The organism is Cellulophaga omnivescoria (assembly GCF_027915275.1).
In the GTDB taxonomy this organism is placed as follows: Bacteria; Bacteroidota; Bacteroidia; order Flavobacteriales; family Flavobacteriaceae; genus Cellulophaga; species Cellulophaga omnivescoria.
This window is the reverse complement of sequence record NZ_CP115819.1, coordinates 1786885-2017570: the sequence shown is the minus strand read 5'-3', so window position 1 is coordinate 2017570 and position 230686 is coordinate 1786885. Positions and strand designations below refer to the sequence as shown.

Annotated in this window: 190 protein-coding genes, 2 tRNA genes and 1 pseudogene (2 of these 193 running past the window's edge); 112 read left to right on the top strand and 81 right to left on the bottom strand. The window is 32.5% G+C overall.

Annotated features, from left to right (window positions below; genetic code table 11):
* The 9 genes from PBN93_RS08945 to PBN93_RS08905 all read left to right on the top strand — a co-directional run.
* Nucleotides 1-1125, top strand: partial view of a mandelate racemase/muconate lactonizing enzyme family protein gene (locus PBN93_RS08945; protein WP_077401663.1) — the 3' portion only. Its footprint begins 42 nt before the window's first position; only the last 1125 of its 1167 coding nucleotides appear in the window; the start codon falls outside the window, past its left edge; it ends in the stop codon at nucleotides 1123-1125.
* Nucleotides 1100-2548 (top strand): aldehyde dehydrogenase family protein, encoded by a 1449-nt coding sequence (locus tag PBN93_RS08940; RefSeq protein WP_271080483.1) that lies wholly within the window; start codon nucleotides 1100-1102, stop codon nucleotides 2546-2548. Before PBN93_RS08945 ends, PBN93_RS08940 begins: the two co-directional genes overlap by 26 nt.
* On the top strand, nucleotides 2549-3499 hold the full coding sequence (locus tag PBN93_RS08935; protein ID WP_271080482.1) for a 2-dehydro-3-deoxygalactonokinase: 951 nt from the start codon (nucleotides 2549-2551) through the stop codon (nucleotides 3497-3499).
* Nucleotides 3486-4130, top strand: coding sequence for a bifunctional 4-hydroxy-2-oxoglutarate aldolase/2-dehydro-3-deoxy-phosphogluconate aldolase (locus tag PBN93_RS08930; RefSeq protein ID WP_271080481.1), 645 nt, complete (start codon nucleotides 3486-3488; stop codon nucleotides 4128-4130). The genes PBN93_RS08935 and PBN93_RS08930 overlap by 14 nt, the downstream gene beginning before the upstream one ends.
* Nucleotides 4131-4149: 19 nt before the next feature.
* Entirely contained in the window at nucleotides 4150-6207 is a 2058-nt protein-coding gene (locus PBN93_RS08925) for a DUF5696 domain-containing protein (protein ID WP_271080480.1), read from the top strand.
* A 6-nt stretch (nucleotides 6208-6213) separates the two neighbouring features.
* The gene (locus tag PBN93_RS08920; RefSeq protein ID WP_271080479.1) at nucleotides 6214-9441 is read left to right on the top strand and encodes a glycoside hydrolase family 2 TIM barrel-domain containing protein; all 3228 of its coding nucleotides are present in this window, start codon (nucleotides 6214-6216) and stop codon (nucleotides 9439-9441) included.
* 17 nt (nucleotides 9442-9458) lie between these two features.
* On the top strand, nucleotides 9459-9779 hold the full coding sequence (locus PBN93_RS08915; RefSeq protein ID WP_077401647.1) for a VOC family protein: 321 nt from the start codon (nucleotides 9459-9461) through the stop codon (nucleotides 9777-9779).
* Nucleotides 9780-9931: 152 nt separating this feature from the next.
* A complete protein-coding gene (locus tag PBN93_RS08910) occupies nucleotides 9932-11386 on the top strand; it encodes a sulfatase (RefSeq protein WP_077401644.1) in 1455 nt (484 codons plus the stop codon).
* Between the two features lie 19 nt (nucleotides 11387-11405).
* Entirely contained in the window at nucleotides 11406-13511 is a 2106-nt protein-coding gene (locus PBN93_RS08905; RefSeq protein ID WP_271080478.1) for a glycoside hydrolase family 127 protein, read from the top strand.
* A gap of 81 nt (nucleotides 13512-13592) precedes the next feature.
* Here the strand turns inward: PBN93_RS08905 and PBN93_RS08900 are convergent, their stop codons facing one another.
* The gene (locus PBN93_RS08900) at nucleotides 13593-15773 is read right to left on the bottom strand and encodes a xanthine dehydrogenase family protein molybdopterin-binding subunit (protein ID WP_077401638.1); all 2181 of its coding nucleotides are present in this window, start codon (nucleotides 15771-15773) and stop codon (nucleotides 13593-13595) included.
* Between the two features lies 1 nt (nucleotide 15774).
* Nucleotides 15775-16233 carry a (2Fe-2S)-binding protein gene (locus tag PBN93_RS08895; protein ID WP_077401635.1) on the bottom strand — a complete coding sequence of 153 codons (459 nt, stop codon included), beginning with the start codon at nucleotides 16231-16233 and terminating at the stop codon, nucleotides 15775-15777.
* A 296-nt stretch (nucleotides 16234-16529) separates the two neighbouring features.
* Between PBN93_RS08895 and PBN93_RS08890 the strand changes: the two genes are divergently transcribed.
* The 4 genes from PBN93_RS08890 to PBN93_RS08875 all read left to right on the top strand — a co-directional run bounded on the left by PBN93_RS08890 (nucleotide 16530) and on the right by PBN93_RS08875 (nucleotide 25008).
* Entirely contained in the window at nucleotides 16530-18182 is a 1653-nt protein-coding gene (locus tag PBN93_RS08890) for a sulfatase (protein ID WP_271080477.1), read from the top strand.
* Nucleotides 18183-18193: 11 nt separating this feature from the next.
* Nucleotides 18194-19678: a sulfatase family protein gene (locus PBN93_RS08885; protein ID WP_271080476.1), complete on the top strand. Its 1485-nt coding sequence runs from the start codon at nucleotides 18194-18196 to the stop codon at nucleotides 19676-19678.
* A 408-nt stretch (nucleotides 19679-20086) separates the two neighbouring features.
* Complete coding sequence (locus PBN93_RS08880) at nucleotides 20087-23254, top strand: SusC/RagA family TonB-linked outer membrane protein (protein WP_271080475.1); 3168 nt, start codon at nucleotides 20087-20089, stop codon at nucleotides 23252-23254.
* Nucleotides 23255-23271: 17 nt separating this feature from the next.
* The gene (locus tag PBN93_RS08875; protein WP_077401624.1) at nucleotides 23272-25008 is read left to right on the top strand and encodes a RagB/SusD family nutrient uptake outer membrane protein; all 1737 of its coding nucleotides are present in this window, start codon (nucleotides 23272-23274) and stop codon (nucleotides 25006-25008) included.
* Nucleotides 25009-25104: 96 nt separating this feature from the next.
* Here PBN93_RS08875 and PBN93_RS08870 read toward each other — a convergent pair whose 3' ends face one another.
* Entirely contained in the window at nucleotides 25105-26700 is a 1596-nt protein-coding gene (locus PBN93_RS08870) for a helix-turn-helix transcriptional regulator (protein WP_271080474.1), read from the bottom strand.
* Between the two features lie 187 nt (nucleotides 26701-26887).
* Here PBN93_RS08870 and PBN93_RS08865 point away from each other — a divergent pair, with 187 nt between their 5' ends.
* The 16 genes from PBN93_RS08865 (at nucleotide 26888) to PBN93_RS08790 (ending at nucleotide 42976) form a co-directional block, all read left to right on the top strand.
* A complete protein-coding gene (locus PBN93_RS08865; protein ID WP_333780765.1) occupies nucleotides 26888-28474 on the top strand; it encodes a sulfatase in 1587 nt (528 codons plus the stop codon).
* Nucleotides 28475-28506: 32 nt separating this feature from the next.
* On the top strand, nucleotides 28507-30432 hold the full coding sequence (locus tag PBN93_RS08860) for an FAD-dependent oxidoreductase (protein ID WP_077401615.1): 1926 nt from the start codon (nucleotides 28507-28509) through the stop codon (nucleotides 30430-30432).
* Nucleotides 30433-30434: 2 nt separating this feature from the next.
* Entirely contained in the window at nucleotides 30435-31550 is a 1116-nt protein-coding gene (locus tag PBN93_RS08855) for a hypothetical protein (RefSeq protein WP_271080472.1), read from the top strand.
* Between the two features lie 393 nt (nucleotides 31551-31943).
* Nucleotides 31944-32561 (top strand): tetratricopeptide repeat protein, encoded by a 618-nt coding sequence (locus tag PBN93_RS08850; RefSeq protein ID WP_171974477.1) that lies wholly within the window; start codon nucleotides 31944-31946, stop codon nucleotides 32559-32561.
* Nucleotides 32562-32691: 130 nt separating this feature from the next.
* A complete protein-coding gene (locus PBN93_RS08845) occupies nucleotides 32692-33894 on the top strand; it encodes a GAF domain-containing sensor histidine kinase (RefSeq protein ID WP_271080471.1) in 1203 nt (400 codons plus the stop codon).
* 283 nt (nucleotides 33895-34177) lie between these two features.
* A complete protein-coding gene (locus tag PBN93_RS08840) occupies nucleotides 34178-34633 on the top strand; it encodes a RidA family protein (protein ID WP_271080470.1) in 456 nt (151 codons plus the stop codon).
* A gap of 315 nt (nucleotides 34634-34948) precedes the next feature.
* On the top strand, nucleotides 34949-35446 hold the full coding sequence (locus PBN93_RS08835; RefSeq protein WP_271080469.1) for a hypothetical protein: 498 nt from the start codon (nucleotides 34949-34951) through the stop codon (nucleotides 35444-35446).
* A 321-nt stretch (nucleotides 35447-35767) separates the two neighbouring features.
* Complete coding sequence (locus PBN93_RS08830; RefSeq protein ID WP_271080468.1) at nucleotides 35768-36247, top strand: GNAT family N-acetyltransferase; 480 nt, start codon at nucleotides 35768-35770, stop codon at nucleotides 36245-36247.
* A 186-nt stretch (nucleotides 36248-36433) separates the two neighbouring features.
* Complete coding sequence (locus PBN93_RS08825) at nucleotides 36434-36808, top strand: cupin domain-containing protein (protein ID WP_271080467.1); 375 nt, start codon at nucleotides 36434-36436, stop codon at nucleotides 36806-36808.
* A 114-nt stretch (nucleotides 36809-36922) separates the two neighbouring features.
* Nucleotides 36923-37858: a TolB-like translocation protein gene (locus tag PBN93_RS08820; RefSeq protein ID WP_271080466.1), complete on the top strand. Its 936-nt coding sequence runs from the start codon at nucleotides 36923-36925 to the stop codon at nucleotides 37856-37858.
* 63 nt (nucleotides 37859-37921) lie between these two features.
* Entirely contained in the window at nucleotides 37922-38410 is a 489-nt protein-coding gene (locus PBN93_RS08815; RefSeq protein WP_271080465.1) for a hypothetical protein, read from the top strand.
* A 230-nt stretch (nucleotides 38411-38640) separates the two neighbouring features.
* Nucleotides 38641-39912: a tyrosine-type recombinase/integrase gene (locus PBN93_RS08810; protein WP_271080464.1), complete on the top strand. Its 1272-nt coding sequence runs from the start codon at nucleotides 38641-38643 to the stop codon at nucleotides 39910-39912.
* Entirely contained in the window at nucleotides 39905-40864 is a 960-nt protein-coding gene (locus PBN93_RS08805; protein ID WP_271080463.1) for a hypothetical protein, read from the top strand. Before PBN93_RS08810 ends, PBN93_RS08805 begins: the two co-directional genes overlap by 8 nt.
* A 52-nt stretch (nucleotides 40865-40916) precedes the next feature.
* Nucleotides 40917-41201 (top strand): helix-turn-helix domain-containing protein, encoded by a 285-nt coding sequence (locus PBN93_RS08800; RefSeq protein WP_271080462.1) that lies wholly within the window; start codon nucleotides 40917-40919, stop codon nucleotides 41199-41201.
* 130 nt (nucleotides 41202-41331) lie between these two features.
* Nucleotides 41332-41727 (top strand): hypothetical protein, encoded by a 396-nt coding sequence (locus PBN93_RS08795; RefSeq protein WP_271080461.1) that lies wholly within the window; start codon nucleotides 41332-41334, stop codon nucleotides 41725-41727.
* Complete coding sequence (locus PBN93_RS08790) at nucleotides 41717-42976, top strand: DUF3987 domain-containing protein (RefSeq protein WP_271080460.1); 1260 nt, start codon at nucleotides 41717-41719, stop codon at nucleotides 42974-42976. Before PBN93_RS08795 ends, PBN93_RS08790 begins: the two co-directional genes overlap by 11 nt.
* Before the next feature lie 123 nt (nucleotides 42977-43099).
* Here PBN93_RS08790 and PBN93_RS08785 read toward each other — a convergent pair whose 3' ends face one another.
* From PBN93_RS08785 to dinB, 15 genes are all read right to left on the bottom strand, one after another.
* Nucleotides 43100-46222, bottom strand: coding sequence for a type I restriction endonuclease subunit R (locus PBN93_RS08785; RefSeq protein WP_271080459.1), 3123 nt, complete (start codon nucleotides 46220-46222; stop codon nucleotides 43100-43102).
* A 5-nt stretch (nucleotides 46223-46227) separates the two neighbouring features.
* Entirely contained in the window at nucleotides 46228-48015 is a 1788-nt protein-coding gene (locus PBN93_RS08780) for a DUF262 domain-containing protein (protein ID WP_271080458.1), read from the bottom strand.
* A 22-nt stretch (nucleotides 48016-48037) separates the two neighbouring features.
* Entirely contained in the window at nucleotides 48038-49273 is a 1236-nt protein-coding gene (locus tag PBN93_RS08775) for a restriction endonuclease subunit S (RefSeq protein WP_271080457.1), read from the bottom strand.
* On the bottom strand, nucleotides 49270-50772 hold the full coding sequence (locus tag PBN93_RS08770) for a class I SAM-dependent DNA methyltransferase (RefSeq protein ID WP_271080456.1): 1503 nt from the start codon (nucleotides 50770-50772) through the stop codon (nucleotides 49270-49272). The genes PBN93_RS08775 and PBN93_RS08770 overlap by 4 nt, the downstream gene beginning before the upstream one ends.
* Nucleotides 50773-50835: 63 nt before the next feature.
* The gene (locus PBN93_RS08765; RefSeq protein WP_271080455.1) at nucleotides 50836-51159 is read right to left on the bottom strand and encodes a helix-turn-helix domain-containing protein; all 324 of its coding nucleotides are present in this window, start codon (nucleotides 51157-51159) and stop codon (nucleotides 50836-50838) included.
* A gap of 44 nt (nucleotides 51160-51203) precedes the next feature.
* Nucleotides 51204-51692, bottom strand: a complete 489-nt coding sequence (locus PBN93_RS08760; protein WP_271080454.1) for a hypothetical protein — start codon at nucleotides 51690-51692, stop codon at nucleotides 51204-51206.
* Nucleotides 51693-52061: 369 nt separating this feature from the next.
* Nucleotides 52062-52781, bottom strand: coding sequence for an OmpA/MotB family protein (locus PBN93_RS08755; RefSeq protein WP_271080453.1), 720 nt, complete (start codon nucleotides 52779-52781; stop codon nucleotides 52062-52064).
* On the bottom strand, nucleotides 52781-54280 hold the full coding sequence (locus tag PBN93_RS08750; protein ID WP_271080452.1) for a MotA/TolQ/ExbB proton channel family protein: 1500 nt from the start codon (nucleotides 54278-54280) through the stop codon (nucleotides 52781-52783). The genes PBN93_RS08755 and PBN93_RS08750 overlap by 1 nt, the downstream gene beginning before the upstream one ends.
* Nucleotides 54281-54345: 65 nt before the next feature.
* Nucleotides 54346-55215, bottom strand: a complete 870-nt coding sequence (locus PBN93_RS08745; RefSeq protein ID WP_271080451.1) for a hypothetical protein — start codon at nucleotides 55213-55215, stop codon at nucleotides 54346-54348.
* Between the two features lie 40 nt (nucleotides 55216-55255).
* Nucleotides 55256-55621: a hypothetical protein gene (locus PBN93_RS08740; RefSeq protein ID WP_271080450.1), complete on the bottom strand. Its 366-nt coding sequence runs from the start codon at nucleotides 55619-55621 to the stop codon at nucleotides 55256-55258.
* 523 nt (nucleotides 55622-56144) lie between these two features.
* Nucleotides 56145-56789: a DUF4276 family protein gene (locus tag PBN93_RS08735; RefSeq protein WP_271080449.1), complete on the bottom strand. Its 645-nt coding sequence runs from the start codon at nucleotides 56787-56789 to the stop codon at nucleotides 56145-56147.
* A 9-nt stretch (nucleotides 56790-56798) separates the two neighbouring features.
* Nucleotides 56799-57878 (bottom strand): AAA family ATPase, encoded by a 1080-nt coding sequence (locus tag PBN93_RS08730; RefSeq protein ID WP_271080448.1) that lies wholly within the window; start codon nucleotides 57876-57878, stop codon nucleotides 56799-56801.
* 218 nt (nucleotides 57879-58096) lie between these two features.
* Nucleotides 58097-59323 carry a hypothetical protein gene (locus tag PBN93_RS08725; RefSeq protein ID WP_271080447.1) on the bottom strand — a complete coding sequence of 409 codons (1227 nt, stop codon included), beginning with the start codon at nucleotides 59321-59323 and terminating at the stop codon, nucleotides 58097-58099.
* Between the two features lie 184 nt (nucleotides 59324-59507).
* Nucleotides 59508-62510, bottom strand: a complete 3003-nt coding sequence (locus tag PBN93_RS08720; RefSeq protein ID WP_271080446.1) for a DNA polymerase III subunit alpha — start codon at nucleotides 62508-62510, stop codon at nucleotides 59508-59510.
* Nucleotides 62510-63727 (bottom strand): DNA polymerase IV, encoded by a 1218-nt coding sequence (gene dinB / locus PBN93_RS08715; protein ID WP_271080445.1) that lies wholly within the window; start codon nucleotides 63725-63727, stop codon nucleotides 62510-62512. Before dinB ends, PBN93_RS08720 begins: the two co-directional genes overlap by 1 nt.
* A 131-nt stretch (nucleotides 63728-63858) precedes the next feature.
* On the opposite strand from dinB, the gene PBN93_RS08710 reads away from it, so the two are divergent.
* Nucleotides 63859-64614 carry an SOS response-associated peptidase gene (locus PBN93_RS08710; protein ID WP_271080444.1) on the top strand — a complete coding sequence of 252 codons (756 nt, stop codon included), beginning with the start codon at nucleotides 63859-63861 and terminating at the stop codon, nucleotides 64612-64614.
* 289 nt (nucleotides 64615-64903) lie between these two features.
* Here the strand turns inward: PBN93_RS08710 and PBN93_RS08705 are convergent.
* A tRNA-Leu gene (locus PBN93_RS08705) sits at nucleotides 64904-64983 on the bottom strand.
* Between the two features lie 163 nt (nucleotides 64984-65146).
* Here PBN93_RS08705 and PBN93_RS08700 point away from each other — a divergent pair.
* The 3 genes from PBN93_RS08700 to pth all read left to right on the top strand — a co-directional run bounded on the left by PBN93_RS08700 (nucleotide 65147) and on the right by pth (nucleotide 67464).
* On the top strand, nucleotides 65147-66088 hold the full coding sequence (locus PBN93_RS08700) for a ribose-phosphate pyrophosphokinase (RefSeq protein ID WP_077401573.1): 942 nt from the start codon (nucleotides 65147-65149) through the stop codon (nucleotides 66086-66088).
* A gap of 45 nt (nucleotides 66089-66133) precedes the next feature.
* Nucleotides 66134-66742, top strand: coding sequence for a 50S ribosomal protein L25/general stress protein Ctc (locus PBN93_RS08695; protein WP_077401570.1), 609 nt, complete (start codon nucleotides 66134-66136; stop codon nucleotides 66740-66742).
* A gap of 86 nt (nucleotides 66743-66828) precedes the next feature.
* Nucleotides 66829-67464 carry an aminoacyl-tRNA hydrolase gene (pth, locus tag PBN93_RS08690; protein ID WP_271080443.1) on the top strand — a complete coding sequence of 212 codons (636 nt, stop codon included), beginning with the start codon at nucleotides 66829-66831 and terminating at the stop codon, nucleotides 67462-67464.
* On the opposite strand, the gene PBN93_RS08685 is transcribed toward pth, so the two are convergent.
* Both PBN93_RS08685 and PBN93_RS08680 read right to left on the bottom strand, forming a co-directional pair.
* Nucleotides 67465-68145: a hypothetical protein gene (locus tag PBN93_RS08685; protein WP_271080442.1), complete on the bottom strand. Its 681-nt coding sequence runs from the start codon at nucleotides 68143-68145 to the stop codon at nucleotides 67465-67467.
* Complete coding sequence (locus PBN93_RS08680; protein ID WP_271080441.1) at nucleotides 68142-71912, bottom strand: reprolysin-like metallopeptidase; 3771 nt, start codon at nucleotides 71910-71912, stop codon at nucleotides 68142-68144. The genes PBN93_RS08685 and PBN93_RS08680 overlap by 4 nt, the downstream gene beginning before the upstream one ends.
* 48 nt (nucleotides 71913-71960) lie before the next feature.
* On the opposite strand from PBN93_RS08680, the gene PBN93_RS08675 reads away from it, so the two are divergent.
* The 7 genes from PBN93_RS08675 to mgtE all read left to right on the top strand — a co-directional run bounded on the left by PBN93_RS08675 (nucleotide 71961) and on the right by mgtE (nucleotide 80027).
* Nucleotides 71961-72890, top strand: a complete 930-nt coding sequence (locus tag PBN93_RS08675; protein ID WP_271080440.1) for a bifunctional riboflavin kinase/FAD synthetase — start codon at nucleotides 71961-71963, stop codon at nucleotides 72888-72890.
* Entirely contained in the window at nucleotides 72887-74197 is a 1311-nt protein-coding gene (locus PBN93_RS08670) for an HTTM domain-containing protein (RefSeq protein WP_271080439.1), read from the top strand. The genes PBN93_RS08675 and PBN93_RS08670 overlap by 4 nt, the downstream gene beginning before the upstream one ends.
* Nucleotides 74198-74285: 88 nt before the next feature.
* Nucleotides 74286-75557, top strand: coding sequence for a serine--tRNA ligase (serS, locus tag PBN93_RS08665; protein ID WP_271080438.1), 1272 nt, complete (start codon nucleotides 74286-74288; stop codon nucleotides 75555-75557).
* Between the two features lie 56 nt (nucleotides 75558-75613).
* Nucleotides 75614-77401 carry a tetratricopeptide repeat protein gene (locus tag PBN93_RS08660; RefSeq protein WP_077401553.1) on the top strand — a complete coding sequence of 596 codons (1788 nt, stop codon included), beginning with the start codon at nucleotides 75614-75616 and terminating at the stop codon, nucleotides 77399-77401.
* A gap of 51 nt (nucleotides 77402-77452) precedes the next feature.
* Nucleotides 77453-77785, top strand: coding sequence for a DUF4286 family protein (locus PBN93_RS08655; RefSeq protein WP_077401550.1), 333 nt, complete (start codon nucleotides 77453-77455; stop codon nucleotides 77783-77785).
* A gap of 48 nt (nucleotides 77786-77833) precedes the next feature.
* Nucleotides 77834-78694, top strand: a complete 861-nt coding sequence (gene rsmA, locus PBN93_RS08650) for a 16S rRNA (adenine(1518)-N(6)/adenine(1519)-N(6))-dimethyltransferase RsmA (RefSeq protein ID WP_077401547.1) — start codon at nucleotides 77834-77836, stop codon at nucleotides 78692-78694.
* Nucleotides 78681-80027 (top strand): magnesium transporter, encoded by a 1347-nt coding sequence (mgtE, locus tag PBN93_RS08645; RefSeq protein ID WP_077401544.1) that lies wholly within the window; start codon nucleotides 78681-78683, stop codon nucleotides 80025-80027. Before rsmA ends, mgtE begins: the two co-directional genes overlap by 14 nt.
* Here mgtE and PBN93_RS08640 read toward each other — a convergent pair.
* Nucleotides 80022-80474 (bottom strand): Lrp/AsnC family transcriptional regulator, encoded by a 453-nt coding sequence (locus tag PBN93_RS08640; RefSeq protein ID WP_077401540.1) that lies wholly within the window; start codon nucleotides 80472-80474, stop codon nucleotides 80022-80024. The two genes, mgtE and PBN93_RS08640, sit on opposite strands and share 6 nt — an antisense overlap.
* Before the next feature lie 161 nt (nucleotides 80475-80635).
* Between PBN93_RS08640 and PBN93_RS08635 the strand changes: the two genes are divergently transcribed.
* The 8 genes from PBN93_RS08635 (at nucleotide 80636) to PBN93_RS08600 (ending at nucleotide 87239) form a co-directional block, all read left to right on the top strand.
* Nucleotides 80636-81787: a histidine decarboxylase gene (locus PBN93_RS08635; RefSeq protein WP_271080437.1), complete on the top strand. Its 1152-nt coding sequence runs from the start codon at nucleotides 80636-80638 to the stop codon at nucleotides 81785-81787.
* Between the two features lie 102 nt (nucleotides 81788-81889).
* Complete coding sequence (locus PBN93_RS08630) at nucleotides 81890-82885, top strand: MBL fold metallo-hydrolase (protein ID WP_271080436.1); 996 nt, start codon at nucleotides 81890-81892, stop codon at nucleotides 82883-82885.
* Nucleotides 82886-82926: 41 nt separating this feature from the next.
* Entirely contained in the window at nucleotides 82927-84597 is a 1671-nt protein-coding gene (gene ggt / locus PBN93_RS08625) for a gamma-glutamyltransferase (protein ID WP_271080435.1), read from the top strand.
* A 17-nt stretch (nucleotides 84598-84614) separates the two neighbouring features.
* Entirely contained in the window at nucleotides 84615-84980 is a 366-nt protein-coding gene (locus tag PBN93_RS08620; RefSeq protein ID WP_271080434.1) for a cupin domain-containing protein, read from the top strand.
* A 2-nt stretch (nucleotides 84981-84982) separates the two neighbouring features.
* Complete coding sequence (locus PBN93_RS08615) at nucleotides 84983-85921, top strand: 2-hydroxyacid dehydrogenase (RefSeq protein ID WP_271080433.1); 939 nt, start codon at nucleotides 84983-84985, stop codon at nucleotides 85919-85921.
* A 28-nt stretch (nucleotides 85922-85949) separates the two neighbouring features.
* Nucleotides 85950-86405: a DUF1801 domain-containing protein gene (locus PBN93_RS08610; protein ID WP_271080432.1), complete on the top strand. Its 456-nt coding sequence runs from the start codon at nucleotides 85950-85952 to the stop codon at nucleotides 86403-86405.
* A 7-nt stretch (nucleotides 86406-86412) separates the two neighbouring features.
* Nucleotides 86413-86796 carry a VOC family protein gene (locus PBN93_RS08605; RefSeq protein ID WP_271080431.1) on the top strand — a complete coding sequence of 128 codons (384 nt, stop codon included), beginning with the start codon at nucleotides 86413-86415 and terminating at the stop codon, nucleotides 86794-86796.
* A 59-nt stretch (nucleotides 86797-86855) separates the two neighbouring features.
* Nucleotides 86856-87239, top strand: coding sequence for a TM2 domain-containing protein (locus PBN93_RS08600; protein ID WP_100894003.1), 384 nt, complete (start codon nucleotides 86856-86858; stop codon nucleotides 87237-87239).
* Between the two features lie 57 nt (nucleotides 87240-87296).
* Here PBN93_RS08600 and PBN93_RS08595 read toward each other — a convergent pair whose 3' ends face one another.
* The 4 genes from PBN93_RS08595 to PBN93_RS08580 all read right to left on the bottom strand — a co-directional run bounded on the left by PBN93_RS08595 (nucleotide 87297) and on the right by PBN93_RS08580 (nucleotide 91972).
* Complete coding sequence (locus PBN93_RS08595) at nucleotides 87297-88301, bottom strand: carboxypeptidase-like regulatory domain-containing protein (RefSeq protein ID WP_271080430.1); 1005 nt, start codon at nucleotides 88299-88301, stop codon at nucleotides 87297-87299.
* Nucleotides 88302-88313: 12 nt separating this feature from the next.
* Nucleotides 88314-90125, bottom strand: coding sequence for a GNAT family N-acyltransferase (locus PBN93_RS08590; protein ID WP_077401513.1), 1812 nt, complete (start codon nucleotides 90123-90125; stop codon nucleotides 88314-88316).
* A gap of 79 nt (nucleotides 90126-90204) precedes the next feature.
* The gene (locus PBN93_RS08585) at nucleotides 90205-91455 is read right to left on the bottom strand and encodes an aspartate kinase (RefSeq protein ID WP_077401511.1); all 1251 of its coding nucleotides are present in this window, start codon (nucleotides 91453-91455) and stop codon (nucleotides 90205-90207) included.
* A gap of 37 nt (nucleotides 91456-91492) precedes the next feature.
* Nucleotides 91493-91972, bottom strand: a complete 480-nt coding sequence (locus PBN93_RS08580; protein ID WP_077401508.1) for a GNAT family N-acetyltransferase — start codon at nucleotides 91970-91972, stop codon at nucleotides 91493-91495.
* Between the two features lie 112 nt (nucleotides 91973-92084).
* Between PBN93_RS08580 and fbp the strand changes: the two genes are divergently transcribed.
* Complete coding sequence (fbp, locus tag PBN93_RS08575) at nucleotides 92085-93095, top strand: class 1 fructose-bisphosphatase (RefSeq protein WP_077401505.1); 1011 nt, start codon at nucleotides 92085-92087, stop codon at nucleotides 93093-93095.
* Nucleotides 93096-93150: 55 nt separating this feature from the next.
* Here the strand turns inward: fbp and PBN93_RS08570 are convergent, their stop codons facing one another.
* Nucleotides 93151-93573 carry a tellurite resistance TerB family protein gene (locus PBN93_RS08570; protein ID WP_077401502.1) on the bottom strand — a complete coding sequence of 141 codons (423 nt, stop codon included), beginning with the start codon at nucleotides 93571-93573 and terminating at the stop codon, nucleotides 93151-93153.
* A gap of 335 nt (nucleotides 93574-93908) precedes the next feature.
* Between PBN93_RS08570 and mfd the strand changes: the two genes are divergently transcribed.
* Entirely contained in the window at nucleotides 93909-97205 is a 3297-nt protein-coding gene (mfd, locus tag PBN93_RS08565) for a transcription-repair coupling factor (protein WP_245799594.1), read from the top strand.
* An 83-nt stretch (nucleotides 97206-97288) separates the two neighbouring features.
* A complete protein-coding gene (locus PBN93_RS08560) occupies nucleotides 97289-98605 on the top strand; it encodes a TlpA family protein disulfide reductase (RefSeq protein WP_077401496.1) in 1317 nt (438 codons plus the stop codon).
* Between the two features lie 11 nt (nucleotides 98606-98616).
* Here the strand turns inward: PBN93_RS08560 and PBN93_RS08555 are convergent, their stop codons facing one another.
* Complete coding sequence (locus PBN93_RS08555) at nucleotides 98617-99276, bottom strand: hypothetical protein (RefSeq protein WP_013621306.1); 660 nt, start codon at nucleotides 99274-99276, stop codon at nucleotides 98617-98619.
* Nucleotides 99277-99433: 157 nt separating this feature from the next.
* Nucleotides 99434-99793, bottom strand: coding sequence for a YraN family protein (locus PBN93_RS08550; protein ID WP_077401493.1), 360 nt, complete (start codon nucleotides 99791-99793; stop codon nucleotides 99434-99436).
* A 195-nt stretch (nucleotides 99794-99988) separates the two neighbouring features.
* Between PBN93_RS08550 and PBN93_RS08545 the strand changes: the two genes are divergently transcribed.
* Nucleotides 99989-101482: a DUF1800 domain-containing protein gene (locus tag PBN93_RS08545; RefSeq protein ID WP_271080429.1), complete on the top strand. Its 1494-nt coding sequence runs from the start codon at nucleotides 99989-99991 to the stop codon at nucleotides 101480-101482.
* 9 nt (nucleotides 101483-101491) lie between these two features.
* A complete protein-coding gene (locus PBN93_RS08540) occupies nucleotides 101492-103207 on the top strand; it encodes a DUF1501 domain-containing protein (RefSeq protein WP_077401487.1) in 1716 nt (571 codons plus the stop codon).
* A 63-nt stretch (nucleotides 103208-103270) separates the two neighbouring features.
* Here PBN93_RS08540 and PBN93_RS08535 read toward each other — a convergent pair whose 3' ends face one another.
* Entirely contained in the window at nucleotides 103271-103441 is a 171-nt protein-coding gene (locus tag PBN93_RS08535; RefSeq protein WP_171974474.1) for a hypothetical protein, read from the bottom strand.
* Nucleotides 103442-103613: 172 nt separating this feature from the next.
* On the opposite strand from PBN93_RS08535, the gene metG reads away from it, so the two are divergent.
* The 5 genes from metG to PBN93_RS08510 all read left to right on the top strand — a co-directional run bounded on the left by metG (nucleotide 103614) and on the right by PBN93_RS08510 (nucleotide 110102).
* Nucleotides 103614-105692: a methionine--tRNA ligase gene (metG, locus tag PBN93_RS08530; protein ID WP_271080428.1), complete on the top strand. Its 2079-nt coding sequence runs from the start codon at nucleotides 103614-103616 to the stop codon at nucleotides 105690-105692.
* Nucleotides 105693-105721: 29 nt separating this feature from the next.
* Nucleotides 105722-106240 carry a ferritin gene (locus tag PBN93_RS08525; protein ID WP_077401481.1) on the top strand — a complete coding sequence of 173 codons (519 nt, stop codon included), beginning with the start codon at nucleotides 105722-105724 and terminating at the stop codon, nucleotides 106238-106240.
* Between the two features lie 424 nt (nucleotides 106241-106664).
* Nucleotides 106665-107141, top strand: a complete 477-nt coding sequence (locus PBN93_RS08520; protein ID WP_077402239.1) for a lipocalin family protein — start codon at nucleotides 106665-106667, stop codon at nucleotides 107139-107141.
* A 42-nt stretch (nucleotides 107142-107183) separates the two neighbouring features.
* Entirely contained in the window at nucleotides 107184-107891 is a 708-nt protein-coding gene (locus PBN93_RS08515; RefSeq protein WP_077401477.1) for an OmpA family protein, read from the top strand.
* A gap of 87 nt (nucleotides 107892-107978) precedes the next feature.
* Nucleotides 107979-110102: a Tex family protein gene (locus tag PBN93_RS08510; protein ID WP_271080427.1), complete on the top strand. Its 2124-nt coding sequence runs from the start codon at nucleotides 107979-107981 to the stop codon at nucleotides 110100-110102.
* 66 nt (nucleotides 110103-110168) lie between these two features.
* On the opposite strand, the gene PBN93_RS08505 is transcribed toward PBN93_RS08510, so the two are convergent.
* Nucleotides 110169-110504 carry a single-stranded DNA-binding protein gene (locus PBN93_RS08505; protein WP_038505775.1) on the bottom strand — a complete coding sequence of 112 codons (336 nt, stop codon included), beginning with the start codon at nucleotides 110502-110504 and terminating at the stop codon, nucleotides 110169-110171.
* Between the two features lie 363 nt (nucleotides 110505-110867).
* Here PBN93_RS08505 and PBN93_RS08500 point away from each other — a divergent pair, with 363 nt between their 5' ends.
* The 16 genes from PBN93_RS08500 (at nucleotide 110868) to PBN93_RS08425 (ending at nucleotide 125436) form a co-directional block, all read left to right on the top strand.
* The gene (locus PBN93_RS08500) at nucleotides 110868-111527 is read left to right on the top strand and encodes an SH3 domain-containing protein (RefSeq protein ID WP_271080426.1); all 660 of its coding nucleotides are present in this window, start codon (nucleotides 110868-110870) and stop codon (nucleotides 111525-111527) included.
* A 210-nt stretch (nucleotides 111528-111737) separates the two neighbouring features.
* Complete coding sequence (locus PBN93_RS08495) at nucleotides 111738-112244, top strand: hypothetical protein (RefSeq protein ID WP_271080425.1); 507 nt, start codon at nucleotides 111738-111740, stop codon at nucleotides 112242-112244.
* A 157-nt stretch (nucleotides 112245-112401) separates the two neighbouring features.
* Nucleotides 112402-113049, top strand: a complete 648-nt coding sequence (locus tag PBN93_RS08490; RefSeq protein WP_271080424.1) for a hypothetical protein — start codon at nucleotides 112402-112404, stop codon at nucleotides 113047-113049.
* 206 nt (nucleotides 113050-113255) lie between these two features.
* Nucleotides 113256-114335 (top strand): SMI1/KNR4 family protein, encoded by a 1080-nt coding sequence (locus tag PBN93_RS08485; RefSeq protein ID WP_271080423.1) that lies wholly within the window; start codon nucleotides 113256-113258, stop codon nucleotides 114333-114335.
* A 38-nt stretch (nucleotides 114336-114373) separates the two neighbouring features.
* Nucleotides 114374-115360 carry a thioredoxin family protein gene (locus tag PBN93_RS08480; RefSeq protein ID WP_271080422.1) on the top strand — a complete coding sequence of 329 codons (987 nt, stop codon included), beginning with the start codon at nucleotides 114374-114376 and terminating at the stop codon, nucleotides 115358-115360.
* Between the two features lie 156 nt (nucleotides 115361-115516).
* On the top strand, nucleotides 115517-116503 hold the full coding sequence (locus PBN93_RS08475; protein ID WP_271080421.1) for a hypothetical protein: 987 nt from the start codon (nucleotides 115517-115519) through the stop codon (nucleotides 116501-116503).
* A 220-nt stretch (nucleotides 116504-116723) separates the two neighbouring features.
* On the top strand, nucleotides 116724-117449 hold the full coding sequence (locus PBN93_RS08470) for a hypothetical protein (RefSeq protein ID WP_271080420.1): 726 nt from the start codon (nucleotides 116724-116726) through the stop codon (nucleotides 117447-117449).
* A gap of 242 nt (nucleotides 117450-117691) precedes the next feature.
* Nucleotides 117692-118069, top strand: a complete 378-nt coding sequence (locus PBN93_RS08465; RefSeq protein WP_271080419.1) for a hypothetical protein — start codon at nucleotides 117692-117694, stop codon at nucleotides 118067-118069.
* 175 nt (nucleotides 118070-118244) lie between these two features.
* Nucleotides 118245-118712: a DinB family protein gene (locus PBN93_RS08460; protein ID WP_077401451.1), complete on the top strand. Its 468-nt coding sequence runs from the start codon at nucleotides 118245-118247 to the stop codon at nucleotides 118710-118712.
* A gap of 4 nt (nucleotides 118713-118716) precedes the next feature.
* The gene (locus PBN93_RS08455) at nucleotides 118717-119280 is read left to right on the top strand and encodes a hypothetical protein (protein WP_271080418.1); all 564 of its coding nucleotides are present in this window, start codon (nucleotides 118717-118719) and stop codon (nucleotides 119278-119280) included.
* A 221-nt stretch (nucleotides 119281-119501) separates the two neighbouring features.
* Nucleotides 119502-120452, top strand: coding sequence for an SDR family NAD(P)-dependent oxidoreductase (locus PBN93_RS08450; RefSeq protein ID WP_271080417.1), 951 nt, complete (start codon nucleotides 119502-119504; stop codon nucleotides 120450-120452).
* Nucleotides 120453-120461: 9 nt separating this feature from the next.
* A complete protein-coding gene (locus PBN93_RS08445; protein ID WP_077401442.1) occupies nucleotides 120462-121373 on the top strand; it encodes a helix-turn-helix domain-containing protein in 912 nt (303 codons plus the stop codon).
* Nucleotides 121374-121376: 3 nt separating this feature from the next.
* A complete protein-coding gene (locus PBN93_RS08440; protein WP_271080416.1) occupies nucleotides 121377-121880 on the top strand; it encodes a hypothetical protein in 504 nt (167 codons plus the stop codon).
* Between the two features lie 109 nt (nucleotides 121881-121989).
* Nucleotides 121990-123498: a T9SS type A sorting domain-containing protein gene (locus PBN93_RS08435; protein ID WP_271080415.1), complete on the top strand. Its 1509-nt coding sequence runs from the start codon at nucleotides 121990-121992 to the stop codon at nucleotides 123496-123498.
* An 86-nt stretch (nucleotides 123499-123584) separates the two neighbouring features.
* Nucleotides 123585-124049, top strand: coding sequence for a lipocalin-like domain-containing protein (locus tag PBN93_RS08430; RefSeq protein WP_271080414.1), 465 nt, complete (start codon nucleotides 123585-123587; stop codon nucleotides 124047-124049).
* Between the two features lies 1 nt (nucleotide 124050).
* Nucleotides 124051-125436 carry a Kelch repeat-containing protein gene (locus PBN93_RS08425; protein WP_271080413.1) on the top strand — a complete coding sequence of 462 codons (1386 nt, stop codon included), beginning with the start codon at nucleotides 124051-124053 and terminating at the stop codon, nucleotides 125434-125436.
* Nucleotides 125437-125507: 71 nt separating this feature from the next.
* Here the strand turns inward: PBN93_RS08425 and PBN93_RS08420 are convergent, their stop codons facing one another.
* The 3 genes from PBN93_RS08420 to PBN93_RS08410 all read right to left on the bottom strand — a co-directional run bounded on the left by PBN93_RS08420 (nucleotide 125508) and on the right by PBN93_RS08410 (nucleotide 131271).
* A complete protein-coding gene (locus tag PBN93_RS08420; protein ID WP_077401426.1) occupies nucleotides 125508-126122 on the bottom strand; it encodes a hypothetical protein in 615 nt (204 codons plus the stop codon).
* An 86-nt stretch (nucleotides 126123-126208) separates the two neighbouring features.
* Nucleotides 126209-130648, bottom strand: a complete 4440-nt coding sequence (dnaE, locus tag PBN93_RS08415; protein WP_271080412.1) for a DNA polymerase III subunit alpha — start codon at nucleotides 130646-130648, stop codon at nucleotides 126209-126211.
* A gap of 152 nt (nucleotides 130649-130800) precedes the next feature.
* The gene (locus PBN93_RS08410; protein ID WP_077401420.1) at nucleotides 130801-131271 is read right to left on the bottom strand and encodes a ferritin-like domain-containing protein; all 471 of its coding nucleotides are present in this window, start codon (nucleotides 131269-131271) and stop codon (nucleotides 130801-130803) included.
* 259 nt (nucleotides 131272-131530) lie between these two features.
* Between PBN93_RS08410 and PBN93_RS08405 the strand changes: the two genes are divergently transcribed.
* The 8 genes from PBN93_RS08405 to PBN93_RS08370 all read left to right on the top strand — a co-directional run bounded on the left by PBN93_RS08405 (nucleotide 131531) and on the right by PBN93_RS08370 (nucleotide 139787).
* Entirely contained in the window at nucleotides 131531-132049 is a 519-nt protein-coding gene (locus PBN93_RS08405) for a 30S ribosomal protein S16 (RefSeq protein WP_077401417.1), read from the top strand.
* Between the two features lie 17 nt (nucleotides 132050-132066).
* Nucleotides 132067-132594 carry a ribosome maturation factor RimM gene (rimM, locus tag PBN93_RS08400; protein ID WP_077401414.1) on the top strand — a complete coding sequence of 176 codons (528 nt, stop codon included), beginning with the start codon at nucleotides 132067-132069 and terminating at the stop codon, nucleotides 132592-132594.
* A gap of 53 nt (nucleotides 132595-132647) precedes the next feature.
* Complete coding sequence (locus tag PBN93_RS08395; protein WP_077401410.1) at nucleotides 132648-133340, top strand: NUDIX hydrolase; 693 nt, start codon at nucleotides 132648-132650, stop codon at nucleotides 133338-133340.
* A 63-nt stretch (nucleotides 133341-133403) separates the two neighbouring features.
* Nucleotides 133404-134246: a ribose-phosphate diphosphokinase gene (gene prs, locus PBN93_RS08390; protein ID WP_077401407.1), complete on the top strand. Its 843-nt coding sequence runs from the start codon at nucleotides 133404-133406 to the stop codon at nucleotides 134244-134246.
* Between the two features lie 26 nt (nucleotides 134247-134272).
* Nucleotides 134273-135721 carry a nicotinate phosphoribosyltransferase gene (locus tag PBN93_RS08385; RefSeq protein ID WP_077401405.1) on the top strand — a complete coding sequence of 483 codons (1449 nt, stop codon included), beginning with the start codon at nucleotides 134273-134275 and terminating at the stop codon, nucleotides 135719-135721.
* A gap of 73 nt (nucleotides 135722-135794) precedes the next feature.
* Complete coding sequence (locus tag PBN93_RS08380; protein ID WP_077401402.1) at nucleotides 135795-136532, top strand: tRNA1(Val) (adenine(37)-N6)-methyltransferase; 738 nt, start codon at nucleotides 135795-135797, stop codon at nucleotides 136530-136532.
* Between the two features lie 64 nt (nucleotides 136533-136596).
* Nucleotides 136597-137775, top strand: coding sequence for an acyl-CoA dehydrogenase family protein (locus PBN93_RS08375; protein WP_077401399.1), 1179 nt, complete (start codon nucleotides 136597-136599; stop codon nucleotides 137773-137775).
* 455 nt (nucleotides 137776-138230) lie between these two features.
* Entirely contained in the window at nucleotides 138231-139787 is a 1557-nt protein-coding gene (locus PBN93_RS08370) for a carboxypeptidase-like regulatory domain-containing protein (RefSeq protein WP_271080411.1), read from the top strand.
* A 15-nt stretch (nucleotides 139788-139802) separates the two neighbouring features.
* On the opposite strand, the gene PBN93_RS08365 is transcribed toward PBN93_RS08370, so the two are convergent.
* The 13 genes from PBN93_RS08365 to PBN93_RS08305 form a co-directional block, all read right to left on the bottom strand.
* Nucleotides 139803-140177, bottom strand: coding sequence for a DUF423 domain-containing protein (locus tag PBN93_RS08365; protein ID WP_077401396.1), 375 nt, complete (start codon nucleotides 140175-140177; stop codon nucleotides 139803-139805).
* A 20-nt stretch (nucleotides 140178-140197) separates the two neighbouring features.
* Nucleotides 140198-140629 carry a hypothetical protein gene (locus tag PBN93_RS08360; protein ID WP_077401393.1) on the bottom strand — a complete coding sequence of 144 codons (432 nt, stop codon included), beginning with the start codon at nucleotides 140627-140629 and terminating at the stop codon, nucleotides 140198-140200.
* 42 nt (nucleotides 140630-140671) lie between these two features.
* A complete protein-coding gene (locus PBN93_RS08355) occupies nucleotides 140672-144679 on the bottom strand; it encodes a DUF2194 domain-containing protein (RefSeq protein WP_271080410.1) in 4008 nt (1335 codons plus the stop codon).
* Nucleotides 144676-146655: a hypothetical protein gene (locus tag PBN93_RS08350; RefSeq protein WP_271080409.1), complete on the bottom strand. Its 1980-nt coding sequence runs from the start codon at nucleotides 146653-146655 to the stop codon at nucleotides 144676-144678. The genes PBN93_RS08355 and PBN93_RS08350 overlap by 4 nt, the downstream gene beginning before the upstream one ends.
* Nucleotides 146655-147422: an endo alpha-1,4 polygalactosaminidase gene (locus PBN93_RS08345; RefSeq protein ID WP_271080408.1), complete on the bottom strand. Its 768-nt coding sequence runs from the start codon at nucleotides 147420-147422 to the stop codon at nucleotides 146655-146657. The genes PBN93_RS08350 and PBN93_RS08345 overlap by 1 nt, the downstream gene beginning before the upstream one ends.
* Nucleotides 147423-147462: 40 nt before the next feature.
* Nucleotides 147463-149067: a hypothetical protein gene (locus PBN93_RS08340; protein WP_271080407.1), complete on the bottom strand. Its 1605-nt coding sequence runs from the start codon at nucleotides 149065-149067 to the stop codon at nucleotides 147463-147465.
* Nucleotides 149039-150556, bottom strand: a complete 1518-nt coding sequence (pelF, locus tag PBN93_RS08335; protein WP_271080406.1) for a GT4 family glycosyltransferase PelF — start codon at nucleotides 150554-150556, stop codon at nucleotides 149039-149041. The genes PBN93_RS08340 and pelF overlap by 29 nt, the downstream gene beginning before the upstream one ends.
* Nucleotides 150557-150731: 175 nt before the next feature.
* The gene (locus PBN93_RS08330) at nucleotides 150732-151736 is read right to left on the bottom strand and encodes an endo alpha-1,4 polygalactosaminidase (RefSeq protein ID WP_077401378.1); all 1005 of its coding nucleotides are present in this window, start codon (nucleotides 151734-151736) and stop codon (nucleotides 150732-150734) included.
* 20 nt (nucleotides 151737-151756) lie between these two features.
* The gene (locus tag PBN93_RS08325) at nucleotides 151757-152917 is read right to left on the bottom strand and encodes a metal ABC transporter permease (RefSeq protein ID WP_271080405.1); all 1161 of its coding nucleotides are present in this window, start codon (nucleotides 152915-152917) and stop codon (nucleotides 151757-151759) included.
* Nucleotides 152910-154034: a metal ABC transporter permease gene (locus PBN93_RS08320; RefSeq protein WP_077401372.1), complete on the bottom strand. Its 1125-nt coding sequence runs from the start codon at nucleotides 154032-154034 to the stop codon at nucleotides 152910-152912. The genes PBN93_RS08325 and PBN93_RS08320 overlap by 8 nt, the downstream gene beginning before the upstream one ends.
* Before the next feature lie 22 nt (nucleotides 154035-154056).
* Entirely contained in the window at nucleotides 154057-154794 is a 738-nt protein-coding gene (locus PBN93_RS08315; RefSeq protein WP_077402227.1) for a metal ABC transporter ATP-binding protein, read from the bottom strand.
* Between the two features lie 6 nt (nucleotides 154795-154800).
* Nucleotides 154801-155724, bottom strand: coding sequence for a metal ABC transporter solute-binding protein, Zn/Mn family (locus PBN93_RS08310; protein WP_077401369.1), 924 nt, complete (start codon nucleotides 155722-155724; stop codon nucleotides 154801-154803).
* An 8-nt stretch (nucleotides 155725-155732) separates the two neighbouring features.
* Nucleotides 155733-156389 carry a metal-dependent transcriptional regulator gene (locus PBN93_RS08305; RefSeq protein WP_077401366.1) on the bottom strand — a complete coding sequence of 219 codons (657 nt, stop codon included), beginning with the start codon at nucleotides 156387-156389 and terminating at the stop codon, nucleotides 155733-155735.
* A gap of 79 nt (nucleotides 156390-156468) precedes the next feature.
* On the opposite strand from PBN93_RS08305, the gene PBN93_RS08300 reads away from it, so the two are divergent.
* From PBN93_RS08300 to PBN93_RS08290, 3 genes are read left to right on the top strand one after another with little or no spacing between them, the layout of a single operon-like run.
* On the top strand, nucleotides 156469-158763 hold the full coding sequence (locus PBN93_RS08300) for a TonB-dependent receptor (RefSeq protein ID WP_271080404.1): 2295 nt from the start codon (nucleotides 156469-156471) through the stop codon (nucleotides 158761-158763).
* 5 nt (nucleotides 158764-158768) lie between these two features.
* On the top strand, nucleotides 158769-159248 hold the full coding sequence (locus PBN93_RS08295; RefSeq protein WP_271080403.1) for a thioredoxin family protein: 480 nt from the start codon (nucleotides 158769-158771) through the stop codon (nucleotides 159246-159248).
* Between the two features lie 54 nt (nucleotides 159249-159302).
* The gene (locus tag PBN93_RS08290) at nucleotides 159303-160298 is read left to right on the top strand and encodes a hypothetical protein (RefSeq protein WP_271080402.1); all 996 of its coding nucleotides are present in this window, start codon (nucleotides 159303-159305) and stop codon (nucleotides 160296-160298) included.
* Between the two features lie 4 nt (nucleotides 160299-160302).
* Here the strand turns inward: PBN93_RS08290 and PBN93_RS08285 are convergent, their stop codons facing one another.
* Entirely contained in the window at nucleotides 160303-161277 is a 975-nt protein-coding gene (locus tag PBN93_RS08285; protein WP_271080401.1) for a polyprenyl synthetase family protein, read from the bottom strand.
* A 144-nt stretch (nucleotides 161278-161421) separates the two neighbouring features.
* Here PBN93_RS08285 and PBN93_RS08280 point away from each other — a divergent pair, with 144 nt between their 5' ends.
* Genes PBN93_RS08280 through PBN93_RS08265 form a run of 4 tightly spaced genes read left to right on the top strand, consistent with a single transcriptional unit; the run spans nucleotide 161422 to nucleotide 168023 of the window.
* A complete protein-coding gene (locus PBN93_RS08280) occupies nucleotides 161422-162027 on the top strand; it encodes a TetR/AcrR family transcriptional regulator (protein ID WP_271080400.1) in 606 nt (201 codons plus the stop codon).
* Nucleotides 162028-163362 carry a TolC family protein gene (locus tag PBN93_RS08275; RefSeq protein WP_271080399.1) on the top strand — a complete coding sequence of 445 codons (1335 nt, stop codon included), beginning with the start codon at nucleotides 162028-162030 and terminating at the stop codon, nucleotides 163360-163362.
* 31 nt (nucleotides 163363-163393) lie between these two features.
* Nucleotides 163394-164560 carry an efflux RND transporter periplasmic adaptor subunit gene (locus PBN93_RS08270; RefSeq protein ID WP_077401345.1) on the top strand — a complete coding sequence of 389 codons (1167 nt, stop codon included), beginning with the start codon at nucleotides 163394-163396 and terminating at the stop codon, nucleotides 164558-164560.
* Nucleotides 164561-164564: 4 nt separating this feature from the next.
* Complete coding sequence (locus PBN93_RS08265) at nucleotides 164565-168023, top strand: efflux RND transporter permease subunit (RefSeq protein WP_077401342.1); 3459 nt, start codon at nucleotides 164565-164567, stop codon at nucleotides 168021-168023.
* 90 nt (nucleotides 168024-168113) lie between these two features.
* Here the strand turns inward: PBN93_RS08265 and PBN93_RS08260 are convergent, their stop codons facing one another.
* Both PBN93_RS08260 and PBN93_RS08255 read right to left on the bottom strand, forming a co-directional pair.
* Nucleotides 168114-168314 carry a hypothetical protein gene (locus PBN93_RS08260; protein ID WP_077401339.1) on the bottom strand — a complete coding sequence of 67 codons (201 nt, stop codon included), beginning with the start codon at nucleotides 168312-168314 and terminating at the stop codon, nucleotides 168114-168116.
* Between the two features lie 12 nt (nucleotides 168315-168326).
* A complete protein-coding gene (locus PBN93_RS08255) occupies nucleotides 168327-168908 on the bottom strand; it encodes a MarC family protein (protein ID WP_077401336.1) in 582 nt (193 codons plus the stop codon).
* Between the two features lie 123 nt (nucleotides 168909-169031).
* On the opposite strand from PBN93_RS08255, the gene PBN93_RS08250 reads away from it, so the two are divergent.
* A complete protein-coding gene (locus PBN93_RS08250; RefSeq protein ID WP_077401333.1) occupies nucleotides 169032-169619 on the top strand; it encodes a DUF3109 family protein in 588 nt (195 codons plus the stop codon).
* Here PBN93_RS08250 and PBN93_RS08245 read toward each other — a convergent pair.
* Both PBN93_RS08245 and PBN93_RS08240 read right to left on the bottom strand, forming a co-directional pair.
* Nucleotides 169599-171566 carry a tetratricopeptide repeat-containing sensor histidine kinase gene (locus tag PBN93_RS08245; RefSeq protein ID WP_077401330.1) on the bottom strand — a complete coding sequence of 656 codons (1968 nt, stop codon included), beginning with the start codon at nucleotides 171564-171566 and terminating at the stop codon, nucleotides 169599-169601. The genes PBN93_RS08250 and PBN93_RS08245 overlap by 21 nt on opposite strands.
* Before the next feature lie 7 nt (nucleotides 171567-171573).
* Nucleotides 171574-172308 (bottom strand): LytR/AlgR family response regulator transcription factor, encoded by a 735-nt coding sequence (locus tag PBN93_RS08240; RefSeq protein ID WP_077401327.1) that lies wholly within the window; start codon nucleotides 172306-172308, stop codon nucleotides 171574-171576.
* Between the two features lie 240 nt (nucleotides 172309-172548).
* Here PBN93_RS08240 and PBN93_RS08235 point away from each other — a divergent pair, with 240 nt between their 5' ends.
* The 3 genes from PBN93_RS08235 (at nucleotide 172549) to PBN93_RS08225 (ending at nucleotide 176798) form a co-directional block, all read left to right on the top strand.
* Nucleotides 172549-172719, top strand: coding sequence for a hypothetical protein (locus PBN93_RS08235; RefSeq protein ID WP_171974472.1), 171 nt, complete (start codon nucleotides 172549-172551; stop codon nucleotides 172717-172719).
* A 499-nt stretch (nucleotides 172720-173218) separates the two neighbouring features.
* Nucleotides 173219-174205, top strand: coding sequence for a ribonucleotide-diphosphate reductase subunit beta (locus tag PBN93_RS08230; protein ID WP_013621240.1), 987 nt, complete (start codon nucleotides 173219-173221; stop codon nucleotides 174203-174205).
* A 115-nt stretch (nucleotides 174206-174320) separates the two neighbouring features.
* Nucleotides 174321-176798 (top strand): ribonucleoside-diphosphate reductase subunit alpha, encoded by a 2478-nt coding sequence (locus PBN93_RS08225; RefSeq protein WP_077401324.1) that lies wholly within the window; start codon nucleotides 174321-174323, stop codon nucleotides 176796-176798.
* 508 nt (nucleotides 176799-177306) lie between these two features.
* Here PBN93_RS08225 and PBN93_RS08220 read toward each other — a convergent pair.
* From PBN93_RS08220 to PBN93_RS08210, 3 genes are read right to left on the bottom strand one after another with little or no spacing between them, the layout of a single operon-like run.
* Nucleotides 177307-178224 carry a hydroxypyruvate isomerase family protein gene (locus PBN93_RS08220; RefSeq protein ID WP_077401321.1) on the bottom strand — a complete coding sequence of 306 codons (918 nt, stop codon included), beginning with the start codon at nucleotides 178222-178224 and terminating at the stop codon, nucleotides 177307-177309.
* Nucleotides 178225-178236: 12 nt separating this feature from the next.
* Nucleotides 178237-178884: a gluconate 2-dehydrogenase subunit 3 family protein gene (locus PBN93_RS08215; RefSeq protein WP_077401318.1), complete on the bottom strand. Its 648-nt coding sequence runs from the start codon at nucleotides 178882-178884 to the stop codon at nucleotides 178237-178239.
* A complete protein-coding gene (locus PBN93_RS08210) occupies nucleotides 178884-180602 on the bottom strand; it encodes a GMC oxidoreductase (protein WP_077401315.1) in 1719 nt (572 codons plus the stop codon). The genes PBN93_RS08215 and PBN93_RS08210 overlap by 1 nt, the downstream gene beginning before the upstream one ends.
* A gap of 133 nt (nucleotides 180603-180735) precedes the next feature.
* On the opposite strand from PBN93_RS08210, the gene PBN93_RS08205 reads away from it, so the two are divergent.
* Nucleotides 180736-181722 carry a sugar phosphate isomerase/epimerase family protein gene (locus PBN93_RS08205; RefSeq protein ID WP_271081886.1) on the top strand — a complete coding sequence of 329 codons (987 nt, stop codon included), beginning with the start codon at nucleotides 180736-180738 and terminating at the stop codon, nucleotides 181720-181722.
* 20 nt (nucleotides 181723-181742) lie between these two features.
* The gene (locus PBN93_RS08200; RefSeq protein ID WP_271081885.1) at nucleotides 181743-182879 is read left to right on the top strand and encodes a Gfo/Idh/MocA family protein; all 1137 of its coding nucleotides are present in this window, start codon (nucleotides 181743-181745) and stop codon (nucleotides 182877-182879) included.
* 73 nt (nucleotides 182880-182952) lie between these two features.
* Here the strand turns inward: PBN93_RS08200 and PBN93_RS08195 are convergent, their stop codons facing one another.
* Complete coding sequence (locus PBN93_RS08195; protein ID WP_077401307.1) at nucleotides 182953-183414, bottom strand: ASCH domain-containing protein; 462 nt, start codon at nucleotides 183412-183414, stop codon at nucleotides 182953-182955.
* Nucleotides 183415-183605: 191 nt separating this feature from the next.
* Here PBN93_RS08195 and PBN93_RS08190 point away from each other — a divergent pair, with 191 nt between their 5' ends.
* The 6 genes and pseudogenes from PBN93_RS08190 to nadD all read left to right on the top strand — a co-directional run bounded on the left by PBN93_RS08190 (nucleotide 183606) and on the right by nadD (nucleotide 188444).
* The gene (locus tag PBN93_RS08190) at nucleotides 183606-184658 is read left to right on the top strand and encodes a sugar phosphate isomerase/epimerase family protein (protein WP_271081884.1); all 1053 of its coding nucleotides are present in this window, start codon (nucleotides 183606-183608) and stop codon (nucleotides 184656-184658) included.
* Nucleotides 184659-184686: 28 nt separating this feature from the next.
* Nucleotides 184687-185445 carry a 3-keto-disaccharide hydrolase gene (locus PBN93_RS08185; protein WP_271081883.1) on the top strand — a complete coding sequence of 253 codons (759 nt, stop codon included), beginning with the start codon at nucleotides 184687-184689 and terminating at the stop codon, nucleotides 185443-185445.
* Nucleotides 185446-185447: 2 nt separating this feature from the next.
* Complete coding sequence (locus tag PBN93_RS08180) at nucleotides 185448-186257, top strand: 3-keto-disaccharide hydrolase (protein WP_271081882.1); 810 nt, start codon at nucleotides 185448-185450, stop codon at nucleotides 186255-186257.
* A gap of 148 nt (nucleotides 186258-186405) precedes the next feature.
* Nucleotides 186406-187263 (top strand): YicC/YloC family endoribonuclease, encoded by an 858-nt coding sequence (locus PBN93_RS08175; RefSeq protein ID WP_077401298.1) that lies wholly within the window; start codon nucleotides 186406-186408, stop codon nucleotides 187261-187263.
* Nucleotides 187263-187829 (top strand): annotated as a pseudogene (gmk, locus tag PBN93_RS08170) (guanylate kinase); the annotation flags it as partial. The gene PBN93_RS08175 and the pseudogene gmk, both read left to right, overlap by 1 nt.
* 27 nt (nucleotides 187830-187856) lie before the next feature.
* Nucleotides 187857-188444, top strand: a complete 588-nt coding sequence (gene nadD / locus PBN93_RS08165) for a nicotinate (nicotinamide) nucleotide adenylyltransferase (RefSeq protein WP_271081900.1) — start codon at nucleotides 187857-187859, stop codon at nucleotides 188442-188444.
* Nucleotides 188445-188448: 4 nt separating this feature from the next.
* Here the strand turns inward: nadD and PBN93_RS08160 are convergent, their stop codons facing one another.
* Nucleotides 188449-189483: a YiiG family protein gene (locus PBN93_RS08160; protein ID WP_077401290.1), complete on the bottom strand. Its 1035-nt coding sequence runs from the start codon at nucleotides 189481-189483 to the stop codon at nucleotides 188449-188451.
* A 165-nt stretch (nucleotides 189484-189648) separates the two neighbouring features.
* Here PBN93_RS08160 and PBN93_RS08155 point away from each other — a divergent pair, with 165 nt between their 5' ends.
* Nucleotides 189649-192105: a zinc-dependent metalloprotease gene (locus PBN93_RS08155; RefSeq protein ID WP_271081881.1), complete on the top strand. Its 2457-nt coding sequence runs from the start codon at nucleotides 189649-189651 to the stop codon at nucleotides 192103-192105.
* 71 nt (nucleotides 192106-192176) lie between these two features.
* Here PBN93_RS08155 and PBN93_RS08150 read toward each other — a convergent pair whose 3' ends face one another.
* Complete coding sequence (locus PBN93_RS08150; RefSeq protein WP_271081880.1) at nucleotides 192177-192890, bottom strand: DUF6503 family protein; 714 nt, start codon at nucleotides 192888-192890, stop codon at nucleotides 192177-192179.
* Between the two features lie 91 nt (nucleotides 192891-192981).
* Between PBN93_RS08150 and PBN93_RS08145 the strand changes: the two genes are divergently transcribed.
* The gene (locus PBN93_RS08145; protein WP_271081879.1) at nucleotides 192982-193326 is read left to right on the top strand and encodes a hypothetical protein; all 345 of its coding nucleotides are present in this window, start codon (nucleotides 192982-192984) and stop codon (nucleotides 193324-193326) included.
* 79 nt (nucleotides 193327-193405) lie between these two features.
* Here the strand turns inward: PBN93_RS08145 and PBN93_RS08140 are convergent, their stop codons facing one another.
* Together PBN93_RS08140 and PBN93_RS08135 are read right to left on the bottom strand one after the other, a co-directional pair.
* A complete protein-coding gene (locus PBN93_RS08140) occupies nucleotides 193406-195697 on the bottom strand; it encodes an inorganic phosphate transporter (RefSeq protein WP_077401282.1) in 2292 nt (763 codons plus the stop codon).
* A gap of 75 nt (nucleotides 195698-195772) precedes the next feature.
* Nucleotides 195773-196978, bottom strand: a complete 1206-nt coding sequence (locus tag PBN93_RS08135) for a porin (RefSeq protein WP_271081878.1) — start codon at nucleotides 196976-196978, stop codon at nucleotides 195773-195775.
* 223 nt (nucleotides 196979-197201) lie between these two features.
* Between PBN93_RS08135 and PBN93_RS08130 the strand changes: the two genes are divergently transcribed.
* Nucleotides 197202-198545, top strand: coding sequence for a deoxyguanosinetriphosphate triphosphohydrolase (locus tag PBN93_RS08130; RefSeq protein WP_077401276.1), 1344 nt, complete (start codon nucleotides 197202-197204; stop codon nucleotides 198543-198545).
* Here PBN93_RS08130 and PBN93_RS08125 read toward each other — a convergent pair.
* Both PBN93_RS08125 and PBN93_RS08120 read right to left on the bottom strand, forming a co-directional pair.
* Nucleotides 198542-199600, bottom strand: coding sequence for a DUF3078 domain-containing protein (locus PBN93_RS08125; RefSeq protein WP_333780847.1), 1059 nt, complete (start codon nucleotides 199598-199600; stop codon nucleotides 198542-198544). The genes PBN93_RS08130 and PBN93_RS08125 overlap by 4 nt on opposite strands.
* 46 nt (nucleotides 199601-199646) lie before the next feature.
* Complete coding sequence (locus PBN93_RS08120) at nucleotides 199647-201416, bottom strand: 1-deoxy-D-xylulose-5-phosphate synthase (RefSeq protein ID WP_077401270.1); 1770 nt, start codon at nucleotides 201414-201416, stop codon at nucleotides 199647-199649.
* A 167-nt stretch (nucleotides 201417-201583) separates the two neighbouring features.
* On the opposite strand from PBN93_RS08120, the gene PBN93_RS08115 reads away from it, so the two are divergent.
* Nucleotides 201584-202033 (top strand): nucleoside deaminase, encoded by a 450-nt coding sequence (locus tag PBN93_RS08115; protein ID WP_077401266.1) that lies wholly within the window; start codon nucleotides 201584-201586, stop codon nucleotides 202031-202033.
* A 56-nt stretch (nucleotides 202034-202089) separates the two neighbouring features.
* On the opposite strand, the gene PBN93_RS08110 is transcribed toward PBN93_RS08115, so the two are convergent.
* The 4 genes from PBN93_RS08110 to aspS form a co-directional block, all read right to left on the bottom strand.
* The gene (locus PBN93_RS08110; protein ID WP_034644878.1) at nucleotides 202090-202281 is read right to left on the bottom strand and encodes a cold-shock protein; all 192 of its coding nucleotides are present in this window, start codon (nucleotides 202279-202281) and stop codon (nucleotides 202090-202092) included.
* Nucleotides 202282-202366: 85 nt separating this feature from the next.
* Complete coding sequence (locus PBN93_RS08105) at nucleotides 202367-202621, bottom strand: hypothetical protein (protein WP_245799593.1); 255 nt, start codon at nucleotides 202619-202621, stop codon at nucleotides 202367-202369.
* A gap of 6 nt (nucleotides 202622-202627) precedes the next feature.
* Nucleotides 202628-204415 carry a chloride channel protein gene (locus PBN93_RS08100; protein WP_077401261.1) on the bottom strand — a complete coding sequence of 596 codons (1788 nt, stop codon included), beginning with the start codon at nucleotides 204413-204415 and terminating at the stop codon, nucleotides 202628-202630.
* A gap of 18 nt (nucleotides 204416-204433) precedes the next feature.
* Nucleotides 204434-206188, bottom strand: a complete 1755-nt coding sequence (gene aspS, locus PBN93_RS08095) for an aspartate--tRNA ligase (RefSeq protein WP_271081877.1) — start codon at nucleotides 206186-206188, stop codon at nucleotides 204434-204436.
* 215 nt (nucleotides 206189-206403) lie between these two features.
* On the opposite strand from aspS, the gene PBN93_RS08090 reads away from it, so the two are divergent.
* Nucleotides 206404-209037 (top strand): TonB-dependent receptor, encoded by a 2634-nt coding sequence (locus PBN93_RS08090; RefSeq protein WP_271081876.1) that lies wholly within the window; start codon nucleotides 206404-206406, stop codon nucleotides 209035-209037.
* Nucleotides 209038-209245: 208 nt separating this feature from the next.
* Entirely contained in the window at nucleotides 209246-209596 is a 351-nt protein-coding gene (locus PBN93_RS08085; RefSeq protein WP_271081875.1) for a toxin-antitoxin system YwqK family antitoxin, read from the top strand.
* Between the two features lie 75 nt (nucleotides 209597-209671).
* Here the strand turns inward: PBN93_RS08085 and PBN93_RS08080 are convergent, their stop codons facing one another.
* The 4 genes from PBN93_RS08080 to PBN93_RS08065 all read right to left on the bottom strand — a co-directional run bounded on the left by PBN93_RS08080 (nucleotide 209672) and on the right by PBN93_RS08065 (nucleotide 215914).
* Nucleotides 209672-209863 carry a hypothetical protein gene (locus PBN93_RS08080; RefSeq protein WP_077401252.1) on the bottom strand — a complete coding sequence of 64 codons (192 nt, stop codon included), beginning with the start codon at nucleotides 209861-209863 and terminating at the stop codon, nucleotides 209672-209674.
* A 216-nt stretch (nucleotides 209864-210079) separates the two neighbouring features.
* Nucleotides 210080-211525: a SusD/RagB family nutrient-binding outer membrane lipoprotein gene (locus PBN93_RS08075; RefSeq protein WP_271081874.1), complete on the bottom strand. Its 1446-nt coding sequence runs from the start codon at nucleotides 211523-211525 to the stop codon at nucleotides 210080-210082.
* A gap of 11 nt (nucleotides 211526-211536) precedes the next feature.
* A complete protein-coding gene (locus tag PBN93_RS08070; RefSeq protein WP_271081873.1) occupies nucleotides 211537-214629 on the bottom strand; it encodes a SusC/RagA family TonB-linked outer membrane protein in 3093 nt (1030 codons plus the stop codon).
* 28 nt (nucleotides 214630-214657) lie between these two features.
* On the bottom strand, nucleotides 214658-215914 hold the full coding sequence (locus PBN93_RS08065) for an alkaline phosphatase family protein (protein ID WP_271081872.1): 1257 nt from the start codon (nucleotides 215912-215914) through the stop codon (nucleotides 214658-214660).
* A gap of 167 nt (nucleotides 215915-216081) precedes the next feature.
* Here PBN93_RS08065 and PBN93_RS08060 point away from each other — a divergent pair, with 167 nt between their 5' ends.
* Nucleotides 216082-216687 carry a TetR family transcriptional regulator gene (locus tag PBN93_RS08060; RefSeq protein WP_077401240.1) on the top strand — a complete coding sequence of 202 codons (606 nt, stop codon included), beginning with the start codon at nucleotides 216082-216084 and terminating at the stop codon, nucleotides 216685-216687.
* Between the two features lie 4 nt (nucleotides 216688-216691).
* Here the strand turns inward: PBN93_RS08060 and PBN93_RS16320 are convergent, their stop codons facing one another.
* The 6 genes from PBN93_RS16320 to rseP form a co-directional block, all read right to left on the bottom strand.
* Entirely contained in the window at nucleotides 216692-216919 is a 228-nt protein-coding gene (locus PBN93_RS16320; protein ID WP_077401237.1) for a CBU_0592 family membrane protein, read from the bottom strand.
* A 303-nt stretch (nucleotides 216920-217222) separates the two neighbouring features.
* Entirely contained in the window at nucleotides 217223-217633 is a 411-nt protein-coding gene (locus PBN93_RS08055) for a hypothetical protein (protein ID WP_271081871.1), read from the bottom strand.
* A gap of 58 nt (nucleotides 217634-217691) precedes the next feature.
* Nucleotides 217692-218486 (bottom strand): DUF805 domain-containing protein, encoded by a 795-nt coding sequence (locus PBN93_RS08050; protein ID WP_271081870.1) that lies wholly within the window; start codon nucleotides 218484-218486, stop codon nucleotides 217692-217694.
* A gap of 11 nt (nucleotides 218487-218497) precedes the next feature.
* A complete protein-coding gene (locus PBN93_RS08045) occupies nucleotides 218498-219232 on the bottom strand; it encodes a hypothetical protein (protein ID WP_271081869.1) in 735 nt (244 codons plus the stop codon).
* A gap of 462 nt (nucleotides 219233-219694) precedes the next feature.
* Nucleotides 219695-219768, bottom strand: a tRNA-Asn gene (locus PBN93_RS08040).
* Nucleotides 219769-219846: 78 nt separating this feature from the next.
* The gene (gene rseP / locus PBN93_RS08035; protein ID WP_271081868.1) at nucleotides 219847-221163 is read right to left on the bottom strand and encodes an RIP metalloprotease RseP; all 1317 of its coding nucleotides are present in this window, start codon (nucleotides 221161-221163) and stop codon (nucleotides 219847-219849) included.
* 153 nt (nucleotides 221164-221316) lie between these two features.
* Between rseP and PBN93_RS08030 the strand changes: the two genes are divergently transcribed.
* From PBN93_RS08030 to feoB, 3 genes are all read left to right on the top strand, one after another.
* Nucleotides 221317-221988 carry an SCO family protein gene (locus tag PBN93_RS08030; RefSeq protein ID WP_077401227.1) on the top strand — a complete coding sequence of 224 codons (672 nt, stop codon included), beginning with the start codon at nucleotides 221317-221319 and terminating at the stop codon, nucleotides 221986-221988.
* Between the two features lie 98 nt (nucleotides 221989-222086).
* Nucleotides 222087-222317 carry a FeoA family protein gene (locus PBN93_RS08025; RefSeq protein ID WP_077401224.1) on the top strand — a complete coding sequence of 77 codons (231 nt, stop codon included), beginning with the start codon at nucleotides 222087-222089 and terminating at the stop codon, nucleotides 222315-222317.
* 12 nt (nucleotides 222318-222329) lie between these two features.
* A complete protein-coding gene (gene feoB / locus PBN93_RS08020) occupies nucleotides 222330-224552 on the top strand; it encodes a ferrous iron transport protein B (protein ID WP_271081867.1) in 2223 nt (740 codons plus the stop codon).
* Between the two features lies 1 nt (nucleotide 224553).
* On the opposite strand, the gene PBN93_RS08015 is transcribed toward feoB, so the two are convergent.
* The 4 genes from PBN93_RS08015 to PBN93_RS08000 are packed head-to-tail and all read right to left on the bottom strand — an operon-like array spanning nucleotide 224554 to nucleotide 228112.
* On the bottom strand, nucleotides 224554-225207 hold the full coding sequence (locus tag PBN93_RS08015) for a hypothetical protein (RefSeq protein ID WP_271081866.1): 654 nt from the start codon (nucleotides 225205-225207) through the stop codon (nucleotides 224554-224556).
* A 56-nt stretch (nucleotides 225208-225263) separates the two neighbouring features.
* The gene (locus PBN93_RS08010; protein WP_271081865.1) at nucleotides 225264-226508 is read right to left on the bottom strand and encodes a DNA cytosine methyltransferase; all 1245 of its coding nucleotides are present in this window, start codon (nucleotides 226506-226508) and stop codon (nucleotides 225264-225266) included.
* 7 nt (nucleotides 226509-226515) lie between these two features.
* Entirely contained in the window at nucleotides 226516-227163 is a 648-nt protein-coding gene (locus PBN93_RS08005) for a hypothetical protein (protein WP_077401212.1), read from the bottom strand.
* Between the two features lie 46 nt (nucleotides 227164-227209).
* Nucleotides 227210-228112, bottom strand: coding sequence for a metallophosphoesterase (locus PBN93_RS08000; RefSeq protein WP_271081864.1), 903 nt, complete (start codon nucleotides 228110-228112; stop codon nucleotides 227210-227212).
* Between the two features lie 116 nt (nucleotides 228113-228228).
* Between PBN93_RS08000 and PBN93_RS07995 the strand changes: the two genes are divergently transcribed.
* On the top strand, nucleotides 228229-230601 hold the full coding sequence (locus PBN93_RS07995; protein WP_271081863.1) for a GAF domain-containing protein: 2373 nt from the start codon (nucleotides 228229-228231) through the stop codon (nucleotides 230599-230601).
* 73 nt (nucleotides 230602-230674) lie between these two features.
* Here the strand turns inward: PBN93_RS07995 and PBN93_RS07990 are convergent, their stop codons facing one another.
* Nucleotides 230675-230686: the 3' end of a Pycsar system effector family protein gene (locus PBN93_RS07990; RefSeq protein ID WP_077401203.1), read on the bottom strand. The gene runs 1197 nt beyond the window's last position; the window shows 12 of its 1209 coding nt (coding positions 1198-1209); its start codon lies beyond the right edge, outside the window — the gene reads right to left on this strand; the stop codon is at nucleotides 230675-230677.

Here is a 230686-nt window from a genome sequence, read left to right as displayed (position 1 = left end):
TTGGATACACCCTTTTATTTTTCGCAATGGCAATACAACACCAGAAAAATATGCCTAGTTAAAATTACATTAGAAGACGGAACATATGGCTGGGGAGAAGGCTATGGCCCTGCGGGTGTAATTAAAGCCGGTATAGAATTTTTTAAACCTTTTATTGTAGGCAAAAAGGCTATAGAAAACGAGGTATTATGGCAAGAAATGTACCGAAGATCTATGGATTACGCCAGAAGTGGAAGTTTACAAGCTGCTTTAAGCGCTATTGATGTTGCCTTGTGGGACATTAAGGGAAAACTACTAAATAAATCCGTTGCAGTGCTTTTAGGCGGTTTAAAAAACCCTACCATACAACCATATGCTACTGGCTTATATTTTACACGAGTAGATGACCTAGAAAAAGTTTTAATAAACGAAGCCAAACTCTATAAATCTCAAGGTTTTAAAGCAATAAAAATGAAAGTTGGCTTAAGTATTAATGAAGATGTAAAGTATGTAGCCGCAATTAGAAAAGCTATTGGAGATGACATTAGATTGATGATTGATGCAAACCACGCTTACAGTTATCAAGAAGCAATAGAACTTTGCCGAAAAGTAGAGAAGTATAATATTTCTTGGTTTGAAGAGCCCGTTTCTCCAGAAGATTATGAAGGTTATAAAAAACTAAGAAAAAGCACGTCTATTCCTATTGCCGGTGGCGAATGTGAGTATCTAAAGTTTGGTTTTAAACGACTTTTAGAAAACGAATGCGTAGATATTGCTCAGCCAGATATTTGTGCGTCTGGGGGCTTAACAGAAGCCAAACGAATTGCAACCTTAGCTCAAGTATTTAATAAAGATATTGTACCACATTCTTGGGGCACTTGGATTGCAATTAGTGCTGCCGCCCATTTTGTTGGCAACCTAGACAAAAACCCAGGCCGAATGTATAACGATCTGCCAACTATGGAATTAGACAGATCTGAAAATGCCCTAAGAGATATTGTTACAAAGTGCGACCTTACCATTAATAACGGACTATTATGCGTTCCTAACACTCCTGGTTTAGGTGTAGATGTAAATATGGATGAGTTAGAAAAATACCTTGATAAAGAAACACACTACAATGAAAAAAGATTTGAAATTCGGTAATAAAAAACTGTACATAAATGGCGAGTTAAGAGATGCTTCTAATGGAGCATCTTTTGATGTAATATGCCCTGCTGATGAAAAAGCTGTTGCTCACCTTGCTTGGGCAAGCAAAGAAGATACTGAGTATGCATTAGAAACCGCTGAGGAAGGTTTTAAATACTGGTCTAACCTACCTATAACCGAACGTTTAAACTGGATAGACAAATTAAGAACTAAAATAATAGAAAATAGCGATTTACTACGCAGTAGTATTATGCATGAAATGGGAAAAACTTGGGAAGGAAGCGAAGAAGACCTTACAAGTATTACAAATTCACTAAAATATTACTCAGAAGAAATTGTAAAACGTACCAATATAGAAATAGAAGATAAAGATGGTACTCATAAACACCATATTGTTTCACAACCACTAGGTGTTGCTGTTGCTTTTTTAGCTTACAATTTTCCACTATTAAATCTAGGCTTTAAACTTGGTCCAGCACTGGCAGCTGGTTGCAGCATTATACTAAAACCATCAGAATTCTCACCTTTATCCGCATACATTATAGGAGAAATTTGTCACGAGATTAATTTTCCAAAAGGTGTAGTTACTGTAATTTGTGGTGATGTTTCTAACGTAGGCATACCTTTATGCGAAAGTAAAATACCGAGACTAATTACTATGATTGGCTCTACAGAAACAGCACAAAAGTTAATAGAACAAAGTAGTAAAACATCTATAAAAAGATACAGTATGGAGTGTGGCGGCAATGCTCCTTTTATTGTTTTTGACGATGCAGATTTAGAGTTAGCCATAAATATAGGCGCTGCATTAAAGGTTGGAAACACAGGGCAAATATGTGTTGCTCCAAACAGGTTTTACATACACACTTCTGTTCTTAAAGAGTTTACAGAAGGTATGGTTGAAAAATTTAAAAACACAACCATTGGTTTTGGTAAAGAAAACAAACCAGAAATGGGTCCATTAACCAACAAACAATCTGTAACAAAAGTAGAACGCATACTAAAACAAGCAGTAGCAGAAGGCGGCAAAATAGAATGTGGAGGAAAAGCGTTAGAGCAACCTGGTTATTATTTTGAACCTACTGTAGTAAGTCTAAATAACCCTGAAGCTCCAATTTTACAAGAAGAAATTTTTGGACCAGTAGCTACTATTGTTCCTTTTTCTACTAAAGAAGAAGTTATAGAATACGCAAATAATACAGATGCAGGTTTGGCCTCTTATGTGTTTTCTAAGAACGAAGAAACTCTTCAATACTTTTCTGATAAACTAGAGTTTGGAGAAGTGCAATTAAACGGAGTAAAGTACGATATTTACTTGCCACATGGTGGTGTTAAAAATAGTGGTATTGGCGTAGACTGTTCTACCTATGCGTTAGATGATTACTTAATTAAAAAAAGAGTCACAAAAGCACTAAACTAAATGGCATTACCAAACTACTTTATTAGCTGTGATTGGGGAACTTCTAATTTTAGATTACGAGTTGTAGAAACAACTACATTAACAATTTTAGCAGAACACAAAACATATTGTGGTATAAAATTGCTTTATGAAAAATTTTTAAAGCAAAGTGATAAGGAACAAACTCTATTTTTTGCAGACTACTTAAAAGAACAGATATCTAATTTGCCTAAAGAACACCAAAAACATATAATTGTTGCTGCAGGTATGGCATCTGCTAATATTGGTTTATTTGAGCTTAACTATGCAGATTTTCCTCTTAATGCTTGCGGAAATAATTTAATTTGGAAGCATTTAGTTTTAAAAAATAATTTAGAAATACTTTTAATTTCTGGCGCAAAAACTAGTTCTGGAATGATGCGTGGCGAAGAAATACAAGCCATAGGATTAGAACAAGAATTAAAAGAATACAAAAAAGGGATTCTTTTACTACCCGGAACACACAGCAAACACATTACATACAATAATGAAGTTTACACAGAACTAAAAAACTATATGACTGGTGAGTTATTTGAGGTGCTTTCTAAAAAAAGCATTTTAGTTAATTCGGTTAGTACTAGCTCGTCAACTGTATTAGAGAAACCTTTCTTAGAAGGCGTTTCACTTGGATTGCAAGGGCAATTAAGTGCTAGTTTATTTTCAATTAGAGCTAAAGATTTACTTCAAACAAAAACAAAAGAAGAAAACTATTATTTTTTAAGTGGACTTTTAATTGGCGATGAAATTAGCTACTTACAGCAAACTACAGAAAACATATTTTTAGTGGCTCCAGACCCAGTTTTTAGCCTATATAAGTTAGCGTTAAAACAAATAATTAATCCAAAACAATTAATTCTCTTAGATGATAAAGTATTAGAGAATGCTCTATTGTTAGGTCAAAAGAAAATTTTATTACAGTATGACAACAAATAAACCTTTTAATTGGAAACTATATAATAAAGCTCCTATTGTAGGTATTGTAAGAGGCTTACCTTTAGAGACAGTTGTAGGTATCGCAAAAGCATATATTACAGCTGGTTTGTCTACTATAGAAATAACAATGAACACTGTTGGCGCAGCAGATATTATTGCAACAATACAATCTAATTTTCCTAATTTAAATGTTGGCGCGGGTACTGTTTGCACAATAGAAGATTACAATACGGCTGTTACAGCTGGTTCTCAGTTTATAGTAACACCAATAATAAATGAAGAAGTAATAAAAAAAGCCGTAGCAGACAAAATTCCTATTTTCCCTGGTGCTTTTACTCCAACTGAAGTTTACAAAGCTTGGTCTTTAGGTGCTTCTGCCGTTAAAATATTTCCTGCAACGCAATTAGGCCCTACTTACATAAAAGATGTTTTAGCTCCACTAAACAAAATAAAACTGCTACCAACAGGCGGAGTAACAAAAGAAAATATAAAATCTTTTTTTGCTGCTGGCGCTACAGGAGTTGGCATGGGCAGCTCATTATTAGACAAAGAGCTTATTAAAAACAAAGATTTTAACGGTTTAGCAAATCATTTTAAAAGTATTAAGGAAGAAATTGAAGCATATTTATAAACCACAACAAGACTATACTATGAAAATAAGAATAAAAATTACAGCACTTTCCGTATTAACCTTATTGTTTTTTAATGCTTCATTTGCACAAAAAACAGTAACTCTAGAGGACAATAACATAAAGGTAACTGTAGAAAACAAAAGTGGTAATTTTAGCGTAGTCGAGAAAAATTCTGGCCAAATATGGAATCCAGATCCTTGGGAAAATGCAGCTGGTTTATTAACACTTTTAGACAGTAAAAAAGCTAAGCAAACAGTAAACATATCTAACAGTAAAAATATAGAACTTACCAAAAAAGATAAAAATACGGTTATAATAACATTTAGTAATCCCACTTTTAAAGACGGCTCTGTAGCCAAAGGCGTAACTATACAAACTCAATTAAGCTTAAACACCAAAACATCTAAGCTAAGAGCAGAAATTATAAGTTACACATCTAGCAACCATAAGTTAATAGATCTTAGGTACCCATCTCGGCACTTTAGTTTAAAAACAGACCAAGATATTGGCGCAGCGGTAATTCCACAAAAGCAAGGTATTATTTGCCCGTCTTATATTTTCCCTATGAATGGTGGCCGTTTTTGCAAATGGGATGACACTACGTATAACAATAAATCTATTGGTACATTAGAGCTTTTTAATAACGGTACTGGCTTATCTATGCCATGGTGGGGAACGTACAATAAAAAATCTGCGGTAGTTGGTATTATTGATAATGACGTAAGACCAAAACTATTTTTTAATATAAATAACAACGGTCAGTACTTATTTAATGCAGAGGACAAAATGTCTACCTACCAAAGAATACAGTTTTTAGATCCTGTATGGGACATATCTAAGCCAGACCAAACAATTGGAGGTATAACATATTCTTTTATTCCTAAAGGAGATTATGTAGATATGGCTAAAGAATACAGAAAAGAAGCTAAAAAACGTGGCCATTTTGTTTCTTTAAAAGATAAACTAGCCAGAAACCCAGATGTAGATAAGCTACCAGGGGCAATCTATTTTGGTATTTATGGCGGTTATCCTCATTATGTAAATATGCCCGGTATGGCTTTTACTTTTGATGATTTAAAAGATATGATTACTACAATACACGACACTTTAAACGTAGACAATGCATTTATACATGCATGGGGCACGTTCTCTAACTACGTACCTAATAATTGGCCAATTAGCGATGAGCTTGGTGGTGCTAAAAAACTTAGAGAAGCCGTAGACTTAACCAACAAATATGGTTACTTATACTCATCATACCACTCCTACTCTGCATTATTAGAGAACGATCCAGATTTCTCAACCGAATTAATGTGGAAAGATGCAAATGGTAAATTACAAGAAACCAATAGTAGATGGGCACGTGTAGATAGTAAATATCAGTTAGGTTTAGCTAAAAAACACATTACTGAAGAAATAAAAACACTAAACTTAAAAGCAGATATTACTGATATTACGTTTGCTGCGTACAGAGAAAAAGGGAAAGAGGGCCGTATTGCTCTAGCCAAATATATAGACTCTCTAAACCTTGTAAACGGTACAGAGCACGGTCAAGAAGCCTGGATTCCTTATTTTGATATGTTTGAAGGTATGACCTATTTAGAAAGTGCTCCACTATCTACCATATCTAAAAAAGCACCATTATTTAGCCTAGTTTACCATGATGCAATAGCTACTTTTGGCAAAATACAAGATCCAGATAATGAAGTTACTAGTAATGGTGATTTTAGAATAAAAGCATTACGTAGCATACTTTTTGGAAGAGGAACAACTATTTTCTTTGCTCCGTATGAATTTGAAGGTATGTTTAACATGATTAAAATGGCTAATAAATTAGTAGCTCCAATACATAAAGAAACATTTTATGCAGAATTGAAAAGCCATGAATATTTAAGTTCAGATTTTAAAGTACAACGCACTAAATTTTCTAATGGAACCAGTGTAATTGTTAATGTGGGTAATGTAGACCAAAAAATAGAAAACGGACAAATAATTCCTGGTTACGGATATTACATAATAAGAGAAAACGGAGAAATTAGCAAAGGAAGTTTTAAAGTTAGCTTAGTGCAAGATTAACAACTTATGAAAATTAAATTAACCCCATTTTTAGTCGCTCTTTTACTATACAAAGCTATAGTTGCTCAAAACGATTGGGAGAATGAGCATATTTACGAGACCAACAAAATGGTAGCTCGTACTGCCAGTTATTCATACCAAAATGTTACAGACGCATTAGAAGGTAATAGAGACAAAGCAAGAGTAAAGTCTTTAAACGGTATTTGGAGATTTAAATATACTGCTAAATCTGAGGATAGACCATTAGATTTTACCGCAAAAAATTTTAATGGCAAAGACTTTACAACTATTCCCGTACCATCCAATTGGGAATTACAAGGCCACGGTCAACCCATTTACACAAATATTACATATCCTTTTACACCTAACATACAAGATCCAAATTTAAAGTACGGCTGGAGAGGACCACAACCTCCTATCCCTCCTAAAATTTACAGAGATAATCCAGTTGGTAGTTATTATAGAGATTTTGAAGTTCCAAAAGAGTGGAACAATCAATCCATAATTCTTCATTTTGGCGGCGTATCCTCTGCATTTTACGTTTGGGTAAATGGGGAAAAAGTAGGTTACAGTCAAGGAAGTCGCTTAGCAGCAGAATTTAATATAACAAACTACATTAAACCTGGAGCTAAAAACAGAGTTGCAGTACAAGTATTTAGGTGGAGTGACGGCAGTTACCTAGAAGACCAAGATATGTGGCGCTTAAGCGGTATTCACCGAGAGGTACTATTAATGGCGCAACCAAAAATAGCAATTAACGATTTTTATATTAAAACTAAGTTTGATGCCAATATAGAGAATGCAAAACTACAAATTAGACCTAAAGTTTGGGTTAAAGAAAATAAAGAGAATTTAAAAGACTGGACTATAACCGCAATGTTGTTTAATGCTGATAAAAAACAAGTGTTAAACAAAGAAATTACAGTGCCAGTTAGCACAATTTATAATGAAAGATGGCCTGCACGAGACATTACAAAATTTGGTTTGTTAGAAGCAGATATTAGAATGCCAAACAAATGGTCTGCAGAAAACCCGTATTTATATACCGTAGTATTAAATGTAAAAGATCCTAACGGAAAAATAGTAGAATCTAGAAGTCAGAAAATAGGCTTTAGAAAAGTTGAGTTCAGTAAAAAAAACGAACTATTAATTAACGGAAAAGTTGTAAAACTTATGGGTGTTAATAGACACGACCACCACCCAACAAGAGGAAAAGCATTAACACGAGAAGATTTACGTAAAGATGCAGAGTTAATTAAGCAATATAACTTTAATGCTGTACGTACATCTCACTACCCAAACGACCCGTATTTTATAGAGCTTTGCAATGAGTATGGCATTTATGTTATGAGTGAGGCTAATATAGAAACGCATCACCTAGGTAGTTACATACCACAAACACCATCATGGACGGCACCTATTTTAAGTAGAGTTTACCGGATGGTAGAGCGTGATAAAAACAACCCAAGTATAATATCTTGGTCTCTAGGAAACGAGTCTGGTACTGGCCCCGCTTTTGCGGCAGCTTCTGCCTGGATAAAAGATTATGACAGCTCTAGATTTATACATTATGAAGGAGCCCAAGGAGACCCAAACAACCCTAATTACGTAGAAAATGCCGGTTTTACATCTAACAATTGGCCTAGTATGGCAAACCCAACAGATCTTGCCTATGTAGACGTTATTAGCAGAATGTATCCAGATCAATCTCAATTAGAAAATCTTGCAAACAGTGCACATATAAACAGACCCATAATTATGTGCGAGTATATGCACGCTATGGGAAATTCTATGGGTGGCTTAGGTGAGTTTTGGGATGTTATTAGAACTAAACCAAACTTAATTGGAGGTTTTATTTGGGATATGGTAGACCAAGGATTAGAGAAAAAAAACCCAAATGGCAATACCTTTTACGCTTATGGCGGTGATTATGGAGACACTCCTAATGACCATAATTTTTGCATAAACGGCGTATTTGCATCAGACCGCACACCTAACCCACACGCTTGGGAAGCAAAATATGTTTTTCAGCCTGTGGTTTTTGAAACTGCAGATAAAGAAAACAAGCAAGTAAGAATTATAAACAGATTTACGTTTACAAACTTAGATAAATACACTATTAAATGGAGTGTTTATGAAAACGGAAAAAAGTTAGAATCTGGAGAACTTCCCCGTCAAGACATAGCCGCTGCTTCATCAGCCATAGTTACAATTCCCTATAAAAGTAATTTAAAAAATAATTCAGATTACTGGCTGCGCCTATCACTACATGAAACAAAAGATCGTTTGTGGGCAAAAAAGGGATATTTAATTGCTAAAGAGCAATTATCACTTAAAGCAAAGAGCACTATAACCAAACATATTTCTACCTCTAAAAAAAGTATTTCTATTTTAGAAAATAAAAATACTATTACAGTAAATGGGGCTAATTTTTCGGTAGGAATATCTAAAAAAAATGGTCAATTATTTTCCTATATAACCCAAGGACAAGAACAAATTATATCTCCTTTAAAACCAAATTTTTACAGACCACCTATAGATAATGATATTAGAGGTGCTAGCAGCAAAAAACTTAAAGAAGGCAGACAGTTTTGGAAAAATATTTTAGACAGTGTTAAAACAACTAAAGTTACTATTAGTAAAAAAGATGAAAAATCTATTAAAGTTATAAGCGAACAACAGGTAAATAACAAACTAAGTTTTACAACTACTTATACTATTTACAATGATGCTACTGTGCTAATTTCTTTTAACACCCAAGCTAGTAAATCTTTACCAGCTCCTACTAGAATTGGGTTAACAATGGGGATTAACAAACAACTAAAAAACACAAGTTATTACGGAAATGGCCCGTATGAGAATTATAGTGATCGTAAACGAAATTCTGAAATTGGAGAATACCATACCAAAACAGATGCTATGTTCACCAATTATGTAATGCCGCAAGAAAACGGTAACAGAACAGAAACGCGTTGGCTAAATTTAACAAACGGGAAAAAAGGAGGAATTAAAATAGTAGGTGTACCTAAATTTAGTTTTTCTGTTTGGCCGTATTCATCAGAAAACATAGAACAAGCAAAACATCCGTATGAGCTTACTCCACAAGGTTATTACACGCTAAATATAGACTATGCGCAAACTGGTTTAGGAGGCACACTATCTCACTTATTACCAAAATACACATTAAAATCTGGCGAGTATAGTTTTCAATTTCTTATTCAGCCATTACAATAATAGTTAAACTTAAAATTATGGATTACAAATTTAGTCACATAGGCATACCTACTACAGAAGAAAAAAATTGGGATGGATTTTACGAGCCTGGAAAAATTCATTATACAGAATTTGACAAGGATCCTTATAATATTGAATGGGTAAAGTTTGATGCTAATAGCCCAATGCCAGAACTAATGCGCACTGTACCACACGTAGCTTATTTTGTAGATAATATGGAAGATGCTTTACAAGGCAAAGATATTTTAGTTGACACTTTTTCTCCTGGAGAAGGTGTACGGGTAGCTTTTATAAAACATAACGGTGCTCCTGTAGAATTTATGGAAGTTAACAACTAACACACTTAGTTTAAATAACTCTATTTTAAACATAAAACTATATTTTAAAGTTAAAATAATGCTACACTAAGGTAATATGCATTAATCTCATTAACGTATTTTTCATTTAATTTGTTCCAATTCACTCATTTTTAACAGTGATTTTTAATAAAATGAAAAAAAATATAATTTATATTCTACTACTAACAGTAGCAATTACAGTAAAAGCCCAAGAGAAACCTAATATTATTTTCTTATTTTCTGATGATGCTGGTTACGCAGATTTTGGTTTTCAAGGCAGTAAAGTAATGAAGACTCCTAACTTAGATAAACTAGCAAAATCTGGAGCAAAATTTACACAAGGTTACGTTACAGATGCAACTTGCGGACCATCTAGAGCTGGGTTAATTACGGGTAAATACCAACAACGTTTTGGATATGAAGAAATAAACGTTCCTGGTTATATGAGCGCCAACTCTAAATTTTTAGCAGATGATATGGGATTACCTTTAGACCAATTAACCATAGCAGATTATTTAAAAAAACTAGGTTATAAAACTGCTATGTACGGCAAATGGCACTTAGGTGATGCAGACCGCTACCACCCAACCAAGAGAGGTTTTGATGAGTTTTATGGTTTTAGAGGTGGTGCTCGTAATTACTTTGGTTATGAAGATGTCACTAAAGCTCACCCAGATACCAGAATGGAAAGAGGTTTTGGTAATTTTCAAGAACCAACAGAATATGTTACAGATGCCCTAGCTAAAGAAGCCGTATCATTTATTGAAAAAAATAAAGACAATCCGTTTTTTATTTATTTAGCCTTTAATGCGGTACACACGCCAATGCAAGCAACTAAAGAAGACCTAGATAAATTTCCTAATTTAACAGGAAAACGAAAGGAATTAGCCGCTATGACTTTGGCTTTAGATAGAGCTTGTGGCACTGTTTTAAACAAGTTAAAACAACTTGGTTTAGACAAAAATACAATTGTTGTTTTTTCAAACGATAACGGAGGACCAACAGACAAAAACGCATCATTAAATTTACCATTAAGCGGTACAAAATCTAACCATTTAGAAGGCGGCATTAGAGTTCCTTTTTTAATAAGTTGGCCAAAACAAATAAAATCTAAAACTGTATACAACTTTCCAGTAAGCACACTAGACTTACTTCCTACTTTTTACGCAGCAGGTGGCGGCAATGTTACAGATTTAAAGGATATAGATGGTGTTAACTTACTGCCATACATTAACGGACAAAACAACAGCAGACCACACAATACTTTATTCTGGAAAAAAGAAGTACGCTTAGCTTATAGAGAAGGCGACTATAAATTAATAAGATTTGCAGACAGACCGGCTGAGTTATATGATTTATCTACAGACACTGCAGAACAAAATAATATAGCATCTAAACATCCTGAAAAGGTAACATCTATGTTTAAAAAAATGTTTGAATGGGAATCTACCCTTCAGCGACCTTTGTGGATGCTTAAAAGGTCTTTTGAAAATTATGACATAGACCGTATGGACCGTTACAGAACTCCAGAAATGGTTAAAAAAGAAATGGAACAATACACTATCCCTTTAAAAGAAAGTAACGGATATAAAAAAATAGAAAACTAACTATAACTCAACTTAATATATGAAACACATCACAATTTTGGCGTTTAGCGCACTGGTACTAGCATCCTGCGGCCAAAAAGAAAAAACAAAAGACACGGTAGTTACTGCAAATACAGAAAGTAAAGATTTGGCTTTAAATCTAGATTCTAATGCAGGTATTATTAACAATGCTAATAGTCCGCATGTTGCTTTTAAAAGTATAGATATGGGCGATTGCCAATGGACAGAAGGCTTCTGGGCAGATAAGTTTAAAATTGCCGAAACAAAAATGGTTCCGTACATGCGCAGTTTATTAACTGGTGATACAGGCCACGCACTTAACAACTTTAAAATTGCAGCTGGCTTAAAAGATGGTGAGCACAAAGGAATGCATTGGCATGATGGCGACTTTTATAAATTTATGGAAGCCACAATGTATGTTTATGCACAAAACAAAGATGAAGCTTTACTAAAAGAAATAGATAGCTATATAGACATTATAGGGAAAGCACAAGAAAAAGATGGCTACCTACAAACACAAATACAACTAAACAAAGATAGGTCTAGGTATGAAAACAGAAAGTTTCATGAAATGTACAATTCTGGTCACTTATTAACCAGCGCTTGTATTCACTACAGAATTACAGGACAGACCAATTTTTTAGAAATTGCCGTTAAACACGCAGATTTACTATACTCGTTATTTATGACAGATGATGAGCGTTATGGCCGTTTTGGTTTTAATCAAACCCAAATAATGGGCTTGGTAGAATTGTATAGAACCACAAAAGACAAACGCTATTTAGAGTTAGCTGAAAAATTTATAAACAATAGAGGTGCTTATAAAGTTGCAGAAACGCCAGAAACTAAAGGATATCCTATTGGAGATATGGTACAAGAACGCACTCCTTTACGTAAGTCTGATGAAGCAGTTGGCCACGCCGTTTTAGCATTGTACTACTATGCAGGCGCAGCAGATGTATATGCAGAAACAGGAGAACAAGCTTTAATTGATGCTTTAGATAAATTATGGATGAATGTTGCACTAAAAAAAATGTATGTAACTGGTGCCGTGGGTCAAACTCACTACGGAGCATCTACCAACAGAGATAAGATAGAAGAAGGCTTTATTGACGAGTATATGATGCCTAATATGACCGCGTATAATGAAACATGTGCTAATGTTTGTAACTCTATGTTTAGCTATCGTATGTTAGGTGTACATGGCGAATCTAAATATGCAGATATTATGGAAACCGTACTATACAACAGTGCTTTATCTGGCATTAATTTAGAAGGAGACAGGTATTACTATGCCAACCCACTTAGAGTTATACACGGCTCTAGAGATTACAGTAAAATGAATACAGAATTTCCAACAAGACAAGCTTATTTAGACTGTTTTTGTTGTCCTCCAAACCTGGTACGTACTATTGCAAAAGTATCTGGTTGGGCATATAGTAAATCTAAAAATGGTATTGCTGTAAACCTTTATGGAGGCAACACTTTAAATACAACACTTACAGATGGGTCTAAAATAAAATTAAAGCAAGAGACCGCTTACCCTTGGAATGGAGATGTTAAAATAACAATGCAAGAATGTAAAAATACTCCTTTTGATATGCTTGTTAGAATTCCTGATTGGGCAGAAGGCACAAAAGTTTTTGTAAATGATAAAGATGCTGGTGTTACCGTAAAAGCCGGTGAATTTGCCATAATTAATCGTGAATGGAAAAAAGGTGACGTTATACGCATTGCTATGCCATTAGATATAAATTTTGTTGAAGGCCACGAACGTATTGAAGAAGTACGTAATCAAGTAGCTATAAAAAGAGGTCCGCTTGTATATTGTGTAGAATCTGCAGATTTACCAAAAAACACTAGTATTTTAGATGTATTTATTAAAGGTGATGCTTCTCAATTAAAATCAGAATATAGACCAGACTTTTTAGGTGGTGTATCTGCTATAACAGGTAATGTTTTATTACGTAAAGACGCTGCTAAAACAGATAAAATGTATCACAAAGTAAACAAACCACAATGGGAAAAGTACAACACTACATTTGTACCTTACTATGCATGGTCTAACAGAAATAATGAAAAAGAGAGCGAAATGACGGTGTTTTTACCAGTTGTTTGGGAATAAGATTTAGTTTTTATTAGTAAAAAAAAGGGGATAAGTTGTAAAACTTATCACCCTTTTTTAATTTGTGTTAATTATAGTGTATTAAACTAATTTATAATCTTTAAGCGGTAATGTTCTATATCTATTACCTGTTGCTTTAAAAATTGCATTTACAATAGCTGGTGCAATAACTGGTACCCCTGGCTCACCAACACCTGTTGGTTTTTCGTTATTTTCTACAATTTCTATATGTATGTTTGGTGCTTGTGGCATACGTAACATTTGGTAATCACCAAAATTAGTTTGTTCTATAGCGCCATCTTTAGCTGTAATTTTACCGTAAAAGGCTAAAGACATACCAAAAATAGCAGCACCTTCCATTTGTGCCGTAATTGTATTTTTATTTACAGCCAAACCACAATCTATAACAGAATGTATGTTGTGTACTTTTACTTTATTATTTACAACAGATACCTCAACCACAGACGCAACATAAGATAAAAAGCTATAATGCACTGCAAGTCCCATTGCATGTCCTTCGGGTAATTTTTTACCCCAATCTGCATTTTTAGCAGCCTGCTTTAGCACGTGTTTTAAACGAGCAGTATCATACTTATATTCATTTTTAGTATCTTCAATGCGGTCACTACCAATAAGATTTAATCTAAACTCAAGCGGATCTACTCCTGCTTCATTAGCTAACTCATCAGCAAAAACATTAATAGCAAAACCGTGTGGTATGTTTATAACAGAACGCATCCAACCAATTCTAACATGCGCTGGTGCTTCTCCTGTTTCTACCTGCATATTAGGAATCTCAAAAGGTACGTTTGTAGCACTAGCAGCTTCAAAAGGAGCAGGATCTACAGTTCCCGGAGCAAAAGTAGACGCTATAGAAGGCAACGCAAAACGATGCAACCAACCAGTTACTTTTCCGTCTTTATCCAAACTACCTTTCATATATTGTGCTGCAATGGTGTGGTAATAACCATGTTGTATATCATCTTCACGTGACCATACAACTTGTACAGGAGCATTAATTGCCTTAGATACCGCAGCAGCTTCAACCACATAATCTGGCTTGGATTTTCTACCAAAACCACCTCCTAAAAACGTAACATTAACAGTTACATTTTTTTCATCTGTTTCTAAAAAAGCACTAACTTCTGTTCTTGTACGTTGTGGTTCTTGTGTTGGAGCCCAAACTTCGCACGTATTCTCTTGTACCCAAACAACAGCATTAGGCACCTCCATAGGTGTATGCACTAAATGTGGCAATTGGTATGTACTTTCTATAGTTTTTGTTGCAGATTTAAATGCAGAATCTACATTACCTACCGTTTTAGCAACCTTTCCCTTTTTCTGTACATTAGCTGTTATCTGTTTCATATACTCTTCAGTATCATAATTAGCATTTGCACCAAAATCCCACTCTACTTTTAAAGCCTCTTTACCTTTAAAAGCAGCCCAAGTATTTGTAGCAACAACAGCTACACCTCCTAATGGTCCAAAAGGTTTTTCTACCCTAGGGATTTCTACAACATCTATAACACCTGCAATTTTTAAGGCTTCAGTTTTATCAAAAGATTTTACTGTACCAAAAGTAACTGGGCAACGTTTTATTGCTGCAAATTTCATATTATCTAAACGCTTATCTAAACCAAAAACAGCACTTCCGTTAGATAAGTTTTCTACATCTTTGCTTGGTAAATATTTACCAATAAATTTAAAATCTTTAGGATCTTTTAAAACAACATCTTTGGGAACTTCTATAGTTTTAGCGATTTCTACAAGTTCTCCAAATCCTATTTTTTTACCACTATTACTTATAACAAAATGGTTTTCTGCTTTTAATTCTGATGCAGGAACCTCCCATTTTTTAGCTGCTGCAGCAATTAAAACTGCCTTTGTAGCGGCTCCAATTTTTCGCATTTCTTCATACAAAAGACGTACACTTTTAGAGCCATCTGTATTTTGATCACCGTACTTAACATCTCCTACAGCTTGTTTAATACTTACTCTATCCCAATCTGCCTCCATTTCATCTGCAATAACAGACGTTAAAGACGTACGCACACCTTGTCCCATTTCTGATCTAGAGGCAACCAAAATAAGATTACCATCAGAATTAAGCTGAACAAATAAATTAGGATTAAACTCTACAACTTCTTTAGGTTCACAGCCAATAAAAAGCGTTGTTCCAGAAGCAATTATTAATCCGCCTGAAGCCAAACCTAATCCTTTTAAAAAACTTCTACGACTTACATTTTTTACATTTTTCATACTAGCCTTTGTTTTTTAATTCTACAGAATGGTTTATAGCCTTTTTTATACGCGGATATGTACCACAGCGGCAAATATTACGCACCATAGCATTATTTATATCCTCATCAGAAGGGTTGCTATTACCGTTTAGCAATGCAGTTGCTGTTATTAATTGTCCAGACTGACAAAAACCACATTGCGGAACATTATGCTCTGCCCAAGATTTTTGTAACAACTGAAGATTTTCTGTCTGTCCCTCAACGGTAATCAACTCGTTATCTCCTACTGCAGAAACAGGCAACTGACAAGAATTTACTGCATTACCATTCATTAAAACCATACAAGCACCACAAAAACCTTTGCCACAACCAAATTTAGTTCCAGTAAAACCTATAATGTCTCTTATTGCCCATAACAAAGGCATATCCGGATCTACATCTATCGTATGTGTTTCTCCATTAATTTTTAGCTTGGTCATAAATCTTAATATTTAGTTTTGTAAAGATGTCTAAGTTTTAAATTTACACAAAAATAAGTACAACAAACCGCTATAATTAACCTATTAACACTTTATTTTACCAATAAAGCAGTAATTAAGATAAAGTTTAAATTAACCATCAGGTTATTAATAAGCCAACAGTTAGAGTAAAAATAGTAATACTAATTACAAATAAGGTAAAATAGTGCAAGGCACGGATAAACGAAACCAATATTTTATTGCTTCTTTTAGGTTATTTTGATAGTTCTTAATATTAACTTTTTTGAAATACATAAATGAGATACGTGCAATTATTACTACTACTTTTATTTATAAGTAGTTGCCAATCACAAAAAGAGACAAAAAAAGAAATCAAAAAAAAGCCAAATATTTTATTTATTGCTGTAGATGATTTACGCCCAGAACTTGGCACCTATGGTTCTGACATTGCCATTACACCAAATATAGATGCATTGGCTAAAAATGGTCTACAGTTTAACAATGCATACTGCCAAGAAGCTATATGCAGTCCGTCTAGAGCTAGTTTAATGACAGGAGCCAGACCAGAAAGCATAAGCGTAGTAGAAAACTTTACCTATTTTAGAGATGCTAACCCAGATATTATAACTCTACCTCAGCAATTATGGGCAAACGGATATGAAACCGTACACACAGGCAAAATTTACCACGGCAAATATAACGACCCTAAGTTATCATGGAGCAGAAAGCCAGTACCACATAGCCAAATGAGCGCTAGTAAAAAGCCTAAATTTGGCTTTAAATTACCAGAAAACATAAAATTGCATAAAGAAAATAGCGCTGCTATGGTAGCCAAGTACGGAGAAAATGCATTACGTAATGGACTAGGTAAAGGTCCGGCTTATGAGTTTGCAGATTATCCTGATAATGAATATGAAGATGGTTATAACACAGATCTTGCTATAGCAACTTTAAAAGATATGCTTAACAAAAACCCTAACAAACCATTTTTTTTAGGATTAGGAATGAAAAAACCACACTTAGACTGGTTAGCTCCTAAAAAGTACTGGGATATGTATAACGAAGATGATATAAAATTGGCTCAACAAAAGCAAGGTCCAAAAAACGGAGCTGTAATGGGGCTACACGCTTCTTTTGAGTTAAGAGCTAGAGCAGACATTCCTAAAAAAGGAGATATTACAGATGAACAAGCTATAAAATTAAAACACGCATATTTAGCCTGTGTAAGTTATATAGATGCACAAATAGGACGTATGTTAAAAGCCCTAGAGGAATCTGGACAAAGAGACAACACCATAGTTATATTATGGAGTGACCACGGCTGGCACCTTGGTGATATGGGCATTTGGGGCAAAGCAACAAACTATGAAATTGCAACAAGAGTGCCTTTACTAATTAACACTCCAAATATGCCAAAAGAAATAAAAGGCAAAAAAACAAATGCACTAGTAGAGTTGGTAGATATGTACCCAACATTATGTGACTTGGTTAATGTTCCTATTCCTAACACAGTAGAAGGACAAAGTTTTAAACCACTATTAAGTAACCCAAATTTAGATTGGAAAAAAGCTGTTTTTAGTCAGTTTCCCACACCTGCATTAAGAGAATGGGCAGCTAACCCATTATCTAAAGGGATGAAAGAAACTTCGTTTGGCCCTTTAATTAAAGAAGTTGAAGAAAAGATAAAAAAACAACAAGGAGATAAATGGAATAGAGATTTGTTTGAAAATAAATTAATGGGCTACTCTATGCGTACAAAAGAATATAGATTTATTGTTTGGAAAGATTATAAAGCCAAAAACGCAAAACCTATTTTTATAGAACTATACAACCATTTAAACGACCCTAACGAAACAATTAATATAGCTAAAGAAAATCCTGAAATTGTAGAAAAGCTACTTGTACAATTTAACAAAGGCTGGAAAGGCAATTTAGCACAACTTAACTAAGTATTAAGAGTATGATTTTTAATAAACACTCAAAGACACTTGTATTAGCAGTTTTACTAACTGCATTAAGCTGCACCAACAAACCAAAAAATATAGCACAAACAACAACAGACGTTAAAACTGAAACAGAACAACCTAATATTTTATTGGTTCTTTGTGATGATTTAGGGTATTCTGATGTTGGTTTTAATGGCAGCACAGATATTAAAACACCAGAACTAGACAGACTAGCAAGTGCAGGAACCATATTTACATCGGCTTACGTAGCACATCCGTTTTGCGGACCAAGTAGAGCAGCATTATTAACGGGCAGGTATCCACATACAATAGGCTCTCAGTTTAACTTACCTGCTAACGGAGAATCTTTAGGCAAAGGAATTGACACCAAAGAGCAATTTATAGCTAAAACATTACAAGAGTCTGGCTATTACACAGGAGCTATTGGAAAATGGCATTTAGGCGCCACAGAAGAGTTTCATCCCAACCAAAGAGGTTTTACAGACTTTTATGGTTTTTTAGGTGGTGGTCACAATTATTTTCCTGAGCAATACCAAGCACAGTACCAAAAACAAAAAAAAGCTAAGAAAAAAATAATTAGAGATTACATACTTCCGCTAGAACATAATGGTAAAGAAGTTAAAGAAACAGAATATTTAACTGATGCTTTCTCTAGAGAAGCATCTAGGTTTATAAAAGAAGCATCAACTAAAAACAAACCCTTCTTTTTATACTTGGCTTACAATGCACCGCATGTACCACTTGAAGCAAAAGAAGAAGATTTAGAAGAATTTTCAGCCATCAAAGATAAAGATAGAAGAACTTATGCCGCTATGGTTTATGCTGTAGATAGAGGAGTTGGCACTATTGTAAACACCTTAAAAGAAACGCATCAATTAGAGAATACATTAATTATATTTTTAAGTGATAACGGCGGAAATACAGACCACGGAGCAACCAATTTTCCATTACATGGAAGAAAAGGAGATACTTGGGAAGGTGGTTACCGCGTTCCTATGTTTATGTATTGGCCAAAAAATATTGCAAAAGGAGAAAAATACAGTTTTCCTATTACAAGCTTAGACCTTTACCCTACGTTAGCCCATTTAGGAAAAGCAAAGGTTCCTAATGATAAAATTTTGAATGGTAAAAATGCATGGGAATCTATAGTAGCAAATAAAAACCCTCATAAAAAAGAAACATTATTTGCAATGCGACACAGAGAAGGTTACACAGATGTATCTGCCAGAAGAGACGAATGGAAAGCCCTAAAAGTTAATAGACAACCTTGGAAACTTTTTAAAATTACGGAAGATATAAGTGAAAAAAACGATTTAAGCGCAGCACATCCAGATATAATAAAAGAGCTTGTAAACGATGCTGAACAATGGAGTAAAAGCCACACAGAACCACTGTGGTTTGACCCCACCTATTTGCAAGAAATGTGGAAAGACAGTACAATGGCAACTTTTAATAATACTTTTGCAGTACCCAAATAAATACAAACATATATTTTAACACCAGCTCCTTATACAACTAAGGAGTTTTTTATGCTTACTGTTAGGTGCTGTAAACGAAACAATTAACGCTCTAAAAATTAATTATAGTGGTTACCTACCCCAAAATACTCCTCTTTACCCTAAAATAGCCCCTTTTTAATTAAAAAGGTTAAAATAATGTTATCGAAAGGTAAAATTGATAAATAGACACCCTGTTTTTTACACTTCTTTTGAATTATGAAACTAATTTTTATGATATGCTCATTATTATTGTTTGAAATAACGTTAAAAACAATGTACTGCTTCATGTCTAAAAAAACTAAAACTACTAAAGCTATACTTATATAAATAAGCAAATAGCAAAAACACTATGTAACTAAAAAACTCCTAACGTAACAACTCAGAATTATGAAAAAACCAAAAATCAAAAAAATAGGAAAATATTTTCTCCTATCTAACAAATTGCTTTTAACGCAACTAATACTATTTAGTTTATTAACCATACCTTTAAATGCTACCGCTGCAACTAATACAACTATACCACAACAACAAAAAACCATAACAGGTACAGTTACAGATGAATTAGGCCCAATGCTAGGTGTTAGTATTGTTGTTAAAGGAACAACAAATGGTACCACTACAGATTTTGATGGTAATTATAGCATTACTGTAGAAGGAGATAATCCTGTTTTAATATTTACTTATATAGGTTACAAAGCACAAGAAATAACAGTAGGTAGCCAAACTACCATTAATGTAACACTGGCAACAGATGCAGAAAATCTAGAAGAAGTTGTTGTTTTAGGATATACTACTCGTAAAAAAGGAGAAGTTACTGGTTCTGTGAGTGCTATAAAAAGCGAGGAACTAGAAAAAACTTCAAACAAAGATTTGGCTAAGTCTTTAGCTGGTAAAGTTTCTGGTTTAATTGTAAATGATAGAGGTGGGTATCCTGGTTCTACAGGAGACGTATCTTTATTAATAAGAGGTAAATCTACTTTAAATAACAACTCGCCTTTAATATTAATAGATGGTGTTGTAACAGGAACTTTTTCTCAATTATCTCCACAAGATATAGCGTCTATTACTATCTTAAAAGATGGTGCTGCGGCAATTTATGGAGCTAGAGCGGCAAATGGTGTAATTTTAGTTACAACAAAAAGAGGTAAATCTGGCAAGCCAAAAATTAATATTTCATCATCCTATAACTTATCATCTTTTTCTGTACAACCAGACCTTATGTCGTCTGAGCAATATGCAATTTACGAGAATGAAATTAATGATAGATTAGGGCAAGCTCCTCGTTTTACCCAAGAGCAAATAAATAATTACGCATCTGGTACAGATCCTATAAATTTTCCTAGCACAGATTGGAGCGATTTAACTTTTGCTAAAACATCTCCAGAATCTAGAAACTCAATCTCTATTTCTGGTGGTAGTGAAGATGTCAAATATTTTGTTAGTGGAGACTTTATAAAGCAAGTTGGTTTATTTAAGTCTGGTGACTTAAGATTTAGGCAAAACCAAGTTCGTTCTAACTTAGATATTAAATTAACAAACAATATAAAATTAGGTGTAGACCTTTCTGGAAGATTTGGAAACACCCAAGAGCCAGGTGTAGATGATAATTTTATATATAAGCACATTTACACTAATGAACCTACAGAAGTTGGCATTTACCCTAACGGATTACCAGGTTGGGGAGGAGAAAATGGTGCTAACCCATACGTTATGTCTAGCAACGAATCTGGCTTTGTTAAAAGAATAGACAATACATTAAGAGGACGTTTTTCTTTAGATTGGGATTTAAAATCTATTACTCCTGGTTTAACGTTTAAAACTTTTGTTGGTGTACGTAGACAAAATAACGATCAAAAATCATGGTATACACCATGGACGGTTTATTCTTTTCAGGAGGCTACAGGAGAGTATGTACCAACCACAGGTAAATCTCAAAGAGGTGGTGAAAGAATACTTAGAGAAAGTTTCTGGAAGTTTGATGAAGTACAAGCAAATGCAACTTTATACTACAATAAAAAAATAGGTGAAAATCACTCAATTAACACATTTGTTGGTTATGAGCAAGCACAGTCAGAGCAAAGGCAATTTTGGGCACAGCGCCAAGGATTTCCAACTAAAGAACACACAGAGTTATTTGCCGGTAGTGATGATGGTCAGCAATCTTTTGGTACATCTCAAGAATGGGGAAGAGTTAACTACTTTGGATCTTTCTCTTACGATTATAAAAAGAAATATTTTGTAGACTTTACAATTCGTCATGATGGCTCTAGTAACTTTGGCCCTGGAAAAAGATACGGTACCTTCCCAGGTGTTGCCGCATCATGGGCAATTAATAAAGAATCTTTTTTAGACAATGCAGACTGGTTATCTGATTTAAGACTAAGAGGTTCTTGGGCTAAAATGGGTAACGACCGTATTGGAGCTTTTCAATACCTAACTCGTTTTAACTATGGCGGAGCAACAAATGTTGCAAACCCTAACTACTATATTTTTGGCACACCAGGTGTTAGTTACAACGGTTATACGCCAGATAATGTGCCTAACCCAAATATTACATGGGAAACTGCTTATATGAAAAACATAGGTATTGCTTTCTCTATGTTTGATAGTAAACTTACAGGAGACTTTAACTACTTCTACCAAAACAGAGAAGACATATTGGTTACAAGAGCAGCTGCTATACCAGATGCAGCTGGTTTAACATTACCAGCAGAAAACATTGGTAAAGTAGATAACTTTGGATGGGAATTAGAATTAGGCTGGAACCAGCAAGTAAACGATAATTTTAGCTATAACATTGGTGGTAACGTTACAAAAGCTAAAAATGAAGTTGTGTTTTTGGCAGAAGCTAATGATGTACCAGAATGGCGCAAAAGAGAAGGATACTCTATAGACTCTTACATAACTTACCCAACTGCAGGTATTTTTAGAGATCAAGCACAAGTAGATGCTACAGATGTTAAACTTAATGGTACTATAGAAGGAGAACCAATTTATTTAGATACAGATGGTAACGGTAAAATAGATGCTAATGACAGAGTTAGAGATTACAGCTCTAACATACCACAAATTCAATATGGTGTTTACGGAGGATTTAAATACAAAAATGTAGATATGAGTTTCCTTTTTCAAGGACAAGCAGAGGCTAAAATGTTAGTGTTTTTTGATCAGGCTGGTGCAAAACCAGAATATGTGTTTAACCAAAGATGGACACCTACAAACAGAGATGCCAGATACCCAAGAGCTTTTGGACAAGACGATAAATTTAGCGGAAACCAAAGTGGTAATCCAGAAAACTTTCAAGGAGCAGATTTTTGGCTTAGAGATGCATCCTTTTTAAGACTAAAAGAAATAGAAGTTGGTTATACTATTCCAAAAGATAAAATTGAGTTTTGTGATATAAAAATATTTGCAAGAGGACTTAACTTATTTACAATGTTTTCTGATGTATACAAGCTAGGCCTAGATCCAGAAGCAGCAGGATACAACAACTTTAGAGGTAGTACTTACCCATCTTTAAAAACATATACACTAGGTGTAAACTTTAGTTTCTAATTTAAAAAAATACAGATATGAAAAATTTAAAATTAATATATGCATTTATAGCAATTGGCTTGTTTAGTTTGTCTAGTTGTAATGATGTATTAGATGTAGAGGCTACAGACGCCTTTGCAGAAGACTTAATATATAACGACCCAGAACAATTAGAGAGGCTTGTGTATACAGTGTACAACAGTACAGAGAGTTGGGGCGTTAACAAAAGACAATGGTGGGGACGTAGGTTTAATTTAGAAGTAGGTTCTTACGAGGCTATTTTTAACTTTAAATTATTAGACCAATTTAGACTTAGAGCAGGTATGACACCAGGTACTGTTGGTATGTTAAACGGAAAATGGGACAACTACTGGGATTATGTGCGTTTAGCTAATGAGTTTTTAGACAAGGTAGATGATAGTCCCGCAATGAAAACCAACCCAGAAAAAGTAGCTGTTTTAAAAGCAGAAATGCGTTTTTTACGCGCTAATATCTACAGTAAATTAATTCGTTTTTATGGCGGTGTTCCTATTTTAGAAAATGCTCTTGGTATAGATGACGATTTTGCATTGGTACGCAATAGCTATGAAGAGTGTGTAGATTTTATTGTTAAAGAGTTAGATGCCGCTGCCGCTGTTTTACCAGAAACAAGACCTGGTAGCGAATTTGGTAGAGCAACTAAATTAGCTGCTTTAGCTGTAAAATCTAGAACCTTATTGTATGCAGCAAGTAAATTACATGATCCTGCCTTTGCTCCAAGCAATGATCCACTTTATACCTATACTAAACCTAATAAATGGCAAGATGCGGCAGATGCAGCTAAGGCAATAATAGACTTAGTTGGTGCAAGAGATTTAATTGCAGTTGCAGACGCAGAAGAATATCAAAATTTATTTTTATCTCCTAACAATGATATTCTCTTTGCAAGACCTTACAGTGCTTTATACTATGATTTTGGTACGGACGCAAACTCTTTACCAGACCAAGCAATGACTCCTAGTGGTTACAGCGGTTGGGCATTAGCTGCACCAACACACAATTTTGCCTTACAATTTAATATGGCAGATGGCACAACTACCAGCGATGCTAGCTTTGATCCTGCAAACCCTAATGATGGTAGAGAAATGAGATATTATGCAGATTTAAATTTTAATGGCGCAGAATTTAGAGGTCGTAAAGTACAGTATTTTTTATCTGATGACACCAATGCAAACCCACACGGTTTAGATTCTCCTGAAGGACTAGGAAACCAACAACATTCTTCTAAAACCGGGTATAATATCAGAAAATTTCAAGATGAAACAGTTGGCTCATTAAATGAAGAAGGTATGGTAGATGGTTTAACTGGTATATCTCCAGAACGTCCTTATATTTTATACAGGCTAGCAGAAATCTACTTAAACTATGCAGAAGCCCAATACCATTTAGGTGATGAAGCAACGGCTACTACATTTTTAAACAAAGTGTCTAGTAGAGCATTACAGCCAAATATTACTGCATCTGGAACAGATTTATTAGAGGCTATTAAAAGAGAAAGACGTATAGAACTTTGTTTTGAAGGTCACAACTTTTTTGATGAAAGAAGATGGATGAATGAAGATCATTTAGGCTTTGATGTTAAAGGACTTTCATGGACTAAAGCAGCAGATGGTACAGAAACTAGTGAAGAAGTAACTGTAGTACAAAGACCATGGATGGCACAGCACTACTACCTACCTATACCTGCATCCGAAGTAGAAAAAGCACCAACAATGGTACAAAACTTTGGTTATTAACAATAAAATTAGTTTAGTTCTCAATTGTTTGAGTTAGTTTATTTGTAAACACTAAAGAGCCTTACTTATGTAAGGCTCTTTTATTTTATGGCTCCATTAAATAGAGTTTATATAATTAACCAAATTTACATCCCTGTCTATCTTCATTTTTTTACGTAGCCTATGCCTTGCTACGTGTACACTACCTAAAGAAATACCAAGTAAATAAGCCATTTCTTTTCCGCTAAAATTTAACTTAATTAAGGCACACACTTTTAAATCTGCAGAACTTAAATCCGGAACTTTTTGTTTTAAACGCTCATAAAAACCTTCATTAAGAGCTAAAAACCTATTATTAAAGGCTTCCCATAATGTAACAGAACGTTTTCTTATTAACTTTAAAATTGCTGGTGTTTTGTTAGATGTATTTTCTTTTTCTATATAATCACTTAGTTCTTTTATTACTTTTTCGCGCTCTATTAATTGTAGTGTATTAATCATTAACTCACTATTTTTAATTGCAATTTGCTCATTAGAGTCTTGCTGCTTTTTTTGGTGTTTTAAAAAGCGTAACCTAAATCTAATTACCAATGCTGCTATTATTAGTAAAAACACTATTACAAAAAATAGTATTCTAAATCGTAATATTTCTTGTGTTTGGCTAGCCAACTCTAATTTCTGATTGTTTAACAATTCATTTTTTGCATTTAGTTGCTCACTATAATGGCTATGTATGGTTAAAAAACCTTGGTTACTATCATTTCTTGGGTTAAGGTATGTGTCATTAATTTCATTAGCAATACGCGAATTCTGGTAAGAGCTTTTATAGTCTTTTAGTTTGTACAAAACACCTGCATACCTAGAGTACACATAACTTCTATAAAAAGTTAATTCGCCCTCAACATCTCTTATAGTCAAGGCTTTTTCATAATTCTGCTTTGCAAGTTCTGTTTTTTTCTGCTTTCTGTATATTCCTCCTAACCTTGAGTAAAGTACAATTAAAAAACTATTATGTATTAGTGACGACTTTTTGTTAATAGCTTTAATAGAACTAGTTAATAGTTTAGATGCTTCATTTAAATTGCTACTCTTTTCTAATATAGATGCTTTTTTTTCGTCTAAATAAGCTTTGTAAATGGGGTCCATTTTTTCTCTTTGGGCAATAGCAGCACAATTGGCAATGTATTTTTTTAGCATTACAGTATTAGATGTCCGTTGGTAGTACAAGGCTAAATTGTAATTTGCGCTATACATATCCTTTGCAGGTATTTTTTTTTCATCAAAAGAAATCTTAAAATAGGTATAGGCCTTTTTAAAATTTACACCAGCCAAATCATCTTGCTTAAACAAATAATTTAAATACCCAATTTCTTCATTTGCTCTAGCCATTAAAAGTGTGTCTTTTAATTCCTCTGCTCTAAACAAAGCGTCTCCTCCGTGCATAAAAGCATCGCTATAATTCAAATTAATTCGCTCTAAATAACACAAATTAAGTAAACTCTCAATTACTGCAGATGAGTCGTTCTTTTTTAATGCAATAGCATATTCATTTTTAGCTTCTTTTAAACTAGTGACTAAATATTGTTCTGTAATAACAGGTCTATTTTTAAAGGCCTTAAACTGTTGGGCTTGTAAGGTGCTAAAGAACAAAGCATTAAGTAAATACGTAAGAAAAACAAATAACTTTATACAATTTAATACATTGAAAATCATACACTTAATATCATTTTATTTAAAATTTAAATTACTTTAAAGTTAAGTAAAAAAACACGAAAAAATAGCAATGTTAAGTTTTTGTAAGGTGATATATTACTGCTTTTATAAGAGTTTAGTCTAGATTTGAGATGACTCACCAACTCAATTTTGAATGAAAAAGTTAATTAAGATAATCTGTTTTATTTTGATAACAATTAGCTGTTATTCTCAAAAAAAACCTAATATCCTTTTTATTGCCATAGACGACCTAAGACCAGAATTGGGTTGTTACGGATCTAACATTGCTATTACTCCAAATTTAGACAAGTTTGCAACTGAAGGCCTGTTATTTAATAATGCATATTGCCAACAAGCAATTTGCGGACCATCTAGAGCTAGTGTGCTTACAGGCATACGCCCAGAGACTAGTGGTGTTTACCACAACTATATAAAGTTTAGAGATGCAAACCCAAATGTAGTAACCCTACCACAGCAATTTAAAAATAACGGTTATGAAACTGTGTATTGTGGTAAAATTTTTCATCATGAAGATTTAGATGATGAATTGTCATGGAGCAGAAAACCTGCAATAGATAGTATGCTTGTAAAAAACATTAAAAGACCTGGAGGTTTTGTACTAGAAGAAAATAATAAAGATAGAAAAGAGCAAAGGGCTAAAATGATTGCCAAATATGGTGAAGCAGCTAAATACGGCTTGGCAATGGGTACGGCTTATGAAAACGCAGATGTAGCAGATAATGAATATTTAGATGGTTACAACACAGAACTAGCCATTGCAACAATTAAAGAAATGGCAACCAACAACAAACCATTTTTTCTTGGTTTAGGCTTTAACAAACCACATTTAAACTGGACATCTCCAAAAAAATATTGGGATCTATACAACCCTAATACTATAAAACTGGCATTAGAAAAACAAGGTCCAAAAGGAGGTGCAGAAATGGGCTTGCACGCTTCCTTTGAGTTACGAACTAGAAGTGGCATACCAAAAAAAGAAGAAATTAGTAGCGAGCAAGCTATTAAATTAAAGCACGCATATTTAGCTTGCGTAAGTTATGTAGACGCCCAAATAGGTAAAATAATAACTGAGTTAGAAAAAGAAGGATTAAGAGACAATACAATTATTATTATTTGGAGTGATCACGGATACCATTTGGGAGATATGGGAATTTGGGGCAAAGCTACTAATTATGAAATAGCCACAAGAGTTCCAATGCTATTTTGGGCTCCAAATATGCCCAAAAAAAGCAGAGGTAAAAAAACAAATGCATTGGTAGAGCTTGTAGATATTTACCCTACTCTATGCGACTTCGCAAATATACCAGTGCCAAATTATGTAGAAGGGTATAGTTTTAAACCACTAATAAATAACCCTGGACAAAAATGGAAATCTGCTGCTTTTAGCCAGTTTCCCACTCCTGCACTAAGAGAATGGGGAGCTTACCCACTAAGGCCTGCAATGAAAGAAACCTTTTTTGGCCTGCTTATTAAAAATGTAGAAACAAGAATAATTCATCAGCAAAAAGACAAATGGAATAGAAATGTATTTGAGAACACACTTATGGGATATGCTATGCGCACAAAAAAGCATCGATTTATTGTATGGAAAGATAGAGACAACCCACAGAAACAACCTCTTTTTATAGAATTATATGATCATGATAATGATCCGTTAGAAACCACAAATATTGCTAATGTTAATCCAAAATTGGTAAAAAAACTAATGCTACAGTTTACTAAAGGATGGCACGGAAACAGACCAAAAAAATAAACCAAGCTACTTATTGTACAAAATACTGAATTATGGAAAGAAGAGATTTTTTTAAAAAAGGAACTAAAGCTGCTGTGGCAGCTAGTGTTATTCCTATGATTACAACGGCGCACTCTGGCCCAGAAGATGTTGTTTACAATAGAGATACTGACAAGTGGTATCATTTAGGAAGTGGTAAAACAGGTATACCAAACCGCAAAAAAACAGCAGATTATGATGTTGTTGTTATTGGTGGAGGCGCAGCTGGTATTAGTGCCGCAGTTGCTGCCGCACGCAATGGTTCTAAAACTGTACTTGTGCAAGACAGACCTGTTTTAGGAGGTAATGCATCTAGTGAAATGCGTGTGCATTTAAATGGCGTAAACAGATTAAAAAACGGAAAAGCAGAAAGAGAAACAGGTATTATTGAAGAAATGCTACTTTTAAATAGGTTTTGCAACGAACAAGAAGCCTATACTGTTTTTGACCATGTTTTGTACGAGTATGTTATGCGTGAGCCAAACCTAACTCTAATGCTAAACACACAAGCAATAGAAGCTGTAATGTCTGGCTCCAAAATTAAATCTGCCTTGTGTTGGCAATCTACAACAGAAATGCTGTACACACTAAACGCACCTATTTTTATAGACTGTTCTGGAGATGGTTTGTTAGCTGCAACGGCAGGAGCAGAATACAGAACAGGCAGAGAAGCTGCATCCGAATTTAACGAAACATTTGCTCCAGAAAAAGCAGATGGTTGGCAAATGGGAGCTACCTTACTTATGTCTTCTAAAGATATGGGAAGACCTATGAAATATACTCCTCCTTTTTACGCAATAAAATACGATTATAAAATAGCACATCCTAAACGTAAAATTGCTGGTTTTCAAAACGGAATTTGGTGGATAGAACTAGGTAGTGATGATGATATTATTGCCGATTATGAAGAAAACAGACACCGTTTAATGGGGTATTTACATGGCGTATGGGATTACATAAAAAACTCTGGTGAATTTCCGGAAGCAGAAAACTTTGCCTTAGATTGGGTTGGCTCATTGCCATGCCGTAGAGAATCTCGTCGTTTTATAGGAGACTACATTGTGTCTGAAAAGGATTTAACAGAGTACAAACATTACCCAGATGCTGTTGCTTTTGGAGGTTGGCCAATAGATGAGCATATTCCAGGAGGAATAGACAATATTACTGAGCCACCAACTCATTTTCATTATCATTTTCATAATCTTTATGAATTTCCGTTTAGAAGCTTGTACTCTAAAAACATCACTAACTTAATGTTTGCTGGGCGTAATGTTAGTCAAACTCACATTGCACTATCATCTAGCCGTATTATGGCAACTTGTGCATTAATGGGGCAAGCAGTGGGTACAGCAGCAGCTATTTGCAATCAAAAAAACACTACACCAAGAGAAGTTGGTAAAAAATACATAAATGAGTTGCAAGAGCAATTGTTAAGAGACGATGTTTATATTCCTAAAAGACCTGCAAACGATCCAAATGACTTAGCTAAAAAAGCAAGTTTAATTTTTGCTTCTACAACTTCTTCTGGCGATGCAAAACTACTTACCAACGGAATTTCTAGAGATATAAATGGTAAAATTAACCATTGGATGTCCAAAGGCTTACCTGCAGAATTACAATTAGAGTGGGATGCACCTACAGCATTATCTGCCGTAGAGATAAAATGCGACACAAATGTAAATCGTAATATTATGATGCGTAAAGACAGTAGAAATGATGAGTTATTTACTAATGGTGTACCAAAAGAAATGGTAAAAGCTATTAAAATAGAAGGTAGGGTAAATGGCAAATGGGAAGACCTAGGAGCTATTGACAATAACCAAACTAGGCTTATTAAATTTAAGTTTAACAGCAGCAAAGTAACAGCTATTAAAATAATAGTAACAGAAACCTACGGAGCTAATGATGTAAAACTATTTGAGATTCGTTGTTATAAATAATTATGCTAAATAAACTACATATACTTATTGTGATTTTCTTCTTAATTATTTTTCAAAAAGAGAATCACAATAATCTTAACAACATAGAGTATAAGGTTACTATTCATCATCCTGGAGAAAAAATGCCTATTAAAGCGGTATTAACCCAAGTAAAAGATAAAGCCGGATTTACTACAGGGTATTTTATGGATGTAGAATCTGTAATATGTTTAGAAAATGTGTGTAAAATAATTCCTGTACGTTTACATTGGGATGACATAGGTAATTACCAACGTTACGAGCTTGAAGAATTAGCTACCCTAGAAAAATACGAAGCAGATGTGTTTACTGCTAACGACTACAAAAAACTACACCGTATTCTTTTAAATAAAAACTCGCCATTTAAAGAAGTTTTTATAGGCGATATATTAACCGTAAAAAATGAACTTAATACTAATATAGACGCAATATCTGGCGCCACAGCTTTAGAACTAGACACCAAAGATACAGTGCCAGGAGCTGCTCTTACCTGTTTTACCCTATGGCATTGGGCAAACGGAGATGTAGTTAACACCATACAACAGTTAACCTCCAAAACTGCATCTACCAAACAATTAGTAGCTTACATAAAAACCAAAAAGCCTACGTATTACGCCTTGGCCTTAAAAGAACTAACCCACAGAAAACTATATAAAAAAGCGTATTTAGATGCTATTTTTAAACATATTAATAACTCACCAGCAATTGTAAAACCAACAATTACTTATTTTGAAAGCTCTACAAAAAATGGCTATTTTAAAAACATAAAAAAGTTATTTATTATAGGAAACTCTGAGCAAAAAATAGCTGCTTTAAAATCTATTACATTAACAAATAAACAAGCAACTCCCATTTATTTAGAAAGCATTAGCAGTTATGCAAAAACGTTACAAACTTACCAAGAAGTAGATGCTTTAATAAATATGCTAGAAAAAAAGCAATACTTCTCAAACCAAACAGCAAACAACCTAACTCCTTTACTCAATGGAGATTTTTTAACTGCAAGGCGTGTATACTGGTTTTTATCAAACAAAAAGCTAAGCAACACACAAAAGCAAGCAGTTATTAATTTTAAAAAATTATACAAGAACAAAATATAAACTTCTTCCCTACCGTTTAAACCATCCATTTTTAGAAAAAAAAACATACATAAAGTTATGTGCTAATTAAAAGTTTAGATACATATATTAGGTTACAAAATGTAATTATAAAACTAACGTACCTAAAAAATTAGCAACAACTACTAAAACCTTATATGTTAATTAATTACAACTTTTTTCACGATTTGCAAGAATAACCTTATTTTTGTACCCTAAATAACTTACCTTTAATCTATTATTAATTTTAAAAACCAGTAAAAATTTACAAATGATATAAAACTAAAAATCTTTTTTAAGCCACCATATCTTCCCCAGATTTGGCAAGTAATTTTTGAACGCTATTACGGGCATTAAATAAGAAATATACAAACCTAAGAACTTTAACCTATGAGAATGAAGAACTTACTACAGATTTCTGTATTTGTGATTCTGCTAAACAGTTGTTCGCCATCTAACGAGTCTTTAGCAGACAAATACAAAAAGAACGGAGACACAGAAAAAGCCATAAAACACTACAAATTGGCTATTGAGGATGGCAGCACAAGATCTATGAACAAATTAGCATTACTGTATGTTAACAACCATAATCTTAGTGAAGCAAAAAAATACTATCAAATGAGTTTTGAGCAAGGCAATGAGTCTGCCGCTCAAATATTAGCTTCTTTATGTGCTAGTAATGAAGACTATGAAGGCACAATTAAATACGCAAAAACATTAGCAGACAAAGGTAATTTAGATGTGATTTACAACCTTGGTAATGCATATTTAAAACTAAGAAGGTATGATGAGGCTATAAAATACCTAGAACTAGACTCTACTTCTGTCTTTACCAAAAACTTACTTGGTGAGGCTTATTATAAAAAAGGAGATTTAGTAAATGCAGAAAAAATTTGGAAATCTGCTGTAGACAACCACAAAAAAGGTAATGCAAGTTCACTTAGAAAATTACTAAAACTCTATTTAAAACAAGGCAATACTGCACAATATAACAAATACAAAAACCTAAAATAAAAAGAAGGTTAATACATACAACCACCACACAATAAACACATTAAAACACCGTTTAAGTGTGTGGAAAGTCCCGTGAAATGCATTCTTGTGTTTTTTACAACCTACAATAAGTAAAAAAAGCTACGGCCCCATGATAGCACCAAAAGAGCATATTAAAGAAAGAGAACGATTAGACAAACTACAATCTTACTCCATATTAGATTCCTTACCAGAGTCTGATTACGACAACATTGCAGCTATTGCAGCAGAAATATGCAATATGCCAATGGCTATGATAACACTTATAGATAAAGATAGGCAGTGGTTTAAATCTAGTTATGGTATAGATGTAGATGAAATGAACAGAGACATATCGTTCTGTGGGCACGCAATACATGAAAACGGACAAGTTTTTATGGTGCCAAACACCAGTGAAGATGAGCGCTTTTATGACAACCCTTTGGTTACTGGTGAAACCAATGTGCTGTTTTATGCAGGCGTACCTTTTACCACAGAAGACGGTTTACCTTTAGGCACATTATGTGTTGTAGACCAAAAACCAAATACACTTACAGAGCATCAACAAAAATCTTTACAAGCATTATCTAAACAAGTAATGAACTTACTTAGCCTTAGAAAAAGCAAAAAAAGATTAGAAGAAGAACTACAAAAGCAAGAAGAAAAAAACCTAGACCTAGAACGCTTTGCTTTTATTGCTGCTCACGATTTAAAGTCTCCTTTAAACAATGTATCTAGTTTAACAAGTATGTTTTTAGATATGTATGAGTCTAAAATAGATGATGAAGGAAAACAAATTTTAAAGATGATTATAGACTCATCAGACAAATTGAAAGGCTTAATTGAAGGCTTATTAGATTACAGTAGAAGTGAGAGTATTTTAGGCAAAAATAAGGTAGATGTTAAGGTAGAATCTGTTAAAAACACCATTTTTGGATTATTTTCTTTTGAAAAAAATGTAACCTTTAGCATGCACAACACTATTACAGATTTGTATATAAATGAAACTGCCTTAGATCAAATATTAATAAACTTAGTTACCAATGCTATTAAATACAATAATAAAGAGCACATACAAATAGAGTTAGGTGTAACTGATACAAAAACCCATTATCAGTTTTATGTAAAAGATAATGGGCCAGGTATACCAGAAGAAAAACAAGAACAAATTTTTAAAATTTTTGAAGTAAACGCTAACCAAGACAAATACGGCGTGCGTGGTAATGGTATTGGTTTAGCTACCGTAAAAAAAATAGTAGAAAAATCTGGTGGTACTATAAAAGTAAACTCCACACTAGGCAAAGGCTCTACCTTTAGTTTTAGTATTAAAAAATAATTATATTAATTATAAGTAATTGTAGCCATACAATTAACAACTGCCCTAAGTAAAGCTTAGGGCTTTTTTTATGCAATAAACTATAATGTCAAATAAGCCATAAAATGGTACAGACCTACACTATATTTTAATAATAAAAAAACACTTATAAAAATGTAGTAAACCAAATAGCAGCACAATGGTTACGCCTATTATAAAGTAAGAACATAATTTTACACTAATTAAAATTAACTAATTTTACATAGATAACTATCTAAAAACCAAAACACAAAAATTTTAAACAATGAACCCCTTAGATAATCTAAAAAAGCTAAATCTTGAGCTACCAGAAGTATCTACCCCAGGTGGCAACTATGTATCAGTAAACATTAGAGGAAATATAGCCTACATAGCAATACAATTTCCTATAGCAAACAACAAATACCTATACCAAGGGCGTTTAGGAGACCAAATTTCTACTGAACAAGGCTATAAAGCAATGGAAATATGCGCATTAAATGTATTGGCACAAGTAAATAATAAAATTGGGTTTAATACTATTATTGGTCTAAATCATATTGATATCTATTTTCAGTCAGGACAAGATTGGGATGATTCTCCAACTGTAGCTAACGGAGCATCAGACCTATTTGTAAATGTATTAGAAGAAAAAGGGAAACACACAAGAGCTATTTTTGGCGTACACAAATTACCCCGTAACTTTAGTGTAGGTTTAACAGCAACATTTACCATAAAATAATAACTAAAATTTATAAACTATGCCAAATAAAATTATCACCTAAAAAAAATGGCATACAAAAACCAATGAAACCAATATACTACGCTGATAGCGATGTAGCCATATTTATTGAACTAGTTTATAAAAATTACAAGCCAGTTACTCCCAAAATTAACCCTACTTAAAAAGTGTACTAATAAAAAACCACACAATATATTTTTTGCTATAAATAAACATTTATAAATTGTAAGAAAAATACACAAAACATGTGTTTACACAGCCATATTGGCGGAATAAACGCAATTAATTGTGTTTACTAACTAGTTGTAAACAATTATGAAATCGAGATTCGTATTAATATTATTTCTAATTATTCCACTTTTTGGTATCGGACAGAATTTTGAGCTGAAAAAACCAAATGTTGCGGAACTGAACGCGGAATTGAAAAAAAAGAATTATTCGCAAGACGTGACATACTTGTATCTAAATCGGAATTACAAAACGGAATCTAAAAAATTGGATGTTACAAAATATGATTATCCTGATTACAGTATTTGTGCATTTACACAAAAATTTGAACACGGAATTGTTTACTCAGAAGAACAGTGCAGAGAAGCAGGTGGAATAACAACTAAACTGACTTTACCTAAAACGGACAAAAAAAGTATTATTCAATGGGTTGAACTGATTTTTAAAAGTTCGTCAATGGACTTAGAACACGGATGGAATTCGGAGAAAACCAAATTTGGACCGACTGACGATGGTGCTGGATGTTACTTTGAAGTTAGAGAAACTGAAAACAATACTGAAATTGAAATGTATTGCGGATGTTAAAAATAACTGTTTACAACAATGTATAACCGCAATTACGACATCCTAACAATTGGGGAGACTACGTCAGAATCCACTCGGAATTGCTAAGGTCTGAGCTAAACAGAAAATTATTAACTTTAATCCTGTAACCAATGCTAATAAAGGACTAAATGAAAAATAAGGTTTATGCACTACCATATAAAAGTTAATTAATATAATAGCATAAAATTGTGTATAAACAATGAAATAAAATCAAGAACCACCAAAATCAGTTCCTAATAAAATCGGCTAGAGTGCTTCACATAATCAATGGGAACTTGGTAAAAAAATGTATGCAACAAAATGAAAATTATAGAATCATATAGAGATGATTACACCATTTCTACCAACAAGGATAAACTAGATATTTTAAGCATTCACAAATTCCTTGCAAACGAAACAGATTGGGCAAAAGATATTCCAATAAACACTTTAAAAACATCAATTAAAAACTCTTTAAATTTTGGACTTTACTACAAAAACCAACAAATTGGTTTTGCCAGAATAATTTCAGACTTTTCAACCATTGCATATTTAGGAGATGTTTTTATTTTACAAGAATACAGAGGAAAAGGATTAAGTAAATGGTTAATAAATGAAATCATGCAACACCCAAATCTTCAAGGATTAAGGCGCTGGATTTTGTTAACCAATACGGCCGAATGGCTTTACAAAAAATATGGATTTACAGAAATAGCTAATCCTGAGTTTTATATGGAGAAGCACAACCCTAATGTTTATAACTCTCGTAATACTACTAATACCAACAAAACCCTTAAGTAAACATAAGCGCTTACTCCTTAATAATTAATACAAACATTTAACATAAAATAGGCATTGCTTACCCTGCCATATATTGTAAAATATTACAGATAGCAGTTAATACAAATATGTAATAAAACCAGGTATTACCAATAATTATATTTAAAAATAAATTATATTGCTAAAATCATTAAAAAGTATAAAAAAATGGAACGATTTAGTAAAAAATTTATTATCACAAAAGAATTGGATTGGGAAGAACTTGGCGGAGGAGTTTCCAGAAAATTTTTAGGTTATGACAACCAAATTATGATGGTAAAAGTAAAGTTTGACAAAGGTGCGTTAGGAGCTCCACACCAACACTTTCATACACAAGCTACCTACTGCGTATCAGGTAAATTTGAGTTTACAATTGACGGTGAAAAGAAAATTGTTGAAGCAGGAGATGGCGTTTATATAGAACCAAACTTACTGCACAGTGCTGTTTGCCTAGAAGAAGGTATGCTTATAGACACGTTTAGTCCTGTTAGAGAAGATTTCTTGAGCGGTGACGGTGTATCTTATTTTGGAGATAAGAAATAACACTAAAAAAACGCTGTTTTTTAAAAGTTAACAGTACATTATGTATTAAAATTTCCGAAGCTTTGTTGCACGCGTTCCTGAGCTTCGGATTTTTTTTGCCTTATTTTAAAAACTATGAAACAAATACTACTGTTACTAGCTTTAATTTTATTTTCAAACTTATTAAGTGGCCAATCTGAAAATGACATTACTACGTTTAGCAAAAAACTAGATCAGTTTTACAACATACGTGATTTTTGCATTTCTAATAACGGTAATGAAGCCTATTTTACCATACAAAGTCCTTCTGGAGAAATTTCACAAATTGCCACACTAAAAAAAGAAGGCAATAAATGGTTAGAACCAGAACTACTACCCTTTTGTGACGAGTTTATGTATTTAGAGCCATTTTTAACTCCAGACCAAAACAGACTATTTTTTGTGTCAGACAGACCAATAAATAACTCTAGTATTCAAAAAAAAGATTTTGATATTTGGTATGTAGATAAAGACACCATAAACAATAGTTGGTCTAAACCAAAAAACTTGGGCAAACCTGTAAACTCTAGTCTAGATGAATTTTACCCTACCGTAAGCAGCAATAACAATTTATACTTTACAATGGCATCACCAAACGGCTTGGGTAAAGATGATATTTATTTTTGTGAATGGAAGCTAGGCAAATACAAAGAACCCGTTCTTTTAAACAAAAACATTAATAGTGATGGCTATGAGTTTAATGCCTTTATCTCTAAAAATGAAGACTTTTTACTATTTACAAAATACAACACAGTAGACGGACAAGGAAGTGGCGATTTATACATTTCTAAAAAAGACAAAAATAACAATTGGGCTAAAGCTACAAACTTAGGCCTTCCTATAAACACAAAATATATGGAGTATTGTCCTTTTTACGATGAAGAAAATCAAAAATTATACTTCACTAGCAAAAGAAAAAACATTAAAACACAAGACTTTAAAACAGTTTTAGACTTTAAAAACTATATAAAAGAGAGTAAAAACGGTTTAAGTAAAATATATGTTGCCAAATTAAACATAATTAAAAATTAAACTTACAAAAACATAAGTGGTATAATAATTGGTTGAAAGACACAGAACAAAAAATCTTATTTTATGAATAACTTTAAATTATCAATCTTATCACTATTAATTTTAATAATTACCACTTCTTGCAGTAGTGATGATGATAATGCCAGTCAAGAACTATACTCAACAGAAGATTTAAGTATTATGCACAATAACAGCTCTAAAACCTGGAAATTAGAAGCATATTTTATTGATTACAATTCCAAGCAAAAAAGTGAACAAAATGATTGTCTTGTAGATGACATTTACACTTTTAAGCCAAACGGAATTATTGAAATAGTAGCTGGGTTAGAAAATTGTTATTACGGAGATAACGAAATTGCTGAAGCAGAATATAGGTTTTATGAAGATGAAGGGCATTTGTTTGCAACAATGATAAGAGGTGAAATTACCAACAATCTTGTTAAAAGCACTTCTTTTAGCTTACAACTTATAGAGCTTACAGAAAAAAGAATGGTATTTGCTAGTGGAGACAAAGACAACTATAAAAAATCTTTAATTTTTATAACAGAATAAATCTTAAAACTTAAAAAGCCTTGATATCACTATCAAGGCTTTTTTTATTGTACTCGAGGTGGGAATCACTAGCGTTAATTGTACAACAAAGGTAAAAAGACCAAAAATAGCTTAAACACCCTATAATTAATGAGTTGAAGTTGTTCTAATTAAAAAATAAGTTTAAAAAGATTAAGTTAAATTCAATAGAATTAACTATTTTTCGGCAAAATATCGGCAAAAATTTAGTTGTGAATTTAAAATATTTCGTCATAAGAGGTAAAAAAAAATACGTTAGTATTTATGTGCGCTTTTGGGACAGTAAAAGGATTGATCAAAAAACAAAAACTGGAATTACCGTTAGTTTTGAAGATTGGTCAGAAAAAAAACAACGCCTAAAAATAAAACCATCAGCAACAAATTTTGATTTTATAAACGATAAACTTAACAAATTAGAAATTTTTATTGTTGACCAGTACAACCAAGATTATAGCAACAACAAAAGCATATCTAAAACTTGGCTTAAAGAAAGTGTTGCTAACTTCTTTGGGAGAGTAGATAAAAATGAAGAATATAAACTATACTTCGCACCTTGGGTCAAGAGATATGTAAAAAATGCCCCAAACAGATTACATAGAGGGCAGCACCTTAAACAAAGATCAATACAGAATTATAAATCAGCCCTCAATAAACTTGTTGCATTTGAGGCACATCAAAAAACACAATATCGATTTGAGGATATAGATTTAGATTTTCACAGAGAATTTATTACATATTGTAGAGACATTGAAAAGCTAAATAATAATTCAATTGGTAATTTAATCTCTAGAATTAAAACTTTCTGTAGAGAAATAGAATTAGAAGGATTTAAGATTAGCCCGCAATTCAAGAGTCCTCAATTTGATGTCCCTAAAAATGAAACCTTCGACACTTATTTAAATGAATCTGAAATAAATAAAATTTACAACTTTGACTTCAGTCATTCACAGCGCCTTAACAATGCTAGAGACCTTTTCATTATTGGCCTTAGAACAGGGTTACGTATAAGTGATTTATTGAAAATTGAAAAGAAAAACATTTTAGATAATGTTATTAATATAACAACAACTAAGACCAACCAAAACTTAACAATTCCGATACACCCACAATTTGAAGCTATCCTTAAAAAAAGGAAAGGAAAATTACCTGATAAAATTTCAGATCAAAAGTTCAATAAATACATTAAGGAGGTGTGCAAAGAGGCGAAAATTGATACACCCACATATGGCTCTGGATTAAAAAAGAACGCTAAGAAAAAAACTCTAGGAATTTATCCGAAACATCAATTAGTTAGTAGCCATATATGCAGACGTAGTTTGGCTACTAACTTATTTTTAGAAGGGTTTGATCCCTCAATAATTATGAAGGCCACAGGTCATAAAAGCACAAAACAGTTTTTAGTATACATTAAAGCATCAGAAGATGAACATATAAAAATGCTAAGCGATTATTGGAATAACCAAAAAATACTTGATAATGGATAAATACTATTTTCATAATCTCATTTCATCAAATGAATTTGAAAAATTGAAAACTTCAGAAAAAATTAGATGGTGCTTAGAAAAAGACATATTTTATTTTGCCCCTGAAGGATGCGTTAATTTTATGAAATTTAATTGTGTATCTTTTGATAATATAGATCTTTCAGATTTTGACAAAGAGCCTTTTATTTTAAACAAAATCTACAAGCTTAAAAAAGATATAATCAGCTTAAGTCACATTTTTAGTGAGGAAATTTTTTATAAAATTTGTGAATATTCAGCAGTCGGAAAAGGATATCTAATAGATAATGCAACCAATAGAATTCAATTTAAACTAAAATCATTAAATACAAATGAGGAAAAATTAAGTTATCTGACATCAGAAATTGACACATTAAATTTATTTGACCTACCTACTCTTGACATTCTTTATTTTAAAAATAGTAATGATAATGAACTATCTATTGGGCCCGCAGTGAAATATGACATGATGCAAGTAACTTCAGAAGTTCAATTAGGGTGGATTACTGGGAGATACGATTATGATTATTCTAACTTAGAATTAGAAGAGAATGAATTCTTCGTTAAATTTGAAAAGGACTACAAAAAGTATTTAATTTATGAATACTGTCAAAGAGAAATTAAAATGATAAAAGAGAACTCAAAAAGAATAGTACTAGAGCAAAAACCTTTAAGGAAGTTGGATAATTCTGTTCAAAAAATTATTTTAATTAATATGATTATTGAAAGTCCTAAATGGCATCAATTTACTAATAACAAAAAGGCAGAAATATTAACTTTATTAATTGATTCTCATAAAGATACCCTTAGAAAAGCTATTGATGTATTGGATTCTAGAACTCATTATAATAAAAAGGGGCTATCTGATGATTTTGTTAATGTAGAAAAACAATTAATAAATTTGGGCGTTAACTTGGGTAACCCAAAAAATTAAATCAAATTAAATAGTGTATAAATTCGCCTTATAAATCGAAAATTATAAGGTAATGAAAAAACAAATTCTTCAAATTGAAAACACACAATCTTCGGATTTTATCCCTCAAATAGTTCTACAATTAAAGAGGGCATTAGATGATGACAATAAAAATAATATTGACTCAGAAAAACTTCTTACAAGAGAAGAAACAGCTGAAATGTTGTCCATCTCTCTTGTTACTTTGTGGAAATATTCAAAAGATAATATAATTCCTGCATACAGAATTGGCACTAAAGTGAGATACAAAAAGAGTGAAATCTTATTAGCTCTTAAAAAAATGAACCAATTTAAATAATCAGGAATTTATGAATCTTCACAATGCTATTAATAGTCTTAGCAAAAGACTAGAACAAAATAATAACTTTAGGGTAACAGATAATGATATTAAGGCATTCAACTGTATAATAAAGTATGTAAATAAAACTATGGATAAGAACATATCGTTGAACCCAGGTTTTAAAAAATTATACACATATAATTTAGGACTTTTAGTGCAAAAATATGACGCAACGATTGGTTGCTCAATACCTCATTCAGAGTTACATCACATACTAAATACGCCTTACAATATCATATTAGAAAATTTTATCAGTGTAATTAATTACCAATATAAATACAAAGTGATAAAAAAGGCTGGTATAGATATTCATACGCATCCAGCTCTTATGACGGAAGATGTTAAATTAACAAATTTAGAGAAGTTAAATTCCATATTATCGCAATATAATTTTAATGACCTCCTCTTAAAAGATGCTTGGGAAGCTAAGGAAGCCGATGAGCTTATTACAAAACAATTAAATAATTTTATTAATGAGCTATAAAGAAATTGAGTCGGTAAAAGAACCAAGTAATAAGACATTAGCGTTAGAACTCTTGGAAAGCATAATTTCTAAGTTACCATCAGAAATCAGTCATATAATTGAAGAATCATTTACACATAGACGTATTCCAAAAGAATATTTATTTAGTTCTATATTGTTTGCTTACTGTAATGCTTCAGGTTTAGCTTTCAAAATAAAACATAATGGATTTACCAATCACAGTAATTTGTATTTTGCCATAATTGGAAATAGAGGAGATATTAAATCCCCTGCTATGAGCTTAGCTACCGAACCACTTAACAGATATGACAATAATGAGTACGACAAATATATGAAGGAGAAGAAGGCTCTTGAATCTAATAGTATGCCTTTGGAGCAAAATAATAGAAAACAATTATTAATACAAAATGCAACCATTGAAGCGGCAATGTATACCCATTGCAAAAATCCTTATTCGATAGGTATATATATTGATGAGCTATCTTTCTTAATTGAAAAAATGGCAAGTAAAAACAGTAATGATGGCAAAGATTGGAGAACATTTTTCCTTCAGGGAAATACTAATCAACATATAGACATTGGTAGAAAAACAACTGAAAGCTATAGATTAAAAAAATCATGTCCTTCACTTTTAGGATCATTACAAACTCAATTTATTAATAAACTTTTTGCTGATGGCAATTTAGAAAGTGGTTTTATAGATCGTATTTTGTATACAACTAAATTAACTAATAATAACAAACTGTCTAGAAACAAAGTTTCAAATGAAGTATTAATAAATTACAATGAGGCACTGAATAATTTATTAAAATATAGACGCGCTATTGAGGATGAAAATACCTCGTTAGAAATATTGCTCAACAAAGATGCTGATGAATTAATGTACAATTACATACAAAAGTTAATAGACAAGGAACTGACACTACCTATACAAGAAAAGGAATACAATGCAAAAATGCAAATTAACATATACAAATTAGTTCTAATAACTCATCTTTTAAAAAATTCAAAAAACAAAAACTATCAATCAAAAATTACCAAAGAAAGTGTAGAACTCGCAATTTCTATGAATGAATTTTATTTTCTAAATTTTAAAACTATTCTGTCACATAAAGCAACCGAAATAAATGAAAAACATTTTTTAAAGGAATTAATCAAAAGGGCTAAGAAAAATAAAGCTACGCAAACAGATATTACTAAAATTTTTGGTTTATCTAAAGGATATGTATCAAAACTTTGGAATAGATAATTTGGAAACTGGAAACTGGAAACTCGATAGATACTATCAAAACTCACCTCTTTAATAGAAAAGAATAGAATAAGAATTTGCTCAGCTCAGGTTATAGATACTGCTAACTATACTTTAAAAAAACTAATTTGTTCCAGTAAAAATTTCAGCCAGTAATTCACTTTGCACTAGCACTTTATCAGCTTCCATTTTTGCAACATCTGGCGGATAGCCATAGCGCATTAATATTTTCTTTACTGTTAACCTTAATTTAGCCCTTACATCGTCTCGTTTGCTCCAATCTACCGTTGCGTTGTTCCTAACCACGTCCACAATAGTATGTATTAACTCTTTCATCTTATCGTCATCTAAAAAACTCGTAGATCTGTTCTCTGATAGTACGGAATAGAAGGCATATTCTTCTGGTGTTAAGCCTAGTTCGTCACTTTTTTTATCTTCTAAGCGCATATCTTTTGCTATTGCGGATAGTTCTGCAAGAACTTGTGCCGAATCTATTTGGTTATTATGATAACGCTTAACTACAGATTCTAACATTTCGGAAAATCGTTTCCCTTGTACTATGTTTTTAGTTTTGCGTACGCGAACTTCATCACTTAATAATTTTTTAAGTAATTCAAAAGCTACATTTTTTTGTTGCATGTTTTTCACTTCCAATAAAAACTCATCCGATAATATACCAACGGATGGTGCTTTTATTCCTGCCGCTTCAAATACATCTATAACGCCTTCGCTAGACAATGCATCGTCTACAATTTGTTTAATGGCTGTTTCTACTTCAAAGTCTGACTTTGTACTATTACCTGTGAATTTATTTATTCTAGATTTTACCGCTTGAAAAAATGCCACCTCATCTTTGATGTTATCGGCTTGCGGACTAGGAATAGACATCGCAAACAACTTAGAAAGTAGCGTTACTTCTTTTAAAAATCTATTTTTGAGGTCTTCACTTTGTAAGATAAAGTTTTGTGCACCCAATAAAATTTGAAGTTTATTATTAGTTTCAGCTTTAAAATAGGCTTTAAAACCGAAACCGTTAAATTGCTGCTCGACCACTTCAAACTTTTCTAACATACCCGCAATAGCTTCTTTTATGTCAACAATAGGTGTGCCTTCACCTCCACTTTGTAAATAGGTTGCCATGGCATTACGCAAATCTTGACCTATACCTATATAATCAACTATTAATCCGCCTGGTTTGTCTTTATAGACACGGTTTACACGTGCAATGGCTTGCATTAAGTTAGCACCTTGCATCTTTTTATCGATATACATGGTATGCAAGTTTGGTGCATCAAAACCTGTCAACCACATATCTCTAACAATAACCATTTGCAAAGGGTCGTTTGGGTCTTTTATACGTGCAGCTAACATTTTTCGTTGCGACTTCGTAGTATGATGCGGTTGCAGTACGGCTTCATCATCACTGGTACTTGTCATAATGACTTTAATAGCGCCTTTGTCTAAATCGTTGTGATGCCAATCCGGACGCAAAGCAATAATCTCGTTGTAGAGTTTTGCACAAATTTTACGACTCATACTCACAATCATCGCTTTGCCTTCAAACACTTGTTGTCGTGCTTCAAAATGCGACACTAAGTCTGTTGCAATATCTTTTAATCTATCATCTTTACCTATAATTTTTTCTATCGCAGCACTTTTGGTTTTTGCTTTTTCTATTTGCTCTTCGCTTGCGCCTTCAATAGCATCTATTTGTGCATCTATAGATTTGGTAACTTCTTCATTGAGTTTAATCTTCACTAAACGCGACTCGTAACTAATAGGTACTGTTGCGCCATCGTCTACTGCTTGTTTTATATCGTACACATCTATGTACTCTCCAAAAACTGCTGGTGTAGATTTATCTTCCTTTTCTATCGGTGTGCCTGTAAAACCTATATAAGATGCTTTTGGTAAGGCATCGCGTAAATACTTAGCATTACCATATCTAATTTCTGAGCCTTCTTCTACATCTACAACGCGTGCTTTAAAACCGTACTGACTGCGGTGTGCCTCATCCGCAACTACAACAATATTTGTACGTTCTGATAAGGTATCAAACACATTGCCTTCTTCTGGCGAGAATTTTTGAATGGTTGTAAAAATAACGCCACCTCCAGACACATTTAATAATTCTTTTATGTGGCCTCTACTTTGCGCTTGTACAGGTGTTTGCCTTAGTAATTCTTTGCAATTCCCAAAGGTAGCAAAGAGTTGGTCGTCTAAATCGTTTCTATCTGTTAGTACCACAATGGTTGGGTTTTCCATTTGTGGGTGCGTTACTATTTGCCCTGAGTAAAACACCATAGATAAGGACTTACCAGAACCTTGGGTATGCCAAACTACACCTACTTTACGGTCGCCATCTTCACTATTTGTAGCTCTAATAGTTTGCGCTACTGCTTTTTGTACGGCGTAATATTGATGGTAAGCCGCAACTTTTTTAATTTTAACTTGAAAAATTAAACCTGTCTTCTCATCCTTTTTTTCTTCTTGCTCAAAAACCGTACAGTAGCGAATTAACTCTACCAACGTTTTTTTGTTAAGCATGAACTCGGTTAGAATTTGTAATTCTGTTCTTGGGTCGTTTTCTGTTTTTATTGGCGCTTTCCAAGATAAAAATCGAGAAAAAGGTGCAGATACACTAGAGGTTTTGGCGTCTATACCATCACTAATAACACAAATGCTATTGTAATAAAAAATACTTGGTACTGCTGTTTTATAGTTTTGTATTTGTTGATATGCTTTTTTAACGGTTGCGTTCTCGTCTGTGGCATTTTTAAGTTCTACAAATACTAAAGGTAAACCGTTGATGTAAACAACTACATCAAAGCGTTTTTCGTTGTTGTTTTCTTTAACTACTAATTGATTAACTACCCAAAACTGGTTATTCTCTGGGTTTACAACATCTAGTAGTTTTACATTAATGCCTTTGGTTCTTCCTTCTTTGTTAAACTCTACGGTGACACCATTGGTTAACAAGGTATGGAAACGCTCGTTGTTTTCCATAAGGTCTTGTGTACCTAGATTTACTATTTTTTGATACGCTTCTACTCTAGCAGATTCTGGAACGTCTGGATTTAATTGTTGTAATGCATTTTTTAATTGTTGCTCTAACAATACAGACTCAAAACCTTCTCGTTGTGGGTTATCGCTATAAGGTGCAATGTCTGGACCATAATAATACGTATACCCTTGACCAACTAATTGGTCTATAAAGGCTTGTTCTATTTTGTCTTCGTTAAGCATAACAACTATATTTTATAATGCGATTTAATTTTTTGAATTAATTGGGCATGGTTTTCTTTAAGCTCATCAATTGTCCATTGGTCTTTCTGCATAATTTGTAATGAATTAGGAAAAGACTCAATACTGTTATTAAAATACTTTGCTTTTTTTAGTGAAAAGTCTAAGCGACCTTGTCCAGCATTTTTTCTTCTACTTATTAAGACTAGATTACCCAATTTATGCGTCCACTCTTCACGTTCTTCTGGTGTAAAATCCTGAACCCATTGACTTGTATCTTGTGGATTTTGAGGTAAAATATGCTCTACCGACATTTCATTATAAGAACTTCTTTTTTCTGAATACAAAGGTGCGTCTAATAAGAAATCTATTTTTCTTAAAATATATCGTGCAAAACGTCTTCCATAAATAGTATGCTCTTCAATATCTAATAAAAAGTTAGCTGAATTAAAAGTAAAAACACCGTCTTCAAATAAAAGCTTTATTTTCTCTTCTTTAGACAAATCTGCTAAAGCATTAATTTCTTCTATTTTTTTAATGATAGCATTCATTCCTTCAATTCTAGTAGTAGGTGTCTCACGTGCTATCCAATCTCCAGAAAACTTATTATCTAATAAAATTAGAAAATTGAAAATTTTATCCTCTTCAAAATTCTCACGATACACCAATAATGGTGGCACCCAAATATCAGACAAGGCAGTATCTTGCATTACTTTTACTAAATTATCAAAAGCCCAATTGTTATTTATATGATGATTATTACCACTAAAAATGACATCAAAATGCGTTTTATATTTTTTAATAATATCAAACGTCTCATCACCACGTTTTAATAGTGCAGGTGCTTTTTCTTGTTTTTTAGTGGTGTAATTATACTTTTTAGGATTGTAAATATTATCATCAAACTCTTTTAATAAATTATGTCTTGCTTTTTCTTTTACTAAAATGGTTCTGATATACGATAAGAACAAATCAAAGTCTTCTTCCAATTCGCCTTCTAATTCTTCCCAATATTTTGCGTATTCTGCTTTTTTTGTTTCTGTACTAACTTCTTTTAGGTTTTGCGCTTTTAAAATATCGCTATTTCTAAGTTTTATTCCTCTATCATTTAAAACTGTAAACAGTCTATAAGCATCTTCTAGCTCGCTACTAGATACGTAAACTAAAATGACATATTGACGTAAGTATGGAAAAAAAGTATCAATGTTTAAGTTCTCTTCCGTTGTAAACCATTTGGTAATTATTAATATAGCATTTGCCATATTTCTGACTGATACATTTTTAGAATTATTGACTAGTTTTAATAATTCTTCTTTTTTTAATGTACCGCCTTCTTGTTTAATGTATGTATTAATAAATTCTTCAACCTCTTTACGAATAGCAAATTCAATACGTAATCGCTCCGGAATACCATCGTAAGGATTGCCTTCTTGAAAAATAGCTTTTGCACAAGTAGCTTTTAACCTACTATCTGTTGCTAAATCTCTAACTACAGCTTGCAATAGGTATAAAGTAGTTAAACGTTGTTGTCCATCTAAAACACTATTTTCTTGATAATTTGTATTACCGTTTTGTTTTGGCTCTGTATGTAATACTAACGAGCCTAAAAAGTATTGACTATCTGGTGTGTTTAGGGCAGAGTGTGCCACATCGTCTAATAAAGAACTTATTTGATCTTCTCCCCAAACATAAGGTCTTTGATAATCTGGTATAGAAAACCACATATCTTCTGCAAAGACGTCTTTTATGGTTATTTTATCGCTAGCTATTTGTTTACCTGTTACTTCTATTGCCATTATTTAGTTTTATTTATCCTAATTACTTTTTAAACCCATTAACCCTAATCTCGCCACGCATTAACTTAGGTAATAAAGCGTCTCTGGTCTTTGTTAAGGCTTGGATTTGTTTTTTATTTGAATTAATCTTTTCCATAAATACGGAAATCATTAATTCAAATTTTTCTAAATACTCTAGATTTAAATGCAATTCTAAGTTTCTAAAAGATGTTTTATTAAATTTTGGTTGAGCACTTCCAGTTATTATTGAATTTAACATATGCTTTCCAAACCTACTAGTAAATAATAAATAGAAAAAATTATTGAAATTTGATTTTACAACTATTGCATTTGGACCTAAAGTCATAGGATAATTTAAATCAGGACACTTAAATACTGTTCCTGCATAAGCTCCTACATTAGATATTATTATATCATCTCTTTCTAATTTTGATTTACTTAAAAATTCGTATGCTTTCTTATCTACATAAACAAAATCTCCATTAAAATCTCTATTAAAATCTGTCAACCGAATTAGTTTAGCATAATCAGGCTCTTGTTTGTAGTTAACATTTTCAGCTAAAGATGCAAAACTTCCATTAGCAACGTAATCAGTTACAATTGCATCAAAATCCTTTATTTTTATTGAATGCCAACCATCTGGTAACTCATCACCAACTTGGTATTTACCAAACCACTCTTTAAAAATAGTTTGTGCGGTTTGCTCTAAGGTTTGGTTTTGTGCGCGTAGGTTTTCTATTTTATCATCAAAAGCGGTTAAGACTTTGGCTATGGCTTTTTGTTCTTGGATTGGTGGAAGATTGAAAAGCTTATTAACTAAAACATCTGTTTGAACTCTTTGTCTTCCTGATGTTCCAGTCATTGCTTTAATTGCAACTTCTCGAAAATGTGGTGAAATAGATAAATAATATAAAAATTGTTTATCACTTTTATTATCTATTTCACGAATTACAATATATTCTGTAGAACCAAAACCAATCTCGTCTTCTTCTAAAATATCAACATAGGCAGTTTTACCATTTTCTAAACAAGGTGTAATTCTTGCTAATAATGTATCTCCATTTCTAAACTTTGTCCCTCCTTTAAAAGTTTTTTTATCAAAGGAATATATTTTTTTTGAAAAGGAATCAATACAAGCCATTGGAATATTGGTTTTTATATCTCCTTTTTTTATTGATTCTCTTGGGTTTATTTGTGCTACTTCATTTAAAGTAGTTTCCACCCAACCATCAGGCAATTTATCCTCTACACTACTCATAATGTAAATCCAATATTAGCCAGTTGTGTTTTAATCTCTTGGTTAAGCGCTTCCTCTTCTTGCATTTGTTGTTGCAAGGTTGCGGTAAGGTCTGCCATTTTGGTTTCAAATGGGATGCCATCGTCTTCTTCGTCTGGTATACCAACATAACGTCCTGGTGTGAGTACGTGGTTGTGTTTGCGTATGGCGTCTAAGGTTGCAGCTTTGCAGTAGCCTTTTATGTCTTGGTAATCACCTTCTTTTTTCCAATTTAAATAGGTGTCTGTTATCTTAGCAATGTCTTCTTCTGTAAAATCGCGGTGTACTCGGCTTTTCATAAAGCCCATTTCTGAGGCATCGATAAACAATACTTCGTTGGTGTTGGTTCTACCTCTACGCAAGTACCAAATACAAGCAGGAATACCTGTGTTATAAAACAGTTGTTTTGGTAAGGCGACGATACACTCTACCAAACCAGCTTCTACTAAGGCTTTACGGATATCGCCTTCACCAGAGGTGTTAGAACTTAAAGAGCCATTAGCTAAAACGGTTCCCATAACGCCACGTGGCGATAAATGGTACAACATGTGTTGCATCCACCCAAAATTGGCATTACCGTTTGGTGGTGTGCCATATTGCCAACGTGCATCATCTTGTAAAATGTCTATGCCCCATTCTTTTTGGTTAAATGGTGGATTGGCTAGTATATAATCTGCTTTTAAATCTGGGTGTGCATCTTTAAGAAAAGAACCTTCGGTGTTCCAAGCCACAAACTTGCTGTTAATGTTACGTATGGCAAGGTTCATACGCGAGAGTTTCCAAGTGGTTTGGTTGCTTTCTTGTCCGTATACGGTTATGTCTTTAATATTACCAGAGTGAGCAGTAACAAACTTTTCAGACATAATAAACATACCACCAGAACCAGACGCAGGATCGTAAATACGTCCTTTGTAGGGTTCTATCATTTCTACCATGAGCTTTACAATGGCTTTTGGCGTGTAGAATTGTCCGCCTTTTTTACCTTCGGCATTGGCAAATTCGCCTAAAAAGTACTCGTACACGCGACCAAACAAGTCTTTAGAGTTTTCGTTTTCGGCTTGTAACTCGGTATTCGATATTAAATCGATGAGTTCGCCTAAAGCGGTTTTATCTAAATTGGCTTTACCATAAACTTGAGGTAATACATTTTTAAGCTCTTTGTTTTCTTTTTCTACCGCATCCATAGCTTCGTCTATGATTTGACCGATGCTTGGTAATTTGGCTTGCGCGTGAATATGACTCCAGCGTGCTAGTTTAGGCACAAAAAAGGTGTTTTCGGCAATGTACTCGTCTCTATCTTCTGCGTCTGAATATTCGTCTGCTTCTAATTTTTGATACAATTCATCAAAAGATTCTGAAATGTATTTTAAAAAGATAAGTCCGAGAACTACGTGTTTGTACTCGGCAGCGTCTATGTTTTTACGCAATTTATCTGCTGCTTTAAACAAGTCTTGCTCAAAGGTATTTTTAGTTTTTGCCATTATAATTTGTGAGGGTATATAAAAAATTTTGTAATAATAAGTAATATTAGTTCTTTTTGTATTTTAAAACAAAGGATTTTTTATGAGATAACTATTAGCTTTCTCATTTAATTCTTCTGTTGTTAATTGCTTGTTCTTAATTAACCATTTATCTATATCTTTCTTGGAAAAAAATAATTTGCTTCCTTTTTTTATAACAGGTATTTTACGTTGATACACTAAGCCATAAATAGTACCTTTTGCAAAACCTAGGTAATCAGCCACCTCTTTTGTCCCCATAAGTTTTAAGCTAGAATTACCAGCTTCATCCAGCTGATTTTGAATAGAATCTACTTTTGTTTCTATCAACTCTAATTTTTCCATAATTAAATCAAAAGGGTTTTCCATAATTTAAGTTTGTGAATTAATAATATATCTTAAAAGCAAAAAGGTTAGGTAGTTTCATCAATAATGTAATCATTGATGTATGGATTTTTAATTCTTATTAAGACATCTCTGTATTTAGTAACAAAAGAATCTAATTCAAGTTTTAATCGTGGTTTTTCAAAATTAGACTCATGATGTTCATCCTCTTTGCAGTGGCACAGTACACAAAGAGATTTTAAATTATTTCTATGAGTATTTAGTAATGCATAACCATCAATGTGATGCGTGTGTATATAACGTTTATCATAGTTATTTAATAAATCATCCCCACCAAAACCACAGCATTCGCAAGTATAATTTTGCTGTTCTCTATACGCTCTGGATATTGCACGCCAATTAAATGGCCTACCTTGAATATCTATTCTTGTTTCACCAGTATTGGTAGCTATCTCGTTATCGTTAATATCTAATAACTTATGAAACTCATCTGTATTGGATATTTCTTCCTTCGTTCTTTCTCTAATAAGTCTGCTACAATTTCCGCATAGCTTCAACTCTTTATTTTTATATATTTTATTTGTTTCCCTATCGGTTAGCGTTACGCTAGGAGAATTAGACCAAAAGTAATGATTATGAAACCTACCATTCTGCTTTTGACTTATAATTGCTTGACATTCTAGTAAATGGAATTTGGGAAGTCCATATCGCTCTATATTAGGATGTTTAATATACATAAAGCCTCGTTGAAAGTTTCCGTGAACATTAAAAAAAACACCATTTTCCCTCCAATCAATATTACCATCATTTTCCTGTTCGGTAAAATCAATTTTATCTATTAAAACATTACTGTTATACTGCTTTAATCGAGGGACTCCAATAGAGTCTAAATAACTATGTGATATATTAAATTTGATTAATTCCATCTATTTTTCTAAGTCTTTTAGAACCTTATCAATTAATTTATCACTTGTTGTAATTATTCTAAATTCTACCCTTCTTGATTTTTCTTTATTAACAGGTTTATTAGTAATTATAGTTAAGTTTCCATCATCATCAACTGTCCTACCATACGACAAACCATTGGCCGTTAATAAATATTCAAGTAGAACAACTTTTTTAGATGGTAATTTCTTAAAGTATTCCATTTTCCTAAAATGCTTAATTACTTCTGAAGACCTTTTTTGAGAAAGCAAAGTATTGGCTATATAAGGATCTCTATCATATCTAGGAGAAGGAACATCATCTGTATGTCCCTCTACTCTAATCTCAGATATTTTATCTTTATATTTGTCTTGCAGAATCACATCAAAATATTTAGGTAAAAATTTATTCAATATTTTAGAGAAATAAGGTCTTATATTAGTTCTTCCAGATTGAAATAAAACATCTGGATTTGTAAACTTAATTGACAAATCTTTATCTAATTGAACTTCCCATTTTTCAAAATCTTCTTTAAAAACAGAGTTTAACTCACTGTAAAGTTCCTCTTTAGTAGCTTTAAATTCTTCAAATATCTCATCCCTTTGAGTTTGTGCCTTTTTTACTTGCATCATATATGAAATGGAAATAAATAAAAATATTATCATCAATACTGTCATAATATCGGAAAAAGAGACCCAATTGTTATCTGAATTTTCTTTCATTATGTCCTAGCTTTTTCAATTAGACGCTGGATTAACTCATCTAAACTGGTTAATGTTTGATTTAACTGAACAGTAAACTCCTCTGAAATATTATCTAAATTATTTCTCAACTCAACAGAGGAATTACTTATTATAGATACTCCTTCTTCCATATTAGTTTTAGTATTTTTCCAAAACTCACCATTTATATCCTTTATTTCTTCAATTTCTTTTAATCTAATAAGCAAAACATCAATAGATTCCTTAAAATTATTTTCCTTTAATATCCATTCATTAAGCTTATTTGTTGTTTCATCAAAGGTTTCAGTATTGGTCTTTATCGTATTAATAGAAGTTTCAAGTTTTGTAATAATATCCTGAAATTTGGTATCATCAATTAAAACACTCTGCAATTCTTTAATTAATTTAGATAATTGACTATTGTCATCAATTAGCCTATTTGTATTGCCTGTAATTTCTTTTAATGATGTTGCTGCTATCTCAAAATCATTAGAAACAGACTTAAATTGATTTGTTAAAGATGAAATCATTTCTTTATTTCCTTTTTGCCAATCATTTAAGTTTTGAACACTGTTATTTAACTCTTTGAAATTTTCTTGAACTAATTTTTGTATTAATTCTGTCATTTGATCATTAAATGTCTTTGTTACGCTTTTCATAACATCAACAAGGGCCTCTGTATTATTCTTTTTTAAAATTTCACCAAACTCATCAAACTTACTTGCTAATGATTTTGTAGTCGCTTGTTGTTCCGTTTTAATACTTTTCATTTGGTGTAAAATGCTATTTTCATTTTCACCTCCAAGAGTATCTTTAATTATATTTAAAGATTCCTTTTGTTCCTTTTGCTCTTTGTAATTATCAGTAAACTGTCCTCTTAATTTTTCTAATTGTGTTAGTAGACTTACTTCTTCATCACCAATTAGTGAAACTTGAATTTTATCTAACAAAACACTTTGATTTTCTTGCTCTTTCAGAGTATCTACAGTTTGGTTTCGTAGTTTAACTATCTGCGTAGAAAGACTAGTTTCTGTTTCTCCGATTAAAGCGCTATTTAGTTTGTTAAAATTTGAATTAGCTTCTGTTTTAGTAGATTTTAAGACTTCTAAAATTTCATTTAAAGCTGATAATTCACTAGTCTGCTTTGGCGGTTCTCCAAGCTCTACTGTACGCAGTATCAACTGACAAAAAACTCTAAATATCAAAGATAAAATGATACCGATTATAGAGGTAAGAAAGGCAAGTTTCATTCCTTCTAACAACATCGGTATACTACTTTCTATTTCATTAACGTTAAAGCTTTTTAAACCCAAGTATATTCCACCAAAAGTACCTAGAATTCCAATTGTGGTAAATATTGACGGTATAGAACTATATAGGTAAGCATTAAATGATTTTGTTGTTTTTCTATACCATAACCGCAATATGTAATACACGGAAAAAATAAACCAAATAACTAATGCTCCGTAAACAATGCTTGTTAAAAACTCTTTACTCATTGTAGTATATTATTTTTTTAATGATTGTAGTAATATTTGCGAATCTATTCAGATAGGCTTAAGTGTTATGACCTCTTTATATCTTGATGTGCAAATATTGCTGAAGCAGTACTATTTGCCGCAAATAATCCTTGATGCGCAGTCATAGATAATTCAACAGGTAAACCGTTATAAGGCTTAATGCCGTGTCCTAGTATGCCTGAATCTTTTAGTAAGTGAGCGCTGATGCCTGCCCACATAGCACCAATTGCAACGCCTTTATGTTTGTTAATGTATTTGTTAGTTTTATCCCAAAAAGGATGGTGGTCTTGAGGTAAGTTTTTATATGATTTATTAATAAGTTCTACCCCAGATCTCATTAAAAATTCAATTATAAACCCCATAATAATTGAGTGACTCATAAAGTGTCGGTGAAAACCAATCCCTAAAGCTAAATCACTATCTGGTAATCCGCCTTCAAAATCTTCACCTCCTGCGGAAGCAAAAAATATTAATATCCCCATTACACCAACAGAGATTAATTCTATTTTTTCATCTTTGGTTTTTTTTAAGAAATTTTCATTTACACTTATAGCTCTTTCTTTTATTTTTAGTCCTAAAGATTTTATATTATCAGGTGTATCGGATAATGATTTTTTAGTATTGCTAATGTCATTAACAAATTGAGCTTTAAAACCATACTTGTTATATTGCTTGGCCTTATTTTTTGCTGAAGAATAAGTTCTCCCCGAAAATTTACCAACTGCCTTAAAAAGTTTTATTGTAGTATCTTTTTTTGAATTATAAGTTTGCTTACCACTCTCTTTTATTATAAAATAAGATAAGGATAGTAAGTCTTCTTCTGAGTATGTTTTTTTAAGGGAGAAAATTAACTCACTTAAAATTTGTTGTAATTCAGTTTCTTGTTTTTTATTTATGACTAATGTTTGTCTCATAACATTTTAAAGTCTAGTTTGGTTGTTGGTCATAATTGATTTAGTCAAATGTAGGAGCACATTTGAGATTTTCATTATACGGCTGTATGTGTTTCCAAAATGCTTTACCTGCACTGTCATAGTGGTCTAAAGAGTAGTTAAATTTAGTATTAGAGCCAACTTGATAGATATATTCACTGCATGAAACAGAATATTTTTTCTTGAAACAAACAACTGCGAAATAGAGAGTTTTATAATCTACATACACCTCATAAAATGTAACTTTAGATATGGCTTCACTATCATAACTTCTATATGTTGTCCCTGAACTTTTTGATTTTACAAATTCCATTATTTCACTACAGGTTTGTGAATACGAATTAATAGTTATTATTATAAATACTAAAAGCATTAAATATTTTTTCATTGTAGTTGGTTTTTAGGTGAATTTACTATCCTTTATTTTTATATCCTTACGGCTTTCCGTAATGCAATTAAAAAAGTTTGAAGCCTTAATAAATCTAATATAAACGTATAGGGTTCAATTTTTTCGCATTCAACTCCTAACTCTAATTATTTGTAATGGCTTACAAATTAGAATTGTTCTTTGTCTATTACCAATAAATTGTATAGTTGGTATGTAATAGTTTACAAATGGTAAGTTTTGAAGTATATTTATATTTACCTCACCAGAAATATCTATGAAATAATAAATTTAGGATCTATAAAAGTTCCTCAATGATTGGAGTGTTTTTTTACAAAGCCATAAGTCTTAATCATAGGTGAGAAAGTCGTGTAATAAGACCTGTGTTTTTATATTGCTTATATAATGAGAAAAAAAAAAGAGCTCAAAGAACCAGTATTGGAATCTATGAGCTTACTATAATAATGCCGCAAATTAACGAAGAATTTGTTTGTATTATCATCTTAGTACTTTGTTGGCAACTAGTTTATTCTGATAATTTTTCAATAATATTTTGCATCCAATTATTAAATCGTGGGCATTTATCAATTATTGACTGAATATCTAACATTCCAAAAATCAATTCACTATCAGCAACCTTATCATATTTGAAAATTCTTTCTAGTCTTTTTGAAGGTGCATTTTCAGGATTACTGTTGATATCCTCTGGGTTAGGATATTCTTCAATAATATTTTCTATTAAAAGAAGCTTGTCGTCTTCATCAATAACTAATTCAAAACCATCTTTTTTAGCAAACATTAAAGCCTCAAGTTCATGTCTTTGTATATATGGAATTATATTTTCGTTATTATCAAAATCTATAGATATACCTTCTTCAATTGTATTAATTAATTTGGAATCAATCGTAAAGTTGGGAAAATTGGTAGGAAGACGGAAAAAATCAATAAATGTTGTTATTATTACATTTCCTTGTGCAAGTACTCTGTTGATGTCATTTTTTAAATATTCATAATTGACTACTCCTCCTTTTTTATGCTGTTTTCGATTTGTTATAATGGTTTGAGCATTCATTGGATTTTTGAAATCAAGATTGTATAAATATGGAATGACCACATCATTTATGAAAATAACTTCAGTATCTCCCTCTACAATAAAAACTAATCTTTTCATTTTTATTATTTAAAGAGGTTGACCACCAAACACATTTTTACCCCATACATCCCCCAAACTATAATCTTCCAACCAACTATTTAATTCTTCATTATTTAATCGATGAAACACTGTTTCATTTTTTTCTCTATCAGCAACAATTATATCATTTGGTTCAAAATTATCTATTAAATTTATGGATTGAGTAGAAACAATAAGTTGAGTTTTATCGGTAACTTTTCTCATTAAACTCGCCAGTTTGTTTATAGCTACAGGATGTAAACCTAATTCGGGTTCATCAATTATAATAGTTTTTGGCGGTTCAGGTTGCATAAGCAAGGTAGCTAAACAAATAAACCTTAATGTTCCATCAGATAAATTATATGCATCAAAATAAGCATCATAGCTACCCACTTCTTGCCATCTTAATTTAATTTGATTTTCATTTCTACCTGATGGTTCAAGAATAAAACCGTCAAAAAACGGCGCTATAGACTTTATAGTTTTTTCTATTCTTATAAAGTTTTTAGGATATGAATATTTTAAATGATATAAGAAAGCAGCAATATTAGATCCATCTTTTTTTAAAAAAATATCATCATCGATATTACTAAAACCTTTCATAGGTGAAGTATCACTAGTGTCATGGAAGTGATATACTTTAAATTCTTTTAATCTGTCATTAACATAAAAAGCTTGACCATGGTAAGTATATTTAAACTGTGATTCTGTAATACTTTTTTCATAATTTTGATAATGCCATTTATATGATTTAAAGGCCGTATCAATTGATTTAATGTATAACGAGTCCTGATTATTTGCTAATTTTACTATAAAACGATTTGTATCTTTACGTTCGCTACCAAAATGGAAGTCAAAAAATATTTCTTGAGTATTCTTTTTACCAAAATGAAGAAAGCTATCTGCTCCTCCTTTGCGAATAACGTAGTCTGCTAGATTTTGCTCATAGACAGCTCTAACTAGGGAAAAAATAGATATAAAATTACTTTTACCTACTCCGTTTCCACCAATCAATATATTTAAAGACTTTAGAGGAACGCTTTGCTCTCTAATTGATTTATAGCCTTTAATGTCAATTTTTGTAATCATATTCTATATTGCTAGAGCAAATATAGTAAAATGGAACTTTGATTTGAAACTATTGTATGTTTATGAATTTAGCATAAGTAAAAATGTAATTTAAACGTATTTCTAAAGCTCTCAAGTATGAGTAATTACTTAGTTGAACACTAAACTAAAAATCAGTGAGGGTTATCAGAAGTAAACGAGAAAAGTAAATTACTTATAGCCATTATTGGCAAACGTTTTTATTTAGTTTCAACTCTCAATCTATTAAACTTGTCGTAATAATCTATGTTAAGTTCTTCAAGATCTTCATAAGTTATTACTTCAATTCCTTTAAACATTCTGTTCAAATCTCCACTAAACTTGTCATTCATTTCAAGTTTTTCTTCTTTTCTACCAGCAAGTAGGATATGATCAAAATTTGAAGTTCCGTAACCTAATTTTGATTCTAATTCTGATTGATTATCTTTATTTTCAGAATATTCTTTATATCTCCAAACTTGCTCTAAATGCGATAAATAGTTGCTACTTAATTGAGGTCTTTTCGTTTTCTTTTTTACATAGAAAGTTACATCTTCTTTTTTTACCTCGAAAAATGTTGTTTTCAGAAATTCTGGGAACTCTGTTTTTAAAATATAGTCACATTCTTCATTTGTTTTTTGATTCAAGTCGTAGAGATTCTTTTCATATTCTAAGTCAACAAAAGCGTCTCTCAAAAGAATCATTTTATTTTGATTAAAAAAATCGTGTAAAATGGTTCGTTCGTTATTTCTTCTATCGTATTTGATATGATTATTGTATGTCGCATTAAATTCTGTAATTGTTTTTTCAATTTCATCTCTACCAAGAATCATCCAATCTAGTAATAATGGCGTTGGTAGGTTTATGTATTCTTTTGAAACGATATTTGTTTTTGATAAAAAAACAGTTTCCGAGTTATTGGCAAATGACTTTTTGTAATATGTTTTATAAAAATTAGAATCTTGGAAATTCAGAGTGTTTTTATTTAGAATTTCTAAATTTTCTAAATCTGTTATTAGTTTTATCCTCCATTTTTTTATTGTTTCCTCAAATTGTGAAATAAAGAAATCGTGCTGTCCAGATGTGTTTTTCTGAATTACTGCTTCAAATCCTTTTATTCCTATATTTTCTCTTGTTTTGTTTTGAGAATACAAAATCAACGGAATTGATTTTATTCTAAAATTCCCATTAGAATATGAAGTATTAAGTCCATTTTTAAATCTTTCTAAATTTGATGCTTGCATATTATCACCAAACATTTTAGAAGATTCGTTAGTGATTATGGCATCAATGTGAAGCTTGTTTCTCTCTAATTGATTGACTACAAAAGACTTTGTTTCTTGAAATGAATCGAAAAAAATTAGTTCATTTTCTTCATATCCATAATTTTTGAAAATATTCTTATAATTTTCGTGTTCGGATTTGAAATCATTTACTAATATTTTCATTCTTGGGTCAAATGTTTGCTAATTATATATAAACACAATTAACTGCGTTTATATCTCCAATATAGTTTTATAAACGCACATATTGGAATTCGGTTATTAAATTTTATACAATGTAAAACTATTTTTTTTACTGCAATTACGGAAATGTGTAATTGGATAAGAATTACTTATAAATGGTATAGAATTAGTTATGAATACCCTTTTCTTTTAGACTTTTAAAAGTTGGTTTGTCTGATGCTCTTGGATCTCCTTGCTGTGCAATTTTTCGTGTCCAAATAGCAGCTATACTATAGTGCCCAAATTCTTCAGTTACTTTACCGTAACACGCATACACACCAATACCTGTTATAGGATATTTATCTACTACTTTTGTAAAGTGTACAACATCAAAATAAGTACCTTCTTGGTCTATAAATGTACTAAAGCGCATATGTTTGTTGTGCTTGGTGGTATTAAAACGTGTGTTTACCAAAATACCGTACAACAAAACTTCTTTATGTACATAGTTTTTCATTTCTGTTGCTTTTGTGTTGCTAAGTAGTTGTTCTGCTATCATATCAAAATAGCTATACAAAGGAAAACCTAAAAGCTCCATTTGGTCATACGCATCTTCTAACCAAGAATGCTCAAGTACTGGTAACTGAAAATTTTTATGTTTTGGCTTAAATAAACTGGGGTTTGTGTTTCTTTTCTTAGACTTATTTAGTTTAAAGATTGCTTGCCAGTGCAATTGGTTTTTCTGTAGTTTAGTAAAGCTAAAAGCACCTATTCTTATTAAAATAGACAACTGCTCTATGCTTATGGCAACACGATCTATAAAATTATCTAAAGAACTAAACTTACCATACAACTGCCGTTCTGTGAGTAGGCGTTGTATTACTAATTTTTCAAGGTTCTTTACATATCCAAAGCCTAAGTAAATATTTTTACCCTTAATTATATTATGGTTGTTGCTATTGTTAATACATGGTGGATGTATACGAGCACCACACATACGAGCTTCATGTATGTAATGTTCTGCAGAATAAAAACCGCCACCATTGTTTAGTACTGCTACCATAAATTCTAATGGGTAGTAACACTTTAAATACATACTTTGGTAACTTTCTACAGCATAGGATGCAGAGTGACCTTTTGCAAAAGCATAACCCGCAAAACTTGCTATTTGTTCCCAAACCTTTGTGGTTAATTGGTCTGTGTAGCCTTTGGCTTTGCAATTTGCCTTAAACTTGTTTTCTACTCGTGTAAACTCTTCTCTAGATCTAAACTTACCACTCATTCCTCTACGCAACACATCTGCTTCTCCTAAGTCTAAATCTGCAAATTGGTTTGCTACTTTTAAAACATCTTCTTGGTACACCATAATACCATAGGTTTCGGGCATTATGTCTGCTAAAATAGGATTCGCTTGTTTACGTCTTTTAGGATCTCGGTGTCTTCTAATATATTCATTCTTCATACCAGAGCTAGATACCCCTGGTCTTATTACAGAACTTGCAGCAACCAAACCTAAATAATCGTTAACCCTAAGTTTACTCATTAAACCACGCATAGCAGGAGACTCTACATAATAAGCACCAATTGCTTTACCTTGACTTAAAAGTTTGTTGATGTTTTTATCTACTTTAAATTTTTCAACCTGAGTAATATCTATGTCACCTACTTCTGGTCTATTTTCTTTAATAATATCTATGGCATCTTTAATTTTAGCCAAACCTCGTTGTCCTAAAATATCAAATTTAAAAACACCTACATCTTCAGCTATGTTCATATCAAACTGTACCGTTGGGAAACCCTTAGGGGGTAAATCTGTAGCTGAATAATAATGTATTGGTTTTTCTAGAATTAATATACCAGCAGAGTGTACACTAATGTAATTTGGAAACCCTCTAATAAGTGCACTGTATTTTAAAACCAGTTTTCCCATTTCATCTATGTCATTCATAGAAAAATGACCTTTGCATAGTTTGTCTATTTCTTCTTTAGGTAAACCAAATACTTTACCTAATTCCCTAACAACAGCCCTATATTTAAAAGTGTTGTAGGTTGCTAATAAAGCGGTGTTTTTAAATCGTTTAAAAATATATGTGGTTACATCATCTCTATCTTTCCAACTAAAATCAATATCAAAATCTGGAGGCGAAGCACGATAAGGATTAATAAAACGCTCAAAGTATAAATCTAACTCTATAGGGTCTACATCTGTAATCCCTATTATATAAGCAACAATACTATTTGCACCACTACCACGACCAACGTGTAAATAACCTTTGGAATTTGCGTAGCTTACTATTTCGTGATTAATTAAGAAATAGGAAACAAAATCCATTTCTTTAATTGTTTTAAGCTCCACCTCTAAACGCTTTGTAACAGTATTAGTTATAGTAGAATATCGTTTTGGTAACCCAATTTTACAAAGCTGTTTTAGGTATTCAAAATCTGCTTCTTTGGACTCTCCAAATACTTGCTGATTCTGCGACACTCTATTTTCACCAAAACCAAAACTTATAGAACAAGTAGACAACAGCTTTTTAGTATTTTCTATAATAAATGGGAAGTCACCATAGGTTTTTAGCAACTCATTTATAGGTAACATTTTTTCTGAAGGAAGTCCTTCTTCTGTTTTTTGAAGTTTGCTTAATAACGTATTGTTTGCAATTGCTCTTAACAAGCGGTGTGCATTAAAATCTCTCTTATTTCTAAATGTAACTGGTTGCTGAATTACTAATTTTTCTACATAAGATTTGTATTTAGAAAATGGTAAGCGTTTTAAGTTTTCTATAGATATGCCTATGAACTCATTAGGTTTAAACTCTGTTTTTTCTAACTGCAAAACTTTTTCAAAAGGATAAATGAAGTATGTATTTATAAGCTCTGGCGCTGCCACAGGTAATGGTTTTGATGTATGAGAATGCAATGATAAAAAATCATTCAACTCTTTAAAACCTTCATTGTTTTTAGCTAAACCAACATACAATTGTTCTGCTCCGTTCCTAAAGTCAATACCAATTACTGGTTTAATACCGTACTCTTTAGATTTGCGAATAAAGTTTAAACAAGCAGAGGTGTTATTAATATCTGTAAGCACCAAACAAGACACACCAAACCCTTTAGCCATTTCCAAAAGTTCTACTTCTGAAAATGTGCCAAAACGTAAAGAGTAATATGTATGACAATTGATATACATTATTGCTTTCTGTGTGCTAAAACTATTGGTGGTTCTCCGCTAAATGGATTATGAAAACGACCTATGGTTTTTGCTCCCATAGACGTTGCTCTCATTATACTTTTTTCTCCATACTTTTTACGTATATGATCCATCGCATCATATAGATTTAGCATCTCTTCAGTGTCATCAAATAGGTTTATTTGATAATTACCAGTTACTATATCTGTATATTTTACCCCAACCAAGCGTATCAACAAGCGCCTATCATATAAGCGCTCAAATAACTCTAATATCTTAGGTATTAAAATATGATCTGCACTTGTGTATGGTATTTTTATTTGTTTTGAATAGGTTTGATAATCGGAGTACCGAAGTCGAACAGAAATGCAAGCAGTTAATTTATCAGCTCTACGTAATTGATACGCTAAATTTTCTGCCATAGCAGTTAATGTGGTTTTTAACTGCACCATATTTGTAGTGTCTTTAGAAAATGTACGCTCTGTAGAGATAGATTTACGCTCGTGAAAAGGAATTAAAGGAGGTCTGTCTATTCCGTTAGCTCGTTTCCATATTACTTCTCCTTTTACACCTAAAGCACTAATCAACATTTCTACAGGCATTTCTTGCACTATCTGAACTGTTGTAATGCCTAAATTGCGTAGTGTTTGATATGTTTTTGTACCTACAGAAGGTATTTTCTGAATTGATAAGGGTGCTAAAAATTGCTTTTCCAAACCATTATCTACTCGCATTTGATTATTAGGTTTAGCCTCACCAGTAGCAACTTTAGAAACAATTTTATTTGATGATAAACCAAAAGATATTGGCAAACCTGTTTCTTTAATTATAGTGTTGCGTAATTCTGTTGCAAATTTATATGTGCCAAAGAACTTATCCATACCTGTTAAATCTGCATAGAACTCATCTATACTTGCTTTTTCAAACAAGGGTACACGTTCTTTTATAATCTCGGTAACAGTTTGTGAATGTTTTGTATAAATACTAGAATCTCCTCTGATGACAGTTGCCTCTGGGCATAACTGCCTAGCAAGTTTCATAGACATACCAGAATGTACTCCAAATTTTCTAGTCTCATAACTACAGGCAGCCACAACACCTCTGTCTCCTGTACCCCCAACTAATAAAGGTCGCTTTAATAACCTTGAGTCAATTAAGCGTTCACAGGACACAAAAAAAGTATCTAAATCTAAATGTAATATTGATTCTGATTTCATACTTGGAAATAATCCATCATTAAATTGGATATTTTCCAAAATTACACATTAAAGCAAATCAAAACTCATTTTTAACATTGTTGTTATTAACAACAGTAATTTTTAGTAAATTATAGTAAACGGAATTAATTATGTGTTACGGAATTAGAGTAGTTAAAAAAGCTAAAGAAATAAAGATATTTTATAACCTAAGATCCATTGAAAATAATAAGTCTGTAGATGATGAGTATATATATAATTATGCTAATGGTTTTACTCATCCAAATTTATGGGTTTTACCTCAGGAAAAAATAGGATATATGATTCCAATGAAATGGGGACTCATTCCACCTTATGAGTTAGGTGAAAATTCTAAAGAGTACTACAAAAAAACAGTAAAGTATGGCTCTGGACTAAATGCTAGATCTGAAAAGTTATTTTACTCTAGTAATTATAGAAACAGTGCAACAACAAAAAGATGCATAATTCCTGTTGATGGTTTTTATGAACCACACACTGCAACAAAAAATGGAAAAGATTTTAAAATTCCTTTTTATTTTCAACGAAAAAATGAAGCTCTAATTAATGTTGCTGGAATATATGCACTGACAAAAGATAATGTTGCAACGTTTACTATACTTACCAAAGAGGCTACCCCACTATTCTCTAAAATTCACAACAAAAAAAATAGAAGGCCTGTTTTGTTGCAGGATACCGATATTGATGTATGGTTAGATAATTCTTTAACTGAAAGTGACATTGTAAATGTAATTGATGATGATATGCCCGATGAGCTCTTAACTACATATCCTATTAGCAAAGATTTATATAAACGAGATGGGCAAGGAGATAGAGAAGATATTATTACACCTGTAAAGTATGATGAAATCCAAATTAACTATAAATGATGTTTCCAGTTTCCAGTTTCCTATCGGATTAAAACTACCTAATTAAGTAAACAGTATAAATACAAGCAACAAAAACAAATAATAATTCTGTTGCTAAATAATATTTTTACAAAAGCAACAAAAAATTACCATAACCTCTATTCCAACAAAAATTAAAAATCAATTCTTAAACTAATGCTTATGTGATTCCTATTTTAATATTTTCAAAAAAATTCGGCAAAAATTCGGCATAAAAACAAATAAAAAAACCGCAAGTAATTGAAAATCAATTAAATACGGTTTTTATCAGTACTCGAGGTGGGAATCGAACCCACACTCCGAAGAACTGGATTTTGAATCCAGCGCGTCTACCAGTTCCGCCACTCGAGCAATTGTAACGGGCTGCAAAAGTAAAAATAATTTCTAATTATTTTGCAAAAAATAAAAACAATTATCCTTTAGCTTCACAAATAAATTTATAAATTTGCACCTCGTTTAAAAAAAGGTATTTAAAATACTGATAACGACCAACATAGAAATCAACAACACAACAATGTCATACACAGTACCAGAACCTAAAATTTTTGCATGTACGCAAAGTACTGCTTTAGCAGAAAAAATTGCCAAATCATTTGGATCTGACTTAGGAAAAGTAAAATTCTCAAGATATAGTGATGGCGAGTTTCAGCCTTCTTTTGAAGAGTCTGTTCGTGGAGCAAGAGTTTTTATTATTGGATCTACAAATCCAAGCTCAGAAAACTTAATGGAAATGCTTTTAATGTTAGATGCAGCCAAAAGAGCATCTGCAAGGCATATTACAGCTGTTATGCCTTATTTTGGTTGGGCAAGACAAGACCGTAAAGACAAACCAAGAGTGCCAATTGCTGCAAAGTTAATAGCTAAAATGCTAGAAACAGCTGGTGCAACTAGGATTATTACTATGGATTTACACGCAGACCAAATACAAGGATTCTTTGAAAAACCAGTAGATCACCTTTTTGCATCTACATTATTTTTACCATACTTAAAAAGTTTAAAACTAGACAACTTAACTATTGCTTCTCCAGATATGGGTGGTTCTAAAAGAGCTTACGCATACTCTAAAGCACTAGAGAGTGATGTTGTTATATGTTACAAACAAAGAGAAAAAGCAAATGTAATTTCTCATATGGAGCTTATTGGTAACGTAGAAGGTAAAAATGTTGTACTTGTAGATGATATGGTAGATACAGCAGGTACATTAACAAAAGCAGCAGATCTTATGATGGAAAGAGGTGCACTTAGCGTAAGAGCTATTACAACACACGCTTTACTTTCTGGTGATGCTTATGAAAAAATTGAAAAATCTAAATTATTAGAGCTTATTGTAACAGATTCAATTCCGTTAAAAAAACAAAGCTCTAAAGTTAAAGTTGTAGAATCTGCAGAGTTATTTGCAGATGTTATGACTAGAGTACACAACAATACATCTATTAGTTCTAAATTTTTAATGTAATATAGATCTAATACACTAATTTTGCACATTAATTAAATATATATAATGAAGTCAATTACAATTACAGGATCACAAAGAGAAAGCGTGGGCAAAAAAGCAACTAAAGCCTTACGTAATGCTGGAATGGTTCCTTGCGTAGTATACGGAGGAAAGCAACCACTACATTTTTCAGCACCAGAACTAGCGTTCAAAGATTTAGTGTACACTCCAAACGCGCACACAGTTGTGATAGATTTGGAAAACGGAGAAAAAGTGAATGCAGTTATACAAGACATTCAGTTTCACCCAGTATCAGACAGAATTATTCACATAGATTTTTACCAATTATTTGATGATAAAGCGGTAACTATGGATATTCCTGTTCGTTTAGTTGGTAACTCTCCAGGGGTTAGAAATGGTGGTAGATTATTATTTAGAAAAAGAAAGCTTACTATTAAAGCTTTACCAGCTAAATTACCAGATTTCTTTGATGTAGATATCAATAAATTAAAAATTGGTGGTAACATATCAGTATCTTCATTAATAAATGATGATTTTACTATTTTACACCCAAACAATACAGTTGTTGTACAGGTTAAATCATCTCGTAACGTTGTTGCTACTGATGATGATGACGAAGAAGAGGAAGCTGCTGAGGCTCCTGCTGCTGAGTAAATCTCAACAAATATAAATTAAAGCATCCTGCCTTGGAATTTACCAAGTTTCAGGATGCTTTTGTATTTTTGATGCTTTTATAACTTATGATTGCACAAATAATCAAATCAATTTTTAGAACAAAACCATTGTTCGTTTTAGAAGAGAAAGATCCTATGAAAAAGTTTTTAGTAGTAGGCCTAGGAAATATAGGCGCAGAATATACAGAAACAAGACATAATATTGGCTTTAAAATACTTGATGCCTTCGCAAAAAAAGAATCTTTAACTTTTGAACCGCAAAAATTAGGGGCTGTTACTACGTACAAAATTAAAGGACGAACCATTCTTTTTTTACAACCTTCTACTTATATGAACCTAAGCGGTAAGGCTATTAGATATTGGTTAGAAAAAGAAAAAATTCCGTTAGAAAATTTATTAGTAATAACAGATGATATTAATTTGCCTTTTGGCACTATACGCGTTAAAACCAAAGGTAGCGATGGTGGCCATAACGGCTTAAAAGACACACAAAACGTATTACAAACTAGTTCTTACAACAGATACAGATTTGGTGTTGGTGCCGATTTTGGAAAAGGCAGACAGGTAGATTATGTTTTGGGGGAATGGAACCAAGAAGAACAAGAAAAGATGCAAGAACGTTTAGAGCGCTCCATAGAACTTATTAAGTCTTTTGTATTGGCTGGCGTAAAAACTACTATGAACCATTTTAACAACACTTAATTACTTAGCTTTAAACTCATAAATTCCAGAGTCTGATGAGTTTCCCTCTTCATCTATAGTTACAACTTTCCAGTAGTATACAGTATTAACTACCACACCTACTTTTACCGTAGTATTATCTGGTGCATTTGTTGTTAATAATCCTGTTGGTGGTGATACCGTTCCAAAATACACTTGGTAACTAGCTATATCATTATCTACATCTTCTGCTATCCACTCTAAATCTACATCGTTATTGGTATCTTTAAATACCGTTTGCCCAGATTTAGGAGCTATTATCTCTGCCGCAAAAGGCGGATATGTAGTTTGCGAACCTGCATTGTAAAATTTCCAAATTTCACTGGCTGTTGTCTCTGAAACCTCATCATTTTTAGCAATTACAAACCAAGAGTAAGCAACTCCTTTATCTAAAACAACCTTTTGCGTAGTGGCTGTTGTAGTTAATGTTTGCGTTAAATTAGTATTTAAATTGGTAATCTTTACATCGTATAAATCTGTTCTGGCAGATGCATTCCACTGCAACTCTACCTCACTTGTATTAGTTGTGCCTATAGTAATACCAGTAGTACACTCAGAGCTTTTTAAAGGGTAATCAAGTTCTGGTGATGATGGTGGCTTTGGAGAACTTTTAGAACAAGACAGTGTCAATAATAGACACAAAAGCATTAGTAATTTTTTCATTTCTTAATTAATTTTGTTTCACCTTTAACCACACCTCCATCAAACAATACAACATACATACCCTTTGCTAAGGCAGATACATCTAAATTCACTTTTCCGTCTTTAACAGTATATTTTTTCTGCTCTAATATTTGTCCGCTTAAAGTATAAATAGTAACCGTTACAGAGCCAGATAAAGTACCTAAATAAGCCACAGCCTTACCTTGTGTTGGGTTTGGTGATATTACCGGATTTGCTGCAATATAAATTTGCTGCTGGTACACCCCTTGGCATTCTAAACCTGTTGACACTTTTACTGTATTTAAACCATTTTTAAGCGCCAAGCTAGCTGTTTTATCTGTAGTTTGTAGCGTTACTCCATTTAACTCTACATTGTACAAATTAGCACCACTTAACTGCAAATTAAGTGTTTTATTCTGCACAGCAGATAATACTTGTAACACATCTGGTTGGGTAACAACAACTGTTACACAATAATCTTCATAAGTAATTGTACCGTCTGTACCAGATATACAAATTTGGTACGTACCAGCACTTAAATCGTCTAAACTTACTGTATCTGTAAATGCTTCTGTAATATTAACTCCGTTACCAGTTATGGATACACTGTAATTAATTTCTTCTACAGCATCAATAAAAATTTCTCCATCATTGCTAGTAGAACAAGCTTCACTTTCTATAGAAATTGTAAAATTATCTGGTCTAAACCTGTAAATAGCACAACCGTTAACATCTACCTCTGCTCCATTTGGTGTTCCTAAACAAGCATCATCTCCATCATCAAAAACACCATCATTATCTGCATCTGGTCTAGACAAACCTTCTACACATATTTCTAAACTAAAATTATTTATTTGTCCACCATCAGAAGAAGCGCCATCTTTTACCTCTAAAATCCATTCGCCTAAAACCGATTCACCATTTAATGAGGCCAATGAACCCAACGGCCTAACACTACCACCAATTGCTGCACCAGAGCCACTACCACAAACAAAACTTGCACTATCATCATCAAAAACCGCATTAATATCCTGAAAATCTCCACAAGAATTTGAGGTTAACACCACTCTTGTTCCTTGAGGAGAAATAAGGCTTATAGTTAAATCGCTTAAAAAACTATGGGTAATATCTACACTAACATTTACATCTGTAATTGGTAAATCGTCTAAAAAGGTAATTTTTGACTGCAGCACAGATGTACCCACGGTTGGTATGGTTTTAGGTAAGTCTTGAGCCTGCTTGGTATTACAACTAACCAAGGCTGTAGTAAATGTATACGCTGGACCAAAAGTACCTTCTGCACACAAACTTTTTGGTTTAACACGCCAGTAATACGTTGTTTCTGCCAACAAACCAATAGGCTTATATGTGGTAAAAGGAGTTGTTTTTTCTTCAACTATATTGGTAAAAGCAGCATCTGTGGCTATCTCTAAATCATAAGAAGAATATGCTACGTTTTCTTCCCACAGTAGCGTTTCGTTCATATTAACACCGGCCGCACCATTACCTGGAGAAATTAACCCCACATCTGCAAAACTAGTATTGCCAATTACTAATGTAATAACCACTCCCGTAGTATTTGTTGCAGATGTAGAAAGTACAGTAATTTCATAAGTTCCTGGCGCTACATTTTGGGTATTAGACAAGGTTAAATCTACATTGGTATTATTTGTATCTGCCGTTGGAGTAGAAAAAGCTACGCCTAAATTTGTTGGCGCACCAAAAACACTAAACGTAGAGGTCTCATCAAATCCATTATTAACAGTATATTTAAAGGGTATTACTACATTGTTAGGCTGACATACATTATAAGTTAACTCTACAAATTCCAAGTTAACATCTGATGTATTTACAGTAAAGTTTGATGAATTAATGGCATAATACACATTATCTGTAGGCATTACACGTATTCTAGCAGTTGTTGTAACAACATTTGGTATTTGTACAATTTGCGATCCGTCATTAATTACATTCTCTGCCAATACAATAGGAAAAGACAATCCAGAATCTATTGACATATAAATATTTACTGCCTCTGTGTTTATGGGTGCCGCATTAGTACCTGCCACATCCCATGTTACCAACTGTACAGAACCAGATTGGTATACCTCATTAGTAGATTGTGATGTTACCTTAAATGGCCCTGCAGCATTTACCACTCGCACATTCATAGTTTCAGATACTACTTGTCCGCCTCCAACAACATTGTCTCTTACTGTTAAAGCAAAATTTAAATCTCTCTCTACATCAGAAACTGATTCCCAAGAAGAACCTTCAGAAGGATTTACCTGAGTTAAATTACCCTGTATAACACGCTCTATTTTAGGAAAATAACGTTCTTTTTCAATTGTAGGCTTTAAAGATCTAAAATTAGCTCCACTAGGGTTCTCTGGTCCAAAATTAGTTCGGGTAACAACGCCATTATCTATCTGCTCCCAGGCATATGTTAACACATCTCCAGCATCTAAATCTGTTGCCTCTCCAGACAAAACAAACGGGGTTGACTTAGGAATTATATAGTTAGACAAAGGACTTATTACAGGCGGATTATTGGAAATTGCCGTAGTTACACCACAACTTATGTTACTAACATACTCAGCAATTTGAAAAATACTATAATAATGAAAATAATCATCTCCGTTAGTTTGCACATTATTACCATCTGCAATGCCTGCATACCCCATAATTGTAGACCCACTAGCTGGTTCTGCTTGCACTAAAGTTCCTTCAGAGTCAAAAGACCAAGTATGGTTTGCTCCAAATTGGTGTCCAATTTCATGTGCAACAAAATCTACATCAAACAAATCTCCTTCTGGCGTACTACGAGAAGAATAAGCTCTACCTTTCCAATTATCGTCACAAACAGAACCTACTGTACCAGCATTACCTCCGTTTGGTCCTTGATGAAAAAGATGCCCTACATCATAATTAGCAGAACCAATTACCGTAGTAAATGTATTTTGGGCTTGTGTATTTAAACTACCAGAATACGGATCTGTTGCTGCATCTGTGTATATAACTTGGTCTGTATTTGCTACCAGTTCTAAATGTATTCCTAAATCGGTCTCAAAAACCTCGTTTACTCTTGTTAGTGTTGCATTTATTGCTGCCAATGCATCTGCCACACTACCACCATGATAAGCTGTATATTCACCAGATGCAGAAATAGCTATTCTGTATGTTCTTAAAGTTTGGTCGTTTATTTGCCTAGCTGCAGATGCTTTTTTACTTGTAGCAATAACAGATTCAGTTTCACAAACAAACTCATCTTTATGCCGGTGCGCACTTGCTTTGTACACTACATATTCTTCTTTACTTTGTTTTGTAGGCTGCATATAAATCGCCTCTTCTCTGTCTGCAGACACCATCATACTTTGTATACCTTTATGAGACATACTAAAACGTATTCTTTCTTTTGGATTTACAACACCGTACCCTACATAAGATTTAATATTTGGATATTTTTTTGCAAGACCTGGTGCAAAAATTGTATGTTCATTTACATAAAAGGCTTTTAATTCTCCATTTACATCTGGAAAATAAACCACTTTTTTTCCTTTAGCACTTTTATTTGCTTGTAATGTTGTAGAAAATGCTGATTCATCTAAATAAAACGTTTTTGCTTCATTTACATCTAAATTTTGTATAGATTTAGCTGCCGAATTACGTTGCAAATCACTAGTTTTCCAATAATTCTGTTGTGCAATACCGTAAAAGCTACCAAATAATATGGTTATTGAAAAAACAAGGCGTAGTTTTGTAATCATTCAAAGCAATTTAATATTCAAAAATAGTCTTTTTATTATTTTAGTCTCGTGATAACAATTAAAAGCATTTCAAAATTCGACAAAGCACACGCTACAGTTATTACAATTGGTACTTTTGACGGTGTACATATTGGCCATAAAAAGATACTAGAAAGACTCATAAATAGTGCCAAACTGTTAGAAATAGAAAGTACAGTACTTACTTTTTTCCCACATCCTAGAATGGTTTTGCAACAAGATAGTAATATTAAATTACTTAACACTATTGAAGAAAAAGAAATGATACTAAGCAACTTAGGCTTAGACTTTTTAATTGTTCATCCTTTCTCTAAAGAATTTTCTAGACTAAGTGCAATAGATTTTGTCCGCGACCTCTTAGTTAATAAACTCAATACTAAAAAAATTATTATTGGTTACGATCACAGATTTGGGCGTAACCGTAATGCAGATATTAACGACCTTAAAAATTACGGCATTACATTTGATTTTGATGTGGAAGAAATTACTGCACAGGAAATTGATGATGTATCTGTTAGCTCTACTAAAATTAGAAAAGCTTTAGCAGAAGGTGATGTTAAAAAAGCAAACAGTTACCTTGGTTACAACTATATGCTAACGGGTATTGTTACAAAAGGTAAAGGTTTGGGCAGGCAATTAAATTTTCCTACTGCAAATATTTATATTAAAGAAGAATATAAGCTAATTCCTAAAAACGGAGTGTATGTAGTTAAAACTAAATTACACAATGTTACTGTTTTTGGTATGATGAATATTGGCTACAATCCTACCGTTAACGGCACAGAACAAACTATAGAGGTACACTTTTTTAACTTTAACGAAGACCTGTATGGTAAAAAAATACAGGTAGACATTTTAGACCGCTTAAGAGATGAGATAAAGTTTAACTCTTTAGACGATTTAAAAAATCAGCTTACAAAAGACCAAGAAACTGCTACTAGTTTAATTGCTAAACTATGACCACTTTCCTATTTAAAAAAATAGACAATGCCGGCTTAATTCTTTTTAGAATATTTTTTGGCATACTTATAAGTTTAGAGTCTTTTGGCGCTATACTTACTGGCTGGGTAAAAGCCAACCTGGTAGAACCTACTTTTAATTTTAGTTTTATAGGTTTTGAGTGGCTAAACACAATTACTGGCCCAAGTATGTATGCTTATTTTGTAATTATGGGTATTACAGGTATTTTTATTTCCGTTGGGTATAAATACCGCTACAGTATGTTAACTTTTGCGTTGCTATGGACTAGTGTTTACTTAATGCAAAAAACATCATACAACAACCATTATTACCTATTAATGTTAATTTCTTGGATAATGGTATTTTTCCCTGCAAATGCAGACAACTCTACAGATGCTAGGAAAAATCCAGAAATACGCACCAATAAAATGTATGCGTACTACAAGTACATAATTGTATTACAATTAACCATAGTTTATACGTATGCATCTGTAGCTAAATTATATGCAGACTGGTTAGACTTTGGTTTTATAAAAGTACTTATGCAAAACAAGGCCAATTATTTTTTAATTGGAGAATTTTTACAACTAGCTTGGGTACATAAAGTAGTTGCTGTTTTTGGTATTTTGTTTGATTTACTTATTATTCCGGCATTATTATGGAAACCTAGCCGAAAAATAGCTTTTGTTTTAGCTATCTTTTTTCACTTGTTTAACTCTATTGTTTTTCAAATAGGTATTTTCCCATACTTGGCTTTAGCCTTTACCGTTTTCTTTTTTGAGCCACAAAAACTTAGAAAAATATTTTATATGGTAGAAAAAAAGGCTCTACCAATTACCACAACTACTCCTAAACATAAAAACCTTGTTGTTAGTATTTGGATAATTTATTTTTTATTTCAATTAGTATTACCTGTAAGACATCATTTTTTTAAAGACGATGTTTTATGGACTGAAGAAGGACACAGACTTAGTTGGCGTATGATGTTGCGCTCACGTTCTGGCAGCGTTACTTTTACTACAGTAGACAAAGACACAAATGAAAAAAAGAGAATTAATTTAAGCAACTATCTTACTAAAAAACAACGCAGAAAAATAGGAGCATATCCAGATTTTATTTGGCAATTTGCACAACATTTAAAAAAAGAAGCTAAAAAGGAAAATAAAAATATTGCTGTGTACGTAAACTCTAGAGTTAGCGTTAACGGCAAACCATACCAACCTTTTATAGATCCTAAAGTAGATTTAGCACAAGAAAAATGGCATCATTTTAAGCACAATAATTTTATTTTACCTAGTCCAAAGTAAATTACAAGCACTAAACTCTTCAAGTTTTACGCTTTCTCTTTTGCGCAATCCCTTTTTACCATTAAATTTGCTTTTAAAATTTAAATAAATGCTACAGCTTCAAGCTATCCGAGAACAAAAAGACGAGATTATTATCGCCCTAAAAAAGCGTAATATAGATGCAGCTCCTTTGTTAGAAAACGTACTTTCATTAGATGAAAAACGTAGAGATGCACAAACCAAATTAGACAACACACTTGCAGAGAGCAATAAGTTATCTAAAGAAATTGGTATGCTTTTTAAGTCCGGAAAAGCGCAAGAAGCTAACGTTTTAAAGGAACGTACTATTGCTTTAAAAGAAGAATCTAAAACCTACCAAGAAGAACTAAATAGCGTTGCAGAAGAATTACAAAGCTTGCTATACCAAATTCCTAACGTACCACACTCAAGTGTGCCTGCAGGAAGTACTGATGAAGATAATGAGGAAATTTTTAGAGAAGGAGATATTCCTGAATTAGCAGAAGGTGCTTTACCGCACTGGGAACTAGCTAAAAAATATGACATAATAGATTTTGAACTTGGAGTTAAAATTGCTGGTGCCGGTTTTCCTGTTTATAAAGGAAAAGGAGCAAGATTGCAACGTGCCTTAATTTCATATTTTTTAGATAAAAATACAGCTGCTGGCTACCAAGAAATTCAGGTTCCGCATTTAGTTAATGAAGCTTCTGGTTACGGAACAGGGCAGTTACCAGACAAAGAAGGACAAATGTACCACGTTACTGCCGATGATTTATACTTAATACCAACTGCAGAAGTACCAGTAACTAACATTTTTAGAGACAGTATAGTAAATCAAAAAGATTTTCCTATAACCTACACAGGTTACACTCCTTGTTTTAGAAGAGAAGCTGGTAGTTACGGTGCACACGTACGAGGATTAAATAGATTACACCAGTTTGATAAGGTTGAAATTGTACGCGTAGAACACCCAGACAACTCTTATGCCGCATTAGATGGTATGGTAGAACATATTAAAGATATTTTAAGAGAATTAAAACTACCTTACAGAATTTTACGCCTATGTGGTGGCGACCTTGGTTTTACTGCTGCGCTTACGTTTGATTTTGAAGTTTTTTCTACAGCACAAGACCGTTGGTTAGAAATTAGTTCTGCGTCTAACTTTGAAGCATACCAAGCAAACAGACTTAAGTTACGTTTTAAAGATGACAATGGTAAAAGCCAATTTGCGCATACTTTAAATGGTAGCTCTTTAGCTTTGCCACGTGTTTTAGCCGGAATTTTAGAGAATTACCAAACAGAAAATGGCATTAAAATACCAGATGTTCTTGTGCCTTACTGTGGTTTTGATATGATAGATTAAGTTACTTTAACAAGAACTTCTTATATTCTTGGTATCTTTACTAAAAAATAGATTTCTTGAGAATATTTATACTTATACTAGCCTGCTGTTTTGCGCAACTTTCCGTTGGGCAAAACAGCTTTTTAGCTAAACAATATTTTGATGATGGCGATTTTGACAAGGCTGTAGTTTTTTACGAAAGATTGGTTAAAGAAAACCCAAGAAGATCAGACTATCAAACGTTTTTAATTAGTTGTTACCAACAGTTAGAGCGTTATGCAGATGCAGAAAAACTTATAAAAGCAAACCTACAATCTCCCAACCCACACCCAGTTTATTACATAGACTTAGGGCACAACTACACCTTACAAGGTAAAGATGCAGAAGCCACAAAGTATTACGATTTAGCATACTCTAAAGTTGAAGAAAACCCTAGAGATGGCTACGGTTTAGCTTATAAATTTCAGAATTATTCCCTTTTAGACTATGCGGCAAAAACGTACAGTAAAGCAATGCAACTAAACCCTGCTTTAGACTTTAATTTTCAATTAGCGCGCATATACGGAGAACAGGGTAATGTAGAAAAAATGTTTTCTAGTTTATTAAACATAGTGGGCAAAGACCCAAATAAAATGCCTACTGTAATACGTAATTTAGACGATTTTATTACAGCAGATTCTGATTACCGAAACAACACAATATTAAAAAAACTTATACTTAAAAACGCACAAAGGAGTCCGGATATTATTTGGAATGAGATGCTAAGTTGGTTATTTATACAGCAAAAGCAATATTACAGTGCCTTTAGTCAAGAAAAAGCTATTTATAAGCGCTCACAAGACGCCAGCTTAAGAAGATTACAAACATTGGCTAATATATGTGTTGATGAAAATGAAAAAGAAACTGCACAAGAAATTTTTAATTACATTGTAACAAATAGCACTAGAGTAGATAATATAAAATTATATGCAGAGTTGCAGAGAGTAGAACTAGACTTAGATTTGTCTGAAAATAAAAACACAGAAGCAGCTCAAAAATCTTTTAACTATCTTTTAGAAACCTATGGCTATAAACCACATAGCATACAATTACAATTAAAATATGCCAATTTTTTGGCCTTTAAAAAAAACAGTACCGCAGAAGCTACATCTGTCTTAAAAAAAACTTTAGAGTTACAACTTAACAGATATGAAGAAGCCAAAGTAAAAATGGCTTTAGCAGATATTTTGGTTTATAATAAAAGATTTAACGAAGCCTTAATTTATTACACACAAATACAAAAAAATCTAAAAAATGATATTTTAGCGCAAAATGCACGCTTTAAAGTAGCTAAGGCTAGTTTTTATAAAGGAGATTTTGATTGGGCTTTGGCACAATTAAAGGTCTTACGTAGCTCTACTTCTCAATTAATTGCAAATGATGCAATGCAACTTAGCCTTTTAATTTCAGATAATAGTTTGCAAGACTCTACCAAAACAGCACTTAAAAAGTATGCTACGGCAGATTTATTAGCATACCAAAATAAAACCGCAGCAGCAATAGCGGCTTTAGATGATATTTTAGAAAATCACAAAGGAGAAAAAATTGAAGATGAAGCCTTATTAAAACAGGCAGAGCTACTTATAGAGCAAAAAAAATATGAAAAAGCGGAGTTTAATTACCTGAAAATTATAGAGTTTTATGGAACAGGTATTTTAGCCGATGATGCTCATTATGCTTTAGGTAATTTGTACCAAAACATACTTTATAAGCCAGAAGAAGCTAAATATCACTATGAAAAAATAATATACAGTTACCAAGACAGCTATTTTTTCCCGTTAGCAAGAAAAGAGTTTAGAAAACTTAGAGGAGACGCTATAAATTAGTTATAGCTTTGCAAACTGTACAAAAATAAACATTACACTAAAAAAAAGATTATGTATATATACAACGTAACCATTAATGTAGAGGAAGAAGTGCACGATAAGTGGTTGTCTTGGATGAAAGAAACACACATACCAGATATGTTAGCTACTGGTAAATTTACAGGTGCAAAAATGTGTAAGGTTATTATAAAAGAAGAAATGGGAGGTGTAACATACTCTGTACAATACAGCACACCAAACAAAGAAACTTTAGACGTTTATTACAAAGATGACGCAGATAAACTACGCCAGGAAGCAAACAAGCTTTTTGCTGGCAAGTTTGTTGCTTTTAGAACAGAGTTAGAAGTTATTGGAGAAGCAGTATTAACTCCTGCAAAAAAATAAAACTACCTTTTGCAAAAAACAAAGTTTTAAACAATTAGCTACATAAATATGTCTAAAAAAAAGAAAGAATTTTTCAAGAAAAATAAGGCCGAACGTAAAAATGATAGTCCTGTTAAGGCTAAAAAACACCTTGGCCAGCATTTTTTGACAGATGAAGCTATTGCACAACAAATTGCAGAAACATTAACTCATACTGGGTACACAAACGTTATAGAAATTGGTCCGGGTACTGGTGTACTTACCAAGTACATTTTAAAACATAATTTAAATTTAATAGCTATGGATTTAGATACTGAATCTATAGCATATTTAAATCAGAATTTTTTATTAGAACACCCAGATTTACTTAACCGAAAAGGTACATTTAAAGTTGTGGAGGCAGATTTTTTAAAACAAGATTTAACTACCATTTTTGGCGACGAACAATTTGCTATAAGCGGTAATTTCCCGTACAACATATCTACACAAATTGTGTTTAAAACACTAGAACACAAAGAGCAGATACCAGAGTTTACAGGTATGTTTCAAAAAGAAGTTGCAGAGCGCATTTGCTCTAAAGAAGGTAGTAAAGCTTATGGTATTTTATCTGTATTAACACAAGCTTACTACCACGCAGAGTATTTGTTTACTGTACCTCCAACAGTTTTTAATCCACCGCCAAAGGTAGACTCTGGTGTACTAAGGCTAACTCGTAAAGAAAATTTAGACATAGGTGTAGATGAAAAATTATTATACCGTGTTGTAAAAGCAGTATTTAATCAGCGTAGAAAAACCATCAGAAATAGCTTAAAAACCTTTGAACTTTCTGATAATTTAAAAGAAGACCCTATCTTTGGCAAACGTCCAGAACAATTAGCAGTTGCGGATTTTGTAGCACTTACAAAAAAGATAGCCAATGACACCGTTTAAATTAACAGACGAGTTTTTACAGCATATAGAAACATTAATTTCCAATCAAAAAGATGCAGATATTCAGCTTCTTTTAGAGGAAATACACTATGCAGATATTGCAGAAATAGTTAATGAGCTAAATACTGATGAAGCTACTTACATTATTAAACTATTAGAGAGTGATAAAACCTCTGATATTTTAACCGAGCTAGATGAAGACGTAAGAGAATCTATTTTAGGAAACTTATCTACCAAGGAAATTGCAGATGAGCTTAATGAACTAGATACAGATGATGCCGCAGATATTGTTGCAGAGTTACCACAAAACATTGTACAAGAGGTAATATCTGAACTAGAAGACAGGGAACATGCAAAAGACATTGTAGACCTTTTACGATATGATGAGTATTCTGCTGGTGGATTAATGGCAAAAGAACTTGTTAAAGTAAATGTAAATTGGAATGTGCTTACCTGCGTAAAAGAAATGCGCGCACAGGCAGAAAATGTAACCAGAGTACACTCTATTTATGTAGTAGATGACGAAGAAAAATTAAAAGGAAGATTATCATTAAAAGATTTACTTACCACATCAACAAAAACACACATTAAAGATGTGTATATCCCAAAGGTAGATTCTGTTTCTGTAAACGAAAAACCAGAAGAAATTGCTAAAATAATGTCTAGGTATGACCTTGAAGCCATACCCGTTGTAGATGAAATTGGCAGACTTGTGGGTAGAATTACTATTGATGATATTGTAGACGTAATTAAAGAAGAAGCCGACAAAGATTACCAAATGGCGGCAGGTATATCACAAGATGTAGAAGCAGATGATAGTATTTTAGACCTTACAAAAGCACGTTTACCTTGGTTAATACTAGGTCTTTTTGGCGGTGTAGGCTCTGCCACTATTATGGGCACTTTTGAAGGCGTTATTAAAGGTCACATATCCTTACTATTATTTACACCATTAATTGCCGCTATGGCTGGTAATGTTGGTGTACAATCTAGTGCAATTATAGTACAAGGTATTGCTAATGATGACCTTAAAGGTAGTATGATTAATAGGCTAATTAAAGAGATTCTACTGTCTGCCCTTAACGGTACTATACTAGCTATAATACTTTTTAGCTTTGCTTGGCTAATGGAAGGCGATGTAAAAATGGCATTTGCGATTTCTATTTCATTAATTGCTGTTATAATTGTTGCTGGTATTATTGGCACGTTTGTCCCTATTTTTTTACATAAAAGAGGCATAGACCCTGCCATTGCAACTGGTCCGTTTATCACTACTAGTAATGATATTTTTGGTATTATAATTTATTTTTCAATAGCTAAAATGTTCTTATAAAACATAAGCGGTATCATTCTTAATTTCCTCTAAAACAAAAGAACTTTGCACGTTAGATATGCCCTTAATTACAGATAATTTATCTAATACAAATTGTTGGTACTGCGTCATATCACTAACAGCAACTTTTAGTAAAAAATCGTAATTACCAGACAAGTGTTGGCAGCTCATTATTTCTGGCAAATTAGCCACGCTATTTTTAAAATTATCTATTAATTCCCTAGAGTGCGTTGCTAATGTAATATGGCAATATACTTTAATGGTTTTATTAATCATTTCCTCACTAAGTAATGCAACATAGCCTTTAATATAATTTTGCTGCTCTAACTTTTTAATACGCTCAAAAGTAGGCGATACTGTTAGTCCAATTTTATCTGCAATTTCTTTAGTGTTTTGCTTTGCATTTTGTTGCAATAGCATTAGTATTTTTTTGTCTACAGCATCCATATCAGTATATTTTTTTGTTAGGTCGATAAAATTCAATTTAAAACAGAATAATCATACTGAAAATAAAAAACATAACAGTATTATTTATCAAACTAACAACAAATTAAAGACACTTTGCCTGGAAATACTAATTTTACAGCATTAAAACCTACTATACTACTATGTATCAAAACATATCAGAAAAAGACACAGAACGCCTTTACAAACTAAAGGAAAACATAGAACAAGCCAGAGATACATTTTTAGGTTACCCTGTATCTAAAGATTTTGATTATTCTGAGCTTAGCAGCTTTTTACAATACCCAATAAACAACTTAGGAGATCCGTTTGAAGATGGTACGTACAAAGTACAAACCCACGAAATGGAAAAAGAAGTTGTTGCTTTTTTTGCAAAACTATTTAGAGCACAACCAACAGATTATTGGGGTTATATTACCAATGGTGGCTCTGAAAGCAACTTATACGGTTTGTATTTAGCAAGAGAATTATACCCAAAAGGAATGGTGTATTATTCTGAGTCTACACACTATAGCGTGCGCAAAAATATTCATTTGTTAAATATTCCAAGTATTATTATTCGTTCTCAAGAAAATGGAGAAATAGATTATGAAGATTTTGAGAATACAGTTAAAATGAATCGTCATAAACCTGCCATTGTACTCACTACATTTGGCACTACAATGAAAGAAGCAAAAGACGATGTTTCTAAAATAAAAAGTATTTTAAAAAACTTAGCCATACAAGACCATTACATACATTGTGACGCTGCATTATCTGGCACATACGGCGCATTTATGGAGCCACGCATACCGTTTGACTTTAAAGATGGGGCAGATAGTATATCTATAAGCGGACATAAGTTTATAGGTTCCCCTATTCCGTCTGGTGTTATAATTACCAAGCGTAGCAATAGGGATCGTATTGCAAAAGGCATCTCTTACATTGGTTCTTTAGATACTACAATTACAGGTTCTAGAAATGGTCATAGTCCACTATTTTTATGGTATGCACTTAAAAAACTAGGCGTAAATGGCTTAAGAGCACGTTACCAAAAAAGTTTAGAAACTGCTGTGTATTGTGAAAACAGACTAAAAGAAATTGGAGTAAACGCTTGGCGTAATCCAAATTCTATTACTGTTGTATTTCCTAAAACAGCTATAGAAGTAAAACAAAAATGGCAATTAGCTACAGAAGGTAATGTTGCCCATGTTATTTGTATGCCCAATGTTACAAAAGCACAAATAGATGAGTTTATTTATGGTATGTCGCAAGCCAGCACTATTGAAGAAGAAGAATTTGAGCTAGATTTTTAGATTAACACTACTAGTTTAGAACCTAAAAGTCAATGGAAGTATTTTCCATTGGCTTTTTTTGTTACCAATTGGTTATCTTTATAAATAACAAAGCAATAACCAATGATAAAAAACTTATTACACATATGTGTTTTACTGCTTATATTAAGTGCTTGCAAACCCAAAGAAAAACCAATAAATACAACAGAAGACACCAATCAAAAAGCAACAGAAAATAGTACTCCAAAGATTACCAATACTGCATTGGTTATTTTAGGAACGGTACAAGATGCTGGTTCACCACAGATAGGATGCAAAAAAGATTGTTGTAAAGACTTATTTACAAACCCTGACCCAAGCAGAAAAGTTGTTTCATTAGGAGTTGTAGACACCAAAAACAAAGCAACTTTTTTGTTTGAAGCCACACCAGATATTGCAACACAAGTAAAGACCTTAAAAAACAGTGCTAATTTTAATGCATATGAAATTCCTACCGGTGTTTTTTTAACACACGCACATATTGGTCATTACGCAGGTTTAATGTACTTAGGAAAAGAAGCTATGAATGCTAGTAACACACCTGTTTATGCTATGCCTAAAATGAAAACATTTTTAGAAAACAATGGGCCTTGGAGTCAGCTTGTGGCCAACCAAAACATAGAAATAAAAGCTACTGAAAACAACAAAACAATACAGCTAACCTCTACTTTAAAAGTAGTTCCTTTTACTGTTCCACACAGAGATGAGTTTTCTGAAACCGTAGGTTACACCATAATTGGACCAAACAAAAGTGCTTTGTTTATTCCAGATATTGACAAGTGGAATAAGTGGGAACAAGATATTATTACTGAAATTGCAAAAGTAGATTATGCCTTTATAGATGCTACTTTTTTTGATGCCGCAGAAATAAACAACAGAGATATTTCTGAAATACCTCATCCATTTATTGTAGAAAGTATGGAATTATTTAAAGAGTTAACTTTTACAGAAAAAAGTAAAATAAACTTCATCCATTTTAACCATACAAACCCAGCCTTAAACATTAAAAGCGCTAAGGCAAAACAAATTATAAAAAACGGTTTTAACATAGCACAAATTAACGGTGTTTACAACTTATAAAAACACCTTACAAATACTATATTTACTTAAAAATTACACCTATGAAAATTAAACTATTTTATCTTTTAGTTTGTGCACTTTTTACAACGGTAACCAACGCACAAACCTATGCTAAAAATGGTATGGTAGTATCAGACAACAGCGTAGCATCTAAAGTTGGCACAGAAATACTAAAAAAAGGCGGTAATGCAATAGATGCCTCTGTAGCAACTGCTTTTGCACTAGCAGTTACGCACCCACAAGCAGGTAATATTGGCGGTGGTGGCTTTTTGGTTTTTATGAAATCTGATGGCAACGCTACTACAATAGATTTTAGAGAAAAAGCACCTTTAAAAGCAACTACAAATATGTTTTTAGATGAACAGGGCAACTTAAAACCTGGCTCTAACCACAATGGTTTACAATCTGTTGGTGTACCCGGAACCGTTGCAGGCTTGTTTTTGGCTCATAAAAAATACGGCAAACTACCTTGGTCTTCACTAGTACAACCAGCTATTAATTTAGCAGAAAACGGTGTGCCTTTGTCTTATACGCTTTATAAGCACGCCTTACATTACAAAAAGGAATCTGAATTTATGGCCAATTATTTTACCAATGAAAAAGGTGAAATAACACAAATGGATGAAATTTGGAAACAACCTGTACTTGCCGCAACGCTAAAAGAAATTAGAGACAATGGTAAAGACGGTTTTTACAAAGGTAAAGTAGCCAAAGAAATTGCTCGTTTTATGAAAAAAAATGACGGTTTAATTACATTAAAAGATTTAGCAAAATATGAAGCCGTGGAAAGAACTCCTTTAAGAGGAACTTATAAGGGATACGACATTCTTGTAATGCCACCTCCTAGTTCTGGTGGAGTTGCATTGTTAGAAATGATGAATATTATGGAGTTAGCAGATTTTAACAAAAAGCCTTTTAACTCTACTCCTTACGTACATTTGGTAGCAGAAGCTATGCGTAGAGCTTTTGCAGATAGAGCAGAACATTTGGGCGACCCAGACTTTAATTTAAATATGCCTTTAGAAAAACTTACGTCTAAACAATTTGCTAAAAACAGGTTTAAAAATATAGACTGGCAAAAAGCATCTGTAAGCGATTCTACCAAATTTGGACAAATTTATGAAGGCAACAATACCACACATTTATCAATTTTAGATAAAGATGGCAATGCAGTGTCTTTAACATATACCTTAGAACACTCTTATGGCTCTAGATTAGGCTCTCCAAAACTTGGTTTTATTTTTAATAATGAAATGGGCGATTTTAATCCGCAACCAGGATACACAAATAGCAAAGGCTTAATTGGTTCCGCTGCTAACATTATTAAGCCAGAAAAAAGAATGCTTTCTAGTATGACACCTACAATTGTTGCCAAAGACGGTAAAGCTGTTTTGGTTATTGGTAGCCCAGGCGGAAGAACAATTATAAACACAGTTTTTCAGACAGTTTTAAATGTTATTGAGTTTAATATGCCTATACACAAAGCCATTGAAGCTATGAAAATTCACCACCAATGGTTACCAGACCGTATTTTGTATGAAAAAGATTTACTGTCTCCAGACACTGTAAAGTCATTAGAAGCTATGGGACACACTATGGTAGAACGCGAGCACTTAGGCAGATTAATGGGTATTACTGTAGATACTGAAAATAAGGTTTATATTGGAGCATCAGACTCATCTAGTCCAGACGGTGGCGCAATTGGTTATTAATTTTAATAGATTTTATTTTGAAAACCATCAACCTAAAAGAAAAACAAAGCAAGTTTAGTAAACACTGGCATCCACACCAAATTGCTGTTGTAGACAATATGCAGGTACTTTTAGCCAAATTAAAAGGCGACTTTGTTTGGCACGCACACGAGAATGAAGATGAACTTTTTCAGGTACTAAAAGGTACATTGTATATGCAATTTAGAGACCGTACAGAAATAGTAAAAGAGGGTGAAATAATTGTGGTACCAAAAGGCGTAGAACATTGCCCTAGAACAGAAAACGATGAAGTTGTAGAGGTATTGTTGTTTGAAAAACAATCTATTTTACATACAGGTACTGTTATTGACGAGAAAACACAAACTGAATATCCAAAAATATAATAATGAAAGTATTGCATTTAGATAAAAACCATCCTTTAATAATAGAACAATTTAAAGGTTTTGGTTTTACAAACGATGTAGATTATACAGCAAGCAAAGAAGAAGTTGAAGCTATTATTCATAACTACGAAGGCTTAATTATACGCAGTAGATTTCCGTTAGACAAAGCATTTTTAGATAAAGCAACAAACTTAAAATTTATAGGAAGATTAGGTGCAGGCCTAGAAAATATAGATACCAATTACGCTACGCAAAAAGGCATTTTTTTAGCCTCTGCCCCAGAAGGCAACCTTAATGCTGTTGGTGAACATACGTTAGGTATGATTTTATCTTTATTTAACAAGCTAAACAAAGCAGACCAAGAAGTACGTAACGGAAAATGGGACAGAGAAGGCAACCGTGGAATTGAGTTAGACGGCAAAACTGTAGGCATAATTGGTTATGGAAATATGGGCAATGCTTTTGCTAAAAAACTACGTGGTTTTGATGTTGATGTATTGTGTTATGACATTAAAGATGATGTTGGAAACGAAAATGCAACACAGGTATCTCTAGAAGAATTGCAACAAAAAGCAGATGTATTAAGTTTACACGTACCACAAACAGAGCTTACCAAAAATATGGTGACAAGTACATTTATAAATGGCTTTAAAAAGCCGTTTTGGTTATTTAATACAGCTCGTGGTAAATGTGTAATAACAGCAGATTTAGTGGCAGCACTAAAAGAGGGTAAAATACTAGGTGCTGGTTTAGATGTTTTAGAGTATGAGAAAGCTTCTTTTGAACATATGTTTACAGATAACGAGCTACCAGAAGCTTTTGAATATTTAATAAAATCTGATAACGTATTACTTAGTCCGCACGTAGCAGGTTGGACGGTAGAGAGCAAAATTAAACTTGCACAAACTATTGTAGACAAGGTAAAAGCAAAGTTTTTGTAACTTTAAAACAACCAATACACAGCCAATTATGCAATCTAAAGCCACAACACCAAACCAATACATTAAAGAGCTGCCAGAAGAGCGCAAAGAAGCTGTATCTAAAATTAGAGAAACAATTTTAAGCAATATTCCTAGTGGTTTTACAGAAACTATGAGTTATGGTATGTTAGGCTATGTTGTACCACATACTTTGTATGCAGACGGCTACCATTGCGATCCTAAATTGCCGCTCCCCTTTATAAATGTGGCATCACAAAAAAACTTTATAGCATTGTACCATTCTGGTATTTATGCAGATCCTGACCTTTTAAACTGGTTTACTAAAGAGTATCCTAAACACTGTAAGCGCAAATTAGATATGAGCAAAAGTTGTATAAGATTTAAAAAGATAGATGATATCCCATACGAGTTAATTGGCGAACTGGCTACAAAAATGACAGTACAACAATGGATAGATTTATACGAGAAAAACACCAAAAAATAAAACCAATATGAAAAGAGTTACAGGCTTAGGAGGATTCTTTTTTAAAACAGAAGACCCTGATAAAATAAAACAATGGTACAAAGAAAGGTTAGGACTAGATACAGACCGTTATGGTTGTACCTTTTGGTGGAAAGATAAAGAAGGAAATGATTGCAGTACACAGTGGAGTCCAATGAAAAATGACACCACGTATTTTGAACCTAGCAAATCTTCTTTTATGATGAATTTTAGGGTAGAAAACTTAGTAAAATTATTAGAAGTTTTAAAAGCAGAAGGTGTTACTATTGTTGGTGAAATAGAAGAATATAGCTACGGAAAATTTGGATGGATACTAGACCCTGAAGGAAATAAACTAGAACTATGGGAGCCAAAAGATGATGCTTTTAAGTAATAATTAAAAAAAATTACTACATTTAACCCACAATTAAATTAAACCAACACACAAAAATTATGTCAGAAGAAAACAAGGATTTTGCTGATGAAGCAAAAGAAACAACAAACGAATTTGCAGAAGGCGCAAAAGAAGCTGCTAACGATATATCTGAAGGCCTAAACAATATGGCTGGAGGAGAAAACAAGAAAATGCTAGTTGGTATTTTAGCAATTATCTTTGGATCTTTAGGAGTTCATAAATTTATTTTAGGCTACCAAAAAGAAGGTATTATTTTGCTAGTTGCAACCGTAGTAGGTTACGCAACTCTTTGCATTGCTGTTGGTGGTATCATTCTTGCAGCAACTTGGATTATTGGTATTGTTGAAGGTATTATGTACCTAACAAAATCTGATGAAGAATTCTACAACACATACCAAGTAGGTAGAAAGCCTTGGTTCTAAAAAATTAAAACAAATTACAGTACAAAAGGGCTATCTATTTTTTAGATGGCCTTTTTTTTAGTTGGCAGACTCATAATCTAGTGGCAATGTATTTGCAATTCTAAGTAAGCCCATATCACCACCAAACAACACTACATCTACAGGAGAATGGTTTCCGTGAGCATCAATATAAAAAGGATTTTGAGTTACCATAATAAAAGAATTACTCCACCTGTTGTGCAGTATATTTAAACGTTCTAAAGACTGAATTACTTTAGCGCTGCCATCTTCTATTTTTTCTATTTTGTAATAATCATAAGGCTGTACCTCCAAGCTTTCTTTAAAAATTCTAAATTTTTCTTCTGTTAGTCGCTTTGCAGACAAAGCACGCATAAAATGCAATGTAGAACCAAAATAAGTAAGTTCTCTATTTTTAATATACTTACGTCTTGGTTTTTTACCAATCTCCATAAACAAAGTAGTTCCTGCATAAAATACAGAACCTGTTAGCCTAAAACCATTGGCATTGGTTTTGTATCTAACTTCAAAATCTTGCAAATGATACTCTAAATTATACCCTAAAAATTTATTTTGAACTTTAATAGGCTTGTTAGCATAAGCATATAGTATGTCTTCTTTTTTACTATAGTACAAGCGTACATCATCTTCATTTAAAATTTTACATTTTTGCGCTGGTAAAGTAGTTCCTAAAAATTGATTTCTAAAGATGCGTAATTTCTTTTCTCTACTCCAAGTATCTGGCTCCAATACAACTTCATTTAACTGCTCTATTTCTTCTGGCAAGTAAATGTTACCAAGATTCTTTTTATCTGTAACCTTTATAACTTTATTTTTGTATCCAAAATAACTTATTACCAAAGGGGAAGTACTATTCTTTTCTGTAGAAATACTAAAATAACCATCTGTATTAGTGACTACACCAATGGTTGTGCCATCATAAAAAACAGATGCACCTTGCAATGGCTCTTTACTAACCTCATCTAAGACATAGCCAGTAACCGTATTTTGCGTATATGCTTGTAAAAAAAGAAGTGCAAATAAAAAAAAGAGTGTTGTTTTCATTTGCATTTAATATTATTCTGCCTGTTCGTTATTGTGTAGTTTTTGCTCCAATTCTGCCTGAAATTCTTCCATAACAGGTTTTACAGTACTCTCTGGTATATCTGCAATTTTAATATACATTAAGCCATCTACAGAGTTGTTAAAAAGCGGATCTACATTAAAAGCTACCACTTTTGCATTTTGTTTAATGTATTTTTTAATTAAAACTGGCAATCTTAAATTACCTGGTTCTACTTCATCAATAAGTCTATCAAACTTATTTAAATCAGCCTCAGTTTCATCAAAAATAAATTCTTTATCTGCGTCTTTTAATTTTACCTTAAACTCTTTTTTAGGCCTAATATACTGCGCTACATATGGGTCCCAGTAGTTAGATTTCATAAACTCTATCATTAAAGATTTAGAGAAATTAGAAAACTGATTACTAATACTAACACCACCTATTAAATATTTATGCTCTGGATGTCTAAGTGTTGTGTGCACAATTCCTTTCCATAATAAAAACAAAGGCATAGGTTTTTGTTGGTATTCTTTAATAATGTATGCTCTACCCATTTCTATGGTTTGTTTCATCATACCATACAATTCTGGCTCTAACCTAAAAAGATCTTGTACATAAAAACCATCAATACCATATTTATCAAAAATTTCTGCACCTAATCCCATACGGTATGCACCTACAATAGCTTTACCTTCATCATCCCAAAGAAATAAATGGTGATAGTAATTATCAAACTCATCTAAATCTATTGCCTTGTTTGTACCCTCACCTATGGCTCTAAAAGTAACTTCTCTTTGCCTACCTATTTCTTGTAAAATAAATGGCATATCTACTGCTGTAGCTAAAAAAACCTCATAAGACTTACTTTGTAAAAGTCTACAATCTTTTTTGCGTAACTCTTCAATTTCTTTCTCTATTAGTTCTCTACTTACAGGAGTTGCTATTTTTTTTGGTGCCTTAGGTATTTTAAGTGTTGTTGGCACTTTATCTATTAACCTCTCTTTTTCAAAAGCATTAGATAGCATATAGGTTTTTCTACGTAATAGCTCGGTAAAATCTGCCAAACTACTTTGCTCGTTTTGTGTTTTTACTGTTATAGGCTGACCAATTCTAACCTTAATAACTCTGTTTTTTTGCGTAGTAACCTCAGAAGGTAATTTAGCAGTTCTAAAAACATCACTAATTTTAGACAACCTATAAAACAACCTACTATTTTTTGCGTGAAAATAGATAGGAACAACGGGTACTTCTGCTTTTCTTATTAATTTTAAAGCGGTTTCTTCCCAAGGTTTATCTACAATTAATTTACCATCTCTGTAGGTAGACACCTCTCCTGCTGGAAAAATACCTAATGGGTGACCACCTCTTAAATGTAGCATTGCATTTTTAAATCCGGCTAAACTACTTTTTACTTCCTTTCTAGTCTCAAAAGGATTTACGGGAAGTATGTAAGGCGACATTGGCTCTATTCTGTTTAACAGAAAATTAGCCATTATTTTAAAATCTTCTCTATGCTGTAATAATAATTTTAATAGCAAAACACCATCTATACCACCCAGCGGGTGGTTAGATATGGTTATGTATGCACCGTCTTTTGGAAGTCTTTTAAAATCTTCCTCAGGAATCTCAAATTTAATTTGGTAATGCTCTAAAATAGCATCTAAAAAAGCTGTTCCGTTAAGGTGTTTATGGTTGTCATAAAAGGTATTAATACTAGATATTTTAGTCACCTTCATTAACAACCAACCTATAAAAGTGCCAACAAAACCAAACTTATCTACTTTAATGGCTTGCGCAACTTCTTTTGCTGTAACTAATCCCATACATTATATTGTGATAAACAAATATAACTTATTAGTTTTAATGTAAAACAATGTAGCTTATTATAATGCCAATAAGATATTACTTTACCACCAATTGTACGGTTTCTTTAGCTCTTTGTTCCAATAAAATTTCTTTTCCGTTTTGTATACTTTCTATGGCTTTTGTGTTAAAATGACGAATAGTATACAGAGAAACTCCCTCTTGGTGGTTTACCTTAAACTTTCCTTTTAGTTTGTTTAATAAATCTGGTAACTGATCAAACTTATTATCTACACACACAGAAAAACTAATAGCAGAATTTTGTATTAAATCTACCTTCATTTTATGGTCATGCAACAATTTAAATAACTCACTAATGCTATCTTCTACAATAAAAGAAAAATCTAAAGAAGAAAGTTTCATTAGAACTAAGTCTCTTTTAATAATAAAACAAGGTACTTTTGGTTCTATTCCTTCACCTTTACCTACAGTAGTTCCCGCATCTAATGGGTTTAAAAAAGATTTTACACGCAGCGGAATTTCTTTACGCTGTAAAGGCTGTAATGTTTTTGGGTGAATTACAGACGCACCGTAAAAAGCAAGTTCTATTGCCTCTCTGTATGATATTTTGTTTAGCAACTGTGTTTCTTCAAAATACCTAGGATCTGCATTTAAAACACCTGGCACATCTTTCCAAATGGTAACCTCCGTAGCATTTAAACAGTACGCTAATATAGCAGCAGAATAATCAGACCCCTCTCTACCCAAAGTAGTGGTAAAGTTGTTATCATCACTCCCTAAAAAACCTTGTGTAATATTTAGTTTACTTTTATCTATACCTGCAGTAATTTTCTCTTGTGTTTTATCCCAATCTACAATAGCATCTCTGTAATTGTCGCTTGTTTTTATAAACTCTCTAACATCTAACCAGTTGTTTTGTATATTAACTTGGTTTAAATACGCGCTTAAAATTGTAGTAGAAAGCAACTCTCCATAACCAACAACTTGGTCGTACACAAAACTACGTTTTGGTGATTTGTTCCACGCTAAAAACCCTTGCACCTCATCAAACAAAACTTTTACTTTAGTATAAACTTCGTGCTGTGTATTGTCAAACAAATCATTTAAAATGTTTATATGAAAATCTACAATTTCTTGTATTGTTGCCGGCAAACCAGCTTTATTATTAAAATATGCATTAACAACATCTTCCATTGCATTAGTAGTTTTGCCCATTGCAGAAACTACAACTAAAGTATTTGTATGCCCAACTTGTTGTAACACATTTACAACATTTTTTACACCAGCAGCATCTTTTACAGAAGCGCCACCAAATTTAAAAATCTTCATTCTATTATGTTATGTTTTGTATTAGCTAACCTATTACCTATAGGTTTGCTATATAATTTTTAATCCCTTTTTCATCTAAATGCACAACGTCCCAATCTCTTTTTACGTCTGCACCTTTACTTTGGTAAAATTTAATTGCCGGCTCGTTCCAATCTAAAACTTCCCAACATATACGTTTAACACCTTGACTATGGCCGTACTTTATAACCTCATTTAACAACAACGTTCCCACACCAGAACCTCGCATTTTTTGGGTAACAATTAAATCTTCTAAATGCAAAACAGGTCCCTTCCAAGTAGAGTATCTGTTGTAAACCAAAGCCAAACCAACAACTTTATTATTTGCTTCTGCAACAAAACAGTGAAACAATTTATGATCTCCAAAACCATCTAAAATTAAATCGTCTACAGTAACCTCTACCGCTTCTGGTTCTTTTTCAAAAAGCGCCAATTCCTTAATTAAATTAAGCACTTGCGGCATATCTTCCTTGGTTGCATCTCTAGTAATAAACTCCATAATTAATCTCTAATAAACTGCAAAGTAACACGTTTAAGCGACTTTAAATAGCGAAATCGTTGTAGTATCACAAAATTATCGATATTTGTAGTTAAATAAAACACAGCTATTAATGGACAAAAAAAACAAGACTTTAGGAGAATTCATTATTGAAAACCAATCCTCATTTCAATATTCTTCTGGAGAACTTTCTAAACTGATTAACGCCATACGTTTAGCCGCAAAAGTGGTTAACCATGAGGTAAACAAAGCAGGATTAATAGACATTTTAGGAGCCGCTGGCGACACTAACATACAAGGTGAAGACCAACAAAAACTAGATGTTTTAGCTAATGAAAAGTTTATACAAACGTTAAAAAACAGAGAAATTGTTTGTGGTATAGCATCTGAAGAAGAAGATGATTTTATTAGCATTAATAGCCAAGATGAACAACACCAAAACAAATATATTGTACTAATAGACCCATTAGATGGCTCTTCTAATATAGACGTAAACGTGTCTGTAGGTACTATTTTTTCTATTTATCGCAGAGTAACTCCTGTTGGCACACCGGTTACAATTGATGACTTTTTGCAACCAGGAGATAACCAAGTAGCAGCAGGCTACATTGTTTACGGTACATCTACAATGTTAGTATATACAACAGGTGACGGTGTAAATGGTTTTACATTAAATCCAGCAATTGGTACATTTTACCTATCGCACCCAAATATGCAATTTCCAGAAACTGGCAAAATATACTCTGTAAACGAAGGTAACTACATACACTTTCCGCAAGGCGTAAAAGATTACATAAAATATTGCCAGCAAGAAGAAGGAGACAGACCTTACACCTCTAGGTATATTGGCTCATTGGTATCGGACTTTCATAGAAATATGATAAAAGGTGGCATTTACATGTACCCAAAAAGCAGCAAGGCTCATGAAGGCAAACTACGCTTGTTATACGAGTGTAACCCAATGGCATTTTTAGCAGAACAAGCTAATGGTAAAGCAAGTGATGGTAAAGGGCGTATTATGGCTTTAAAACCAACAGAGTTACACCAACGTGTACCTTTCTTTTGTGGTAGCACCAAAATGGTAGAAAAGGCAGAAGAATTTATTGCAAAGGCTAATAAATAAAAATAAAAAACGAGGCAAATGCCTCGTTTTTTTTATACTCTAAAACACTATTTGCTTATTTTCTTACCAGCATAGCATAATCATCAAAATCTAATTTACCTCCAAAAATTACAATAGATCTAGAGATAACTTTATCTGCAGACTCATTAGAATATCCTAAACCAATAGCATATTTTTTTATAAGTACTCTTTCATCATCATCAATATCATGATCTGCAAAAATAATTTTAAACAAATCATACATACGCTCTAAACGTCTGTCTAAACTTGTTGGCGGATCAATTGGGTAAGCCCCAGGGTTTTTCATTACCTCTTTGTACTCAGTTTCAGTAATATCTAATTTACGTGCAAAACGGTCTAAAACAACTTTTTCTGCATCGTTAACCTCACCATCTACACTTGCTAAAGAAGCAATAGATGCAAAGTGTGCAACATTTTTTCTATGTTCGCTATTACCGTATAAATCTTTAAAAGACATAATTTATAATTTAATTTAGATTGCAAATATAATTTTTTGCAATAATAGAACTTCAAAATTTTAAAATTATTTTGGACGTTCGTTAAAACCACTGTTTTTAACGCCGTGCTATACGTTACTAATCCTCGCAAAAAGCTGCGGGTTATTCACTGCTATCACTAACGCAGTAAAATTATAAAACGTAATTACAATTAACCTTTATTTTACCACGCATTGTACTTTTTAAAATTAGCTACAAACTATAATTGTTTAAAATTGTAGCTTTATATTTGCAAAAAATGTATTGACTTTTGGGAAAATCTCTCATTTTAAAATCGTTGGCACAGCTTCCGCAAATGCAGAAACTGCAAACTACTATTGCCAAAAATGAAAAAAACACAACACTTACAGGTTTAATAGGCTCTGCCCTATCCTTTGTTTTAGCTGAAACTTTTAAAGAAGCAGACACTCCTTTTTTGGTTGTTTTTAGCGACAAAGAAGAGGCTGCTTACCATTTAAATGACTTGGAGCAATTGGTAGGCGAAAAAGATGTGCTGTTTTATCCTGGCAGTTACCGTAGGCCTTACCAAATAGACGAGGTAGATAATGCCAATGTACTGCTACGTGCAGAGGTTTTAAACCGAATTAATTCGCGTAAAAAACCAGCATTACTAGTTACGTATCCAGATGCGTTGTTTGAGAAAGTGGTAACCCGTAAAGAACTAGATAAAAACACTTTAAAAATTAAGGTTGATGACACCATTACCCTAGACTTTTTAAATGAAGTGTTGTTTGAGTATAAGTTTAAACGTGTAGACTTTGTTACAGAACCTGGAGAATTTTCGGTTCGTGGTGGTATTGTAGATGTTTTTTCGTTTTCTAACGATGTACCTTACAGAATAGAATTTTTTGGTGACGAGGTAGATAGTATTAGAACTTTTGATGTAGAAACACAATTATCTACAGACAAAGTCACTAAAATTACCATTGTACCCAATGTAGAAAATAAATTTTTAGACGAAACTAGAGAAAGCTTTTTAAAATATATTGCTTCTAAAACTGTCATTTTTTCTAAAAACACAGAGCTTTTACACGACAGACTAGACTCGCTTTACGCAAAAGCAGAAGAAGCCTTTACAAAACTTACAGGCGAGCTAAAACACGCTCAACCAAGTGAGTTGTTTGTAGATTCTAATCAGTTAAAAAAAGAGTTTGATGCGTTTAATGTTATACGCATTCATCAAACAGCAACAAATGCAGACAAGTCTATTGTTTTTCATTCTAAACCACAGCCGTCTTTTAATAAAAAGTTCGACTTGCTTATTGAAAACCTAGATCAAAATCACGCTAATAACCATACCAATTATATTTTTTGTGCTACAGAGCAACAAGCAAAACGTTTTCATGATATTTTTGATGAAGTAGAGCAAGATGTACATTACCAAACTGTAGTTTTACCTCTTTTTCAGGGTTTTATTTTAGATGATATAAAAGTTGCCTGCTACACAGATCATCAAGTTTTTGAGCGTTACCATAAATTCAACCTTAAAAATGGCTATGCTAAAAAGCAAGCTATAACACTTAAGGAACTTACCAAATTAGATATTGGAGATTATGTAACACACATAGACCATGGCGTTGGTAAATTTGGTGGTTTACAAAAAATAGATGTAGAAGGAAAAAAACAAGAGGCTATAAAATTAATGTATAGCGAGCGAGATGTGCTTTACGTAAGCATACACTCACTACACAAAATATCTAAGTTTGCTGGTAAAGACGGTAAGCCTCCTAAAATATTTAAACTAGGTTCTGGTGCTTGGAAAAAACTGAAGCAGAAAACCAAAACCAGAGTTAAACAAATTGCGTTTGACCTTATTAAAGTGTACGCCAATCGTAGACTTAAAAAAGGGTTTAAATACGCACCAGATAGCTATTTACAGCACGAGTTAGAGGCTTCTTTTATTTATGAAGATACGCCAGACCAAAGTAAGGCCACCGAAGATCTTAAAAAAGATATGGAAAGTGACAGGCCAATGGATCGTCTTATTTGTGGCGATGTTGGTTTTGGTAAAACAGAGGTTGCTATACGTGCCGCCTTTAAAGCGGTAGATAATGGCAAACAAGTAGCTGTTTTAGTACCAACAACTATATTGGCTTTTCAGCATCATAAAACATTTGCAGAGCGTTTAAAAGACATGCCTGTAACGGTAGACTATGTAAACCGTTTTAGAACTGCAAAAGAGAAAAAAGAAACACTACAACGCCTAGCAGAGGGTAAAGTAGATATTATTATAGGTACACACCAATTAGTTAATAAAAACGTAGTTTTTAAAGACTTAGGCTTGCTAATTGTAGATGAAGAGCAAAAATTTGGAGTTGCTGTAAAAGATAAATTAAAGTCTATTAAAGAAAATGTAGATGTACTTACGTTAACTGCTACGCCAATCCCAAGAACATTACAATTTAGTTTAATGGCAGCCAGAGATTTATCTACAATAAATACAGCACCTCCAAACAGATACCCAATAGAAAGTCACGTTGTACGCTTTACAGAAGATACTATAAGAGATGCTGTTTCTTATGAAATACAAAGAGGCGGACAAGTATTTTTTATACACAACCGTATAGAAAATATTAAAGAGGTTGCTGGTATGTTACAACGTTTGGTTCCTGATGCTAAAATTGGCATTGGTCACGGGCAAATGGACGGTAAAAAACTAGAGACTTTAATGCTTGCTTTTATGAATGGCGAGTTTGATGTTTTAGTGTCTACAACCATTATAGAAAGTGGTTTAGACGTGCCTAACGCCAATACTATTTTTATAAACAATGCCAACAATTTTGGTTTAAGTGATTTGCACCAAATGCGTGGCCGTGTTGGGCGTAGCAATAAAAAGGCTTTCTGTTACTTTATTACACCACCTTATGACTCCATGAGTACAGATGCCCGTAAACGTATACAAGCTCTAGAACAATTTACAGAGTTGGGTAGCGGGTTTAATATTGCTATGAAAGATTTAGAAATACGTGGTGCAGGTGATATTTTAGGTGGTGAGCAAAGCGGATTTATTAATGAAATTGGTTTTGATGCCTACCAAAAAATATTAGCAGAAACGGTAGAAGAATTAAAAGAAAACGAGTTTAAAGATTTATACGAAGAAGTAGAAGGCAAAGACAAAGTGTATGTAAAAGAAACCCAAATAGACTCAGATTTTGAACTTTTATTTCCTGATGATTATGTAAATAATGTTACAGAACGATTAAACCTTTACACCCAATTAAACCAAATTACCACAGAAGAAGGTTTAGCAAAGTATGAAAAAGAATTGGTAGACCGCTTTGGAGAAATACCTAGTCCTGTTGAAGACTTACTAAACTCCGTTCGTATAAAATGGATTGCAAACAGTTTAGGTTTAGAAAAAATTGTACTTAAAAAAGGTAAAATGATTGGGTATTTTATAGCAGACCAACAGTCAGGATTTTACCAAAGTGCTAAATTCACTAAAGTTTTACAATTTGTACAAGCCAACACCGCAATTTGCAAAATGAAAGAAAAACAAACTAGAGCTGGCTTACGTTTACTTTTAGTTTTTGATAAAATTACTACTGTAGAAAAAGCATTAAAGAGCTTAGCTCCGTTTAACACACATTAAAAATGAACACAAATACTTAGTTTGGTTCGATTTTTGAAAATAAGCTAAGTAACTAAGCAATAACCATTGCTAAAAAGCATACTATGAAAAAAACATTAACTTTATTATTTGCATTTATAGCTGTATCATTAGCAGCACAACACACTATTTCTGGCACATTTTCACCTGCTAAAGAGTATACTTGGCTTATTGCATACCAACTTAAACCTGGCACACAAGTTTATGTTGCAGATACTAAAATAGAAGATGGTAAATTTAAATTAGAATTACCAGCAAGTGCAGCAGCCGGAACTTATAGGTTAGTATACGCGGTCCCGCAAGAAGAGTTTAATTTTGATGTTTTGTACAACGGTAAAGAAGACATTGTACTTAATTTTAATGCTCAAGATGGGGCTACCTACACCACATCTAAAGAAAATAAAATGCTTAATAGTTACTTTTTAGAAATTAATGCACTACAAAAGCAGGTTATTGATTTTTACACCTCTAACAGCACTAACAAAAAAGAACTAGCAAAGCTTTATGATAAAATAAATAGCACACAGGCTAAGTATGAAGCTGATGCTAAAGATTTAATAGCTCTCAATTTTATTAAGGCAAATAAGCCATATATAGCAAGTAATTTTGAGTCTATATATGAGTTTGTAGAACATAAAAAGCAAAACTATTTTACAGCAATAGATTTTAAAAACAAGCAGCTACAAGCCTCTTCTTTTTTAACAGATAAAACACTAAACTATGTATTTACATCTTTGCCGTTAAATAAAATTACAAAAGATGCTACAGAAACAATATTACAGCAAAATGTACAAACTGTAGCTAGTAAACTAGATGGTGTTACTGATACTTTTAAGTTTAGCTTGTTTTATGATATGTGGATTTATGCTGCCAGTGCAAAGTATGATAAAACATCAGATTTTATCTACAGTAATTTCCTAAAAAAATTAGGCTCAGTTACTAATAATCAAGAATTAATAAAAGGTATAGAGGCACATACAAGATTAAGAATTGGTGCAAAAGCTCCAGAAATTACTTGGAATGATGGAAAAAACAGTCTAAGCAAGTTAGCTGCTGCAGACAATTACGTAGTTGTGTTTTGGAGTAGTACCTGCTCTCACTGTTTAAAAGAATTGCCAGAACTTAACAAAGCAATACAACTATATAACAACGTAAAAGTACTTGCTGTAGGCCTAGAAGATGAATACAATTATTGGGACACCGAGTCTGCTAAACTAAAAAGCTTTACTCATGCAATAGCCCTTGGAAAATGGGATAGCAAATATGCAGAATTGTACAACATTTCTGCAACACCTACTTACTTTATTTTAGACAGGGATAAAAAAATTGTAAACAAGCCAGAAACCTACAAAGAAGTTCTAGAATATTTAAATAAAAAATAGTACAAATAGACTTATAAAGCCTTTAGATCTTTTATAGTTTTAAAGGCTACGTCTACCTGCTCATCATTTACTAAAATAGTAAACTCATTGGTTGTAGAAATCACCTCAAAAAGCACAATACCTTCCCAAGCCAAACGCTGAAAAATAAAGTAATAAATACCAGGTACAGATACATTTTCTGCTGGTAGCTTTACTGTTATAGACGATAAATTTTCGGCCTTTTGTGTGCATCTTTCGTGTTTAAACAGTTCTTCCACCGTATTATCTAGGGTGTTGTTTACCACAATATTTAGCTCATTTACACCTCTAGAAGATGTGTAAAAAACGTCTTTATTTTTATTTACTTCTCTAATTAATTTAGTTTGGTTATCTAAGATAGAATCAGACAGTAAAAAAGTAAAATCTGTTAAAGAAGACCTTACGGTAATTTCGCCAATATTTTTTAAAACCTTAACAATTTTGTGTGTTGCTCTAAATTCTAAATCGTCAGACAATCTTTTTAAAGCCATAACAATAGCTCCATTTCTAATATCTTTTCCTAATTCAGATTCAATTTCCGGCTTAATTATTCTAGATAATGAAGTTAAGTTAATAATACTCTGTGCTAAAGCGCTTTGTAAAAAAGGTTTCTTTTTAATGTACTCCTCTACTACTGATGATATTGTTTTCATCTTGTTACAAGTTTAAGTTAATTTTTGGTTGTTAGTTTGTATGTGCTATCAAAAAAATCTTCAATAAAAAAGAAAAAAATACATTTTGATGATTCAAAAATAACAAATTGTTTTAAATGTAACAATTGTAATATGATAAAAATAAGTAGGGTGAATTTTAAAAATGATAAAAAGCATCCTTTAAATGCTCAATTTTTAAATTATCTGCATTTTTAAGAATTGTAATAATATCAAATCTAACCTCTACATCTAAATCATTATCAGCAACATAGTGGTCTGCCGCCATTACTAAAAGCTTTATTTTTTTTGCGGTTACCGTATCAGCAATGTTCTGCAATGCCTCACTACTTCTAGACTTAACCTCTATAATTGCAAGTGTATGTTGTTGTTGAGCAATAATGTCTACCTCAGCTTTTAAATAGCGATAATTAAGGCGCTTTATAGTGTAACCATTATCTTTTAAAAATTGCACTGCAAGCTTTTCGCCTTCCTTACCAAACTCATTGTGATTACTCATAAATAAAATTTAACACACAAATTACAGTATTTCATCGAAAAAAAAAGCCTTTCATCATCTAAAACTACTTAATTTACGTAGCTAATAGCGTTATGTTGTTAAATTTTTTAACCATAGATATACTGTTATGTATATTTTATCGTTAAAAATAAACACACAACCCAATAACCGATCAATACTAATGCAATAATTATTATGGAATATTTTGTGAATTGCAACTCTGCATCGCTAAACCCCATAGCTGGCTCACTAGACAAACAAAAAGCTGAACATCTATACAGGAGATTAGGTTTTAGTGCCTCTGTAGACACTATTACTAACGCAGTAGGGCAGAATGTTTCTGCTTATGTAGACAATTTAATAGCTGAGGCTATTAGTATGCCAGGGATTGCAACCCCAACTTGGGCAAACTGGACCGGAGCAGATTATCCAGAGGATAATGATGCAAAAAGTCAAATTACTACACAACAAAAACGCGAGTTCATAAACCTATATATTAATGGTTTAGTTACAAATAATTTAAAAGACAGATTAAGTTTCTTTTGGAGCAACCACTTTGTTACCGAATACAGAAACTATATGGCTCCGCCACTATTATACAGGTATGTAGATTGTTTGCAACGCAATGCAATAGGCAACTTTAAAGATTTTGTAAGAGAAATAGGCCTTAACGATGCAATGCTTTTTTATTTAGATGGCGTATTTAATAATGGAAACAACCCTAACGAAAACTATGCTCGTGAGTTGTATGAGTTATTTACTTTAGGCGAGGGTAATGGTTATACAGAAGAAGATATTATAGAAACTTCTAGAGCATTAACGGGTTGGGTAGAACGCGGTGAAGAAAGATACACTCCTATTACTTTTGACCCTACAAAGCACGATGCTGGAACTAAAATAATTTTTGGTCAAACAGATACTTTTGATTATGATGGCGTTATAGACAATTTATTTGACCAAAGAGAAGAAAAAATTAGCTGGTTTATTTGCAAAAAACTTTATGAATTTTTTATTCACCCAGATTCTGATGATGAAGAAAATAATGGGAATGCAAAGCAAATTGTTAATGATTTAGCCGTTGTTTTTAGAAACAGTGGTTTTGAAATAGCAGAAGTATTAAGAGTACTTTTTAAAAGTGAACATTTTTATGATGAGGAAGCTGTAGGTGTAATTATAAAAAGTCCGTTTGATATTTATATTAATTTAATAAACGAAACAAACTTTGCGTTTGATGAGGATACAATTGCAAGCGTAGAAAACACGTGTAGACTATTAGGACAGGAAATTTTTAACCCTCCTGGAGTAGAAGGATGGTACAGAGATAGGTACTGGGTAAACACCAATTTTATGATTGGACGTTGGTTGTCTGCAGAACTATACTTACAAACTGCATACAATGCAAACTCTGAGCAATTTAGAGAATTTGCCATTTCTGTTACACCCAATGCATCTACAGAAAGCAGTCCAGATAGAGTTACAGATGCCATTTTAGGTAAATTATTACCAAAAGGTATTGCTGCAGATGAGTTACAAAATGCGTATGATGTATTTAGAGATGATGCACTTGTACAATATTACGCTCCGCCTGAAGGAGACGGCACCTGGAACTTATATTACCCAGGCGCAGAAGTATTAGTTTTTCAGCTTATGATGCATATTATTAGACAACCAGAATTCCAATTAAAATAACCATTTATTATGTGCAATACAAATTCTAAAGTACAACATGCAGATAAAGAGGCTCATGACTTAGAGCATAAAAAATGGAACAGACGTTCATTTTTACAAGCAATGGGTATGGTTGGCTCTGGTTCTATGCTATTAGGCAGTAATGTTTTAAACGCTTCGGCCAAATCTCCTTTATCTACTGCAATTGCAGATGCAGAGTCAGACGGTAAAGTTTTAGTTTTAATAAGACTTGCAGGTGGTAATGACGGTTTAAGTACTGTTATACCAATAGAACAATATGATACGTACGCAAATGCAAGACCAAATATTTACATACCAGAAAGTAAGGTTCTAAAATTAACCGATAATTTTGGTGTGCCGTCATATATGACATCTCTAGAACGTATGTGGGGAGAAGGCCAATTTAAAGCTGTGCACGGTGTTGGATATGAAGGCCAGAGTTTATCTCACTTTACAGGATCAGATATTTTTGCCAATACCGACTTAACAACCACAGGTTTTTCTGGTGAAAATACAGGTTGGATGGGTAGACATTTTGAAGAATTATATCAAGATTATTTAATAAATCCTCCAGAAGCTCCTGCTGCCATTCAAATAGGACAATACGGTAGCTTAGTATTTCAGGGAGAAGAAACTAATTATGCCTTTGTTACTAGTAATATTAACCAACTAGAACGTATTGCAGAAACGGGTAACCAGTATGAAATAGCAGACGAAACTATTTTTGGTGACTGTATGTATGGTGACCAAATTAAATTTTTAAGAGGTGTTGCAAACACAACTTATGAGTACTCTGGCAAAATACATGAAGCTTATGAACGTGGTGAGGCATTGGGTTGTGGTATAGAATACCAAGACAATAGTTTTGCTAGACAATTAGCTGTGTTAGCTAAACTTATAAAAGGTGGTTTAGGCACAAAAGTATATATGATTTCTATGGGTGGTTTTGATACACACGGAAATCAGCCATTAGCGCATGAGCGTTTAATGACAAATTTATCTGTTGCAGTAAGTGATTTCTATCAGGATTTAGCCTGTACAGACCAAGACGACAAGGTTTTAAGTATGACTTTCTCTGAGTTTGGACGTAGAATTTACGAAAACGGATCTAATGGTACTGATCATGGTAAAGCCAGTCCTACCCTATTTTTTGGTTCTGCTTTAAATGGTAGTGCCTTTGTTGGTGATCATCCATCGTTAGATGACCCCAACGAAAGAGGAAACCTAGAGTACACAATGGATTTTAGAGATTTGTACGGTACTGTTTTAGCAGAATGGTTATGTGTACCTAGAGAAGCTGTAGAAAGGCATTTATTAGGGCGCACTTATGTGCCAGTAGATTTAGGTTTTAGTTGTAGTGGAGAAGATTTTCCGGATATTGCAATTGATGATGAAACGCCTGTTTTACCAGGTCCTGGTGACGGTGGCACAGATCCTACAGAACCAGACCCTGTAATAGAAAATATGGTAGTACACAAACCATATTATCCTACAAAAGGAAACCCAACAATACATTTAGAAATGCCTTTTACGGCACATGTAGATATCCAAATTTATAACATTTTAGGGCAAAACATAGGCACGGTATACAATGCTATGACTACTGAAGGAGCCCAAGAAATTAACATTAGAGAACGCTTACCTGTAAACCTTGCTACCGGCAAATATATATACAGAATAAGTGTTAAAGACCAAAAAATGAGCAAATCTGTAATGGTATCCTAAATAGTTTACGTTACAATTAATGTTACTTTAATGCACCTTCAACTTACGTTTTAGGTGCTTTTTTTATGCCAATTTGGTATTGTTTTTTTTGGTTTTAAAATCTAGCTCTTTTTTAACTCTAGAGTTTTTGTTTTTGTACACACGTGTAATATCATCTTTAGCTTTAGTTGTGTCTTTTATAGCATCTAGATCTACAGACTTTAAAATATCTTTACGTACTGGTTTGCCACTCATAACTTTATCTTTTTTATACTATTACAACTAAAAAATACAGCATATATTTTAAATAATCGTTGTAATGCCACAGTTTTTAAAAGCAACAAGCGCCTGTATCACGTATTTATTTCTATCTTTTTCTTTAGTACTGCTGGCTAAAAATGTATTTTTGTGCTTTAATTCAATTTTAATGGCACAGCAAACAAAAACACCAAACAGATATACAATTACAGCAGCATTACCCTACACAAACGGACCAATACATGTTGGGCATTTGGCAGGTGTATATGTTCCTGCCGATATTTATGCACGTTATTTAAGAGGAACAAATAAAGACGTTGCCTTTGTTTGCGGTAGTGATGAGCACGGTGTAGCTATTTCTATGAAAGCCAAAAAAGAAGGTATTACACCTAAAGAAGTTATAGATAAATACCACGCAATAATTAAACAATCGTTTTTAGATTTTGGAATTACGTTTGATAATTACTCGCGTACTTCTGCACAAGTACACCATGATACAGCTTCTGAGTTTTTTAAGAATTTGTATGACAAAGGTGACTTTATAGAAGAAACCACAGAACAATTGTATGACGCCGAAGCCAATCAGTTTTTAGCAGACAGATTTGTAATTGGTACCTGCCCTAAATGTGGTCATGAAGAAGCCTATGGAGACCAGTGCGAAAACTGTGGATCTACCTTAAATGCTACAGAATTAATAAATCCTAAATCTACTATATCTGGTGCCGTACCAACTTTAAAGGAAACTAAGCACTGGTTTTTACCATTAGATAGGTACGAGGACTTTTTAAAAGAATGGATTTTAGAAGGCCATAAAAATGATTGGAAACCCAATGTTTACGGACAATGCAAATCTTGGATAGATGATGGTTTAAAACCACGTGCTGTAACCAGAGATTTAGATTGGGGAATTCCGGTACCTGTTCCTGGAGGCGAAGGCAAAGTACTGTATGTTTGGTTTGATGCTCCTATTGGTTACATTTCATCTACCAAAGAATGGGCTGCTCGCGAGGGTAAAGACTGGGAACCATATTGGAAAGACGAGAATACAAAAATGCTTCATTTTATAGGTAAAGACAATATAGTGTTTCACTGTATCATTTTTCCTAGTATGCTAAAAGCGCACGGAGATTTTATTCTTCCTGAAAACGTACCAGCAAATGAGTTTTTAAATTTAGAAGGCAATAAGTTATCAACCTCTAAAAACTGGGCTGTTTGGTTGCATGAGTATTTAGAAGATTTCCCAGATATGCAAGATGTGTTACGTTATACATTAACTGCAAATGCACCAGAAACTAAGGATAACGATTTTACTTGGAAAGATTTTCAGGCACGTAATAATAACGAGTTGGTAGCCATTTTTGGTAACTTTATAAACAGAGTTGTGGTATTAACAAACAAATACTATAACGGTGTTTTACCTACTCCTGCAACATTTTCTGAAATAGATACAGCTACTTTAGAAGAGGTTAAAAAATACCCAGAAATAATTTCTAGTTCTTTAGAGCGCTATAGATTTAGAGAAGCCGGACAAGAATTAATGAACCTTGCCAGACTTGGTAACAAGTACTTAGCAGATGAAGAACCTTGGAAAGTTATTAAGCAAGATGAAGAACGTGTAAAAACCATAATGTACGTTGCTTTACAAATAGCATCTGCATTGGCTGTACTAAGTGAGCCATTTTTACCTTTTACATCTGCTAAACTTAAAAACATTTTAAATATAGCTGCTGCAGACACAACTGTAGAATGGAACACCGTTTCTACCTTAGATGTGTTATTACCAGCCGGACATACAATTAACAAAGCAGAGTTATTGTTTAGAAAAGTAGAAGACAAAGAAATTGAAGCTCAATTAGCAAAATTAGAAGCTACAAAAAAAGCAAACTTACAAATGAATAAAGAAGTAGCTGCGCAAAAAGACACCATTACTTTTGACGATTTTACAAAGTTAGACATGCGTGTGGGTACCATTATAGAAGCTGAAAAAATGCCAAAAGCCAAAAAACTATTGGTTTTAAAGGTAGATACTGGTTTAGATACCCGCACTATAGTATCTGGTATTGCAGAAAGCTTTACTCCTGAAGAAATTGTTGGTAAAAAAGTTACCGTTTTAGTAAACCTAGCTCCAAGAGCTTTACGCGGTGTAGAGAGTGAAGGAATGATTTTAATGACAGAGAATGCAGATGGCAAATTAGTTTTTGTAAACCCAGATGAAGATGCTGTTAATAGTGGTGAAACAATAAATTAATTTTGTAATTTTATAAAAAGAAGAAAATTATGTTATCAAAAAATATAGAAAAAGCACTTAACAATCAGATAAAAATAGAAGCAGAATCTTCTCAAATTTATTTAGCAATGGCTTGTTGGGCAGAAGTTAAAGGGCTAGAAGGTGTTGCTGGTTTTATGTACGACCAGTCTAACGAAGAGCGAGACCATATGCTTAAACTGGTTAAATTTGTTAATGAGCGTGGCGGACACGCACAAATTTCTCAGCTTGCGGCACCAAATGTTACCTTTAATTCTTTTAAAGAAATGTTTGAAAAACTTTTTGAACACGAAGTATTTGTATCTAACAGTATTAATGAGTTAGTACACATTACTTTACAAGAAAAAGATTATGCCACACATAACTTTTTACAATGGTACGTATCAGAACAAATAGAGGAAGAAGCTATGGCACGTACTATTTTAGACAAAATAAACCTTATTGGAGATGATAAAGGTGGCTTGTATTTGTTTGACAGAGATATACAGCAAATAACAGTATCTACAGCCTCTACAGAAAATCCGCAATAAGTTTAACAAAATAATTTTATTTAGATTAATTTAAAATAACTACTTTTGCCTTACTATTTTTAGGCATAAGTAGTTATGGGCAAAAAAAAGGATAAGAAAAAGGAAAAAAAAGCATTAAAAAAATTACAAAAGGCAACAACTCCAAAAGTTGCTGATAAGGTAAAAAGTAAATGCTGTAAAAAATACAAGAAATCTGAAAGCAAACGTTGTAAAAAATGTCCTTGTTTTGATTTGCTTAAAAAAGTAGCATAAGACTACGCACTTCATCTAATTTACAGTTTTTTTCACATCTAGTTAATACAACATCTAGTATCTTTACATAGTATTTGGACTACAAATTTATTGCATTATCATTTTATGCAAATGAGTTACTATGTGGTCTAAAAAAACAGTTATTTCGTATATACAAAAACAAACAAATATTATGAAACAGTTAATAGTACTACTACTTGCAGTAAGTTTAGTTTCTTGCGGAGCATCAAAAACCGTTAGAACATCAAAAAAAGTAATTAAAGGAGAATGGACACTTAGCAACATATCTTATAGTGAAGCTGGTGAATATAACGTTACCCTTTTAAACGATGTCTCTAAAGAGTGTTTCCAAGGCAGTTCTTGGTCTTTTATACCTAACAACAATACTGGTAAGTATAGCATAAACAATGCAAATTGTGCTACTGGAGAACGTAATTTTATTTTTACTATTCAGGAAATTGATGAAACTACAGGTTTGTACGACTTTTTAATTAAGCCTACAGACGCAAGAGGTAAAAGTCAAAACAACGTTGGTTTTAGGTTATCACTCGCCTTGTTAACAGAGTCTAATATGACCTGGACACAAACTTTATCTGTAGATGGAAAACCATTTACAATTACAATGAATTTTACCAAAGCAACTTTGTAATAAACACAATCCATTAATTATTTAATAATTTAAAATAACCTTATGAAAACAATAATAAAAAAGATAGCTACAGCAGCATTTGCATTACTATTAATGGCAAATTTTACAAGTTGTGATGCTGTACAAAACGCAAACAACAAACAAAAAGGTGGTGCAATTGGTGCTGCTGGTGGTGCAATTTTAGGCGCTATAATTGGCAATAATGTAGGCAAAGGAGGCAATGGCGAGCTAGGTGCTGTTATTGGCGGTGTTGTTGGTGGTGGTGCTGGTGTGCTTATTGGTAACAGAATGGATAAGCAAGCACAAAAAATTGAAGAAGAAATTCCGGGTGCACAAGTAGAGCGTGTAGACAATGGTATTGTTGTAACTTTTGATGAAAACAGTGGTGTATTTTTTGACACAGCTAAATACAACATTAACGGTGCTTCTAAAACATCTTTAAACAAATTAGCTAATGTATTTATAGAGTATCCAGACACTAATATTTTGGTTGTAGGCCATACAGATAGTTCTGGTGCTGCAGATTATAATATGACATTATCTAAAAACAGAGCAAACGCTGTAACATCATACCTAACAGCAAAAGGAATTGCTGCAAGCAGATTTACTACAGAGTGGTTTGGAGAAGAAAAACCAACACATGATAATAGTACTCCAGAAGGTAGAGCAAAAAACAGAAGAGTTAACGTTGCAATTTTACCTAATGAGAAAATGATAAATGATGCTAAAATGGAGTCTGGCGAAAACTAGAAAATTTATAGCACATAAATTCGATTAAATCAATTGAGTTAAATATATTAGAGACCTTATAAAACTAAATTTATAAGGTCTTTTTTAATGATAAAATATATACTTAAACACACACAGTTACCAGAACTAAGTGTAAAAAATACTATAGAGCTTTTAAATGAAGACTGTACCATACCTTTTATATCTAGATACCGTAAAGAAAAAACAGGTAATTTAGACGAGGTACAAATTGGTGCCATTGTAACCTACAAAACACAGTTTGAAGCCTTAGAAAAAAGAAAAACAGCAATACTTAAAGCCTTACAAGAGCAAGACGTTTTAACTACAGAACTACAAGCTAAAATTGCTACCACAGACAACATTACAACGTTAGAGGATATTTACTTGCCTTATAAGAAGAAGCGCAAGACAAAAGCTGAAACCGCTATTAAAAACGGTTTAGAGCCTTTGGCTAAAATAATAATGGCACAGCGTAATGATGAAATTGAATATACAGCCTCTAGATACCTAAATGATGTTATTGTTAATGAAGATTTGGCGTTAGAAGGAGCCAGACATATTATTGCTGAATGGATTAATGAGCGTACTGATATTAGAAACGGTATACGCCACCAGTTAGAAAATTATGCACTTATAACAACCAAAGTGGTTGGCACTAAAAAAGAAGACGAAAAAGCCCAGAAGTTTAGAGATTATTTTGATTGGAGCGAGGCTTTAAAACGATGCCCATCACACAGGTTACTTGCTATTTTAAGAGCCGAAAAAGAAGGTTTTATTCGGGTTAAAATAGAAATAGACAATGATAGAGCTTTAGATAAAATTGAAAGCAGAATTATTAAAAGTAACAATGCCTGTAGCGCTCAAATAGAACTTGCTATACAAGATGCTTACAAAAGACTGCTACTACCCTCTTTGTCTAATGAGCTTTTAAAAAATGCTAAAGAAAAAGCAGATGCAGATGCAATAGCTGTTTTCTCTAAAAATTTAAAACAGTTACTTTTAGGTTCTCCGTTAGGCGAAAAAAGAATTTTAGCCTTAGATCCTGGTTTTAGAACCGGTTGCAAATTGGTGTGTTTAGATGCGCAAGGAGATTTGTTGCATAATGAAACCATTTATCCGCATGCACCACAAAATAAAAGCACAGAGGCTATTAAAAAAATTAGCTCGTTAACAGATGCTTATAAAATTGAAGCCATTGCTATTGGCAACGGTACAGCATCTAGAGAAACAGAGCATTTGGTAAAACAAATACATTTTAAAAACCCTGTAGAGGTTTTTGTAGTTAGTGAAGCGGGAGCATCTATATACTCGGCATCAAAAATTGCTAGGGACGAGTTTCCTAATTATGATGTTACCGTACGTGGTGCAGTTTCTATTGGGCGTAGATTGGCAGACCCGTTAGCAGAATTGGTAAAAATAGATGCAAAATCTATTGGTGTTGGGCAATACCAACATGATGTAGACCAAAGCAAACTAAAACAATCTTTAGACACCGTTGTAGAGAGTTGTGTAAATGCCGTTGGTGTAAATATAAACACCGCAAGCACATCTTTACTTAGTTATGTGTCTGGTATTGGACCAAAATTAGCCGAAAACATTGTAAATTACCGTAATGAAAATGGTGCTTTTACAAGCAGAACAGCTATAAAAAAAGTACCGCGTTTGGGCGGAAAAGCATTTGAGCAAGGTGCAGCTTTTTTACGCATAAAAAATGCAAAAAACCCCTTAGACGATTCTGCTGTACACCCAGAAAGTTACAGCATAGTACAACAGATAACTAAAGATACCAAAGTACCTATTGAGGAGTTAATTGGCAATAAGGAGGTTTTACAAAAAATAGACCTACAAAAATACTGTACAGACACTGTTGGTTTACCAACATTGCAAGACATTGTTAAGGAGCTAGAAAAACCAGGTTTAGATATTAGAGAAAAAGCCAAGGTATTTTCTTTTAACCAAAACATACGGTCTATTACAGATCTTGTTGCTGGGCAGTTATTACCCGGTATTGTAAACAATATTACCAATTTTGGTTGTTTTGTAGATGTTGGTATTAAAGAAAGTGGCTTAATACACATATCAAACCTGGCAGACACTTTTGTAAAAGACGTAAATGAGCACGTAAGCCTACACCAACAAATTGTAGTAAAAGTATTAGAGGTAGACGTTGCCCGTAAGCGTATACAACTGGCACTACATAAAAAAATGTAATACAAAAAAGGCTTTCTAAACCAGTATAGAAAGCCTTTTTAATTTTGGTTAGTGTTTGGTATATTTTTATCCTTTACCAAGCATTAAAATCTCGTTACAATTCACCTCTGTACTATATCTTTTTTCTCCTTCTTTGGTCTCGTAAGACCTGTTAACCAACTTGCCTTCTAAAGCAATTTCTTTTCCTTTGGTTAAAAAGTTCTCTACAATTTCTGCGGTTTTACCCCAAGCAACAACATTGTGCCATTGGGTATCTGTTATTTTTTCGCCAGCAGCGTTTTTGTACGTCTCATTAGTAGCTATAGAAAAACGTGCCAATTTTTTACCGCCATCTAAGTTTATAATTTCTGGATCGTTACCTAAGTTCCCAATTAACTGTACTCTGTTTTTAAGTGCGTTCATAATTTGTATGTTTTAATGTTTAACAGTTATTACTACCAAAGCACTATTGCAATGGCACTGCAAACCTAAAACGGCAACCAAACTATATGCGGTTACAAAGTGCTTACTTTCGGTTGTAACTATTTGTAGTCGTTTAAAAACGGTAAAAACAACCTTAAACTAAAAATACAAAAAGGTTTTATTTTAGTGCATTTTACACATAAAATTGGGCTAATTACACATTTGCGTAATTATAATACAGAAAATAATTATAAATTGTGAGAAAAATAACAACCAAAAATGCAAAATGTGCGTTTACACAGCCATACGGGTGGAATAAACGCAATGTATTGCGTTTATATGTAGTTGTATGTAATTAACAAAATGAAAAAAGTAATATATCTATTATTAATAATATCAACTAATATTTTTGCTCAAGAACATATTGTAACTGCTAAAAGTGGTTTATCTATTAGGAGGGAGCCAAGTATTGAAAGCGATAGAATTGGTAAATTAAACTATGGACAGACAGTTGATGTATTAAAAGAAACTATAGAATCCTTTCAAGTTATAGATAATAATGAAACAATATCTGGCTATTGGGTAAAGATAAAAGTGGATAACTCTAATTATGGGTATATTTTTAATGGATATTTAAAATTTAAAAAAGACTACACCGATTATACCGTAGCTAAACAGTTTCTTAATGCTCACGTTAGAGGTAGTATTTTAGAGAAAAGATTTCTTACCACTAAAAACTTCAAGGAAATATGTAATAAAACATCAGAACAAGATTTTTATTACGAGCCTGAAACAGGTTACAAAATAGCGCTTGATGCCGACCTTATTTTAGATGCTCAAGATTATCCTGATGATGGATTTAAAATATCTAGTTTTGATTCAGAATCTGGTTATGTTATATTAGAAGGAATTGGATGGGAATCATTTAAAGTTACAGTTAAAGTAGTAAATGAAAATGGAATATTTTTGGTGGATGGCTCAGGAATAATAAATATACCTCCTGATAAAAGACCTAAAAGATAAAACTACATACAACACAGTGTATAAAACATAGCTAATAAGTGCTCAACCAATAAGGTTTGTGTATATTTAGAAAATCCGCCAAATTTTTTAATTTGGCTTTTTAAAATTGATAAGTTAAAAACAAAATATAAAAATTCGGCTCTGTGTTAATTCGAAAAGTTAGTATCTTTTTGCACGCTACGTTTCATACACAAGTCCGTTGTACACCATATGAGAAAAGCATTCGTAATCATATTAACTTTAATCGGATTTTTAGCATGTGGACAAGAAAATAACCTTGACCGAATTGATAGCGAAGTGAAATCAATAGAATCGGATTCCACTATTGTGAAAACTGAATTTGATTGGGTGGAAATTACTGGAATTACTACAGATGGTGGTGGAATTTTAAAAGTTTGGCGGAATGAAAAACAGATTTGTAAAATAGTTGAGGAAATCGGACTTTCTTATGGTCGAATTAGAACAGTTATTTATCTGAAAAACGGAACACCAATTAAAATATCAGAAACAGAAGAAAATTTCGGACACGAAAATGGAGAACTTAATTACAAAGAGCTGAAAGAAGTTTATAGAGAAACTCTTTATATTTTTGATTGGGAAAATGACGAGGCAGAAATTAAACAGATTGGAAAACGAAACTTGAGTGAAGCAAGTTGCTCAATGTACGAATTAGCTGAATCAGTAATAGAAAGGGCTGAAAAAGCAAAAAAAGAATAAAATACGGTGTACAACACAGTATAAAAATAATTGCTATTTTAGGCTTAACCAAAGGTAGTTGCACTTTTGTTACATCTGATTTTCCTGCGGAAAATCCTCGCACACAAAAACGCAACTATTCTTATACATAAACGTTAGGCAATATTAGAAAACTGAAATGAAATTAGACATAAACTACTACCAAAATTGCTTTAACAACTCCAAAAAAAAGTTTTCTTCTTTAACTGGATTGCATCCGGCTATTGAAAAATTTAAATTATTAATTCCCCAAATTAATATCAATCAAAATGTGGCTAAATTAACTGAAGAAATTGAAAGAAATATTTTGGAATATTGGACAAATCAAAAGTTTCGAAAATCTGATTTAGAAACAAAATTAGATGCGCTACTTTTTGAATATGGACATCTAGATGAAATTGACTCTAAAGTATATGCATATGGAATTATAGATTATAATCCTGACGTTTTAAGTTTTCCCGAAATTATAAATTTAGATAATTATGATTTGTGTTCTGATTTTCAGGCTCATCCTGGTTTGACATTATCAATTACTAATGACTTGCATAATATTCATTGGCAAAAATTAGAAGATGAATACCCCAATTTAGAAATCTATTTTGAAAAAGGTTGGAATGAGTTAATGGAAGTTTATAAAAATGCTATTTATTTATGTCTATCTAAAGCTTTTAAAAAAATTATATATAAAGGAACTCTTGATAAAATAAATATGAATTCTGATTTTTATATTTTTATCCAGGAACACGATTGTGGAGCAAGGTTAATAGCAAAAAATAACATTGCCTAACACTATATATAGCAAATTGGGCGTTTAGTGTTTATTCAAAAGGTCATTACCTATTTGCAAAGTCGCCAAATCTTTTTATTTGGTATTAAAAGAGAAAAATTAAAACAAAATACAAAAGATTTGGCTTGTGGTTAAACCGAAATTAATCGCTGGTTTTGTGCTCAACTTGCCATATATTTAACGTTGGCGGTAATTAGACAAATCATATGACAGAAGATATTTGGAAACAACCTGCGAAAGGATTTACTGATGAAAGTATTGGAAGAACGGAAGAACAAATCGTTCAAAAAGAAACTGAAATTGGATTTAAATTTCCAAGTCTTTACAGGGAACATATGAAAATCCAAAATGGTGGATATTTATGGAAAAGTGCTCTAATCCATAATGGTGATGTTAATGAACTTTTATTTAATGGTTCGACAATTGACAAAATTATCAATCACGGAGGTTATAAAACTTTAAAAGGTGTATTACTTGAATATATGGACAAAGAAGAACTTGAAAGTTCGACAGATTCCGAATTCATTAATTTAGAAAGGCTTCCTATTCTCTCACATATGGATGGTCATACAATGTTATGTTTTGATTATGGTTATAATGTTGAATCAGCATATGAAATTCCTCAGATTGTACATTTTGAATTAGAATGTGCTGATAATGGATATGAAGAAAAATTAAGAGTTAAATCCTATGATGACTTAATTAACAACTTAGTCTATTACGGTTATGAATCAACGTCATTTTTTATTGGACTAAAATCTGATGATCCAATAAAGCAAATTGCAGAGACAATTAATAAGACGTTTGACTTAGAACTTGAGCAAAAGACAGATGATGGTTATGGGTGGTATAATTTCGAGAAATGGTACTACGGAGAATTAAAGATAAATTCAAAACTGTCTGCTCATCTTAGAATAACCCCAAATCAATTTCAAAGTAAAACCCATCTATTCCAAAACAACAAAGATTTTAATTATGTTTTGGATATCGATATAAGAATTGGAGTAGAATCATTTCAAGACAATTCTAATTATTTAAAGTCAATCATTGAGGAATTTCTTCAACCATTTTTATCAAAACAAAACTGGGACTTTTTACAAATTCCATATCATAAAGAAAACCCTGAAGAGTTAGAGAAATTGGAGAAATTATTTGATTTCAAAGTGAAGTCGAGTGATGAAAAACTACCGCCAACAATGTATAAGAGCAATGGCGGAGAAAGTGATAAATCAAACGATAATACTAATAACAAAAGTAGGTCTTGGTGGAAAAGACTGTGGTCTTAAATCCGCCACTAATCATACACAAAACCGTTACCACACATATGAGAAAAACGTTACTAATAACAACATTACTTCTATCTTTCAATGGATTTTGTCAATCTACCCAAGATTGTGAAAAAATTCTAAAAAAGGAAATAAATCTGATTCCAAAGGACACGGTTAATTTGAAAAGATTTGTAGAAGACTTCTCACTACTTAAAAATTGTGGACTTGACGATGGGGATATCGAAGTTTTTTCAAATGGTCCAGTTTTAGGAACAATTTTAGTCGAATTATCCTCTAATAAAGAAAGTGATGCCAAACTAACATTTCAAAATCTATATGATAAAGTATTGCAATTTAAAGAATCAGAAGCTTATGAATTAACCAAAACGACAATATTAGTTTCAAATGAACTAGCAAAAAGACCTGCGAATATTCACAATTGGAACCAAGACAAAATTTTATTAGAAAAATTGGAAGTCCCATCTGTTTTTATTGATGAGTTTCATAATTATTTAAAAGAACATTCTAATCCGGAAAAAACATATAAACAAGTTTTCGCAGATTTTCAAGAAATTAAAAAATCAAAAAAGTCAGAAACAAAGCCAACCGAAAAAGAATATGATGGAATTTTTAAAAACGCTGGTAATGTGGACTATGATGACCTTTTAAATGAATCCATAGAATTTAAAAAGCCATTGCTTCTATATTTTACAGGCTATGCTAGTGTAAACGCTAGAAAAATTGAACATTACGTTCTATCCGACAAAACAATCACAGAAAAATTAAAAAATGAATTCCATTTTGTGAACCTTTATGTTGACGATAGAATAAGTTTACCCGAAAATGAAAGAATAAAATCTAAAACAAATGGAGAATTCTTAAAATATGTTGGACAAAAACATTCGGAATTGCAAAAAACAAAATTCAATAGTAATTATCAACCATATTTTGTAATAATTGACAAAAACGGAAACATTATAAAGGAACAGGGATACACAACAGATATTAAAATATTTGAGGAATTCTTAACTATAAATGAATAAAATACGTGTGCTAACACTGTATATAATTTATTGCTTTGGCAAGTGCTTATTTGGAAAATTCCTTCGGAATTTTATCGCGTTCGTTTTTGTTTACTAAATTAGTTACTTAAACACGTAACTAACCATACACAATCACGTTGTAAACCATTCTGAAAAATGATTATCACAAAAAAAATCCCCAATGTCATCAGGTTTGTTCCGGATGTTAGGGCAATAGTAAAAACAGATGGTTCAATCTCTGACTTAAACGACCAAACAGTTGGAGTATTTGAAGACTCAAGACAAGTTTTTGTCGTTGACAATGATTTTATTGTACTAAACAGTCTAAATCAATCATTTTATCTTAAAACTGGAGAACCATTTTTTAATGAACAAAGAATTTCTAAAGTAGACGAAAAATATATTCTGACTTATATAAAAAAAACACCAAGAATATATCAGGTCTATTTAAAGCATAATAGACAGTTACTAGATGAACAAACGAAATCATATGGGCAACATATTTTTGGAGACTTGATTATTGAAGGGTTGGGAAATTCTGAATCAATTATTGTAAAAAATTTAAGACTAGGGAACACCATATGCTCATTTAAAATTTCTGAATTAAACAAATACTACAATGAATCAAAAAACTACAAATTAGAAGTTTCAGAATTTGCTGGAGTCTACAGTAATGTTCTTATCTGTTCATTTAGTAATGGAGAAATTTTGTTATTGGACTTAGAATCGGGAAAAGAAAAAGTGTTTTTTAAAGATGCAAAAGTTCGGAAAGGATTATACCCAAATGAGGAAAATAATGGCCTTTATTATGGTCTAAGTCATTCTACATTTATCGAAATTGATATAAACAATTGTATAATTAAAGAACATATTAACTTGGATTCTGAATTGAAAAAACTTGGACAAATACCCGTTGAATCACCAAATTGGTTGTTCATTAGTACATCTTTTTACAATGAAGGACTCTATTATTTTCTAACTAGTGATAACTCTGTTGGAATTTTCGATACCGAAAAAAAGAAAATAATCGATACTTATAAATTTAAATTTGAAGGCAAACTTACTCAAACTAAAAGTTTACAATTATACGATAACAAAATATATTGCTTAGACACAGCAAATGTACTTTACATACTTGAATAGAAATAAACGGTTTACAACACGATATATAGCAAATAGGGCGTTTGGTAGTTTACGAAAGTTCAGTGCAATTTACCAACACCACCAAATCGTTGATTTGGCTTTAAAATGAATAATATAAAAACAAAGTAAAAAGTTTTGGCTAAGTGCTAAATCGAAAGTTTAATGCTTTTAATTCCCGTACTAACCATAGCCGAGACGTTAGCTACAAATACAAAAAAAAATGGGACTATTCGCCAAACTATTTAAAAAGAAAAAGGAAGTGGAAATTGAAAAAACTTCTGTAAATAAAAATGCTGTTGAAAAAAATAAACAAATTATAGAGCCCCAAATCAATTCAGATTTAGGACACTTAAAAAATGTTCTTCCAAAACTAAAATTTGGATGGGAATTTGAATCTAAAAAGACTACTATTAATGGAGAAGTTATTGAAATACCGAAAGGTGAACTTCCTGCATCTACAAGAATAGCCCAAACTTCACTATCTGTTATTTTAATGAAAGATGAAAACCAAATAGTTCAATGGATAAAAATCCAAGACCTAAATGATGTAGAAATTAATAAAGCTCTTGAAACTTCTTTTAAAAATTTATTAGACCAATACTCTGAAATAAGTATTGGAGGAATTGACACTAAAAGTTCTGAAATTGGAAAAGTTGGAATGATAATTAATGCTTCTATGTATTCAGGAAGCCTTATTTTATTGGAGCAGATATGGGAACAAATATTTCAATTCATTGGTTCAGAAGAAATTAATTTTATTGTTCCTAATTCTAGATTAGTAATTTTTTGCGACTCAAAAGATTTGAAGGGTAATGGATACCTATATGGTAACGCAAAACATCACTTTAACAATTCTTATGACGCCATATCGGAATTTGTTTATTTTAAGAAAAAAGGAAAAAGCATAATTGAGTTAAAAGATGAAGAATTAGAATATGACGTATAAAGGAACGTTTGCTAACAATGGCTATAATTAATACGGGGTTTGGTCTTTAAATCAAAGTTTAGTGTATTTTTATAGAGTCCGCCAAATAGAATATTACGCGATAGCAAAATAGTCTTTTTTGGCTTTTAAAAAGAGAAAAGTTAAAAACAAAATATAAAAATTCGGCTCTGTGTTAAACCGAAAAGTTAGTGTCTTTTTGCACGCTACGTTTCATACACAAACCGTTGTAACCAATTTGAGCAATGAAACGCATACTATTCGGAATTGGAATAATCTTAATCGTCGGAATTTTAATATTGCGATGTAATATTCCTATGACGAAAAATAGTGTAGTCGGAATTTATGCAAATACCAATTACAGAAACGAACCTTGCTGTGTTGAAACACCTCATAAAGCGGACACTCTGAATTTAAAATCTGACGGAACTTTTTCGAGCGAATTTTACGGAGACGGAACTTATGATGTAAACTACGGATTGCTAAACTCTGAAATTGAACTACATTATGAATATGAAATGGGAAAAGCAAAATATCATACGTACTTCAGCAATAAGATTTTTGAGAAACCTAAAATTATTTTGAATTACGATTTGAATCATTACTATGAAAAAGTGGAATAAAAAACTGGTTACAACTATGTATAACCGTAATTACGGCGGATTCGACTACGTCCGAATCCACTCCCAATTGCTAACGTCTGTGCTAAACCGAAAAACATTAACTTTAATCCCGTAACTGGCGGTTATACGATACCGTTGGCTGTAATGTAAAACGACATTCCCGAAAACAAAGAAAATGACCCAATCTGAACTTATAATTTTAAATTTAATAGAAATAAGAAGAAGAAGCATAAAACTTTGGAATGGACTACCTGAGAAATATTATAATTGGAAACCTGACGAAAAAGCTATGAGTGCGTCGGAAATGATAAGACACGTTTTGGAAGCTGATTATGGATGGAATATTATTATTAATCATGGAGATATGACAAATTATAAAACACCTTGGGAAAACCGACCATTCATTAACGTTACTGATGAACTTGAATTTGCCGAACCTTATAGAAAAAAAATTATAGAAAGTGTATGGCAATTTTCGGATACGGAATTAAACAAAACTGAAATCATTCATCCAGGGAACGGAGAAAAGAAAATACTTGGAAAATATTTATTGCGGATTGGATATCACGAATCAGTTCACGCAGGACAATTTTTGTCATATTTAAGAGCAATGAAAATTGATAGACCAAAAATATGGGATTAAAAAAATGGGTTTAGACATTAATTTAAGAGTAAATAATTACAGTGAAATAATCACGGCTAAATACTTTGAGAATAGTAATCTATATTCTTTAAGCAGAGAATTTAGCAATCTAATGTCTAGACCAGGCATAGTTAAACACAAACCTGAATTTGACCAAATAGGTGAAATAACAAATATCGATATATCTCATTTATACAAAATGACCGAATACCCAAGCGAAGAGGAAGAAACAGATATGATTGAATTTGCGGAAAATGAAGAAGAAAAGGAACGTTTAAAGTCTGATTTCGAAAAGAGAAAACAAGACTTAAATGGAAATATAAATCACATAGAAATTCTTGTAGAGAAGTTAATTAATAGTCTAGAAAAAATTGATAATCCATACGAGAGATTAATAAAAACTGATTTTGACTCTATGAACTCTGAATACTATTTTTCGGACTTCACTAAAGACAAAGGAGATGGCTATATTGGAAATAATTTTGGACAAGACTTAAGGAATTTCAAAAGATTTATTGACTATGCGATTGAACGAAATTCGAAAACAGTTTGGTTTGAATATGAATAAAAACGATTTACCAACACCGCAAATAATTTATTGCTTGTTCTAGCCTACTTACAATTCCTTATAGTGTTGAAAATTTTAATTTGCTAAACTAGGTGCTTAACTATTTAAATAACCTAACACAACCAAAAAGTATACAACATCTGAAAATTTGTATAAGCGGTTAAGCCTATTACTACCTCATCTTTGCAATGTTATTTTAATCTATAAAAAAACAGACAGCAATGAAAGCGAATAAATTTGGCAAAAATGGTTGGACACCAGAAAGAATTGATGATTTAAGCGGTAAAACATTTGTTATAACAGGCACTACAAGCGGAACCGGGTTTGAAGCAGCTAAAATATTGCTGTCTAAAAATGCTAAAGTGGTAATGCTTAACAGAAACCCCAAAAAGGCTGATGATACTATACAAACTTTAAAGCAAGAAGTTGGTAGCCATAGCAATGTTATAAATATAACTTTAGACCTATCTATACAAGCCTCTGTAAAAAAAGCTGCCCAAGAGGTGCTTAACACCGTTACTAAAATTGATGCGCTAATTTGTAATGCGGCAATTGCACAAGTACCAAAATTAACGCTTACTGTAGATGGTTGGGAGAGTCAAATGGGTACAAACTATTTTGGAAACTGGACGTTACAAGCCTTGCTATTTCCTCTTATTCAAAAATCTAAAGGACGTATAGTTACTGTTGGTAGTATGGGGTATAATATGGGAATTAAAACCATAAACTTTAATGATTTAAACTGGCATAAAGATTACACTCCAAACAATGCCTATAGCCAAAGTAAACTTGCGCAAATTATGACTATTTATGAGCTACAAAATAAATTAGCTATAAATGACAAAACAGATGTTAAAGCATTTGCTTGCCATCCTGGTTCTTCTAGAACCAACTTAATTAATACCAGTGGTAGTTTTATAATGAAATTTATCTTTAATTTAATGAAACTATCTCCATTAACTCAATCTGCAAAAAAAGGTGCTTATCCACAATTAATGTGTGCAACAGAACCAAATTTAGACCAAAGTGGTTTTTATGGTCCTACAGGCAGAAACTTTTGGACTGGTCCTGTTGGCGTTCATAAATTAGAACCACACGCAAAAGATAAAGTTGTAGCAGAAAAATTATGGCAACTGTCCGAAAAAGAAACAGGTGTAAAATGGAATATATAAATTTGTAGTATGCAACATTTTAAAACACTATCTGCTTATTTAAATTATTTAGAACTGCCAAGACCAGAGCACCCAATGCTTAGCGTTTTTAATTCTAAAGGCAATGGTAATTTACCTTGCCCTAGAGATAGCTCTCCGCCAATTACTAATGACTGCTACTCCATTAGCTTTAAAAAATTTGTTGTAGGCGAGTTAAATTACGGACGTACTAAGTATGATTTTACAAATGGTGCACTAATTTGTATTGCACCAAGACAGGTGTTACAATGGGATAGCAGTATGGTTTTTGAGCACAAAGGTTTTTCAATAAACTTTCATGAAGATTTTATTAAAGGAACAGAGTTAGCACAACAAATAAAAAATTACGGATTCTTTTCGTATGCTGTAAACGAAGCTTTGCACCTATCACCAAAAGAAGAAAAGCAGCTAGAATTGCTAGTAGAAAACATTGAAATAGAATACCAAAACAACCAAGATGCTTTTAGTAAAGAAATTATTATATCGCAACTAAGTACCCTTTTAAAGTATGCTAACAGGTTTTATGATAGACAGTTTTTAAACAGAAAAGAGTTATCTACCTCTTTATTAGAACAATTTAACAGGCAAATATCTACCTATTTAGAATCTGGACAATTACAAGAAAATGGCATACCTAGCATAGAGCAAATAGCAAAGAAAATGTTGGTATCTCAGCGCTATTTAAGTGATACACTTAAAAAAGAAACAGGCAAAACCACTACAGAACATTTGCACTTGCATTTAATAGATGAAGCAAAAAATATACTATTGCAACCCAATAAAAGTATTTCTGAGGTTGCTTATGAGTTAGGCTTTGAATATCCTCCTTACTTTTCTAGGTTATTTAAAAAGAAAGAAGGTATAAGTCCAACACAATACAGAGAAAAATATAAACTTAATTAAAATATGGAATTACTAAAATTAGCTACAGAATGGGCAAAAGCCGAGGTTTTCTCAACCCGCTTCTTTATTTTATTTGCCACTTTATTTTTAATTGCCAGTGCCGGTTTTTGGCAATTGGGCAAAACCGATTTAGCAAAGGCATATGTTATTCCTACTTTAGTAGCCGGTGTATTGCTTATGACTATAGGTCTGGGATTATTTTACACAAATAAATCTAGAGTTAATCAGTTTAAAAAAGCATTAACAACCAACGCATCTGCTTTTTATAATTCTGAAATTGAACGTACGGAAAGTACTTTAAAAGAATACACTGTTGTATTTAAAGTTATTCCTATTTTAATCGTTATAGCTGCATTACTAATTCTTTTTACTCAAACCTCAACATGGAGAGCTATTAGCATAACTACTATTGCTATGTTAATTGTAATTTTATTAGTAGATGGCACTGCCTATGCCCGAATTGAAACTTACCACAAAGAGCTAAAATCACTTGATAAAAACAGCTGAAAAGAAAGAATAAAATTGTTAATTTTCTAATAACCATTAATTAATCTGCTTATCATTTTTGCCCACTAACTTTGGTTTTTGTTCGTATTAACTTAAACCAAATTTTAAAATGAAAAACCTACTTACACTAAAAACAATAACATTAATTATTGTTTTAGGCAACTTGCAATTTATTTTAGCACAAGACGCTAACCACATGAATAAGCAAAGAAGATATGATGAAATCTCATGGCTTATAACCCACAATGCAAACAATAATAATACAAATGGTCCACAAGGTTTTTTTGGCTGTTTAGGCGGTAGAAATCAAGGAAAAGGTATTAAAGCCCAATTACAGGATGGCGTTAGAAAATTTATGGTAGACATACACCGTGTTAATGGCGAGCTCAGGCTAAAACACGGAGCTCCCAATATGTGTATGATGGATGCCAAAGATTTTAATATTATAATTTATGATTGGCTAAAAAATCATCCACTAGACATTATCACATTACATGTACAAAGTGGTCCTAACCTAGGGATTTCTGGTATGGACGATATTTTTTACGGAAGAAGAAGTGGTTATAAAAATATGTCTAATTACATATACAACCACAGTACCTTTGTTAGTACTAGCAGACCTGCAAACTCCGGTTCAGACACATACCCAACAATTCAGGAAATGATTAACTCCAATAAAAGACTAGTAATATTTAGTGAAACTAACTATAATAGTAATATTTACAGCTATGAGTTTACACATACAGTACAAAACCCGTATAGAGCAGGGCAAGTAAGTCATCTTTGGGATAATAATAAGTTTAAGGTAGACAGGGGTATAGACCATAAAACTATACTTACAGTAAACCATTTTGCTGGTGATGCTCCAACATATAATGGTGACGTTAACAAGTCTAAAGATGCAAATAAAGATGTAAGTAAAAAACTAGTAACTGCTTGGTTTCAGTTTGGGCACAGACCTTCTATTGCTTTAGATTACTATCATTTATCTAACGGAAAATCTACCATATCTCAGATTAATGAGGTAAACACTTTTAATGAGGTTAGAGGAAAGTTTATTGACTCTAGAAACCCAAATTCTCACATAAAAAATGTAACTACTTATCTGGCAGAATATGTAAACGGACAATGGAAAAAAATTAAAAATATAGAATATAAAGGAGATAGAGCTAAATGGAATTTATTTTACTCTTTTCCTGCAAGACCTAATGACAATAGAGCACTATTTTTTGAACATCCTAACTATAATTTTTCTCCAAAATTTATTAAAATTGGAGATTATGATGGCACACAAAGTAAAACATTTACCATAAACATATCTGCCAATCAAAAAAGTGCCTCAAGAGCTTTTGTACAAAACACCACATCAGATCCTTTAGCTGTATACCCAAATCCGTCAGCAAACGGGACCTTAATATTTAACTACAATACACAAAACCCTAAAACTCTTATACTAGATTTGTATGATTTAAACGGACAACATATTAAAAGTATAACTCATAAAACAGTTAAAGGAGAAAAGGAATTGCACTGGAACTCAAACGGCTTAAAAGGAATTTATATTCTTAAAGGAAAATTAGGAAAAGATGCTATCAGTAAAAAAATACTATTTAAGTAGTAAAACAAAAACTAAAGTAGTTATAATTACGTGCGTAGATTCTTATAAATTGCTATATTACAATTTTAATTAAAAAATTTACATAAATGAAAAAACTTAACACATTAGCTACTTTATTTTTAGCATTAGCTTTTTTTTCTTGTTCCTCTGATGATAATTCAGAAGATGAAAAAGATGATATTAAACTTGATTATAGTGAGATGATTGTTGGGGAATGGAATTTTAAATCACAAGCCGTAAATGGTGTAGATGAAGAATATCCAGATGAATGCCATAAAGAGTTTGAGTATCAAATTTATGAAGAAAACGGTTCTTACAAACAAACCGAGTTTGAAAACCATAGCGGTAACGGATGTGAAGAAGTTACTCCTACGGCTGGAAGTTGGGATATAGATGAAAACAACAACCTACTTCTTACTATTAATGACGTAGTTTATACTGTAACCATTACCAAGTTAAACCAAACAGTAATGGAATGGGAATTAGAAATAGATTACGATGAGGATGGCACAATAGATATTTACACCCAAGTGCTAACAAGAAGAAACTAAAATGCATAGAAAAAACACTAAAACTTCAAGAGCCAAATTAAGTAACAACTTAAGTTTGGCTCTACTTATTTTTTTTATAACCGTAGCAAGCACTGCACAAACCATTAAAGGTACTGTTTTAAGTAAGGAAACAAACTCACCAATACAAAATGTAAATATTACTATAGTAAACAATAGCACAGGTACAGTAACCAATACTAAAGGAGTCTTTAAATTAAAAACAAGTATTAATTTAGCGCCACAAACCAAATTACAGTTTTCTAGTATAGGATATAAAACTTCAGTAATTACCATACAGTCTATTAAAAATGCCAATTACATTGTTTATTTAGAGTCTAATGCAGAAAAATTAAAGGAGGTTGTTGTTTCATCTAACAAAAAATTAAAAAAAAATATTGGCTATAAAAAACTAGCAGAAATGCCATATGGTGTAGCTAACTTTGGATCTACAATTGTTGATGATAAACTTTACGTTACTGCTGGTGATTTATCTTTTATTGAGGAAAATGAAAAAAGAGCTATAGATAATTCAGAAACTATGTCTGAGTTAGTTTCAAACTTAAAATTAAATGGCTCCTGGGAGAGTTATAGTAACAAGATACAGATTTATGATTTTAAAAATAACTCTTGGAAAGTTACTAAGGAAAAACTAGATAAGAAGGCATTTCATAAAACAGTTGCTGTTGCCAACAAATTATATGTTTTAGGAGGTAAAACAATATCTGCAAACAAAAAAAGAGAATATTTAAATAATAAAATTGAAATATTAAATACTGCCACAAATGAAATTGTTATTGATGATGCCTACCCGCACCAAGCCGTAAACTTTACTGCTGTAGCCTACCAAAATAACATAATTATAATGGGAGGATCTACAAAATTATTAGACAACGGTAAAAAATTGTATCGTAACAATTCTTATTTATATAATACCACAACCGGTTATTGGTACCAATTAACAAAAATGTTAAAAGGTAAAGAAGCTAACGGTATAGTAGCTAATGATAAAGTCTTTTTAGTTGGAGGTTTTCATAACGGACCACTAAAAAATATTGAATCTTACGATTTAGAAACCGCTAAATGGGAGTTACAAGGAACGCTATTTAATGGGATTGAAAGACCTGCTTTAGCTTACGATAACAACATTATTTATATTTTTAACTCAAAAAAAATACTTACTTACAACACTAAAACAAATGTTTTAAAAGAATATAAAATAGATATTCCTTTAAAGTATGCCAATATGCATTATTTTAATGGCAAGTTGTATATACTTGGTGGTTCTAAAAATTTTAATTATCAAATAAAGGTATCTAAAGAAGTCTATAGCATAGATTTAGAAGAGTTTAAGACCACCAAAGTTTTTAAGGAAAAATATTTAAGTTAAAATAGCAGCACAGTTAAAAGCCACAACAAAAATTTGGTATTTGTTGCGCTTTTATACTTCTATAATTAAGTTTATTTAGCTTTATCAAAACTTAAAAACACTCTATTATCTGCATTAGCTGCAACATTTAAGTTACCGTGTACATATCCCATACTTGTATTAGATAATGATACTATTGGCCAATTGTTATTTAACACTACAAAATCTGCTAATTTGGTGTCAAAATCTAACATTAAAATTAAACCTTCTTTTTCATTACCAGTAATTGTCCAGCTACCATCTACAACAGTATTATCTGCCTCTGCTATAACTTTACCAGAGTCTTTAAAAACAAAGGTAAAACCAGATAACTTAGAAGTCCTATCTATATAAGCAGTTAATCCTTTTTTCTGAGTTAAGTTGTCTACTGTCCACGTATTTTTTAAAAGAATATCTGTTAATAATACAACGGTAATACCCTTTTCTTCATTATTTTGATTTTCTTGATTGCTTTGGTTATTAGGGTCTTCATTACTACCTTCTTCTCCATTAGTTTTATCATCCTCATTTTTAGTATCAGCTTCGATATTTTCAGCTGTTTCTGCCAAAGGTACTTCTGCTTGTTGTTTAGGAGTTTCAAACTCTTCTTCAGTCTGGCAAGAAGTTAGTACTAAAGTTAAAAGTAAGCTTAAAAGTAATTGTTTCATTTAAAATTATGTTAGGTTAATTTCTAGATCAACCTTTAAACAACTTTAATTAAAAATTCCCTACTGTTAAATATTTCTTAATGCTTTTAATTTAGTTTAAAAATAATGTCCTGCTCCTCTAATTCCGCTAACAATTGTGTGGTTATATTTATTTTTTGTTTTCTGCTAGATAAGTCTACTTTTATTTGCTCTTGCATTTCATAAACCTCAAACTTTAGAGGATGTTTTCCTTCTTGCTCGTCAGAGTTCAACGTCTTTTTTAAATTAAAAACATCTTCTTCCTTAAGTGTATCTATATTTAGTTTTATAGTAAGTTTTTTAGCATATTGCTCCATTACATCTTGCAACAACATAAAACTATTAAATTGCAATCTCGGATCTCCTTTTTTACCTGTATCTTTATTAGTCCATCCTTCTCTAATAAATAGTTTTACATACACAAAAGAGCTAATCATTAAAAAATGACGAAATTTTAAATACTCTTCTCCAAAAATTCTAAAATCGTATGAATCTGTATAATCTTCCATAGAAAACATAGCCCAACCTTTTCCGTTTTTAGAAACTCTATGTTGCACATCTGTAATTACACCTGCAATAGAAAGTTCTTTATTTACATATTGCTCCATATTATGTACGGCTGCAATACCAGAATTACAAAACGATTTTATTTCTGATTTAAAATCATCTAGCGGATGACCAGAAATATAAATACCTACAACTTCCTTTTCCTTACGTAGTTTTTCCATAGTCCCCCACTCTTCACAAGGTGGTACTACAGGTTCTGGAATTTGTACATCACTAGCCTCGCCAAACAAACTTACTTGAGACGAGTTTTGGCTTTCTTGAAACTTAGAGCCATATTTCATTACTTTTTCTAAAAACGTAATTCCGTCTCCTTCATCGTGTAAATATTGTGCTCTATGGGTATCTCCAAAAGAGTCAAAACCACCAGCTAGAGTTAAGTTTTCAAAAGCTCTTTTATTTGCCGCACGTAAATCTATACGTTTTGCCAAATCAAAAACAGATTTATACGGACCGTCTTTTTTTCTATTTTCTACAATAGTTTCAACAGCACCACGACCAACACCTTTAACAGCTCCCATACCAAAACGAACTGCACCAGCGTCGTTTACAGCAAATTTATAGTAAGATTCGTTTACATCTGGCCCCAAAACCTCTAAGCCCATACGTTTACACTCTTCCATAAAAAAGGTAACTGTTTTAATATCATTCATATTATTAGACAGTACCGCAGCCATATATTCTGCTGGGTAGTGTGCCTTACAATATGCTGTTTGGTAAGCAATCCATGCGTAACAGGTAGAGTGAGATTTATTAAATGCATATGCCGCAAAAGCTTCCCAATCTTTCCAAATTTTTTCTAATTTATCTACCGCATGTCCTTTTGCAGAAGCCTGTTGTATAAACTTTGGCTTCATTTTATCTAGAACGTGCTTTTGCTTTTTACCCATTGCCTTACGCAATACATCGGCTTCACCCTTGGTAAAATCTGCTAATTTCTGAGACAAAAGCATAACTTGCTCCTGGTAAACCGTAATACCATAGGTTTCTGCTAAGTACTCCTCACAAGCATCTAAATCATAAATAATTTCTTCTGTACCGTGTTTACGAGCAATAAAACTTGGTATGTATTCCATTGGCCCTGGACGGTACAATGCGTTCATGGCAATTAAATCTGCAAACACGGTAGGTTTTAGTGATCGCATGTGTTTTTGCATTCCGGGAGATTCATATTGGAAAACCCCAACTGTTTCACCTCTCTGAAAAAGCTCATATGTTTTTTGATCATCTAACGGAAAATTCTCTGGATCTAGCTCTACACCGTGCTTTGCTTTTACAATTTTAACGGTATCCTTAATTAGGGTTAGTGTTTTTAACCCCAAGAAATCCATTTTTAGCAAGCCGGCACTTTCCACAACAGAGTTATCAAACTGTGTACAATACATGTCTGAGTCCTTTGCTAATGCTACAGGTACAAACTTTGTAATATCATCTGGAGTAATAATTACACCACAAGCGTGTATACCAGTATTACGCACAGAACCTTCTAAAATATAAGCTTGGTTTAAAGTTTCAGATTCTAAATCATCTCCTTCAGAAATTTCTAAAAGCTCGTTTATTTTTGCTAGTTCCTCACTATTAAACTTACTTTTTAATGTTTTTTCATCTACACCAATAATTTTTTTAAGCTTAGACATGTTAGGTATAAGCTTAGCCATACGGTCTGCATCACCCAAGGGTAAGTCTAGCGCACGGGCAGTATCTCTAATAGATGATTTGGCTGCCATTGTACCGTAGGTAATAATTTGCGCTACTTGGTTAGAGCCGTACTTATCAATTACATAATCCATTACGCGTCCACGTCCTTCATCATCAAAATCTATATCAATATCTGGCATAGATACACGATCTGGATTAAGAAAACGCTCAAAAAGTAAATCGTACTTAATAGGATCTAAATTGGTAATCCATAAACAATAGGCAACAGCAGAACCTGCTGCAGAACCACGACCAGGACCTACAGACACGTCCATTTTACGAGCCGCTCTAATAAAATCTTCTACAATTAAGAAATATCCTGGATATCCTGTTTTTTCAATTACTTTAAGTTCAAAATCTAAACGTTCATCAATCTCTGGTGTAATTTCTCCATATCTTATTTTTGCACCTTCGTAAGTTAAGTGTCTTAAAAACTTATTTTCTCCACGTTTACCACCATCTAGCTTATCTTCTTCAAAAACAAACTTTTCTGGAATATCAAAAGCAGGCAATAATACGTCACGTGCTAGTGTAAATGTTTCTACTTTGTCTACAACTTCTTGTATATTGGTTATTGCCTCAGGTATATCTTTAAAAAGCTCCTTCATTTCATCAGAAGACTTAAAGTAGTATTCTTGGTTAGGCAAACCATAGCGATAGCCACGACCACGACCTATTGGTGTGCTTTGTTTTTCTCCATCTTTTACACACAATAAAATATCATGTGCATGTGCATTTTCTTTATCTACATAATAGGTATTATTTGTAGCCACAAGTTTTACATTGTGTTTTTTAGCAAATTTTATTAAAACCTGGTTTACACGGTCTTCGTCTTCTTGGCCGTGACGCATAATTTCCATATACAGGTCGTCTCCAAACTGCTCTTTCCACCAAAGTAATGCCTCTTCTGCTTGGTTTTCGCCCACATTTAAAACCAAACTAGGTACCTCTCCGTAAAGGTTACCTGTAAGTACAATTAAATCTTCTTTGTACTGTTCTATAATTTTTTTATCTATTCTAGGCACATAGTATTTACCATCTACAAAGGCAATAGAAGACATTTTTGCTAAGTTGTGATAGCCATTTTTATTTTTTGCTAAAAATACTACTTGGTACCCATTGTCTTTTTGAGATTTGTTAGTGTGATCCTCACATACCTGAAACTCGCACCCAATTATTGGTGTAATTTCCTTTTCTGGCACAAACTCATGTAACGGTTCTTCTCCCTCTTCTAAACGCCCCTCTTGCGTAGCTTCATACCGTATTTCATTAGCATCATTTCTAGATTTTACACCTTTGTTGTGGTTAAGAACACCATTTACAAAATGAAATGCACCCATCATATTAGCATGATCTGTCATTGCTACGGCAGGCATATTATTTTTAGCAGTAGCTTTTATAAGATCTGGAATACTAATAGTAGACTGTAATATAGAAAACTGTGTGTGGTTATGTAAGTGAGAAAACTCGGCCGACTCTAAAGTTGCTAAATTTTCTTTAATTTCTTCTTTACTAACACCACCAGTATCTTTAGCCCACAGTGCATCTGCTATTTTTTTAGATGCCTTTTTTAGGTTAATGTGTTTTAACCCTATAAGCTCTATTGGCTTAGGATTAGCTTCTGAAAAGTTTTTAAAATAATCTGGCTGAACATCTAACTGTTCTGCGGTATATTGCTGCTTACGAATAAGCTCTAGAAAACAACGCGTAGTTGCCTCTACATCAGCAGTTGCGTTGTGCGCTTCTCCAAAAGGTTCACCAAATAAAAATTGATGCAATTCTGTTAGTGTTGGCAATTTAAATTTACCTCCACGCCCACCAGGAATTTGGCACAAGCTAGCAGTGTGTTCTGTACACGTATCTAAAACAGGTAACTCTTGTAGTTGGTTTTCTACCTGAAGACGATGAAACTCTGCCCCCATAATGTTAAGGTCAAACCCAACATTTTGTCCAACAACAAATTTGGTTTTTTCTAATGCAGCATTAAATTTTTCTAAAACCTCTGCTAAAGGCACACCATCTTGTTCTGCTAAAGCAGTAGAAATACCGTGTATTTTTTCTGCATCATACGGAATATTAAATCCGTCTGGTTTCACTAAATAATCTTGATGTTCTACAACATTACCCATACCATCATGCAATTGCCAAGCAATTTGAATACACCTAGGCCAGTTGTCTGTATCTGTATAAGGCGCATCCCAACGCTTAGGTAATCCGGTAGTTTCAGTATCAAAAATTAAGTACATAGTGTATTGTTTGTAGTGGTAAAAAAGCAGTGGATAAAAATACCAAAAATCCTCCGTTTTATAAAGCTATAGCAGCAAGAGTTATTAACGTTACAAAAAAGAGCAGGACTTATGCCCTGCTCCCTCAACAATTAACCAAACATACAAGATAATTATGAAACCATTTCCTGATACACCTTTGCAGTGTTTAACGCAGATTGCACACTATTGCGCTGCGCTATTAGCAGGTTTTCTGTAGATGGTGGCAACACCATATCTTTGTCATTTAATATATCATCATACTCTTCTATAAAAGATTGTTCTCCGCGTTCTACCTCGTCTAAAATGCGTTCTTCTTCATTAGAAGACAAAGTTGCCGTTAGGTTCATCCAAGTTCTGTGCAAGTCACCCTTAATTGTTCCGCTCTTTTCTGGCAAGTGTCCGTATGCCAAAATCTCAGACTTTAATTGATGCCCAAAATTATAACGCTGTTCTACTTTACTTTCCAAAAATCTTTTTATGGATGGATTTTCAACTTTTTCGGCGCCAAGTTTATATCCTTTTTCGGCGTCATAAGTTTTCTCTAATAAATTGTTTAATCTGTTTGTAATTTCTTCTGTATACTTCATAATATCTCTTATCATTTAAATTAATTTACATTGCTGACTATCAACAATCTTGTTCCTCTAAATTACAAACCGAAACACCCAATAACAAGAAAATACTGCGGTTTAGCCTAAGTTTAACGCCAAGTCTTAATAAATGTTAAGCAAAAACTGTTATTTTTGCCATTCAAAACATTGCAGATTAAACATAAATTGTATATTTGCACCCGCTTTTAAGCCAAAAGCAATTAAAAAGAATTAATAACAGGGGTCGGGCACCCTACAAATTTAATGTGATATGCCAGTTAGAATTAGATTACAAAGACACGGAAAAAAAGGAAAACCTTTCTATTGGGTAGTAGCAGCGGATTCTCGCTCTAAAAGAGATGGTAAATTCTTAGAAAAATTAGGAACTTACAATCCAAATACTAACCCTGCAACAATTAACTTAGATGTAGATAGTTCTGTAAAATGGTTATCAAATGGTGCACAACCATCTGATACAGCTAAAAGAATTTTATCTTACAAAGGTGTTTTATTAAAGCACCATTTACAAGGTGGTGTACGTAAAGGTGCATTAACTGAAGAGCAAGCTGAAGAAAAATTTAATGCTTGGGTAGCTGAAAAAGAAAAATCTGTAGCTGGTAAAGTTGAAGGTTTAGATAAAGCTAAAGCTGATGAGGCTGCTAAGAAATTAGAAGCAGAAAAAGCAATTAATGAAAAACGTGCAGCTGAAGCAGCAGCAGCGGCAGCTCCTGTAGCAGAAGAAGCAGCAGCTGACTCTGAAGATGTAGCAGCAGCTTCTGAAGAAGAATAAATTTATATATAAACGATATGCAAAAGGAAGATTGTTTCTACTTAGGTAAAATCGTTTCAAAATATAGTTTTAAGGGTGAAGTGTTAATTAAGGTTGATGCAGATGAACCCGATTTATACGAAAATATGGAATCAGTGTTTATTTCTTTAGGAAATAACCTGGTTCCATTTTTTATTGATAAATGTAGGCTACATAAATCTAGCTTACTACGTATAAAATTTGAAGAAGTTTTAAATGAGTCTGATGCAGACCGCATTATGGGCTCTAAACTTTACCTACCACTTACAATGTTACCTAAATTAACTGGTAACAAATTTTACTTTCACGAAGTTATAGGTTTTACTTTACAAGATGATGTACACGGAGATATTGGACAAATTACCAGTGTTAACGACACCACATCACAAGCACTTTTTGAAGTGGAAAAAGGAGACAAACAACTGCTAATCCCTATTAACGACGAAATTATTACCAAAGTAGATCGTGAAAATAAAACCATTTTTGTAACTACTCCTGAAGGCTTAGTAGATTTATACTTAAGTTAAATTTACCTCTTACATAATAAAACCTGTATTTTTGCGTATATAGTACACATATTATGCAAAACAATCAGAATATAAAAGTAGCTGTAGATGCCGTGGTTTTTGGCTACCATAACAATGCTCTTTATGTATTGTTAGTACAACAAAAATATGGCTTTTATAAAAACCAATGGGTATTACCTGGTGGTTTAGTACAAAACGGAGAAACACTAACCAAAGCTGTACACAGAGAATTACATGAAGAAGCTGGAATAAAGGTTAATTACCTAGAACAGCTTTATACTTTTGGTGATGATGTAGAACGCGATAAAAGAAACCAAGTAATATCTGTATCTTATTTTGCATTAGTAAACCCCGGCCTTTTACAACTAGCGGCAGCAACAGATGCACAGGACGTAAAGTGGCAAAACATTAACAACATACCTTCACTGCCTTTTGATCATAATTTAATAATAGATACTGCTTTTAAAAGAATTAAAGCAAAACTACACTACCAACCTATTGGCTTTGATTTGCTTCCTAAAAAGTTTCCTTTTTCGGATTTAGAGCATTTGTATGCAACTATTTTAGAACAAGACATAGACAGGAGAAACTTTAGAAAAAAAATTCTGAGCTTTGGATTTATTAAAAAATGTGATGAAAAGCAAAAAAATGGCAGCGGAAGACCAGCACAACTATACACGTTTGAACCAAACAAATACAAGGCTTTAGAAGAAAATGGAATTCATTTTGAAATTAAGTTTGCGTAATTTTAACACAAAATATTTTTACTTATCCACTTACTTATTTAACTTTGTGTAAAAATAACGCAAATGATATTAAATTTAGATCCACAGTTTAACCCGTTCCCAAATCAGAAAAGCATCGAATTTAAATCGTTTTTATTTTCTGGTGGTGAACCTCACATTAAAATAGAAGACAATTTTAATACCTCAGATACAATAACAGTAACACACAGACTACAGTCTTTTAATGATGTTGGCTTGTTATTAATTACCGTAGATGCTTTAAAACGTATGGGCGTAAAAACAATTAATGCTTTTATACCATATTTTCCGGCTGCTAGGCAAGATAGGCTAATGGTTTCAGGAGAATCATTATCTGTAAAAGTGTATGCAGAATTAATAAATAATCTTCAATTAAATGAAGTTATTGTTTATGACCCACATTCTGAGGTTACACCTGCTCTATTACACAATTGCACTACAATTACAAATTACACTTTTATACAAAAGGTATTGTCAACCTTAAACAGCAATGTTGTACTAATTTCTCCTGATGGTGGTGCGCTTAAAAAAATTTATAAAGTATCTGAATATTTAGGGGGAAAAGAAGTAATAGAGTGCTCCAAAACTAGAGATGTAAAAACGGGAAAACTTTCTGGTTTTAAAGTATATGCAGATGATTTACAGGGTAAAGATTGTTTGGTTGTAGATGATATTTGCGATGGTGGTGGAACTTTTAATGGTTTAGCACAAGAACTAAAAAATAAAAATGCAGGCAATTTATACCTAGCTGTAAGTCACGGTATATTTAGCAAAGGTTTAGAGAGCTTAAGTAATTATTACAATGGTATTTTTACTACAGATGCTTTTAACACAATTACAGAACAACCAAAGGTTACACAAATACCAATTGCAACCATATTAGAATAAGACATTAGAAACAAATTATAGATATTATGAATCCACTATTATATACAGATGGTTACAAAGTAGACCACAGAAGACAATATCCAGAGGGTACAACCTTAGTATACTCTAACTGGACACCAAGAAAGAGTAGAATAGACGCTATAGAAGAAGTAGTGTTTTTTGGGCTACAATACTTTATTAAAAAGTACATTATAGAAGAGTTTAATACCAACTTTTTTAACAAACCCAAAAAGGAAATTGCAGAAAAGTACAGCAGAAGAATTAATAATTATTTAGGGCCAAATGCTGTTGGTATTAAACACATTGAAGATTTACACGATCTTGGTTATTTACCAATGGTAATAAAAGCATTGCCAGAAGGTTCTAGCGTTCCTATTCGCGTTCCTATGATGACAATGTATAACACATTACCAGAATTCTTTTGGCTAACTAATTATTTTGAAACTATATTAAGCACTACTATTTGGATGCCTTGTACCTCTGCAACTATTGCTAAACAGTACAGAAAAATATTAGATAAATATGCAAAAGAGACATCTACAGCACTTGAATTTGTAGATTGGCAAGGTCACGATTTTTCTATGCGAGGTATTGCAGGTATGGAAGCTGCTGTTATGAGTGCATCTGGCCATTTACTTAGCTTTTCTGGTACAGATACAATTCCTGCAATAGACTTTTTAGAGGAATACTACAATGCTAATTCTGATAATGAACTAGTTGGTGGCTCTGTAGCAGCCACAGAACACTCTGTAATGTGTATGGGAACAAATACTGGAGAACAAGAAACTTTTAAAAGATTAATTACAGAAGTTTACCCTAACGGAATTGTTTCTATTGTTTCTGACACTTGGGATTTATGGAAAGTACTTACCGAATACTTACCTAACTTAAAAGAAGATGTGTTGGCAAGAGATGGCAAAGTAGTTATTAGACCAGATAGCGGCGACCCTGCAGATATTATTTGTGGTAATCCTAACGGAAAAACTGAAGAAGAGAAAAAGGGAGTTATAGAATTGTTATGGGAGATATTTGGCGGACAAACTAATAGTAAAGGCTATAAAGAATTAGACCCACACATTGGTGCAATTTATGGCGATAGTATTACTACAGCACGCGCTACAGACATTTGTGAACGATTAAAACAAAAAGGGTTTGCCTCTACAAACGTAGTTTTGGGTATTGGTTCGTTTACATACCAATACAATACTAGAGATACTTTTGGTTTTGCAATGAAAGCTACCTATGGTGAAGTAAACGGTGAGGGAAGAGAAATTTTTAAAGATCCTATTACAGATGACGGAACTAAAAAGTCTGCCAAGGGTTTACTTAAAATTGCAAAAGAAAACGGAACTTATAAACTTGTAGACCAAGTAAATTGGGAGCAAGAAAAAACAGGAGAATTAAAAGAGGTCTTTAAAGACGGTAAATTACTTGTTAATGATTCTTTACAAGATATTAGAAACAGAGTAAGATAAACTTCTTAATTTTGCAACCGTAAGAGGCAAGCTTTTTTACAAGCTTGCCTCTACTGTTTTAAAAAACTTTATAATGAGCAAACCCTTTATTTTTAAACAGTTTACAATTAATCAAGACCGTTGTGCTATGAAAATTGGTACAGACGGAGTTTTACTTGGCGCCTGGGCATCTGTAGACCACAATCCGTATTCAATTTTAGATATTGGTGCTGGCACAGGAATAATAGCGTTGATGTTAGCACAGCGCAGTGCTGCAGACAATATAGAAGCTATAGAATTAGATGCTGATGCCTATGAGCAATGTACAGACAATTTTGAAGCATCTGATTGGGCTGACAGGTTATTTTGCTTTCACGCTGGTTTTGACGAGTTTGTAGATGAATATGCTACAGACGAAACAGAAGAAGATGAGTTGTATGATTTAATTGTATCTAACCCTCCTTTTTACGCAGAAGAAGTTACTAGTGGTAATGAAGCAAGAGACAATGCACGCCAAAATACATCTTTACCTTTTAATGAGTTGGTAAGCGGCGTAGCCAAATTATTAACCGCAAACGGAAGGTTTGCTACCATAATACCATATAAAGAAGAAGAAAAATTCATCAAACTAGCAGAAAATTTTAAACTATACCCACTAAAAGTTACCAGAGTTAAAGGCAATGCAAAAGCAGAGGTAAAACGTAGTCTGTTAGAGTTTCAAAAAACACCTTCTACCAATTTAGAAATTAAACAACTTGTTATTGAGGAAGATAGACATATTTACACTCAAGATTACATCGACCTAACAAAAGATTTTTATTTAAAAATGTAACAATTACTCTTTGTATTGTTATATTTCTTTAACTATCTTTGGTTACATATCCTAATACATAGCTATGAAACCAGATTTATTTGAAGCACCAGATTATTACAATATAGACGATTTAATGTCTGAAGAACATAAATTGGTGAGAGATGCAGCCCGCCAATGGGTAAAAAGAGATGTATCTCCTATAATTGAAGATTATGCACAAAAAGCAGAATTTCCAAAACAAATAATTAGCGGATTAGCAGAAATAGGAGCTTTTGGTCCATATATACCAGAAGAATATGGCGGTGCAGGATTAGACCAAATAAGTTATGGTTTAATTATGCAAGAGATAGAACGTGGTGATAGTGGCGTACGCTCTACGGCATCTGTACAATCTTCTTTGGTAATGTACCCAATATATACTTACGGTACAGAAGAACAACGTAAAAAATACTTACCTAAACTTGCTAGCGGCGAGTTTATGGGTAGTTTTGGTTTAACAGAACCTAACCACGGCTCTAACCCTGGTGGTATGGAAACCAAGTATAAAGATATGGGCGACCATTATCTTTTAAATGGTGCCAAATTGTGGATTTCTAATTCTCCTTTTTGCGATGTAGCCGTTGTGTGGGCAAAAAATGAAGAAGGTAGAATTCACGGACTAATTGTAGAACGTGGTATGGAAGGCTTTTCTACTCCAGAAACACACAACAAATGGTCCTTAAGAGCATCTGCCACAGGTGAGCTTATTTTTGACAACGTAAAAGTGCCAAAAGAAAATTTACTACCAAATAAAAACGGATTAGGTGCTCCATTGGGTTGTTTGGATTCTGCTAGATATGGTATTGCTTGGGGTGCAATTGGCGCTGCTATGGACTGCTATGATACTGCCTTACGTTATGCAAAAGAACGTATACAATTTGGCAAACCAATTGGTGCCTACCAATTACAGCAAAAAAAGTTAGCAGAAATGATTACTGAGATTACCAAAGCACAGTTACTAGCATTGCGTTTAGGACAGCTTAAAAACCAAGGTAAAGCAACTACTGCACAAATATCTATGGCTAAACGTAACAATGTAGATATGGCTTTAACTATTGCCAGAGAGGCCAGACAAATACTTGGAGCAATGGGTATTACTGGAGAATATAGCATTATGAGACATATGATGAATTTAGAAAGTGTTATTACGTATGAAGGTACACACGATATTCACTTACTTATAACTGGTATGGACATAACAGGGCTTAATGCCTTTAAGTAAAAAATAATTCCTTATCTTTACACAGTCTAAATAAGGGTTGTTTTAGACATAACAACCCTTAAAATTATAGATTATGGAAACACTACAACATATCTTAGTTTTTATAACTGCAGCGATTGCTTTTGGGTATATCGTTAAAAAATTCTTTCTTCCTAAATCTCTTTTCACAAGTAACAAAAACAAAAAATCTTGCGGTTCTGATAGTTGCGGATGCAGCTAAACAAACCAACAAATAGTCAGTATTTTTCTTAAAACATTCATAATTTCGTTAAAGAAATAAGAATTCTATATTAAAATTATCAAAAAACGCTTTTTTGTAGTCCTTATATTACTTTAATTAGCCCACGGCTAAAAAAGGCAACAAAAAAAGGACTATACAAACTACTAAAAACCATAGTATTAGGTTATTTTTTAAGTTGTTTTAGCTTTATTGGGCAACACAAACCACATTGTTGTTGTCTATACTAACAAGAAACAAAACTAAAGAATCAAAAATGCGTAAAACTACTCAACTTGCTTTATTAATCATTACTATTATAACAAGCAACATTGCTAAATCTCAAGAACTAAACGCTAGCATTAAAGATGCTAACAGCAAAGAACCAATACCATATGTTTCAGTTGTTTTATCTAACAAAAAAGGTGTTATTACAAATGGTGAAGGTAAATTTTCATTAAGTACAACAAATACAACTGCTGTAGATTCTATTTTTATTTCTTGTATTGGCTACAATACCATTGCGCAACCAGTATCTACTTTTACAGATAGTATAATTTATATGTCTCCCAAAACAATAGAGCTTAGAGAAGTATTGGTTTCTAACAAAAACTACACCGGAGAAGAGATTATAGACATTGTAAAAGATAGTTTAGACAAAAACTACAATGAGGAGTTTACAAGAAAAAAAATGTTTTTTAGAGAATCATACTACCAAGGTTTTGATAAAACAAATTACACATTTATGAAGTCTACAGTTAAGGAACTAAATAAACCTTTTATTGATAGTATTTTAAATGCAGTTCCAAAAAGAGACAATAGTTATTCTGAAATCTTATGTGATTTGTACGGAAACTACAATAGAGAAAATATGAAGATTGACGGTATAAAAGCGTGCAAATTATATGATGAAAAATCGGAATTAGATATAAACAACCTTGAGGAAAAGTTTAATGAAATTATAAAAGATAATGTAAGACCAGATTCTTATTTTAAAATAAAATCGGGCATATTTAGCACAAAGGTAGATGCTGAAGAAATGGGTGTTGCAACTATAAAAAAAGACAGCACAGAATTAAAAAAGCAACTTGAAAAAAGGAAAGAAGAAGAACGAATAAGAAATGAAAACTTTGCAAATCATAGAAAACACACTATTGGTAGGCAGTTTGAAAACTTGTTTTATATGGAGGATGCAAAATTAAATGTAATATCAAAATCTGGCCGCTACAATTTTACTATTAAAGACTACACATATTGGGGAAATGCACCAGTATACATATTAAATTTTGAACCAAAAAGAGGTGAAGATTACAAGGGTACAATGTATGTAAATGCAGATGATTTTGCAGTTATACGAATTGATTATCAGAACGTTAAAATGCTAAAAAGCATAAAATTGTTTGGCATATCTTACCAAGAGCATTTAGCAAATGGAAAAATGATTTTTGCTAAAAATGAAAATAACACCTATGACTTACAATATTTAGAGAGAGAAACGGGAAGCAAATCTGGCATTAACAGACCTTTAAAAATAATTGAAAAAAACAAAATTGTAAAAGGAAAAAACCGACAAAATGAGCTATATGTTAAGTTAGATATGGCATTTACTAATGTAGTAAAATATGAAATTGTTGTTTTTGATGCAGAACCTATAACAAAATCCACCTTTACTAATTTTGAAGAGAATAAAGACATTAAACCTAAACACTTACGTAAATACGATCCGGAATTTTGGAAAGGTTATAACATTATTGAACCTAACCAAGCCATAAGAGAGTTTACGGCAGTAGAATAATAAATATAATTACACTTACAAAACGGTAATTAGTAAAAGCGCCCAACCTAGGACTAATCCCAAACCTCCTAGGGGCGTTATTGGACCAAGTATTTTTACTTTTTTTCCTTTGGCAGCAGAAATACACAAACCATAAATGCTAAATGAGAATAAAAATACACCTATAATAAAGGCATAACCCATTACAACCTCAATAGTTGTAGAAAAACTATAATTAAAACCTAAAACTAACAATACAATAGCATGATACATTTGATACTTTACACCAGTTTCAAAATTTTTGAGTTGGTCATCTGTGAATATTTTTTTTAAAGCGTGTGCTCCAAATGCGCCAAAAACTACAGCTAACATACCGTACAACGCTGCAAAAAATTTAATTGTGATAATCATAAACCTTAATTAAGTAGAATTTATTTTAAGCTAGATAAGCTGTCTAATTTACTAGAAAACAATGTATACATTTTTTCTGTTTCCAAAGAGTCTGAAACATTAAAAAAGAGCTGGAGCGTATCTTTATAAGTCACTTTAATTTTTTGTGTAGATAATTTATCTACAAAAATGTATACGTCTGTATTATAAATAGAGTCTTTAAAAATGCCTTTTTCTGTTTCACTCACAGAAAACCCATTAATACGCTCTAGAGACGGTATTTTATCAACCATTTCTACCATATTAACATCGGTAAAATTTATCTTTTTATAGTATATACCAGATAATATTTTAAACTGATTGCTCTCTACGTTAATCCAGTTTTTGTAGTGTGCCATAAAAGCAGCAACTATAACCATTAGTGTTAGTACAATTACCACATTCCATAGCCAGTGTATTTTTCTATTTTTCATCACAATTACGAATGTACAACAGAATAGATTTGTAGAAAAATATTACTTAAAATTATGTACAAAACCCAGTTGATAGGTATTAGAAAAATAATTATCTATTGTATAGACCTCAACTCCTAATTGCAGTTTAGTAAAATTAAATAACCTATAGCTTAAATTCCCTATATAGCGTTGAAAGGTTGGTTCATTGGTTTCTGCAAATATACCCGCATCTAATGTACCATTAAACTTACTTTTCTCTGTTCCTAATTGCAGTAAAACTCCTGGCCCTGCGTATGCCCTATTTTCTGCCATCCAATAAGGAAAACCACCTCTGCGTTCTACACTTCCTTGACCATAAGAAACTTCTGCATAAGGAAATAGCTTATGGTTTATACCATTTAAAACTCTAAACTCAGATCTACTGGTTAATATTACTTCTACCTGAGAATCTGTATAGTAGTTACCTTGTAACGCAAAAACTTGTCTAAAGGTTTTAGATAGCAAAAACTCGTTATAATTATCTAGCATAAGTCTATAAATATTTGCACTGTAACCTGCGCCAGATTTTACAGGAAAAAAATTAGCTTCAAAAGAAGTAAAGTTCCTTTCCTTATTACTAATTAAGCCCGCTCCTATTTTATAAAATAAATCTTGAGACTCCACATCTTTTTCTAATCCTCCATTTGCCCAATACTGCAGTTCCTCTTTACTAGTATTTTTATATCCATACATAAAACCAAATAAAGAATAGCTATTGTTATTATTTCTGGGCCTACCAGTTCTAATAGGGCTCATTACACTTTGTGTAACAGACAAGCTATGTACATTAAATTTTTTATCGTACAAATTATAGCTTAATACATTTGCTAAGCTTATTGGTGAAGTTGCATCATAAATTGCCTCTGTATTACCACTAACAGAATTACCCTCTTGCAAACGTATAGCGTTACTAATATCTGTACTAACATTTTTATACAAAATACCATCATCAGAAGCTATTACTTTACGCTGGTCTCTTATATTTAAATTTTTTAATTCCGCATTAATTTTAGCTTTTAACCTGGTTTTTCCAATACCTTTTGGTATTGTTTTAGCAATTGCTACAGAGCCATTAACCTTACCACTATACAACAACAATAAGCTCATATGAAGTTTGGCATTGTGATCCTCAGGATTAAGGGCTATGTAGTTACTATAGGTGTTAGACAACAACTCGTATTCTTTTAACTGATGATACCATGATAATACAGATGTAACGGGCAAATCTTTTGCACATTTACCCCAACTTAAAGCTTCTCTATACAACTTAAAACCTTCATAAGCATAAGCAATATCCTTTGCCAAAGGCACTAAACTACTATCTGTGCAAGCCTCTTTATTTTGCAATTCTTTAAGGGCTTTTTTAGTGTTTTTTTGAAGCAGTATTTTTATGTATAAAGGAAAATTTAATGTTTTTAGCGAATCAAAATTAGAACTGTAAGCCCACCAATTTTGCTTTGTCTCTTCATCAATATCCAAGCTACATTTAGACCAATCTAAAGCCTTATCAAACATAAAATTATCTGCATAAATCCACGCTATTGCAGTTGCAGAACTCATGTATCCTTCTTCACAGGCATCAATCTTATTTAGCTCTGTAAAAAGATCATCAAACTTAAAGGCTAATAAGTGCTCTATGTATTTTTTTTTGTTGTTTTCATTTGGTTCTACAATTGCTATTTTATTTAAAACATCTTTAATTTTTGTTTTATTAAGGTCAACAGAAAAATAATCTACATATTCTTTAAGTATACTAATATCTTCTGTATTATCTTCTATGTGCCTAGTAAGCCAAGTTTCTCTAATTTTTAAAGTAGAATAATCTGCAATTTTAGAAATTGATCTAGACAATTTAACTACCTTATTTTTATGGTTACTATTCTGATAAAATTGTTCTACAACTTGCCATAAATTATTTTCTTTTTTTTGCCATACCATATAAGTGGCATAATCTAACCACTGAGACCTTGTTATATTAACTCCTTTAAGAATGTTAGTTTGGAACAAATTTGTTGCGCTGTTTAAATCTCCTTGCTCTACGTATGCATTAATTTGTTTGTTTAATGGTTGTAAAATAGTTTGCCTATTTAGGTATTCATTTTTTTTGTTGTTAACCTCCTGAACCATTATGGCATTAGGTATACTAGCAAACTCATTTTTGTATTTTAAGTTTGGCAATGAAAGAGTAGTTTCGTCTGTACTAACCGTAAATAAATAACCATTTAAAAGGGCTGTTTTTTTAAACTTGTGTTTATTTTTATTTAAATCTTCCTCTAAAATTTTTGTATTATTTGCAGCTGAATACACCAACCAATAATTGGTATTACCACCAAAATAATAATCTGTATCTACCACATACCTATCTGCCTGTTGCAAATGGGTGTAATAGGCATACCTCCAGTCCTGAACTATTTTTGAAGACTCTGTTGCGTTTAAAAACCTGCTAAAAGGGTGTCTTTTTTTAAATTGTATAATGGTAGACGTAAACTTATCTAACATTCCTTTTTTACCATTAGACGTATACCAGTTTAGCTCGTTTTGATTTCTGAATGGATAATGACTGCTTGTAACCTTATTAGAGGCATCTGGAATTTGAAAAACATCATCTGGATGTACAAAATGGGTCCAAATACCCGTATAAATATTCATAGACTCCAATGCAAACAAATTATCACTGTCTAAATCAAAACCACTTGTAATTCTTGGATATCCGAAAAAACCATTGTGGTAAGGATCCGGATCAAAATCTCTGTCTCCACCATCTTCTATATCTCCTAAATAAGTACTTTGCACATATTTTATGCTAGGCATAGCCTTTTTTAATTGTGCTAAGCCAATACTGTCTATATAATTAGAAGGAGGAACATATGATACAGGCAAAGCTCCAAAACCTACCGTTTTCCATTTTTTTGCTGCTGTTGCTAATGCAGTAGCCATATAGTCTGGCTGTTTCCAATCTGTGGTTAGTAAAGATACATGATTATAACCGTGTAAAGCCATTTCATGGCCGCTAGCAATAATATCTTGACCAATCCATACACTTTTTTCTAAAATTTTGTTATCGTTTACAAATACATTTCTATCCCATTCTTTAAAAATAAAAGGAGGTTGTACTTGCTCATTATAATCAAAAACAGCATATGCCGTATAAGTTAAATTCTGTTTTTCTGCCAATTTTTTCATATCTGGCCACCATACATCTTTTACATAATCTGCTATAGAAAGATTTAACTCTTCCTTAATTGGAGTTTTATAAATATCATAAAGTGGAGAGGGAAAATCATCTAAAAATATTGTTGAAGTATTAGCTATTGGGTATGGAACTCCTTCTAGACCATTTAATGTTGTAGAAAACAAAATACCTCTAGACCATTTATCAAACTCTACATTGGAATTGTATAAAAGTACTTTTCCTTTACCTATTTGATGTTCTAAAATTACAGGATATTGTGTATTAGTAGCTGTAACTAAAACGTTTACCTTATTTGTGAAATTTTCTTTTGCTAAACCATTGTGTATACTTTTTAATTTTAAGGAAAACCCTTTTAAATCTGGAAAAAGCGGCTGTTTAAAATAATATCCCGATGCCCGGTTATTTGTATTAAAATTAGCTACAGGATTAAGCCCTAATAAAAAACTTAACCTTTTATCTTTTGTCGCCTTTAGTAAAAATAAAGTACCGCCTTTTGCTACAAAACTTTGTATACTATCTAAAGTGGTATTTTCTAAAAGCTCAGAATTATAGACACACAAAACCCTTGTACTTTTGGCTATATTTTTATTTGTATTAAAAGCATCTACTCCTATACTCTGGTAAGGTATTTTTGTATACTCTAGTGTTTTTTTAAGATGATTAGCTTGATTAATATTATTGGCGTCTGTACCATCTACAACAAATTGAACCAAAGATGGCTCACTACTAACTTTAGGTTTTGTGTATTTGTGTGAAAAATTATATAGTTCTTTTTGGCAACTTATAAGCAAGCTAGCCAGTAACAATATAACTATAAGTGATTTGGTAAGCCTCATAGTTTAATAATAAGATTGTTTAGGTTTGTAGAATTTGGGATGTTTACAATTTTGTAAACAGTTAAATTTGGTGTTTTATAGTAAACTTTTACTGTTCTGTTTTTGCTTGTTAATGTATGTAAAACGGTTTCAATTTTCTGTACTATTGCTGTATTGGTTACCAAATGACCTTCATTTTCTTTTTCTGTTGTTTTAGACACAAAAACAAACACACTATTTGGTAAAACATACTCAGGATTAGCTTTTAAAAATGGTTTATTATTTTTATTTAAATGATAAATAGAATCTCTATGCGTGTAGTTGGCTAAAAAATCTTTGTAATTAATAAAGGTGTGTTCAGATTCTGATAAAAAATGACCGTAACTAGAATTTACAACCCCATAAGAATACGGCAAGTTATTAGTAGATAAATTATGGTAAACGTTTAAAACACTTGTTTTTAACTCCTGCTTATTAGCTACAACATAATTAGTGTAAACAGGATTAAACTTATAAGCTGTTAACGCTATAATTACAAAAAGAAATAGTACTATTATAGGTTTGTATTTACGTACGTCTAACAAAAAAGTGTCTTTAATATAGGCCGTTAATACACCCACTAAAATACCTATTACAACAACAATAAAAACAGATAAAGATTGATAATATAAATCTACATCTAACCATTTAAAATTTAGATTAACCAAAAAAGTAATTACAATAAAAAACATTACAAAAATAAGTGCAGGCAACCATTTTTCTTTATTAAAAAATAGTTTAGGCAACAGTACTAAAAATGTAATTATAGCTATGGCTTTATAGGCAAACAATAAGTTATTTAGTGTTATTGCTAAATGTGGAAAATAGGTGTATACGTCTACCAGAAGCAAACTTCGATATAAAAAATCTGCAAAAGATTTATTTACAAAGTATGACGCTGCGCCATAAACACTAAGCATAAAACCAAGTGCTGCAACAAATGCTAATATACTTTTAAAAACGTATTTTTTATTAATTTTATTAACGCATAAAACCGCAATAACCAAAAAAACTGGCACTATAAATACGGCCACAAAAAGATTAACAAAACAAACAACTACGTATAGTAAAAATACAATTAAAGTGTACCTATTTTTACTTACTACTAACATAGTAGGCTTTAGTGTAAATAGCATTGCAGGCAATAAGAAACACAATGCAAAATACAACGGGTTATGCTCTAATAATATATTTATATTAATAGGCATAAAGTCATAATAAAAGGCAAAAAATAACACACTTACTATAGGCGCTACATAAATTGATTTAGCCATTTTGCTAACAACCCAATATATAACTATACCTAAAATAAAATTCTCTATTAAGCCAAAGGAATGCATAGCAATTTCCTCACTAATTCCTGTTATTTTGCTATAAAAATTTACAAAAACTAGCTCTCCTTTTAATTCCAAACCACTAGTAAACCATTTGTTTAAATTTATTTTTTTTACAATTGATAAATTTTTAACCCATAGGTTTGACAGTGTATATAAATCATTTTTTAAAAAAGCATATCTAGATATAAAGACCGCTAAAGCAGTAACAAAAGCAGAAACAAAAACATAGTTAATTTTCACTATTTTTAGTGAGTTCCACCTTGTTTGTAAAGACTGTTTGGGGTTGTGCTCTAAGAATCTAAAAAAAGACAATAAAAAAGAATACCTTTTTTGTTTAAAATTAGATCTCAGAGTAGCTAATTTGCCAAAATTAAAATACTGAAGAACAAGCATTACAAAAAATAATGACAGTACCGTAAACGTGTCGTACATATTTACTTGCACTAACACAAAAACCACTACAAAAACTAAACTACCGTAAAAAAATAAGCGCTTTAAAACATAGTTTAAACTATATGTACTTAGTGGTTGTTTAGTTATCATTTGGTGTATTACAAATAGCATTATAATAAGCAGAAGTACACGCAAAGGCCCAATTAATGTGATGTCTAAAACTGGCATTACTTATCCTGTGGTTTAAAAAAATTAGGAATACTTTGCAGCTCTATATTTGCTATAAAAAAAGGAAATTTTAACGTTTTAAGCCTTTTATGCAAATCATTTTTCATCTTATAAGTGTTGGTATACTCTAACAACAATATTGGTTTGGTTACGCTATTACTTACTTTTTTAATATTATTTAAAATCGTTTTGGTATCCTTTACTTCTCTAAAACTATATTCTTTGGTTTTAAAATTATAATTGGTATAAACAGACTCCATAAGTATTGCATCTGTACTCTGTTTTAGCTCTTTGGCTATAAATAAACCCGCATTTTGTACCACATAAAAGTTTTTGTGTTTAACTTTAATACTCTTTATAAAATCTATAAGCGGTTTTTTATAATCCTTAAGAACTCCCCATTTAGATGTATTATCTAAATTATCTAAAAACACTCCGTTAAAACCTTTGCCTTTTATGTTATTAATTTCTAGATGCAAAGCTTCTATTGTTTGCTTAGCAGCTAAATCTAAATAAAAACTATTCCAGTTGCTATTTTTACCAAGTGTAGTACCCTTTACGTTTTTAAAAATACTTGCGTATTCATTGGCTTCTGTTGTGCTTAAATAAGCTACAACTTTATCATTATTTTTTTTAAAAAGGCAAATTTCATATTGGTTATAATGTGCGCTTTCTAATATTACAAGCTTATAACCCTTAATTAAACTAGGTTCTACTTTGCCATAACATATAAAAAAGCTTTGATTAGCTACAGTTTTTTGCGCCACATTTATATTAGAAACAAACGGCACAATTAGATATAAAAAATTAATAAGCCGCATAATAATAGTAATCTAATTTTTTAAAAAAAATATAGTTATCTCTAAGTGTTAAGACTAAAAAAACAATTGAGCCTACAAGCATTCCTACAACACTATACTCATAACTAATTGTTCTACTTAAAATAAAACCAACAATAAAGTTTACAACAACAGAAATTAGCAACGCCCTTAGTGCTTTATGTGGCTTGTTTAATGTAAAAAGATACAATGTGTTTAACATAGCCCATGTTAAAAAGAAATATCCAACACCACCAAGTACACACACCTTTATACTTAAAGCACCTAACTGCTCACCAAAAGCACTAAAATACCCCCAAGGTTCTGTAATTATATAGTAAAGTATTACAACTGCTACCATTGCAGATACAAATAGGAGAGCAATATGGCCCCAGTACATTTTATAAAATTGGGAGTTAAATTGTTTAGTTTGTAAAAACTGTACTTTTTTCTGATTAATATCTAAAAACTTGCTAAATGCAGCTATAGCATACTCCATAACCCCTGCAAGTAAAAAGAAAACAAGTATGGCCAAATCCATCCCTATTTCATAATCTTTTTCATATAAAAAAAGAAATTTTTTTGTCTGAGTTACATCGGCAGACCAAGCTAAAATTCTATCTAAAAAAATAAAAACATAAATTAAAGCTCCGTAAAAAAAATAAAAGTAATTACGGTACAATACAATTAACCTTTTTGGTCTAATTTCACCTTCCGTACTAACAACATAAGGTTTTAAAAAGTAAGCTAAAAACAATTTACTTAAGCCTATTGCTGTACTAATACCCAACCAATGTGTTATGTATATGTGTATAGATGTATGTAACTTAAGAAACAAGGCTAAAACTGTTGCTATAAGTACCACTACAGATATTACCCAACGCTGCTTTATGGTATGAAAAGGTGCGGTATAAAGTAACAAAGTACCTATTAACAAGGAGTACATAAAGGTTACAAACCAAAAAGTAATCGGAAAAAGAGAAAACAAAAAATTAACTACAGCCAAACCTACAAAAACAGCGCAAATACCATAAATTCCAGACTTTATAAGCTTTTTTATTACAATTTTTGATTTGTAATATTCTTTATGGTTCCAGTAAAATGACGCTTGTTTTCCTAAAACCTGTACATAACCTCCAGATATAATTAGGCCTAACATAACACCAACAACTACGGCTGTAGACTGCATTACATTAAACTCTGTAAAAGTCCATAAGGAGTACCCAAAAAATACTATAGTAACAATTTGTAATAACACAGGAAACAAATGAAAAAGACCTATTGGATAAAACTTAAAAAGTAATTTTGCTTTTACCCATAAGTAACCAGACACCGGAATATTTTTATCTAATGTTTCTTTTTTCTCTAACTCTTTTACATTAAATAATTTTTTCTCATCTGTTGCTTTTAATTTATTATAAATAAAAGAAGATAAACCATCTAACGAGTTATAACCGTAGTCTTTAAGCATATCTTTTTCGCGCAAGCCAAAAGACTCTAACGTTGCTTTTACTACCATTACACTTACTGGATTGCCAATTTTAGAGACAACCTGTGCGGTTAAATCATCTATAGTTGGTAAAACTTGGCTCATCTTGGGGGAAACTTGCTAATTTTGAGATTTTATTTTTTGTATTTAACAACTCATAAGTTTCTTCAAACTCATGAATAAAATTTTTAATGGTAAAGTTTTCTTGTATTTTTTTTCTACCATTTTCTGCCATCCAATTGCGTAATGAAACGTCATTTAACAGCAATGTTACTTTTTCTGCAATTTCAATATAATTTTTAGGTTTACATATAAAACCGCAACTATCATCAATAGCTTCAGATACTCCACCAACATCTGTAGCAACTACAGGAACTCCACAGCTCATAGACTCTATTACTGTAAAAGGAAAACCTTCTGAAATTGATGTTAATATGGATATATCTCCTTCGGAGTAGATTGCCTCTGGTGTAGAATGAAAACCTGCCAATTTAAAATTTTTGCTCAGGTTTAACTCTTCAATTAAATTTTGACATTCTTTAGTGTACTCTGGCACAGCATCTTTATTACCATAAACCAAAAATTGTACATTTGGTATTGTTTTTCTAACCTCATTACAAGTTCTTATCATTGTAAGAATATCTTTTAGGTCAAAAATTCTTGCAGCGGCAACCACAGTTGGTGTATTTTCTAAATGCTTAGGCTTATTTCTTGGGACAAAAACATTAGGGTCTACACCGTTATATATAACTTTTGTTTTATTAACATCTGCTCCATAATGTTTTTGCCAAGCAATGTTAAATTTGCTTACAGAGGTAATTTTAGCAGCATGGTAATAAACTAATTTAGTAATGCACTCAGAGAAATGAATAAGCATTTTCTTTAAAAAATACGAGTAATCTGCTGCACTAATTGCAATTAAACGTTCTCTTATAAAAACACCATGTTCTGTAACCAAAATAGGTGTATTGTATTTATACTTTAAACATAAGGCAGGCAACACTGCTATTCCAGAAATTGTTATATGCGACACATCTGCTTTAGGAACATCTATGGCTATTGGTATTAAAAACCTATATATCCATCGCATAGCAATGGTTACATCTTCTAAACTAAGTTTAACGAGTTCATTTTGTGGCAAGGTACTTTTTAATACTTCTGTAAATGCATCCCAAACAGGTTTGCTGGTCATTGCTACTTTATAATCATAATCATTAAAAAAAAGCCACATATTATAAAAACAATCATCTAAAACAGTAACCGACTGCTCTTTAGAATAAATTTCTTTGATAAAGGTTATAAAGTATGGTACAAATTTTTGAGAAATAGCATCTGTAGATGTACGTTCTCTTTTATAAATAACATCAGAGTATTTAACATCATAATAAACACAGTCAAAAGGCTCCTCGGCAGACCACATTGGCACCTGTATTACCTTTTTTACATTATTGCTTAATTTGTATTTTGGTTTAGGTTCTACCATTGCATTAATGGCATAAAGTGTATAGTCTACATTTGTAATTTCATTACACAAGTTATGTGCCCATGTAGATACTCCTCCGTGGTTAAACGGATAAGTACCTTCGGTTATCATTAATACATTAATTTTACTTTTTGTAGTCAAGTTTAATATTGGATTTGTGCCAGAACACAAAACAACTACCAAAAAATATTTTTTAAATAAGAATATAGTTAAGTTGCCTATTTACTCTATAAAATAGATAAAATACACCATTGGACTACAAGTTAAAATATGTTAAAAAAATTGACTAGTTTTCCTCAAAAAAGTTGAAAGCGTCAATAATATCCAAATAAACTCCATCAAATTTTCTATCTAAAATTTTGTCTAAATAGGCACCTTCATTACCAAAAATTAAATTTTTCCAATCCTTATTCCAATACTTAACTTTGTAGTTTCCTGGCCAATTTCTATTTTCTTTGTCTAACCAAGCTGGAGTAGTAGATTTCCATTGTGGCTTCCAATAATACCTGTAATCTTCGGCTTCTCCTATAGACATATAGCATATTACCAATCTCTTACCTCCGTTTTCTTTAATCTTAAGTTTTTCAATTTCAGAAACTGTAAAAGCTACATCTCCATTAAAAAACAAATCAATTATTAGCACATCATAATTTGTGTTAGCAACATCACTTATAAACTTATCTTTAAGCTCATAGTTTTCAGGATTAAGCAAATACAAAAAATTACCAGCCTCATTTAATGTTGTAATGTTTTTATTTGATGCATTGTAAACTGGCACATTTGGTATTACATTTAAGTCTCTTTCTGTAGCTGCAAAAGAAACAAAACCCAGATTATTGTTACTTGCTTGTGAATTTTTTATTTTATATTCTGAAGAACAATAGTCTGTAACCAAAATTGTTTTTCCTCTATTTTTAGACAACTGCAACAATTGCGTTATATAAGCTGTTACTTTTTTAGGCGTTGCACCATTATCTTTTGTATACCCATAAAAAAGATCTTCTTGCCCGTGGCCATCTATTGCGTCTAAATATGTAGTATTAATTTCTGATGAAATCTCGCCATCACTAGTAATTAATTCTATACCGTTTTGTGGTATTACTAAAAAATTAGGGTTTATATTTTTTGCATAGGCACTTAAACCTACAACAAAATTGCGCATTTCTTGCCTATAATTTATAGAGTCCTTAGCAGCAACTTTTTCGTCTAAGTTATCATAATTAACAGCAGAGCTACCACAACTAAACATTACAATAAAAAGTAACAAGCTAGTTATTTTTTTAATCGACATAATTTTTGATTATTTATATATTATCCTCTAAACAAAAAGAAATCTTCTTTCATTTTTTCTATTGCTACCGCACTATTAGTTGTAATATAGTCTATTGCCTTATTTGTAAACCCCTGTCCTTTTTCTGTAAGTGATATAATGTTATTATTTATCACTATCATATTATTTTTTAATGCCAAATCTAGTACAGTTTTAGATTGCATTTTTCCCCAATTAATATGCTCACTTAAATGGTTTATGTGTCGTTCTGACTCTTCACTATGGTTTTGCAAATGCAACATAAATGTAAGTAGATACACTTCTACCTGTTGCCTTTTTTGCCTAAATAACACAGAAATTAGACCTTTACTTGGCGCAAATAAATAAACCAGTAAAAATAGAACACCTAAAACTGTGGTCATAGAACCCGCTATAGAAGCATCTAAATAATGTGCTACCCAATAACCAATTATTGCAGAAGCCACACCCGCAAAAACAGCAATAACTAACATTTTTTTAAGGTTATTTGTAAGCAAATATGCCATTGCAGCTGGGGCAATCATAAGCGCCACAACGAGTATGGCACCTACAGCATCAAAAGCACCAACTGTTGTAACAGATGCAATAGACATTAAACCGTAGTGTATTACCAAAGGAGAAAAACCTAATGTAGCCGCCAATTGCTTATCAAAAGTACTTACTTTAAGTTCTTTAAAAAAAGTAACCAATAAAATTAATGTAACAACTACAATACTACCAATTACCCATAACGATTTTGCTCCTAAATCTACACCATTAACCAACAACCTGTCAAATGGAGCAAAAGCTAGCTCGCCTAATAAAACGGCATCTACATCTAAATGTACATCATTAGCGTTTTTTGCAATTAAAATTACACCAATACTAAACAATGCAGGAAAAACCAAGCCTATAGCTGTATCTTCTTTTACAAGTCCGGTTTTTTGAATATACTCTACTAAAACAACTGTAATTACACCAGCAACAGCAGCCAATAAAATAAGCCAAGGCGAGTTTAAATCTTCTGTTAAAAAAAAGCCTATTACTAAACCTGGCAAAATAGAGTGACTAATAGCATCACTAATCATTGCCATTTTACGTAGTACTAAAAATGTACCAGGTATAGCACAAGCTATAGCCACTAAACAAGCAATAAGTTGTATCTCTAATTGTGCGCTACTCATTTTCTTCTAATTGATTATATAAATTTGCAGCCGTACTAAATCCTTTTTCTGTTAAAGACCACATTGTTTTAGTTACCGTAATTAGTTCTCTGTCTTCTAATTTCTGAAGGGATTTACGCGTAAACCCGTGAAAATTATTTAATATCTTTATAGCGTGTGGGTGATTTATATTATCATGTGATTCTACAATTTGATACATAAAAGCCAACGTTTTGTTTAACTCCAAATCTTTACGGTTGCTGCGGTACCTAATTTCCCTAAATAACAATCCTCTTTTAGGTGAAAAAATAAACGAAAACAATACAAAAACGGCAGCTATTAAAACAATTACTGGTCCTGTAGATAAATTGTTAGAGCTGGCACTAATTGCAGTACCAAACACTCCTGAACAAGCACCAAAAATAGCAGCTAAAACTACCATTACACTTAAACTATTTGTCCATTGCCTAGCTGCTGCTGCTGGCGCTAATAGCATAGCACTCATTAAAACCACACCAACTGTTTGTAGCCCCACAACAATAGATATTACTATAAAAAAGGTAATTAAAACATCTAAAAATTTTACATTAAATCCTAAAGATTTAGTGTAGTCTACATCAAAAAGCAAAAGCTTAAACTCTTTCCAAAACACCAATAAAATAAGTAAACTTAAACCCGCTATAATACACATTGTCCAAACATCACTGGCCACTAAAGTTGCCGCTTGCCCAAATAAGTATTTATCTAACCCAGCTTGGTTTGCATTAGGCATTTTTTGTATAAAGGTTAACAACAACATCCCAAAACCAAAGAATAGTGATAATATAAGCCCTAAAGCCGTATCTGTTTTTAAATGTGTTTTTTTTACAATGCCTCTAATCCAAAAAGTACCAACCAAACCGCTTACCAAAGCACCAATTAATAAAGTATTGCTGTCTTTAGCTCCTGTAATTAAAAAAGCCAAAGCAATACCAGGTAATGCTGCATGTGATATTGCATCTCCTAGCAAACTTTGTTTACGCAACACCGCAAAACTGCCAAGCATACCACACAAAGCACCTAAAATTGCAGTGCCTAAGGTTATGGTTTGCAGTGTATAATCTGTAAACAATAGGTTAAAATATTCGGTTACGGTCACTATTTAATTTTTTAGTATAATTTTACTCTTGTACACTAACCTTATAATTTATACCATAAGTTTTAGTTAGGTTACCATCGTTAAAAATATCTTTAACTGGCCCAGTTGCAATTTTTTTTACATTTAAAAACGTAACCCAATCAAAATACTCTGGTACTGTTTGCAAATCATGGTGTACAACAATTAAAGTTTTTCCGGCTTTACGTAGCTCTTTTAAAATATTAATAATGGCTTTTTCAGTAGTAGCATCTACGCCTTGGAAAGGTTCATCCATTAAATAAATACTTGCATTTTGCACTAAGGCTCTTGCTAAAAAAATACGTTGTTGTTGTCCGCCACTAAGCTGACTAATTTGTCGTGATTTAAAAGAGAGCATACCCACTTTTTCTAAGGCTTCTAATGCTGCTTTCTTTTCTTTTTGCCCAGGTCTTTTAACCCACCCCAAACTACCGTAAGTACCCATCATAACCACATCTAATGCAGTAGTAGGAAAATCCCAATCTACACTACCCTTTTGTGGCACATAAGCAACTTCTTTAAACTGTTTTTTATAGGGTTTACCAAATATTTTAACACTACCTGCTATTGGTTTTATTATACCTAAAATAGATTTTATTAAGGTAGATTTACCTGCTCCGTTTGGACCAACAATAGCCATTAGTACGCCTTCTGGTATTGCCAAGTCTATATCCCACAACACGGGCTTGTAATTATAGGCAACCGTTAAATCGTCTACTGTTATAGCGTATTTAGTTTCCATAAGCATTTATTTTAATGCATTTACAATTGTGGTTACATTGTACTTAAACATTCCTATGTAAGTGCCTTCTACAGAACCTTTATCTCCCAAAGCATCAGAATACAATGTGCCACCTATGGCAACATCATGATGTTTAGATTTAACTGACGCCTGCAGAGCCTCTATTGTACGTTTAGGTACAGAACTCTCTACAAAAATAGCTTTCACTTTGTTGTCTATTATAAATTTAGACAATTCTTGTACATCCTGTACTCCTGCCTCTGTTGCAGTAGAAATACCTTGTAACCCAACCACATTAAAGCCGTAAGTATTACCAAAATAGTTAAATGCGTCATGGGCTGTAACCAGTATTCTTTTATCTTTTGGCAACTCATTAATTTTAGCCCTAACTTCCGCATCAAGCTTTGTTAAGTCTTCTAAATATTTGTTACTATTTTTCTCAAAAACAGATGCATTTTGGGGATCTGCCTTTTTTAATTCATTTGTAACATATGTAGTTATCTGTTTCCAAAATGTAACATTAAACCAAATATGAGGATCATAATTAGATGCAAAATACTCAGAACCTATAAGTTCTTTTTTGTCTAAAGCATTTGAAACAGCTATGGCTTTTTTACCTGTTTTTTCCATTTTCTCAAATACCTCAACAAGTTTACCCTCTAAATGTAAACCACCATAAAAAACTACATCTGCGTTTACCAGTTTACTTACATCTCCTTCACTAGCCTTGTACAAATGCGGATCTACACCACTACCCATTAAGCCAACAACATTAATAGCATTACCACCTATATTTTGTAGCAAATCTGTTATCATTGTAGTTGTTGTAACTACATTAAGTTGTCCGTTATCTGCATTCTTTGTATCGGTTTTACAACCAAACAATTGTAGCATTAGAGCACTTATTATTATATATTTAATTTTTTTCATTTTATTACTTATTCTGTTATTTGCACAAATAAATTAGAAGCAATTTGGTTAGATACGTTAAAACTATTGGCATTTATTTTTAACTGAAAAGAACCATCAAAATCCTCCTTATCGGTCACTTCTATTACATCTCCTAATGCAATTTTATTTTTATCTAAAAACTTTAAAAACTGACTAGAAGAGTCCTTTACTCCCACACAAATACCTTTATCATTTACAGAAAGTTCACTCAAAAGCTTTTTATCTATAACTTTGAAATTACCATTCTTATCTGGTATTGGATCTCCGTGAGGATCATATTTAGGAAAATCTAAAAGTTTATCTAATTTATCAATTAACTTTTCACTTTTAATGTGCTCTAATTGTTCTGCAACTTCATGCACTTCATCCCAAGAAAAATCTAATTTTTCTACCAAAAAAACCTCCCACAACCTATGTTTTCTAATAATAGACAAAGCAGTAGATTTACCTGCATCTGTTAAAGAAACACCTTTATACTTTTTATAGTTTACCAAGTTTTTTTCTGATAATTTTTTAATCATATCTGTTACAGAAGATGGCTTGGTTTCCATTTGCTCTGCAATAGCATTAGTAGAAATATCATTTACTCCTCCCTTACCTATGTGAAAAATTGCTTTTAAATAATTTTCCTCAGAATGCGTCATCAAATTTAATTTTTACCAAAAATACATTTTTATTTCTAAAAACAAATTTTTAGCTTTGTCTAAATTTAATTTTAAATTAATGAAAAAAGTAATTTTATTATTCTTTATACTTCCCTATTCTATTTTTTCTCAAGACATTAACATTAAAGGAAAAGTAAGCAACAATACAAATCCTTTAGCGTATGCAACTATATACCTTAAAGAAAAATCTATTGGGACTACTACTAATAAAGACGGATTTTACAGTTTAAAACTTGCTAAAGGTACTTATACTTTAATTTGCCAAAGTGTGGGTTTTGCAACTGTAGAAAAACAAATTACGGTTACCCATAACCAAACTATTAATTTTAATCTTAAAGAAGATGTTTTGGGTTTAGACCAAGTTGTGGTTACAGGCACAAAAACAGAAAAAAGAAGAACAGATTCTCCTGTTATTGTAAACCTTATAAATAGCAAAACGTTAGACAATGTTGTTGCTACCAATTTATCTGAAGGTTTAAGATTTCAGCCAGGATTAAGGGTAGAAACAGACTGCCAAACCTGCAACTACACACAATTACGTATAAATGGCTTGCAGGGAGGCTATTCTCAAATACTCATTAATGGCAGGCCTATTTTTAGCCCTTTAACAGGTTTATATGGTATGGAGCAAATACCGGTAAATATGATAGAACGTATGGAAGTAGTTAGAGGTGGCGTGTCTGCACTTTATGGTTCTAGTGCTATTGGCGGTACAGTTAATGTAATTACCAAAATACCTATTAAAAACGAATACAACTTAACTTATACCTACCAGAGTATAAACAACAATGCATCAGACAATATTTTGTTAGGTAATGCTACTGTAGTTAATGATGATAGAACTGCTGGCGCTACGTTTTTTATTAATAAAAGGGACAGAAATACGTATGATGATAACGGAGATAATTACTCTGAATTACCCAGTTTAAAAAACAATTCTTTTGGTGCTAATTTATTTTATTTACCATCTGAAAACGAAAAAATAGAAGCTAGCATTAGTAGCATTTATGAATACAGATATGGGGGCGAACAAGTAGATAAAGCAGCACATTTAGCAAAACAATCTGAAGAACGAACTCATAATGTTGTAATGGGAAGTTTAGATTATCAAATAAATTTTAATGAAGATAAAAATAGTTTTATTGCCTACTATGGCGGACAAATTACAGATAGAGATCACTACACAGGTATACAGCCTGATGATGAAGATGAGTTAAATATTTTTTTAGCAAACCCTCCTTACGGTACTTCCAAAGTAGAAACCCACCAAGCAGGCTTGCAGTTAAACCATAAAGTAGATTCATTTTTAGGAGGAGAAGCAATTTTTACTTTTGGTACGGAGTATGTGTATGATGATGTTTTAGATGTAATTGAAGCTTATAACTATAACATAGACCAAACTACCAGAAATTGGGGTGCATTTTTACAAAACGATTGGGATGTTACTCCTAAAATTAACCTCTTATCAGGACTAAGAATAGACAAACACAACTTGCTAGATAACGTAATTGCTAGCCCTAGACTATCGTTTTTATACAAACTTAATAAAGAATCACAGTTTAGATTGGGCTGGGGAACAGGTTTTAGAGCTCCACAAGCTTTTGATACCGATTTACACATTGCTTTTGCAGGAGGAGGAATTTCTAGAATTTCTTTATCTGATAATTTATTTGAAGAACGATCTAACAGCTACACGGCTTCTTTTAATTATGACAAAGCTACAGAGCATTTAATTACTGGTGTAACAATAGAAGGTTTTTACACCAAACTAAATAATGCCTTTTATCTTTTTCCTCTAGGCGAAGATAGTTTTGGCGAATTATTTGAAAAAAGAAATGGCGACGGCGCAGTTGTAAAGGGTATTACCCTAGAAACTAGAGCAAATTTTAATTACGTTTTTCAGGTAGATGCTGGTTTTACAATACAATCTAGTAAATTTACAGAGGCAGTAGAAAATATTGAAGGTTTGCCAACCAAAAAAGAATTTTTAAGAACACCTAACACATACGGCTACGCTAACTTTACTTACACTCCCAAAAAAAAGCTTAGCGTTTCTGCTAATTTAATATATACTGGTAATATGGACATTGCTCATTTTGGAGGTGAAAACACGGGCCAAGTTAGAGATGAGTACAAAGAGACACCATCTTTTTTAGAAACAAGTTTAAGACTAGGCTACACATTTAACAGTGTTAAATTAAATACAGGAATTGAGTTTTTTGGAGGTATAAAAAATATAACTAATGCTTACCAAAACGATTTTGACACTGGTAAAAATAGAGATAGCAATTATGTTTATGGCCCATCTCTACCAAGAACAATTTTTATAGGTTTAAGAATAAAAAGCTTGTAATTAAAATGAAATCTTACTACAAAAAAGCACTAATTTTATTGCTAATAAACTACATCACCTGTACACAAGTAACTGCGCAAAATAATGAGGTAAACTGGCTAAGTTTTAATCAGCTTGAAGACTCCCTAGCAGTAAAGCCAAAAAAAGTTTTTATCCATTTTTATGCAGACTGGTGTGTATTATGCAACAAAATGGAACGTAAAACATATAAAGATTCTACTGTAATTAACATACTTAACAAGGAGTATTACGCCGTAAAAATGAATGTAGAATCTACAGAAAAAATTACATTTGGAGGTAACACTTATGAAAATAAGAATGCTAAAAAGGTAAATTCTATTCATCAAATACCTCTCTTAATGGCTAGCCGCAAAAACAAGCCGTTTTCTTTACCCGCAACCGTTATTCTAGATGAAAATTTTATTGCAACAGCCAGATATTTTCAGTTTTTAAACTCAAAACAACTTTTAAAAACAATACAATAACAATGTTTATCGTTTGAAAAAAAATAACTTTGGTTACATTTACAAAAAAAAGCTATGAAAAACCTTGTCTGTTTTTTTACCCTACTGTTTTGCGTTATCACAATTAGCGCACAACAAGAACAAGACACTACTTTTACGGTTAATACAGGTAATGATTACAGATTACTGTTTTCTGCTAATAAAAAGGATAACATACATATAAGTTTAAAAGCTAAAGGAAAAGGAGATATAGTTTATACCATAAGTAAGTATAAAGATGTAAATACAGCAATTTTTAAAACTTTAGGCAAAAAAGCAAATTATTGGCTAGAAGCTCCAGACACAGACCTATACCAATTAATTATAAAAACCAGCAATAGTAAGGATTCAAAAATAAGCCTAAATTTTAAAGTAGATTCTTTTAACAAACAAGCGCCTATTATTGCCTACAAAGAAGTTGCAGACACAACATATGCTACACCAATAAAAACAGACACAGAGGTTACTAAACTAAAAACAATCTCTTTACAGCAAGATAATTTTTACCTTAACAGTAGGTCTAACGACTTATTAAAAGGAGGAAAAAGCAGAGTTCTAGTACCAATTGCATTACCACAAAATACAGTTTCTTGGTATTACGTTTTTAGTGCCTCTAGAGAAGAACAAGACATAAAAAACACAATAAAAAGTTTTGGTTTAGCCTCTACATTGTCTAATTATATAGATACGGAAAATTCTTTTTCGGGCGCAGTAGAAAATTTGAGTCCGCCACCTGGAGCTAATATTTGCGACATTTATTTACTAAACGAAGAAAATGCATTACTCTTTAAACAAAAAGAAGACTATGTTCCCTACTTATTTGGCTCTAGAGAAAACTACAAGTCTGGTATTGTAAATGTAACAGATACTACCAAAGGCACATTTTATTTAGGACTTAATAATCCAGATAATATTTACGGCATACACATTGGCATAGAGGTTATTTGCATTGTAGAACAACAGCAAACCATACAGCAAATGCTAAGTAAGCCAATAATTACATTAAAGAAGGTTCCGTATTTGGTAGACTAAAAAGTTACACTTTTCTGGTCATTAGCCATAACCCAAATTGCTCTAATGCTTCTTTGTTTGTAGCAGGTATTTCTAGCTTATCTAAAACATTAAAGGCTTTTTGCGTATAATCTTCTATAGCTTGCTTTGTAGCAACATCTGCTTTAGACTCTTCAAAAATAGCTTTTACCGTAGCTATTTTATCATTATTATTTGTTGGTTGTATAGAAAACAACTGATCTAATGAGTTTTGCTCTGCCTTAGAGGAGAGTTCTAACGCTTTTAAGTACAAATATGTTTTTTTGTTTTCTATAATATCACCTCCAACTTGTTTACCAAATGTCTTTGGGTCACCAAAAGCATCTAAATAATCATCTTGTAACTGAAAAGCGATACCTAAATTTTTACCAAACTCATAAATTAAGTCTTCATTTTCTACTGTAGTTTCTGCTATTATAGCTCCCATTTTCATAGCAGCAGCAACCAATATCGCTGTTTTATACTCAATCATTTTTAAGTATTCTGGTATGGTTACATCATCTCTGGTTTCAAAATCAACATCATATTGTTGGCCTTCACAAACTTGTAAAGCAGTAGTACTAAAAAGCGCATTTAATTTTTTATATTGGTTACCATCATACTGTTCTAAAAGCCTATATGCTTCAATTAGCATAGCGTCACCAGACAAAATACCCGTATTAATATCCCATTTTTCATGCACAGTTGCTTTTCCTCTTCTTAAAGGCGCATCATCCATAATATCATCATGCACTAAAGAAAAATTATGAAAAACCTCTACAGCCATTGCAGCTGGTATAGCATTTTTAAAATCTGCACCAAAAATATCTGCAGTCATTAACGCCAGTATAGGTCGTAAACGCTTACCTCCCAAATTCAATATATAATTAATTGGGTGGTATAAGTTTTTAGGCTCCTTTTCTGTTGTAATTTTGTTTAATTCTTCTAAAAAAGACTCTCTATACTGGTTTATGGTATGCATCTGTATTTTTTTACCAAAAATACATGAAATACTTTTTAAGCAATTATAAATGTAACATTCATTTTAAACTATAGTTAAGATATAACAAAACTTTGGAAACTTTTTTTGTATTCTAAGTTTCCTGAATTATCTTTGCCAAGCATTATGAAAGATAAAATTTTAGAAAAAGCTACAGATTTATTCTTAAAATTAGGATTTAAGAGTGTTACTATGGATGACCTTGCTAATGAGTTAGGAATGTCTAAAAAAACTATTTACACTTATTTTGACAATAAAACTAGATTAGTAGAAGAAAGTACTTCCTATTTATTTAGTAATATTACTAATGGTATAAATAACATATGCTCTTTAAAACACAACCCTATTGTAGAAATGTTTGAGATTAGAAAATTTATAATTTCAAATTTAAAGGATGAGAGTTCTTCTCCTATTTACCAGTTGCAAAAGTATTACCCTAAAATTCATAAATCTTTAAAAAAAGAGCAATTTACATTTATGCAAAAATGTGTAATTGAGAACTTAAAAGAAGGGATAGAAGAAGGCTTATTTAGAAAAAACTTAGATATAGAGTTTATATCTAGAATATATTTTTCTGGAATGACAGCAATTAAGGATGATGACTTTTTTCCGCCAGAGCAATTTTCTAAAATTAAATTAATGGACAATTATTTAGAGTACCACTTACGAGGAATAGTAACAACAAAAGGAAAAAAAGTATTAACAGATATTATCAAATCAAATCAATCATAAATGAAAAGGAGTTTAACATTAGTACTATTGCTTTTGGGCATACAAATGGGTTTTTCACAAGACAAGCCCACTAGTTTTTCGCTGCAAGAGGCAATTAATTACGCACTAGAGCACAACTACAGTGCTATAAATGCAGACCGAAATATAGAAGATGCGCAAAAGCAAAAATGGGAAACTATTGCTAGCGGTTTACCACAAGTAAACGGTGCAATAAGTTACCAAAACCAACTAAAACAACCTGTATCTTTAATACCAGGAGAATTAGCTGGTGGTGCACCAGGTTCATTTATTCCTGTGGTTTTTGGGCAAAAACAATCTACCAGTGCAACAGCAACATTAAGTCAGCAAATTTTTGATGGCTCTTATATTGTAGGTGTACAAGCAACAAAAACCTTTATAGACTACAGTGCCAACAGCAAAGAAAAAAATGCCTTAGATGTTCGCAAAGCTGTGGTAGAGGCCTATGGAAATGTACTTTTAGCTGAAGAAAGCACTGCTATACTAGAAAAAAACAAGGCAGCACTAGAAAAAAATCTTAATGAAACACAAAAGATTTTTGAAAACGGTTTAACAGAGGAAGAAAATGTAGAGCAATTACAAATTACATTAGCATCTGTAACCAACCAATTAAAAAATGCCATAAGGCTAAAAAAAATTACAGTACAAATGTTAAACTTAGTAATGGGGTTAGAGTTAGATAACCCAACTAAATTAACTGAAGACTTAGATATATTAACAGAAAAACAAATAGATTTTAACTTAATAGAAAGTAGCTTTAATTTAGAAAATAATGTAGACTATAAAATGGCACTTAACCTTAATGAACAACGTGCTTTAGAGCTTAAGTTAGAAAAAAGTAAAGCCTTACCTACACTTAATGCCTTTGTAAATTTTGGATATACAGCCTACAGTCAGGAATTTGATTTTTTAAAGAAAGAGACAGACTGGTTTAACTCTTCTATTTTAGGGTTTGATCTTAATATTCCTATTTTTAGTTCATTACGCAGAAGCGCATCTACACAACGTGCTAGAATTGCATTAGAAAAAGCAAAAACACAAAAAACAGAAGCAGAAGAGTCTTTACGTTTAAACTGGGAAAATGCAAAAAGCGAATACATTTTAGCTATTGAGCAGTACCAAACAAACAAAGATAATTTAGGATTAGCAGAACGTATAGAGAAAAAAAACCAAGTAAAGTATTTTGAAGGTTTAGCTACAAGTTTTGAACTTAGACAAGCGCAAACGCAACTATACGCAGTACAACAAGAGTATTTACAGTCTATGGTAGACGTAATTAATAAAAAAACAGCTTTAGAATTAATTCTAAATAACTAACCCCATCACAACAATTTGTAATACAAACAACATGAAAAAAATATTCTACATAGTAACACTTACAGCAGTTGTTACTGCCTGCGGAGGCAAAAACGACTCCATAGAAAGTATTATTGCTACAAAAAATATAGATAAAATAAGAGCAAAAAAAGCAACCGTTTCTGAGGAACACAAAACCTTAGAAAAACAAATGATATTATTAGATTCTGCTATTGCTGTTATACAAGGAAACAAAAACCTTCCTTTAATAAGCACCCTAACTACCAAAACACAAGTTTTTAATCACTTTTTAGAGTTGCAAGGTAATGTACAAACAAAACAAAATGTTTTAATTTACCCAGAAATGGCTGGTACGCTAAAAAGAGTATACGTTAAAGAGGGGCAAAAAGTAAACAAAGGACAAGTACTTGCAACTATAGATGATGGTGGTATGAGCAGCCAACTTGCACAGTTAAAAACACAAGCAGAATTAGCTAAAACTACGTATGAAAGACAGCAAAGGCTATGGGAACAAAAAATAGGCTCAGAAATACAGTATTTACAAGCTAAAACAAATTATGAGGCTCAGGTAAATGCTATTAAACAAGCAGAAAGCCAATTAGGAAAATCTACCATAAGAGCCCCTTTTACAGGTATTATAGACAATGTTATTAAGGAACAAGGTACTGTTGTTGCTCCTGGTATGGGATCTGAAGTTTTTAGAATTGTAAACCTTTCTAATATGTATTTAGATGTAGAAGTGCCAGAAACTTACATTAAAAGCATTAAAAACGGTAAAGAAGCTGTTGTTTATTTTCCAATTTTAAACGATAGTGTTACAACTAAAATTAGACAAACAGGCAACTTTATTAACCCTAGTAACAGATCCTTTTCTGTAGAGGTTTCTGTTCCTAATAAAAACGGTAACATAAAACCAAATTTAACAGCTAAAGTTAGACTTAATGACTACACTAACAACGAGGCTATTTTAATACCGCAAAGCGTAATATCAGAAAATGCTAACGGGGAGCAATATGTTTATGTAGCAGAAAAAACTGAAGAAAATTACGCAACTGCAAAAAAGAAAATAATTACTACAGGTAAAAGTCAAGGTCCGTTAATAGAGGTTATTTCTGGATTAACAGCTAATGAACACGTAATTAAAGAAGGTGCAAGAACAGTTAAAGACGGACAAAAAGTTGAAATTTTAAATCAATAATTCCATGAGCAAAATACAAAAAAACGCCGACAAGGAATTTAAAATATCCTCATGGGCTATAGATAACCCTTCGGTTATTTACGTACTTATTGGGCTATTTTTATGGATAGGACTCTCTGCATACTTAGCTATGCCCAGAGAAGATTTTCCAGAGGTAATAGAGACCAAAATATACATTAGCACACCATATCCTGGTAACACTGCTGAGGATATAGAACGTTTAATTACAGATCCCTTAGAAGATAAAATTAAGAACGTTAGTAACGTTGTAGAATTTACATCTACCTCTCAAGAAGATTATGCTATGATTATAGTAGAATTTGATGAAGGTATAAGTGTAGAGGAAGCTAAGCAAAAAATTAAGGACGAAGTAGATGCCGAAAAAGCTAGTGAAGACTGGCCAACATTTAACGGCGCTAAAGTAGAGCCTAATGTTTTTGACCTTAACTTGTCTGAAGAAATGCCAATAATGAACATTAACTTTACAGGAGATTACCCTGTAGAAAAGTTAAAAGATTTTGCTGAGTATTTACAAGATGAAGTTGAAGACTTACAAGAAATTAAAAAGGCAGATATACGCGGTGCTCAAGAAAAAGAGGTAGAAATTGCGGTAGACATTTATAAAATGATGGCTGCTAAAATTAGTTTTGATGATGTTTTAAACACCATTAGAGGTGGTAACGTTACTATGTCTGCTGGTAACTTAAAAACAGAAGAGCAAAGAAGAACCATCCGTATTTTAGGAGAAGTAAAAGACCCTCAACTACTAAACAACTTTGTTGTTAAGTCAGAAAATGGCGCTACATATCTTAGAGACATTGCAAAAATTACGTTTTCGGAAGAAGACAAAACCACCTATGCCAGAGAGTTTGGTGAAAGTGTAGTTATGTTAGATGTTAAAAAAAGAGCCGGTCAAAACTCAATTTCTGCATCAGACCAAATTAAAAAAATAGTAAAAAAAGCACAAAAGGAGTATTATCCGCCAGACTTAAAAATTTCTATTGCTAATGATTCTTCTACTAAAACCTTAAACCAAGTTGATGACCTAGTAAACAATATTATTTTTGGTATTATACTGGTTGTAACTGTATTAATGTTCTTTTTAGGATTTAGAAACGCCCTATTTGTTGGTTTTGCCATTCCTATGTCTATGTTTATGTCTTTTATGATATTATCTTGGCTAGGTTACACCCTAAATACAATGATTCTTTTTGGAATGATTATGGGACTTGGTATGCTTGTAGATAACGGTATTGTTGTTGTAGAAAACGTGTACCGTTTAATGGATGAAGGCTTATCTAAAGTTGAAGCTGCAAAAAAAGGTGTTGGTGAAATTGCTTTCCCAATTATAGTATCTACACTTACCACAGTTGCGGCCTTTGTACCTCTTGGTTTATGGCCAGGTGTAATGGGGCAGTTTATGAAGTTTTTCCCAATAACATTATCCGTTGTTTTAGGTTCTTCATTATTGGTAGCAATTTTAATGAACTCTATGCTAGTTTCTAGATTTATGGAACTAGGCGAAAAAGAACTTACCGTTAAACAACTTATACGTTTAAGTATTATTCTTGGTGGTTTTGGTATATTGATACTAGTTTTTGGCGGCGTAATGAGAGGTTTAGGTACTGTTATGCTTATTACTGCTGTAATGTTCTGGGCGTACAAATATTTCATTAAAAAATGGGCAATTCGTTTTCAAAAAAACACAATGGTTAAGTTTGAAAACTGGTATGAACGCAGATTAAAACACGCCTTAAGAGGTGGTAACGTTTACTGGTATGTATCTATAACCTTTGTTCTTTTAATTGTTGTATTTATGCTTTTTGGTATGTCTGTTGGCAGCAAAAGAACCAAAATAGAATTTTTCCCAGACAATATACCAAATGAAATATCTGTATATGTAGAATATCCAGAAGGTACATCTATAGAGAAAACAAATGCTATAACTAAGGTTATAGAAAAAAGAGTTTATGAGATTTTAGATGATGACATATACAAACACGATGGGGAAAACTTTATTGTAGATTCTGCTGTATCACAAGTAGGTGAAGGTGCTGGTAACCCACAAACCGATGGTGGTTCTGCTGCAGAAATGCCTCATAAAGGTAAAATAACAGTAAACTTTAGCGAGTTTAAATTTAGGAGAGGAATTAATACCGAGGAAATACGTGCAAAAGTGCAAAAAGCATTAAGTGGTATTTACCCAGGTGTAAATATATCTGTAGAAAAAGACGTAAATGGTCCACCTGCTGGCTACCCAATTAACATTGAGTTAGAGGGTAAAGATTACAATGAACTAATTTCTACTGCAGAAAGCGTTAAAAACTTTATTAATACCAAAAACATAGCTGGTATAGAAGAAATAAAGATTGATGTTAACAAGAGTAAACCATCTATGGAAGTAGTTGTAGATCGTGAAAAAGCAGGAGAATTAGGCGTTTCTGTTGCACAGGTTGGCAACCAATTGCGTAGAGCCTTATTTGGCGAAAAAGCAGGAATTTATAAAGAAGATGGTGATGATTATGATATTAACGTGCGCTTTAATGAAGATTTACGCTACAATACAAATGCGTTATTTAATCAGAATATAATTTTTAGAGATCCATCTAACGGACAAATAAAAGAAATTCCGGTTTCTGCTGTTGCCAGCGTTAAAAATACATCTGGTTTTAGTGCTATTAAGCATAGAGACAATGAGCGCGTGGTAACTATTTATTCTGGTTTAGAGCCTGGTTATACAGATGCAGCTGCAATTGTAGATGAAATACAAAAAGAAATGGAAGATTATAAAGGTAAACCTGATACCGTAAAAATTGACTATACAGGTCAAATTGAAGAGCAAAACAAACAAATGAAATTTCTTGTAAGTGCGTTCTTTTCTGGTTTAGGTTTAATTATGCTTATCTTAATTTTTCAGTTTGGTGGTATTTCTAAACCCGTAATTATTATGATTGCTATCTTCTTAAGCTTTATAGGAGTATTTGGAGGATTAATGATTACTGGCTGGTCTTTTGTTATTATGATGACTATGATGGGTATTATATCCTTAGCGGGTATTGTAGTAAATAATGGTGTTGTTTTGTTAGATTATACCCAAATACTTATAGATCGTAAAAAAGTAAAACTTGGTTTAGATGAAAAAGATGTACTGTCTAGAGAAGAAGCTACAGAAGCAATTGTAACAGGTGGTAAAGCAAGACTAAGACCCGTAATTTTAACTGCGGTTACAACTGTACTTGGTTTAATACCTCTTGCAATAGGCTTAAATATAGATTTCTTTGCCTTATTCTCTGAGTTTAACCCACATATATATATTGGTGGTGACAATGTTATTTTTTGGGGACCTTTAGCCTGGACAGTTATTTTTGGACTTATGGTAGCTACATTTTTAACCCTAATAATTGTACCTGCATTGTTTGATATAACATACAGACTAAAAATAAGGTTTTATAAAAAAAGCTAAAGTAAGTGCAGCGTAAACACTGCAACATACCATAAAAAAAAGGCGCTAATAATAGCGCCTTTTTGTTTTTTAAAACTTTATTTAAAAAAGTTATTCTTTTATTTTTTCTTGTATTTTTTTAGAAATCATAAATATTACCAACAATACTATAGCACACAAAGCCGCAACAATACAGATAAGTGCAATAGTACTTGGGCCACTAAGTGGATCTTCAAAATTAATTTGAGTTACATTGTACCCAATTAACAACCCTGCTATTAAAAACAAGATTATAAATACTACTTTATTCATTTTAACTACTTTTTAAAAGAGTTCATTAATATTTGCAGCAAATAATTTTACCGCTATTGCCAGCAAAATTACACCAAAAACTTTTCTAATTACACTTAATCCGCTTTTTCCTAGTACTCTTTCTATTTTTTTAGAAGACTTTAACACTATATACACAAAAAGTATGTTTACTAAAATGGCTACAATTATATTTTGAACGTGATACTCTGCACGTAAAGATAATAAAGAAGTCATTGTACCTGCTCCTGCTATTAACGGAAAAGCAATTGGCACTATAGATGCCGTTTCAGGAACATCATCTTTGTAAAGCGTAATACCTAATATCATTTCTATAGCCATAAAAAAGATAATAAAAGAACCCGCTACAGCAAAAGAATTTACATCTATACCAATAAGGTTAAGTATTTCTTCTCCAACAAACAAAAATGCTACCATAATTAAAGTAGCTACCAATGATGCTTTTTCAGACTGTATGTGTCCTACTTTTGCTCTTAAACTTATAATTATAGGTATACTACCAATAATATCTATTACAGCAAACAAAATCATACTTGCAGTAACAATCTCCTTAAAATCAAAAAAACTAGAAGGCATAATTTTACTTTTTTTAAAAATCGGTGCAAACTTACACTTTATAAAACGGTTTTAAATTACTAAAATTAAAAATAACAGCTTATTAACGTTAAAAAAGTATCTTTGCACACTTATATTACGCATATGTTTCAAATAGGAAAAACCATAGTATCTGAAGAAATTATTGACAACGATTTTGTTTGCAATTTAACGGCTTGTAAAGGTGCTTGTTGTATAGATGGAGACGCTGGAGCTCCTTTAGAAGATAAGGAAACCGAAATTTTAGTTGACATTTACCAAGATGTTAAACCTTTTTTAAGACCAGAAGGTATTGCTGCCATAGAAGAACAAGGTGCATTTGTTAAGGGAGAAGACGGTGAATGGGAAACACCTTTAGTAAACGGTAGTGAATGTGCATATGTAGTTTTCTCTGAAAATGGAACCGCAAAATGCGGACTAGAAGATGCCTATAACGAAGGTGTTACCAGCTGGAAAAAGCCTGTATCATGCCATTTATACCCTGTTAGAACACGAGAATATTCAGAATTTACTGGTGTAAATTATCATAAATGGGAAATATGCGACACTGCCTGCTCACTTGGGCAAGAGTTAAAAGTGCCCATTTACAAGTTTGTAAAAGAGGCTTTAATTAGAAAATTTGGAGAAGATTGGTATAACGAGTTGGACCTAGTTGCTAAAGAGTATACCAAGTTAAATAATGGGAATAGTTAAAGTTACTTCTGTCCCTAGCGCAGTGCCATCTTCATCTTTTAGATCTACAAACTCTACTTTAAAAGAATTTAAATAATCTTTAGAAAAGTTTTTAAGGCGCTCTTTAGTAATATCTATACCTAAAGATTTTCTTTTAAGCACTTTAGCTTCTTTAATTTTTTCTGATGCTGCTCTACCTATACCATTATCTGTTATACTAATTATTATAAACTCTTCATCTGGTTTAGAAATCTGAAGATCTATTTTTTTAGCACCTTTTTTAGAGGACAAACCATGCCATAATGCGTTTTCTAAAAATGGCTGTAAAATTAATGACGGTATTTTTACCTGGTTAATATCTACATCTCTACCAACATGAACAGTAAAATCTATTTTGTTAGAAAAACGAATGTTTTCTATATGCATATACAAGCTAACGGTTTCTAATTCATCTTCTAATGAAATCTCTTTTAAAGATGAAGCTTCTAGTATTTTACGGACCAATTTAGAAAACTTATTTAGATAGTGTACAGCATTCTTTTTTTCGTTATTAATTATATATAATTTAATAGAATTTAAAGAATTAAATAAAAAATGTGGATTCATTTGGCTACGTAACATTGTTTGCTCCAATGTCAACATTTTTTTATCACTAGTTAATTGATTTTGTTTATAAAACACAAATAAAACCACTGCCAACAGCAGTAAAGAAATACCAATTATTAATAAAGTAGCTCTATTTTTTTTTAGTTTTAGCTTTACAATTTCATTATCTTTCCTAAGGTTTTCTATTTCATTGTTAATTTTTTCATTCTCGTACCTTAAAATAACATCGTTAGCGTAACGTATGTTTCTTGTGCTACTAATTTGTTTTTCTAATTCTATTGCTCTTTTATAATACGTTAGGGCTTTGTCATAATTTCCTTTTAAATGCTCTAACTCAGACAATCTTTTGGTGCCCAAAGCAATTATTCTTGGTATACCTTGTTCTTTACCAATTTCTATACTATTTGTTATATGTTTTTCTGCCTTTACTATATTATTTAACTGCATAAAAGCCCAACCCATATTTGCCTCTACAAAAGCAGTAATAAATTTGTCCCCTAATTGTTTGGCTCCTATTAAAGCAGTGTCTAAAAGTACAATTGCTTCTTTTGGTTTGTTTTGTTTTAAGTATACTTGTGCTATGCTATTGTTGCATATAACTTTTCCTTTGTTTGAGTTTATTTCTTCATTATAAGCTAAAGAAGTTCTGTACTTATCTAGTGCCTCTTGTAATTTCCCTTGCTCCTCTAAAGCCTCTCCTATATTTTGGTAATTTATAGCTAACCCAAGTTTATTCCCTAATTCTTCCTCTATTTTTAAAGACGCATGGTACCTGTTAATAGCTAAATTATATTGCTCTAAACTATGGTATAAATTACCAATACTATTTAAAGATACATTTATACTTCTTTTTAATTCTTCGTTAGGATTTTTTACGCTTTCTGCCAACTCTAGTGCTTGTTGGTTGTAATCTAAAGCAGTACGTATAGCATCTATTCTTCTATAATCTACCCCAAGCATATTTAAACTGTAAACCTTAAACTCCAAATTATCTGCATTGGTAGAGGCTTGTAATCCTAGTTTATGTAGTTGTATTGCTTTTTTGTACCTTGAAAGGTTTCTATACACGGTTCCTAATTGATTGTATGCATAGGAAACTCCAATATAATAACGATGCTTTTCTGAATTTACAGCCAAATACCTTAATAATAGAGTATCCTTTTTACTGTATTTAATAACAGTATTTATCTCTTTATACGTTTGCGGTTTTGCTAGTATTAAGCTATCTATCTTTTTTTTATATGCATTACTTAAAGTAGCTTGCCCCTTGGCTCCAATACAAAATAAGAACAAGACACACAGCAGTATAATATGCAATATTGGCTTTATAATAAGTATGTTGTTTTTTAATTTAAACGTCATGACACTGTTATAGCAAGTCTAAAAAATTAGACTTTTTTTGCCTAGAAACGGGAATTCTGTCATTAGACTGTAGCACCAAATACCCATCAGTTTTTATAAACTCTTTTACTTTATTTACATTGACTATGTACGAATTATGCACTCTAAAAAAGTTTTCTAAGGTAAGCATATCATCTACCTCTTTAAGTTTTTTTGTAAGTACAACTTTGTTACCATCATCTAAATACAGTGTACTATAATTTCCGTCAGACTCCGCATACATAATTTCGTCACTATTTAAAAAAATTAACTTACCATCTGTATTTATGGTTATTCTTTTATTTACCATATTAGAATTAAAACCAATAAGCAAACGTTCTAAGCGCTCTATAGTATCGTTTTTCTGATTGTACTTTTTAATTTTAATAATAGTGTCATTTAAATCATCTGTATCTATAGGCTTTAACAAATAATCTATAGCCTCATTTTTTAAGGCTTTTATAGCGTACTGGTTGTACGCAGTAGTAATTATAATAGGGTATTCCCTATCTTTTACTTTTTGCATAAACTGAAAACCATCCATTATAGGCATTTCTATATCTAAAAATACACAATCTGGTATGTTTCCTTCCAAATAGTTAAGAGCCTCGTAAGGATCTGTAAAAGAAGCTACCACTCTAATTTCATCACTAAAGTTGGTTAACTCCCAAGTTAAGCTCTGTATGGCTTTTATTTCATCGTCAATTACAACTGCTTCTATCATAATAAAGATTTAGAATAGTAAATGTACAATACATTGTTTAAAACAATATTTTTTTTGTGTAGTTGGCATAAAATTGCGTGTTAATTGCTCAAAAAAGGTATAAATCATACAAACTACACAGTTTTTTTTGCCATTTATACATTGTTAACCAAAAGATTACTAAATGATTATAAATTAGCACTGTATTAGATGTGCGCAATACAACAATTATAAAGCAAACTTAAAAGCAATTATAGTATTATGAAAAAATGCATTTTTATGTTTAGTCTGTTAGTAATTACAATAGCTGTTGCTGCACTAATGGAAAATAACAAAACAACAACGCTAAATAAAGAAGAACCTGTATTAGCAAATATGAACAACAGTACAAAACCTTTAATACCAACAACAATAAATAAAAAAGATAAATAATTTTATGATACCACCAAACTAAGAGTTTACGATTCTAAAGGACGTGTATTAAAAAACAGAATACACAACTGCGTTAAGCAGCCTAGCTTTAGTTAAACGTTAAATGATTTTTATTGCAAATGATTTAAAGGTTTCGGGGGGAACTACCTGAATCATATAATATTTCATTTTTGTAAAAACTAAAGCCAGAATCGTAAAGTTTGGTGCGTCATAAATTGCTACTTCACTAGCTCACAACACTTATAAACAATATACTTTTTGGTTTATTTTTTTAGAACATTTTTATGTTTTAAAAACTAAAAAAACATATAAATTCTTCAAAGGCAATAAACATCACTAGCGAGCACACATGTCAACAATTGCTGTTAAAAACTTATAAGCTAAAAGCAGCAAAACCCCTTTACCATGTGCCTACATTTTACAATCTTTGTAGTCCCCCAAGGTTTAAGGAACAATTCTCCTTAAAATTTTAAAAACAGTTATAATCCAGATTTAAATTATGTCAGCAGCAATAGAACCTATTTTAGAAAAAAACGAAGACAGATTTGTAATTTTTCCTATTAAACATAATGATTTATGGGATTGGTACAAGAAATGTGAAGCTAGTTTCTGGACAGCTGAAGAAATAGATTTACACGCTGATCTAGATGACTGGAAAAACAAATTAAACGACGACGAACGTTATTTTATTAAACACATATTAGCGTTTTTTGCTGCATCTGATGGTATTGTAAATGAAAACCTAGCAGAAAACTTTGTTAGTGAAGTACAATATGCAGAAGCAAAATTCTTTTATGGTTTTCAAATAATGATGGAAAACATACACTCTGAAACATATTCGTTATTAATTGACACTTATGTTAAAGATGAAAAAGAAAAAGATATTTTATTTCATGCATTAGAGAACTTCCCTGCTATTAGAAAAAAGGCAGATTGGGCTTTAAAATGGATTGAATCTCCAAGTTTTGCAGAGCGCTTAATTGCTTTTGCAGCAGTAGAAGGCATTTTCTTTTCTGGTTCTTTCTGTTCTATATTTTGGCTTAAAAAAAGAGGCCTAATGCCTGGTTTAACCTTTTCTAACGAATTAATATCTAGAGATGAAGGTATGCACTGTGATTACGCAGTACACTTACACAACCACCACTTAATAAACAAAGTACCTAAAGAGCGTATTACAGAAATACTTGTAGACGCATTAGATATAGAAAGAGAATTTATTACAGAATCTTTACCTGTAAGCTTAATTGGTATGAACTCTAAATTAATGACACAATATTTAGAATTTGTAACAGACCGCTTATTAGTAGAATTAAACTGTGACAAAGTGTACAACTCTACCAATCCGTTTGACTTTATGGATATGATTTCTCTTCAAGGAAAAACAAATTTCTTTGAAAAAAGAGTAGCCGAGTACCAAAAATCTGGAGTTGCCAACAATAATGATGGTGACGACGCACAGAAAATTAGCTTTGACGCAGATTTTTAAAATTTAACCCTTTTATTTTTTAGAATACACTTCTAAAAAAAGCACTATAAATAACCAATTTGTTGAGTCTCACAAGACTTGACCTAACCAACGTATCACTAAAAACAATTGTAGCATGTATGTAGTAAAAAGAGACGGCAGAAAAGAATTAATAATGTTTGACAAGATTACGGCAAGAGTTCGTAAACTTTGTTATGGCTTAAACGCATTAGTAGACCCTTTAAAAGTGGCTATGCGTGTTATAGAAGGTTTGTATGATGGTGTAACAACATCTGAGTTAGATAATTTAGCAGCAGAAATTGCCGCTACAATGACAACTACTCACCCAGATTATGCAAAACTAGCAGCACGTATATCTGTATCTAACTTACATAAAAACACGAAAAAATCTTTCTCTGAAGTAATGAAAGATTTATATGAATATGTAAACCCAAGAACAGGTAAAAAAGCACCTCTTTTATCTGATGAAGTCTTTAAAGTGATACAAGACAACTCAGAAAAACTAGACTCTACTATTATATACAACCGAGATTTTGGCTACGATTATTTTGGATTTAAAACCTTAGAGCGCTCTTACCTATTAAAACTTAATGGTAAAATAGCAGAACGACCACAACACATGTTAATGCGTGTATCTATAGGTATACATTTAAACGATTTAGATGCTGCTATAGAGACATATGAACTTATGTCTAAAAAATACTTTACACACGCTACACCAACATTGTTTAACTCTGGCACGCCAAAACCACAAATGTCTTCATGCTTTTTACTTGCTATGCAAGATGATAGTATTGATGGTATTTATGACACTTTAAAGCAAACTGCTAAAATATCTCAGTCTGCCGGTGGTATTGGTTTATCTATACACAATGTAAGAGCTACAGGTTCTTATATTGCAGGTACAAACGGTACGTCTAATGGTGTAGTACCAATGCTGCGCGTTTATAATGACACGGCTCGTTATGTAGATCAAGGAGGAGGAAAACGTAAAGGTAGCTTTGCTGTTTATGTAGAACCATGGCATGCAGATATTTTTGAGTTCCTAGATCTAAAAAAGAACCACGGTAAAGAAGAAATGCGTGCGCGTGACCTTTTTTACGCAATGTGGATTCCAGATTTATTTATGCAAAGAGTTGAAGCTAATGAAGACTGGACACTAATGTGCCCTAATGAATGCCCAGATTTATACAAAAAACACGATAAAGAATTTGAAGAAGCATACCTTGCATTTGAAGCTCAAGGCAAAGGAAGAAAAACAATAAAGGCTCGTGACCTTTGGGAAAAAATACTAGAATCTCAGATAGAGACTGGCACACCTTATATGCTTTACAAAGATGCCGCAAACCGTAAAAGTAACCAAAAGAACTTAGGTACTATACGCTCTTCTAACCTATGTACAGAAATTATGGAATACACTGCTCCTGATGAAGTAGCTGTGTGTAACCTTGCCTCTATTGCTTTACCAATGTTTGTAAAAAATGGAGAGTTTGACCATAAAGAGCTTTTTCGTGTAACTAAACGCGTTACCAGAAACTTAAACACTGTAATAGACCGCAACTACTATCCTGTAATAGAAGCTAAAAACTCTAATATGCGTCACAGACCAATTGGTTTAGGAGTACAAGGCTTAGCAGATGCGTTTATTATGATGCGTATGCCTTTTACTAGTGATGAAGCAAAAAAACTAAATCAGGAGATTTTTGAAACATTATACTATGCTGCCGTAACAGCTTCTATGGAAATGGCTAAGGAAGAAGGTCCTTACTCTAGCTACGAAGGATCTCCAATATCTAAAGGAGATTTTCAGCATAACTTATGGGGCATTAAAGATGATGAACTATCAGGCAGATGGGATTGGGAAAAATTACGCAAAAGCGTACTAAAAAATGGAGTTAGAAACTCTCTATTAGTTGCCCCAATGCCAACGGCTTCTACCTCTCAAATTTTAGGTAATAATGAGTGTTTTGAACCTTACACATCCAATATTTATACACGTAGAGTTTTATCTGGTGAGTTTATTGTAGTTAACAAGCATTTATTAGAAGATCTAGTACAATTAGGACTTTGGAATGAAAGCCTTAAACAAGAGCTTATGCGTGCTAACGGATCTATACAACACATAGATATTATTCCTCAAGAAATAAAAGAATTATATAAAACTGTTTGGGAGTTAAGTATGAAAGACATTATTGACATGTCTAGACACCGTGGGTATTTTATAGACCAAAGTCAGTCTTTAAACTTATTTATGGAAAACGCTAACTACTCTAAGTTAACATCTATGCACTTTTACGCATGGAAAAGCGGACTTAAAACGGGTATGTACTACTTAAGAACAAAAGCTGCGGCAGATGCAATTAAGTTTACAGTAGACAATAGCAAGAAAAAAGAAACTCCAAAAGTTGAAATTCCTGAACCAAAGTTAGCTGCAGTTAGTACTGCTCCTAAAGCTGCGGCAACGGAGTTAAAAGTTAACCCTACACCTGTAGATACAGATGTAGAACCTATGAGTGCAGCAGAAATGAAAGCACTTATAGAACAAGCTAAAGCTGGCCAAGCAGATGACGATTGTTTAATGTGCGGCTCATAACAGCATAAAGCTTTATGAACACCTCTCGTTATGGACGAGAAAAAAAATACCTCAACTATGCCCTCCCCTAATTTGGCATAGCTTGAGGTTTTTTATTTAACATTATTATTTTACCAACTACACCAAACAAAAAAGCATCATTAAACACTACCATAATAGTAGATTTAATGATGCTTTTAATTTATAAAGCCAAGAAATAGTCTTAACTATTCTTTTCTAAGTCTAGGTCTAATAATTGTAGAATACACTAGTGCAGAAGTATACACAATTAATAAAATAAAATAATTCTCCATAGTAGTTCGTATTTACAAAAAGAGAAATATTACCCTTTTGTTATTTATACGTTATGAAAATACAAAAACTTTACATACAACCAAATAAAAGTGCAGTTAATCGATAAAAATTTATAGAATTTAACTTAAAATTACAATTTCCAACATAACACAAGCATATAAAATACAAAAAAGCCGTGCATAAGCACAGCTTTTTAGTACGTTAAACAACATATTTAAATAAAATTATCCACTTCTTTATAAGCATTAATAACAGCACGTTCCCCTGCTTTATTTTGCATAGAGTTTCCATGCTCCATACCTAAAATGCCAGTAAAATTTTTATTATAAATAAATTTAAAAACGTTTTTATAATTTATCTCCCCAGTTGTAGGTTCCTTTCTTCCTGGGTTATCTCCAATTTGTATATAAGCTATTTCATCCCAACATGCTTCCATATTTGGTATTAAATTACCCTCTTGAATTTGCTGATGATAAATATCAAATAAAATTTTACAAGATGGAGAATCTACAGCCTTACAAATTTCATAAGCTTGTGGAGAATCTGTTAAAAACAAACCAGGGTGATCTCTAAAGTTTAACGGCTCTAACACCATAACTATGCCGTGAGGCTCTAAAATAGAAGCTGCTTGCTTTAAAGACTCTATTACATGTGCCGTTTGGTACCCCATAGACTGTTTTAAATCTACATGACCTGGCACAACAGTAACCCATTTAGCATTAACACGCTTAGCGACCTCAACAGATCTTTTAATTTCGGACAAGAACTTTTCTCTTAAAGCCAAATCGCCAGAAGCCAAACTAGGCTTTTTCCATAATATTTCATGAGCAACAAAAACCCCCATTTGCATCCCCAAATTTTGCATTGTTTTTGCAAGTTTATTTTGAGTAGCAACATCACGATTAAGCATAGTATTATCTTCTAACGCTGTAAAGCCCTCACTTGCCATAAAATGCAGTTGATCTTCTAAACTTTTAGCATAATTAGAAAACATACCAAAATGTGGCGCATACTTTAAATTAAATGTATGCTTAGCTTTCTCAATATTATTAGAAGCAGCACCATAAGCAACACCTAAGGTTATAGCCCCTGTAGTTAATGCCGATTTTTGTATAAAACTCCTTCTCTTCATAAAATTAGTTAATTACAAAGCCCAAGCTTTACCTCCTGTAAATTCGTCAATAGTACCACAAGGAACATACTTTCCTGGAATAGGGTCAAAAGCTAAAAAGTTTTTAGCTATTTCTTCGGTTGCTTTATAACCTCTAATTGTCCAACCTCTAAGCTCTTGCGCAAAAGCAATTGCCCCAGAGTTTACATCTAACTCTCCTACTTCTCCATTGGCAATAGCATTATTATAATTACGCATAGTAATATCTTGTTGTTTTATTTGCTCTTCAGACAATTTTAAACAACTTGCTAATGTATTTTCAAGCTCTTCAGCAGTAATATCAGAAACAGCTTCTTTTTTTGAATTACTTTTTGCTAAAGATAAAAAACTAGCCATTTTAGCTTTAAACAAAGCCTTTTCTTCCGCTGTGTTAGACACATTAATATATTGGTCTACAAACATATGAACATTTGCTTCAGATGCTGAAGGAGAATCTGTTTTAGGTAAAATAATATCCATTAGGGTTACTACAACATCACCTTCTTCTTGAGAAAAAAACTCTGGAGTAAAAGCAACACCTTTATCATTTTTACAACTTTGTACAATACTAATTAAGGTTGGCGTAGCTACAACATAGCCTAATGACAAACCTAGGTTCTTAAGTGCTAATCTTCTATTCATTATAATAATCCTTTTTTAAATTGTTCTGCAGCATGGTTTGCCGCTCTTGCAGTAAAAGCCATATATGTTAACGATGGGTTAACACATGAAGATGATGTCATGAAAGACCCATCTGTTACATATACATTTGGTACAGAGTGCACCTGATTGTATTTATTAAGCACAGATGTTTTAGGATCATGACCCATACGAGCCGTACCCATTTCATGAATACCAAGACCTAAAGCCCCAATATTATCAAAGACATTAACATCTCTTAATCCTGCAGATTTTAACATAGCTGCGGCCTGCTCTTTAATATCTTCACGCATTTTAAGTTCATTCTCCTTAAATTCTGCATCAAAAGTAACAGTTGGCAATCCCCAATCATCCAATTTATTATAATCTAGAGTAAACCTATTATCTTCATAAGGCAATACTTCACCAAATCCCATAATACCCATAGTCCATCCGCCTGGCTTTAAAATAGCATCTTTTAAATCTTTGCCATAACCTGTTTCTGCAACAACCTCTTGCCAGTTACCTCTGCTTGCACCACCTTGGTAACCGTAACCTCTTATAAATTCTTTACGATCTGTATCACCTCCTAAATTTCTAAATCTAGGAATATATATACCGTTTGCCTTTCTGCCTTTATAATATTTATCTTCAAAGCCATCAAACTTACCATTTGCACCACAACCTAAATGGTGATCCATAATATTTCTTCCTAGCTGGTCTGACTCATTACCCATTCCGTTAGGGAAAGTATCAGACTTAGACTGCATTAATATAGCTGTAGAAGCAATAGCAGAAGCACATAAGAAAATTACCTTTGCTTTAAATTCTATTTTTTCTTTTGTTATTCTATCAATAACTTTAACTCCAGTTGCTTTTTTAGTTTCTTCATCATAAATAACCTCATAAACAATAGAGTCTGGCCTAAGTGTTAAATTACCTGTAGCCTCTGCAGCTGGTAACGTAGAAGAGTTACTACTAAAATACGCACCAAAAGGACAACCTCTACTACAACGATTACGAAACTGACATTTAGACCTACCGTCTCCTGCAAACTTTTTATCACTAGTAATGTGGGCAACTCTACCAGCTGTTACAACGCGGCCATTAAAATTTTCAGCTACACTTTCTTTTAACTTTTCTTCAACACAATTAAGCGGCATTACAGGCTCAAACTTACTATCTGGTAATTGCGGCAAGCCTAAGCTTTCTCCAGACACACCAATAAAAGTTTCTACCTTTTCATACCACGGCTCTATATCCTTATAACGAACAGGCCAATCTACACCGTGACCATCTTTTTTATTGGCTTCAAAATCTATATCACTCCAGCGGTAACTGTGCCTACCCCACATTATAGATCTTCCTCCAACATGGTAACCACGCATCCAATCAAAACGTTTAGTTTCATTGTAAGGGTGTTCTAAATCATTTACAAACCAATGCTTTGTATCTGCATTTGTAGTATATCCAGTTCTAGACTGTTTTTCTTGTTTTGCTTTTTCTTCAGGAGAAATGGCTCCGTTATTTGGCAAATCCCAAGACTCTTTAAAAGCGGTTGGGTAATCATCCCTATGTTTTACCATTCTACCTCTTTCCAAAATTAAAGTCTTTAAACCAGCCTCACACAATTCTTTAGCGGCCCATCCTCCACTTATGCCAGTTCCTACAACTATAGCATCATAAGACTCTTGTTCTTCGTTATAATAAAATTTGCCCATTCTTTGTATTGTTTATTTCATAATTTTCTCAAATATAAAATAAATTTTCTACATTTAAACCCTATAAATATTGAGGGTAACGTACTATAACGTTATAGTTGATGTAAATTCCTAAAAATTAAATATCTAAAAAATGAAAGTTAAAAAACTAGTTAAACAGAGTGTTAAATACCCATTAATTTTACTTGTTTTTTGTTTTGCATCTTGTAAGGATGCTCCTAAAAAAAATGAAGAAGCAAAAGAAGAAGTTGCAGTAACCAACACCGAAGAGCAAAAACCATTTTTTAAATTATCATTAGCGCAATGGTCTTTACACAAACAAGTTTTTGATGGTGGCAATCCTTATGATTTTGCAGAAAAAGCTAAAAGCCTTGGTTTTACTGGCTTAGAATATGTTAGCGCCCTGTATAATGATGTTAAAGAAGCAAACTATTCTGATGAAGCTATGGCGCAATTTATTGCAAAATCTAACGAAGCTGCAAAAAAACACGGAATGACAAATGTATTGATCATGATTGATGGTCAAGGAGACCTTGCATTGGCAGATAAAACCGAACGCAAAAAAGCAGTAGAAAATCATTACAAATGGGTTAAAGCAGCAGCAGAAATGGGCTGTCACGCCATACGCGTAAATTTATCGGGCTCTACTAATGAACAAGAATGGGTTACTAGTTCTATAGACGGATTAAAACAACTTGGTACTTTTGCCAAAGAACATAACATTAATGTTATTGTAGAAAACCACGGTGGTCTATCTTCTAATGGCAAACTACTATCAGAAGTTATGAGCCAAGTTAATATGGATAACGTAGGCACACTGCCAGATTTTGGAAACTTTTGCATAAAAAAATCAGAAGAAGGCTGTGAAGAAATGTATGACAACTACAAAGGTGTTACTGAGTTAATGCCTTATGCAAAAGCTGTTAGCGCAAAGTCTTATAATTTTGATGCTGAGGGTAAAGAAACTAAAATTAACTATTCGAAAATGCTACAAATAGTAAAAGATGCAGGTTACACAGGGTTTATTGGTGTTGAGTATGAAGGTGATGAAAAAGGTGAAGAAGAAGGTATTATTGCAACAAGAGATTTATTAGTTAATGCTGCAAAAAACTTAAAATAAAAAATTAAAAAAACACTTGTATGAGTAAAAAAATAAGACTAGGAATACTAGGCGGTGGCGGAGATTCTTTAATTGGTGTTTTACACAGAGTAGCTTCATTTATTAATGATAATTACCAAATTACGGGCGCTGTTTTTAACCCTAATTTACAGGATAGTTTAAACTTTGCAAAGCAAATAGATATCCCTACAAACAGAATATATAAAGACTTTGATACCTTAATTGAAGAAGAGTTAAAATTACCAACCGAAGAAAGAATACAGGTTTGCTCTATACTTACACCTAACTTTTTACATTTTCCTATGGCAAAAAAGTTATTAGAGAATGGATTTCATGTTATTTGTGAAAAACCAATGACAACCACTTATGAAGAAGCTAAAATTTTACAGGCTACACTAGAAAAAGCAGGTACTATTTTTGCCGTTACACATACCTATACAGGCTACCCTATGGTACGCCAAATGCGTGAAATGATAAAAGCTGGGGCCATAGGAAACATCCAAAAGGTAGATGCACAATACTACCAAGGTTGGATAAACCCTATAATACATGAAAAAGATAAAAGAACAAGTACTTGGCGATTAGACCCAGAAAAATCTGGAATTAGTTGTTGTATGGGAGATATTGGAGTACATGCGTTTAACATGATAGAGTACACAACTGGTATGCAAATAAAATCTTTATTATCAGATTTAAACTATTTGTACGAAGATAATAAAATGGATATTGATGGTACAGCACTTGTACGCTTTAACAGTAATGCAAAGGGCATAATAAGAGCTAGCCAAATAGCCACTGGTGAAGAAAACGGACTTACCATTAAAATTTATGGTAACAAAGGTGGATTAAAGTGGGAGCAAGAAAATCCAAATTACTTATATGTTATGAGTGACGACAAGCCTTTACAGGTTTACAAACCTGGTCACGCTTATAACTCTGATTTATCTTTAGACGGAACAAAGTTACCTCCAGGACACCCAGAAGGTATTTTTGATGCTATGGCAAATATCTATTTAGGTGTAGCCAGAGCCGTAAGAGGAGAAGAATTTAATGACGGTGAATTTCCTACAATGTTAGACGGTGTGCGCGGACTAAACTTTATACAAAGTAGTGTAACGTCTCACCAAAAAGGAAATATTTGGGTAGATTTAGATTAATTCACCAAGCTTATACAAAACAAAAACCACACTTTTAAGTGTGGTTTTTTTGTACGTATTTTTTTTGATTTTTTTAAAAAACTTTTTCAAATTCCTCACAAACTACAATCATACTATCTGTGGGTACACGCTTAAATTCTGCCAACTCTCTTTTGTAGTAGTCCACATGTGTTGTTTTCCAATATTTTAAACTTTTATCTCCCTCACCTTCTTTTTGCGCATACGCTTCATCAATACTAAATAAAGGTTTTAATTTAACAGCTGTAGTACGCACAATACATTTTGCTTGTCCGCTCCAATCAGTAACAATTCTAAAATCGCCAATTTTAGGTAAAGGTTCTTTACGTAATTGCAAACCCAATAAAGAATGTGTAGTTGCTTTTTTAACCCCTTTTTCAACAAGTGTAGCACACTCATTAGCATCTTTTTCATTATCGCAGAAATGTTCCACTTTAGGGTCTTTTACAAAAGCATCTTCTAAATGCTTATCTAAATAATCTCCCCATAAATTTTTAGCCGATCTATTGTTTTCCACAGATATAGATTTATATTTTTATTTCAATACAGGTTTTATGTTGTTCGTTACACAAAACCTCTCAATTCATATAAAAAAGACCACCTATTCGGTTACAAATTATTATATTTATAACTTGGGTTATTCCTCTTTATAACCTTATAAATTAAACGTTAAATATAGCATTAAATTACATAATATAAACACATAAAATGAAGACAATAAAAGGCCCATCGGTATTTTTAGCACAATTTGTAGACAGCAAAGCTCCTTTTAACTCCCTAGATGGCTTATGTAAATGGGCGGCCAACCTTGGTTACAAAGGCATACAAATACCTACTTGGGAAACTTTTTTAATTGACTTAGATAAAGCAGCAGAAAGTCAAGAATATTGTGACCAACTAAAAGCAAAAGTAAACTCTTACGATTTAGAAATTGCGGAGTTATCTACTCATTTACAAGGACAATTAGTTGCTGTACACCCAGCTTATGACGTTATGTTTGATGGTTTTGCTCCAGAACATTTGCGCGGAAATCCTAAAGCAAGAACAGAGTGGGCTATAGAAACAGTTAAAAAAGCTGGTACTGCCAGTAGGAGACTTGGCATTAAATCACATGCTACTTTTTCCGGTGCACTACTATGGCACACAATGCATCCATGGCCACAGAGACCTCCTGGGTTAGTAGAACTTGGTTTTGAAGAACTTGCAGAAAGATGGTTACCAATATTAGATCATTTTGACAAAGAAGATGTAGACATATGCTACGAATTACACCCAGGAGAAGACCTGCATGATGGTGATACTTTTGAGCGTTTTTTAGAGGCCACAGGAAATCACAAGCGGGTTAATATTTTATATGACCCAAGTCATTTTGTACTACAACAGTTAGATTATATAGCCTTTATAGATCATTATCACCCATATATAAAATCTTTTCATGTAAAAGATTCTGAATTTAACCCAACCGGAAAAAAAGGAGCTTTTGGCGGCTATAATGATTGGATAGACAGAGCAGGTAGATACAGATCTTTAGGAGACGGACAAATAGATTTTAAAACTATTTTCTCTAAACTAACGCAATACGGATGCGATGTTTGGGCTACTATGGAATGGGAATGTTGTATTAAAAGTCCAGAACAAGGTGCAATAGAAGGTGCTAAATTTATAAAAGATCATATAATTGAAGTTACTGATAAGAAATTTGATGATTTTGCCGGAGCAGAAACAGACAAAGAAATGCTTAAAAAAATGCTTGGTATTTAAAAAATACAACAAACAACAATTACTACTTATGAAAAATACATTACTAATAATTTGCCTATCTGCTTTAGCCCTTAGTTGCAAAGAAAAAGCTACCCAAAATACTAAAAAGGAAATTACTGCAGAAAACGCCATTAAAAAAGATGAACCTAAAGAAAATAAATGGAAGGTTTTATTTGATGGTAGTAATCTAGACAATTTTAAACTATACGGTAATGACAATACTATAGAAAACTGGAAAATAGAAGGTGATGCTTTAGTGTTTTACCCTCCAACAGACAGGCCAAAGGACACACACTATAACATTGTAACAAAACAAGAGTATACAAATTTTGTTTTGACTGTAGATTGGAAAATATCTGAAGGAGGAAATAGTGGTATTTTTTGGGGAATTAAGGATGATGGAACTTATTCACAACCTTATGAAACAGGCTTAGAGGTACAGGTATTAGACAACAATAAGCACCCAGATGCTAAAAATGGCACAGACCGACAAGCGGGTGCTTTGTATGATTTAGTTTCCCCTAGCAAAGACGCCACAAAGCCAGTAGGAGAATGGAACACAACTGTTATTACAATAAATCATAAAACCAACAAAGGTAGTTCTATACTAAACGGTGTTACCGTAGCAGAATTCTCTTTAAGCGGAGAGGAATGGAACAATATGCTTAAAAACTCAAAATTTAACGGTTGGGACGGATTTGCAAAATACAAAAGAGGCAAAATAGGCCTACAAGACCACGGAGATATAGTATCATACAGAAACATAAAAATTAAAGAATTAAATTAAGCATGAAAAAAATTATCTGGTCTATTTTAGGGCTTCTAATTATTAGCTGCCAAGAGAAAGCAACAGTAGAAACCCCTGAAACCAAATCTGAAGTAGATTACATAATCTATGAGGAATACAGTGGCACAGAACCTACAAAACCTGAAGAAACAGAATTATACAAACCAGTACCGCCAACAGTTACACCTGCAAAAAATAATGCCGCTCCTAGTGATGCTATTGTATTATTTAACGGTAATAACTTAGACCAATGGTTAAGCATAGATGGTAAAACAGCTCCGTGGGATATAAACCAAGAAGATGGTTTTTTTACCGTTAAAGATAAATCTGGAGATATTAAAACCAAAAAAGAATTTGGAAGTATACAATTGCACCTAGAATGGATGTCTCCAAAAGAAATTTTAAGAGACGGCCAAAACCGAGGAAATAGTGGTGTTTTTTTTCAAGACAGATATGAGATTCAAATATTAGATAATAATAACAATGATACTTATGTAAACGGACAAGTAAGCTCTGTATACAAACAACATATCCCACTTGCTAAAGCCTCTGTACCAACAGGAGAATGGAACACTTATGACGCTGTGTACCACGCACCAGAATTTAATAAAGCTGGTAAAAAAATAAAATCTGGAACACTAACACTTTTACATAATGGAATTCTAGTTTTAGACCACGTAGAAATTAAAGGTACAACACCTTATATTGGATGGCCTAAAAACGAAGCTCACGGCAAAGCCCCTTTAAGATTGCAAGATCACGGGGACAATAGTAGAGTTAGCTATAGAAATATTTGGGTAAGAGAACTGTAAGTACCCTACACTTAATATAAAAATCTGTTTATTCTAAATAAGCAGATTTTTTTTATGTTTTTTTTAAAATAGTGAAATAGAGTTAATAAGATAAGCTCTTAGTCTCAACTAGTATAGTTTATTTATATTTGCATAAAATTTACAATATATGATTCAGTCCATGACCGGATTTGGAAAACACGTAGTGCAACTTCCATCAAAAAAAATTACCATTGAAATTAAGTCTTTAAACAGCAAAAGTTTAGACCTAAATGCACGTATGCCATCTGCATACAGAGAAAAAGAATTGGAGTTACGCAAAACTATTGCTAACGGTTTACAAAGAGGTAAAATAGACTTTAATCTTTATATTGAAAGCACAGGTGCAGACACATCTTCGCAAATAAATGAAGTAGTGGTTAAACAATATATGCAACAATTAAAAAGCATAGCAGAAGGAGATGATGTTAAGCTTTTAGAAATGGCTTTACGTTTGCCAGATGCTATGAAAACAGAGCGTGAAGAAATTGACGCTGATGAATATAAAGCAATACAAAATACATTAGCAGAAGCTTTAAAAGAAATTAACGTGTTTAGAACTGAAGAAGGTGCTGTTTTAGAGCAAGATTTTAAAGACCGAATTTCTTCTTTAGAAAACTTGCTACAACAAGTAATTGCTATAGACCCAGATAGGCAAACTGCGCTGCGTGAGCGTTTAGCAAAAGCTGTGTCTGATCTAAAGACCGAAGTAGACAAAAACAGGTTTGAACAAGAACTTATTTACTATTTAGAGAAATATGATATTACAGAAGAAAAAGTTCGTTTAGCAAACCACTTAACATACTTTACTACAACCATTAACTCTTCAGATTCTAACGGAAAAAAACTTGGGTTTATTTCTCAAGAAATTGGGAGAGAAATTAACACCATAGGCTCTAAAGCTAATTACGCTCCTATGCAACAATTAGTTGTGCAAATGAAAGATGAGCTTGAAAAAATTAAAGAACAAATGCTAAATGTTTTATAATGAAAGGCGGCAAACTTATCATATTTTCAGCACCATCTGGTAGTGGCAAAACAACTATAGTTAGGCATTTATTGGCCAAAGAACATTTAAATCTAGCTTTTTCTGTTTCTGCTACATCTAGACCAAAAAGAGGAAAAGAAAAAAATGGAGAACACTACTATTTTTTATCTTTATCTGAATTTAAAAATCATATAAAAAACGATGATTTTTTAGAGTGGGAAGAAGTATACCGAGATAACTTTTACGGAACTTTAAAAACAGAAGTAGAGCGTTTATGGGCCGAAGGTAAAAACGTTATTTTTGACATTGATGTAGTTGGAGGCTTACGTATAAAAAAGAAGTTTCCAGAACAAACGCTTGCTGTATTTGTTAAACCACCTAGTATTGATGAACTAAAAATTAGATTAAAAAAACGCAGTACAGAGAGTGACGACAAAATTAATATGCGTATTGCAAAAGCCTCTGTAGAGCTAGCTACAGCCCCACAATTTGACACGGTTATAAAAAATTATGATTTAGATACTGCTTTAGCTGAAGCAGAAAAACTGGTTGAAGATTTTATTAGTAAACCAACTCCCGAAAAAAAGAATAGTATGAAAAAAGTAGGGTTGTATTTTGGAACTTTTAACCCCATACACTTAGGACATTTAGTTATTGCAAATCACTTGGTAGAATTTACAGATTTAAATGAAGTTTGGTTTGTGATTACGCCTCAAAGCCCGTTTAAAACAAAACAATCTTTATTAAGCAACCATCATAGATACCAAATGGTTTTAGAGGCTACTGAAGAGTACCCTAAACTAAAACCATCTAACATAGAGTTTAATTTACCACAACCAAATTACACGGTACACACTTTAGCTCATTTATTAGAGAAGTACCCTAGTGGGTATAATTTTTCATTAATTATGGGAGAAGACAATTTAAAGAGTCTTCATAAATGGAAAAACTATGAAGTAATTTTAGAAAACCACGATATTTATGTGTATCCAAGGGTTTCCACAGGTATAGTAGATCATCAATTTAAAAACAACCCTAAAATAAAAATGGTAACCGATGCTCCTATAATGGAAATCTCATCTACCTTTATTAGAAAAAATCATAAATTAGGAAAAAACATTACACCATTACTTCCTGCTGCGGTATTTAAATATATGGATGAAATGAATTTTTATAGGTAAGTTTTTAATTTATACTTCTGTATTCATTTACCATAGCAATAAATTCTAGTTCTAATTTTAAAGGAGAGCCATCTGCAGCAATGTTTGGATGATCTTTACCGTAATCAAAATCATTATTAGCTATTCGTAATTTTAAGCTAGTTAAACCCATTAAAATATTACCTAGATGGTTGGTAAAATTAGTAACAACTGGCATAGGCTTACCAAACTCTTTTACTATTAAATCTTGATTCTCTTTTAAACCCTCTAAAGCCACATATGCGGCTCTAAGCTCTTTTATTTTTTGATTAATTACTGTAAAATCTAAAGTTAAAAGTCCATCTACATCTCTACCACCTATTTCATTTAAAATAGCTTCTGCTGCGTTTATAGCACTAAACAAATTGTATTGTACAACAAGTTCTTGCTCCTTGTACTTTTCTTTTTTGTATTTTTCTACATCATCTTGTAATCTATAAAAAACTATAGACATATCATCAAAAGTAGAAAAGTAGTTACGGTAAGCCTCTAGTAATTTAATATGTAATTTTTTAGTCTTATTTTCATTAACAGGCACCACAATTCCCTTTTTATAATAAGCATCTACCTCTACTATTGTATTGTATAAAATTTCTGCTGTTTTATACACTAAAAGCATGTTAGCATCTACTTTTTTAATGGCAGGCCTGTGAACAATGGTAGACTTTAAAATGTTTAATTCTTCTAAAGGCAAACCAATTTTACTTTTTAAGTTTGTTGTACCATTAATTTCTTTTTGGTTTACCCAACTTAAATAGTTAGCATAAGACTTACGAACTTTATCATCATAGGTATTAAAAAATTCTATGTAATTGTTATACTTTATAACAAACTCGGTAGAATTATAAGAATCTTCTATAGTAGTAACTACAAGTTTTTGTTCTTCTGAAGAAAAAGGTTCTAATGAACTAGTAACAGTTTGCTTATCACTATCATCCTTGTCATCCTTTTCTTGCTTTACGTTTTTGCAGCTTACAAATACAAAAGCAATTAAACAGGTATGTACAAGGTAGTTTTTCATTTCTTATTTTTAATGTGGTGCAAAAATAAACAAAGTTATTATGTTAACTATCACGGCATACCGTGATTATTTATAATTGTTATGAACAATCTATTATTATATTAACTTTTTGCTAACAAACATACTTTTATACATTTATTATATTGTGAACCTAACAAACCACTAATGAAAAAAATACTCTTATTTTGCTTAGCAGCATCATTATTTTGTGCTACTAACACAACTGCCCAAAAAAAGAAAAAATCTAAAAAAGGCAAAATCGAACAAACAGCTCCTGCTCAAAAATCAAAAAAAGGAGACATTAAAAATTACAACCAAGTTGTAACCAACGATGCCATTACAGACAATGGACTATTTAAGGTACACAAAGTAGATAAAAAGTATTTGTATGAAATACCTTTTAGCAAGCTTGGCAAAGATATGCTGTGGGTTACTAGAATATCTAAAATACCTACAGGACTGGGTGGAGGTTATATGAACGCCGGGTCTAAAACCAATGAGCAATTAGTACACTGGGTACGTTTTCAGGATAAAGTTTTGCTTAAAGGTAAATCTTATGACAACGTAGCAGATAGTAGCAAAGCTATTAGCGCATCTGTTAAAGTTAACAACTATGAGCCTACATTATTTGCTTTTGATATTGAAGCTTTTAGTACAGACTCTACAAGTGTGGTAATAGATGTTACATCGTTATTTAGTACAGATGTACCTGCAATAAGTGGGTTATCTAGTAGATTAAGAAAAACCTACAAAGTAAAAAGACTAGACCCGCAACGTAGCTTTATAAACAGTGTTAAAAGTTTTCCTGAAAACATAGAAGTAAAACAAGACTTTACATTTAACGCCTCAGAACCATCTACACTTAGAGCAACAGAATCTATTAGCTTACAGATAAATCAGTCTATGATTTTGTTACCAGAGGAACCAATGCAACCACGTATTTTTGATCCCAGAGTTGGCTTTTTTACTGTTAGCCAATATGACTTTGGCAGTGATGAATTAAAGGCTGATGAAAAAACTTATATTAGACGCTGGAGGTTAGAACCTAAAGACCCAGAAGCATACGCAAGAGGAGAACTAGTAGAGCCGGTAAAACCAATAGTTTACTATTTAGATCCTGGCACACCAGAAAATTTAAAAGAATACATTAAACAAGGTATAGAGGATTGGCAGAAACCATTTGAAACTGCTGGTTTTAAAAATGCAATAATTGCACGTGATGCTCCAACACCAGAAGAAGACCCTGAGTTTAGTCCAGAAGACATTAGATACTCTATGATACGCTATGTTGCTAGTACAACAAGAAATGCAGTTGGCCCAAGTGTATCTGACCCAAGAAGCGGTGAAATTATTGAGAGTGATATTATTTGGTACCACAACCATTTACGTAGCTACCGAAATAGATATTTATTAGAAACTGGTGCTGCTAACCCTAATGCAAGAACACTAAACACAAACCCAAAAGAAATAGGTGATATGATGCGTATGGTAATAGCACATGAGGTTGGTCACGCATTAGGTTACCCTCACAATATGGCTGCTAGTTACGCATATCCTGTAGACTCTTTACGCAGCGGAGAATTTACTCAAAAAAATGGTATTGCAGCTAGTATTATGGACTACGCCCGCTACAACTACATAGCTCAACCTGGTGATAAAAACATAAGATTTATAAGACAAATGGGGCCGTACGACCATTATGTAACTAACTGGGGCTACCGATATTTAGAAGCCGATTCTCCTGAGGCAGAAGTACCTACATTAAACAAATGGATTTTAGAAAAAGCAGACAACCCTATTTATAAATTTGGAAGACAGTCTAGCCGTTTTGATCCGCAATCACAAACTGAAGGATTAGGAGACGACCCGGTTAAAGCAAGCACATACGGAGTAAAAAATCTTAAATATGTAGCAAAAAACCTTAGCAATTGGACATCTGACCAAACAAATAATTACGATGATTTAGAGGAATTATACGGAGAATTATTAGGCGTGTATAGCAGATACGTAGGGCACGTAGTTACAAACATTGGTGGTGTTTTTGAAAACTTAAAAACACCAAAACAAAACGGAACTGTTTATACAGCTTTAAGCAAAACAAAACAAAAAGAATCTATGAAATGGCTGCAAGACAATGTGTTTAGCACACAGTCATGGCTAGTAGATAACGCGATATTACAAAACATAGATTATGCCGGATACCCAGAAAACCTGCGAAAGGTACAAGCAAGACATTTAAATAGTGTTTTAAGCGCAGACCGCATAGGTAGACTTTTAGATGCAGAAACCACCAACAAAACATTTTACAGTGCTTTAGAAATGTTGTCTGACTTACGTAAAGGCATATGGAAAGAAGCCTACGTAGGTAAAAGCGCAGATATTTATCGTAGAAATTTACAGCGCACGTATTTAGAACGTATGGAAACTTTATTAAATGCGCAAAATAGCAGCAGATCTAATTTTAATATAACCACATCTGATATAAGCGCATTAGTTAGAGGGGAATTAAAAACCTTACGCTCTAAATTAAAAGTAGCAAAAAACGGAAGCATTAATACTGTTACACGCTACCATTATGAAGACGCTATTGCTAAAATAGAGCAAGCTTTAGAACCAAAATAGTCAATAAAAATATCATAAATATAAAAGGGTAATCTGTAAAGATTACCCTTTTGTATTTATATTCTTAAATGCTACTTTTTAGTTAGCACATCTGTACCTAGAAGTTTATTATCTTTATTGGTATACCAAGCTCTAACGGCTGGCATACGCACACCATTTATAATTTCTATATTAGACAATAAAATGTATTCTCCATCATTTTTAGACTCGTCATGAAAAAACTGATACATCTCCATATCTAAAGACTTAGGATTAAAATAAAAATACCACGTATCTTTACCCACTTCTTTATCATAAGTTACCTTAATAACCTTATACCACTTTTTATTAATTTTTTTAGAATAAAGCTTAGGGTCTACTATGGTACCTTTATCTTTAAGTTTCATTGGCAAACCGTATAAATAAGTATAATAGTTCCTCATAAAAAGCGCTCGTTTAGTGGTAAACTTAAACTTTTTTTGCTCTACATTATTTACAATTTGTCTGTCATCAACAAAAAAATGAACACTATCATTTACAATTTTAGTGGTGTGTTTTTTACCTTCTACAACATTAGACAATACAAAAGTGCTCTTAGGAATATTTATATGAATATCCGTTATCCTATCTTTTTTATTTGGCGTACTCATAGTAACAATCAAATCTCCTTTAAAAGTAGGCCAATTATTATTGGGATCATGATGTGCAATAACCTCATCTAAAAACTCCAAAGCATCAGTTTCTTGAGCTTTTAAATTTGCTAATGACAATATACAAAAGGTATAAATTAATAATTTGATATTCATATAAGTGTTTTTTTACAGTAACAGAGCCCCTAAAGTATAAAAAGTATTTTAAGTTTAATTAAAAATGCATAATTTGTAAGAAAAATACTCAATGAAAAAAATCTCACTTCTTATAGCTGTTTTAGGCATAATTACAACTAACACAGTAGCACAGCAGAAAAATAGATTTAAAATAGATTCCACACTAAACAACAAATCTATAAACAAAAGTTTTATTAGTCTTTACAAGAAAAACAACTCTGACACTTTCTCTAAATTTAAGGAGAACAATTTGTTAAAATACAAACAAATTGATTTTAAGAATACCGTCCCTTTTAAGCAAAAAGAAACATTTACATCTACAATGCCCATACACAAACCTAAGGGGAAGTTTAACGCCAGAAACATTAAAATAGACACTACTTACAATTATAGCCTAAAAATTATTAGATTATAGAAATATAAATTAGAAGTACTGAAAAACAAAAAAGCCCAACAATAATTTGTTGGGCTTTTTTATTTTATACACTTATTACTTATGATATTGTTGCAGGTGGCACACTGCTATCATGTTCATTGTAATATAGCTCTAGCATTGTCATTGTAGCCGTCATCAAATCCTTAGTTTCTAACAACAATGAGAAATACAACGTTGTATTTTTAGGACTAGACTCCTCAGTTCTAGTACGCTCTACTTGTTTTTGAATTTTCTGAGACAACAAAGTAAATAATTCTTCTTTTTCTTCTAAAATTTGCGCAATCCTATCAAAAGAACGTGTTTCAAATACAACTTGAGTTTCATTTAATATATGCTCTAGCTTGTAATCTATTTCTTTAAGCTCCTTAATTTGGTTGTATTTTAATTTTTTATGATTGTTGTTTATATGCTTATACGATATTTTAGTAATATACTCTAATGACTGTGTCATATCTTGTAATGATCCTAAAATATTGATATAAAAATTACTTGCACCCACACTAGCATCATCTAAGTTTTTAATAAAATAAAAGATATGGTCTCTTAAATCATCAACCTCATCACCTAATTTAACAACACCTTTTTTATTCTTTTTTAATATATCTAAGTTTTGTTTAGCTAAGCCATCAATTGCATTAGTGTAAATTTTATTTGTTCTTTTTACAACATTAGCAGTGTTTTTTGCACTTTCCACAATAACACCTTGTATAGAGCTACTTTCTGCTCTTCTAAGACTATCTTCTGCTTTAATTTCTTTAGATTTTTTATTGTAAGAAATATAGTTTCTAGCCAAAAGTAAAATAGCAACAAACAGTAAAATTGCTATAGCAGCACCAGTACCAAAATTAATAAGCGTAAGGATAATACCAGCAGCCGTAAATGCTATAATTGCAGTACCAAACCAACCACCAATTACATTTAGCACACCAGCAACTCTGTATACTGCACTTTCTGCGCCCCAAGCTCTATCTGCTAAAGAAGTACCCATTGCCACCATAAATGTAACATAGGTTGTAGACAATGGCAATTTAAACGATGTAGCTACCGATATTAAAATACCCGCTACCACCAAGTTAACAGCTGCCCTTACCATATCAAAAGCAGGCATTTCATACGTCTTATCTTTAGCTAAAGCTATTTTTGGTTTAACAAATCTGGCCTCCACCTTATCTGAAATAGATTTTGGCATTACTGCTGACGTATATGTAGATATTGCCATTCCTATTCTAACAATACCCCTAGATAAAAAGTTTGGCTCAAAACGCTCTTTACCTTCACCTTCTCTAGACAAGTTAATTTCTGTTTCTGCAACATAGCGTGCTTTTTTAGAAAACCAAAGAGTTGCAACCATAATCATACCAGAAATAAATAACAACAATGTAGGAGTTGGTACTTTTTCTGATAAAATTGACATACTAAAAGCAGAAGCATCTACACCAGATGCAGACCACTCTGTGTAAGATTGGTATGCTGCAATTGGTACACCTATAAAGTTAACCAAATCATTACCAGCAAACGCCAATGCCAGAGCAAAGGTACCAACACCAATAATTATTTTATAAATATTAAGCTTAGCAAAAGCAGTTAATATGTATGATAAAATAAACCATACTACAAAGTTTGCTAATACTATAGGAAACCATTTAACTTCTAAAAAGTCTTTAATAGTCATATTTCCAATAAGTTCAAAACTTTCGCTAGCAAATGCAGTACCTTTAATACCTTTCATAAAAATGAAGTACGTAATGGCAGATAAACCAATACCTCCAAAAACAGCTCCTACCCATTTTGCTTTTTTATCAAAATCATAAGATAAAAGCAAACGAGAAAACCACTGTACAATTGCACCAATTGAGAAAGCAATAACAACGGAGAGGAGGATACCTATAATAATTTCTGTTGCCTTAGAGGTGTTAATGTAATTAACCACGTCTGATGCACTACCACCAGCTTGCAATATTTTAATTAAGGCCATTGCTACAGCAGCACCTAAAAGCTCAAAAACTATAGAAACCGTTGTAGAGGTAGGCATACCCAAGGTATTAAAAAAGTCTAACAACAGAATATCTGTAATCATAACAGCCATAAAAATGAACATAATCTCATTAAAATAAAACTCATTAGGATTAAAAATTCCTTTTCTAGCAACCTCCATCATTCCACTAGAAAATATAGCTCCGCAGGCAATACCTACACTGGCAACAATCATTATAGTTTTAAAAGAAATAGCCTTAGATCCTATAGCCGAATTTAAAAAGTTGACAGCATCATTACTCACGCCAACTACAAGATCTGCAATAGCTAAAACCGCTAAAGCTATAATCATTATTAAATAAATATTACTCTCCATAATTTATAAAAATTCAATTTGCAAATATGCTTTGTTTTAAACTGTCTAACGTTATGTTAAGGTTATTTTTTTTAGTTAAAAATGCACCTCTAATTGCAGTCTACTTATAAGCCCCTCAGGACCATTAACTTCGTTTAAATAAGTAGCATCTGCTTGCACCTTTAATTTATGTCCAACAATATATTTAGATACTCCTAAAGTGTATTGCAACTCCTTGTTTCTGCCTGTTATTTCTTTATCTAAATTTACAGCGGTATACCTACCAGATAATTCCCAATTATTTTTAAATAAGTAACCTAACATTAAGTTTAGTCCGTTACCTACTTGCACTATATCACCAGTTAGCGTACCATCATCATTTTTTGCAATAGCATCTGCTGCATTTCTGTCTGCATATTCCCCCATAAACGAAAAACCATTATACTTGAACATTGTATTTACAAAAAACGTTTTTATATCTGTAGTGTAAAATCCAGTATCAGTAAACATATAATCCCCTTGGTTACTTCTTGTTTTTACAGCATTATTGTTATAATCATAAGCTGCGCCAATCATTAACTTGGGGTGCCTTTCTCTTTTTAAATCACCACCTGTAAACTGAGTGTTGCCTGTAAAATTTCCAAAGGGTAAAAAATCTACTCTTGCTGTATATTGATATCCTCCTAAATTACCTTTAGTTACATTTCTACCTTCTCCTTGAGAAATTGCTAAAGCTTCCTTTACAATAAAATCTTCTGAAATATTAAATTTATGTCTTAATTGAATACCCATATCTCTATCTAGAGTAAATCTGCTGTTTAACAAAGACCTATCTACCATTTGCATATTTCCAGAAGAAACTATGCGCTCTATATTTCCTGGTAGTTTGGTTTGCCCTATCCATAATTCAAAATCCTTGTAAAAATTCCACATTATAAACGCATCTAAAATATAACGGGGAGTATCATGAGTAAACTCAGATCCACCAGATATGTCTCTGTTAGACAGACCAAGCTCTACTTTGTATTTGAATTTTGGAGAATACGCAAAACCATTAAACTTTAATCTGGCCCTACGCACTAAAAAGTTAGACCCTACAGAAGCCAAGTTTCCTTGTTCATTTTCGCCCCATTGTCCAATTCCTAAAAATTGCATGCGAGCAGATGCCTTCATAGTCCAAGTACTATCCTGGCCTACAAGGTTTAGTATACCTTTACCAAATTGGGGCACGTTAATTTCTTGAGCTTCAAGCGTATTTAAACCTACCACAAAAAACAATACTGTAAAAATTCTAAAACACATAAATGCTATTTTCCACCTGCAATGATCCTTTCACAAATGTTAATTAATTGTATCTAAATTATTAACTAGATGCAAATTTAGGTAAACTAACTTAAAGACAAAGGTGTTATTACAGATAACCCATACAACCATAATTTGTGAAGCGCAGAAATATACTTTTTAAGTTTATTCTACTTTATTTAAAAAGCTATTTAAGTATCTTGCAACTTTTAAATTATGTACTATGAATTGGGAGCAATTACTATCTTTAAAGCGCTTTGGAGACACTAATAAAAGACTACGTAAAGAACAAGATGAAACCAGATTGGGTTTTGAAGTTGACTATGACCGTGTAATATTTTCGTCTGCATTTAGAAGTTTACAAGATAAAACCCAAGTTATACCACTTTCTAAAACAGACTTTATACACACTAGGCTTACGCACAGTTTAGAAGTGTCTGTAGTTGGCCGTAGTTTAGGACGCATTGTGGGAAAAAAAATATTAGAAAAACACCCACACCTAAAAGAAGTGCATGGCTACCATTATAACGATTTTGGCGCTATTGTAGCTGTGGCATCCTTAGCGCATGACATAGGAAACCCACCTTTTGGTCATAGTGGAGAAAAAGCAATTGGCGAATATTTTAAAACAGGAAACGGACAAAAGTATAAAGACAAACTTACGCCTAAAGAATACCAAGATATTATAGATTTTGAGGGTAATGCTAACGGTTTTAAATTACTAACAGAATCTAGAACAGGTGTAGAAGGCGGTTTAAGATTAAGCTATGCTACCTTAGGTACCTTTATGAAATACCCTAAAGAATCTTTACCTAAAAAACCAACAAAGCATATTGCCGATAAAAAATTTGGTTTTTTTCAGACAGAAAAGGATTTTTTTAGCGAGGTAGCAAAAGAACTTGGCTTATTGCAAACCAGAGATGGTAAAGACATTTCTTTCTCTAGACACCCGTTAACTTATTTGGTTGAAGCAGCAGATGATATTTGCTACACAATTATAGATTTTGAAGACGGAATAAACCTTGGTTTAATATCTGAAGATTACGCTTTAGAATATTTAATTAAGCTAGTTAAAGACAAGATTAATACAAAAAAATATAACCAAATGGTGTTTATGCAAGACCGCCTTAGTTACCTAAGAGCTTTAGCTATAAACACTTTAATTACAGATGCCGCTACAATATTTTTGGAAAATGAAGAAGCAATTTTAGAAGGCTCCTTTGACGTGTCTTTGTTAGACAAAAGCAATTACATTGCCCAAATAAAAGACATAATATCTTTAAGTGTATCTAAGGTTTACAAATCACAAGAGGTAATTGAAAAAGAAATAGCTGGCTATAAAATTATATCAGATATTTTAGATGTATACACAAATGCTTTAGTAAAAACAGCAGAAGGTACTGCTTCTAATTATGATAGTATTGTTTTACAAACATTACCAGAACATTACCAAAATACAGATGCACCATTATACAGTTTACTTTTAAATACTTGTTGCTATGTTGCAAGTTTATCAGACAGCGGGGCTGTACATATACACAACAAAATTATGGGCAAACAACTTTAAAAATCATAAGATAACCCCACACCAAGTAGCTGCTTAAATTGTATTTTAGGTCTACCAGGTGTGGTAACTACACCATCTGTTACTACCTCATCAAAAACCACATCATCATCATATAAAAGATTGGTACCAATATTGGCTTTTACGTACTGGTTTACTTTCATATCTAAACGTAATTCCCAATCTACGTCTACATTACCAAAACTATTTAGGTAATCTGTATAAAGTGTTAAATCATGGGCTAAAGTCATATTTTTAGCCACATTTGTTTTCCAAGTATTGGTTACCAAAAAACCAAACTCCATTAAAGTACGCTCACCCTTTTTAGTAATATTACCGTCTGCATCTCGCTCTGCCTTTTGCACACCAAAAGCACCAGCATTTGCTAAATCTTGATCTAATACAAATGTTGCTTTTTGGGTAATAGGAGATATGTATAAATTAAACTTTTTACCCTCTGGAATATAGGACGTACCAGCACCTATAAATACATAACCTGGTGCCATAAATGTAGAAATTATATTTTCTGTATTAGGGTATTTATAACCATCTGCAAATTGCGAGTTAAAATTTGCCTTAACAGAATAATACCAATTACTAATTGTATCTCTCCTATAGGCAAAAGTAGAGCTAAAACGAATTGCATCATCTGCCTTTCTTAACTTCTCTCCTTCTATAGCACTAAGTCCAAATCTTAAATCCAAACTATTGTTCCATTGCACGTATCTAAACTTGTAATTACGAACAAATTTTACATCACCAATGGCAGACACAGAGTTATTTCCACCAGCTTTCCAGTTTACAAAAGCAACCTCGTTAATAGCAATTCCAAAATGGTTTGTTTTATCCCAAAAAGAGGGAACTTTAAACCAGCCAAAATTTTCTTTACGCGGATTAGCTTCATACCTAATTCTTGGGTTAGCCAACTTTACACCTCTAGGTATGTTTTTTATTTTTTCTTGATTTTTACGTACAACAATTGTACCTACTATGGTAGTGTCTACCTTAACGGTGTCTACCTCTACTGGATTAGAAATTTGAGCGTTTAAGTTCGCCACACAAAAAGTTAAAATCAAAATTACAACTGTTCTCTTTAACATAATCCTATTCCTTTGTTTGTAAAGACTCTATTAAAGTCTTAAAACTATTTGCTCCTATATTATTTAATTCATGTAATTGTAACACACTACCATGTTGCACAAAAACATCATCTATGCCTAAAATATGAATGCTATTAGTAAAATTATTAGTATTTGCAAATTCTAAAATTGAAGTTCCAAATCCTCCTATTTTACAACCATCCTCAATAGTAACTATTGTTGAGTATTTGTTAAAAATAGACATTAATTTTTTAGTGTCTAAAGGTTTAACAAATCGCATATTTATGTGGCCTATTTTACTTGACTCCATATTATTTAAAACCGTGGCAACCATATTACCAATATGTCCTAAAGATAAAACCACAATTTCTGTGCCCTTTTTTAGTTCTATAGATTTTCCTATTTCTATTTTTTTAAATGGTTGTTTCCAGTTCTTAGTTACCCCTCTTCCCCTAGGATATCTTATAGCTATTGGATGTTGTAAACCTAGCTGTGCAGTATACATAATGTTTCTTAAGTCCTCCTCGTTCATAGGAGCAAAAATTAACAAATTAGGAATACAACGTAAGTAGGCAATATCATAAACTCCATGATGAGTTGCACCATCTTCACCAACCAAACCTGCTCTGTCCAGACAAAAAATTACAGGTAAATTTTGTAGCGCTACATCATGAATAACCTGGTCATAAGCACGCTGTAAAAAAGTAGAATATATATTACAAAAAGGAATTAAACCCTCTGCAACCATACCAGCAGCCAAAGTTACGGCATGCTGTTCTGCAATACCAACATCAAAAGCCCTATCAGGAATTTCTTCCATCATAATTTTTAAAGAACTACCGGTAGGCATTGCTGGTGTAATACCTACTATTTTTTTGTTTTCTTTAGCTAACTCTACAATAGTTAACCCAAAAACATCTTGATATTTTGGAACACCTCCGTCATTTATTTTTGGCAATAAATCACCAGTAATTTTATTAAACTTACCTGGAGCATGATACACAACTTGGTTTTCTTCTGCTTTTTTTAGCCCTTTTCCCTTTGTAGTTATTACGTGTAAAAACTTGGGACCTTTAACAGTCTTTAATCTATTTAACTCTGCTATAAGTAAAGGTAAATTATGGCCATCTATAGGACCAGAATAATTAAAATTTAACGCTTCAAAAACATTGTCTTGCTTAGCGTTACCCTTTTTAACATTGGTAAGATATTGTTTTAATGCACCAACGCTTGGGTCTATACCTATAGCATTATCGTTTAAAATAATTAACACATTAGCATCGGTAACACCTGCGTGGTTTAAACCTTCAAAGGCCATACCACTAGCAATAGATGCGTCACCAATTACCGCAATATGTTGTTTTGAAGTTTCTCCTTTTAAGTTAGAAGCAATGGCCATACCTAAAATAGCTGAGATAGAAGTAGAACTATGACCTGTACCAAAATCATCATAAACACTTTCATCTCTTTTAGGAAAACCACTAATGCCATTTAACCTTCTATTGGTTTCAAACACATTTTTTCGGCCAGTCAAAATTTTGTGGCCATATGCTTGGTGGCCAACATCCCATATTAATTTATCTACAGGAGTATTAAATACGTAATGCAACGCTATAGTAAGTTCTACTACGCCCAAACTAGCGCCCAAGTGCCCTTCCTTTGCAGAAACAATATCAATAATAAAATCTCTAAGCTCTTGCGCTACAATTGGCAAATTTTGCACTTGTATTTGTCGCAAATCATGCGGATTTGTTATGTTCTTTAAATATGCCATTTAAACAACAAATTTAAACGGTATTTATGAGTTTATAAAGAAATAAGTAAAGAGTTATACCTTTACAACCAATTGTGTTACAAAAACTTGGTATTTTTATTTTTAGACTGATAAAAAACAGCTCCTTACACTATAAATAGCTGCGGCTAATTTTATATTTTTACTTTATGATAAATCCTTTTGACGACACGTACTTTATGAAAAAAGCTTTAGAGGAAGCAAATGCAGCTTTTGATAAAGGCGAAGTACCTGTTGGCGCTGTAATAGTAATTAAAGATCGTATTATAGCACGTGCCCATAACCTAACAGAACAATTAAATGATGTTACAGCACACGCAGAAATGCAAGCTATAACTTCTGCTGCAAATTTTTTGGGCGGAAAATATTTAGAAAACTGCACACTTTATGTAACCTTAGAACCTTGTCAAATGTGCGCAGGAGCCTTGTATTGGAGTCAAATTTCTAAAATTGTTTACGCAGCTAAAGATGTAAAAAGAGGTTTTACTGCAATGGGTACAACCTTACACCCTAAAACAAAAATATCTGGTGGTTTATTAGAAAAAGAAGCCTCTGAACTTTTAAAACGGTTTTTTATTGAAAAACGAAACTTGAATTAAAAATAAAAAGCCTTGCATTGCAAGGCTTTTGTTTTAATCAAAATAAATATACTTTATTAGATTACTTGCACTTGTGCAGCAACCACTCCTTTTCTTCCTTCTTCTTCTACGTATTCTACTTTGTCTCCTTCGTTTAGCTCTACTCCGTTTAGCGATGTTGCATGCACAAAGATGTCTTTTCCTGTTTCGTCGTTTGTAATGAATCCATATCCTTTAGAGTCATTATAAAATTTTACTGTTCCAGTCATTAAAATAAATTATAAAAAATGTTAATACTCAAATATAACATATTTTAATTAGAGCTATGTAAACAGAACATAAAATTGTTTAAATTTATTGATTATCAGTCTTTTCCAAGTTTTTTCCTTGCATTTTTCTGATATTTTCTTCATTTAACATGTAATTTTTAACATTCTTACCCTTACTAACACGTATTAAAAAAAGAGGCATTGCTATAAAAAATATTCCTACAGTTCCAAAGCCAATAAACTTATGTGCTATGGTTTCATTCCCTTCTAAAATAATAAAACCATACACTATTAAGCCTATTGCTACTAAAGCTACTATACCACTACTATATTTCATCATACATTATTATTTTGTAAAGTCTATTAATTTTTTTCTGTAAGCTGTTAATAGTTTAGATTTAGACACAAAGCCTATATACTTCCCTTCTTTAACAATTGGTAAGTTCCACGCACCCGAAAGTTGAAATTTATCCATTACTGCTTGCATATTATCTTCTTCGTAAACTATTACCTCTGGCACAGACTGCATAAAATTTTCTACTTTTAACGTTTTATACAGCTCTTGTTTAAACATTACATCTCTAATATCATCTAAAAGTAAGATACCTTTTAAAGCCTTACCCTTTTTATCTAAAACAGGAAAAATATTTCGGTTAGATTTTACAATTGCCTTATGTACTACTTCCCCCAACGTCATTTTTTGTTTTAACGGTATAAAGTTCGTTTCTATAACCGTATCTATATCCATTAATGTTAAAACAGCATGGTCTTTATCATGGGTTAAAAGCTCACCCTTACGACCAAGTTCCATAGTGTAGACTGAATGAGGATAAAAATACTTTGTAATACCAAAAGACAACGTAGCTGTAATCATTAAAGGTACAAAAAGCTCATAACCACCAGTAACTTCTGCAATTAAAAATATAGCTGTTAATGGCGCATGTAAAACTCCTGCCATTAAGCCGGCCATACCAATTAAAGTAAAATTACTTTCAGACACTGGTGAGCTAACCAAGCCTGTGGCATTTATAATTTTAGCAAAGCAATTGCCCATTATGCTTCCCATAAACAGTGTAGGAGCAAAAATACCCCCTACACCACCTGCTCCAAAAGTTAAAGAACCTGCTATTACTTTAAAAAACACCAAACCACCCAACAAAGCTATAATTACCCATACATTATCCAAATCTAAGTGTAACGAATTATTTGCCAGAGCTTTTTCTGGATGCCCTGCCATAAGATGGTTAATAACATCAAAACCCTCTCCGTATAGTGGCGGAATAAAATAAACTAAAACCCCAATAGAAAGTCCACCAATTATTAATTTTTTTAAGGGCGATTCTATTTTATCAAACAATTGCTGAATACGATCATAAACCTCTGTATAGTACATAGAGATTAATGCAGAGACTACACCTAATGCCATATAAAAAGGAACATCAGAAATAACAAATTTGTCTTCTAATGTAAACGGAAGCAAAACATCGTCTCCAAAAAAAAAGTAAGATGTTATTATTGCTGACAACGATGCCAGTAATAAAGGTAACATAGACGCAATAGTTAAATCTAAACTAAATACTTCTATAGCAAAAACAATTGCCGCTATGGGTGCTTTAAATATTGAAGACAAAGCACCAGCTGCAGCACAACTAATTAGTAAGTTACGCGTTGTTTGGTCTAGATGAAAAAAACGAGATAAATTAGAACTTATAGCAGCACCTGTAGCTACCGTAGGGCCTTCTAAACCTACAGACCCACCAAAACCAACTGTTATTGGAGCTGTAATTAAAGAACCAAACATTTGATACCTTTTCATAAACCCTTTACGCTTAGCAATTGCGTACAATGTTGAAGGTATACCGTGACTAACCTTGTTTCTAATAATATATTTAACACATAAGTACACTAAAAAAAACCCTAGTATTGGCGACAAAAAGTAAAAAGCATGGTGGTAATTAGCCACCAATTTACCCTCTAACGCGTGTTGTATAAAATGGGTTGCATTTTTTAGCAACACTGCACCAATACCAGATGTTATACCTACAATTACACTAAGAATATAAATAAACTGCCTGTTAGTAATGTATCTTGCTCTCCATACTAAAATACGTTTAAGCAATTTTTTGTTAGACATTACGTGGCTTTTTAATTCTTAGTTATTTATATTAACTTGTAAACTTAGCTCTTTTAGTTGTTCGTCATCAATAGGTGCAGGAGCATCTATCATAACATCTCTACCACTATTGTTTTTAGGGAAAGCAATAAAGTCTCTAATTGTTTCTTGTCCTCCTAAAATAGATACTAACCTATCCAAACCAAAAGCTAAGCCTCCGTGTGGTGGTGCTCCATATTGAAAAGCGTCCATTAAAAAGCCAAATTGCTCTTTAGCCTCTTCTGGTGTAAAGCCCAAATGTTTAAACATTGTAGCTTGCGTTTCTTTATCGTGTATACGTATAGATCCTCCTCCAATTTCATTTCCATTTAAAACCAAATCGTATGCATTTGCTTTTACAGCACCTGGATCTGTATCTAAAAGTTCTAATTGACCTGGCTTAGGAGATGTAAATGGGTGGTGCATTGCATGGTAATGACCTGTTTCTTCATCTAACTCTAATAAAGGAAAGTCTATAACCCATAATGGTGCAAACTCATTTGGTTTACGTAAACCCAAGCGTTCTGCCAACTCCATACGTAAAGCACTTAGCTGCGCTCTTACTTTATTTGTTGGCCCAGAAAGCACACAAACCAAGTCTCCTGGTTTAGCACCTGTTCGTTCTGCCCATTTAGCAAGATCTTCTTGGTCGTAAAATTTATCTACAGAAGATTTAAAAGAACCATCGTCATTACAACGAGAATAAACCATACCTAAAGCACCAACTTGCGGACGCTTTACCCAATCTATTAATTTATCTATTTCTTTTCTAGTGTACGCGTTACCACCTGGCACAGCAATACCAACAACTAACTCTGCATTATTAAAAACACCAAAATCTTTATGTTGTGCTATATCATTTAGCTCGCCAAATTCCATTCCAAATCTAATGTCTGGTTTATCATTACCATAGAAACGCATAGCATCATCAAACAACATTCTAGGAAACTTATCTACTTCTACACCATTAATTTCTTTTAAAAGGTGGCGTGTTAAGTTCTCAAAAATGTTTAAAATATCTTCTTGCTCAACAAAAGCCATTTCACAGTCAATTTGCGTAAACTCTGGCTGGCGATCTGCTCGTAAATCTTCATCTCTAAAACATTTTACAATCTGAAAATATTTATCCATACCACCTACCATAAGCAACTGCTTAAAGGTTTGTGGCGATTGTGGCAAAGCATAAAACTCACCTTCGTTCATACGACTAGGAACCACAAAATCTCTAGCACCTTCTGGTGTAGATTTTATTAGATAAGGTGTTTCTACCTCTATAAATCCATTATTTGACAAAAAATTACGCACTTCCATAGAAACCTTACTCCTAAAAATAAGATTGTTTTTTACAGGATTTCTACGAATATCTAGGTAACGATATTTCATACGTAAATCTTCACCACCATCAGTTTCATCTTCAATTGTAAATGGTGGCACAATAGCCTTGTTTAAAATAGTTAATTCAGATACTAAAATTTCTATTTCTCCAGTAGGCATATTAGGGTTTTTAGAAGCCCTTTCTATTACCTTACCTTTAACTTGTATTACAAACTCACGCCCTAATTTTTGGGCACGCTCCATCATTTCTTTACTTGTACGCTCTTCATCAAAAACCAATTGAGTAACACCGTAACGGTCACGTAAATCTACCCATACAATAAAACCTTTATCTCTTGACTTTTGCACCCAACCAGAAAGTGTAACCTCTGTATTTATATGAGTTGCGTTTAATTCTCCACAATTGTGACTTCTATACATTTTTAATAGCTAAAGTTGAAAGTAGCAAAGGTATAAAAGTATCTCATTAACTTAAAAACTATATGAGATTTAAAAAAATAGTATATAGTAAGAAAAAAACTATAAATAAAAACTTAAATTATATGTGTTAAAAACTAACATTTGTTAATTTATTATTTGTTTATGTGGAAAAAATGTCATTATCTTGTGATATAACTAATAAAACACTTAATTAAATGAAAAATTATTTATCAAGAAAACTACTTGGTTTGGTTTTACTTGTTTCTCCTTTATTTGCTATGGCGCAGGGTGAGATAAGTGGAACAGTAACAGACCAAAACAATGAACTTTTACCAGGAGTAAACATCATTATTAAAGGAACAACAACCGGAACAACCACAGATTTTGATGGTAATTACAGTATTACTGCAGAGAGTTTTCCTGCAACATTAATTTTTTCTTCTATAGGCTTTAATACCAAAGAAATTGTTGTTAACGCCGCAGGTAAAGTTAATATGACTTTACAAGAGGGTTTGGCTTTAGATGAAGTAGTATTAACAGGTAACAGATCTAAACCTAGGACTATTTTAGATTCTCCTGTGCCAATAGATAATATAGGCGTAGCAGAACTTACAAGTAGCGGTAAACCTACGGTAGACAGGATGCTTACTTTTAAAGTACCTTCATTTAATGCACAAACACAAGCAATTTCTGATGCAACAGCGCATTATGACCCAGCAGATTTACGTGGTTTAGGTCCTAGTAGAACTTTAGTTCTTGTTAACGGAAAACGTAAAAACCAAAGTGCACAGGTTTACTTAAACAGAACACCAGGTAAAGGTGAGGTTGGGGTAGATTTAAAAAGTATACCTACTGCTGCTATAGAAAGAGTAGAAGTTTTAAGAGATGGTGCTTCTGCACAATATGGTTCTGATGCCATTGCCGGCGTAATTAATATGGTATTAAAGAAAAACGCTAAATATACAACAGTATCTGCAAGAACAGGTATAACGTCTCAAGGAGATGGCTTTAACTTTGCTGCAGACGCTAACACTGCTTTTAATTTTGGTGACGGAGGATTTATAAACCTAACATTAGGTTACTACAACCAACAACTAACAAACAGAGCTGGTTCTCCTGGTATTGCAGATTTACCTGCAGATGCTAGACCAAATGAAATACAATGGGCTACTGAAAATCCTGAATTAGGAATGAAGGTTGGACAACCAGATTTAGAAAAAGGAGATTTATTTATTAACCTAGGGCACCCACTAGGTGAAAATGCAGAACTGTACTCTTTTCACGGTTACTCTACCAGAAAAGGACGTAGTTTTGCATATTACAGAGCCCCTTATTGGAGAAGAGATGTGGCGGACTCAGAATTTTTAACCAGGTCTGAAGATTTTGTAGGATACCAACCAACCTTTGAAGCGGCAATAGATGACCATATTAATGCTTTAGGTTTAAAATTTGACATTACAGACACTTTTAATGCAGATGCGAGTGTTACGTATGGATCTAATAGTGTAGATTATACTGTAAACAATTCTTTAAATAGAGATTACCTAGTAGATAATGGCACTTCTCCAAGGTCTTTTAAACCAGGCGGATATACATTGAGTAATGTTGTAATGAACCTAGATTTTGCAAATGCTTTTACAGAGCAATTAACATCTTCTTTTGGTGTAGAATATAAAAAGGAATACTATGAAGCAATTGAAGGCGACCCTTTGTCTTATTACAAAGGTGGATCTGACTCTTTTGCTGGTATAAAGCCAGACGAAGCTGGAAAGTGGAACAGAAATAATATCGCTTTTTATGCAGGGTTAGATTATGATATTACAGAAGATCTTTTATTAGGGTTAGCTGGTAGATATGAAGACTTCTCTGATTTTGGAGACAACTTTTCTTGGAAAGTTTTTGGCCGTTACAAATTAGGAGACAAAGGTGCTATTAGAGGGTCGTACAGTACTGGATTTAGAGCGCCAACATTACACCAGCGTTACTTAACAAACAGTCAATACATCATTGTATCTGGTTCATCAGAGCCATTATTACAAGGTACTTTAGCTAATGATAACTCTGCTGTACAAGCCTTAGGAGTACCTAGTTTATTTGCTGAAACGTCTAGAAATATTTCTGCAGGTTTTACATATAAAATAAATCCTAAATTTTCTGCGTCTATAGATTTTTACCAAATACACGTAGATGATAGAGTTCTATTTTCTTCGCAAATTGGATTTGACGGAGATGATACTAACACAAATCCTGTAGAACAGATACTGGAAGACAACAATGTAGTAGCAGTACAATTTTTTATAAATGCTGGCGATACAAAAACTACAGGAGCAGATTTTGTACTTAACTACAGAGGTATAGATATGGGACAAGGTAAATTTAACGTGAGTTTAGCTGCAAATATTAATGAAACAACAATTGATGCAATTGAAACTCCACAAGTTTTAGCTGACAATGGATACAATATTTTTACAAGAGAAGAAAAAGGTTTAATTACAAATTCTAGACCAAAATCTAAATTTATTTTAGGTATGGATTATGACACTGATAAATTTAACATTGGTTTAAATAATACTCTTTTTGGTAAGGTAACTGTTACTGCTCCAGAGACAGGAGGTATAGACCAAGATTTAGCTTCTATGTTGGTTACCGATTTAAATTTAAGCTACAAAGTAACAGACAAACTTAGCTTTACAGGTACAATTAACAACCTATTTGATGTATACCCAGATGTAACTTTGGCTAGCACACAAACAGCACAAGCTGGCAGCAGATTCTTATACTCTTCAGAAGTGCAACAAGGTGGACAATTTGGTACTAACTTTAGCTTAGGAATGAACTATAGTTTTTAATAAAATTTAAACTTTCAATTTAAAAGCGGCCTATGAGCCGCTTTTTTTATCGTTGCATGTTAAGTGTTAAAAATAATTAAATAATTGACTTACAGTCTTTTATGTTTTTAATGTAAATTTAATGTTAACTTAAAGCGTATTTATTGTAAAATAAAATGTATCTTTATATCGTTAATGTTAAGAAATTAAAAATTAAAACCTACATATCATGAAAAAAATAGCACTAGCATTCGCATTTATATTCTCAATAGCAATAGTTAACGCACAAAGTACAAAACCAGTTTTTGAAAAAGCAGATAACAAAGTAAAAGCAACTTATTTTCACTCTAACGGAGAGGTTGCACAAGTTGGACACTTTTTAAATGGTAAATTACACGGTGAGTGGACTATGTTTAATGAAGAAGGTAAAAAAATAGCAACGGGTAATTATACTGAAGGTAAAAAAACCGGAAAATGGTTTTTTTGGAATAAAACAGAATTAAACGAGGTAGATTACAAAAACAGTAAAATTGCCAATGTTACAAAATGGAATAACGAGGGAACATTAGTAGTAAACTAATTACTGCTTAAATAAAACCCATTAAAAAACCCAGAGAATATATATTCTCTGGGTTTTTTATTTTTTGTTTACTTATTAAACAAATAAATGGCAATCTTTACAGTCTTTAATTTCCCCATAATACGTTTGTCTATACTTGTACAAGGTTTTTACAGGAACTCCTAAAACGTATTTCTTTACGTAGGTTACTTTAGCCGCAAGTTGCCCCATCCTTTTGGTGTATCGCTTTTCTACTTTGCTTTTTCTTTTGACTTGTATAATCTTCATAATTGAAATTGTTTCCCTACAACATACATTTATACAGGCCAAATGCAAGATAAAAGTGTTAATATTTTGTTATAACGATTAAAAAGATACACTACAACGTTATAGCAACAACTTAATTTACAATTACTTAGTTTTTTAAACTGAAAAACTAGCACCAAAAAGCAGATGCTAGTTAAACAAACTAAAAAACGATATTTAAAAATGTATGTAAATACCTTACTTTAAAATCCACATTTGTGAATTAATATTATCACCAGAAGCAAACTGTCTATTAATAGCTTCCTCTAAATTTTTAGGGTTATTAGTAGACTCACTTGTTGGATACAACCATCTTTTTGGTATTCTAGCTTCGTTTAATGCACCACCTCCATCTACATTAAACTCCGGATAACCAGTTCTACGTTGGTCATAAAACATTTGCCAACCAGTATTTAAAAACAACGCTATATGCTTTTGAGTTGCAATACTCTCTATAGGGTTTGTAGCATTAAGTTGTACAGCAGAATTTACTAAATAACTATCTACATCTGTAATACCATAATACTCCATTGACGCTTTAATACCTTGCGTATAATAAGTAGAGACATCACCAGAAATCCATCCTTTGGCAACAGCTTCTGCTAAAATAAATTGAAGTTCTGCATAACCTAATAATAAACTTGGTTCATTAACAGGATCATTGTAATACCTTGGAGCAATTCTAGATGCATTACCAGCAACTGCCTTTGCTGCATTATCACTAAAAACAGCACTACCATATAAGCCTCCATAGGCATTAAAATCTGTTTCATCTAACGCAGAGGCACTTGGCATTTTTTCTGCAAAAACAAATAACCTTGGGTCTTCTAAATTTTTCAACGTATTTACAAAAGACTCTTCTAAATAATATGCAGTTTGCAAATTGTTGTTATTAAATAATGGGTAACGGTTGTTTTGTATGTTTACAAAAGTTAATGCTCCGTTGTCATTATTAGAACTAAACAAAGGATATTTACTTGGGTTATCTACAACCTCTTTAAACCTACCCACAACGTTTAAAGACGCAACATCTGCTTTATTAGATAACATTAACAAGACTCTTAAATAGTAAGAGTTAATTAACTTTTGCCATTGTAGTTTATCACCATTGTAAATTACATCACCCAAAATAAGTTCATCATTAGCAGCAAGCTCGTTAGAAGCCGATTTTAAATCTGTTAATACCTGTAAAAAGATTTCTTCTTGGGTATCGTAAGCAGGAGTATAATTTTGATCTTCCACTGCAATTGCTTCACTGTAAGGAACATCACCAAAAACTAATGTAAGCTCTGTTATAAAATAGGAGTTAAAAAATTTACCAAGAATAGCGTAAACCTCAGCCTCCGAATTCTGGCTCTCTTCAATCATTTTATGAACTTGCTTTATATTGTCATAATTAGCAAAAGAAGCTTGTTGCCAATTGTAGTATTGGTTTTCATTAACACCGTCTGTAAATGCTAAATATCTACTTGCTAAAGCACTATTTAAGCTCACATTATTAAACGCTAAGGTTTCTATATTAGTTAATAGTAAGTCTGGACTAACTGCTGTTGCTCTGTTAGGATCATCTTGCAACTCTTCTATATCTGTACAACTTGCTGTAAAGAATATTGCACATAAAATATATATACTAAATTTTTTCATTATGCTTTTATTTAAAATTTCACATTTAAGTTAAGTCCAATATTCCTAGTTGACGGTGCCTGTAATGCATCTACACCAGAATCTGGATCTACATTTGGCACATCAGAATTTAACCAAAGGTTACGTCCAATTAAGGACAAACTAAACTCATGTATAGGTGTGTTTGCTAATGCTTTTTTTGGAAAGTTATATGTTAGTGTAACCTCTCTAAGCTTTACAAAAGACTCTTTGTAATAGTGGTAATTTTTATTTTGACCGTTACTAGTTGTCTGCATAAAGTTAATGTAGTTAACAGCAACATCATTAGGAGCATACGTACGCGTATCACTAGTAATATTACCATTAACATCATACGTTGCTGTGCCGCTTACAACCTTTACTCCTGGAGCTACATAAGAACTAACTCCGTTATTTGCATCATCTCTAAACTGGTTTACTGTGCCTTTGTGTTTACCACCCCACCACATTTTTTGATTAGTAGTAGAGTAAATTAAACCTCCTATTCTACCATCAAATAAGAACGATAAATTAAGATTTTTATATTTTAACGTATTGGTAATACCATAAGTCCAGTCTGGATCATCATCACCAATATATCTTTGGTATGGATCGTTTACAGGAAAACCATTTTCATAAATAACCTCACCGTTATCATTAGTTTGGTATACGTTAGCATAAATTTGATCTGTACGTTCACCAACTTTTACAAAGCCCTCTGTCTGCTCTCTATCTCCATAAATTTCTTCTTGAAATCTTCTAAACCTACTAAAGTTTACAAGCATATCCCAACTAAAATTAGCTGTTTGTATAGGTTTAGCATCAAAAACAAATTCTAAACCTTTACGCTTGTATTCATCACCGTTAAGCAAAATACTTTCATAACCAGATCCTTCCGAAATTGGACTATAAATTAAATTGTTATAGTCTCTGGCCTCAAAATAAGCAACATCTAAACCTAAACGATTATTAAAGAATCTAACATTTGCACCAACCTCCCAAGTGTCTGATGTTTCTGGCTCTAAACCAGGAGAAAGCAAGCTAGATCCAAAAGATGCTGACGTATTACCGTTCCACGTTGTTCCCTTATCATAAGCTTGTATATAACTATAAGGATCGTCTCCTATTTTACCTTCTGACACTCTAGACCAAGAACCTCTTAATTTTGCAAAACTAATAGCCTGTGGCATATCAAAAAGGCTAGATAAAACTAAAGATCCAGATACAGATGGGTAAAAGAAAGAATTGTTTTCTTTTGGTAAAGTAGATACTTTATCGTTTCTACCAGTAATAGATAAGTAAAATGCATTGTAAAAAGACATGTCTACAAAACCATAAATACTCTTTATAGCTTCTTCTTGCTCTAAGTTAGATGCAATATAACTTGCCCCTGCATTATTGGCCAAATTGTAAAAACCAGGAATATTTAAACCATCTGTTTGTGTACTAGCCGCTGTAGATTTGCGATAGTAGTTAGAGTAAGCAACTTCACTTTTTAGTGTAAAATCATCAGAAAAACTCTTTTCAAATTTTAGTCCAAAATCTGTAATAATATCAAAATATCTACTATCTGCATTGGTAAAATTACCAAGAGATTTATTGCCATAACCCACATAACTTTTAGGCTCTTTATACGTTCTGTTTAAGCTGTAAACATTAATACCACTTGTGCTTTTTACGCTAAGTTCTGGCGTAACATTATACTCAAAGGCAACATTACCATACACATTATCTTTATCATAACCACGCTCATACTCATTGGCTTGAAAATAAGGATTGTTATAATAAGAAACGTTAAAATGCCTTTGCTGGTAACCTTCTTGTCCTTCTCTCCAGTAGTTACGCAAATCTTTAACATCTACATCTACACCTGTCCACAAAACCAAATTGTACAAATAATTTGTTGGTCCGTAACCAACCTCAGGAAAATTATCTGTGTATTGCTTATTGTAAGTTAAATTAGAGCTTACTTTAAAATTATCAGACGGATTTAAAGTACCACCAATTGTAAAAGAAGTGTTGCCCAAATCTGTATTTGGCACAATTCCTTTTTGGTATACATTAGATAAAGACATTCTATAACTAGCTTTATCATTACCCCAATTAACACTAATATTATTGGTTTGTATAGATCCTGTTTGAAAAAAATCTTTGATATTATCTTTACCTCTAGAAGTAAAGGGAATTGGAATTAAATTACCAGCAGCATCTGTAGGACTATTGTATTGTGTAGTTTCAAAAAAACCACTTGCCGTGCTTAGGTCTAACTGATCTACTTTAGGTCCCCAAATCCAGCCACCACCTTCAGAGCCACTACCTAAACCGTTAATATACGCGTATTGCCCTTGGTTACCATTGCCATAAACTGTTTGTACATCTGGTACTTTTATAAAAGAAGGTTGAAAAAGCACTGAACTATTAACTGTTACAGTTAACCTTCCTTTTTCTCCTTTTTTACTTGTAATCATTATAGCACCGTTTCTACCAGCAGAACCATAAAGAGCAGATGCAGTTGCACCTTTAAGCACACTAATACTCTCTACATCATCAGAATTAATTTTCCAGATATCTGCAGACCTATCTGGTATACCATCTATAACAACTAATGGTGTTGCGCCTCTTAAACTAATTTCTGGATTCTGAAATAAGTCGGTAGAGTTTTTAATATTTAAACCAGCTACTTTACCCGTTAAAGAATTTACCAAGTTAGGCTCTTTCGCTTTTTCTAAAGAAGCTCCTTTTACTTCTTGTACTGCATAACCCAATGCTTTCTTTTCTCTTTTAATGCCCAAAGCCGTTACCACTACCTCTTCTAATGCAGCGGCATCCTCCAAAAGGGTAACATTAATTACAGTAGCATTTAACACTGTAATTTGTTTTGTTTTAAATCCCATAGATGAAAATGTAAGCACATCTCCCTTTGCAGCATTAATGGTATAATTACCATCAAAATCTGTTGTTGTGCCATTTGTAGTATTAGCAACTACAATGCTAACACCCATTAGTGGTGTATTGCCCTCATCTACAACACTACCCGTAATAGTTTGTTGTCCGTAGCTAAAACAGCATGCAAACAACATTACAATAAACGTAAGTCTAAAATTCATTTTCTTTAATGTTAAGTTAAATTGGTTTTTAGTTATTGTTTATGTACCAAGTATTAAGTACATTATTTGGAGTTTCTAATACTATTTTTAACATCTTGCCCATATGCTTTTTAAGCGATAGCGTAGTCTCTTCATTAGTCAAACTCACTGTTACCTCCTTTATGTAAGTATCTTTTTTTCCTTCTTTAAATAGATTTGTAGTAGAAGTGTAAATTGTTCCTTTTACATTTTTATCTGAATTATTTTTCCAACGGATGACAATTTTGTCTCCTTCTTTAACAGCTGATAAACCATAAGCATCTACCTCGCCTATAAAAGGAGTACCATCTATTTCATAAGCAATATCTTTTGAAACATCAATATTTAAAAAACGAAGCATAGTTGGGTAAATGTCTGTAATTGCCAAGGTTTCATTTTTAAAATAACTGTTAGTGTTTTTCTCATTAGTTACAATCCAAGTAGCACGCTCCCTATCTGTTTGTCCTCCATGATGGCGCCCATCTTTTGGACTACGACCGTGGTCTGTAGTAACCACCAACAACCAATCTTCATTAAAATTAGCTTCACGTATTTTAATAGCATTCCATATTTTGCCCACCAAAGTATCTTCATATGTAATTGCATCATCTAGTTGAGGACTATCACCTAAACCGTGGCCAACATCATCTGTATACTCTAAATACACCCAAGACAAGTCTGGTGCATTAGTTTTTATATACCTAGCGGCATCATCAGCCACGTCATTATCAATTTTTTTAATGTATTGCTTGTAAGCATCATGCGGATAATTAATGGTATCAATCTCTAAACCATCAAAAGCATAATCTATCTCTACATTTTTTGTTTCAGATTCGCCCTCAATAAGTTTTGTTCTGTTATCTAGCCAAGTAGAAAAAATAGCTGTTTTTTTAGTTGGATATTGATCTTTAAAGACCTTAAAAATTGTAGGATAATTGTAGTTTGGTTTTTTTATACTATTGCCATAAACATTATGCTTATTAACCCAAGTACCAGTTAGTAAACTATTGTAACCTACTGCAGAAATGGTTGGTGTTTGTGAGTAACCTCCTTTTTTACCACCCACATATGCTTTAGTATAACTGCCTGTATTAGCTATACTATCTAAAAAAGGAGTTGGGGCTTTTTGCAGCATATCTGTAGAAATACCATCTACTATAACAAACACTACTTTTTTATTATTTAAAGACTTGCTAGTTTGTTGACTAAAACTTACTTGCACAACTAAGCACATAACAAATACTACATATTTAATTTTATTCCCCATTTTTAGATTGATTGGTTACATTAAAATCTGGGTCAAAAGTATTTTTATAAATTATAAATTGAATGAATGTTCAATTAATAAAACTTTAAATAAATGTTAACTTGCACCGGTAAAGCAAGGCTTGTAATTATCTTAAAATGTTACATTTGCCTAAATAAAAATCTTACATGGGAAGAAAAAGTGTATCTGTACAAAGACGAAAAGAAATTATAAAAGCATTTTACAAAGTTGCAAAAGACATAGGCCTAGAAAACACCTCTATTGCTAAGGTTGCAGAACATTTAAGCATAAGTAATGGCTTAATAATGCACTATTTTAAAACCAAAGATGAGCTATTAATTGGCTTAAATGAGTTTATATTAGAACAGCATTTAAACATTGTACAAAATGATGAAAATGGAGAAATAAACTCCAAACAAAAACTTCACAATCTAATAACATCACTTTTTTCTAGAAACTGGAACAAATATTTTGATGATGGTGTTTTTTATAGTTGCTACGCTCTAATTTACAGGAAAAAAGATTTTAACGATAGCTTTAAAAGCTACTTACAAGCGCTACACACGGTTTTACACAAAAAATTAACAGAAGCAAAAGAGCACCAAATTATTACCAATACAAACATTGATGAAATAACAGAAGTTATTTTTGCCTTAATAGATGGTGCTTACTATTATTTGGGACTTTTTAATGAAAAAACAGAAGATTACAAGCAAAAAGAGGCTATTTACATTAAGTATGCGTTAAATATTTTAGAATTTAAAAACGAGTAAACGATTACTTAACAAACCTAACAATAGCATAGAGCCCAATACAAGCCCATACAGCGTTAACTACAACATTTGGGAAGTCGTTTAACGCAAAGCCATTAATAATTAGGCAAACAGCGCCTAATATATTTAAAATATGGTACACTTTAGATTTAGATGATAGTTTACCTATGCTTAGCAACAAGTAAGACACTACAAATAATATGGCCCCGAGCCAACCTATTATAGAAAACATAGATTTGTAATTTTAAGACTGAAAAGATACAGGAAAAAATAAAACAACTACAAACTATAAAATCTTAGAAACTATATAAAAGCAAAAAACCTCAACTATTTCTAGTTGAGGTTTGTTTTGCTCCCCCTCTTGGGCTCAAACCAAGGACCCTCTGATTAACAGACGGTTACATTTACTTTTCAAAGACTTTCATTTATTTTCAATGAATTGATTTTCAAATACATAACAAAAACGAGATTTTCATTGGTTTTCATTATCTTCTAATATTTAAGTATAATGTTGCACCTATGTTGCACCCAAGATTTATTCTTGTGCAAATGATAAACACTCTGAGTATACTTCCTTAAACTTCAAAAGGTGTTTAATTTCCTCTTTAGGCAGAATAACTTCCATAGTAACATACGACTCTTTTTGGGTGGCTATCTTAATAATCTCCTCCAAGGATAATATACCCTCTCCTAAATTACGCTGATTATAGAACCATTGTTTAAGCAGACCTTTATCTCCTTTCATATTTTCATACTCCAAAAGTGCATTAACAAACTTATCTTCTTGTTCTAACAACTGACCTACCTGCCAAACTCTATAATACATTTCTGCAAAGATGCAGTCGTCATTTCTAGTCTCGCACACACAAGGAAATACATGCATACGCTGGTCTTTAATCCATCTACTCCATTTATAACATTCGGTCTCCTCAGCGCAAGAAACCATTTTGTTATGGTTCGTTTTCAACCATACTTGAATATTTTGCAATTTATTTATATTCATACTAGTCAGCTATAACTCTACCCTTCGGGTCATCACCATATTTATTTGCTCCAATTGACCCATCTGCAAAAAGGGTATATATCAAAAATAGGATATTAAAAAACGGTATATGAAATAATAGAGCCCACCACCCATTTTTTCCTATATCTTGTAATCGCTTTATAAGTTGCAAAAAAAACGCAAACAAACATACTAAGCCAACTACTACTCGTAATACTAGAACTACATAAAAATTATTTACGTCAAAATAATCATAGTCAACCTGACCAACAATAACTAAAATTAAAATTATCACTCCAACTCTAATCGCATAAGCGTTTCTTCTAAGACGACCTTTGTCTGACCAAAACTTTTCTGTTTTTATAATCTTCTTAGCTTGTATATTATTTACATTCTTACTAGGAGAGTAAAAAGAATAAACCCTGTTTTTTTTTAAAGCCTTAATAAATGAATTACCCTTGATACTACTACTTAAGCTAAAAGAGTAAGTTAAAAGTGTACTCCATATCTTTTTAAGTAAAATCTTAATTTCCTTGTCTGTTTTATAAAAAACCCAAAATACCCCTAAAGCCAAAAGTATTAAACTGATTAAGACTAATGGCAAATATGGCATTTCAATTCCTAATAACTTTACGTGGTAGTAACTTATCGGAACGTCGATTCCACTCTCAATTAAATGGACAATATAGTTATTCTCATAGGGATCATATTCTTTGGCTATGTAACCATAAAACAAAATACATATTGAGCTAATAATAAGTCCCATTGATATTTTTTTGTCGAAATTAATTTTCATAACCTATATGTTTAGTCCACAGTATAACTATCCGATGAAATTTCATAAATAAAAGTTTCTCCAATGCCTATAGAGAAATCACTCTTTGTAAAGATGATATTACCACTACTATCTTTAATTTCTATGAGTTCAACACTTGCCTGACTCTCAGTATTCGTTTCGTACTTAAAGCCGACCTTATCAAATGCAGTTAACGTATAGTAATCCCCACTAAACAAATTAGAGGTTACAACTTCAGAATTCAATTCTCCATCAACATCATCTGTATAGTAAGTCGTTTCTAAAGAGTATTCTCCATATTGACCTTGGTGTTCGCCATTAAAATAAATTTGAAACTCTTCTGCTCTTGCAGGACATAGTTCGCATTCCTTATACATTATAGTAACTAGTGTATTATCATTGTAATCAGTTCTCTGGATTTTAAAATCATCTTCAAATTCTATAATATGTTTTAAATCAGGGTTCTCTTGCCATCCCTCTACTGTCTCATCAGGATCGGGATAGAATTCAATTAACACGTTATTATCTATTACCTCCCAAACTCCATCATAATCCTTCTCACTATTATGATAAATTGATGTACCATCTTCATTGTACGTAAACCATTTATCCTCATAATCCGTTGTGGGGTACCACACCCCTACTAACCTTTGCTCAATTTCACTTAAGCTTGAAGATGAATCATCCTCTTTACTGCATCCAACGAATGCAAAAACCCCTATTAATACTAAGAAAATCTTTTTCATAATTTTGTCTAAAATGTTTATTAAAAGCGGGGGAAGGATATAAGTAACGTCAATTAAAATAAAAGTATTGTAATGATAAGGCAAGATTAAGATATCTTTTTTATAATAACACTCTTAAAAGAGATAATAGTATACATGTCAAATACTCAATTTTTTTAAAAAAAGAGCAAGTATAAAATTATTTTTTGGTGATAATGCTTATCTACAAAACAAACAGAAGTGAATATTTCAAATTTGACATATTTTCTAAGATTATTAAAATGTTATACCTGAATATTTTAATATACACCGAATTGTACACCTTTTTGCTACTTGTTTTTAAGTAATGGTAAATTGCGGGTATGTAGATTATGGATAGAGGTACTTAATAAGAAAGCCAGCAAAGATGAAATATCCCTATAAAATCTCAGAAACTATATAAAAGCAAAAAACCTCAACTATTTCTAGTTGAGGTTTGTTTTGCTCCCCCTCTTGGGCTCGAACCAAGGACCCTCTGATTAACAGTCAGATGCTCTAACCAACTGAGCTAAGGAGGAATGTTAGCAGACGTAAAGCCTGTAAGCGGGTGCAAATATAAAAGCTTTTTTAATATCTACAAAACAAAAAATAAAAATTTATATAAATTTCTTTATAATATTCCAGATGTCGTTTCCAAACACAATTGCCATTAGTCCCATAAGTATTACAAAACCAACAATTTGCCCCTTTTCTAATACTTTTTCACTTGGTGGGCGACCAGAAATAATTTCATACAATAAAAACATAACGTGTCCACCATCTAAAGCAGGGATAGGTAATATGTTTAAAAAAGCCAACCATACAGAGAACATTGCCATAAAAGACCAAATAAATGTCCAGTTCCATTGCTTAGGCATCATTTCTACAATACCAATAGGTCCTTTTACTTGTTTGTAAGCTCCTGTTTTAGTGTTAAAAATAACTTTAAACTGTCTAATTTGTTTAGTTAGTACCTCAATTGTTTTGTTAAAGCCTTCTGGTATTGCCGCACCAAAACTATAGGTATCTGTAACAAATAAGTCTTCTCTGTTTAACACAACTCCTATTGCCGCTTCTTCAGGTACAACCATATGTAATTTTTCTGTTTGTCCTTTTCGCAATACTTCCAATTCTATCTCTTTATTTGGCGACTTTTTAATAATGCTTACAAACTCGTTCCAATACGTGGTTTTTTGTCCGTTAACAGCCACAATTTCATCTCCCTTAAGCACTCCCGCTTTTTCTGCAACCATACCAGATACCACACTATCTATCATAGCTTTTTGTCTGTAACCTAAAAAGTTTCTGCCTTGTGTACTAAAAACTGCCTCTTTGCCTTCTGCACTTAATGGCACTGTAATTTCTTTACCATCTCTTTTAACAGTAACCTCATCACCTAAAATAATGTCCAAAACAGCATCTGTAAACTTTTTACTTTTTTTGCCATCTATAGCTAAAATTTTATCTCCAGTTTTTAGTCCTAATTGCTCTCCTATAGAATCTATTAAAATTCCGTGCTTTAAATTATCTGCAGGTATATACTTATCTCCGTTATTAAACAATAGCATTGTATAAATAAACCACGCTAAAAAGAAGTTTACAGTTACCCCACCCAACATAATTATTAAACGTTGCCAAGCTGGTTTACTTCTAAATTCCCAAGGTTGTGGTTCACTCTTCATTTGCTCGGTATCCATACTTTCGTCTATCATACCAGCAATTTTAACATAACCACCTAAAGGTAACCACCCAATACCATAAACAGTATCACCTATCTTCTTTTTAAAAAGTGAAAATTTGACATCAAAAAATAAGTAAAACTTTTCTACTTTAGTTTTAAAATATTTGGCAGGAATAAAATGCCCCAGTTCATGCAAAATAACAAGCACTGATATAATTAATATGAACTGTACTATCTGAATAAATAATTCCATTAAATCTCTTTTAGTTTTTAAGAACGAACAAAAGTACACTTTTACGAGTTCTTACAAAAAGATATACTTGCAATGACAGTATTTTTATGAATTATTTAATATGCTATTGTATTGATTATTACCTACACCTATTGTAAATTTGCATAAAAAAATATGGGCGCATTTTTTAGTAAATTTAAAATTTTTGGAATTGTACTTTTAATAATATCTGCCGTAATAATCACCCTCTTTTACAATGCTTTAAAACCAGAAGTTAAGCTTCCTATTTACCAGCCAGCAGATTTTAACACAGAATTGGTAGACTCTACACTTTTACACAAAAAGAAGTACCATACAGTTGCCAATTTTAAACTTACAAACCAAAACGGAGAAACTATTACCCAAGACAATTATGCCAATAAAATTTATGTAGCAGATTTCTTTTTTACCACCTGCCAAACCATATGCCCTACTATGACAAAAAATATGGCAAAAATACAAGAGGTAATTAAAGACGATGAAGATGTAATGCTATTATCACATTCTGTTACTCCAGAGATAGATTCTGTTGCTCAACTAAAAAAATACGCTGTTAATAAAGGCGTTATAGACAGCAAATGGAATTTAGTAACTGGAGACCGAAAAGAAATTTATGATCTTGCGCGCAAATCTTATATGGCCGCAAAAACAGACCTTAACAACCCATATAGTATGGTGCATACAGAAAATTTTGTTTTAGTTGATAAAGAAAAACGTATACGTGGCACTTATGATGGTACAAATGCTAAGGAAATTAAAGAGTTATTAGAGGATATTAGAATTTTAAAAGCATCATATAAAGAGTAATTTTGACATTAAAGAATATAAAAAAAGCAATGTATAAGTCTGTTGTTTTGCTTTTTTCCCTTATTTTTGCTCTTACTTAAAATCAATCTAAATAAAAATTGAGCATTACTGTAGCACAACTAAAAAAAGGGCAAAGAGGAATTATTAAAGATTTCTCTGAAGACACCCTACCCATAAAACTCTTAGAAATGGGATGTTTACCCGGTAACGTTGTAGAACTTATACAGATTGCTCCTTTAAAAGACCCAATTTACATTAATGTAAATGGCTCACATATAGCGATAAGAAAATCTACAGCCAACTTAATTGAAGTAGATTTAATTGAATGAATGTAATTGAGTATGAGCAAAAATATTAATGTAGCCTTAATTGGAAATCCAAACACCGGAAAAACATCAGTCTTTAATCAGCTTACAGGATTAAAACAAAAAGTGGGTAATTACCCAGGCATAACTGTAGAAAAAAAAGAAGGTATTTGCAAACTACCTAGAGGTGTTAAGGCGCATATAATAGATTTACCAGGAACATACAGCTTAAATACAACATCTTTAGATGAGAGTGTTGTTGTAGAATTACTTTTAAATAAAAACGATAAAGATTTTCCTGATGTTGCTGTTGTTGTAACAGATGTAGAAAACCTGAAGCGTAATTTACTTTTATTTACACAAATAAAAGACCTTAAAATACCTGCCATTTTAGTAATTAATATGGCAGACCGTATGACTAGAAAAGGCATTACACTAAACATACCTTTATTAGAAGAAAAACTAAACACTAAAATTGCTCTTGTAAGCACAAGAAAAGGTGTTGGGATAAACACCTTAAAAGAGCTTATTGCAGATTACAAAAACCTGTCTATTAAGCCAAATATAGACACTACATCTATTGCTCCAGATTACTTTAACAAACTTAGATCTGCTTTTCCTAAAGAAGATGTTTATAAACTTTGGTTAGTTATAACCCAAGATGTAAACTTTATGCCAATAGAAAAAAAACGCATAAAGGATGCTACTTTTTCTATAAAATCTAACACAGAATTAAAAAAACTACAGCATAAAGAAACTGTTTTAAGATATCAATTTATAAATAATATTTTAAAAGAAACTTATACTGTAGACCTTACTGTTGCTAAAGGATTTAGAGCAACTTTAGATAAAATTTTAACACACAAAGTATGGGGTTACGTAATATTCTTTTTAATATTATTAGTCATTTTCCAAGCTATTTACGAATGGAGTAGCTACCCAATGGATTTTATAGATGAGTCTTTTGCGCAAATGAGCGAATGGACAAAAGCTAGCTTGCCGCCAGGTGCATTTACAAACTTACTTGCCGAGGGTATAATTGCAGGTATTGGAGGCGTAGTAATTTTTATACCACAAATTGCATTTTTATTCTTGTTTATATCCTTACTGGAAGAAAGTGGGTATATGAGTAGGGTGGTATTTTTAATGGATAAACTTATGCGCCCATTTGGGTTAAGTGGCAAAAGTGTTGTACCACTAATTTCTGGTACTGCCTGTGCCATACCAGCTGTTATGGCAACCAGAACAATAGAAAACTGGAAAGAACGCCTAATAACTATATTAGTTACTCCATTTACAACTTGCTCTGCCCGTTTACCTGTATACTTAATTATAATTGCACTTGTTATACCAGAAGGGAAATTTTTAGGACTTAGCTACCAAGCGCTAACACTTATGCTGCTATATTTACTAGGGTTTGGAATGTCTATTTTTTCTGCAATGGTTTTACATAAAATTTTACAAATAAAAAGCAGAACATTTTTTGTTATTGAAATGCCAAATTACAAGCTACCGCTATTTAAAAATGTAGCCTATACTGTTTGGGAAAAAACTAAAAGCTTTGTGTATGGTGCTGGTAAAATTATTTTAGCCATATCTATTATTTTATGGGTATTAGGCTCTTATGGCATATCAGACAATTTTAAAAACGCAGAAGAAATTGTTAAAAACAGAATTAAAACTGTTGGTTACTCTGAGTTTAACCAGGAACATATTAAAAATGAAATAGCAATTTATACGGGTGAATTGTATACAAACTACCCAACAGTAAGCGGTGCAGTTATTAAAGATTCTATTGCAATGCGCTCTAACGCTTTAAAATTAAAAGCCGAAAACGAAGAAATAGCTAGTTTTAAATTAGAACACTCTTTTATTGGCTATGCTGGCAAAGCTATAGAGCCAATTGTAAAACCTTTGGGTTATGATTGGAAAATTGGTATTGCAGTAATTACATCATTTGCAGCTCGTGAGGTGTTCGTTGGCACACTAGCTACAATTTACAGCGTTGGTAATGATGAAGAAGAAACTATTAAAAACCGTATGGCTGCCGAGATTAACCCGTGGAATAACAAACCTCTATTTAACTTAGCTTCTGGCGTGTCTCTACTACTATTTTACGCTTTTGCAATGCAGTGTATGAGTACCCTAGCCGTAGTAAAAAGAGAAACCAACAGCTGGAAATGGCCTGCAGCGCAATTAGTTTTTATGAGTGGGTTTGCTTACATAGTTGCTCTTATAGCTTATCAAATTTTAAAATAATTTACGCAAATCTATAACTTAAACTCCCGTCCTTTTTTTCTATTATAAATATTACAGATGCCTTTACATTTAAATATTTTATAAAATTTTTGGTTGATTTTAATTGATGAATGAAACTTTTATAAACTTCAGATTTATAATCCCAAGAACATCGTAATTCTAATGCTCTTTTATGATCTATAAAAGAATGATGCACTATAAACAAACGGTTTTGCAAACAACTACGTTTACCAATACTTTGTTTGCTGTAATAAAAATTAACTATTTTCTCAGGAAACTCAAAACTAAAGTTACTCCTTAACTCTTTAGGAACTAAGGTTCCTTTTACATCAAAACGTAAATTTTTATCTTCAAAAAATTCTATATCATATTCCTGAGACCTACTGTTTGGATTTCTATTAACACCATTTTGTGCGTAAAAAAGATACTCATCGCACCTAGCACATTGCCATAAAAACCACCTCCTTTTAAAATAATTTTTATCATCTTCTGGCAACTTAGAAATTGCAAGCTCTAAACTAGCTAATGTTTTACACTTAAATAGAGACACTTTTTTATCGGTAATATTGTTTTGTATTTTTCCCCAATGCAAAGGTATTTCTGGAGCAAGTTTTTGCAACTGTTTGCTAAGCTCATCAAATTCTAATGCGTTCATTATAATATCTTTTAAGATGAAAACGCAATACTAAAATTTGGTTACACAAACTAAACTTATACTGCTAAGGTTTCTCTAACCGCTAAAGCAATTGCTTTAGCTAATAAAGGCGGCACAGCGTTTCCTATTTGCACCATTTGTTTTCCTTTTGCTCCTTTAAAAATAAAATCGTCCGGAAAAGACTGCAATCTTGCCATTTCACGTACCGTAATAACCCTAGATTCTATTGGGTGTATATTTACACCACCGTGGTTTTCCTTTATTGTACAACTAGCTTCGTTCCAAGGACATTTTTTCCATGAGTCGGAATAATTATCATATAAACTTTTGCCTTCTGGAACTTTAGCCAAGCGCTTTTTCATAGCATCACTATGCTTGGTTCTAACGTGGTTAAAAGCAGCATTATCTTTTAACGTAACCAAATCTTCTATAGCTTGCTTTGTGGTAATGTACTTATCTGGAGTAAGCATTGGCTTAGGATGCAAATTTTTTTTACCAATTCTGTTTGCTATAAAAATTATACGCTCTCTTTTTTGCGGTACATAATAGTTAGCTGCATTTAGCACAGTAACATTTACTTGATACCCTAAATTAGCTATATCCTCCTTTATTTTATCTTCTACCTTACCCTTTAGCATAGAACGTAAACCTTTTACGTTTTCTGCAACAATAAATTGTGGTTGCAACTCGTCTATAATCTGCAACATATCTTTGTAAAGAGAGTTACGTTCATCTTCTACAATACGGCTACCAGACATACTAAAACCCTGACAAGGAAATCCGCCAGACAAAACAGTTAATTGCTCTCCATTAAGTGCACTTTTAACAGTGTTAATAAACTCATTCTTAACACTCCTTTCTGTAATATCACCTAATATGTGTGGGTGTTCAAAATTTTCTCTGTAGGTCATACCAGCTTCCTTAAACCAATCTAAACCTCCTACTTGGGTAAAGCCAGCCATTTCAAACCCTTTTGCCATACCACCAGCGCCACAAAACAAATCTGCAGATGTAAGCTTAGTTTGTGAGGGATTCTCCCAACTGGCAGAAATATCTACCCAATTAACATCATCGGTCTTTATAGACTTAGTTCCTTTTTTAACCAATTGTTTTATTGGCTTAGCATCTAAAATTCCACTATTTCTAAATAAAACAATATCTTTAGGTTTTATATAATGTACACCAAGCGTTTTGGTAGATTTTAGTGCGCCAGAATGTATGTGTTTCCTAATTATTTTTTGAGAAACACCTAATTGTAATGCAATGTCTTCAATTCGTAAAAACTCCTCTTTTACCGCCATACATTAATTACTCTCCTAGTTCTGTAATTTTCTTTTCGTATAAATTTTTACTTTCTATAACTGCCACATTTAGCTCTTGCATAATGCCTTCTACCCTACTTTCAATACTTTCCATTTGACTATTTATATTGTCAAAAGAGTTTAACGCAGCAGCAACTTCTAATGCTTTAACAACTTCTACGGCATCACCGTGTAATAAACGCAACTTAGCAATTGCTTTAGAGGTATTAGCTAAGGTGCCATTGTATTTTGTTTTAGCTTTATTAATAGCTTTTAAAAGTGTTTTTTTACTCTGCTCATCACTTAAGCTATTAGTTTGGGTCTCCATAGCTGTAAATAAATTAGAGGCTTTAGTTTTTAAATCCTCATATTCTTTATTTAGGTTTTCTACACGCTTGTTTACCTTTTCCCAGTCGCCATAAACCTTAGCAAACTCTTTATCTTCATTTTTAGCATCTTCTAAGGCTCCTTTTAAGGCACTTAAAGATGTTAAACCTTTGGTTACGTTTTTATTTGCGGTAATTTTTTTCCTTTCAAAAGAAGCAACTTGTGACTTAAACTTCTCTTTTAATCTAATTAAATCTTCTGGACTTTTATTTTTCCAACAAGATGATAATGTTAGTACAACTACCAACAAAGCAATACTCTTTTTCATATAATAATTAAGTTAATGGTGGTGTAAAAATAGAAAAATTAAACCATTACTGTTTTGCCCTTTGGTAATCTGCTAATTTTTGTGGTCCTTCTAACAGTACTCTTACCACACGCAATGTACCATCTTCTGTGGTTGCAATTTGCCATTTTATTAGGGATATTTTACCGTTTTCTATTTCAATTCCTGTTATACTTCTTGGATGCACGCAACTACCATCATTAAAAAACGGGATATCTCCTGGCTCCGGAAAACGCGGCCTATGTGTATGGCCAACAATAGTAATTTTTTCATTGTTTTGTAATATCCAACGTTTAATTCGCTTTTCAACCTTTATTAATTCTTTGTGATTTTTAGCCGGACTAGTAGGGTCTGCAATTCCCCACACCTGCAAAGGTTTCCATAACACACGTACTAAAAACCTACCAACGCGCCAAAAATTATAGTTCCACCAATCTGCTTGGTGGCCGTGAGTTAAAAAAAGTTCTTGAGCTGTTTGTTTGTGTTTTAAAACTATGCCTTCATGATAGGTAATACCAACAAATAAATCTTTGTCTTTACCATCTATAGGCTCAAAATAACTAGATAAATATTTTTTTACGTAATCAGGGTCTTTATACACCATATCATGATTTCCCCAAATCATAAATAAACGATTTTGCAGGTGGTACTGCCGTAACAATCCGTATATGTTTTTGTGAGCCGTAAAAATAGACTCAAATGAGGTGTTCTCCCAAAGTTCATCACCATCGCCCAACTCAAAATAACTAAAACCCTCATTAAAGTAATGTTGTAATGCGTGGTAATAAATATTCCTGTTATTGGCAAAATCGTCTGCAAAACTATTATCACCTCTGTGGCAGTCACTAAAAAGTATTAACTTAGAACTATCATCAAAAGGCACAATTTTAGACTTTTTATACGCTCTGGTTAACCTAGTAAAAGAGGACATATTTTAATTTTTATATAAATATCTAAAAAAGGGATTAATTAGGATTATAACAAACCTAATAAAAAGTAATAATTATTTTGTAATTTTGTATGCTATTCTTAGACTAAGTAGGGAAGATGAAAGTTGAAAACGAAATAGAGTTACCACTAAAAAGTCTTGTAAGTTTTGACAAGTTACTTAAACAGTACGATAAAATGGCTGTAGGTAATGACGTGTTCCTTGCCCAAAAAGCTAGATTTATCCTAAACTACCAAAAACCTTACCCAGAATTACGTGAAGGTTTTACAGATTTAAATTTACTAGAAAAATATAAAGATGTTATTAATGTTATTCTACAAGATACTTTTTCTGAAGTATTAACTAAGAATGAAATTAAAGCAGCAACACTACCTTACGCTAACGTAATTTTTAACTCTTCTGAAAGATTTAAAAAAATTATAGAAGATGCAGGTGAAGGATTTGTGCTAGAAATAAAAAACGTAGAGGATAGGCTAAATTACATTATGGCTGGCACCGTAATATTAAACTTTCATTATGGTTTTAATTTAGACTTTAGAAGACCTATGTTTTATGAAATTCCGGATAAAAACGGAGTTATGAGACACTACAGAATATTATACAATGCAGATTTTATAGACATTACACCTAATGAAAATGCAAAAAAACTTACACAAGCAGATGTAGATGAACTATTAGAAAACTTTGATGATTTAGAACTTTGGAAACAAAAAATTCCGCCTAACAGTTTTACCTCTAAAGGTTTTGTAATTTCTAATATGTTTGATGTTACTGCGGAGCACTCTATTTCAGAAATAAAATCTAGTCTTATTTCTAGCGACAAAAGAGGCTCTGAGTTTTTTATGGAAGATTTTCAAAATACCTTTAAGTCTTTATTTGGACTTCCTAATTTAAAAGTTGGTTTTTCTATACACAATAGCAAAGAAGATACTTTTGAAAAGGTCCCTGGTATTGGCATTGACAGTTTTATACTTAACAAAAGTGCTAATGTAAATTGTAAAACTGCCCTTTGTAATGACTCCTACAAAACCATTTTAAAGGACCATAATTACTATGTAATTTCTGATCTAGAAAATTACCATAAAAAAGCACCAGAAAATAGTTTGTATGCTACTTTAGCAAAGCAAAACATTAAAAGTGCCATAATTGCACCTATTTCTAACGGAAAAGAATTACTAGGGGTTTTAGAACTTGCCTCTACAAAAAGATACAATTTAAATAATGTAAATGCTCAAAAGCTGCAAGATGTAATGCCTTACATTGTTACCGCAGTATTGCGCTCTAAAGCTGAAGAAGAAAATTTAATAGAAGCTGTAATACAACAAGAATGCACAACAGTGCACCCATCTGTATTATGGAAGTTTGAAAATGAAGCCATACGATTTATTAGAGCAAATGCAGAAGGATTAGAGCCTACTTTTAAAGAAATTGTTTTTAAAGATGTGCATCCACTTTATGGCCAAATTGATATAAAAGACTCATCTACTTTTAGAAACAGCTCCATACAAAAGGATTTACTTATACAATTATCTGAAATAAATAAAATACTTACCAAGGCTTGGGAACTAAATAAGTTACATATTTATGAAGAACTATTATTTAGAAGCAATAGCTATATAGATGAAGTAAAAGAAATACTAAATACCAATAGTGAGCAAACTATTTTGGAGTTTGTAAAAAAAGAGATTACACCTGTTTTTAAGCATTTAAAAAATACAGAACCTAAAATTGCTACTTTAATTACGGCATATGAAGCTGGCATAGACAACAATACTGGCTCTTACTATGATCATAGAAAAAACTATGATGAAAGTGTTATGAAAATTAACGAAAAGCTTGCTCAGGTTTTAGATAAAAAACAGATTGAAGCACAAGAAATGTTTCCGCATTACTTTGAGCGCTATAAAACTGATGGTGTTGAGCATAATATGTATATTGGCGCATCTATATCAGAAACAAAAGAGTACAATCCCTTTTATTTAAAAAATTTAAGGTTGTGGCAATTACAGGTTATGTACGATATGGAAAATGAGTACTACAATCTTAAACCTAAATTACCTATAGACTTAGATGTAGCATCTTTACTCTTAGTATACAACGCATCACTATCTATTAGGTTTAGAATGGATGAAAAACGTTTTGATGTAGACGGTACTTACAATGCCAGATACGAGGTTATAAAAAAACGTATTGACAAGTCTTTTATTAAAGGTACCAATGAGAGGTTAACACAAAAAGGAAAGCTTTCTATTGTTTACTCTCAGAAAAAAGATGAGTTAGAGTACTTACGTTACATACGTTTTTTACGCTCTAAAGGTTATTTTTCTAAAAACATAGAGGTTGTAGAGCTAGAGGGCTTACAAGGTGTTGCTGGTTTAAAAGCAATACGAGTTGAAATTTTATACAAAAAAGACAAACAGTCTAAAGAAACATACACGTATGACGATTTAATGCACGAACTAAAACGTTAATACCACCAAAACATTAAAAAAAAGGCGAATATTACAAATAATATTCGCCTTTTATATATCTTATATATGGCTGTTATAATATTAC

Bases quoted from the DNA above. Each gene is read 5' to 3' on its own strand.
- PBN93_RS08940 (WP_271080483.1), top strand. From the start codon at position 1,100: ATGAAAAAAGATTTGAAATTCGGTAATAAAAAACTGTACATAAATGGC.
- PBN93_RS08935 (WP_271080482.1), top strand. From the start codon at position 2,549: ATGGCATTACCAAACTACTTTATTAGCTGTGATTGGGGAACTTCTAAT.
- PBN93_RS08930 (WP_271080481.1), top strand. From the start codon at position 3,486: ATGACAACAAATAAACCTTTTAATTGGAAACTATATAATAAAGCTCCT.
- PBN93_RS08925 (WP_271080480.1), top strand. From the start codon at position 4,150: ATGAAAATAAGAATAAAAATTACAGCACTTTCCGTATTAACCTTATTG.
- PBN93_RS08920 (WP_271080479.1), top strand. From the start codon at position 6,214: ATGAAAATTAAATTAACCCCATTTTTAGTCGCTCTTTTACTATACAAA.
- PBN93_RS08915 (WP_077401647.1), top strand. From the start codon at position 9,459: ATGGATTACAAATTTAGTCACATAGGCATACCTACTACAGAAGAAAAA.
- PBN93_RS08910 (WP_077401644.1), top strand. From the start codon at position 9,932: ATGAAAAAAAATATAATTTATATTCTACTACTAACAGTAGCAATTACA.
- PBN93_RS08905 (WP_271080478.1), top strand. From the start codon at position 11,406: ATGAAACACATCACAATTTTGGCGTTTAGCGCACTGGTACTAGCATCC.
- PBN93_RS08900 (WP_077401638.1), bottom strand. From the start codon at position 15,773: ATGAAAAATGTAAAAAATGTAAGTCGTAGAAGTTTTTTAAAAGGATTA.
- PBN93_RS08895 (WP_077401635.1), bottom strand. From the start codon at position 16,233: ATGACCAAGCTAAAAATTAATGGAGAAACACATACGATAGATGTAGAT.
- PBN93_RS08890 (WP_271080477.1), top strand. From the start codon at position 16,530: ATGAGATACGTGCAATTATTACTACTACTTTTATTTATAAGTAGTTGC.
- PBN93_RS08885 (WP_271080476.1), top strand. From the start codon at position 18,194: ATGATTTTTAATAAACACTCAAAGACACTTGTATTAGCAGTTTTACTA.
- PBN93_RS08880 (WP_271080475.1), top strand. From the start codon at position 20,087: ATGAAAAAACCAAAAATCAAAAAAATAGGAAAATATTTTCTCCTATCT.
- PBN93_RS08875 (WP_077401624.1), top strand. From the start codon at position 23,272: ATGAAAAATTTAAAATTAATATATGCATTTATAGCAATTGGCTTGTTT.
- PBN93_RS08870 (WP_271080474.1), bottom strand. From the start codon at position 26,700: ATGATTTTCAATGTATTAAATTGTATAAAGTTATTTGTTTTTCTTACG.
- PBN93_RS08860 (WP_077401615.1), top strand. From the start codon at position 28,507: ATGGAAAGAAGAGATTTTTTTAAAAAAGGAACTAAAGCTGCTGTGGCA.
- PBN93_RS08855 (WP_271080472.1), top strand. From the start codon at position 30,435: ATGCTAAATAAACTACATATACTTATTGTGATTTTCTTCTTAATTATT.
- PBN93_RS08850 (WP_171974477.1), top strand. From the start codon at position 31,944: ATGAAGAACTTACTACAGATTTCTGTATTTGTGATTCTGCTAAACAGT.
- PBN93_RS08845 (WP_271080471.1), top strand. From the start codon at position 32,692: ATGATAGCACCAAAAGAGCATATTAAAGAAAGAGAACGATTAGACAAA.
- PBN93_RS08840 (WP_271080470.1), top strand. From the start codon at position 34,178: ATGAACCCCTTAGATAATCTAAAAAAGCTAAATCTTGAGCTACCAGAA.
- PBN93_RS08835 (WP_271080469.1), top strand. From the start codon at position 34,949: ATGAAATCGAGATTCGTATTAATATTATTTCTAATTATTCCACTTTTT.
- PBN93_RS08830 (WP_271080468.1), top strand. From the start codon at position 35,768: ATGAAAATTATAGAATCATATAGAGATGATTACACCATTTCTACCAAC.
- PBN93_RS08825 (WP_271080467.1), top strand. From the start codon at position 36,434: ATGGAACGATTTAGTAAAAAATTTATTATCACAAAAGAATTGGATTGG.
- PBN93_RS08820 (WP_271080466.1), top strand. From the start codon at position 36,923: ATGAAACAAATACTACTGTTACTAGCTTTAATTTTATTTTCAAACTTA.
- PBN93_RS08815 (WP_271080465.1), top strand. From the start codon at position 37,922: ATGAATAACTTTAAATTATCAATCTTATCACTATTAATTTTAATAATT.
- PBN93_RS08805 (WP_271080463.1), top strand. From the start codon at position 39,905: ATGGATAAATACTATTTTCATAATCTCATTTCATCAAATGAATTTGAA.
- PBN93_RS08800 (WP_271080462.1), top strand. From the start codon at position 40,917: ATGAAAAAACAAATTCTTCAAATTGAAAACACACAATCTTCGGATTTT.
- PBN93_RS08795 (WP_271080461.1), top strand. From the start codon at position 41,332: ATGGATAAGAACATATCGTTGAACCCAGGTTTTAAAAAATTATACACA.
- PBN93_RS08790 (WP_271080460.1), top strand. From the start codon at position 41,717: ATGAGCTATAAAGAAATTGAGTCGGTAAAAGAACCAAGTAATAAGACA.
- PBN93_RS08785 (WP_271080459.1), bottom strand. From the start codon at position 46,222: ATGCTTAACGAAGACAAAATAGAACAAGCCTTTATAGACCAATTAGTT.
- PBN93_RS08780 (WP_271080458.1), bottom strand. From the start codon at position 48,015: ATGGCAATAGAAGTAACAGGTAAACAAATAGCTAGCGATAAAATAACC.
- PBN93_RS08775 (WP_271080457.1), bottom strand. From the start codon at position 49,273: ATGAGTAGTGTAGAGGATAAATTGCCTGATGGTTGGGTGGAAACTACT.
- PBN93_RS08770 (WP_271080456.1), bottom strand. From the start codon at position 50,772: ATGGCAAAAACTAAAAATACCTTTGAGCAAGACTTGTTTAAAGCAGCA.
- PBN93_RS08765 (WP_271080455.1), bottom strand. From the start codon at position 51,159: ATGGAAAACCCTTTTGATTTAATTATGGAAAAATTAGAGTTGATAGAA.
- PBN93_RS08755 (WP_271080453.1), bottom strand. From the start codon at position 52,781: ATGAAAGAAAATTCAGATAACAATTGGGTCTCTTTTTCCGATATTATG.
- PBN93_RS08750 (WP_271080452.1), bottom strand. From the start codon at position 54,280: ATGAGTAAAGAGTTTTTAACAAGCATTGTTTACGGAGCATTAGTTATT.
- PBN93_RS08745 (WP_271080451.1), bottom strand. From the start codon at position 55,215: ATGAGACAAACATTAGTCATAAATAAAAAACAAGAAACTGAATTACAA.
- PBN93_RS08740 (WP_271080450.1), bottom strand. From the start codon at position 55,621: ATGAAAAAATATTTAATGCTTTTAGTATTTATAATAATAACTATTAAT.
- PBN93_RS08735 (WP_271080449.1), bottom strand. From the start codon at position 56,789: ATGAAAAGATTAGTTTTTATTGTAGAGGGAGATACTGAAGTTATTTTC.
- PBN93_RS08730 (WP_271080448.1), bottom strand. From the start codon at position 57,878: ATGATTACAAAAATTGACATTAAAGGCTATAAATCAATTAGAGAGCAA.
- PBN93_RS08725 (WP_271080447.1), bottom strand. From the start codon at position 59,323: ATGAAAATATTAGTAAATGATTTCAAATCCGAACACGAAAATTATAAG.
- PBN93_RS08720 (WP_271080446.1), bottom strand. From the start codon at position 62,510: ATGTATATCAATTGTCATACATATTACTCTTTACGTTTTGGCACATTT.
- dinB (WP_271080445.1), bottom strand. From the start codon at position 63,727: ATGAAATCAGAATCAATATTACATTTAGATTTAGATACTTTTTTTGTG.
- PBN93_RS08710 (WP_271080444.1), top strand. From the start codon at position 63,859: ATGTGTTACGGAATTAGAGTAGTTAAAAAAGCTAAAGAAATAAAGATA.
- PBN93_RS08700 (WP_077401573.1), top strand. From the start codon at position 65,147: ATGTCATACACAGTACCAGAACCTAAAATTTTTGCATGTACGCAAAGT.
- PBN93_RS08695 (WP_077401570.1), top strand. From the start codon at position 66,134: ATGAAGTCAATTACAATTACAGGATCACAAAGAGAAAGCGTGGGCAAA.
- pth (WP_271080443.1), top strand. From the start codon at position 66,829: ATGATTGCACAAATAATCAAATCAATTTTTAGAACAAAACCATTGTTC.
- PBN93_RS08685 (WP_271080442.1), bottom strand. From the start codon at position 68,145: ATGAAAAAATTACTAATGCTTTTGTGTCTATTATTGACACTGTCTTGT.
- PBN93_RS08680 (WP_271080441.1), bottom strand. From the start codon at position 71,912: ATGATTACAAAACTACGCCTTGTTTTTTCAATAACCATATTATTTGGT.
- PBN93_RS08670 (WP_271080439.1), top strand. From the start codon at position 72,887: ATGACCACTTTCCTATTTAAAAAAATAGACAATGCCGGCTTAATTCTT.
- serS (WP_271080438.1), top strand. From the start codon at position 74,286: ATGCTACAGCTTCAAGCTATCCGAGAACAAAAAGACGAGATTATTATC.
- PBN93_RS08655 (WP_077401550.1), top strand. From the start codon at position 77,453: ATGTATATATACAACGTAACCATTAATGTAGAGGAAGAAGTGCACGAT.
- rsmA (WP_077401547.1), top strand. From the start codon at position 77,834: ATGTCTAAAAAAAAGAAAGAATTTTTCAAGAAAAATAAGGCCGAACGT.
- mgtE (WP_077401544.1), top strand. From the start codon at position 78,681: ATGACACCGTTTAAATTAACAGACGAGTTTTTACAGCATATAGAAACA.
- PBN93_RS08640 (WP_077401540.1), bottom strand. From the start codon at position 80,474: ATGGATGCTGTAGACAAAAAAATACTAATGCTATTGCAACAAAATGCA.
- PBN93_RS08635 (WP_271080437.1), top strand. From the start codon at position 80,636: ATGTATCAAAACATATCAGAAAAAGACACAGAACGCCTTTACAAACTA.
- PBN93_RS08630 (WP_271080436.1), top strand. From the start codon at position 81,890: ATGATAAAAAACTTATTACACATATGTGTTTTACTGCTTATATTAAGT.
- ggt (WP_271080435.1), top strand. From the start codon at position 82,927: ATGAAAATTAAACTATTTTATCTTTTAGTTTGTGCACTTTTTACAACG.
- PBN93_RS08615 (WP_271080433.1), top strand. From the start codon at position 84,983: ATGAAAGTATTGCATTTAGATAAAAACCATCCTTTAATAATAGAACAA.
- PBN93_RS08610 (WP_271080432.1), top strand. From the start codon at position 85,950: ATGCAATCTAAAGCCACAACACCAAACCAATACATTAAAGAGCTGCCA.
- PBN93_RS08605 (WP_271080431.1), top strand. From the start codon at position 86,413: ATGAAAAGAGTTACAGGCTTAGGAGGATTCTTTTTTAAAACAGAAGAC.
- PBN93_RS08600 (WP_100894003.1), top strand. From the start codon at position 86,856: ATGTCAGAAGAAAACAAGGATTTTGCTGATGAAGCAAAAGAAACAACA.
- PBN93_RS08595 (WP_271080430.1), bottom strand. From the start codon at position 88,301: ATGAAAACAACACTCTTTTTTTTATTTGCACTTCTTTTTTTACAAGCA.
- PBN93_RS08590 (WP_077401513.1), bottom strand. From the start codon at position 90,125: ATGGGATTAGTTACAGCAAAAGAAGTTGCGCAAGCCATTAAAGTAGAT.
- PBN93_RS08585 (WP_077401511.1), bottom strand. From the start codon at position 91,455: ATGAAGATTTTTAAATTTGGTGGCGCTTCTGTAAAAGATGCTGCTGGT.
- PBN93_RS08580 (WP_077401508.1), bottom strand. From the start codon at position 91,972: ATGGAGTTTATTACTAGAGATGCAACCAAGGAAGATATGCCGCAAGTG.
- fbp (WP_077401505.1), top strand. From the start codon at position 92,085: ATGGACAAAAAAAACAAGACTTTAGGAGAATTCATTATTGAAAACCAA.
- PBN93_RS08570 (WP_077401502.1), bottom strand. From the start codon at position 93,573: ATGTCTTTTAAAGATTTATACGGTAATAGCGAACATAGAAAAAATGTT.
- mfd (WP_245799594.1), top strand. From the start codon at position 93,909: ATGCAGAAACTGCAAACTACTATTGCCAAAAATGAAAAAAACACAACA.
- PBN93_RS08560 (WP_077401496.1), top strand. From the start codon at position 97,289: ATGAAAAAAACATTAACTTTATTATTTGCATTTATAGCTGTATCATTA.
- PBN93_RS08555 (WP_013621306.1), bottom strand. From the start codon at position 99,276: ATGAAAACAATATCATCAGTAGTAGAGGAGTACATTAAAAAGAAACCT.
- PBN93_RS08550 (WP_077401493.1), bottom strand. From the start codon at position 99,793: ATGAGTAATCACAATGAGTTTGGTAAGGAAGGCGAAAAGCTTGCAGTG.
- PBN93_RS08545 (WP_271080429.1), top strand. From the start codon at position 99,989: ATGGAATATTTTGTGAATTGCAACTCTGCATCGCTAAACCCCATAGCT.
- PBN93_RS08540 (WP_077401487.1), top strand. From the start codon at position 101,492: ATGTGCAATACAAATTCTAAAGTACAACATGCAGATAAAGAGGCTCAT.
- PBN93_RS08535 (WP_171974474.1), bottom strand. From the start codon at position 103,441: ATGAGTGGCAAACCAGTACGTAAAGATATTTTAAAGTCTGTAGATCTA.
- metG (WP_271080428.1), top strand. From the start codon at position 103,614: ATGGCACAGCAAACAAAAACACCAAACAGATATACAATTACAGCAGCA.
- PBN93_RS08525 (WP_077401481.1), top strand. From the start codon at position 105,722: ATGTTATCAAAAAATATAGAAAAAGCACTTAACAATCAGATAAAAATA.
- PBN93_RS08520 (WP_077402239.1), top strand. From the start codon at position 106,665: ATGAAACAGTTAATAGTACTACTACTTGCAGTAAGTTTAGTTTCTTGC.
- PBN93_RS08515 (WP_077401477.1), top strand. From the start codon at position 107,184: ATGAAAACAATAATAAAAAAGATAGCTACAGCAGCATTTGCATTACTA.
- PBN93_RS08510 (WP_271080427.1), top strand. From the start codon at position 107,979: ATGATAAAATATATACTTAAACACACACAGTTACCAGAACTAAGTGTA.
- PBN93_RS08505 (WP_038505775.1), bottom strand. From the start codon at position 110,504: ATGAACGCACTTAAAAACAGAGTACAGTTAATTGGGAACTTAGGTAAC.
- PBN93_RS08500 (WP_271080426.1), top strand. From the start codon at position 110,868: ATGAAAAAAGTAATATATCTATTATTAATAATATCAACTAATATTTTT.
- PBN93_RS08495 (WP_271080425.1), top strand. From the start codon at position 111,738: ATGAGAAAAGCATTCGTAATCATATTAACTTTAATCGGATTTTTAGCA.
- PBN93_RS08490 (WP_271080424.1), top strand. From the start codon at position 112,402: ATGAAATTAGACATAAACTACTACCAAAATTGCTTTAACAACTCCAAA.
- PBN93_RS08485 (WP_271080423.1), top strand. From the start codon at position 113,256: ATGACAGAAGATATTTGGAAACAACCTGCGAAAGGATTTACTGATGAA.
- PBN93_RS08480 (WP_271080422.1), top strand. From the start codon at position 114,374: ATGAGAAAAACGTTACTAATAACAACATTACTTCTATCTTTCAATGGA.
- PBN93_RS08475 (WP_271080421.1), top strand. From the start codon at position 115,517: ATGATTATCACAAAAAAAATCCCCAATGTCATCAGGTTTGTTCCGGAT.
- PBN93_RS08470 (WP_271080420.1), top strand. From the start codon at position 116,724: ATGGGACTATTCGCCAAACTATTTAAAAAGAAAAAGGAAGTGGAAATT.
- PBN93_RS08465 (WP_271080419.1), top strand. From the start codon at position 117,692: ATGAAACGCATACTATTCGGAATTGGAATAATCTTAATCGTCGGAATT.
- PBN93_RS08460 (WP_077401451.1), top strand. From the start codon at position 118,245: ATGACCCAATCTGAACTTATAATTTTAAATTTAATAGAAATAAGAAGA.
- PBN93_RS08455 (WP_271080418.1), top strand. From the start codon at position 118,717: ATGGGTTTAGACATTAATTTAAGAGTAAATAATTACAGTGAAATAATC.
- PBN93_RS08450 (WP_271080417.1), top strand. From the start codon at position 119,502: ATGAAAGCGAATAAATTTGGCAAAAATGGTTGGACACCAGAAAGAATT.
- PBN93_RS08445 (WP_077401442.1), top strand. From the start codon at position 120,462: ATGCAACATTTTAAAACACTATCTGCTTATTTAAATTATTTAGAACTG.
- PBN93_RS08440 (WP_271080416.1), top strand. From the start codon at position 121,377: ATGGAATTACTAAAATTAGCTACAGAATGGGCAAAAGCCGAGGTTTTC.
- PBN93_RS08435 (WP_271080415.1), top strand. From the start codon at position 121,990: ATGAAAAACCTACTTACACTAAAAACAATAACATTAATTATTGTTTTA.
- PBN93_RS08430 (WP_271080414.1), top strand. From the start codon at position 123,585: ATGAAAAAACTTAACACATTAGCTACTTTATTTTTAGCATTAGCTTTT.
- PBN93_RS08425 (WP_271080413.1), top strand. From the start codon at position 124,051: ATGCATAGAAAAAACACTAAAACTTCAAGAGCCAAATTAAGTAACAAC.
- PBN93_RS08420 (WP_077401426.1), bottom strand. From the start codon at position 126,122: ATGAAACAATTACTTTTAAGCTTACTTTTAACTTTAGTACTAACTTCT.
- dnaE (WP_271080412.1), bottom strand. From the start codon at position 130,648: ATGTACTTAATTTTTGATACTGAAACTACCGGATTACCTAAGCGTTGG.
- PBN93_RS08410 (WP_077401420.1), bottom strand. From the start codon at position 131,271: ATGATAAGAGATATTATGAAGTATACAGAAGAAATTACAAACAGATTA.
- PBN93_RS08405 (WP_077401417.1), top strand. From the start codon at position 131,531: ATGCCAGTTAGAATTAGATTACAAAGACACGGAAAAAAAGGAAAACCT.
- rimM (WP_077401414.1), top strand. From the start codon at position 132,067: ATGCAAAAGGAAGATTGTTTCTACTTAGGTAAAATCGTTTCAAAATAT.
- PBN93_RS08395 (WP_077401410.1), top strand. From the start codon at position 132,648: ATGCAAAACAATCAGAATATAAAAGTAGCTGTAGATGCCGTGGTTTTT.
- prs (WP_077401407.1), top strand. From the start codon at position 133,404: ATGATATTAAATTTAGATCCACAGTTTAACCCGTTCCCAAATCAGAAA.
- PBN93_RS08385 (WP_077401405.1), top strand. From the start codon at position 134,273: ATGAATCCACTATTATATACAGATGGTTACAAAGTAGACCACAGAAGA.
- PBN93_RS08380 (WP_077401402.1), top strand. From the start codon at position 135,795: ATGAGCAAACCCTTTATTTTTAAACAGTTTACAATTAATCAAGACCGT.
- PBN93_RS08375 (WP_077401399.1), top strand. From the start codon at position 136,597: ATGAAACCAGATTTATTTGAAGCACCAGATTATTACAATATAGACGAT.
- PBN93_RS08365 (WP_077401396.1), bottom strand. From the start codon at position 140,177: ATGATTATCACAATTAAATTTTTTGCAGCGTTGTACGGTATGTTAGCT.
- PBN93_RS08360 (WP_077401393.1), bottom strand. From the start codon at position 140,629: ATGAAAAATAGAAAAATACACTGGCTATGGAATGTGGTAATTGTACTA.
- PBN93_RS08355 (WP_271080410.1), bottom strand. From the start codon at position 144,679: ATGAGGCTTACCAAATCACTTATAGTTATATTGTTACTGGCTAGCTTG.
- PBN93_RS08350 (WP_271080409.1), bottom strand. From the start codon at position 146,655: ATGCCAGTTTTAGACATCACATTAATTGGGCCTTTGCGTGTACTTCTG.
- PBN93_RS08340 (WP_271080407.1), bottom strand. From the start codon at position 149,067: ATGAGCCAAGTTTTACCAACTATAGATGATTTAACCGCACAGGTTGTC.
- pelF (WP_271080406.1), bottom strand. From the start codon at position 150,556: ATGATAACCGAAGGTACTTATCCGTTTAACCACGGAGGAGTATCTACA.
- PBN93_RS08330 (WP_077401378.1), bottom strand. From the start codon at position 151,736: ATGTCGATTAAAAAAATAACTAGCTTGTTACTTTTTATTGTAATGTTT.
- PBN93_RS08325 (WP_271080405.1), bottom strand. From the start codon at position 152,917: ATGAGTAGCGCACAATTAGAGATACAACTTATTGCTTGTTTAGTGGCT.
- PBN93_RS08315 (WP_077402227.1), bottom strand. From the start codon at position 154,794: ATGGAAACTAAATACGCTATAACAGTAGACGATTTAACGGTTGCCTAT.
- PBN93_RS08310 (WP_077401369.1), bottom strand. From the start codon at position 155,724: ATGAAAAAAATTAAATATATAATAATAAGTGCTCTAATGCTACAATTG.
- PBN93_RS08305 (WP_077401366.1), bottom strand. From the start codon at position 156,389: ATGACGCATTCTGAGGAAAATTATTTAAAAGCAATTTTTCACATAGGT.
- PBN93_RS08300 (WP_271080404.1), top strand. From the start codon at position 156,469: ATGAAAAAAGTAATTTTATTATTCTTTATACTTCCCTATTCTATTTTT.
- PBN93_RS08295 (WP_271080403.1), top strand. From the start codon at position 158,769: ATGAAATCTTACTACAAAAAAGCACTAATTTTATTGCTAATAAACTAC.
- PBN93_RS08290 (WP_271080402.1), top strand. From the start codon at position 159,303: ATGAAAAACCTTGTCTGTTTTTTTACCCTACTGTTTTGCGTTATCACA.
- PBN93_RS08285 (WP_271080401.1), bottom strand. From the start codon at position 161,277: ATGCATACCATAAACCAGTATAGAGAGTCTTTTTTAGAAGAATTAAAC.
- PBN93_RS08280 (WP_271080400.1), top strand. From the start codon at position 161,422: ATGAAAGATAAAATTTTAGAAAAAGCTACAGATTTATTCTTAAAATTA.
- PBN93_RS08275 (WP_271080399.1), top strand. From the start codon at position 162,028: ATGAAAAGGAGTTTAACATTAGTACTATTGCTTTTGGGCATACAAATG.
- PBN93_RS08270 (WP_077401345.1), top strand. From the start codon at position 163,394: ATGAAAAAAATATTCTACATAGTAACACTTACAGCAGTTGTTACTGCC.
- PBN93_RS08265 (WP_077401342.1), top strand. From the start codon at position 164,565: ATGAGCAAAATACAAAAAAACGCCGACAAGGAATTTAAAATATCCTCA.
- PBN93_RS08260 (WP_077401339.1), bottom strand. From the start codon at position 168,314: ATGAATAAAGTAGTATTTATAATCTTGTTTTTAATAGCAGGGTTGTTA.
- PBN93_RS08255 (WP_077401336.1), bottom strand. From the start codon at position 168,908: ATGCCTTCTAGTTTTTTTGATTTTAAGGAGATTGTTACTGCAAGTATG.
- PBN93_RS08250 (WP_077401333.1), top strand. From the start codon at position 169,032: ATGTTTCAAATAGGAAAAACCATAGTATCTGAAGAAATTATTGACAAC.
- PBN93_RS08245 (WP_077401330.1), bottom strand. From the start codon at position 171,566: ATGACGTTTAAATTAAAAAACAACATACTTATTATAAAGCCAATATTG.
- PBN93_RS08240 (WP_077401327.1), bottom strand. From the start codon at position 172,308: ATGATAGAAGCAGTTGTAATTGACGATGAAATAAAAGCCATACAGAGC.
- PBN93_RS08235 (WP_171974472.1), top strand. From the start codon at position 172,549: ATGAAAAAATGCATTTTTATGTTTAGTCTGTTAGTAATTACAATAGCT.
- PBN93_RS08230 (WP_013621240.1), top strand. From the start codon at position 173,219: ATGTCAGCAGCAATAGAACCTATTTTAGAAAAAAACGAAGACAGATTT.
- PBN93_RS08225 (WP_077401324.1), top strand. From the start codon at position 174,321: ATGTATGTAGTAAAAAGAGACGGCAGAAAAGAATTAATAATGTTTGAC.
- PBN93_RS08220 (WP_077401321.1), bottom strand. From the start codon at position 178,224: ATGAAGAGAAGGAGTTTTATACAAAAATCGGCATTAACTACAGGGGCT.
- PBN93_RS08215 (WP_077401318.1), bottom strand. From the start codon at position 178,884: ATGAATAGAAGATTAGCACTTAAGAACCTAGGTTTGTCATTAGGCTAT.
- PBN93_RS08210 (WP_077401315.1), bottom strand. From the start codon at position 180,602: ATGGGCAAATTTTATTATAACGAAGAACAAGAGTCTTATGATGCTATA.
- PBN93_RS08205 (WP_271081886.1), top strand. From the start codon at position 180,736: ATGAAAGTTAAAAAACTAGTTAAACAGAGTGTTAAATACCCATTAATT.
- PBN93_RS08200 (WP_271081885.1), top strand. From the start codon at position 181,743: ATGAGTAAAAAAATAAGACTAGGAATACTAGGCGGTGGCGGAGATTCT.
- PBN93_RS08190 (WP_271081884.1), top strand. From the start codon at position 183,606: ATGAAGACAATAAAAGGCCCATCGGTATTTTTAGCACAATTTGTAGAC.
- PBN93_RS08185 (WP_271081883.1), top strand. From the start codon at position 184,687: ATGAAAAATACATTACTAATAATTTGCCTATCTGCTTTAGCCCTTAGT.
- PBN93_RS08180 (WP_271081882.1), top strand. From the start codon at position 185,448: ATGAAAAAAATTATCTGGTCTATTTTAGGGCTTCTAATTATTAGCTGC.
- PBN93_RS08175 (WP_077401298.1), top strand. From the start codon at position 186,406: ATGATTCAGTCCATGACCGGATTTGGAAAACACGTAGTGCAACTTCCA.
- nadD (WP_271081900.1), top strand. From the start codon at position 187,857: ATGAAAAAAGTAGGGTTGTATTTTGGAACTTTTAACCCCATACACTTA.
- PBN93_RS08160 (WP_077401290.1), bottom strand. From the start codon at position 189,483: ATGAAAAACTACCTTGTACATACCTGTTTAATTGCTTTTGTATTTGTA.
- PBN93_RS08155 (WP_271081881.1), top strand. From the start codon at position 189,649: ATGAAAAAAATACTCTTATTTTGCTTAGCAGCATCATTATTTTGTGCT.
- PBN93_RS08150 (WP_271081880.1), bottom strand. From the start codon at position 192,890: ATGAATATCAAATTATTAATTTATACCTTTTGTATATTGTCATTAGCA.
- PBN93_RS08145 (WP_271081879.1), top strand. From the start codon at position 192,982: ATGAAAAAAATCTCACTTCTTATAGCTGTTTTAGGCATAATTACAACT.
- PBN93_RS08140 (WP_077401282.1), bottom strand. From the start codon at position 195,697: ATGGAGAGTAATATTTATTTAATAATGATTATAGCTTTAGCGGTTTTA.
- PBN93_RS08135 (WP_271081878.1), bottom strand. From the start codon at position 196,978: ATGTGTTTTAGAATTTTTACAGTATTGTTTTTTGTGGTAGGTTTAAAT.
- PBN93_RS08130 (WP_077401276.1), top strand. From the start codon at position 197,202: ATGAATTGGGAGCAATTACTATCTTTAAAGCGCTTTGGAGACACTAAT.
- PBN93_RS08120 (WP_077401270.1), bottom strand. From the start codon at position 201,416: ATGGCATATTTAAAGAACATAACAAATCCGCATGATTTGCGACAAATA.
- PBN93_RS08115 (WP_077401266.1), top strand. From the start codon at position 201,584: ATGATAAATCCTTTTGACGACACGTACTTTATGAAAAAAGCTTTAGAG.
- PBN93_RS08110 (WP_034644878.1), bottom strand. From the start codon at position 202,281: ATGACTGGAACAGTAAAATTTTATAATGACTCTAAAGGATATGGATTC.
- PBN93_RS08105 (WP_245799593.1), bottom strand. From the start codon at position 202,621: ATGATGAAATATAGTAGTGGTATAGTAGCTTTAGTAGCAATAGGCTTA.
- PBN93_RS08100 (WP_077401261.1), bottom strand. From the start codon at position 204,415: ATGTCTAACAAAAAATTGCTTAAACGTATTTTAGTATGGAGAGCAAGA.
- aspS (WP_271081877.1), bottom strand. From the start codon at position 206,188: ATGTATAGAAGTCACAATTGTGGAGAATTAAACGCAACTCATATAAAT.
- PBN93_RS08090 (WP_271081876.1), top strand. From the start codon at position 206,404: ATGAAAAATTATTTATCAAGAAAACTACTTGGTTTGGTTTTACTTGTT.
- PBN93_RS08085 (WP_271081875.1), top strand. From the start codon at position 209,246: ATGAAAAAAATAGCACTAGCATTCGCATTTATATTCTCAATAGCAATA.
- PBN93_RS08080 (WP_077401252.1), bottom strand. From the start codon at position 209,863: ATGAAGATTATACAAGTCAAAAGAAAAAGCAAAGTAGAAAAGCGATAC.
- PBN93_RS08075 (WP_271081874.1), bottom strand. From the start codon at position 211,525: ATGAAAAAATTTAGTATATATATTTTATGTGCAATATTCTTTACAGCA.
- PBN93_RS08070 (WP_271081873.1), bottom strand. From the start codon at position 214,629: ATGAATTTTAGACTTACGTTTATTGTAATGTTGTTTGCATGCTGTTTT.
- PBN93_RS08065 (WP_271081872.1), bottom strand. From the start codon at position 215,914: ATGGGGAATAAAATTAAATATGTAGTATTTGTTATGTGCTTAGTTGTG.
- PBN93_RS08060 (WP_077401240.1), top strand. From the start codon at position 216,082: ATGGGAAGAAAAAGTGTATCTGTACAAAGACGAAAAGAAATTATAAAA.
- PBN93_RS16320 (WP_077401237.1), bottom strand. From the start codon at position 216,919: ATGTTTTCTATAATAGGTTGGCTCGGGGCCATATTATTTGTAGTGTCT.
- PBN93_RS08055 (WP_271081871.1), bottom strand. From the start codon at position 217,633: ATGGTTTCTTGCGCTGAGGAGACCGAATGTTATAAATGGAGTAGATGG.
- PBN93_RS08050 (WP_271081870.1), bottom strand. From the start codon at position 218,486: ATGAAAATTAATTTCGACAAAAAAATATCAATGGGACTTATTATTAGC.
- PBN93_RS08045 (WP_271081869.1), bottom strand. From the start codon at position 219,232: ATGAAAAAGATTTTCTTAGTATTAATAGGGGTTTTTGCATTCGTTGGA.
- rseP (WP_271081868.1), bottom strand. From the start codon at position 221,163: ATGGAATTATTTATTCAGATAGTACAGTTCATATTAATTATATCAGTG.
- PBN93_RS08030 (WP_077401227.1), top strand. From the start codon at position 221,317: ATGGGCGCATTTTTTAGTAAATTTAAAATTTTTGGAATTGTACTTTTA.
- feoB (WP_271081867.1), top strand. From the start codon at position 222,330: ATGAGCAAAAATATTAATGTAGCCTTAATTGGAAATCCAAACACCGGA.
- PBN93_RS08015 (WP_271081866.1), bottom strand. From the start codon at position 225,207: ATGAACGCATTAGAATTTGATGAGCTTAGCAAACAGTTGCAAAAACTT.
- PBN93_RS08010 (WP_271081865.1), bottom strand. From the start codon at position 226,508: ATGGCGGTAAAAGAGGAGTTTTTACGAATTGAAGACATTGCATTACAA.
- PBN93_RS08005 (WP_077401212.1), bottom strand. From the start codon at position 227,163: ATGAAAAAGAGTATTGCTTTGTTGGTAGTTGTACTAACATTATCATCT.
- PBN93_RS08000 (WP_271081864.1), bottom strand. From the start codon at position 228,112: ATGTCCTCTTTTACTAGGTTAACCAGAGCGTATAAAAAGTCTAAAATT.
- PBN93_RS07995 (WP_271081863.1), top strand. From the start codon at position 228,229: ATGAAAGTTGAAAACGAAATAGAGTTACCACTAAAAAGTCTTGTAAGT.